This is a genomic window from Streptomyces sp. 3MP-14, assembly GCF_006334905.2.
Classification (GTDB): domain Bacteria; phylum Actinomycetota; class Actinomycetes; order Streptomycetales; family Streptomycetaceae; genus Streptomyces; species Streptomyces triticirhizae.
On sequence record NZ_VDLZ02000013.1, the window covers coordinates 1 to 225,542 of the forward strand.

General features: G+C 73.4%; 196 protein-coding genes, 7 tRNA genes, 2 pseudogenes and 1 riboswitch (1 of these 206 running past the window's edge). Of the genes and pseudogenes, 91 read left to right on the forward strand and 114 right to left on the reverse strand.

Going from position 1 to position 225,542, the window contains the following annotated elements; genetic code table 11:
* Positions 1–1,157: 1,157 nt before the first annotated feature.
* Complete coding sequence (locus FH609_RS20920) at positions 1,158–1,598, reverse strand: DNA-binding protein (RefSeq protein ID WP_139669925.1); 441 nt, start codon at positions 1,596–1,598, stop codon at positions 1,158–1,160.
* A 101-nt stretch (positions 1,599–1,699) separates the two neighbouring features.
* Complete coding sequence (locus tag FH609_RS20925; RefSeq protein ID WP_193318157.1) at positions 1,700–4,948, reverse strand: substrate-binding domain-containing protein; 3,249 nt, start codon at positions 4,946–4,948, stop codon at positions 1,700–1,702.
* Between FH609_RS20925 and FH609_RS31195 the strand changes: the two genes are divergently transcribed.
* The gene (locus tag FH609_RS31195; RefSeq protein ID WP_193318158.1) at positions 4,938–5,147 is read left to right on the forward strand and encodes a hypothetical protein; all 210 of its coding nucleotides are present in this window, start codon (positions 4,938–4,940) and stop codon (positions 5,145–5,147) included. The two genes, FH609_RS20925 and FH609_RS31195, sit on opposite strands and share 11 nt — an antisense overlap.
* Before the next feature lie 158 nt (positions 5,148–5,305).
* Here the strand turns inward: FH609_RS31195 and FH609_RS20930 are convergent, their stop codons facing one another.
* Positions 5,306–6,277: a polysaccharide lyase family 1 protein gene (locus FH609_RS20930; protein WP_139669929.1), complete on the reverse strand. Its 972-nt coding sequence runs from the start codon at positions 6,275–6,277 to the stop codon at positions 5,306–5,308.
* Positions 6,278–6,470: 193 nt separating this feature from the next.
* Between FH609_RS20930 and FH609_RS20935 the strand changes: the two genes are divergently transcribed.
* The 4 genes from FH609_RS20935 (at position 6,471) to FH609_RS20950 (ending at position 9,397) form a co-directional block, all read left to right on the forward strand.
* Positions 6,471–6,734 carry a DUF2277 domain-containing protein gene (locus tag FH609_RS20935; protein ID WP_139669932.1) on the forward strand — a complete coding sequence of 88 codons (264 nt, stop codon included), beginning with the start codon at positions 6,471–6,473 and terminating at the stop codon, positions 6,732–6,734.
* A 17-nt stretch (positions 6,735–6,751) separates the two neighbouring features.
* Positions 6,752–7,552 carry an alpha/beta fold hydrolase gene (locus FH609_RS20940; RefSeq protein ID WP_226961850.1) on the forward strand — a complete coding sequence of 267 codons (801 nt, stop codon included), beginning with the start codon at positions 6,752–6,754 and terminating at the stop codon, positions 7,550–7,552.
* Between the two features lie 148 nt (positions 7,553–7,700).
* Positions 7,701–8,468 carry an SDR family NAD(P)-dependent oxidoreductase gene (locus FH609_RS20945; protein WP_139669936.1) on the forward strand — a complete coding sequence of 256 codons (768 nt, stop codon included), beginning with the start codon at positions 7,701–7,703 and terminating at the stop codon, positions 8,466–8,468.
* Positions 8,465–9,397, forward strand: a complete 933-nt coding sequence (locus FH609_RS20950) for an RNA polymerase sigma-70 factor (RefSeq protein WP_139669938.1) — start codon at positions 8,465–8,467, stop codon at positions 9,395–9,397. The genes FH609_RS20945 and FH609_RS20950 overlap by 4 nt, the downstream gene beginning before the upstream one ends.
* 117 nt (positions 9,398–9,514) lie before the next feature.
* Here FH609_RS20950 and tnpA read toward each other — a convergent pair whose 3' ends face one another.
* A complete protein-coding gene (gene tnpA / locus FH609_RS20955; protein WP_139669940.1) occupies positions 9,515–9,946 on the reverse strand; it encodes an IS200/IS605 family transposase in 432 nt (143 codons plus the stop codon).
* Positions 9,947–9,971: 25 nt separating this feature from the next.
* Here tnpA and FH609_RS20960 point away from each other — a divergent pair, with 25 nt between their 5' ends.
* Positions 9,972–11,180, forward strand: coding sequence for an RNA-guided endonuclease InsQ/TnpB family protein (locus tag FH609_RS20960; protein WP_139670286.1), 1,209 nt, complete (start codon positions 9,972–9,974; stop codon positions 11,178–11,180).
* A gap of 34 nt (positions 11,181–11,214) precedes the next feature.
* On the opposite strand, the gene FH609_RS20965 is transcribed toward FH609_RS20960, so the two are convergent.
* Positions 11,215–12,954: a DUF885 domain-containing protein gene (locus FH609_RS20965; protein WP_226961851.1), complete on the reverse strand. Its 1,740-nt coding sequence runs from the start codon at positions 12,952–12,954 to the stop codon at positions 11,215–11,217.
* 63 nt (positions 12,955–13,017) lie between these two features.
* On the opposite strand from FH609_RS20965, the gene FH609_RS20970 reads away from it, so the two are divergent.
* On the forward strand, positions 13,018–16,302 hold the full coding sequence (locus FH609_RS20970; protein WP_226961852.1) for an ATP-binding protein: 3,285 nt from the start codon (positions 13,018–13,020) through the stop codon (positions 16,300–16,302).
* A 105-nt stretch (positions 16,303–16,407) separates the two neighbouring features.
* Here the strand turns inward: FH609_RS20970 and FH609_RS20975 are convergent, their stop codons facing one another.
* The 5 genes from FH609_RS20975 to FH609_RS31200 form a co-directional block, all read right to left on the reverse strand.
* Complete coding sequence (locus tag FH609_RS20975; protein ID WP_139669947.1) at positions 16,408–17,286, reverse strand: ABC transporter permease; 879 nt, start codon at positions 17,284–17,286, stop codon at positions 16,408–16,410.
* Positions 17,283–18,377: an ATP-binding cassette domain-containing protein gene (locus FH609_RS20980; RefSeq protein ID WP_139669949.1), complete on the reverse strand. Its 1,095-nt coding sequence runs from the start codon at positions 18,375–18,377 to the stop codon at positions 17,283–17,285. The genes FH609_RS20975 and FH609_RS20980 overlap by 4 nt, the downstream gene beginning before the upstream one ends.
* A 200-nt stretch (positions 18,378–18,577) precedes the next feature.
* Positions 18,578–19,144, reverse strand: a complete 567-nt coding sequence (locus FH609_RS20985; RefSeq protein ID WP_226961853.1) for an NADPH-dependent FMN reductase — start codon at positions 19,142–19,144, stop codon at positions 18,578–18,580.
* Between the two features lie 165 nt (positions 19,145–19,309).
* Positions 19,310–21,916 carry an ATP-dependent Clp protease ATP-binding subunit gene (locus FH609_RS20990; RefSeq protein ID WP_193317972.1) on the reverse strand — a complete coding sequence of 869 codons (2,607 nt, stop codon included), beginning with the start codon at positions 21,914–21,916 and terminating at the stop codon, positions 19,310–19,312.
* Between the two features lie 243 nt (positions 21,917–22,159).
* Positions 22,160–22,297 (reverse strand): hypothetical protein, encoded by a 138-nt coding sequence (locus FH609_RS31200; protein WP_193317973.1) that lies wholly within the window; start codon positions 22,295–22,297, stop codon positions 22,160–22,162.
* Between the two features lie 183 nt (positions 22,298–22,480).
* Between FH609_RS31200 and FH609_RS20995 the strand changes: the two genes are divergently transcribed.
* Complete coding sequence (locus FH609_RS20995) at positions 22,481–23,473, forward strand: 1-aminocyclopropane-1-carboxylate deaminase/D-cysteine desulfhydrase (RefSeq protein WP_139669951.1); 993 nt, start codon at positions 22,481–22,483, stop codon at positions 23,471–23,473.
* A gap of 24 nt (positions 23,474–23,497) precedes the next feature.
* On the opposite strand, the gene FH609_RS21000 is transcribed toward FH609_RS20995, so the two are convergent.
* The 6 genes from FH609_RS21000 to thiC form a co-directional block, all read right to left on the reverse strand.
* On the reverse strand, positions 23,498–24,283 hold the full coding sequence (locus tag FH609_RS21000) for a class I SAM-dependent methyltransferase (RefSeq protein ID WP_139669954.1): 786 nt from the start codon (positions 24,281–24,283) through the stop codon (positions 23,498–23,500).
* A gap of 226 nt (positions 24,284–24,509) precedes the next feature.
* The gene (locus FH609_RS21005) at positions 24,510–26,471 is read right to left on the reverse strand and encodes an NAD-binding protein (RefSeq protein ID WP_139670291.1); all 1,962 of its coding nucleotides are present in this window, start codon (positions 26,469–26,471) and stop codon (positions 24,510–24,512) included.
* A gap of 201 nt (positions 26,472–26,672) precedes the next feature.
* Positions 26,673–27,476 carry a serine peptidase gene (locus tag FH609_RS21010; RefSeq protein WP_139669956.1) on the reverse strand — a complete coding sequence of 268 codons (804 nt, stop codon included), beginning with the start codon at positions 27,474–27,476 and terminating at the stop codon, positions 26,673–26,675.
* The gene (locus FH609_RS21015; protein ID WP_139669958.1) at positions 27,473–30,130 is read right to left on the reverse strand and encodes a WD40 repeat domain-containing protein; all 2,658 of its coding nucleotides are present in this window, start codon (positions 30,128–30,130) and stop codon (positions 27,473–27,475) included. The genes FH609_RS21010 and FH609_RS21015 overlap by 4 nt, the downstream gene beginning before the upstream one ends.
* A 105-nt stretch (positions 30,131–30,235) precedes the next feature.
* Positions 30,236–31,483 carry a caspase family protein gene (locus FH609_RS21020; protein WP_139669960.1) on the reverse strand — a complete coding sequence of 416 codons (1,248 nt, stop codon included), beginning with the start codon at positions 31,481–31,483 and terminating at the stop codon, positions 30,236–30,238.
* 189 nt (positions 31,484–31,672) lie between these two features.
* Positions 31,673–33,328 (reverse strand): phosphomethylpyrimidine synthase ThiC, encoded by a 1,656-nt coding sequence (thiC, locus tag FH609_RS21025; RefSeq protein WP_139669962.1) that lies wholly within the window; start codon positions 33,326–33,328, stop codon positions 31,673–31,675.
* Positions 33,321–33,432: riboswitch (TPP riboswitch) on the reverse strand. Its footprint overlaps the gene before it by 8 nt.
* A gap of 34 nt (positions 33,433–33,466) precedes the next feature.
* On the opposite strand from thiC, the gene FH609_RS21030 reads away from it, so the two are divergent.
* Positions 33,467–35,020: a YibE/F family protein gene (locus FH609_RS21030; RefSeq protein WP_139669964.1), complete on the forward strand. Its 1,554-nt coding sequence runs from the start codon at positions 33,467–33,469 to the stop codon at positions 35,018–35,020.
* Here the strand turns inward: FH609_RS21030 and FH609_RS21035 are convergent.
* Both FH609_RS21035 and FH609_RS21040 read right to left on the reverse strand, forming a co-directional pair.
* A complete protein-coding gene (locus tag FH609_RS21035) occupies positions 34,989–35,198 on the reverse strand; it encodes a DUF5326 family protein (protein ID WP_122183643.1) in 210 nt (69 codons plus the stop codon). The genes FH609_RS21030 and FH609_RS21035 overlap by 32 nt on opposite strands.
* 215 nt (positions 35,199–35,413) lie before the next feature.
* Complete coding sequence (locus FH609_RS21040; protein WP_139669966.1) at positions 35,414–35,731, reverse strand: cupin domain-containing protein; 318 nt, start codon at positions 35,729–35,731, stop codon at positions 35,414–35,416.
* A 48-nt stretch (positions 35,732–35,779) separates the two neighbouring features.
* Here FH609_RS21040 and FH609_RS21045 point away from each other — a divergent pair, with 48 nt between their 5' ends.
* The 5 genes from FH609_RS21045 (at position 35,780) to FH609_RS21065 (ending at position 39,517) form a co-directional block, all read left to right on the forward strand.
* Positions 35,780–36,151 (forward strand): phage holin family protein, encoded by a 372-nt coding sequence (locus tag FH609_RS21045; RefSeq protein ID WP_139669968.1) that lies wholly within the window; start codon positions 35,780–35,782, stop codon positions 36,149–36,151.
* Between the two features lie 32 nt (positions 36,152–36,183).
* Entirely contained in the window at positions 36,184–36,693 is a 510-nt protein-coding gene (locus FH609_RS21050) for a low molecular weight protein-tyrosine-phosphatase (protein WP_139669970.1), read from the forward strand.
* 7 nt (positions 36,694–36,700) lie between these two features.
* Positions 36,701–37,651 carry a fructosamine kinase family protein gene (locus FH609_RS21055; RefSeq protein ID WP_139669972.1) on the forward strand — a complete coding sequence of 317 codons (951 nt, stop codon included), beginning with the start codon at positions 36,701–36,703 and terminating at the stop codon, positions 37,649–37,651.
* Between the two features lie 100 nt (positions 37,652–37,751).
* Complete coding sequence (locus FH609_RS21060; protein ID WP_139669974.1) at positions 37,752–38,900, forward strand: cystathionine gamma-lyase; 1,149 nt, start codon at positions 37,752–37,754, stop codon at positions 38,898–38,900.
* A gap of 119 nt (positions 38,901–39,019) precedes the next feature.
* A complete protein-coding gene (locus FH609_RS21065; RefSeq protein WP_139669976.1) occupies positions 39,020–39,517 on the forward strand; it encodes an NUDIX domain-containing protein in 498 nt (165 codons plus the stop codon).
* Between the two features lie 88 nt (positions 39,518–39,605).
* On the opposite strand, the gene FH609_RS21070 is transcribed toward FH609_RS21065, so the two are convergent.
* Both FH609_RS21070 and FH609_RS21075 read right to left on the reverse strand, forming a co-directional pair.
* Entirely contained in the window at positions 39,606–40,463 is an 858-nt protein-coding gene (locus tag FH609_RS21070) for a pyridoxamine 5'-phosphate oxidase family protein (RefSeq protein ID WP_139669978.1), read from the reverse strand.
* A gap of 79 nt (positions 40,464–40,542) precedes the next feature.
* The gene (locus FH609_RS21075) at positions 40,543–41,763 is read right to left on the reverse strand and encodes a globin domain-containing protein (RefSeq protein WP_139669980.1); all 1,221 of its coding nucleotides are present in this window, start codon (positions 41,761–41,763) and stop codon (positions 40,543–40,545) included.
* A gap of 228 nt (positions 41,764–41,991) precedes the next feature.
* On the opposite strand from FH609_RS21075, the gene FH609_RS21080 reads away from it, so the two are divergent.
* Positions 41,992–42,441 carry a GNAT family N-acetyltransferase gene (locus FH609_RS21080; RefSeq protein WP_139669982.1) on the forward strand — a complete coding sequence of 150 codons (450 nt, stop codon included), beginning with the start codon at positions 41,992–41,994 and terminating at the stop codon, positions 42,439–42,441.
* A 59-nt stretch (positions 42,442–42,500) separates the two neighbouring features.
* On the opposite strand, the gene FH609_RS21085 is transcribed toward FH609_RS21080, so the two are convergent.
* Positions 42,501–43,952: a serine hydrolase domain-containing protein gene (locus FH609_RS21085; RefSeq protein WP_139669984.1), complete on the reverse strand. Its 1,452-nt coding sequence runs from the start codon at positions 43,950–43,952 to the stop codon at positions 42,501–42,503.
* A 146-nt stretch (positions 43,953–44,098) separates the two neighbouring features.
* Between FH609_RS21085 and FH609_RS21090 the strand changes: the two genes are divergently transcribed.
* Positions 44,099–44,668, forward strand: coding sequence for a DUF2269 domain-containing protein (locus FH609_RS21090; protein ID WP_226961854.1), 570 nt, complete (start codon positions 44,099–44,101; stop codon positions 44,666–44,668).
* Positions 44,665–45,537, forward strand: a complete 873-nt coding sequence (locus FH609_RS21095; protein ID WP_139669986.1) for a GNAT family N-acetyltransferase — start codon at positions 44,665–44,667, stop codon at positions 45,535–45,537. The genes FH609_RS21090 and FH609_RS21095 overlap by 4 nt, the downstream gene beginning before the upstream one ends.
* A gap of 36 nt (positions 45,538–45,573) precedes the next feature.
* On the opposite strand, the gene FH609_RS21100 is transcribed toward FH609_RS21095, so the two are convergent.
* Positions 45,574–46,824, reverse strand: coding sequence for an MFS transporter (locus tag FH609_RS21100; RefSeq protein WP_139669988.1), 1,251 nt, complete (start codon positions 46,822–46,824; stop codon positions 45,574–45,576).
* Between the two features lie 152 nt (positions 46,825–46,976).
* Here FH609_RS21100 and FH609_RS21105 point away from each other — a divergent pair, with 152 nt between their 5' ends.
* A complete protein-coding gene (locus tag FH609_RS21105; protein WP_139669990.1) occupies positions 46,977–47,432 on the forward strand; it encodes a MarR family winged helix-turn-helix transcriptional regulator in 456 nt (151 codons plus the stop codon).
* Between the two features lie 145 nt (positions 47,433–47,577).
* Entirely contained in the window at positions 47,578–47,970 is a 393-nt protein-coding gene (locus FH609_RS21110; protein ID WP_139669992.1) for a VOC family protein, read from the forward strand.
* Positions 47,971–48,021: 51 nt separating this feature from the next.
* On the opposite strand, the gene FH609_RS21115 is transcribed toward FH609_RS21110, so the two are convergent.
* On the reverse strand, positions 48,022–48,720 hold the full coding sequence (locus FH609_RS21115) for a helix-turn-helix transcriptional regulator (RefSeq protein ID WP_139669994.1): 699 nt from the start codon (positions 48,718–48,720) through the stop codon (positions 48,022–48,024).
* 27 nt (positions 48,721–48,747) lie between these two features.
* On the opposite strand from FH609_RS21115, the gene FH609_RS21120 reads away from it, so the two are divergent.
* Complete coding sequence (locus tag FH609_RS21120; protein WP_139669996.1) at positions 48,748–49,161, forward strand: VOC family protein; 414 nt, start codon at positions 48,748–48,750, stop codon at positions 49,159–49,161.
* Here FH609_RS21120 and FH609_RS21125 read toward each other — a convergent pair.
* The 3 genes from FH609_RS21125 to FH609_RS21135 all read right to left on the reverse strand — a co-directional run bounded on the left by FH609_RS21125 (position 49,101) and on the right by FH609_RS21135 (position 52,330).
* Positions 49,101–50,030, reverse strand: a complete 930-nt coding sequence (locus tag FH609_RS21125; RefSeq protein ID WP_139669998.1) for a phosphotransferase family protein — start codon at positions 50,028–50,030, stop codon at positions 49,101–49,103. The two genes, FH609_RS21120 and FH609_RS21125, sit on opposite strands and share 61 nt — an antisense overlap.
* Positions 50,031–50,159: 129 nt before the next feature.
* Positions 50,160–51,311 carry a bifunctional glutamate N-acetyltransferase/amino-acid acetyltransferase ArgJ gene (gene argJ / locus FH609_RS21130; RefSeq protein ID WP_226961870.1) on the reverse strand — a complete coding sequence of 384 codons (1,152 nt, stop codon included), beginning with the start codon at positions 51,309–51,311 and terminating at the stop codon, positions 50,160–50,162.
* Positions 51,312–51,463: 152 nt separating this feature from the next.
* Positions 51,464–52,330, reverse strand: a complete 867-nt coding sequence (locus tag FH609_RS21135) for an SCO6745 family protein (RefSeq protein ID WP_139670002.1) — start codon at positions 52,328–52,330, stop codon at positions 51,464–51,466.
* A 107-nt stretch (positions 52,331–52,437) separates the two neighbouring features.
* Here FH609_RS21135 and FH609_RS21140 point away from each other — a divergent pair, with 107 nt between their 5' ends.
* On the forward strand, positions 52,438–53,019 hold the full coding sequence (locus FH609_RS21140) for a TetR/AcrR family transcriptional regulator (protein WP_139670004.1): 582 nt from the start codon (positions 52,438–52,440) through the stop codon (positions 53,017–53,019).
* 43 nt (positions 53,020–53,062) lie between these two features.
* On the opposite strand, the gene FH609_RS21145 is transcribed toward FH609_RS21140, so the two are convergent.
* Positions 53,063–53,974 (reverse strand): class I SAM-dependent methyltransferase, encoded by a 912-nt coding sequence (locus tag FH609_RS21145; protein WP_139670006.1) that lies wholly within the window; start codon positions 53,972–53,974, stop codon positions 53,063–53,065.
* A gap of 29 nt (positions 53,975–54,003) precedes the next feature.
* Between FH609_RS21145 and FH609_RS21150 the strand changes: the two genes are divergently transcribed.
* Positions 54,004–55,488: a PLP-dependent aminotransferase family protein gene (locus FH609_RS21150; RefSeq protein ID WP_139670008.1), complete on the forward strand. Its 1,485-nt coding sequence runs from the start codon at positions 54,004–54,006 to the stop codon at positions 55,486–55,488.
* A gap of 39 nt (positions 55,489–55,527) precedes the next feature.
* Here the strand turns inward: FH609_RS21150 and FH609_RS21155 are convergent, their stop codons facing one another.
* Positions 55,528–56,415, reverse strand: coding sequence for a phosphotransferase (locus FH609_RS21155; protein ID WP_139670010.1), 888 nt, complete (start codon positions 56,413–56,415; stop codon positions 55,528–55,530).
* Between the two features lie 42 nt (positions 56,416–56,457).
* On the reverse strand, positions 56,458–57,099 hold the full coding sequence (locus FH609_RS21160; protein ID WP_139670012.1) for a winged helix-turn-helix domain-containing protein: 642 nt from the start codon (positions 57,097–57,099) through the stop codon (positions 56,458–56,460).
* 68 nt (positions 57,100–57,167) lie between these two features.
* On the opposite strand from FH609_RS21160, the gene def reads away from it, so the two are divergent.
* Entirely contained in the window at positions 57,168–57,878 is a 711-nt protein-coding gene (gene def / locus FH609_RS21165; protein WP_139670014.1) for a peptide deformylase, read from the forward strand.
* Positions 57,879–58,004: 126 nt separating this feature from the next.
* On the forward strand, positions 58,005–58,958 hold the full coding sequence (locus tag FH609_RS21170) for a GNAT family N-acetyltransferase (RefSeq protein ID WP_139670016.1): 954 nt from the start codon (positions 58,005–58,007) through the stop codon (positions 58,956–58,958).
* A 19-nt stretch (positions 58,959–58,977) separates the two neighbouring features.
* On the opposite strand, the gene FH609_RS21175 is transcribed toward FH609_RS21170, so the two are convergent.
* Complete coding sequence (locus FH609_RS21175) at positions 58,978–59,988, reverse strand: helix-turn-helix transcriptional regulator (RefSeq protein ID WP_139670017.1); 1,011 nt, start codon at positions 59,986–59,988, stop codon at positions 58,978–58,980.
* 61 nt (positions 59,989–60,049) lie between these two features.
* Between FH609_RS21175 and FH609_RS21180 the strand changes: the two genes are divergently transcribed.
* The gene (locus FH609_RS21180) at positions 60,050–60,412 is read left to right on the forward strand and encodes a YybH family protein (protein WP_139670019.1); all 363 of its coding nucleotides are present in this window, start codon (positions 60,050–60,052) and stop codon (positions 60,410–60,412) included.
* A gap of 73 nt (positions 60,413–60,485) precedes the next feature.
* On the opposite strand, the gene FH609_RS21185 is transcribed toward FH609_RS21180, so the two are convergent.
* Positions 60,486–61,166, reverse strand: a complete 681-nt coding sequence (locus tag FH609_RS21185; RefSeq protein ID WP_139670021.1) for a TetR/AcrR family transcriptional regulator — start codon at positions 61,164–61,166, stop codon at positions 60,486–60,488.
* Between the two features lie 102 nt (positions 61,167–61,268).
* Here FH609_RS21185 and FH609_RS21190 point away from each other — a divergent pair, with 102 nt between their 5' ends.
* Complete coding sequence (locus tag FH609_RS21190; protein WP_405379045.1) at positions 61,269–62,393, forward strand: FAD-dependent oxidoreductase; 1,125 nt, start codon at positions 61,269–61,271, stop codon at positions 62,391–62,393.
* A gap of 64 nt (positions 62,394–62,457) precedes the next feature.
* Here the strand turns inward: FH609_RS21190 and dnaB are convergent, their stop codons facing one another.
* Entirely contained in the window at positions 62,458–63,903 is a 1,446-nt protein-coding gene (gene dnaB, locus FH609_RS21195) for a replicative DNA helicase (RefSeq protein ID WP_139670023.1), read from the reverse strand.
* A gap of 457 nt (positions 63,904–64,360) precedes the next feature.
* On the opposite strand from dnaB, the gene FH609_RS21200 reads away from it, so the two are divergent.
* Entirely contained in the window at positions 64,361–65,800 is a 1,440-nt protein-coding gene (locus tag FH609_RS21200) for an MATE family efflux transporter (protein ID WP_139670025.1), read from the forward strand.
* A gap of 133 nt (positions 65,801–65,933) precedes the next feature.
* Here FH609_RS21200 and rplI read toward each other — a convergent pair whose 3' ends face one another.
* The 4 genes from rplI to rpsF all read right to left on the reverse strand — a co-directional run bounded on the left by rplI (position 65,934) and on the right by rpsF (position 67,794).
* A complete protein-coding gene (gene rplI, locus FH609_RS21205) occupies positions 65,934–66,383 on the reverse strand; it encodes a 50S ribosomal protein L9 (RefSeq protein ID WP_139670027.1) in 450 nt (149 codons plus the stop codon).
* Between the two features lie 24 nt (positions 66,384–66,407).
* Positions 66,408–66,644 carry a 30S ribosomal protein S18 gene (gene rpsR / locus FH609_RS21210; protein WP_003978893.1) on the reverse strand — a complete coding sequence of 79 codons (237 nt, stop codon included), beginning with the start codon at positions 66,642–66,644 and terminating at the stop codon, positions 66,408–66,410.
* Positions 66,645–66,700: 56 nt separating this feature from the next.
* Positions 66,701–67,279 carry a single-stranded DNA-binding protein gene (locus FH609_RS21215; RefSeq protein WP_139670029.1) on the reverse strand — a complete coding sequence of 193 codons (579 nt, stop codon included), beginning with the start codon at positions 67,277–67,279 and terminating at the stop codon, positions 66,701–66,703.
* Between the two features lie 224 nt (positions 67,280–67,503).
* Positions 67,504–67,794 carry a 30S ribosomal protein S6 gene (gene rpsF, locus FH609_RS21220; protein ID WP_122183433.1) on the reverse strand — a complete coding sequence of 97 codons (291 nt, stop codon included), beginning with the start codon at positions 67,792–67,794 and terminating at the stop codon, positions 67,504–67,506.
* A 194-nt stretch (positions 67,795–67,988) separates the two neighbouring features.
* Between rpsF and FH609_RS21225 the strand changes: the two genes are divergently transcribed.
* The 3 genes from FH609_RS21225 (at position 67,989) to FH609_RS21235 (ending at position 70,815) form a co-directional block, all read left to right on the forward strand.
* Entirely contained in the window at positions 67,989–68,315 is a 327-nt protein-coding gene (locus FH609_RS21225; protein WP_139670030.1) for a hypothetical protein, read from the forward strand.
* A gap of 155 nt (positions 68,316–68,470) precedes the next feature.
* Positions 68,471–69,589 carry a lipid II:glycine glycyltransferase FemX gene (locus FH609_RS21230; protein ID WP_122183431.1) on the forward strand — a complete coding sequence of 373 codons (1,119 nt, stop codon included), beginning with the start codon at positions 68,471–68,473 and terminating at the stop codon, positions 69,587–69,589.
* A gap of 194 nt (positions 69,590–69,783) precedes the next feature.
* Positions 69,784–70,815, forward strand: coding sequence for an alanine racemase (locus tag FH609_RS21235; RefSeq protein ID WP_122183430.1), 1,032 nt, complete (start codon positions 69,784–69,786; stop codon positions 70,813–70,815).
* A 111-nt stretch (positions 70,816–70,926) separates the two neighbouring features.
* Here FH609_RS21235 and FH609_RS21240 read toward each other — a convergent pair whose 3' ends face one another.
* On the reverse strand, positions 70,927–72,009 hold the full coding sequence (locus FH609_RS21240; protein WP_139670032.1) for an inositol-3-phosphate synthase: 1,083 nt from the start codon (positions 72,007–72,009) through the stop codon (positions 70,927–70,929).
* 55 nt (positions 72,010–72,064) lie between these two features.
* A complete protein-coding gene (locus FH609_RS21245; RefSeq protein WP_139670295.1) occupies positions 72,065–72,703 on the reverse strand; it encodes a PadR family transcriptional regulator in 639 nt (212 codons plus the stop codon).
* Positions 72,704–73,153: 450 nt separating this feature from the next.
* On the opposite strand from FH609_RS21245, the gene FH609_RS21250 reads away from it, so the two are divergent.
* The 3 genes from FH609_RS21250 to FH609_RS21260 all read left to right on the forward strand — a co-directional run bounded on the left by FH609_RS21250 (position 73,154) and on the right by FH609_RS21260 (position 78,977).
* Positions 73,154–75,901: a transglycosylase domain-containing protein gene (locus FH609_RS21250; RefSeq protein ID WP_139670034.1), complete on the forward strand. Its 2,748-nt coding sequence runs from the start codon at positions 73,154–73,156 to the stop codon at positions 75,899–75,901.
* Positions 75,902–76,105: 204 nt separating this feature from the next.
* Positions 76,106–77,641: a glycosyltransferase family 87 protein gene (locus FH609_RS21255; RefSeq protein WP_226961855.1), complete on the forward strand. Its 1,536-nt coding sequence runs from the start codon at positions 76,106–76,108 to the stop codon at positions 77,639–77,641.
* Positions 77,631–78,977: an MFS transporter gene (locus FH609_RS21260; RefSeq protein ID WP_226961856.1), complete on the forward strand. Its 1,347-nt coding sequence runs from the start codon at positions 77,631–77,633 to the stop codon at positions 78,975–78,977. The genes FH609_RS21255 and FH609_RS21260 overlap by 11 nt, the downstream gene beginning before the upstream one ends.
* A gap of 28 nt (positions 78,978–79,005) precedes the next feature.
* On the opposite strand, the gene FH609_RS21265 is transcribed toward FH609_RS21260, so the two are convergent.
* On the reverse strand, positions 79,006–80,565 hold the full coding sequence (locus tag FH609_RS21265) for a CCA tRNA nucleotidyltransferase (RefSeq protein ID WP_139670040.1): 1,560 nt from the start codon (positions 80,563–80,565) through the stop codon (positions 79,006–79,008).
* A 106-nt stretch (positions 80,566–80,671) separates the two neighbouring features.
* On the opposite strand from FH609_RS21265, the gene FH609_RS21270 reads away from it, so the two are divergent.
* The 7 genes from FH609_RS21270 to trxA all read left to right on the forward strand — a co-directional run bounded on the left by FH609_RS21270 (position 80,672) and on the right by trxA (position 90,450).
* Positions 80,672–82,966, forward strand: a complete 2,295-nt coding sequence (locus FH609_RS21270; RefSeq protein ID WP_139670042.1) for a DUF6049 family protein — start codon at positions 80,672–80,674, stop codon at positions 82,964–82,966.
* A gap of 34 nt (positions 82,967–83,000) precedes the next feature.
* Complete coding sequence (gene murJ / locus FH609_RS21275) at positions 83,001–85,424, forward strand: murein biosynthesis integral membrane protein MurJ (protein ID WP_139670044.1); 2,424 nt, start codon at positions 83,001–83,003, stop codon at positions 85,422–85,424.
* Between the two features lie 142 nt (positions 85,425–85,566).
* Complete coding sequence (locus tag FH609_RS21280; RefSeq protein ID WP_139670046.1) at positions 85,567–87,267, forward strand: protein kinase family protein; 1,701 nt, start codon at positions 85,567–85,569, stop codon at positions 87,265–87,267.
* A gap of 63 nt (positions 87,268–87,330) precedes the next feature.
* A complete protein-coding gene (sigM, locus tag FH609_RS21285; RefSeq protein WP_139670048.1) occupies positions 87,331–88,020 on the forward strand; it encodes an RNA polymerase sigma factor SigM in 690 nt (229 codons plus the stop codon).
* Positions 88,017–88,904, forward strand: a complete 888-nt coding sequence (locus tag FH609_RS21290) for an anti-sigma factor family protein (protein WP_139670050.1) — start codon at positions 88,017–88,019, stop codon at positions 88,902–88,904. Before sigM ends, FH609_RS21290 begins: the two co-directional genes overlap by 4 nt.
* A gap of 194 nt (positions 88,905–89,098) precedes the next feature.
* The gene (gene trxB, locus FH609_RS21295) at positions 89,099–90,067 is read left to right on the forward strand and encodes a thioredoxin-disulfide reductase (protein WP_139670052.1); all 969 of its coding nucleotides are present in this window, start codon (positions 89,099–89,101) and stop codon (positions 90,065–90,067) included.
* Positions 90,068–90,120: 53 nt separating this feature from the next.
* Positions 90,121–90,450 carry a thioredoxin gene (gene trxA / locus FH609_RS21300; protein WP_139670054.1) on the forward strand — a complete coding sequence of 110 codons (330 nt, stop codon included), beginning with the start codon at positions 90,121–90,123 and terminating at the stop codon, positions 90,448–90,450.
* Between the two features lie 87 nt (positions 90,451–90,537).
* On the opposite strand, the gene FH609_RS21305 is transcribed toward trxA, so the two are convergent.
* From FH609_RS21305 to rpmH, 8 genes are all read right to left on the reverse strand, one after another.
* Positions 90,538–91,668: a ParB/RepB/Spo0J family partition protein gene (locus FH609_RS21305; protein ID WP_139670056.1), complete on the reverse strand. Its 1,131-nt coding sequence runs from the start codon at positions 91,666–91,668 to the stop codon at positions 90,538–90,540.
* Positions 91,665–92,723 (reverse strand): ParA family protein, encoded by a 1,059-nt coding sequence (locus tag FH609_RS21310; protein WP_139670058.1) that lies wholly within the window; start codon positions 92,721–92,723, stop codon positions 91,665–91,667. The genes FH609_RS21305 and FH609_RS21310 overlap by 4 nt, the downstream gene beginning before the upstream one ends.
* Positions 92,724–93,048: 325 nt before the next feature.
* Entirely contained in the window at positions 93,049–93,786 is a 738-nt protein-coding gene (gene rsmG / locus FH609_RS21315) for a 16S rRNA (guanine(527)-N(7))-methyltransferase RsmG (RefSeq protein WP_226961858.1), read from the reverse strand.
* Positions 93,783–94,289, reverse strand: coding sequence for a protein jag (locus FH609_RS21320; RefSeq protein WP_139670060.1), 507 nt, complete (start codon positions 94,287–94,289; stop codon positions 93,783–93,785). The genes rsmG and FH609_RS21320 overlap by 4 nt, the downstream gene beginning before the upstream one ends.
* Positions 94,290–94,303: 14 nt before the next feature.
* Positions 94,304–95,452 (reverse strand): membrane protein insertase YidC, encoded by a 1,149-nt coding sequence (gene yidC / locus FH609_RS21325; protein WP_139670299.1) that lies wholly within the window; start codon positions 95,450–95,452, stop codon positions 94,304–94,306.
* Positions 95,453–95,464: 12 nt separating this feature from the next.
* The gene (yidD, locus tag FH609_RS21330) at positions 95,465–95,779 is read right to left on the reverse strand and encodes a membrane protein insertion efficiency factor YidD (RefSeq protein WP_139670062.1); all 315 of its coding nucleotides are present in this window, start codon (positions 95,777–95,779) and stop codon (positions 95,465–95,467) included.
* On the reverse strand, positions 95,776–96,144 hold the full coding sequence (rnpA, locus tag FH609_RS21335; RefSeq protein WP_122183413.1) for a ribonuclease P protein component: 369 nt from the start codon (positions 96,142–96,144) through the stop codon (positions 95,776–95,778). Before rnpA ends, yidD begins: the two co-directional genes overlap by 4 nt.
* 23 nt (positions 96,145–96,167) lie before the next feature.
* Entirely contained in the window at positions 96,168–96,305 is a 138-nt protein-coding gene (gene rpmH / locus FH609_RS21340) for a 50S ribosomal protein L34 (RefSeq protein WP_062209723.1), read from the reverse strand.
* 392 nt (positions 96,306–96,697) lie between these two features.
* Here rpmH and dnaA point away from each other — a divergent pair, with 392 nt between their 5' ends.
* From dnaA to FH609_RS21385, 9 genes are all read left to right on the forward strand, one after another.
* On the forward strand, positions 96,698–98,455 hold the full coding sequence (gene dnaA, locus FH609_RS21345) for a chromosomal replication initiator protein DnaA (protein WP_139670064.1): 1,758 nt from the start codon (positions 96,698–96,700) through the stop codon (positions 98,453–98,455).
* 888 nt (positions 98,456–99,343) lie between these two features.
* Positions 99,344–100,474 carry a DNA polymerase III subunit beta gene (gene dnaN, locus FH609_RS21350; protein WP_139670066.1) on the forward strand — a complete coding sequence of 377 codons (1,131 nt, stop codon included), beginning with the start codon at positions 99,344–99,346 and terminating at the stop codon, positions 100,472–100,474.
* A gap of 133 nt (positions 100,475–100,607) precedes the next feature.
* Complete coding sequence (gene gnd / locus FH609_RS21355; RefSeq protein WP_139670068.1) at positions 100,608–101,486, forward strand: phosphogluconate dehydrogenase (NAD(+)-dependent, decarboxylating); 879 nt, start codon at positions 100,608–100,610, stop codon at positions 101,484–101,486.
* 52 nt (positions 101,487–101,538) lie between these two features.
* Complete coding sequence (recF, locus tag FH609_RS21360) at positions 101,539–102,678, forward strand: DNA replication/repair protein RecF (protein WP_139670070.1); 1,140 nt, start codon at positions 101,539–101,541, stop codon at positions 102,676–102,678.
* A 115-nt stretch (positions 102,679–102,793) separates the two neighbouring features.
* Entirely contained in the window at positions 102,794–103,336 is a 543-nt protein-coding gene (locus tag FH609_RS21365) for a DUF721 domain-containing protein (RefSeq protein ID WP_226961872.1), read from the forward strand.
* 259 nt (positions 103,337–103,595) lie between these two features.
* Positions 103,596–105,653: a DNA topoisomerase (ATP-hydrolyzing) subunit B gene (gene gyrB / locus FH609_RS21370; RefSeq protein WP_139670074.1), complete on the forward strand. Its 2,058-nt coding sequence runs from the start codon at positions 103,596–103,598 to the stop codon at positions 105,651–105,653.
* A 50-nt stretch (positions 105,654–105,703) separates the two neighbouring features.
* Positions 105,704–108,292: a DNA gyrase subunit A gene (gyrA, locus tag FH609_RS21375; protein ID WP_139670076.1), complete on the forward strand. Its 2,589-nt coding sequence runs from the start codon at positions 105,704–105,706 to the stop codon at positions 108,290–108,292.
* 165 nt (positions 108,293–108,457) lie between these two features.
* The gene (locus FH609_RS21380) at positions 108,458–109,081 is read left to right on the forward strand and encodes a DUF3566 domain-containing protein (protein ID WP_139670078.1); all 624 of its coding nucleotides are present in this window, start codon (positions 108,458–108,460) and stop codon (positions 109,079–109,081) included.
* A 90-nt stretch (positions 109,082–109,171) separates the two neighbouring features.
* Positions 109,172–109,248, forward strand: a tRNA-Ile gene (locus FH609_RS21385).
* Between the two features lie 99 nt (positions 109,249–109,347).
* On the opposite strand, the gene FH609_RS21390 is transcribed toward FH609_RS21385, so the two are convergent.
* The 3 genes from FH609_RS21390 to FH609_RS21400 all read right to left on the reverse strand — a co-directional run bounded on the left by FH609_RS21390 (position 109,348) and on the right by FH609_RS21400 (position 111,399).
* Positions 109,348–110,388, reverse strand: a complete 1,041-nt coding sequence (locus tag FH609_RS21390; RefSeq protein ID WP_139670080.1) for a DUF3558 family protein — start codon at positions 110,386–110,388, stop codon at positions 109,348–109,350.
* A 138-nt stretch (positions 110,389–110,526) separates the two neighbouring features.
* Positions 110,527–110,973: a DUF4267 domain-containing protein gene (locus FH609_RS21395; RefSeq protein WP_139670082.1), complete on the reverse strand. Its 447-nt coding sequence runs from the start codon at positions 110,971–110,973 to the stop codon at positions 110,527–110,529.
* A 39-nt stretch (positions 110,974–111,012) separates the two neighbouring features.
* On the reverse strand, positions 111,013–111,399 hold the full coding sequence (locus tag FH609_RS21400; RefSeq protein WP_139670084.1) for a VOC family protein: 387 nt from the start codon (positions 111,397–111,399) through the stop codon (positions 111,013–111,015).
* A 153-nt stretch (positions 111,400–111,552) separates the two neighbouring features.
* On the opposite strand from FH609_RS21400, the gene FH609_RS21405 reads away from it, so the two are divergent.
* The 3 genes from FH609_RS21405 (at position 111,553) to FH609_RS21415 (ending at position 114,020) form a co-directional block, all read left to right on the forward strand.
* Entirely contained in the window at positions 111,553–112,134 is a 582-nt protein-coding gene (locus FH609_RS21405; RefSeq protein WP_139670086.1) for a TetR family transcriptional regulator, read from the forward strand.
* A 196-nt stretch (positions 112,135–112,330) separates the two neighbouring features.
* Positions 112,331–112,468 carry a DLW-39 family protein gene (locus tag FH609_RS21410; protein WP_170184714.1) on the forward strand — a complete coding sequence of 46 codons (138 nt, stop codon included), beginning with the start codon at positions 112,331–112,333 and terminating at the stop codon, positions 112,466–112,468.
* A gap of 232 nt (positions 112,469–112,700) precedes the next feature.
* On the forward strand, positions 112,701–114,020 hold the full coding sequence (locus tag FH609_RS21415; protein ID WP_139670088.1) for a hypothetical protein: 1,320 nt from the start codon (positions 112,701–112,703) through the stop codon (positions 114,018–114,020).
* A gap of 60 nt (positions 114,021–114,080) precedes the next feature.
* Here the strand turns inward: FH609_RS21415 and FH609_RS21420 are convergent, their stop codons facing one another.
* Together FH609_RS21420 and FH609_RS21425 are read right to left on the reverse strand one after the other, a co-directional pair.
* Entirely contained in the window at positions 114,081–115,382 is a 1,302-nt protein-coding gene (locus FH609_RS21420; protein ID WP_139670090.1) for a serine/threonine protein kinase, read from the reverse strand.
* A gap of 74 nt (positions 115,383–115,456) precedes the next feature.
* Complete coding sequence (locus FH609_RS21425; RefSeq protein ID WP_122185604.1) at positions 115,457–116,017, reverse strand: helix-turn-helix domain-containing protein; 561 nt, start codon at positions 116,015–116,017, stop codon at positions 115,457–115,459.
* Between the two features lie 148 nt (positions 116,018–116,165).
* On the opposite strand from FH609_RS21425, the gene FH609_RS21430 reads away from it, so the two are divergent.
* From FH609_RS21430 to FH609_RS21455, 6 genes are all read left to right on the forward strand, one after another.
* Positions 116,166–116,238, forward strand: a tRNA-Ala gene (locus tag FH609_RS21430).
* A gap of 123 nt (positions 116,239–116,361) precedes the next feature.
* Positions 116,362–116,646, forward strand: coding sequence for a hypothetical protein (locus tag FH609_RS21435; protein WP_139670092.1), 285 nt, complete (start codon positions 116,362–116,364; stop codon positions 116,644–116,646).
* Positions 116,628–117,041, forward strand: coding sequence for a DNA-binding protein (locus tag FH609_RS21440; RefSeq protein WP_139670094.1), 414 nt, complete (start codon positions 116,628–116,630; stop codon positions 117,039–117,041). The genes FH609_RS21435 and FH609_RS21440 overlap by 19 nt, the downstream gene beginning before the upstream one ends.
* 265 nt (positions 117,042–117,306) lie before the next feature.
* Positions 117,307–118,128 carry a phosphatidylinositol-specific phospholipase C/glycerophosphodiester phosphodiesterase family protein gene (locus tag FH609_RS21445; protein WP_405379048.1) on the forward strand — a complete coding sequence of 274 codons (822 nt, stop codon included), beginning with the start codon at positions 117,307–117,309 and terminating at the stop codon, positions 118,126–118,128.
* Positions 118,129–118,271: 143 nt separating this feature from the next.
* Positions 118,272–119,246 carry an ATP-binding cassette domain-containing protein gene (locus FH609_RS21450; protein ID WP_139670098.1) on the forward strand — a complete coding sequence of 325 codons (975 nt, stop codon included), beginning with the start codon at positions 118,272–118,274 and terminating at the stop codon, positions 119,244–119,246.
* Entirely contained in the window at positions 119,243–120,040 is a 798-nt protein-coding gene (locus FH609_RS21455; protein ID WP_139670100.1) for an ABC transporter permease, read from the forward strand. Before FH609_RS21450 ends, FH609_RS21455 begins: the two co-directional genes overlap by 4 nt.
* Here FH609_RS21455 and FH609_RS21460 read toward each other — a convergent pair.
* The 6 genes from FH609_RS21460 to FH609_RS21485 all read right to left on the reverse strand — a co-directional run bounded on the left by FH609_RS21460 (position 120,016) and on the right by FH609_RS21485 (position 127,837).
* Entirely contained in the window at positions 120,016–123,255 is a 3,240-nt protein-coding gene (locus tag FH609_RS21460) for an ATP-binding protein (RefSeq protein WP_139670102.1), read from the reverse strand. The two genes, FH609_RS21455 and FH609_RS21460, sit on opposite strands and share 25 nt — an antisense overlap.
* Before the next feature lie 42 nt (positions 123,256–123,297).
* Positions 123,298–124,041, reverse strand: a complete 744-nt coding sequence (locus tag FH609_RS21465) for a class E sortase (RefSeq protein ID WP_139670301.1) — start codon at positions 124,039–124,041, stop codon at positions 123,298–123,300.
* A gap of 642 nt (positions 124,042–124,683) precedes the next feature.
* Complete coding sequence (locus tag FH609_RS21470) at positions 124,684–126,183, reverse strand: class E sortase (protein ID WP_226961859.1); 1,500 nt, start codon at positions 126,181–126,183, stop codon at positions 124,684–124,686.
* Positions 126,180–126,836, reverse strand: a complete 657-nt coding sequence (locus FH609_RS21475) for an aminodeoxychorismate/anthranilate synthase component II (RefSeq protein WP_139670104.1) — start codon at positions 126,834–126,836, stop codon at positions 126,180–126,182. Before FH609_RS21475 ends, FH609_RS21470 begins: the two co-directional genes overlap by 4 nt.
* On the reverse strand, positions 126,833–127,012 hold the full coding sequence (locus tag FH609_RS21480; RefSeq protein WP_122183112.1) for a hypothetical protein: 180 nt from the start codon (positions 127,010–127,012) through the stop codon (positions 126,833–126,835). Before FH609_RS21480 ends, FH609_RS21475 begins: the two co-directional genes overlap by 4 nt.
* Before the next feature lie 78 nt (positions 127,013–127,090).
* The gene (locus FH609_RS21485; protein WP_139670106.1) at positions 127,091–127,837 is read right to left on the reverse strand and encodes a DUF881 domain-containing protein; all 747 of its coding nucleotides are present in this window, start codon (positions 127,835–127,837) and stop codon (positions 127,091–127,093) included.
* 121 nt (positions 127,838–127,958) lie between these two features.
* On the opposite strand from FH609_RS21485, the gene crgA reads away from it, so the two are divergent.
* Entirely contained in the window at positions 127,959–128,222 is a 264-nt protein-coding gene (gene crgA, locus FH609_RS21490) for a cell division protein CrgA (protein WP_139670109.1), read from the forward strand.
* Between the two features lie 271 nt (positions 128,223–128,493).
* On the opposite strand, the gene FH609_RS21495 is transcribed toward crgA, so the two are convergent.
* Complete coding sequence (locus FH609_RS21495; protein ID WP_139670111.1) at positions 128,494–129,372, reverse strand: rhomboid family intramembrane serine protease; 879 nt, start codon at positions 129,370–129,372, stop codon at positions 128,494–128,496.
* 103 nt (positions 129,373–129,475) lie between these two features.
* On the reverse strand, positions 129,476–130,003 hold the full coding sequence (locus tag FH609_RS21500) for a peptidylprolyl isomerase (protein WP_139670113.1): 528 nt from the start codon (positions 130,001–130,003) through the stop codon (positions 129,476–129,478).
* Between the two features lie 185 nt (positions 130,004–130,188).
* Between FH609_RS21500 and FH609_RS21505 the strand changes: the two genes are divergently transcribed.
* Entirely contained in the window at positions 130,189–130,671 is a 483-nt protein-coding gene (locus FH609_RS21505; protein WP_226961860.1) for a DUF5324 family protein, read from the forward strand.
* Between the two features lie 134 nt (positions 130,672–130,805).
* Here FH609_RS21505 and pknB read toward each other — a convergent pair whose 3' ends face one another.
* From pknB to FH609_RS21535, 6 genes are all read right to left on the reverse strand, one after another.
* Complete coding sequence (gene pknB, locus FH609_RS21510) at positions 130,806–132,830, reverse strand: Stk1 family PASTA domain-containing Ser/Thr kinase (protein WP_139670117.1); 2,025 nt, start codon at positions 132,828–132,830, stop codon at positions 130,806–130,808.
* Positions 132,831–133,093: 263 nt separating this feature from the next.
* Positions 133,094–134,566, reverse strand: a complete 1,473-nt coding sequence (locus FH609_RS21515; protein WP_139670119.1) for a peptidoglycan D,D-transpeptidase FtsI family protein — start codon at positions 134,564–134,566, stop codon at positions 133,094–133,096.
* The gene (locus FH609_RS21520; RefSeq protein WP_139670121.1) at positions 134,563–135,963 is read right to left on the reverse strand and encodes an FtsW/RodA/SpoVE family cell cycle protein; all 1,401 of its coding nucleotides are present in this window, start codon (positions 135,961–135,963) and stop codon (positions 134,563–134,565) included. Before FH609_RS21520 ends, FH609_RS21515 begins: the two co-directional genes overlap by 4 nt.
* Positions 135,964–135,996: 33 nt before the next feature.
* Positions 135,997–137,433, reverse strand: a complete 1,437-nt coding sequence (locus tag FH609_RS21525; protein ID WP_139670123.1) for a PP2C family protein-serine/threonine phosphatase — start codon at positions 137,431–137,433, stop codon at positions 135,997–135,999.
* A 40-nt stretch (positions 137,434–137,473) separates the two neighbouring features.
* Positions 137,474–137,977 carry an FHA domain-containing protein gene (locus FH609_RS21530; RefSeq protein ID WP_122183122.1) on the reverse strand — a complete coding sequence of 168 codons (504 nt, stop codon included), beginning with the start codon at positions 137,975–137,977 and terminating at the stop codon, positions 137,474–137,476.
* A 10-nt stretch (positions 137,978–137,987) separates the two neighbouring features.
* Entirely contained in the window at positions 137,988–138,812 is an 825-nt protein-coding gene (locus FH609_RS21535) for an FhaA domain-containing protein (protein ID WP_139670125.1), read from the reverse strand.
* 363 nt (positions 138,813–139,175) lie between these two features.
* Here FH609_RS21535 and FH609_RS21540 point away from each other — a divergent pair.
* A tRNA-Leu gene (locus FH609_RS21540) sits at positions 139,176–139,262 on the forward strand.
* A gap of 356 nt (positions 139,263–139,618) precedes the next feature.
* Positions 139,619–140,803 carry a glycosyltransferase family 4 protein gene (locus tag FH609_RS21545; protein WP_226961861.1) on the forward strand — a complete coding sequence of 395 codons (1,185 nt, stop codon included), beginning with the start codon at positions 139,619–139,621 and terminating at the stop codon, positions 140,801–140,803.
* On the opposite strand, the gene FH609_RS21550 is transcribed toward FH609_RS21545, so the two are convergent.
* The 6 genes from FH609_RS21550 to hisC all read right to left on the reverse strand — a co-directional run bounded on the left by FH609_RS21550 (position 140,775) and on the right by hisC (position 150,585).
* A complete protein-coding gene (locus FH609_RS21550; protein ID WP_139670127.1) occupies positions 140,775–141,530 on the reverse strand; it encodes an SDR family NAD(P)-dependent oxidoreductase in 756 nt (251 codons plus the stop codon). The genes FH609_RS21545 and FH609_RS21550 overlap by 29 nt on opposite strands.
* Before the next feature lie 17 nt (positions 141,531–141,547).
* Positions 141,548–143,095 carry a sensor histidine kinase gene (locus FH609_RS21555; protein ID WP_193317975.1) on the reverse strand — a complete coding sequence of 516 codons (1,548 nt, stop codon included), beginning with the start codon at positions 143,093–143,095 and terminating at the stop codon, positions 141,548–141,550.
* A 68-nt stretch (positions 143,096–143,163) separates the two neighbouring features.
* The gene (cydD, locus tag FH609_RS21560; protein WP_139670129.1) at positions 143,164–146,709 is read right to left on the reverse strand and encodes a thiol reductant ABC exporter subunit CydD; all 3,546 of its coding nucleotides are present in this window, start codon (positions 146,707–146,709) and stop codon (positions 143,164–143,166) included.
* The gene (cydB, locus tag FH609_RS21565) at positions 146,706–147,767 is read right to left on the reverse strand and encodes a cytochrome d ubiquinol oxidase subunit II (protein WP_139670131.1); all 1,062 of its coding nucleotides are present in this window, start codon (positions 147,765–147,767) and stop codon (positions 146,706–146,708) included. The genes cydD and cydB overlap by 4 nt, the downstream gene beginning before the upstream one ends.
* A 40-nt stretch (positions 147,768–147,807) precedes the next feature.
* Positions 147,808–149,343, reverse strand: a complete 1,536-nt coding sequence (locus FH609_RS21570) for a cytochrome ubiquinol oxidase subunit I (protein ID WP_139670133.1) — start codon at positions 149,341–149,343, stop codon at positions 147,808–147,810.
* 174 nt (positions 149,344–149,517) lie between these two features.
* Positions 149,518–150,585: a histidinol-phosphate transaminase gene (hisC, locus tag FH609_RS21575; RefSeq protein WP_226961874.1), complete on the reverse strand. Its 1,068-nt coding sequence runs from the start codon at positions 150,583–150,585 to the stop codon at positions 149,518–149,520.
* Positions 150,586–150,969: 384 nt separating this feature from the next.
* On the opposite strand from hisC, the gene FH609_RS21580 reads away from it, so the two are divergent.
* The 3 genes from FH609_RS21580 (at position 150,970) to FH609_RS21590 (ending at position 154,192) form a co-directional block, all read left to right on the forward strand.
* Complete coding sequence (locus tag FH609_RS21580; RefSeq protein ID WP_139670137.1) at positions 150,970–152,097, forward strand: LacI family DNA-binding transcriptional regulator; 1,128 nt, start codon at positions 150,970–150,972, stop codon at positions 152,095–152,097.
* 151 nt (positions 152,098–152,248) lie between these two features.
* Positions 152,249–153,214 carry a metallophosphoesterase gene (locus FH609_RS21585; protein WP_139670139.1) on the forward strand — a complete coding sequence of 322 codons (966 nt, stop codon included), beginning with the start codon at positions 152,249–152,251 and terminating at the stop codon, positions 153,212–153,214.
* A 270-nt stretch (positions 153,215–153,484) separates the two neighbouring features.
* Complete coding sequence (locus FH609_RS21590; protein WP_139670141.1) at positions 153,485–154,192, forward strand: hypothetical protein; 708 nt, start codon at positions 153,485–153,487, stop codon at positions 154,190–154,192.
* A gap of 2,032 nt (positions 154,193–156,224) precedes the next feature.
* Here FH609_RS21590 and FH609_RS21595 read toward each other — a convergent pair.
* Positions 156,225–157,076 (reverse strand): HAD family hydrolase, encoded by an 852-nt coding sequence (locus FH609_RS21595; RefSeq protein WP_226961862.1) that lies wholly within the window; start codon positions 157,074–157,076, stop codon positions 156,225–156,227.
* Positions 157,077–157,189: 113 nt separating this feature from the next.
* Here FH609_RS21595 and FH609_RS21600 point away from each other — a divergent pair, with 113 nt between their 5' ends.
* The 5 genes from FH609_RS21600 to FH609_RS21620 all read left to right on the forward strand — a co-directional run bounded on the left by FH609_RS21600 (position 157,190) and on the right by FH609_RS21620 (position 161,936).
* Positions 157,190–158,158, forward strand: a complete 969-nt coding sequence (locus tag FH609_RS21600; protein WP_139670145.1) for an LLM class flavin-dependent oxidoreductase — start codon at positions 157,190–157,192, stop codon at positions 158,156–158,158.
* A 134-nt stretch (positions 158,159–158,292) separates the two neighbouring features.
* Positions 158,293–159,303: an ABC transporter ATP-binding protein gene (locus FH609_RS21605; protein ID WP_139670147.1), complete on the forward strand. Its 1,011-nt coding sequence runs from the start codon at positions 158,293–158,295 to the stop codon at positions 159,301–159,303.
* Positions 159,300–160,184, forward strand: a complete 885-nt coding sequence (locus FH609_RS21610; protein WP_139670149.1) for an ABC transporter permease subunit — start codon at positions 159,300–159,302, stop codon at positions 160,182–160,184. Before FH609_RS21605 ends, FH609_RS21610 begins: the two co-directional genes overlap by 4 nt.
* Positions 160,181–161,098 (forward strand): ABC transporter ATP-binding protein, encoded by a 918-nt coding sequence (locus FH609_RS21615; RefSeq protein ID WP_139670151.1) that lies wholly within the window; start codon positions 160,181–160,183, stop codon positions 161,096–161,098. Before FH609_RS21610 ends, FH609_RS21615 begins: the two co-directional genes overlap by 4 nt.
* A gap of 115 nt (positions 161,099–161,213) precedes the next feature.
* A complete protein-coding gene (locus tag FH609_RS21620) occupies positions 161,214–161,936 on the forward strand; it encodes an ABC transporter permease subunit (protein WP_139670153.1) in 723 nt (240 codons plus the stop codon).
* Positions 161,937–162,426: 490 nt separating this feature from the next.
* On the opposite strand, the gene FH609_RS21625 is transcribed toward FH609_RS21620, so the two are convergent.
* From FH609_RS21625 to FH609_RS21670, 10 genes are all read right to left on the reverse strand, one after another.
* The gene (locus tag FH609_RS21625) at positions 162,427–164,448 is read right to left on the reverse strand and encodes a glycosyltransferase (RefSeq protein WP_226961863.1); all 2,022 of its coding nucleotides are present in this window, start codon (positions 164,446–164,448) and stop codon (positions 162,427–162,429) included.
* A 186-nt stretch (positions 164,449–164,634) separates the two neighbouring features.
* Positions 164,635–165,546 (reverse strand): HAD family hydrolase, encoded by a 912-nt coding sequence (locus tag FH609_RS21630; RefSeq protein ID WP_139670156.1) that lies wholly within the window; start codon positions 165,544–165,546, stop codon positions 164,635–164,637.
* Positions 165,543–166,820 carry a serine--tRNA ligase gene (serS, locus tag FH609_RS21635; protein WP_139670158.1) on the reverse strand — a complete coding sequence of 426 codons (1,278 nt, stop codon included), beginning with the start codon at positions 166,818–166,820 and terminating at the stop codon, positions 165,543–165,545. The genes FH609_RS21630 and serS overlap by 4 nt, the downstream gene beginning before the upstream one ends.
* A 557-nt stretch (positions 166,821–167,377) precedes the next feature.
* Entirely contained in the window at positions 167,378–168,316 is a 939-nt protein-coding gene (pheA, locus tag FH609_RS21640; RefSeq protein ID WP_139670160.1) for a prephenate dehydratase, read from the reverse strand.
* Between the two features lie 42 nt (positions 168,317–168,358).
* A complete protein-coding gene (gene efeB, locus FH609_RS21645) occupies positions 168,359–169,672 on the reverse strand; it encodes an iron uptake transporter deferrochelatase/peroxidase subunit (protein ID WP_139670309.1) in 1,314 nt (437 codons plus the stop codon).
* A 17-nt stretch (positions 169,673–169,689) separates the two neighbouring features.
* Entirely contained in the window at positions 169,690–171,648 is a 1,959-nt protein-coding gene (locus FH609_RS21650; RefSeq protein WP_139670162.1) for a copper resistance CopC/CopD family protein, read from the reverse strand.
* Positions 171,645–172,211: a copper chaperone PCu(A)C gene (locus FH609_RS21655; RefSeq protein WP_139670165.1), complete on the reverse strand. Its 567-nt coding sequence runs from the start codon at positions 172,209–172,211 to the stop codon at positions 171,645–171,647. Before FH609_RS21655 ends, FH609_RS21650 begins: the two co-directional genes overlap by 4 nt.
* The gene (locus FH609_RS21660; protein WP_139670167.1) at positions 172,208–172,873 is read right to left on the reverse strand and encodes an SCO family protein; all 666 of its coding nucleotides are present in this window, start codon (positions 172,871–172,873) and stop codon (positions 172,208–172,210) included. Before FH609_RS21660 ends, FH609_RS21655 begins: the two co-directional genes overlap by 4 nt.
* Before the next feature lie 113 nt (positions 172,874–172,986).
* Positions 172,987–173,727, reverse strand: a complete 741-nt coding sequence (locus tag FH609_RS21665) for a YcnI family protein (protein ID WP_139670169.1) — start codon at positions 173,725–173,727, stop codon at positions 172,987–172,989.
* Positions 173,728–173,865: 138 nt separating this feature from the next.
* Positions 173,866–174,666: a hypothetical protein gene (locus FH609_RS21670; protein WP_139670171.1), complete on the reverse strand. Its 801-nt coding sequence runs from the start codon at positions 174,664–174,666 to the stop codon at positions 173,866–173,868.
* 218 nt (positions 174,667–174,884) lie between these two features.
* On the opposite strand from FH609_RS21670, the gene FH609_RS21675 reads away from it, so the two are divergent.
* Positions 174,885–175,358, forward strand: coding sequence for an ATP-binding protein (locus FH609_RS21675; protein WP_139670173.1), 474 nt, complete (start codon positions 174,885–174,887; stop codon positions 175,356–175,358).
* Between the two features lie 173 nt (positions 175,359–175,531).
* Entirely contained in the window at positions 175,532–175,987 is a 456-nt protein-coding gene (locus FH609_RS21680; RefSeq protein ID WP_139670175.1) for a tellurite resistance TerB family protein, read from the forward strand.
* Between the two features lie 34 nt (positions 175,988–176,021).
* On the opposite strand, the gene FH609_RS21685 is transcribed toward FH609_RS21680, so the two are convergent.
* Complete coding sequence (locus FH609_RS21685; protein WP_139670177.1) at positions 176,022–176,957, reverse strand: M56 family metallopeptidase; 936 nt, start codon at positions 176,955–176,957, stop codon at positions 176,022–176,024.
* Between the two features lie 6 nt (positions 176,958–176,963).
* Positions 176,964–177,365 carry a BlaI/MecI/CopY family transcriptional regulator gene (locus FH609_RS21690; RefSeq protein WP_139670179.1) on the reverse strand — a complete coding sequence of 134 codons (402 nt, stop codon included), beginning with the start codon at positions 177,363–177,365 and terminating at the stop codon, positions 176,964–176,966.
* A gap of 155 nt (positions 177,366–177,520) precedes the next feature.
* On the opposite strand from FH609_RS21690, the gene FH609_RS21695 reads away from it, so the two are divergent.
* The 3 genes and pseudogenes from FH609_RS21695 to FH609_RS31845 form a co-directional block, all read left to right on the forward strand.
* Positions 177,521–178,096, forward strand: a complete 576-nt coding sequence (locus FH609_RS21695; protein WP_139670181.1) for a TerD family protein — start codon at positions 177,521–177,523, stop codon at positions 178,094–178,096.
* Positions 178,097–178,354: 258 nt separating this feature from the next.
* A complete protein-coding gene (gene tatA, locus FH609_RS21700; RefSeq protein WP_139670183.1) occupies positions 178,355–178,633 on the forward strand; it encodes a Sec-independent protein translocase subunit TatA in 279 nt (92 codons plus the stop codon).
* A gap of 496 nt (positions 178,634–179,129) precedes the next feature.
* Positions 179,130–179,618, forward strand: a pseudogene (locus tag FH609_RS31845) (peptidylprolyl isomerase); the annotation flags it as partial.
* A gap of 80 nt (positions 179,619–179,698) precedes the next feature.
* Here FH609_RS31845 and FH609_RS21710 read toward each other — a convergent pair.
* The 4 genes from FH609_RS21710 to FH609_RS21725 form a co-directional block, all read right to left on the reverse strand.
* Positions 179,699–180,721 (reverse strand): hemolysin family protein, encoded by a 1,023-nt coding sequence (locus tag FH609_RS21710; RefSeq protein WP_139670187.1) that lies wholly within the window; start codon positions 180,719–180,721, stop codon positions 179,699–179,701.
* Positions 180,718–182,130, reverse strand: a complete 1,413-nt coding sequence (locus FH609_RS21715; protein ID WP_139670189.1) for a hemolysin family protein — start codon at positions 182,128–182,130, stop codon at positions 180,718–180,720. Before FH609_RS21715 ends, FH609_RS21710 begins: the two co-directional genes overlap by 4 nt.
* A 207-nt stretch (positions 182,131–182,337) precedes the next feature.
* Complete coding sequence (locus tag FH609_RS21720) at positions 182,338–183,750, reverse strand: aminopeptidase P family protein (RefSeq protein WP_226961876.1); 1,413 nt, start codon at positions 183,748–183,750, stop codon at positions 182,338–182,340.
* A 208-nt stretch (positions 183,751–183,958) separates the two neighbouring features.
* Positions 183,959–185,344, reverse strand: coding sequence for a PP2C family protein-serine/threonine phosphatase (locus FH609_RS21725; protein ID WP_319789615.1), 1,386 nt, complete (start codon positions 185,342–185,344; stop codon positions 183,959–183,961).
* A 533-nt stretch (positions 185,345–185,877) separates the two neighbouring features.
* On the opposite strand from FH609_RS21725, the gene FH609_RS21730 reads away from it, so the two are divergent.
* A complete protein-coding gene (locus FH609_RS21730) occupies positions 185,878–186,585 on the forward strand; it encodes a bifunctional DNA primase/polymerase (protein ID WP_139670195.1) in 708 nt (235 codons plus the stop codon).
* 294 nt (positions 186,586–186,879) lie between these two features.
* On the opposite strand, the gene FH609_RS21735 is transcribed toward FH609_RS21730, so the two are convergent.
* The 3 genes from FH609_RS21735 to FH609_RS21745 all read right to left on the reverse strand — a co-directional run bounded on the left by FH609_RS21735 (position 186,880) and on the right by FH609_RS21745 (position 189,408).
* On the reverse strand, positions 186,880–187,857 hold the full coding sequence (locus FH609_RS21735) for a DUF5926 family protein (RefSeq protein ID WP_139670197.1): 978 nt from the start codon (positions 187,855–187,857) through the stop codon (positions 186,880–186,882).
* Between the two features lie 47 nt (positions 187,858–187,904).
* A complete protein-coding gene (locus tag FH609_RS21740) occupies positions 187,905–188,534 on the reverse strand; it encodes an ATP-binding protein (RefSeq protein WP_319789616.1) in 630 nt (209 codons plus the stop codon).
* Between the two features lie 70 nt (positions 188,535–188,604).
* Positions 188,605–189,408: a glycerophosphodiester phosphodiesterase family protein gene (locus FH609_RS21745; protein ID WP_139670199.1), complete on the reverse strand. Its 804-nt coding sequence runs from the start codon at positions 189,406–189,408 to the stop codon at positions 188,605–188,607.
* Positions 189,409–189,572: 164 nt separating this feature from the next.
* On the opposite strand from FH609_RS21745, the gene FH609_RS21750 reads away from it, so the two are divergent.
* From FH609_RS21750 to FH609_RS21775, 6 genes are all read left to right on the forward strand, one after another.
* Positions 189,573–191,141: a S1C family serine protease gene (locus FH609_RS21750; protein ID WP_139670201.1), complete on the forward strand. Its 1,569-nt coding sequence runs from the start codon at positions 189,573–189,575 to the stop codon at positions 191,139–191,141.
* 44 nt (positions 191,142–191,185) lie between these two features.
* Positions 191,186–191,273, forward strand: a tRNA-Ser gene (locus FH609_RS21755).
* Positions 191,274–192,439: 1,166 nt separating this feature from the next.
* The gene (locus FH609_RS21760; RefSeq protein ID WP_139670203.1) at positions 192,440–193,030 is read left to right on the forward strand and encodes a sigma-70 family RNA polymerase sigma factor; all 591 of its coding nucleotides are present in this window, start codon (positions 192,440–192,442) and stop codon (positions 193,028–193,030) included.
* A complete protein-coding gene (locus tag FH609_RS21765) occupies positions 193,027–193,734 on the forward strand; it encodes a hypothetical protein (protein WP_139670205.1) in 708 nt (235 codons plus the stop codon). Before FH609_RS21760 ends, FH609_RS21765 begins: the two co-directional genes overlap by 4 nt.
* A gap of 164 nt (positions 193,735–193,898) precedes the next feature.
* The gene (locus FH609_RS21770) at positions 193,899–194,186 is read left to right on the forward strand and encodes a hypothetical protein (RefSeq protein WP_122399910.1); all 288 of its coding nucleotides are present in this window, start codon (positions 193,899–193,901) and stop codon (positions 194,184–194,186) included.
* 355 nt (positions 194,187–194,541) lie between these two features.
* Positions 194,542–195,138 carry a SigE family RNA polymerase sigma factor gene (locus FH609_RS21775; RefSeq protein ID WP_139670207.1) on the forward strand — a complete coding sequence of 199 codons (597 nt, stop codon included), beginning with the start codon at positions 194,542–194,544 and terminating at the stop codon, positions 195,136–195,138.
* Positions 195,139–195,266: 128 nt separating this feature from the next.
* On the opposite strand, the gene FH609_RS21780 is transcribed toward FH609_RS21775, so the two are convergent.
* Both FH609_RS21780 and FH609_RS21785 read right to left on the reverse strand, forming a co-directional pair.
* The gene (locus tag FH609_RS21780; protein ID WP_139670209.1) at positions 195,267–199,067 is read right to left on the reverse strand and encodes a PAS domain-containing protein; all 3,801 of its coding nucleotides are present in this window, start codon (positions 199,065–199,067) and stop codon (positions 195,267–195,269) included.
* Positions 199,068–199,182: 115 nt separating this feature from the next.
* A complete protein-coding gene (locus FH609_RS21785) occupies positions 199,183–199,686 on the reverse strand; it encodes an SSI family serine proteinase inhibitor (RefSeq protein ID WP_139670211.1) in 504 nt (167 codons plus the stop codon).
* 204 nt (positions 199,687–199,890) lie between these two features.
* On the opposite strand from FH609_RS21785, the gene FH609_RS21790 reads away from it, so the two are divergent.
* A tRNA-Ser gene (locus FH609_RS21790) sits at positions 199,891–199,980 on the forward strand.
* 177 nt (positions 199,981–200,157) lie between these two features.
* Positions 200,158–200,230: transfer RNA gene (locus tag FH609_RS21795), tRNA-Arg, on the forward strand.
* Positions 200,231–200,346: 116 nt separating this feature from the next.
* Here the strand turns inward: FH609_RS21795 and FH609_RS21800 are convergent.
* Positions 200,347–201,810, reverse strand: a complete 1,464-nt coding sequence (locus tag FH609_RS21800; protein WP_139670213.1) for a serine/threonine-protein kinase — start codon at positions 201,808–201,810, stop codon at positions 200,347–200,349.
* A 909-nt stretch (positions 201,811–202,719) separates the two neighbouring features.
* On the opposite strand from FH609_RS21800, the pseudogene FH609_RS32470 reads away from it, so the two are divergent.
* Positions 202,720–203,169, forward strand: a pseudogene (locus tag FH609_RS32470) (bacteriocin fulvocin C-related protein); the annotation flags it as partial.
* 276 nt (positions 203,170–203,445) lie between these two features.
* On the opposite strand, the gene FH609_RS21810 reads toward FH609_RS32470, so the two are convergent.
* The 3 genes from FH609_RS21810 to FH609_RS21820 all read right to left on the reverse strand — a co-directional run bounded on the left by FH609_RS21810 (position 203,446) and on the right by FH609_RS21820 (position 205,384).
* Positions 203,446–203,706, reverse strand: a complete 261-nt coding sequence (locus FH609_RS21810) for a hypothetical protein (RefSeq protein WP_139670215.1) — start codon at positions 203,704–203,706, stop codon at positions 203,446–203,448.
* 173 nt (positions 203,707–203,879) lie between these two features.
* Positions 203,880–204,707: a phosphotransferase gene (locus tag FH609_RS21815; RefSeq protein WP_139670217.1), complete on the reverse strand. Its 828-nt coding sequence runs from the start codon at positions 204,705–204,707 to the stop codon at positions 203,880–203,882.
* Positions 204,708–204,796: 89 nt separating this feature from the next.
* On the reverse strand, positions 204,797–205,384 hold the full coding sequence (locus FH609_RS21820) for an HhH-GPD-type base excision DNA repair protein (protein WP_139670219.1): 588 nt from the start codon (positions 205,382–205,384) through the stop codon (positions 204,797–204,799).
* A gap of 366 nt (positions 205,385–205,750) precedes the next feature.
* On the opposite strand from FH609_RS21820, the gene FH609_RS21825 reads away from it, so the two are divergent.
* Positions 205,751–206,854, forward strand: a complete 1,104-nt coding sequence (locus tag FH609_RS21825; protein WP_139670221.1) for an NAD(P)-dependent alcohol dehydrogenase — start codon at positions 205,751–205,753, stop codon at positions 206,852–206,854.
* A gap of 97 nt (positions 206,855–206,951) precedes the next feature.
* On the opposite strand, the gene FH609_RS21830 is transcribed toward FH609_RS21825, so the two are convergent.
* Positions 206,952–207,830 (reverse strand): LLM class F420-dependent oxidoreductase, encoded by an 879-nt coding sequence (locus FH609_RS21830; protein WP_139670223.1) that lies wholly within the window; start codon positions 207,828–207,830, stop codon positions 206,952–206,954.
* A 219-nt stretch (positions 207,831–208,049) separates the two neighbouring features.
* Positions 208,050–208,919: a family 16 glycosylhydrolase gene (locus tag FH609_RS21835; RefSeq protein ID WP_139670225.1), complete on the reverse strand. Its 870-nt coding sequence runs from the start codon at positions 208,917–208,919 to the stop codon at positions 208,050–208,052.
* A gap of 296 nt (positions 208,920–209,215) precedes the next feature.
* Between FH609_RS21835 and FH609_RS21840 the strand changes: the two genes are divergently transcribed.
* Complete coding sequence (locus FH609_RS21840) at positions 209,216–209,440, forward strand: hypothetical protein (protein ID WP_139670227.1); 225 nt, start codon at positions 209,216–209,218, stop codon at positions 209,438–209,440.
* A 313-nt stretch (positions 209,441–209,753) separates the two neighbouring features.
* On the opposite strand, the gene FH609_RS21845 is transcribed toward FH609_RS21840, so the two are convergent.
* The 4 genes from FH609_RS21845 to katG form a co-directional block, all read right to left on the reverse strand.
* Entirely contained in the window at positions 209,754–210,626 is an 873-nt protein-coding gene (locus FH609_RS21845; RefSeq protein ID WP_139670229.1) for an RNA polymerase sigma factor SigF, read from the reverse strand.
* Positions 210,627–210,833: 207 nt separating this feature from the next.
* Positions 210,834–211,616 (reverse strand): RNA polymerase sigma factor SigF, encoded by a 783-nt coding sequence (locus FH609_RS21850; protein WP_139670231.1) that lies wholly within the window; start codon positions 211,614–211,616, stop codon positions 210,834–210,836.
* A gap of 165 nt (positions 211,617–211,781) precedes the next feature.
* A complete protein-coding gene (locus FH609_RS31205; RefSeq protein ID WP_193317976.1) occupies positions 211,782–211,940 on the reverse strand; it encodes a hypothetical protein in 159 nt (52 codons plus the stop codon).
* Positions 211,941–212,236: 296 nt separating this feature from the next.
* A complete protein-coding gene (gene katG, locus FH609_RS21855; protein WP_139670233.1) occupies positions 212,237–214,471 on the reverse strand; it encodes a catalase/peroxidase HPI in 2,235 nt (744 codons plus the stop codon).
* Positions 214,472–214,776: 305 nt separating this feature from the next.
* Between katG and FH609_RS21860 the strand changes: the two genes are divergently transcribed.
* Positions 214,777–215,190, forward strand: coding sequence for a Fur family transcriptional regulator (locus tag FH609_RS21860; protein WP_122184209.1), 414 nt, complete (start codon positions 214,777–214,779; stop codon positions 215,188–215,190).
* A gap of 25 nt (positions 215,191–215,215) precedes the next feature.
* On the opposite strand, the gene FH609_RS21865 is transcribed toward FH609_RS21860, so the two are convergent.
* A complete protein-coding gene (locus FH609_RS21865) occupies positions 215,216–216,274 on the reverse strand; it encodes an NAD(P)-dependent alcohol dehydrogenase (RefSeq protein ID WP_139670235.1) in 1,059 nt (352 codons plus the stop codon).
* A gap of 169 nt (positions 216,275–216,443) precedes the next feature.
* On the opposite strand from FH609_RS21865, the gene FH609_RS21870 reads away from it, so the two are divergent.
* Positions 216,444–217,277, forward strand: a complete 834-nt coding sequence (locus tag FH609_RS21870) for a helix-turn-helix domain-containing protein (RefSeq protein ID WP_139670237.1) — start codon at positions 216,444–216,446, stop codon at positions 217,275–217,277.
* Positions 217,278–217,346: 69 nt separating this feature from the next.
* Here the strand turns inward: FH609_RS21870 and FH609_RS21875 are convergent.
* The 3 genes from FH609_RS21875 to FH609_RS21885 form a co-directional block, all read right to left on the reverse strand.
* A tRNA-Ser gene (locus FH609_RS21875) sits at positions 217,347–217,436 on the reverse strand.
* 10 nt (positions 217,437–217,446) lie between these two features.
* Complete coding sequence (gene tadA / locus FH609_RS21880) at positions 217,447–217,980, reverse strand: tRNA adenosine(34) deaminase TadA (RefSeq protein WP_139670311.1); 534 nt, start codon at positions 217,978–217,980, stop codon at positions 217,447–217,449.
* Positions 217,981–218,026: 46 nt separating this feature from the next.
* Positions 218,027–218,572, reverse strand: a complete 546-nt coding sequence (locus FH609_RS21885; RefSeq protein ID WP_139670239.1) for a hypothetical protein — start codon at positions 218,570–218,572, stop codon at positions 218,027–218,029.
* A gap of 242 nt (positions 218,573–218,814) precedes the next feature.
* On the opposite strand from FH609_RS21885, the gene upp reads away from it, so the two are divergent.
* Positions 218,815–219,447 carry a uracil phosphoribosyltransferase gene (upp, locus tag FH609_RS21890; protein ID WP_139670241.1) on the forward strand — a complete coding sequence of 211 codons (633 nt, stop codon included), beginning with the start codon at positions 218,815–218,817 and terminating at the stop codon, positions 219,445–219,447.
* Positions 219,448–219,477: 30 nt separating this feature from the next.
* Here upp and FH609_RS21895 read toward each other — a convergent pair whose 3' ends face one another.
* The 3 genes from FH609_RS21895 to FH609_RS32320 form a co-directional block, all read right to left on the reverse strand.
* The gene (locus FH609_RS21895; RefSeq protein ID WP_139670243.1) at positions 219,478–220,191 is read right to left on the reverse strand and encodes a LytR C-terminal domain-containing protein; all 714 of its coding nucleotides are present in this window, start codon (positions 220,189–220,191) and stop codon (positions 219,478–219,480) included.
* A gap of 132 nt (positions 220,192–220,323) precedes the next feature.
* Positions 220,324–220,623 carry a type II toxin-antitoxin system VapB family antitoxin gene (locus tag FH609_RS21900; protein ID WP_122184205.1) on the reverse strand — a complete coding sequence of 100 codons (300 nt, stop codon included), beginning with the start codon at positions 220,621–220,623 and terminating at the stop codon, positions 220,324–220,326.
* A gap of 80 nt (positions 220,624–220,703) precedes the next feature.
* Entirely contained in the window at positions 220,704–222,167 is a 1,464-nt protein-coding gene (locus FH609_RS32320; protein ID WP_139670245.1) for a M28 family peptidase, read from the reverse strand.
* A 207-nt stretch (positions 222,168–222,374) separates the two neighbouring features.
* Between FH609_RS32320 and FH609_RS21910 the strand changes: the two genes are divergently transcribed.
* Positions 222,375–223,298 carry an AEC family transporter gene (locus FH609_RS21910; RefSeq protein ID WP_139670247.1) on the forward strand — a complete coding sequence of 308 codons (924 nt, stop codon included), beginning with the start codon at positions 222,375–222,377 and terminating at the stop codon, positions 223,296–223,298.
* Positions 223,299–223,339: 41 nt separating this feature from the next.
* Here FH609_RS21910 and FH609_RS21915 read toward each other — a convergent pair whose 3' ends face one another.
* The 3 genes in view from FH609_RS21915 to FH609_RS21925 are tightly spaced (at most 1 nt apart) and all read right to left on the reverse strand, a layout consistent with a single transcriptional unit that may run on beyond the window.
* On the reverse strand, positions 223,340–224,266 hold the full coding sequence (locus FH609_RS21915) for a UbiA prenyltransferase family protein (protein ID WP_226961865.1): 927 nt from the start codon (positions 224,264–224,266) through the stop codon (positions 223,340–223,342).
* The gene (locus tag FH609_RS21920; protein ID WP_139670249.1) at positions 224,250–225,521 is read right to left on the reverse strand and encodes a 4-hydroxybenzoate 3-monooxygenase; all 1,272 of its coding nucleotides are present in this window, start codon (positions 225,519–225,521) and stop codon (positions 224,250–224,252) included. The genes FH609_RS21915 and FH609_RS21920 overlap by 17 nt, the downstream gene beginning before the upstream one ends.
* Before the next feature lies 1 nt (position 225,522).
* Positions 225,523–225,542, reverse strand: partial view of a hypothetical protein gene (locus FH609_RS21925; RefSeq protein WP_139670250.1) — the 3' portion only. It continues 571 nt past the right edge of the window; the window shows 20 of its 591 coding nt (coding positions 572–591); the start codon falls outside the window, past its right edge; it ends in the stop codon at positions 225,523–225,525.

Consider the following 225,542-nt stretch of genomic DNA (forward strand, 5'->3'; position numbering starts at 1 on the left):
AGGCCCGTCCGCTGACCGGGGCGTGGGATCGGCGCGGCGGGCCCGCCGCGCCGGACGTGCGAGACGAGGGGTGAACTCCCCGGCCGGTCGTTCTGTGCCGGTTCGCCGCGCGGGGCACGGCTGACGCAGGCCCGTCCGCTGACCGGGGCGTGGGATCGGCGCGGCGGGCCCGCCGCGCCGGACGTGCGAGACGAGGGGTGAACTCCCCGGCCGGTCGTTCTGTGCCGGTTCGCCGCGCGGGGCACGGCTGACGCGGGCCCGTCCGCTGACCGGGGGCTGGGTTGGCTGAGCCTGGCGTCTGACATTGCCGTGAACGGCAGCGCCCGCCGGCCCGTTGACTCGTCGGCCGTGGCGTTGAGGTGGCGGCCGAACCGTTGGGCCGGCGTGCCAGGGTGCGTTCCACGCGAGTCCGCCGCGCGAGGCGCGCGGCGTTGCCATGAACGGCCGGCGTCCGCCGGTCTCCGTTGAGGCGTTGGTGGCGCACGCCTGGCGCCAACCGTCCCGTTGACCGGGGCGTGGTCGGCCGCACGGGGTGCACGGGGGCGTAAGGGTCAGGGCGTGAACGGCTGGTGCCCGCCGTCCCGTTGACCAGGGCGCGGCGGCGCCGCGCGGGGCGTCGGGCATTGCCGTGAACAGCGGCGTCGGCCGGCCCGTTGACCCGTGGGCCGGCCCGTTGAGGTGGTGGCCGAACCGCTGGGCCGGCGTGCCAGGGTGCGTTCCGCGCGAGTCCGCCGCGCGAGGCGCGCGGCGTTGCCATGAACGGCCGGCGTCCGCCGGTCCGTTGAGGCGCTGACGACCCCGCTGCCGCACCGACCCAACCGCCGCCCCACCCGGCCGGGGACCGTTCCGCCGACACGGACGCAAGACCACCCAGCGCCAGGCATTCGGCACCACCGTGCACGCCCGGCGCCAGCCGGCCCGTCAGGGCACTGACGACTCCGCTGCCGCGTCCCGCCGATCCCACACCCCACCCCACCCAGCCGGGGACCGTTCCGCTGACACGGACGCGAGGCCACCCAGCCCAAGGCGCCCGGCATCGCCATGAACGCCCGGCGCCAGCCGGCCCGTTGAACGCCCGCCGTCCCTTGAACGGCCGGCCGGCCGGCGGCCGCACGTGTCGGCGCCCGCGCCCTCAAGGGCGCGGGCGCCCCCGTTCCTCAGGACGCGCCCCCGGGCGCGTCCGCCCCCGCGTCGGGGACGCGTTCGCTGAGGCGGGCGTGGCGTTGGCGGGCCGCCTGGGGCGTGGCCAGGCCCAGGCCGAACGCGATCTCCTGCCAGGTCAGGCCGCGTCCCCTGGCCATCTCCAACAGCCCGCGTTCCAGTTCGTCGAACTCCGCCCGGGCGCGCGGCACCAGGCTGAGCGCCGCCGTGATGTCGGCGCGGTCCACCTCCGGTTCGCCGTCCGCGCGTTCGGCCGCGCCGCTCAGCAGGAACGCCACCAGCCGCACCGCCTCGTGGGGCGCGAGCACCGAGGGGTGCGCGCCCCGCGCGCGTTGCTCGGGGGAGGCGGCATGGCGCTCGGCGATGCGGAACAGCGCGGCATAGGCCCGCTGCGCGGCGGCGGCCGCCGCGTCGGGCGGGGTGAAGGGATCGCTCATGGTGCCCACCCTGCGCGCCGCAACCATTCATTGTCAACAGTTCGAAGTGAACAAGATGTTCAACCCCGCCACCGCGCCAACCCACCACCCCCCGTCGCCGTTCACCCCGCGTCGCGGTACGCGTGCGGGGCGACCCCGGTCAGCCGGCGGAAGACCCGGCTGAAGTACGCCCGGTCGTGGAAGCCCACCGCCCTGGCCACCGTCTGCACGCTGTCGTCGCTGCTGGCCAACCGTTCCTTCGCGCGCTGGATGCGCAGCCGGGTGAGGTACTCCCAGAGCGTCAGGCCCAGTTCGCGGTGGAAGAGCCGCCCCAGGTGGTCCTCGCTGACCCCGGCCGCCTGGGCCACCTGCCAGCGCGAGAAGCGGTGGCGGTAGTGCTGCTCCAGATACGCCAGCGCATAGCGGACCGGCGCCACCGCGCGCTGCGCGGCCGGGTCGTCGCGCTCCAGCATCAGCGCGAGCAGCCGCGCCGTCTCCGCCTCGGTCAGGATCTCGCGGCCGAGCAGCAGCAGCGCCGGGTGCGGCTCGGCGCGGCGCGCGTCGGCGACGGTGAAGCCCCGGTCGCTCAGCAGTAACGCCGGGACGCCCGGCACCCGTTCGACCACATCCAGGCCGGCCATGTCGGGCAGCGCCCGGTCCACCACCAGCAGCCCCGGCGCCTCGTCGGCCAGCAGCGCCAGCGCGCTGGTGCCGTCGGCCGCCGCCCGCACCGGCCGGCCGGGCAGCGCCTCGGTGAGCAGCGCGCGGGCGCGTTCCCTGCGCTCGGCCGAACCGTCCACCACCAGCACCGACTTGGCCAGCTCGGAGGGCCGCAGCGCGTGCAGCGCCTGGTGCAGGTCGTCCCCGGCGAGCGGGCCGTAGAGCAGGAACGGCGTGTGGCGCAGCGCGGGGTGGTCGAGCAGCCGGCGGGCCGTCGCCCACCGCCGGGCGGCGCCGGGCGCCTCGGCGTCCCAGGCCACGGCGGCCGGCCCGGGCGGGCCCAGCAGCGCGGCCAGCTCCTCGTCAGGGCCAGGCAGGCGCAGCCGCAGCCGGTGGCGGCCGGCCAACGCGGCGGCCTCGGGCGGCGGTTGTTCGCCGTCCGCCGCCAGCACCAGCAGCTCGTTCCCGGCCGCCGGCTGCCCCGGCGCGTCCGCCGGCGTGGGTAGGGGGAGCGTGAGCCGGAAGCCCGCGCGCCCGCGCACGCGGTCCACGGTCACCGAGCCGCCGTGCAACACCGCGAGCCGGCGCGCGATGGCCAGCCCGAGCCGGGTGCCGCGCGCCCCGCTGGCGAACGGTTGGAAGAGGCGCTCCTCCTCGCCCTCCTCCACGGTCAGCCCCGGCCGGTCCACCCGCACGTCGAGTTGCCGGGGTCCGGCCTCCGCCGTCAGCGTGAGCCCGGGGCCGCCGGCCGCGACCAGCAGGTTGAGCACGATCTGCGTCAGCCGGCTCTCGTCGGCCCGCACCACCGGGAGCCGGGGCGGCAGCCGCAGGTGCTCGGGCGAACCGCCGGCGAGTCGAAACGTTTCAGTCAACGTCCGCAGCGGGTCCAGCAGTTGCCGCGACAGGTCAAGCGCGTCGATCTCGGAGCGCGACAGGTCCAGCAGGTCGTCGATCAGCCGCAGCAGCCGGTGGGCGTGCTCGTGCGCCGGCTCGCCCTCGGTGGTGTGCCGCAGGATCGCCTCGACCGGGCTGCGCAGCTCGTCCGTCGCGTTGTCCAGCAGCCGGGTCTTGAACCGGCTGGCCCGCTCCGCCGCGTCGCGCGCCCCGCGCACCTCGGTGAACAGGCGCACGCCCTTGAGCGCCGCGCTGATCTGGTCGCCGAGCGCCCGGTAGAGCGCGCCGGCGCCGCCGCCGTGCGGCTCCCCGCCCGGGTCGGCCTCGAACACCGCGTACCCCAGCTGCTCGTCGCCGATGTGCAGCGGCTCCACCACGGCCGTGAACCGGCCCCGCTCCGGCAGCATCTCGGCCAGCGGCGGGGGCGCGGGGGCCGCCGGCTCGCGCAGCGCTAGCCGGTAGCCCGGCACCCCGAGCCCCGGCAGATGCCGTTCCAACGCCCGCCGCAGCCCGGCCGTGTCGGTCACCGTGGTCAGCGTGGTCGCCAACGCCCGCAGCCGCCGGGCTCGTTGCTCCTCGGTCCAGCGCTCGTACTCCAGCAGCCGCCGCGACTTGTCCGCCACCAGCAGCCGCGCCTGGCCGACCAGCCGCTCCAGCCGCGCCGGGTCGGCGCCACCCCTGGCCCGCAGGCCCAGCAGCGCCCGGTCCCAGGCCACCGCGTCGTCGAAGCTCCGCACCCCGGTGGCCAGCGCGCGCTCCAGCCGCCGCAGGAAGTCGACGCCCGTCTCCCCTGGCCCGGCCGGCAGCGCCGCGAGCAGCCCGGCGTCCAAGGGGGCGAGCGGGGCGGTCGGCGGCGCCGGCACCGTGGCCGGCGGCAACGGCCCCCGCGCGCCGGCCGGTTCGGGCTCCCGTTCCCCGCCGCGCTCGGCTCCGCGCTCGGCCCCGTGCCCCACCACCTGCTCGACCAGCGGCGAGTGGCAGCCGCAGGAGCCGCGCACGATCAACGTTCCCGACACCACCCGCCGCGCCGGCGGCGCCGTGCCGCGCAGCCTGGCCAGCAGCGTCTCCACGGCCAGCGCCCCCAACTCGCCGAACGGCAGCGCCACCGAGGTCAGCGGCGGATCGCTGACCCGCGCCTCCACCGAGTCGTTGAAGCTGATCAACGCCACGTCCTCCGGCACCCGCACCCCGCGTTCGGTCAGGAACCGCAGCGCGTCGGCGGCCAGCGCGTCGCTGCACGCCACCACCGCGTCGAAGTCCCGCCCCGGGCGCAGCCCGCGCACATCGATCAGCACCCGCATCGCCGCCGCGCCGGCGCCGGCCGCGTAGTCCAACGAGGCGGCGGTCAACGAACGGTCCTGCGGCAGCCGGTGCCGGCGCAGCGCCTCGGTGTAGGCGCGGGCCCGGTCCAGGGCAACCGGATTGGTCAACGGGCCCCGGATGCACGCCAGTCGACGCCGCCCGTGGTCGGTCACCAGATGGCCGACGGCCTTCCGCATCCCGGCATGGCTGTCAAGTAACAGCGTCTCGTGGTCCTCCAGCGCCCGGTTGAGGCTCACCACCGGCAGCCCCGAAAGCTCCCGCACCAGCCGGGCCGCGCGGTCGCCGGCCGCCGGCAGGCCCAGCGTCGAGGTCCAGCAGATGACCCCGTCGAGCCCGGCGGTGGGCAGGAGTTCGTAGAGCGCGTTGCGCGGGGCGCCCTCGACGCGCACCGCGTCGCCGGGCAGCGCGACCAGGCTGGCGCCGTGCGCCTCCGCCGCGCGCCGCACCCCGGACCAAAGGGTGGCGCCCACGCCCAGATGGATGTTGGCCGTCACCAGCCCGAGCAACGGCCGCCGCTCGGCGGGCGGTTCCGCCCGCGACCCGGCTGGCGACCCGGCAGGCGACGCGTCCGGCGCCACGACCGGCGAAGCGTTCGGCAACGTGATCGACGCTCCGTCCGGTGGCCTGACCGGCGGCGACACCCCGAGCCCGCGTTCCACCATCGCGACAGCCTCGCTCCTCGGCAACGCCTGACCGCGCGCCGCACGGCGCGCTGCGGTGCCCCCGGCGGCGCCGCCGAGGTGGCGAGGACGATAGCGCCGCCCGGGCACGCCGACAAGGCCGGCGTCACACCCCCGCCCTCGCGGCGGGAGCACTGACGCCGGCCCGGTCGGCGAGAACCGGGAGCCCGGTTACAGCTGGCCGACCCCGGCGCCGCCGGTCACGATGGACTTGACGTCGGCGGCCGCGTCGGGCGAGTAGCTGTAGGGGATGCCGGCCACCGAACCGCCGGCCTCGCCCTCACCCGAGTTCACGAAGTGGTTGTCCCTGGCCACGATCGAGCCCGGGCCCGAGGACGCCTCGCCGAGGTGGAAGGGGTCCTCGGTGTTCTCGAAGTAGTTGGCCTCCACCAGCACCCCGGCGTCCTCGGTCGAGGCGACGCCGTAGCTGCCGATGTCGTTGTAGTAGTTGTTGTAGACGTGCACCGGGTCGCCGAAGCGGACGCGCGGGTTGCGCTGGTTGACCCCGTCGAACCAGTTGTGGTGGTAGGTGACGTTCAACTTGCCGACGTCCTCGGAGCCGTTGTCGTCGGAGTGCCCCAACAGCATGTTCTTGTCGGAGTCGTAGGTGTGGTTCCACGAGACCGTGATGTCCGTCGAGGCCCGCTTGATGTCCAGCGCGCCGTCGTTGGGGTTGGTGAAGTCGTTGTGGTCGATCCAGACGTTGGTGCTGTACTGCACGTTGATGCCGTCGTCGTTGGAGTCGGCGAACACCAGGTTCTGCACGATGACGTTGTCGGCCTCGCTGATGTTGAGGCCGCCGCCCTGGATCGTGGCGCCCGAACCGGCGCCCACGATCGACTTGTCGGAGGAGACCCGAACCATCTCGTCCACGTCGATGGTGCCGTTGACCTCGATCTGGAGCGGCCCGTCGCTGTTGGCGGCCTCGATCAGCTCGTCGGCCGAGGAGACCGAGACGGTCTCGCCGCCCGCGCCGCCGGTGGTCCCGGCGCCGAAGCCGGTCGGCGTGCCGACCGCCAGCGGGGCGACCTCGGCCGGCTCCGAGGCGGAGCCGGTGGCGGCGGTGAGGCCGGCGACCGTCGTCACGGCGGCGGTCACCGCGACAGCACTGGCCAGCTTGAATCGTGCGCTCGTCCTGCGCATGAGACTCTCCGTCCGTATGTGGGGGGTCAAACGGGAGAAACCGTGCCGCGCGGCCTGGCAACGCCTCGATGCTAGGGCGACCGCTGTGGACGATGACGGGGGACGTGTGGACTATCGCGCTCAGCGCCCCGGCGCGGTCGGTCCCGGGGCACGGTTCGGCGGCGTTGTCAGTGGTCGGGTCCACACTGGACCCATGTGCCGCAGCATCAAGACCCTCCGTCCCCCGGCCACGCCCGATGTCACCGACGAGGACATCCGCGCCGCCGCCCTCCAGTACGTCCGCAAGGTGTCCGGCTTCCGCGCCCCGGCCGCGCACAACCGCGCCGTCTTCGACCAGGCCGTCGAGGACGTGACGGCGGCCACCGCCCATCTCCTCGCCCACCTCCAGGTGAGGGGGTCCGGCGGCTCCGGCGCCTCCGGTGGGTCCGGCGGCGCCGGCGCGGCCGCCCGGGGGTGAGGCCGGTCGAGCTGCATGTGACGCGCGCGGCCGGGCCGGCCGAACGGACCCTGCTGGTGATCCACGGCGGCCCGGACTGGGACCACAGCTATCTCCTCGACCCGCTGCGGGAGTTGGCCGGCGAGGTCCGGGTGCTCTGGCCCGACCTGCGCGGCTGTGGCCGCTCCCCGGGCGGGCTGCCGCCCGGGGCGTACACGCCGGACGCCGCCGTCGGCGACCTGCTGGCGCTGCTCGGCTCGCTCGGGGACGGCCCGGTGGACGTGCTGGGCTTCTCCTACGGCGGGCTGCTCGCCCAGCGGCTGGCGCTGGCCGCGCCGGAGCGGGTGCGGCGGCTGGTGATCGCGTCCAGCACGGTGCTGCCGGTGCCGGGCGACGCGTTCGACGGCTGGCCCGAGCGGGCCGAGCGCCGCGCCGCCGAGGCGCGGGTCTGGGCCGATCCGACGCTGGACGGGCCGGAGTTGACCCGCTCGGCGGCGTTCGCCGGGGCGCCGGCCAACGTGTGGCGGGCGGCGGCGCTGGCCGAGTACCGGGCGCGGCTGGCGCGGGTCCGCTTCACCGCCGAGTGGCTGGGCCCGTTCCGCGCCGGCACGCTGCCGCCGGCGCTGCCGGAGCGCGCCGCCGACCGCCTGGCGGCGCTCGGCCTGCCGACGCTGCTGCTGCACGGCCGGCAGGACATGGTCTTCCCGGCGGAGCTGGCCAGGGAGGCGGCCGCCCGCATCCCCACGGCCCGCGCCGCGATCCTCGACGAGGCCGGACACATGGCCCATGTCGACCAGCCGGGCCCCTGGCTGACGGCCGTCCGCGCCCACCTCGCCTGACCGCGCGCCGGGGCCGAACGCCCGGGCGTTCGGGCGGCGCCAGAGGTGGGGGAACGGCCGGATGTCAGAAACGGGCGGGCTGGCTCGTCTCAGGTCTTGACGACGGGTTCCGAGGAGCGGGACCCACCACGAGCGCAGGGAGCCGGCCATGAGCGAGGACAGCACACAGCGGAAGATCGCGCTGGTCACCGGCGCGAACAAGGGCATCGGGCGCGGCGTCGCCGAACAGCTCGCCGCGCTGGGCATGACCGTGCTGCTCGGCGCCAGGGACGCCCGGCGCGGCGAGGAGGCCGCCGCCGAGGTGCGGGCGGCCGGCGGCGACGCGCACGCGCTCACCCTGGACGTCACCGACCGGGCCACCGTCGAGGCGGCCGCGCAACGGGTGGCGGAGCGGTTCGGCCGCCTCGACGTGCTGGTCAACAACGCCGGCATCACCGGCTCCGGCCGGGTCTCGCCCGACCAGGCCCACGACCAGATCCCCAGCTCCGTCGAACCGGACATGGTGCGCGCGGTGTTCGACACCAACGTCCTCGGGGTGATCGCGGTGACCAACGCCCTGCTGCCGCTGCTGCGCCGGTCGCCGGCGCCCCGCGTCGTCAACGTCAGCAGTCACGCCGCGTCGTTGACGCTCACCAGCGATCCGGCGAGCCCCCTCGCGGCGCTGATTCCGTCGGCCGCCTACTCGCCGTCCAAGAGCGCGCTCAACGCGCTGACCGTGCAGTACGCCAACGAGCTGCGCGGGGACGGCGTTCTCGTCAACGCGGTCGCGCCCGGCTTTGTCGCCACGGACAGCAACAACCACACCGGGCTTCTCACGGTCGCCGAGGGCGCGGCCGTCGTGGTGCGGCTGGCCACGCTCGGCCCGGACGGGCCGACCGCCGGGTTCTTCGACGCGGAAGGGCCGGTGCCCTGGTGACGCGGGCCGAGGAGTTCGAGGAGCTGCGGCCGCTGCTGTTCTCGATCGCCTACCGGCTGCTGGGCAGCGTGAGCGAGGCCGAGGACGCGGTCCAGGAGACCTGGCTGCGGTACCAGACCAGCGCCACCCGGCCCGAGTCGGCGAAGGTGTTCCTGTCGACGGTGGTCACCCGGATCTCGATCGACGTGCTGCGCTCGGCCCGGGTCCGGCGGGAGGAGTACGCCGGCCCGTGGCTGCCCGAGCCGCTGCTGACCGACCCGTACCAGGACCCGGCGCGGTCGGCCGAGTTGGCGGACTCGCTGTCGATGGCGGCCCTGCTCCTGCTGGAGCGGCTGACCCCGCTGGAGCGCGCGGTCTTCGTGCTGCGCGAGGTGTTCGCCTTCCGCTTCCCGGAGATCGCGTCGGTCGTCGGCCGGTCGGAGGCGGCGTGCCACCAGCTGGCGGTGCGGGCCCGCCGCCACATGGCGGCCGGCCGGGCCCGGTTCGCGGCCGACCGGGAGGAACGCGAGCGGCTCGCCGACCGGTTCTTCGACGCGTTCCGGGAGGGGAACGTCGAGGGGCTGGCCGAACTGCTCGCCGCCGACGTGACGATGGTCGGCGACAGCGGCGGCCGGGCCCCCCGGTTCGCGCCGGTCATCCAGGGCGCGGGGAACGTGGCCCGGGTGCTGGCGGCGTTCGTCCCGCTGGTCGTCCGGGGGGCCGGCGTGGTGGAGGCGCGCCAGGTGAACGGCCAGCCGGGCGCGATCCTCCGCGACCGGCGGGGCCAGGTCCTCAGCACCTGGGTCCTCGACGTGCTCGACGGGCGGGTCCAGACGATCCGTGCGGTCAACAACCCCGACAAGCTCGGGCACGTCGGCCCGGTGGCGGACGCCTGGGCGGCGCTCGCCGAGGCGCGGCGGGCGCCCCGGGGGCACCGTCCGGCGGACTGACCGGTCCGGACACGGGGTCGCTACCGGGACCGTTCGCAGTGTGCCGGGCTTCAGCCCGGTGGTGAAGCGAATCTGAGGGTTGCTCTGATCTCTGCTGTGTGCATGGATTCGCACTGTTCACCTCAGCTCAGGTCGGAGCGGCCGGTTCTGGTGCTCGATGTACTGCTTCAGGATGCTGGGCGGTGCGCCGTCGACGGAACCGGCGAAGTACGAGCCGGACCAGAGTCGTTGTGCTCGCCAGTAGTGGGGCACGAGGTCGGGGAACTCCTGGCGGAGGCGGCGCGAGGACACGCCTTTGAGGGAGTTCACCAGCCTGGACACGGCGACCTTGGGCGGGTAGTTCACGAGGAGGTGGACGTGGTTGGTCTCGCCGTTGAACTCGACCAGTTCGGCCTCGAAGTCCTCGCACACGGCGCGCATGATCTCCTCACACCGCGTCAGGTGCCGGTCGGCGAAGACGGAGTGCCGGTACTTCGTCACGAAAACCAAGTGGACATGCATGGGGAAGACACAGTGGCGACCTGTTCGAATGTTCTCGTCGATACCCATGAACCAGCTGCGTATCGTGATCCTCGTGCAGCTTCGGTACAGCTTCCGCCTGTATCCGAGCGCCGGTCAGCGCAGCGCGTTGGCGCGGGCGTTCGGGTGCGCGCGGGTGGTCTACAACGACGCGCTCCGCGCTCGGGAGACCGCCCGTAGTGAAGGCCTGCCGTTCCCGAAGACCGGTGACCTGTCGAAGTCGCTGATCACCGAGGCCAAGCGGAGGCCCGAGCGGGCGTGGCTCGGCGAGGTATCGGCGGTCGTCCTCCAGCAGTCTCTGCGCGACGTGGACACCGCGTACCGGAACTTCTTCGACGGGCTCAAGGGCAAGCGCCCCCGCATGGGCACACCCCGGTACAAGTCCCGCAAGGACACGCGGCAGTCGGTCCGGTTCACCGCGAACGCCCGCTGGTCGATCACGACCGGCAGGAAGCTGCGCCTGCCGAAGATCGGCGACATCAAGGTGAAGTGGTCGCGAACGCTGCCCTCCCTGCCCTCGACCGTGACGGTGGTCAAGGACAGCGCGTGCAGGTACTTCGCGAGCTTCGTCGTCGAAACCGGTCCAGAGGAAGTCCTTCCCAAGGTCGTGCCCGAGCTGGGCATCGATCTCGGGCTCGGGCACTTCGCGGTCCTCTCCGACGGGACGAAGGTCGACAGCCCGCGCTTCCTGCGCCGGGCCGAGAAGCGCCTGAAGAAGGCACAGCGGAACCTTTCCCGCAAGGAGAAGGGCTCCCGCAACCGGAACAAGGCCCGGCTGAAGGTCGCCCGCGCTCACGCGAAGGTGACCGACGCACGCCGCGAGTTCCACCACCAGCTCTCCACCAGGCTGATCCGCGAGAACCAAGCGGTCGCCGTGGAGGACCTGGCGGTGAAAGGACTCGCCCGCACGCGCCTGGCCAAGTCCGTCCACGACGCCGGATGGTCGGCGTTCGTCACCATGCTGGAGTACAAAGCCGCACGGTACGGGCGCACCTTCGTGAAGATCGGCCGCTTCGAACCGACCTCCCAGGTGTGCTCACGCTGCGGCGTCAAGGACGGCCCCAAGCCCCTCAGCGTCCGCGTATGGACCTGCGGGGCCTGCGGGACGGTCCTGGACCGGGACATCAACGCGGCGGTCAACGTCGCCAAAGCGGCCGGACTGGCCGTGCCAGCCTGTGGAGCGCAGGTAAGACCGGGACTCGTCCCGGCACCGCGCAGCGAAACAGGAACCCACCCGACACCGCAGCCCTCAACGGCGCGATAGGCGGGAATCGCCGTCCCTCAGGGCGGCGAGGATGTCAAAGCCGGGCCAACTCCCGCTCCAGGTCGTCCAGTCCGAGCGAGCCCATCGACAGCGCCGCCATGTGCCACGCCTTCGCGTCGAAGGCGCGGCCCTCCCGATCCGCCCGGCGGCGGGCCGCCTCGCGGCCGGCGAGCCAGGCGCGTTCGCCCAGCTTGTAGCTGATGGCCTGCCCGGGCAGGCCCAGATAGCGGACGATCTCCGAGTCGGTGAACGCCGCGTCGAACCCGGTGTGCAGCCGGAAGAACTCCGTTGCCAGCTCCGGCGTCCAGCGTTCCCCCGGGTGGAACTCCTCGCCCGCCGGTATCCGCAGCCCCAGGTGCATCCCGATGTCCACGATCACCCGCACCGCGCGCATCATCTGGGCCGAGAGATAGCCGAGCCGGTGCGCCGGGTCCGCGAGGTGGCCCAACTCGTCCATCAGCCGCTCCGCGTAGAGCGCCCAGCCCTCGGTGGTGGCGCTGACCGAGCCGAGGCTGACCTGGTACCGGGAGAGCCGTTCGGCGACGTGCACCCACTGCGCCAGTTGCAGATGGTGGCCGGGAACGCCCTCGTGGTACCAGATCGAGACCAGCTGCCAGGTGGGGAAGCGGGTGGCGCCTCGGGTCGGCAGCCAGGTGCGGCCGGGGCGCCTGAAGTCCAGCGTCGGGCGCGTGTAGTAGGGGGCGGCCGCGCTGCCCGGCGGGGCGATCATCGACTCGACGCGGCGCACCGGCTCGGCCAGGTCGAAGTGGACGCCGTCCAGCTCCGCTGTCGCCCGGTCCATCAACTCCTGGAGCCAGACCCGGATCTCCTCGACCCCTTCCACGGCCTCGCCGTGTTCCTCCAGGTGGCGCGTCACGGTCAGCGTCGACTCCCCGGGCAGCACCTGCCGCGCCACCGCCCGCATCTCCTCGGAGAGCCGGTGGAACTCGGACCAGCCGTAGGCGTGGGCGTCGTCCACGTCGAGGGCGGCGCCGGTCCAGAGGCGCGCGCCCACCAGGTAACGGTCGCGGCCCACGCCGTCGGGGGTGCCGTCGGCGGCCGGGAGGTAGGTGTCGGTGAGGTAGCGGCGCAGCCGGTCCAGGGACGCGGCGGCCTCGTCGGCGGCGCGGTCCAGTTCGTCGCGGAGTTCGTCGGGGCCCTGCGCGACCAGCGTCCGGTACCAGTCGGCGGCCAGCATCTCGCCCAGCAGCCCGGCCATGGCCCCGGCCTGTCGGGGCGCGGCCAGCAGCCCGCGCGCGATGCCCGCGTCCAGGCTCTCGGTGTAACCGGCCAGCGCGCGGGGCGTGTTGCGCAGCTGGGCGGCCACCACGGCCCAGTCGTCCGGGGTTTCTTTGGGCGCCTGGAGCAGCATCGACCGCAGGTGGAGCACGGGGTTGAACAGGTTGCGCACCTGCCGCAGGCCCTCGCCGGCCTCGTGGGCGGCCAGCTCGGCGGTGAGCCGTTCGCGCAGCAGCCGGGCCGCCCGCCGCTCCACGTCCGGGAGTTCGCCGGCGCCCGTGCCGGCAGGAGCGCCCGCGCCTTCCGGGGCGCTTGCGCCCGAACCCGCGCCGGCGCCCGCGCCATGCGCCTCCGCGCCGGGCGCCCGTTCCGCGCGGTCCAGCTCGCGCAGCGCCGCGCGCCGGGCCTCCGCTATCGCCTCAAGCCCGGAGGGCGAGTAGTCCGGCAGTGCGGAGGCCCCGGGCCGGATGCCGAGCGCGGAACCGACCGCCGGGTCGAGGTCGGCAAGCGTCTCAACATGGGCATCGGCGATCATCCGAGGAGTGAAAGGCGGCATTGTGTCATCCTCATACAGCACGGGACACAACGGAAGGCACACGTGTTCGATCAGCTGATCGGTCGGGAGCACTCCTCAGGGCTGCTGGGCGCGGAGATCGCCAGGACCGTGAACAGCCACGGCGGCCTCGTGCTGATCGCGGGCGAGGCGGGCATCGGCAAGACCGCGCTGGTCACGGGCGCCGCGCGGGAGGCCGGCAAGCAGGGCCTGCTGGTGGTGGGCGGCGCCTGCTGGGACGCGGACAACGCCCCCGGGCACTGGCCCTGGGTGCAGGTCCTCCGGATGCTGCGGCGGCAGCTCGACCCGGGGGAGTGGGAGGAGTTGGAACGCGCCTCCGCGCACGCGCTGGGCGCGCTCCTCGCCGAGGCCGACCCCTCGACCGTCGCCCCCGGCGCCGAGCCCACCGAGCCCCCAGGGACCACGGGCCCCGTACCCGACCCCCTCCCCGACCGCGAGGAGGACGACCCGGCGCGCGACGGCTTCGCGCTCTTCGACGCCGTGACCACCGCGCTGGTCACCGCCTCCCAGCGCCGCCCGCTGATGGTGGTCATCGACGACCTGCACTGGGCCGACCCGGCCTCGCTGCGGCTGCTCCGCTTCGCCGCCCAACACACGTGGTTCGAGCGGGTGTTGCTGGTCGGCACCTACCGGGACTCCGAGGTGGAGCTGGGCGGCGAGGACGGTGGGGCGCACCCGGTGCGCGACGCCATGATGCCGCTGCTGGCCAGGGCGACCATGGTCTCGCTCGGCGGCCTGGACGAGGCCCAGGTCGGGGACCTGATCGAGCGCACGGTGGGCCGCGCGGCCGAGCCTGAGCTGGTGGCCGAGGTGCATCGGCGGACCGGCGGCAACCCGTTCTTCGTCGAGCAGACCGCCCGGCTCTGGCACGCCGGTGGCGCGGTCAGCGCCGTGCCGCCCGGCGTGCGCGACGTGGTGCGCCGGCGGGTGGCCGTGCTGCCGCGCGCCGTCGGGGAACTGCTGCGGCACGCCGCCGTGTTGGGGCGGGAGTTCCACCGGCAGGTGCTGGCCGCCAGCCTCGCGACGCCGCCGGCCCGCGCCGACCGGCTGCTGGAACAGGCCGTCACCGCGCGCCTGGTGGTCCAGCGCGGCTCCGGCCGGTTCGCCTTCGCGCACGACCTGGTGCGGGAGACGCTCTACGCCGAGCTGGACGAGGCCGAGGCGCGCCGCCGACACGCCGCCGTGGTGCGGGCGCTCGACCAACAGCCGGCGCTCGCCGACCGGGTGGTGCCCGCCGACCTCGCGCGCCACGCACACCTCGCCGGCGACGAGGTCGAGCCGGCGCACGCCCTCGCGCTGCTCCGCGCCGCGGCCGCCGACGCCACCACCCGGCTGGCGTTCGACGAGGCGCGCGGCCATCTGACGCGCGCCCACGCGCTGGCCGCGCGCGCCGACCCGCACCGCCGGGTGCTGCTGGGCCTGGAGTTGGGCGAGGAGTTCGCCTGGCGCGACGACTGGACGGCCGCCTGGCCCTACGTCGACCAGGCGCTGAAGGAGGCGCGCGAGCTGGCCGACCCGATGCTCTCCGCGCGGGTCGCGCTGACCCTGCACACCTCGCGCGTCGGCCGCCGCGCACGGCTGCGCGACACGTTCGCCGAACTGCTCGCCAGCGCCCACCGGGGGCTGCTGCCCGACGAGGACGACCGCCCGCTCGACCCGCCAGCCGACCCGGCCGCGCTGGACCGGCTGGCCAGGGAACTCAGCGTGCGGCTCGCCGTGTTGGGCCGGCGCGGCCAGGACGACGACGCGCTGGCCTTCGGCCTCACGGCGCGGCACGACGCGATCTGGGGCCCGGGCTCGGCGGCCGAACGCGCCGTACTCACCGAGGAGATGACGGCCGTCGCCCGCCGCGTCGGGGACTCCGAACTGGAACACGTGGGCATGTCGCTGCGCTGGGTGGCGCTGCTGGAGCTGGGCGATCCGGACTACCTGAAGCAGCTGCGGGAGTTCACGGCGGTGACCGCCCGCCAGGACCGGCCGCGCTTCGAGCTGTCCTCGCTCATCGACCGTTCGGTGATCGCCTCGCTGCGCGGCGCGTTCGCCGAGTCGGAACGGCTCCAGGCCGAGGCCGCCACGCTGGTGCGGCAGGAGCGGCGGGACCGCTGGTTCCACCGGTACATGCTCCAGCTGAGCTGGTCGCGGCTGCTGCTCCAGGGCCGGCTCGCCGAGGTGGACGAGCTGCTGACCAGGATGCCGGAGGTCGGCTACCAGTATCCGGAGCTGCTGGAGGGCATCACCGCCGTCCACCGGGGCGACCTCGACGCGGTCTGCCGGGCGTTGGGCACCGCCGGCGAAGGGGAGCGCTATCCGCGCTATGTCCGGGCCCTGTGGCTGCGCCTCCAGGCGCAGGGTGCGGCGGCGCTGGGTGATCCGGAGCGCTGCCGGGCGGCGCGCGAGGCGTTGGCGCCGTTCGCCGACCAGTGGGCGGTGTCCTTCCACGGCTTCGACGTCAGCGGGCCGTTCGCGCTGTGGCTGGGCGAGGTGGAGGCCGGGCTGGGGAACTGGGCGGCGGCCGTGGAACGGTTCGCCGCCGCCGCGCTCTCCGCCGACCGGATGCGGGCCGCGCCCTGGGCTGTCGAGGCGCGGCTGCGGTGGGCCGAGGCGGTGTTGGCCTCGGGCGAGCCGGACGCGGGGGAGGAGGCCGAGGGGCTGCTGCGGCTGGTGGTGGACGAGGCCGAGCGGCTGGGCCTGGGGCAGCCGGTCGGCGAGCGGGTGCGGGCGATCCGCGAGGGCCGGCCCCGGCTGGGGCAACGGGCGGGCGAGGAGGCCGAGTTCCGCTTCGACGGCACGGTCTGGACGCTGCGGTTCGCCGGCCGCACGGTGCGGCTGCCGCAGGCGAAGGGGCTGCGGGACCTGCACGAGCTGCTGGCCAGGCCCGGCGCGGACGTGCCGGCGACCCGGCTGCTCGACCCGGCGGGCGGCGGCGAGCTGGTCGCGGCCCGCTCGCTGGGCGGCGACCCGGTGCTGGACGACACCGCGCGGGCCGCCTACCGCCGGCGGCTGACCGACCTCGACGCGGAGATCGACCGCGCCGACGCGCGCGGCGACGACGCGGCCGCCGCCCGGCTGGACGAGGAACGGGCCGCGCTGCTCGCGGAGTTGCGTGCGGCGGCCGGCCTGGGCGGGCGGGCCAGGCGGCTGGGCGACGAGGCCGAGCGGGCGCGGAAGACCGTCACCGCCCGGATCAGGGACACCCTGCGGCGGCTCGACGAGCACCACCCCGAGCTGGCCGAGCACCTGAGGGCCGCCGTCACCACCGGCGCCACCTGCGGCTACCACCCGCAACGGATGGTCGCCTGGCGGCTGTGACGCCGGCGGTGACTCGCGGGCCGGCGGCGCCCCGAGCCCCGGCGGTGCCCCGGCCCGAGAGCCGGCCGGGGCCCGGGGCACGCGCCAACCCCGGGTCAACGGCCCCTACTTGCGGTTGTACAGCCGCATCGTCAGGGTGCCGAAGACCGCGATCAGCAGGGCCGAGGCGACGAAGACCCAGGCCAGCTCGCTGCCCTCGACGTTCCCGTCCATCAGCCCGCGCACGGCGGCCACCACCCGGGTCACCGGGTTGACGTCGACGAACGCCTGGAGCCAGCCGGGCATGGTGTCGGGGGAGACCATGATGTTGCTCAGGAAGGTGGCCGGGAACAGCACCATCATGCTGACGCCCATCACGGACTTCTCCGAGCGCAGCAGCAGCCCGAACATCGTCCACACCCACGAGAACGCGAACGAGAAGCCGACCAGCAGCAGGATCGCCAGCACCACGCCGACCGGCCCGCCGTCCGGGCGGTAGCCCAGGGCCAGGCCCAGCAGCAGGATGACGACCGAGGCCATGCTGTAGCGGAACATGTCGCCCAGCAGGTACCCGACCATCGCCGAGGGCCGCCACACCGGCAGCGTCCGGAAGCGGTCGAAGACGCCCTTGGCGATGTCCGTGTTGACGGCGACGCCGGTGTACATCGTGGTCATCACGACGCTCATCACCATGATCCCCGGCAGCAGGAACTGGAGGTACTCGCTCGTCGAGCCCGCCAGCGCACCGCCGAAGAGGTAGGTGAACATCAGCGTCATCATGATCGGGAAGACCGTGACGTCGAAGAGCTGCTCGGGCACGTGCTTGATCTTCAGCATCGCCCGCCAGCCGAAGGCCGCCGAGGCGGCCAACGGGCTGGGGCGTGGCGGCCGTTGGCCGGGGGCCAGGACGGCGGCGAGGGTGGCGCGGTCCGGCTCGAAGCCGTCCGCCGCCTCGGGCGGCGCCTGCTCGGCGCCGGTGGTGGTGGTCTCCGTAGCGGTGCTCATGCCACGCTCTCCTTCTGTTCGTCGGACCGCTGCGGGTCGATGGTCGAGGTGCCGTCCAGGGGGCTTCCTGAGGTGGGCTCGGCGGTGGGGGCGGCGGCCTCGCCGGCCTTCCGCTCGGGCTGGGTCGGCTTGCCGGTGAGGGCGAGGAAGACCTCGTCGAGGCTGGGCTGGCCCAGCGCGAAGTCGTCCACCACGATCCCGGCGGCCGCCAGCTCGCCCAGCGCCAGCGAGGCGCGCTCGGCCGGGCCGTTCTCGCCGTCCCTGACCAGCAGCCGGGCGGAGAGCGAGACCGGGTCCGCGTCCAGCAGCACCTCGGTGCCCAGCCGCTCGGCCAGCAGCTTGCGGGCCGCCTCCCGCTGGTCGGCCTCGCGCAGCCGGACCCGCACGGAGCCCGAGCCGATCGAGGACTTCAGCTGCCCCGGGGTGCCCTCGGCGATGACCTTGCCCGTGTCGATCACCGCGATCCGGCCGGCCAACTGGTCGGCCTCGTCCAGGTACTGCGTCGTCAGCAGCACGGTGGTGCCCTGGGCGACCACGGCGCGCACGATGTCCCACACCTGGTTGCGGGAACGGGGGTCGAGGCCGGTGGTCGGCTCGTCCAGGAAGAGCAGGTCCGGCGTGTTGAGGATGCTGGCGGCGATGTCCACGCGGCGCCGCATCCCGCCCGAGTAGTTCTTCACCTGCTTGTCGGCGGCGGCCGTCAGCCCGAACGCGTCCAGCAGCGCCGCCGCGCGCTCCCTGGCCGCAGCCTTGCGGTGGCCCAGCAGCCGGGCCAGCAGGATCAGGTTCTCCGCGCCGGTGAGGTCCTCGTCGACCGAGGCGTACTGCCCCGTGAGGCTCACCCGGGAGCGGACCGCGTCCGCCTCCCGCACCACGTCGTGCCCGAAGACCCTCGCCTCGCCGCCGTCCGGGCGCAGCAGCGTCGCCAGCATCTTCACGGCGGTGGTCTTGCCGGCGCCGTTGGGCCCCAGCACGCCGTAGACGGTGCCCGCCGGAACGGCCAGGTCGACGCCGTCCACGGCGCGCAGCTCACCGAATGTCTTGACGAGTCCCGATGTCTCGATCGCCAACTCGCCCTTGCGCTCACTCATTCCGGTCCTTTCAGGGGTGACGCTCGTGTCTTCCGGCCGTGCCTGCCGGCCGTTCGATGTGCGGTAGACCGGGGCCACGGGGAGAACTCATCGCTCCGGTCGCAAATTCTTTCGATATGCGGGTGTGGGGCGGTCAGCATAGGGGCAGGGTCTGACACCGGCCCCCGACCTGCGCCGCTGGCCCACGTAGGGGCGGCCGCTCATCCCACGTAGGGGCGCCGCGCCTTGGCCTCGCGCAGCGCCAGGCCCCACCAGACCAGCTCGTCCAGCAGCGCCTCCGCCGCGCGCTCCAGCGCCGGGCCGCCGAGCGGCCCGGTCAGGTCCACGGCCACGCAGTTGCGCACGGTCACCGAGCGCAGCTCGTTGAAGACCAACCGCAGCCCGGCGGCGGCGAGTTGGCCGCAGGCGCCGTGCCCGTAGGAGACGAACCCCACCGGCTTGGCGTGCCACTCGTCGTAGGCGTAGTCCACGGCCTGCTTGAGGGAGGCCGGGTAGCCCCAGTTGTACTCGGGGGTGACCACGGCGAAGCCCTCGGCCCTTTCGATCGCGCCGGCGAAGCGGCACATCTCGTCGGTGGGCTCCTCGGGGAAGCGCGCGGGAAAGGCGTAGTCCACGAGGTCCACCAGCTCGACCCGCAGATCCTCCCGCCCCCGCGCGCGCCCCAGGAACCACTCCCCCACGGCCGCGCCCATCCGCCCCTCGCGGGTGCTGCCCAGCAGCACCGCCAGCCGCAGCGGCTCGGTCGTCCCCTCCTCGGAACCTGCCACCGTCGCTCGCCTCCCCGTCGCCGTTCCGTCCTCACCCCGAAGGCGCGAGACGCACCGCCAGATCGGATCTAGCGGTGCGTCCCGGAAGCGCGCGGGCGGAGCGAACGGCCTCGGGCCGCCCCGCGTCGAACGGCGGGGCGGCCCGGCGGCTCCTCCTCCCGGTCCCTAACCCCCGGCGTCCGCCGACGCCGTCGCGCGGAAGTCCAGCCGCCCGTCGGCGACGTCCACCGTCAGCGCCGTGTGCGGCGTCAGCTCGCCGCGCAGCAGCCGCCGCGACAGCTCGTTGGTCACCTCGCGTTGGATGGTGCGGCGCAGTGGCCGGGCGCCGTACTCCGGCTGGTAGCCGCGCTCCGCCAGCCAGTCCACGGCCGCCGGCGTGAACGTCACGGCCACGTCCTGGGCGTGCAGCTGGTGCCGGGTCTCGTTGAGCATCAGGTCGGTGACCTGCCGCAGCTGCTCGCTGTCCAGCTGGCGGAAGATCACGATCTCGTCGATCCGGTTCAGGAACTCCGGCCGGAAGTGCTCCCGCAGGGGGCGCAGGACGCGTTCCCTGCGCTCCTCCTCGCCTCCGTCCGCCCCCCGCCCGAAGCCGGCCCGGGGGCCGCGCGCGCTGATCGCCTCGGAGCCCAGGTTGCTGGTCATCACGATCACCGTGTTGGTGAAGTTGACCCGCCGGCCCTGCGCGTCGGTCAGCCGCCCGTCGTCCAGCACCTGGAGCAGGATGTTGAAGACGTCCGGGTGCGCCTTCTCCACCTCGTCGAGCAGCAGCAGCGAGTACGGGTCGCGGCGCACCGTCTCCGTCAGCTGGCCCGCCTCCTCGTGCCCCACATAGCCGGGCGGGGCGCCCACCAGCCGGCTGACGGTGTGCCGCTCCTGGTACTCGCTCATGTCGAGCCGCACCATCCGCTCGTCGCTGCCGAACAGCGCCTCGGCGAGGGTTCTGGCCAGCTCGGTCTTGCCGACGCCCGTCGGCCCCAGGAACAGGAAGCTGCCGATCGGCCGGTCGCCGCTGGACAGCCCGGCCCGCGAGCGCAGCACCGCGTCCGCGACGGCCGCGACCGCCTCGTCCTGGCCGATCACCCGCTCCCGCAGCCGGTTCTCCAGGCCCAGCAGCCGCTCCCGTTCCTCCTGGGTGAGGCTGCTCACCGGGATGCCGGTGGCCCGCGACACCACGTCGGCGATGTCGTCCACGGTGACCTCGGCGATCCGCTCGCGGTCCGGGCCTCGCCGGCCGGCCTCCTCGATCCGGCGCTCCAACTCGGTCAGCCGGTCGCGGAGTTCGCTGGCCCGCTCGTAGTCCTCGGCGGCCACCGCCTGGTCCTTGTCGCGCTGCGCCTGCTCCTGCTCGCGCTGGAGCGCCCGCACGTCGCCGCTGGTCGTGGACGCGCTCATCCGCACCCGCGCGCCCGCCTGGTCGATCAGGTCGATCGCCTTGTCCGGCAGGAACCGGTCGGTGAGATAGCGGTCCGAGAGCTGGACGGCGGCCAGCAGCGCCTCGTCGCTGTACCGCACCTGGTGGTGCGCCTCGTAGCGGTCCCGCAGCCCGCGCAGGATCGTCACCGCGTCGTCCGTGGTCGGCTCGGGCACCAGGATCGGCTGGAACCGGCGGGCCAGCGCCGCGTCCTTCTCGATGTAACGCCGGTGCTCCTCCAGCGTGGTGGCGCCGATGACATGCAACTCGCCCCTGGCCAGCGACGGTTTGAGGATGTTCCCCGCGTCCATCGCGCCGCCGCCATCGCCGCCCCCGCCGCCGGCGCCCACCACGGTGTGCAGCTCGTCGATGAACACGATCACCTCGTCCGACCGGGCGCGGATCTCGTCGATCAGCCCGGTCAGCCGCTCCTCGAAGTCGCCCCGGCAGCGCGTTCCGGCCACCAGCGCCGAGAAGTTGAGCTGGATCACCCGCCGCCCCAGCAGCACGTCCGGCACGTCGCCCTCGGCCATCCGCTGCGCCAGGCCCTCGACCACCGCCGTCTTGCCGACGCCGGCCTCGCCGATCAGCACCGGGTTGTTCTTGCCCCGGCGGGCCAGCACCTCGATGGTCTGCTCGATCTCGCTCTCCCGGCCGATCACCGGGTCGATCTCGCCGTCCCGCGCCAGCGCGGTCAGGTCCCGGCCGTAGCGGTCCAGGTTCGACGCCCGTCCCGCGCCCCGTCCGCCGCCCGGCCCGCCCGGAGCGCGCGCCCCAGCGCCCGGCTGGGCGCCCGCGCCGGCCCCCGCGCCGGCGGGCGGCGGGGGCGGCGGCGCGGAGGCCGCCGGGTCGAACCGGACCGAGCCCAGCGTGCGCCCCGCCGCCGAGTCCTTGTTGGCGGCCAGCGCCAACAGCAGGTGCTCGGGCCCGATATAGCGCGCCCCCGAGGCCAGCGCCACCCGGTGCGCGTCCATCAGCGCGCGCTTGGCCGCCGGGCTCACCGAGATCGAGGAACGGGTCGGCCCCTCGCCGGCGTGGCTGTCGATCTCCTCCGCCAACGCGTCCGGGTCCGCGCCCGACCTGGCCACCATGGAACGGGTCGGCTCGGTGGTGAGCGCGGCCCGCAGCAGGTGCTCGGTGTCCAGGTCGTCGCTGCCGTGCTGCGCCGCGTAGGAGGCGGCGCCCGAGACCAGCTGCCAGGCAGGCTCGCTCATCAGCCGCAGGAAGTCGCGGTAGCCGCGCTCCCCCCGCGCGCCCCCGCCGGCACCGCCCGGCGCGGCGCCGGCGCCGCCGAAGAGCCGCGCCAGATACTCCCCCAGCGGATCGCGGCCGAAGTCGTCAGGACCCAAGGGACTCGTCATCGCTGCCACCCGGGCGGCCAGCGCCAGCGCCCTGGCCGCATCGCTCGTGCGGGAACCTCGCGGGTGCCGGGTGCGGCACCCTCGTGCTGGATCATCTGCCCGCGCCGAGTTCCCCGCCCGCGCCCGTTCACACCCCAGCGCGCGCCGGCGCACCCGCCCCGTAGCGCGACGCGCCCCCGGCCCCCTCGACGGCGGGGGACCGGGGGCGCGGCGACGCCGGCCGTGCGGCTCGGTCTGACGGGCTCAGCCGTGCGGCGGGGCGCAGGCGGTGGTGGACTGGCAGGTGTAGCCCCTGCCCTTGCAGTGCCAACAGCGGTGCGGGGCGACGACACCCTCGGCCTCACCGTTGTTGCCGAGATAGAACGTCTCCCTGACGTCCACCCGCTGACCGCCGCAGCCACGGCACTGGGGGTGGGGGCCCGGGCATCTGAACTGCCATCGTCTGGTCATGCCTTCGGTGGCCTTCCGTATCGGTGGGGGCGATTCGGTGGGCGATACCACTCGCGTCGCTCCTACCCGGTCTCCGGCCTCGGATTCCCGTCCGCGCTTCGTACACTTGTGCAGATGTTGGGAAGGTTGTCGTCGAGCGCCACGCTCCCCTCACCGCTGCGGCCGGTCGCCGATCCGACGCTCGCGCGCGCCGGCGTCACCCTGCGCCTGAAGCGCGACGACCTGATCCACCCCGAGGTCCCCGGCAACAAGTGGCGCAAGCTGCTGCCCAACCTGCGCGCCGCCCACGCCGCCGGCCACCACCGGCTGCTGACCTTCGGCGGCGCCTACTCCCACCACCTCACCGCCACGGCCGCCGCCGCCCGCGCCGCCGGGCTGGCCAGCGTCGGCCTGGTGCGCGGCGACGAACTCGCCGACCGCCCCCGCAACCCGGCCCTCGCCGCCGCCGAACGCGACGGCATGGAGCTGGTCTTCGTCAGCCGCGCCGAGTACCGCGCGACCCTCGACGCGCTGGACGCGCCGGCCACCCGCCGCCGCCTCGCCGAACGCTTCGGCCCCTTCTACCTGTTGCCCGAGGGCGGCTCCAACGCCCTCGCCGCGCGCGGCGCCGCCGCCACCGTCGCCGAACTCGCCGCGCAGACCACGCAGACCACGCAGACCACGCAGACCGCACCGAACGGCCCGGACGGGCCGAACGGCCTCGACGCGCGCGACGTCGTCTGCTGCCCCGTCGGCAGCGGCGGCACCCTCGCCGGCATCGCCGCCGCCCTGCCGCCCGGCGCCCGCGCCCTCGGCGTCGCGGTGCTCAGAGGCGGACGGGGCTATCTGGAGTCACGGGTCACCGCACTGCACCGGGCCGGCTGGAGCGGCGCGACGTTCCCCCGCTGGGAGATCGACCACGACCACCACGGCGGCGGCTACGGCCGCATACCCCCCGAACTCGCCGCGCTCACCGACCGTTTCGAACGCGACCACGGCATCCGCCTGGAACGCCGCTATGTCGCCAAGGCCCTCGCCTGCCTCCACCACCGCGCCGAACGCGGCGACTTCCCGCCCGGCACCCGCCTCACCCTCGTCGTCACAGGACCGCCGAGCGCCAGCGACTGAACGAGGACGACCCGCGCCCGGGCCTCACCCCCCGGTCGTCACCCGGATCTTGGACTGCCCGTGCGGCAGCCGCTCCCAGTCCTCCATGAACTGCGCCTTCAGCCCGCGCCGTTCCGCCAGCGACACCAGCGTCTCGGTCCGGTAGTAGAAGTCCTCGTGCAGCACGTGGTGTTCGCGCCCCTCCGTCCGGTCGAAGGTGAAGTCGAAGAACCCGCCCGGCGTCAGGATGCGCCCCACATGGCTGAGCGCCTCGTCGATCACCTCGATCGGCGAGTGCGAGAAGACGCTGTGCGCGTGCACCACGTCGAAGTGCCCGTCCGGCAGGAAGTCGAACGTCAGGTCCCCGCTGATGGTGAGGTACGGCAGCTTCGGCTGGAGGTCGTAGGTCACCAGCGTCCGCTTCGCGCTGACCAGGATGTCCGGCGAGATGTCGATGCCGTAGTAGTGCCCGGGGTCCAGGTAGTCGATGAACCGCCAGCCCGCCCGCAGGTTGCCGCACCCGATGTCCAACATCCGGTGTTCCGGGGCCAGTCCGTGCTGCTTCAGGTAGTCGAACTGCATCAGCCCCAACGCCAGCCACCGCTCGTGGCTCTGGCTGCCCACCGCCGCCTCCGGGTTCCGGCCGGCGTCCGAGGCCATCACGGCCCGGTAGTACGACACATGGTCCCGGTGCTTGGCCCGCAGCCACAGGTCCCGCGCGGTGCGCCGCAGATAGGGCACCACCCGCTCCGGATGCCGGGCGGCGTACCGCACCTGGTGAACGACGCTGGCCCGGTTCACGTTCAGCTTCTTGCGCGGATGGCCCTGCATGGTGGTGCTCGCTTTCCTCGACGTGCGCCGACGCTTTTCGGGCAGCTTGGGCCAAATGCCCATCCCCCACCAACGCGGCACGCAGCGAAACCCCAAGGTCGCCACCGCCCAGTGACACGGCCTCCACCGTTGACGAACATCTTGCGAACGGGGAGGCGCCCCAACCGTGTTGTCGCGGTCGGGCGCTTGGGCGGTCAGGCGCTGGGGCGGTCAGGCGCTGGGGCGGTCAGCCTCCGCCGGCCGGGCCGGGCGTTCCGGCCGGGCCCCGGCCCAGCAGTTCGGCGAGCCCGCGCCGGGTCGCGGCGACCACCACCCGGTCCCTGGCCCGCAGCACATAGCCGGGATGCACGTCCCACAGCAGTCCGCCCGTGCCGCCGCCGCGCGCCGAGGAGGCGCGGACGGCGGACAGGTCGGGATGCCGTTCCCCCGGCGCCGACAGGTCGAGGGCGAGCACCCGCCACGCCCCGGGCCGGGACGCCTCGGCCACCGTCCGCCCCTCGAACCGGGGGAAGTCGGCCACCTCCAGCGCGGCGAAGAGCAGCACCTTCCGTTCCACGGGGATCGCGCCCAGAATCTGCCGCCCCATCATCGCGCTGGCGAACGCGGGCGCCGCGAGGGTGGAGACGCTCCGGCTGCGGGTGAGCGCCTCCGGGTGCGCGGCGCGCAGGGTGCGGTAGACCACGGTGGCGAAGTCGTCGTCGTAGAGGCGGAGCGCCACCCTGAGGTCGGGCTTGACGCTTCTGGCGTGCAGCACCGCCTCCAGGTTGGTGGCGTCGGCGCTGGTCAGCGCCAGGAGGGCGCGCGCCCGGTGGATCTTGGCCGACTCCAGCACGTCCTCCTGGGTGACGTCGCCGAGCACCACCGGAACCTGGAGCCGGCGGGCCAACGGGATGCCCCTGGCCTCCGGGTCCTCCTCCACGCACACCACCGGGATGTCCATCTCCCGGAGTTGGGCCAGCACCCGGGTGCCGATCTTGCCCAGGCCGAGCAGCACCACATGGCCGGAGAGGCCGCGCGGCGGGCGCGGCAGGTTGGCGGTGCCACGGAACGCGCCGAGCGCCTGGAGCGCCGCCGCGATCAGGATCGGCAACAGCGCCAACCCGACCAGCCCCGACACCAGTTGGATGGTCTGCCGGGGCACCGGCTCGTCGACCGCCGGGTCGCCGATGGCGAACAGGTCGAGCAGCGTCAGATAGGCGGCGTTGACCGCGTCGCCGCCGGTGGTCCGCCACAGCGTCAACGCCAGGGCCAGCACGGCGATCGCGACGCCCAGCAGCGAGTACCGCAGCCGGCGGGAGAAGATCTCCGCCAGCGGCGCCATCCGCCGCGCCAGCCGTCGCGGGGGTAACGCGGGGCCGGCGTGGGTCACCGTCTCCAGCACGACGGTGCCGCGCCCGGTGGCCTCGCCCACCGCCCGGTCGTCGGGCAGGAGTTGCGGGCCCTGCGGGCCGCTGTTGTCGGAACCCTCCGCGCCCGCCGGGTCGTTGACCGTGGCCGAGAGCAACGCCAGGGTGCACAGCCCGGGGTCGGCGATCTCGCCGCTGGCCGGCGGGTTGCGTTCGACGGCGCGCAGCAGCAGCCCGTCGGCGCGGACGACCTTGCGGGTGCCGGCCACTGCGGTCGCGGCGAGCGCGGGCGCGGCGGTGTCGGCGTCGGAGAGCACCGTGGTGGCGGCGTCCAGTTCCCTGGGGTCGGTGTCGGGCAGCGCCACCGAGGCGGCCTGGTCGAGGAGTTGGGCGAGGTGCTGGCCCAGCCGGCGGTTGTAGTGGCGGATCACCAGGCGGAGGTGCGGGTTGAGCCGGCGGGCCGCGAGGGCGCCGCGCAGGTTGGTCTCGTCGTCGTCGTAGACGAGGGCGAGCGCGGTGGCGTTGGCCACGCCGGCCCGGCGGAGCACCTCCTCGGTGGGGTCGGCGGCGGTCATCTCCCCGACGGGGACGCGGATGCCGCCGCCGGTGGTGTCGTCGCCGGGTGCGCCGGGGGTGCCGGCGGCGGGCGCGTTCGAGGGGCGGTTGATCGCCGCCGAGACCCGGCCGATGAGCGCGGAGACCCGGGGCCGCGCCCCGACGGTGGCCTCGCCACCGCCGCCGCCGTCCGCCGGCGGCATGACCAGCGTCACGCGCTCCCGGTAGACGTCGTGCAGCTCCTCGGCGAGGCGGACGGCCAACGCGTCGTCGCCGCAGACGATCATGTGCCCCGTGCCGACGGTCCGTTGACCCTGCTGCGGGACCCGCTGGGGGTCCGGTGGGGAGAGGGGAATCACGACGGAATGACGTTCCCTTCGGCTCGAATGGTTTCGCGACGGGCGCGCTCCCGCACCGGGAACGACCGTTCCCGTGGCGGCGGGCGACGAGGGTGCCCGTGGCCGGCGGGAGGGCCCGGTGCCCCGGACTTACTGCCCGCGCGGGACGGCGAGGATGTCCCGCACGACGGAATGCCCCAGATAGTCGAGGACGTTGTGCGGCCACAGCGGCGCGACGGAGATGTCGTCGACCGACTCGACCCCGGCGAAGACCCGGGCCAGCCGGCCGCGCGGGATGGCGACGAAGTCGCCGACGTCCGCGACGTTGACCCAACGCGACACCCCGGCCGGCCGCGCGCCCACGCCGGCGACCGGCGGCGGTTGGAGCCGGTCGAAGATCGCGGCCGGCAGCGCGAGTGGCGAGCCCAGGGTGAGGAACAGGTCGACGCGCGGCTCGGGCAGCCGGTGCAGGGCCTCGTAGGCGACCACGCTGCCCAGCGAGTGCGCGATGACGATCCTCGGCCGGTGCCGCTCCAGCGCCCGCACGACCCGATCCAACACCTGTTCCCGCGCCGGGGCGCCGAAGTACCGGGTGACCTCGGGGAAGAACAGCCGCACGGCGCGTTCGACCACCGCCGGAGCGACCCCGGCCCGCTGGGCGACCTGCCCGCAGACCCAGCGCAGCCAGCCGGTCGCCCGCCCCTGGACGGCGCTGGTGTCCACGCCCCAGGCCGCCGCCCAGCGGGTCACGAACTCCGCCTCGGCCTCGTCGAGTTGATCCCCCTGGCGCTGACCGCGCAGGAGGTCGGCGTAGTACGCCGTCCGCAGGTCGAGCCCGGCCTCGGGCCCCAGCGCGGCCACCCACGCGGCGCGCAGCCGCGCTGCCCCCGCCTCCGGGTCGGTGTCGCCGGCGCGGTAGTTCCGCACCCCGTGTATCCCCAACGCCCGCGTCACGCCGGCACCTCGAAGACGGCCAGCACGCCGCCCACCACCACGGCCAGCCGGTCGGGACCCGCGAACTCGAACGAGTCGGCCCGCTCGGGCAGGGCTATCCGGCCCACCTGACGGAGGCCGCGGATGTCCCAGACCGTGATGGCCCAGACCAGATCCTCGGCCCGCTCACAGACCTGGAGGGCGATCAGGGAACTGTCCGAGGAGAAGCAGAACTTGTCCTCCGGCCCGCCGAACAGGGGGTGTATCTCGGTCACCGGGAAGGCGCGGTCCTCGTTCTCCAGGCGGGTGACGACCGGTTGTCCCCCTGCGGAGCGGACCAGATGCAGACCGCCGTCGTTGGTGTAGGCGGCCAGTGTCTCCCCGTCGGGGGAGAAGCCGACCTGCCAGGGGTTCGCCCGCGTCCCCAGGGGAACCGAGCCGAGCCGACCGCCCCCGTCCAGGTCGAGGAGCGACAGCTCGCCCTCGCCGTCGAGGACGGCCACGCGCCCGGCGGTCGGCGAGCTGGCGACCCTGCGCGGTTCGAGCAGCAGCCGGCGCTCCCCCGGCGCCTCCCGGTCGGTCACCCGCCACAGCCGGACGGTTTCGTCGTCGGCGACGCTGACCAGCAGGAGCGGGTCGCGCGGGCTGAACACCACGTCGTTGATGCCGGCGGTGTGCCCGTGAAGCGTCGCGGTGACGGCTCCCCGCTCGACAGCGCAGATCTGGATGGTGTCCTCGCAGGCGACGGCCATCCGCGTCCCGTCCGAAGTGAAGCCCACGGCGCCGCTGATCGACTGGTACGGCTGGGCCACCTCGTGGACCGGCTCGTAGCCGTCCGTGGAGAGCACGACGGTGTCCCCGTCGCTGTCCACGATCACCAGATGGCGCCCGTCGGGCGAGAAACCCACCGCGTTCACCCAGCCCGAGAAGACGATCCCCGGCTCCTCTCCCTCGGCGCGCGGCTCCCAACTCCTCGTGTCGTACAGCCGCACGCCGGCGTGCCCGGCGACGGCCAGGACCGGCTCCTCGGGATGGAACGACAGCCCCTCGACATGGTCCTCGGGAAGGAGTTCCACCACGTGCGACGGCTCGTCCCCGGTGAGATCCCACAGGGTGACGGTGTGGTCGGCGCCGCCCGTCGCCAACAGCCCGCCGTCCGCCGAGAACGCCAGGACGGCGCCCTGGCCGTGCCCGGTCAGCTGTTCAGCCTGTCTCTCCTCGCCCGCGACATCCCAGAGGAGAACGCCTCCCGGACCGCTGCTGCCCGCCGTCCCGGCGGCGAGACGGCGGCCGTCCGGGGAGAAGGCCACGGAGTTGCACCGACCGTCGCCCCGAAGATCCCATCGCGCCACGGGCTGCCAGGCGTCGGTCTCCCAGAAGAGGACGGCATCGAACGTCCCGGCGGCGAACACCGCGCCGTCGGGGGAGAAGGCCGCGCACTGCGCGCTGCCGCCGCCGGCGATGGTGAGCTGCCGGAAGCTGTGGTCCTCGGTGCCGCCCGTCGCCCAGCTCAGCGGGAGCGCCCTGGCGCCGTCCCGGGGGGTCAGGCTCTCGGCGAGCTGCCCGAACTCGACCCGCCAGGCCGGGAGATGCAGCCGGTAGGCGTCGAAGGCGAGCCGCGCCGCCCGGTCCGCCGCGCTGCCGAACCGCGCGTGGGCGTGCCAGGACATCCCCAGCAGCCGCAGGCACTCCTGGGCCTCGGGCGAGCGGACCAACTCCAGGGCACGGGCGTCCTCGTCGAGGTCGAAGCGGACCAGGAAGCGCGGCTCGGTCAGCAGCCGCTCGGCCCACTCGACCGAGCCGGCCGCCCAGACGTGCGCCAGCGCGTGGCTCAGCAGATACGGCTCGGCCTCCGCCCAGGAATCGCCCCGATCCGCCGGCTCGCCGTCCGCCGCCTCGCCGGTCTGCGGCGCCAACAGGCCGTCGAGCAGCGCGCGTTCCACGGCGCGCTCCTCTTCCCCCTCGCCCAGCGGGGTCTTCTTGCTGTGCGGAAAGCGCCGCAGGTAGTCCGCGAGGCCCTGGTGGAAGAGGCGGTAGAGGGCCACCCTGGTCGTCGGCTCGATGCCGGTGCGCAGATAGGGCGACGCCTCCCGAAGGGTGCGCTGGCAGTCCTCCTCGGAGACCCCACCGGGGCCCGACGCGACGACCACGGCGAGGCAGCGGCGCAGCACCGTCAGGGGCATCCCGTCCCCGCGCGAGCGGGCGAGGACCGCCAACAGGGGTCGCAGCAGCGGGAACTCGGCCGCCCTGGTGTCCAACACCCGCTCCAGGATCTGCGGCAGGTCCCCGGTGGCGCGCTCGGCGTGGGCCTCAGCGTCGATGGCGTTGCCCGGCGGGTTGGGCAGGGTCACCAGGTAGTGCGCGAACATGCCCGCGAGGAGGAAGGGGCCCCAGGCGCGGCCCTCGTGCTCGCGGCGCACCAGCCTGGGGGCGGCGATCTCGGCGATGAGGTCCACGTACGCGGCGGCCGGGCCGGTGGCGTAGGGCTCGCTGGCCCGCAACAGCCGGGCGAGGTAGTCGCGGACGTCCTTCCCCACGGTCTCCGTGGCGACGGTGTCGAGGTCGACCCAGCCGATCTCCTCGGGGCTGAACTCCGAGGGGGGCGGCAGCACTTCGCGGCGCGCCCCCAGCAGGAAGCGGCACGGCGCCTCGTCCGAGCCGGCGATGCTCCGCACCAGGGCGAGCACCCGCTCGGGCTCGGTGCTCTCGTCGACGGCGTCGACAACGATCAGCCGCCGACGGTCCTCCCGACGCAGCGCCTCACGCAGCAGCTCGGCACTTCACTTCCGACCGCCGCCCTCACGGACGGCCTCGCCAGGGTCGTCGTCCGGCCCCGTCTCCGGCTCCGGCATCGCCAGGCCCGCCCGGTCGGCGATCATCTCGACGAGCTGCCCGGCACCGCGCTGGCGCGCGTGCAGGGCGATGAGGCCGGGGATCTCGGGCAGTTCGGGGTCGGCGGCGGTCCACAGCGCGCGGAACCGGTCCCGGATCTGGGGGTGCCCGGCGCAGACCACCGCCCCGATCAGCCCCGACTTCCCCGAGCCGGCCTCGCCCGTGACGGCGAGCAGCGGGGTCTCCTCCGCCAACCAGGCGCGCACGGCCGCGAGCTGCTCGACCCGGCCGCTGAAGAAGCCGTGCGCCCTGTCGGTGGAGACCAGCCCCCGGCCCGAGGCCCGGTCGACGAAGTACTCGGCGTCGTCGATCTCCGAGCCGGCCGCGATCTGGGTGCCCAGATCCTGCCCGGGGACATACCAGAACGATCTGCGCTGCTCCTCGATCTGCTCAGGGGTGAGCTGGATGGTGCGCGGGTTGGGCAGAAACGGCCAGTCCCCGTCGCCCTGTTCGAGGCTGAAGCCGGTCGAGATCCGCCATCGGCCGCGCTCGGCCGTGGTCAGGGCCAGCAGCTCGCGGACGAACCGCGCGAAGTCCAACGGCCCGGCGTCCAGCGCGAAGTCCGTGTCGGCGAGCCGGTGCAGGGCTCTGGCCACCCAGCCGCTGAACCGGCCACCCTCCGTGGGCAGCCCGCTGACCGCCGCGCCCAGCGACCAGACGCCGCGCTCGCCGCCCAGCTCCGTGACCGACTGGCGGCCGGTCGCCGCGCCCGCCTCGCACGTGTCGACCAGGAAGACGAAGCGCCGGTCGGCCGGGCTGAGCTGGGCCTCCTCCTGCGCCGTCGCCATCCAGGAGGCGACATCGACGGTCCGCCCGTCCCGCCCGATGAACCGCAGCTGACCGTCGGCGTCGGAGCGCCCGTGCCCCGACAGGTGAACGACCAGCAGCTCGGGCGCCGTCGTCGGGTCGGCCGGCTCGATCCGGGCGCGGACCGCCTCGTCGATCTGCCTCCTGGTCGTGTCGCGCACCGAGCGCACCGGGACGCCGAACCGCTCGAAGGCGCTGGCCACCTCCGCCGCCCGCTCCGCGACGAAACCCAGGTCCTCCCAGTCCACCCCCTCGTCGAAGGCCCCCACCCCGATGGACAACACCTCGACCGACACCCCGCCGACCGGCAACGCCCCCACACGCGACACCGCTCCACCCCCTGTCCCGCTGAATGTCCCGCTGAATGTCCCGCTGACGCCTCGTCATCGAGCCGAGCCAACTCACCGACGAGCGTACCCGCCATCACTGACAGTCACCAACGGGTGGGCTCGGGCGCGGAACGGCGCCGGTCCCGGGTGCCCGGGACCGGCGCCGTTCCGGTACGTGACCGGGGCCGCTCAGTCGGTCAGCGGCAGGTACACCCGCTGGCCCGACTCCGCGAACTCGCGGGACTTCTCCGCCATCCCCCGCTCGATCTCGTCAGTTGCCAACTGATCGACCCCGGCTTCGAGTTGATTGCCGAAGTCCGCCCGGATGTCCTGGCTGATCTTCATCGAGCAGAACTTCGGCCCGCACATCGAGCAGAAGTGAGCGGTCTTGGCCGGCTCCGCCGGCAGCGTCTCGTCGTGGTAGGCGCGGGCGGTGTCCGGGTCGAGGGAGAGGTTGAACTGGTCCTCCCACCGGAACTCGAACCGCGCGTCGGAGAGCGCGTCGTCCCAGAGTTGGGCGCCCGGGTGGCCCTTGGCCAGGTCGGCGGCGTGCGCGGCGATCTTGTAGGCGATGACCCCGGCCTTGACGTCGTCCCGGTCCGGCAGCCCCAGATGTTCCTTGGGCGTCACGTAACACAGCATCGCGGTACCCCACCAGGCGATCATCGCGGCGCCGATGGCCGAGGTGATGTGGTCGTAGGCGGGCGCGATGTCGGTGGTCAGCGGGCCCAGGGTGTAGAACGGCGCCTCCCGGCAGATCTCCTGCTGGAGGTCCACGTTCTCCTTGATCTTGTCCATCGGGACGTGCCCCGGACCCTCCACCATCGTCTGGACGTTGTGCTCGCGCGCCACCGCGCACAGCTCGCCCAGCGTCCGCAACTCGGCAAACTGCGCCGCGTCGTTGGCGTCCGCGATGGAGCCGGGGCGCAGCCCGTCGCCCAGCGAGAACGTGATGTCGTAGGCGGCGAGGACCTCGCACAGCTCGGCGAAGTGCGTGTAGAGGAAGCTCTCCCGGTGGTGGGCCAGGCACCAGGCCGCCATGATCGAGCCGCCCCGGGAGACGATCCCGGTCTTGCGCCGCGCGGTCAGCGGCACATAGCGCAGGAGCACCCCGGCGTGCACGGTCATGTAGTCGACACCCTGCTCGGCCTGTTCGATCACGGTGTCGCGGTAGACCTCCCAGCTGAGTTCCTCGGCCTTCCCGCCGACCTTCTCCAGGGCCTGGTAGAGCGGCACGGTGCCGATGGGCACCGGCGAGTTGCGCAGCACCCATTCGCGGGTGGTGTGGATGTCCCGCCCGGTGGACAGGTCCATGACCGTGTCGGCGCCCCAGCGGGTGGCCCAGGTCATCTTCTCCACCTCCTCGTCGACGGAGGAGGTGACGGCCGAGTTGCCGATGTTGGCATTCACCTTGACCAGAAAGTTTCGGCCGATGATCATCGGCTCGCTCTCCGGGTGCTGGATGTTGACCGGCAGCACCGCCCGGCCGGCGGCGATCTCGTCGCGGACGAACTCGGGAGAACGGTTCTCCCGCAGCGCCACGAACTCCATCTCCCGGGTGATCTCGCCCCTTCTGGCGTAGGCCAGTTGGGTAACGTCCCGGGTCCCGTCGTTCGCCCGTTCCTCGATCCACCGCCGCCGCAGCGCGGGCAGCCCCGCGCGCACGTCGCACTCCACCTCGGGGTCGGTGTAAGGACCCGAGGTGTCGTAGAGGGTGACGCTGTTGCCGTCGGTGAGGTGGACCCGTCGCACCGGCACCCGGATGTCCGGGCGAGATCCGGTGAGATATCCCTTGTGCGCGCCGATGACGGGCGTGCTGGACGCGCCTGTTCGCTGATCGGTCATCAGACCTTGCTCCCTACGCCGGCATTACCCGGTAACAGGTTCGGCGGTCGGCGCAGCCGCAGCGCCCTCTCAGCCTCGTGCTCGAAGCTCCCGCGATGACGATTCTTGCCCCTCCACGCTAAGGGCACGACGGCGGCGATGAACAGGGGGCCTGGTCGCTTAGGCGATGATCGGACGGTGACCTCCCCTCAGGACCCCTCTCAGGACCCCGCTCGGGACCGCCCTCCGGACCCCGCTCGGGACCGCCCCCAGGACCCCCGGTACCCGCTGGACCCCCTGGACCCGCACGCGCACCCGCACGGCCACACCCACCAGCACGGCCCGGTGCCGCCCGTCTCGGACCATCTGCGGCGGGTGATAGCCGCCGTGTTGGTGCCGTTCGGCGTGGCGATGGCCGTCGGCCTGGTGCTGCTCTGGCCGGGCGGCGCGCCGGAGCAGCAGGAACGCACCGGCGTCGGCTTCGACCAGCAGCACGAGGAGGCGTCGGTCACCGAGCTGACCGAGCACCCCTGCGAGGACCTCGGCGTACAGGTGCAGCGCGGAGCCAGCGGGCCGTGCGAGCAGGCCACGGTGGAGGTGACCAGCGGACCCCACGTCGGGCACACGTTCACCGAGGTCGTGCCGCCCGACGCGACCAAGCGCTTCCACGAGGGGCAGAAGGTCGTCGTCGCCTACGCACCCGAGGCTCCGGAGGAGCTGCGCTACAGCGTGGTCGACGTGGACCGCGAGGTGCCGATGCTGCTGCTGGGCGCGCTGTTCGCGCTGGTGGTGGTGGCGGTCGGCCGGCTGCGCGGCCTGTTGGCGCTGGTCGGCCTGGTGGCCAGCTTCCTGGTGCTGACCCTGTTCATCCTGCCGGCCGTGCTCCATGGCTCGAACCCGCTGCTGGTCGCGGTGATCGGCGGCAGCGTGATCATGTTGGTGACGCTCTACCTCTGCCACGGGGTCAACGCCCGAACGTCCGTGGCCGTGTTGGGCACGTTGGTGTCGCTGCTGCTGATCGGTCTGCTCGGCTCGCTCTTCATCAGCCTGGCGCATCTGACCGGGAACACCGACGACCAGACCGGCCTGGTGCACAGCCTCTATCCGGACATCGAGATCAGAGGTCTGCTGCTCGCCAGCATCCTGATTGGCTCGCTCGGCGTGCTGGACGACGTGACGGTGACGCAGACCTCGGCGGTCTGGGAGCTGAAGCAGGCCGCGCCGACGGCGGGTTGGCGGAAGCTCTACTCGGCGGCGATGCGCATCGGTCGGGACCACATCGCCTCGGTCGTCAACACCCTGGTGCTGGCCTACGCGGGCGCGGCGCTCCCGCTGCTGCTGCTCTTCAGCATCGCGCGCAGCGGGGTGACGACGGTGGCGTTCAGCGAGCTGGTCGCCGAGGAGATCGTGCGGACCCTGGTGGGGTCGATCGGGCTGGTGGCCTCGGTTCCGGTGACGACGCTGCTGGCGGCGCTGGTGGTGAGCGCCGACCGACCGCCCCCTGGACCGGCCGGCGGGCGAGGGTCGACGACGAGGAACGGGCCGTTCGACGCCGGGACTTCGACGGGCGGCGGAGCGCCTTCGACGGGAGGGACGGTCCCGGGCCCCTCGACGGGCGGGACGGTCCCGGGAACGCGGGGCAGGGGCTGGGGCTGGGGCGCGCGACAGGGACGGCGGCGGGCTACCAACCCCCGCCGGAGGAGGAAGAGGTGAACTTCCGCACCACGAAGATCAGTACGGCGATCACGGCGACAAAGAGCAGAATCCGGAAGACCAACCCGATCACCCAGGTGAGGACGGAGATCAGCAGGCCCCCGAAGACCACCAGCGCGATGGCGGGGATGGCGATCCACCGCACCCACCACGGCAGTGTCATAAAGGCTTCCTTCATGGCCCGGGCTCCTGTTCGCACACATGTCGTCCGCCGGGCGGAGGCCCGGCAGCGTGATAACTCGATAACTCGATGCTAAGCGCGCACCGTGCCCTCCGGGAGTCGCACCGGCCCCAGTCCTCCCCTGACCGTTCCCTGAGGCGAACCCTGAGAGCGGGGCCGGCCCGCACCCGGGGCCGCCCCGCGCCGGCCGCCGGCCGGCGCGCTCCCGGTGATCAGCCCTCGGGCGGCGAGAACACCACCAACACCCGCAGATCCTCCGTGATGTGGTGGAAGCGGGCCGCCGCCCCGGCCGGAACGTAGACCACGCTGCCGCGCGCCACGACCGTCGTCTCGTCACCCACGGTCATCGAGGCGCGACCGCTGACCACGAAGTTGATCACGTCCTGGGGATGCGGACGCTGGGTGTCCGACGCGCCAACATCCAGCGCGTAGAGGCCAGCGGACATCCTGGGCTCCCGCAGGAAACGCAGGTAGGCGCCGTTGTGCGCGGCGCGCTCCAGGTCAAGCCGGTCCAGCCGGAACTCCTTCATCCGCTCATTCCCCTTGCGCAGCCGGTGCCATCTGAAACGATCTCCCGTATGACAACCATCTTCGTGAAGCTCATCGCCAACGCCGTGGCCCTGGCCGCCGCCGTGTGGCTGGTGAACGACATCACTATCGGTGAGCCGGGCGAGAGCACCGGCGGCAAGGCCGTGACGCTGCTCATCGTGGCGCTGATCTTCGGCGTGGTGAACCTCGTCGTCAAGCCCGTCGTGAAGCTCTTCGCCCTCCCCCTGCTGATCCTCACCCTCGGGCTGTTCACCCTGGTGATCAACGCCCTCATGCTGCTGCTCACCGACTGGCTGTCGGGCGACAGGTTCGAGGTCGAGGGCTTCGGTTCCGCGGTGTTGGGCGGGCTGATCATCTCCATCGTGTCGTGGGCGGTCAACCTCATCCTGGATCGCGACTGAATCCGGCCGTGCGGGACCGAGGACCGACCGACATGTATCGCATCTGCTTTGTGTGCTCCGGCAACATCTGCCGCTCCCCGATGGCCGAGGTCGTGCTGCGCGCCCGGCTGGTGGACGAGGGGCTGGACACCGGCATCGTGGTGGACAGCGCGGGAACGGGCGGCTGGCACGCCGGGGAGCCCGCCGACCCGCGCGCGGTGGCCGCCCTGAACGCCGCCGGCTACCCGGCCGGGCCCGGCGACCACACCGCCCGCCAGTTCGACGCCTCCTGGTTCGACGAGTGCGACCTGGTGATAGCCCTGGACCGGGGGCACCACCGGGAGCTGACGCGACTGGCCCCCGACCGGGTCGCGGCCGAGAAGGTGCGGCTGCTGCGCGCCTTCGGCGACATCGGCCCGGTGGCCGCCTCAGGCGCCGAACTCGACGTCCCCGACCCCTACTACGGGGACGACGAGGGCTTCGCCGACTGCCTGGACATCATCGAGACCGCCCTGCCCGGGCTGCTGAAGACCGTCAGGGAACGGACGGGGGCGGTCGGGTGAGACGGCCATGACCGGCGCCGCGCCCGGCGCGCACCAGGCGGGGACCGGGAACGGGCGCGCGCCCGGCGCGAACGAGGCCGGCGGCGGCGCGCTCGGCGAGCGGGTGGCGCGGGTCTGCGGCGGCGCGCTCGCCGGCCCACCGCGCCGGGTCACCGGCGGCGACATCTGCGAGGCCCACCGGGTCCAACTCGCCGACGGACGCACCGTCTTCGCCAAGACCAGGGTGGACGCGCCGGATGACTTCTTCACGGCCGAGGCCGCCGGCCTCGGCCTGCTGCGGGCCACGGGCGCGGTCGCCGTTCCCGAGGTGCTGGCCGCGCTGCCCGGGCTGCTGGTACTGGAGTGGGTCGAGCCGGCCGGGCCGACGCCGGGCCAGGCGGAGCTGCTGGGCCGCCAGCTGGCCGCGCTGCACGCCACCCCCGCCCCGCACTACGGGGCCTCGGGCCCGCTCTATCTGGGCCCGGTGCCGCTGTCGGCCCCGGAGCCGGTCGACGATCCGGCGGTCTGGCCGGCGTGGCACGCGGCCCACCGGCTGCTGCCGCTGCTGCGGCTGGCGGTGGACCACGGCGGCATCGGCCAGGGCGACGCCCGGGCGGTCGAGGAACTCTGCGCGCGCGTAGGGGAGTTGGCCGGCCCGCCGCAGCCGCCGGCGGTGATCCACGGCGATCTGTGGTCGGGCAACATCCTGTGGACGGCGGAGCAGCGGCCGCTGCTGATCGACCCGGCGGCGCAGGGCGGGCATCCCGAGGCCGACCTGGCCGTCCTCGAACTCTTCGGCTGCCCGCACCTCGACCGGCTACTCGCCGCCTACCGGGAGGTCAGGCCGCTGCCGCACCGCGCGGCGTTCGTCCCGTTCCACCAGTTGCAGCACGTCCTGGTGCACGCGGCGCTCTTCGGCGGCTCCTACGGGCCGGCGGCCGGCGAGACGGCGCGCCGGGCGTCGCGCGCCGCCGGCTGAGCGCCCCCGCCACGCCGCGCCCGCCCGGCACCGTGCCGCGCGCCGTACACTTGTGCGGCGAAATCAAGCCAGATGCGGACAACACGGCGGGAGAGCAGCGATGACCGGGGACGGAACGCGGGCCGTTCGGGCCGGACTGCCGGCGGTCGAGCCGTACCAGCCGCCGATGCCGCCGCCGGTGCTGGCCGCCCACTACCACCTGCCCGGCGACCCGGCGGTGGCCCCGTTCGGCTACGGCCGGGAGAACAACCCGACCTGGGTCGCGCTGGAGCGCGCGATCGCCGAGCTGGAGTCGCCCGAACCCGAGGACGGCGCGCAGGCGCTGGTCTTCCCCTCGGGGATGGCCGCCATCTCGGCCACCCTGCTCAGCCTGACCCGCCCGGGCGACTCCGTGGTGCTGCCGTCCGACGGCTACCAGATCTGGCCCAAACTGCGGCAGCGCGCCGAGGAGCGCGGCGTGCGCACCCACACCGCGCCGACCGGGGGCGACGGCCAGCTGGCCGCGCTCGCGGCGGCCAGGGGCCGGGGGGAACGGGTGCGGCTGCTCTGGCTGGAAACCCCCTCCAACCCGGGGCTCGACGTCTGCGATATCGCCCGCCTGGCGCGCGAGGCGCACGCGCAGGGCGCGTTGGTCGCCGTGGACAACACCCTGGCGACGCCGCTCGGCCAGCGCCCGCTGGAGCTGGGCGCCGACCTGGCCGTGGCCAGCGGCACCAAGGCGCTCAACGGGCACGGCGACGTGCTGCTCGGCTATGTCGCCGCGCGCGACCCGGAGTTGATCGACGAGATCAGGCAGTGGCGCACCGTGCTGGGCGCCATCCCCGGCCCGCTGGAGGCGTGGCTGGCACACCGGGGCCTGGCCACGCTCCAGCTGCGCGTCGCCAGGCAGGCGGAGAACGCGCTGGCCGTGGCGCGGGCGTTGGCCGCCAGGCCCGAGGTGACCGGGCTGCGCCACCCGGGGCTGCCGGAGGACCGGGACCACGCGCTGGCCGCGCGGCAGATGCGGTTCTTCGGCTGTGTGGTCTCGTTCACGCTGCCCGACCGGGAGCACGCCGAGCGGTTCCTGGCCGCGCTGCGGCTGGTGGACGACGCCACCAGCTTCGGCGGGGTCAGGTCGACGGCCGAACGGCGCGGCCGGTGGGGCGGGGACGCCGTTCCCGAGGGCTTCGTCCGGCTGTCGGTCGGCATCGAGGACCCGGAGGACCTGGTGGCCGACATCCGCCGGGCTCTCGAAGCGGCCGCCGCCTGATCGCCTCCGCACCCGATGAGGCCCGGCGGGGCCCGGCGGGCCCGAGGGCCCGCCGCGTGCGCCCGGGCGCACGACCAGCCGGAGGTTTCGCGGTAGGGCGCACGGGCCACATGAAACCCATGGACCTGGCACAACCCGTGGTCAAGCGCACCGCACGGGCCATCCTGCTGGACGGCCCCGAGCTGATCGTGATCAAGCGCGTGCGGCCCGGCAGTCCGCCCTACTGGATCACCCCCGGCGGCGGCGTGGAGCCCACCGACCCCAGCGTGGTCGCCGCCCTGCACCGCGAGGTCTTCGAGGAGTTGGGGGCCAGGGTCACCGACGTGGTGCCGGCGTTCGTCGACACCGTGCCGCACCTGCCCGAGCCGGGGGAGAACGTTCCGCCTGGCCTGAAGGTGCAGCACTTCTTCGTCTGCCGGCTGGTCTCGATGGACCCGGCGCTGCGGCACGGCCCCGAGGTGACCCAGCCGCGCGGCACCTACGAGATCGTCCGGCTGCCGTTCACCCCCGACGGGCTGGCCTCGGTCGATGTGGTGCCGCCCAGCCTCAACGCCTATCTGAGCCGGAACATCGCCGGCATCCACGCCCTGCTGGCCCCGGACTTCGTCCGCGCCTGAGCCGGCGCGCGCGACCCACGGGCCGGCGCGCGCCGCCATTCCCGCAACGCCCGGCCGCTCCGCCAACGCCCCGTCCGCCCGCGCCCGTTCAGTCGAACCAGCCGCCGCCCGACGGGGACGCGGACGAACTCCGGCTCTCCACCCGGCGCGCACGCTCCAGCGCGCGCAGCGCCTCCGCGCGCCACTCCGCCGCATCCGGCGGCGGCGGACCGACGACCGGCGGCGCGGTCGCGGCGGGCGTGCGGACCGGCAGCGGGGGCGGCGGGTCCAGCTGGTGCAGTTCCCTGGTCCGCCGCACCTGCGCCTCCCGCGCCGCCCCGAAGAAGTCGCCGCCCTTGCGCCGCGCGTCGTCGGTGCCCCAGTCGCGCGCGCTCCGCTTCGGCGCCTTCACCAGGTGCGGGATGTGCTTGGCGCAGTGGATGTACGCCTCCTCCACCTCCAGGCGCACCCAGATGTCCGTGCGCCGCCCCGGCACCGAGTCGACCGGCAACCAGGGGTGGTGCGCGCGGAGTTCGGCGTCGTCGGCCATCCGCGCCCGGCCGTTGACGTGCAGCCCGATCCGCGCCCGGTCGAAGTCCAGCAGGAGCAGCCCGGCGTGCGGGTTCTCGGCGAGGTTGCCCAGCGAGGCGTGCACGCCGTTGCCCCGGTACTCGGGCCAGGCCAGGGTGCGGGCGTCGAGCACCTGGAGGAAGCCGGGTGGGCCGGCCCGGAAGGTGTTGTCGCACTCGCCGTGCCGGTCGGCGGTGGCCAGGAAGAACATCTCGGCGGCGGCGACGAACTCCCGCATCCGCTCGTTGAGATGATCCAACACCTGGTCACGGTAGAAGCGGTCGGCGCGCTGCGTCGTGCCGAGTCGGGTCTGGAGCGCGTGTTCGCCGTCGCTCCCCGGACGGTCGGCGCGCTGGGCCAGCTCGGCCGGCCATCCGTTTCCCGCAGTCCCTGGCATGGTGCTTACTTTCTGAGGTGGCCGAAGTTGACGGTGGTGGTGGGGGGTTGGCGTCGTCGGGGCCCCGGGCGGGGCCGCGTCAGAGCGCCTGGGGGTGCGAGGCGGCGGGGCCGGTGTGGTCGGGGACCAGCGAGCCCACGAAGTCGTGTCTGATCCGCTCGGCCGGGATGCCGCTGGAGACCAGCGCGTCCACGCCCTTGCGGATCATCTGCGGCGGCCCGGAGAGATAGCCGTCGAACTCCCGCCAGGGCCCGAGCTGTCGCACCGCCTCGGGCAGTTGGCCCGCGAGGCCGACGGAGGAGTACTCGGCGACCACGGGTCTGACCGCGAGCCAGGGGTGGCGCCGCTCCAGGTCCAGGAAGGAGTCCAGGTCGTACAGCTCGTTGTCGCGGTTGGCGCCGAAGAAGACCTCGACCTGGCGGCGGTGGCCGTGCTCGGCGACGTCCTCGACCAGCGCCTTGATGGGCGCGATGCCGGTGCTGCCGCCGAGGCAGAGCAGGCCACGGTCGGAGCTGTGGTCCAGGATCATCGAGCCGGCGGGCGCGCCCAGCCGCAACACGTCGCCTGGGCGGGCGCGGTGCACCAGCGAGCGGGAGACCCAGCCGGCCGGGACCGACTTCACATGGAAGGACAGCAGCCCGTCGGGGCGCGGCGACGAGGCGAACGAGTAGGACCGCCAGACCCGGGGCCACCAGGGCGTCTCGATGCTGGCGTACTGCCCGGCGCGGTAGGCGTAGGGCTGGTCGGGGCGGACGGTGACCACGGCCACGTCGTGCGTGCGGCGCTCGTGCGAGACGATCTCGGCGTCCCACCACGGCGGGGCGACCGCCTCGTCCTCGGCGGCGGCGTCGATCATGGTCTGTGACATCAGCGTGTAGGCGCGGACCCAGGCCGCCTCGGTCTCCGGGTTCCAACTGCGCGGGGCGTAACGTTCCAGCGCGTACATCAGGGCCTCGCCCACCAACGGGTACTGATCGGCCCTGGTGCCGTATTTCCGGTGGCCCCGGCCGAGATCCCGCAGATAGCGCAGCAGCGTTTCGCTGTCGTCGATATGTTCCGCCGCCGTGAGCAACGCCCCGAATATCCGGTCGCGTTGCGCGTCCATGGCTGCGGGGAACATGTCGCGAAGATGTGGACTGTAAGTGAAAAGCAGAGCGTAGAAGTAGGAGGTCGCCTCGTCGGCGACCGGCCGTATCTCCGCCAGCGTGCGCCGGACGGCCAGCGCGTCGGGTGACGGCTGGGCGTCACGCCCCGTCTCGCGCCGTGCGGTGGCACCTTCGTTGGCCGATATAGCGGTCATGCCCTGCCTCGCCTCACTCAACTCCCGGTCGCACAGCGTGTCAGCCCGCTCACCGGAAGCGGAGCGGTTAACCGGAAACCGGCCAGCGAGCCCCCCAGACCTCATAAACTGAACGGCTTGCCCGCCCCGATGCGGGACTGACCTTACCGTTATACGGCTGATACACAAGTCCCGAGTTGAGGTGGGGGGTTCACCCCCTTCCTAACGGCTTTTCCTAGGCTGTCCCGCATGGATATCTTTCTACGTCCCGCGACTTCCGCTGATGTGCCGGAAATCGTCGCCATGCTGGCCGACGACGCCCTCGGCGCCGGCCGGGAGGACCCGTCCGAACTGGGCCCCTACCACGCGGCGTTCGCCCGCTTCGCCGAGGACCCGAACCAGCGGCTGCTGGTCGCCGAGGAGAACGGCGAGGTGGTCGGCTCGCTCCAACTCGCCATCCTCTTCGGGCTGTCCCGGCAGGGCGCGTCCCGGGCGCTGATCGAGGCGGTGCGGGTGCGCTCGGACCGGCGGGGCGCCGGCGTCGGCAGCTGGCTGGTCCGGGAGGCCGTCGAGCTGGCCAGGCGGGAGGGGTGCGCGCTGGTCCAGCTGACCTCGGACGCCAGCCGCGCGGACGCGCACCGGTTCTACGAACGGCTGGGCTTCCGGGCGACCCACGTGGGCTTCAAGCTCGCGCTGTGACTCGGGCTGTGACTCGCGCTGTGCCATGCGCCGTGCACGCCCGGGCCGCCCGCCCCCGTTCAGGCCGTCCAGCCGGCCGGGTCGGCGCCGCCCGGCACCGGCGCGCCCGGCTCGTAGGGCTCCCGGGTGAACACGAAGGTGCCCAGGTCGAGATGGCTGATCCGGCCGTCGCCGGCCCGGTGAACGGTGAGCCGCTCGCCGGCGAAGTACCCGTCGAGGCCGAGCCATTCGGACTCGCCCAGCCTGCGGAACGCCGAGGCGCGCCCGCCGCCGGCGCCGGCCGGCCGGAGCGAGACCGCGCCCCGGGCGCCGAGCGCGAGCACATAGCCCTGCGTGCCCCAGAACCAGCTGCCGGTCAGCGGCAGCAGCGCCCGGGTGGCCTCGACGTCGGCGCCGGCGGCGGGCCGCCAGGGCGCGGGGAAGGTGGGTTCGCGCCGGCGCAGGGTGGCGAGCAGCTCGCGCGTGAGGGCGCGCACGCCGGGGCCCGAGGTGGCGTTGGCCACCACGGCGACGCCCGTGCGCTCCTCGGGGTCGAGCCAGAGCCCGGCGAGAAAGCCGGGCATCGAGCCGCCGTGCCCGACCAGCGTTCGGCCGTCCTCGCGGGCCAGTTGCAGGCCGAGGCCGTAGACCGTCGGCCAGTCGCCCGGCTCGGGCGGCACGGCCGGGGCGCGCATCTCGGCCAGGCTCTCCTGCGCGAGCACCGCCGGGTCGCCGTCGAGGAGGAAGGCGGCGAACCGGCCCAGGTCCCGGGTGGTGGACCACAGTTGGCCGGCCGGCGCCATCCGGCCGGTGTCGACGGCCGGCTCCGGCTGCCGAAGGTCGGCGTGCGGGTGGACGGCCCAGCCGCACACCGCCGGCTCCTCGGCCGCGTAGGAGGTGTCCGCCATGCCCAACGGCTCCAGCACCTCGCGGCGCAGCGCGGCGAACCACGGCTCGCCGCGCAGCCGTTCCACCAGGGCGCCGAGCAGGGCGTAGCCGGGGTTGGAGTAGTGGAAGCGCCGCCCCGCCGGGTGCCGGGCCGGCTCAGGACCGAAGATGTCCGGAAGTTCCGGGCGCAGTTCTCCCGGCGTGCGCTCCCACCAGGGGCCGCGCGCCTCGGCGGCCAGGCCCGCGGTGTGGGAGAGGAGTTGGGCGACGGTCGCGCCGGAGCCGTGCGGCGCCGGCAGCCAGCGGCCGATCGGCTGGTCGAGGTCGATCAGCCCCTCGTCGCGCAGCCGCAGCACCAGCACGGCGGTCAGCGTCTTGGTGATCGAGCCGATGCGGAACCGCACCCGCTCCGGGCCGGCCCCGGCGGGCAGCTCGCCGACGCCCCCGCTCCAGACGGGCGCCCCCGCGCGCACCACCGTGGCAACGAGCGCGGGCGCGCGCCCCTCCGCCTGACAGACCGCCACCCGGTGCGCCAACTCCCGCCGCGTCTCGGGCAGCAGGTCGGTGAACGGCGCCCCCGGGTCGGCGAAGGGCTGGGGGCGGGCGGCCTCGGCGGCGCCGGGCGAGGGGTTCTCGGTGGTCATGACGCCCACACTTACCGCACCCGCACCGCACCGGCTACTCGGCGGCGGGTTCGGCGGCCTGCTCGGCGACCTACTCGGCCGCGAGTAGGCCCGGTTACTTCCCCGGGCAGACGCGGCGGACGGGCCCGTGGCGGGACCGTGCTGGCATGGCACAGCTCCCACGGCCCGCGCGCCGCACCGTTCTCATCGTCCATGTCGTCGTCTCGGTCGGCTGGCTGGGCCTCGCCCTGTGCCTGCTGGTGCTGGGCGTGGCCGGCGCGGCCGGCAGCGAGGAGACCGCCGACGCGGCCTACCGCTCCATGAAGATCTTCACCGACTGGCTGCTGCCGCCGCTGATCGCGCTCACCCTCGCCTCCGGCCTGGTGCTCTCGCTGGGCACGCCCTGGGGGCTGGCCCTGCACCGCTGGGTGTGGACCAAGTTCTGGGTGAGCCTGGGCGCCGCCACCGCCTCGCTGCTGGCGCTGCGCTCCGGGGTGAACGAGGCGGCCGGCGCGGTGGCCGCCGGGGAGACGGTCACCGACCCGGCCTCGCTGATCGCGCCGCCGCTGGTCTCGTTGAGCCTCTATGTCTTCCTCACCGCGATCTCGGTGCTCAAGCCCTGGGGCCTGACCCGGCGCGGGCGCCGGCTGCGCGCGGCGCGCACCACCACGCGCGGGGGGAGCGCGCCGAAAAGTGGTGGCCGGCCCGTCCCGGCCTCGGCCAGTCTGAGCCGGTGACCTCACTCGACGACCTGCCGATCCGGCTCCTCACGCCGGCCGACCTGACCGCCTGCCTCGACCTCGCGGAGGAGAACGCGTGGGAACGCGAGGAGCACAGGTGGCGCCTGTTGCTCACCTCGGGCCAGGGCTACGGGATCGACGCGTCGGCCGACGACCCGGCCGGCGGTCTGGTGGCCGCCGTGATCCGCACCTCCTACGCCGACCAGTGGCACGCGGTCGGCATGATGCTGGTGGCCCGCCAGCGGCAGCGGCAGGGGCTCGGGCAGCGCATGATGCGCCGGGTGATCGGGGACGCGGCGGGCGCCCCGGTGCTGCTCACCGCGACCGACCAGGGGCGCGGCCTCTATGAACGGCTCGGGTTCAAGGCGGTCGGCGGCATCACCACGGTGCGCGGCACCTTCGTGCCACCGCCCGGGCCGGCCGGGGCCGACGGCGTGACGGTGCGCCCGGCCACCGCCGCCGACCTGCCGGCGATCCTCGCGTACGACCGGCCGGCCTTCGGGGCCGACCGGACCGAACTCCTCGCCAGGCTCCCGTCGTTCGCCGACCGGTTCCTGGTCGCCGTGGGGCCGGGCGGCCGGCTGGTCGGCTACGGCGCGGCCTGGCCCAACGTCACCAGCACCTCGGTCGGGCCGCTGGTCGCCGACGACCCGGCGGTGGCCAGGGCCCTCCTCACCCCGCTGGCGCTGGACACGCCGACCCGGGCGCGGTTCGACGTGGGGGACTGGCACCCGGAGTTGGCCGCCTGGCTCGCCGAGCGGGGCCTGGTCGAGGCCGCGCGCACGGAGCTGATGATCCATGGCGCGGCCCAGCCGCCGGGTGACCTCGGGCGCCGGTACGCGCCGTTCTCGATGGCGCACGGCTGAGGCCGCGCGCCGCCGCCTCCGGCGGTCACGCGGGCTTCACCGCACGCCCTCGGCCCGGCGCCGCACGCCCTCGGCCGCGCTGCCCGCCGCCACCGTTCGGGGCGCCGCCACCCGCGCCGGGCGCCGCCGCTCGGCGGCGTCCCAGCGGGCGGCGAGCAGCGCGAGGAGCAGGGCGGTCGCCGCCATGCCCGCGCCCACCATGCTGGGCCAGGTCGGGCCGGCGCCGGCGGAGAGCACGACGCCGCCGAGCCAGGAGGCCAGCGCGCCACCCAGGTTGAACGCGCCGATGTTGACCGCCGAGGCCAGGGTGGGCGCCTGCGCCGCCCGGTCGAGAACGCGCTTCTGGAGTGGCGGAACGGTCGCGAAGCCAAAGCCCCCGATCAACAACAGGGTGATCGGCGCGGCCAGCCGGTCATGCGCGGTCAGGGTGAAGAGCGCCAGCGTCCCGGTGAGGCCGAGCAGCGAGACCAGCAGCAGCGGCATCAGCGCGCGGTCCGCGTACCGGCCGCCGAGCAGGTTGCCCACCACCAGGCCGACGCCGAAGACCATCAGCAGCCAGGTGACGGCGCCCTCGGAGTAGCCGGCGGCGTCGGTCATCATCGGCGCCACATAGGTGATCGCCGCGAAGACCCCGCCGAAGCCGAAGACGGTCATCGCCATCGCCAGCAGCACCTGGCGGTCGCGCAGCGCGGCGATCTCCCGGCGCAGACCGGTCCCCCGCGCGCCGGCGGGCGCGTCGCCCGCGCCGGCCGGCACCAACGTCACCACCCCGACCAGCGCGACAACGCCCAGCAGGGCGATGGCGGCGAAGCTGACCCGCCAGCCGGCGGACTGGCCGAGCAGGGTCGCGCCCGGCACCCCGACCACATTGGCCAGGGTCAGCCCGGTGAACATCAACGCGATGGCCGTGGCCCGCCGTTCGGGCGCCACCAGGCCGGCGGCCACCACGGAGCCGATGCCGAAGAACGCGCCGTGGGCGAGCGAGGCGACGACCCGGCCGAGCAGCAGCACGGCGAAGCCGGGGGCCAGCGCGGAGAGCGCGTTCCCGGCGACGAAGAGGACCATCATCAGCGCGAGCATCCGGCGTCTGGGGACCCGCGCCCCGGCGATCGCCGTGAGCGGCGCGCCCACCAGGACGCCCAGGGCGTAGCCGGTGGCGGTAAGGCCGGCGGTGGCGACCGAGACGTCGTAGGTGTCGGCGATCCCGGGCAGCAGCCCTGTGATGGCGAACTCGGTGGTGCCGATGCCGAAGGCCCCGACGGCCAGGGCCAGCAGAGCGAGCGGCATCAGACCCTCCCTTTCCCGTGCGCGACCACTGTCCGCGCAAGCAATAGTTGCAGACGCTTGATAAGCATGAGGGACATAATTGCACACGCCGACTATCGCGCGCTGCGTTACTCTGGTCACCCCAGTGGTTCCGGTCGGCGCGGGAGGCGGTCATGGAACGAGCGGACGAACGGACGCCCGGAGCCCCGAGGCTCGCCCAGGGCTGGTGCGCGCTCTCCGCGCTGCACGACCGGATCGAGGCGCAGATCGAGCGCGCCCTCCAGGAGGCCCACGGGCTGAGCGTGCGGGAGTTCTCCGTCCTCGACGTGCTCAGCGCCCAACACGACGGCGAGGGCGGGCACTTCAGGATGACCGCGCTCGCCGACGCCGTGGTGCTCAGCCAGAGCGCCACGACCCGGCTGGTCAACCGGCTGGAGGACCGGGGCCTGCTCACCCGCTATCTGTGCCCGACCGACCGGCGCGGGATCTACACCGACGTCACCCCGGCCGGGCGTGAGCTGCTGGAACGGGCCAGGCCGACCAACGAGGAAGCCCTCGCCGAGGCGCTGGCCGCCGCCGAACGGCGCCCCGAGCTGGCCCCGCTGGTGGCCGCCGTCCGGGCCCTGTGACGTTCGGCCGCGTTCCGTTGTCCACAGATTCCGGGGCCTGTGGACAACTCGCCCCCGCCTGTGGATAACCCACGGCCGACGACACGGTCGCGGCATGGCCGATTCGTTCAAGACCCGCCAACGAGGCCGTTCCTAGGCTGCTGCCATGACACCGCGCATCAATCTGATCGGCCTGATCACCGACGATCTGGCGGCCTCGCTCGCGTTCTACCGGCGCCTGGGGGTCACCGTTCCCGAGGACGCCGACCACCTGCCGCACGCCGAGACCGAACTGCCCGGCGGGATTCGGCTCGCCTGGGACACCCTGGAGTCGGTGCGCACCTTCGCGCCCGACTACCAGCCGAACCCCGAGGGCACCCGGATCTCGCTGGCCTTCCTCTGCGACAGCCCGGCGGAGGTGGACGCGCTCTACCGGGAGTTGGTCGAGGCCGGCCACCCGGGGGAGAAGGAGCCCTGGGACGCCCACTGGGGACAGCGGTATGCCGTGGTGCGGGACCCGGACGGCAACTCGATCGACCTCTTCGCCTGGCAACACTGAGCCGCGCCCGGCGGCGCCGAGCGCGGGCCCGCGCGGTCAGTCCACGCGCGGTCAGCCGGCCAGCAGCCGGCTGACCGGCACCCCCGCCAACGCCCGGAACTCCCGGGACAGATGGGCCTGGTCGGCATAGCCGGCCTCGGCCGCCACCCGGGCCAGCGGGACGCCGCCCCTGGCCGCCGCCAGCGCCCGGCCCATGCGCAGCACCCGGGTCAGGGTCTTGGGGCCGTAGCCGAAGGCGGCCTGGCTGCGGCGGTGCAACTGCCGTTCGCTGAGCCCCAGTCCGTGCGCCGTCTCCGCGACCGTTCGCCCGGCGCGCAGCGCGGCCACCGCCGCCGGCCGCCAGCCGGCGTCGTCCGCCGGCTCCGCCTCGCGCAGCCGGCCGAGCGCCACCTCGGTCAGCACGGCGCCGGGGCGCTCGGCCAGGGCGACGCGTTCGGTCAACTCCCGCACCAGCCGGGACGGCCAGACGTCGGCCAGCGGCACCCGCGTGTTCACCAGCGCGTTCGCCGGCACGCCCAGCACCGAGGGGGCCTGCCCCGGCGCGAAGCGCAGCCCCACGCAGCGCTCCCCCCGCGAGCGGTCGGTGACCACGGCGCGGGTGTCGGGCCCGGCGACCACCAGCCGGTCGCCGATCAGGATCAGGTCCATGCAGCCGTCGGGCAGCACCCGGCCCGGGCCGGTCCCCGGGCGGGGCGTAGCCCGCCAGAGCACCGCCCCCGGCAGCCCCTCGGCAGGGCGTTCGCTGTACATGCCTCCCAGCATGGCAGGGTTGCCGCCATGCGCCGACTGGGACTTGTGACGCTGGTGGTGCCCGAGTACGACGAGGCCATCGCCTACTACACCGAGGTGTTGGGCCTGACCCTGCGCGAGGACCGGCTGCTGGCGCCGGACGGGAAGCGCTGGGTCGTCGTCGCGCCCGACCCCGAGGCCGAGACGGGCCTGCTGCTGGCCCGGGCCGTCGGCGAACGGCAGCGGGCCCGGGTGGGGGACCAGACCGGCGGCCGGGTCGGCTTCTTCCTCCACACCGACGACTTCGACGCCGACCTGGCCCGGCTCATGGCGGCCGGCGTCACCCTGGAGGAGCCGCCCAGGACCGAGAGCTACGGCCGGGTCGTGGTCTTCGTGGACCGCTACGGCAACCGCTGGGACCTCATCCAGCCGGCCCACGGCGCGGGCAGCTCCTCGACATAGCCGCGCAGCAACTCCAACAGGCGGTTGGCGGGCTGAGCGCTCCAGTGCCCCGCCACCGGATCGGGCGGGCTCGACAGCCGGAACACCGCCCAACTCAGCTGATGCCACAGGACCCTGGCCACCCAGCCGGGGCCCGCGGCGGCCAGGGTGGCGGGGTCGCCGAGATAGCCGGTGAGCACCGGGGGCAGCAGACGCGGCGGCACCTTGGCAAACTCGATGGCCGGGTCGGCCCAGGCCGCGTCGCCCCAATCGAGGAGCGCGGTCAGCTCCCCGTTCTCGGCGAGCAGCAGATTGCCGGCGGCGATGTCCCCGTGGATCAGGGTCGCGCCCGGATCGTCGGGCCGCTCCTCCGCCAGCCGCCCGAGCCAGTCACCCAGCCAGCCGGCCAGGGCCGGGCTGAGATGGCCCCGGCGGGCCAGGCCGTCGATCCCCGGGCGCGGGTCGCCCGACCCGTCGACCGGCAGCGCGGCTCGCACCTCGGCCGGCACGGCGGCGGAGTGCAGCGCCGCCAGCTGGTGGCCCAGCTCGCGAAGCGCCCGGTCGCCGGGCTCCCCGCCGGCGGCGGGACCGCCGGGCGCGCGCCGCGACAACAGCCAGGGGACCGGCCCGTCCTGGCCGTCGAGTTCGCCGGCGTCGAGCAACTCCGGGGTGCGCAGGCCCCGTTTCACGGCGAACGGGATCACCCGCCGCTCCTTGCGCAGGTCCGCCGCGAACGCCGCGTCGGGCCGCGCCACCTTGAGCACCAGTTCCTCGCCCAGCAGCCAGACCCTGGCCGCCACCCCCTGGAGCGGCGCGGGCCGCACCTCGTCGTCGGCGACCCCGTGGCGGCGGGCGATGCCCCACGGCTCCTCGCCTTCTTCCCGTTTCATGACCGCGCACCGTATCCCCGCCGCCCTGGACCTCGGCCACCCGTTTTCCCACCGCCGCACGGACGGCGGCCGATCGGCGATGTTCCACGTGAAACATGGGGACGGCGACGCGCGCCTCGTCGGTCGGGCTCAGGTGGTGTAGTCGGCGTTGATGCGGACATAGCCGTCGGAGAGGTCGCAGCCATAGACCGTGGCGGTGTCCTCGCCCAGGCCCAGGGTGACCCCGATCTCGACCTCGTCCTGCCGCATGATCTCCACCAGCCGCGCCAGTTGCTCCTCGTCGGTCGCGCGGGGATAGACCTCCATCGCGCCGAAGCGGACCGTGGTCTTCTCCGGGGTGATGGCCAGGTCCTCGGGGTGCTGGGTGTTCTTGCCGACGGCCATCACCACCCGGCCCCAGTTGGGGTCGGCGCCGTGGACGGCCGTCTTGACCAGCGGCGAGTTGAGGACGCTCTTGGCGATCCGCTTCGCCTGGGCCGGGCTGGCCGCGCCCTCGACCACCACCCGCAGCAGCTTGGTGGCCCCCTCGCCGTCCCTGGCCAGCTGCTCGGTCAGCTCCAGGCAGACGGCGTGCACCGCCTCGGCGAACGCGTCCGGGTCGACCGGCCCGGCCGCGCCGTTCGCCAGCAGGGCCACGGTGTCGGAGGTGGAGGTGTCGGTGTCCACGCTCAGGCAGTTGAAGGTGCGGTCCACCGCGCTGCGGAGCGCGTTGTCCAGCTCGATCGGGCCGACCTCCGCGTCGGTCACCAGATAGGCCAGCATGGTGGCCATATCCGGCTCGATCATTCCGACGCCCTTGGCCACGCCAACGATTCGGGCGCCGCCCACCGTGCGGCTGCTGACCTTGGCGTGGGTGTCGGTGGTCATCATGGCGCCGGCGACCGCGAACGGGGCGGCGTCGAACTCCCGCGCCGCGCCCAGGTGTTCGCGCAGCGGGGGCATGGGCAGCTGGCGGCCGATGACGCCGGTGGAGCTGATCAGCACCTCCTCGGCGGGGATGTCGAGCATCCGCCCGACCAGGCCGACGAGTTCGGCCGCGTTCCGCTCGCCCTCGGCCCCGGTGGCCACATTGGCGTTGGAGGCGACCGTGACGATGGCGCGCAGCCGCTGGCCCGCCGCATGGCGGCGGCTGACCAGCACGGACGGCCCGGCGAAGCGACTCTGGGTGAAGACGGCCGCGCTGACCGCCGGTCGCTCGGAGGCGATGATCGAGAGGTCGTCGCCGCCCTGCCGCACGCCCGCGTGGCCGGCGTGGGCGACAAAGCCCTGCGGCCACGCGATGTCCTGGGCCGTGGACTCGCCGCCCTGCCCACCCTGGCCGCCCCGGCCGTCCGCATCATTATTCGTCATGCAACATATATTTCCATGGGCCCGGGGCGGCCGTCCACCCCCATAGCGGGCGTCGCCCGCGCCGGGCCGCGCCGGGCCGACGGTCAGACCCGGCCGATTCCGAGGGTGTTCTCCCTGGGCAGCAGCCCGGAGCCCAGCACCGCGACCCAGAACTCGCCCAGCAGATCGGCGAGTCGAGCCGTCCGCTCCGCGCCCAGCGCCGCCCAGGGAGCGGCGGCCAGCGCGTTGGTCTCCCGTTCCACCCGGGCGCGCAGGGCCCGCCCCGCCTCGCTCGCCGAGCCGTCCGGGCCGAGCAGCCCTCGGGCGGTGAGCCGTTCCCCGGCCGCGTCCCACTCGGCCGGGCTCCAGCCCCGGCTGGCGAAGGTCCGCTCCGAGGCCGCGCCGATCGCGGCGAAGGACACCAGCGACTCGACCGGGTCCAGGCCCGCGACCAGCAGTGCCGCCAGATGCCCGTCGCCCCGGTGCTCCCGCAGCACCAACGCCGCCTGCCAGAGCCGGAGATGCGGCGCGTCGGGCCAGGGCAGCGCGGCGTTGGCCGCCGCCAGGGGGCGCCCCGCGCAGTCCGCCGCCAGCGCGGCGCGCCACGCCAGCTCGGCCGCCTCGGCCAGCTCGGGGGCGGCGATCCGGTCGCCCAGGAGCCGGCGGTAGAACCGGTCCACGACGCGCAGCCGGGCGGCCAGCACGGCCTCGGGGTCCGCCGTGGACCACAGCCCGGCCGCGTGCCGGCGCACCATCGCCGGGGCGAAGCTGTAGCAGGCGGCGGTGATCGGCCCCGGCCCGAGCGGGCCCAACGGAGCGGTGCGGCAGGCGAAGTAGGCCGGCCAGCGTTCCTCGACCGGATACCCGAGGGCGGCCAGTTCCTCCGCCGCCTCGGGCGCGTAGTAGACCACCGCGTGCAGCGGCTCCAGCAGATGCCACATCTGCCGGACCCACCCGAGTTCCTCGGCCATCGCTCGCTCCACCCCTCGGCATCCGAATCTTGACAATGACAAGACTGCACGCCACCGCCCGAACTTGTCAATGTCCAGATGCCGCCGGCTCCCCGTAGGGTGTCCCCATGAGCAGCCAACGCCCCTACCACCACGGCGATCTGCGGCGCGCCCTGGTCGCCGAGGCGCTGGAGGTCATCGCGTCCGACGGGCCCAACGCCGTGAGCCTGCGCGCGCTGGCCCGCCGCGCCGGGGTCTCCCACGCGGCCCCCGCCCACCACTTCGGCGACCGCGCCGGGCTGCTGACCGTCATCGCGGTCGACGGGTACCGCCGGCTCGCGGACGAGCTGGACCGGGCCACCGACCTGCGCGACCTCGGCGGCCGCTATGTCGCCTTCGCCCTCGCCCACCCGGCGCACTTCCAGGTGATGTTCCGGCCCGAACTGCTCGACGCGGACGACGCCGAGCTGGTGGCGGCCAGGGCCGCCACCCGGGAACGGCTGGCCCGTGGGGTCGCCGCCAGCCAGGCGCACGAACCCGAGGTGGGCACGCTCGCCGCCTGGTCCCTGGCCCACGGTCTTGCCACCCTGCTGCTCACCGGCAACCTGCCGACGCTGGAGGGACGCGACCCGCGCGAGGTGTTCCACGCCGTCTCGCACCACCCCCTGCTGCGCCTGGCGCCGGGCGAGGGGGCGGACGCGCCGGGCTGAGCGCGGCCGGGGCGGGTCCAACGGGCCTTCGCTGACCCGTCGTTCACGCCGGCCGGTGGGCGACCGCCTTGAAGAACGTGTAGTGGAAGCTGCCCTCGCCGACCGCCGTGCGCCGCAGCTCCACGATCCCCCGGTCCCAGTCCTCCGCGCTGGCGAGCCCGGCGGCCAGCGCCTCGGCGCGGACCGACGCGATCGCCGGGATGAAGGTGTCCCGCGTGAACCCGGTCATCAGCTCCGGCCTGTTCCGGTCCGCCCAGACCGTGCACGGCCGGACGTTCGGCCTCTCGAACCCGGCGCCTCTCAGCAGCGGCAGCAGGCGCCGCCCCAGCAGCGCGTCTCCGCCGGCGGCGCGCTGGAGCCGCGCCTGGCAGTCGATGGCCGCCCGCGCCAGGGCGCTGTCCGGGTGGAAGAACGCCGAGCCGTGGTCGCCCTCGATCACCGTGAGGGAGCCGCCGGGCCGCAGCACCCGGCGCAGCCGTTCGAGCCCCGCGATCGGGTCCGAAAGGTGTTCCAGAACGAAGCAGACAAAAACGTGGTCGAACTCACCCTCGGCGAAGGGGAGATCGAAGAGATCGGCTTGGCGCCACTCGACGAGCGCCCCCGGCGCGTGCTCGGCGACGCGCGCCCGCGCGGCCGCCAACGACTCCGCCGAGCGGTCCACGGCCATCAGCCGCGCCTCGGGGCTGCGCCGCACCAGATGCACGGTCTGCGCGCCGACCCCGCAGCCGATCTCCAACACCCCGCTGCCGGCGGGGTAGTGGGTCCCGGCGTGCAGCAGATCGGCCAGGGCGTTGGCCTGGTCACCCAGCCGAACGGCCTCGCGCTCCGAGTAGCCGTGGATGTAACCGGCCCCGGCGGAGCCGGGCCCTGGAGTCGCGGTGGTCGGCGTCGCGGTGGTCGGCGTCGCGGTGGTCGAGGTCGAGGTGGTCGGGGTCGCGGGAGTGAACGTGTCCATGGGCTCAGCCTGGCGGGCACTATGGCTCCATGGACAGGTCCAAAGATCATGGTTCCGAGGAGTCCAAAGAGCCCCTGGGCTCGGACTTCCTCCAGCTGGACATGGCGCGGGCCCCGGCCGGCGGCCGGGCCGAGTGGCTCGCCGGCCAGCTGCGCCGGGCGATCGCGGACGGCCTGCTCCCGGTGGGCGGCCGGCTCCCGGCCACCCGCACGCTCGCCGCCGAGCTGCGGGTCTCGCGGGGCGTGGTGACGGCGGCCTACCGCCGGCTGATGGACGAGGGACAGGTCGCCGGTCAACGCCGCAACGGAACGGTCGTGGTGGCCGCCCCCGTTCGAACGACCGAGGTCGAAACCGTTCAACCTCCGTCAACAGCAGACCCGTTCGACGGGGCGCCCCGGGCGGACGTCTTTGACGCGCTGCGCGCCGCCCCCGCCCGGATCGACCTCTCGCCCGGGCTGCCCGACCTCGCCGCCTTCCCCCGCGCCGCCTGGCTGCGCACCGAACGCGCCCTGCTCGCCGACCTGCCGGCCGCCGACCTCGGCTATGGCGACCCCAGGGGCACCCCGGCCCTGCGCCGCGCGGTCGCCAACTGGCTGGCCCGCAACCGGGGTGTCCTGGTCCATCCCGACGAGGTGCTGATCGTCGCCGGCACCGCCCAGTCGATGAGCCTGCTGGGCCCCCTGCTGCGCCGCGAGGGGCTCGGCGAGATCGCCGTGGAGGACCCCGGCTCGCTCGGCGCGCGCCAGCACCTCCAGCACTCCGGGCTGACGACGCCGCCGCTGACCGTCGACGAGGAGGGCGCGCGGGTCGCCGAGTTGACGACGGGCGAGGCACGCGCGGTGCTGCTCACGCCGGCGCACCAGTTCCCGACCGGGACGGTGCTGTCGGGCCGTCGCCGCCGCGAGCTGGTGGCCTGGGCCAGGGAACGGAACGGCCTGGTCGTCGAGGACGACTACGACGCCGAGCACCGCTACGACCGTCCGCCCGTCGCCGCGATCCGGTCGATGGTCGTCGAACACGTCTGCTACTTCGGCAGCGTCTCCAAGATCCTCTCCCCCGCGCTGCGCGTCGGCTGGCTGGTCGCGCCGCCGCGCTGGCACGAGGCACTGGTGGCGGCCAAACGGTTCGCCGACCTCGGCAACGCCGTGCTCCCCCAACTCGTCCTCGCCCGGCTGATGGAGTCCGGGGAGTTGGAGCGCCACCTGCGGCTGGTGCGCCGCCGCCACCGCGCCCGGCGCGACGCCATGATCGCCGCGCTCCGCGCCCACCTGCCGCGCGCCGTGGTGCACGGCGCGGCCGCCGGCCTCCATCTCACCGTCACCCTGCCCGCCGGCCTGGACGACACCGCGCTGGCCGCCCGCGCGCTGGCCCGCGGGGTGCGCACCCAGCCGCTCGGCTGGCACCGCCAACGGCCTGGCCCACCCGGGCTGGTCCTCGGCTACGCCGCCAGCGCGCCGAGCGCGATCGCGGAGGGCGTCGCGGTGGTCGGTCGCGCGCTGCGCGAGGCCGGCTGACCCGGCCGGCGGCCGGCGGCGCACCTCGCCACCGCAGGGTCAGGACGGCCAGTCCATCCGCCGTTCCGCCAAGTCAAGCCACCGGGAGACCTCGCCGGGGGCGAAGTGACGGATCGCCCAGTCCACCATGCGCAGGCTCATGTGCGCCCAGGCCGGCCGCAGGATCTCCTCGGGCATCCCGTCGAGCACGGCGTCGAGCCGCGCCACCACGCCCGGGTCGGCGCCCGTTCCCTCGACGCCGAACCGCAGGGTGACCAGGTCCAGCCTGCGGTCGCCTCGCGCCGCGCCGTCCCAGTCGATCACCCCGGTGATCGTCCCGTCGACGGCCAGCAGGTTGCCGGGGTGGAAGTCCTTGTGCACCGCGTCGTCGCCGGCCAGCCGGGGCGGGAACGCCACCCCGACGGCACGGACCCACCGTTCCAACGCGGCGGCGCGCGGGCCGTGTTCGCGCAGCGGCCCGTGCAGGCAGTAGCCGGGGCCGTCGGCGAGGAGGTGCAAAGCGACCCCGGGAACATCCGGGCGCCCGGCGAGCCGGTGCGCCTGGCGCGCGTTCAACCCGAGGGCCTGGTCGAGGGTCCGGTCGTCCAGGCGCTCGATCCCCGCCCCGGGCAGCAGCTCCTGCACCAGCACCGCCGCGTGCTCGACCTGGGCGACCAGTTCGGTGGCGGGCGCGGGATAGCCCGTCTCGCGCAGGGCCTCGACCACGGCGAGCGGTCCGGCGCGCAGCTCCTCGGCCCGGGTGTGGGGCCGCCACTTCAGGACGGACCGGCGGCCGTCATCCCAGCGCACATAGGCGGCGCCGACCTCGCCGCCGGGGCAGGCGCCGTCCCAGGTCAGGGCGGTGCCGGCGCGCTCGTTGAGCGCCCCGATCAGCCGGGCGGCGTCGAGCCGCTCGACCGGGGCCCAGCGCCGCGATGTCGCACTCACCGTGCGATCCTCACTGGCACGATCGCCGCAGGTCAACTCCGTTCAGCCCCGGTCACCTTCGCGCCCGGACTGACCCGACTCCCCGGGCTCCGCCGGCCCCTGCGGCGGGAACGGGAAGAGCGGGAAGAGCCGGCTGATGACGGCCACCGGCCGGGCGTCCTCGGGGCGGGCCAGGGGCCGCTGCTCGCGGTCGCGGTAGGGATCGAGGGCGCGCCGGATCGCCCCGGCGACCCGCCGCATCTCCTCGGGCGTCAGATAGGCGACGGCGCTGAACGCCTCGTCGCGGCGCCACTCCGGCGGCGCTGCGTCCCGTTGGTCCAGCCACCGCCGCCAGCTCTCGTCCTCCAATCCCCTGGCCAGCGCGCCGAACTCCGCTTCCGACGCCCCCTCGGGCGCGGCGCCTGAGCCGGGTGCGGCCAGCCGCCAGGGGCGCGCCCGGCCCCCTCGTCGCGGCGCCTCCTCGATCAGCCCGTGGCGGGCGAGCTGCCGCAGATGGAACGAGCAGAGCCCCGAGCTGTGCCCCAGCCGGGCCGCCGCCTCCGTCGCCGTGACGGTGCCGACCTCGGCGAGCAGCGCCAACAGGGCCGTGCGCACCTCGTGTTCACGCAGGCCCTCGGCGCCGGGAACAGCCTGCTCGTCCTGCTCGCCCGGCGCGTCCTGCGCGTTGACGTCCTCTTCAGTCACTTTGCAAATTCTGCTACTTTGCAAAGAACTCCGCAAGTCATGGCCCCGGCCGAAGGGAAGCCCGCCCCATGTCCGTTCGTCACGAGCCGTCCTCCGGGCGGTCCCGTTCCCTCGCCCCGCGCGTCCTGGTGGCGGGGCGCCGCGTGGACGACTTCCCCGCCCTCGCCCCCGAGGCAGAACGGGGCGCCGTCCGCCGGGTGACGGAGGTCGGCGAGGAGGTGCTGGGCCGGCCGTGCCGCGAGGTGGCCGAGTTCGGCACGCCGGAGCTGGCTGCGCTGGTCGACGACCTGTTCCTGACCATGTACGTCGCCGAGGGCGCCGGCCTCGCCGCCAACCAGATCGGCGTCGACCTGCGGGTCTTCGTGTACGACTGCCCCGACGACAACGGGGTCCGCCACGTCGGCCACCTCGTCAACCCCGTGCTGGAGCTGCCCGATCCGGGGGAGCGGCGGCTCGTCGACGACTTCGAGGGCTGCCTCTCCGTGCCCGGCGCGGCCATGGAGGTGCCGCGCACCGACCGCGCCACGGTGCGCGGCTTCGACCGGGACGGGAAGCCGCTGGTCATCGAGGGGACGGGCTACTTCGCGCGCTGCCTGCAACACGAGTGCGACCACCTGCTCGGGCACACCTACCTCGACCGGCTCTCCCGCCGGGACCGGGGCGAGGCGCTGCGACAGATGGCGGAGCGCCGCGAGGAGGTCTTCGCGCGCCGGGTGGCCAGGGCCAGCCGGTTGGGCCACCGACACCCCGCGAACCAGCCCGCCGCGCCCGGCAGTTGACCGGCCACCCTGACCGCCCGCCTGACCGACCTGAGCGCCCACCGCCCCGCTCACCGCCCGTTCGCCGCGAGCGGCGGCCCGAAAACAGCTCGACGGCCGGGCCGGCCCCTGACACAGTGACGCACCATGGCCGACCCCGAGCGGATCACCGCCGCAGACGTGCGGCTGATGCAGGATCTGGCGCAGCGCGTCACCGCCGTCCGGCCCGACCTGGTGAACAGCGACGCCTCCTACGGCGAGCTGGCCTGGAACTGGGGCCGGGGACACGCGAGCGCCGGGGCGAGCTGGCGGCGGCGCCTGTGGTTCTCCGGCGGGGAGCCGGCCGCCTGGGGGTGGGCCCACCTGCCCCGCCGGGTGCGGCTGGGCGACGGCTCGGTCCGGGAGATCACCGGCGCCTATCTCGCCTACCAGGTCCACCCCGACCACGCCGCGCTGGTCGACGAGGTGATCGACTGGTTCGACGCCACGGCGGGCAACGTCGAACGCACCGTGCTGCCCAGCGCCGCCGACGCGTTCGCCCTGGAGCGCTGGGCGGCACACGGCTACGGACCCGACGCCGCCGCGCTCGGCGACGAGGGCTCCTGGACCCAGGTCAACGAGCGGGACCTCGACGAGTTGGAACGGCCGGCGCTGCCGGACGGGTTCCGGTTCCGCACCGCCGACGAGGCCGGCCCCGAGGCGGCCGTCCAGGCCCACCGGGACGCGTGGGCGCCCTCGCCGTACACGGCCGAGAGCTACCGGGGCGTCAGAGCGACGCCGCCCTACCGCGCTGACCTCCACGTTCTGGTGGAGGCGCCGGACGGGACCATGGCCGCCTCGACGATCATGTGGCTCGACGAGGCCAACGCCACCGCCGAGTTCGAGCCGGTCGGGACACATCCGGAGTACCGGCGCCGGGGGCTGGCGCGGGCGATGCTGCTGCACGGGATGCGGCTGGCGCGCGACGCCGGCGCCCGGCACATGACGGTCGCCTGCCTCGGCGCGCCCGGGCATCCGGCGGCGCGCGAGCTGTACTACGGCGTCGGCTTCCGGAAGTTCGCCTGGGACGCGCCGCTCGTCAAGGCCGGCACCCCCCGCTGACCGGGCGGCCGGCCGGGCCTCAGGGCGACGCGCCGTAGCGGGCGGCGACGGCGGCGGCGCGGTCGCGCAGCGCCTCGCGCAGCCACCCCGGGCCCAACGCCTCGGCGCCCGTGGCGAGTTGCCACAGCGCCCACTCGGCGTGCCGCGCGTCCTGGAACGTGGCCTCCAGCAGCGGCCAGCCGTCCTCCCCGTCGCGACCGTCCTCCCCGTCCTCGCCGCCCTCGTCGTTCTCCCGGACGCGGAGGGCCAGCGCGGTGCGGGCCAGTTCCTCCCGCCGCGCCGGGTCCACCCGGGCCAGCACGGTGACCGTCTCGCCGCCGGTGCGGAACCGCGTGCCGCGCTCGCGCCAGGCCCGGTCGAGATCGACCAACTCCGGTCGCTCGGCCGGCTCGGCGAGTTCCTCGGCCGCCAGGACCCGGGAGAGCCGGTAGGTGCGGTCCTCGCCTGACCGCGTGGCCAGCAGATAGACGTGGCCGCCCGCCGTGACCAGGCCGATCGGGTCCACCGTGCGCCACCCCGCGGCCTGGCCCACGGCCGCGTAGTGGATGCGCAGCCGGCGGCCGGCGAACACCGCGCGCCGGACCTCGGCCACCACGGCCTCGGGCATCTCCTCGGCGACCAGCCGGCGGGAGAGGAGGTCGGTCTCCGGGTCGACGAGCAGCCGCTGGGCCGCGCCGGCCGCCCTGGCCCGGTGGCCCTCCGGCAGCGCGTCGACCACCTTGCGGATGGCCGAGGCGAGCGCCGCGCCGAGCCCGAACGCCTGCGCCCCGCGCCGCGACCCGACGACCAGCAGGGCGAGCGCCTCGTCGTGGTTCAGCCCGGTCAACTCGGTCTGGAAGCCGGGCAACAGCGCGAACCCACCGTGCCGGCCGCGTTCCGCGTAGACGGGAACGCCGGCCGCCGACAGCGCCTCGATGTCCCGCAGCACGGTGCGGGTGGACACCTCCAACTCCCGGGCCAGCGTGGACGCCGAGAGCCGGCCGTGCTGCCGCAGCAGCAGCACCAGCGATACCAACCGGTCGGCGCGCATCCGGGAACCCTACCGGGATAGGTGACACAGGGTGTCACCTATCCCCCGGCAGGCTTGCCGCATGACCAACGAGACACACAAGAAGGTCGCCACCGAGCCGAACGACCTGGGCAGGTTCTTCATCGAGCGCGCCAACGCGGGCGACGTCGACGGACTGGTGGCGCTGTACGAACCGGACGCCGTGCTGGCGTTCCCGCCGGGCAACCTCGCGACCGGACACGACCAGATCCGCGCGGTCTACGAGCGGTTCGTTGCGGCGGCGCCCGTTCTCACGCCGGGCCGGCAGCACCCGGCGCTGGTGAGCGGCGACCTCGCGCTGACGTCCGCCACGCTGACCAACGGCGACGTGACCGTGGAGGTCGCCCGGCGCCAGCCCGACGGAACGTGGCTGTGGGCGGCCGACCAGCCGTCGGTCGGGCCGTAGCGGCGACGGGCCCGGGCCGGAACTCCCGGTCCCGGCCCGGCCCTTCGGCCCGCGTCAGCCGCGACGCGGGGCCTCACCCCGCGACGCGGGCCTCGATGCCGTCGAGCAGAAAGTCGAGGCCCATCCGGAAGGTCTCGTCGGCATCCCGGTGGGCGGCGTCGCGCACCACCGTGGCCAGCGCGGGGAACCGGCCGGTGGCGAGGGTCCGCTCCAGATAGGGCCCCAGCTCGGCCTGCCAACGCCGCTCGTCCATCCCGGTCGCCCGCTCGGCGCGCCGCTCGGCGATCTCCCGGCGCACCGCACCGATCGCGTACGCGTTGACCGCCGCGACCACCGGCATCACGTCGTCCACGTCGATTCCGTCCAGCGCGGCCACCACGGTCTCCCCGCTGGCCAACGCCTGCGGCCCGAGCTGGGGCCGGCCGCCCAGCAGGTCGGCGAGCCACTCGTGCTGGTGAACGGCGCGCCGGACGGCCTCGGCGAGGGCCCGCAGCACCTCCCGCCAGCCGTTTCCGACCGGCCGGATCTCGGCGTAGGCGGCATCGACCATGAGGTCGAGCAGCTCCTCCTTGCTGGCGATGTAGCCGTACAGCCGCATCGGACGAACGTCCAGCTCGGCGGCCACCTTGCGCAGCGACACCGCGTCCAGGCCGTCCGCGTCGGCCAGTCGGATCGCCGCCCGCACGATCCGCTCCCGGCTCAACGGGGCCGGCACAGGCCGTTCCGGCGGCTCCGGCCGCTCCCACACCACCATGGCGCCGACCCTACACACCCGCCGAGTACAGCGCCTCGCGCGATACAGTGTATCGAGCCGTACGGCGTATCATCCCAGCGGAAGAGAACGGGGAGGCGACCCATGACCATGAACACGCCCACCATCGCCATCGTCGGGGCCGGCCTCGGCGGCCTGGCCCTCGCCCGGGTGCTGCACGTGAACGGCGTGGACTCCGTGGTCTACGAGCGCGAGCCGTCACGCGACGCGCGCGGCCAGGGCGGGATGCTCGACATCCACTCCGGCCAACGGGCGCTGCGCGAGGCGGGGTTGATCGACGCGTTCTTCGCGATCGCCCGGGGGGAGGGCCAGGACATGCGCCTCCTCCAGCCGGACGGCACCCTGCTGCTCCAGGAGGACACCCCGGACGACGCGCCGCTGGCCCGCCCCGAGGTGGACCGCGCCGACCTGCGCGACCTGCTGCTGGACTCCCTCCCCGAGGGCACCGTCCGCTGGGGGCACGCGTTCACCTCGGCCGAGGGCGGCCGGGTGCGCTTCGCCGACGGCGGCAGCGCGCCGTACGACCTGCTGGTCGGCGCGGACGGCGCGCGATCCCGGGTCCGCCCGCTGGTCACCGACGTCCGGCCGAGGCACATCGGCCAGAACGTCGTCGAGATCGGCATCCCCGACATCGACGCGACGCACCCCGACCTCGCGGCGATGGTCGGGCGCGGCACCTACTGGGTGCTCGGCGACGGGATATCCCTGGGGGCGCAGCGCAACGGGGACGGCCGCGTGCGCATCGGCATCAGCTTCTACCGCACGGGCGAGGACTGGTTCGCGACCAGCGGGATACCGTTCGACGACCCGCCGGCCGCCCGGGCGCGGCTGATCGAGCTGCTCCCCGGCTGGGACCCACGGGTCACCGCGCTGGTCGCGGCCTGCGACGACGCGATCGTGCCCCGGTCGATCAGCACGCTCCCGGTCGGCCTGACCTGGCCGTCGAGGCCGGACGTCACGCTGCTCGGCGACGCCGCGCACCTGATGCCGCCGGTCGGGGAGGGCGCCAACATGGCGCTGCTCGACGGCGCCGCGCTCGGCCGCGCGCTGGCCGCGCACCCGGACGACGTCCCGACCGCCGTCGCGGAGTACGAACGCGAGATGTTCGAACGCAGCAGCGCAGCCGCCCGGATGTCCACGGACCTCCAGGAGATGCTGATGGCGCCGGACGCGGCCCAGCGGATGCTCGCGTTCTTCCAACCCGGCTGAGCCCCACCCCCGGCCGGGGCCGGCCCCGGCCGCCCGGACGGCGGCCAGCGCGACCGCCTCCGCCTCAGAAGCCGCCCTCCATGTTGACGAAGCGGGAGTAGTGGCCCTGGAAGGCGACCGTGATGGTGGCCGTGGGGCCGTTCCTGTGCTTGGCGACGATCAGGTCGGCCTCGCCGGCGCGGGGGGACTCCTTCTCGTAGGCGTCCTCCCGGTGCAACAGGATGACCATGTCGGCATCCTGCTCGATCGAACCCGACTCACGAAGGTCGGAGACCATCGGCTTCTTGTCGGTGCGCTGCTCGGGGCCTCGGTTCAGCTGGGAGAGCGCGACCACCGGCACCTCCAGCTCCTTGGCCAGCAGCTTGAGGTTCCGCGACATCTCGGAGACCTCCTGCTGCCGGCTCTCGGGCCGACGACTGCCGCCGGTCTGCATCAGCTGGAGGTAGTCGATCACGACCAGCTGGAGGTCGTTCCGCTGCTTCAGCCGGCGGCACTTGGCCCTGATCTCCATCATCGAGAGGTTGGGGGAGTCGTCGATGTAGAGCGGGGCCTCGTTGACCTCGGCCATCTGGCGGGCCAGGCGGTTCCAGTCCTCGTCGGTCATGCTGCCGGAGCGCATGTGGTGGAGCGCGACCCTGGCCTCGGCGGAGAGCAGCCGCATGGCGATCTCGTTGCGCCCCATCTCCAGCGAGAAGATCACGCTCGGCAGCTTGTGCTTGATCGAGCAGCTGCGCGCGAAGTCCAACGCCAGCGTCGACTTGCCCATCGCGGGACGGGCGGCGATCACGATCATCTGGCCGGGGTGCAGGCCGTTGGTCAGCGAGTCCAGGTCGGTGAAGCCGGTGGGCACCCCGGTCATCTCGCCGCTGCGGTTGCTGATCGCCTCGATCTCGTCGAGCGCGCCCTCCATGATCTCGCTCAGCGGGAGGTAGTCCTCGGCGGTGCGCTGCTCGGTGACCTGGTAGATCTCCGCCTGGGCCGAGTTGACGATGTCGTCGACGTCCCCGTCGGCCGCGTATCCCATCTGGGTGATGCGGGTGCCCGCCTGCACCAGGCGGCGCAGCACGGCGCGGTCGTGGACGATCTCCGCGTAGTACTCGGCGTTGGCCGCCGTCGGCACCGTCTGCACCAGCGAGTGCACATAGCCGGCGCCGCCGACCTTGGCCAACTCGCCGCGCTTGGACAGCGCGTCGGAGACGGTGATCGGGTCGGCCGGCTCGCCCTTGGCGTAGAGGTCGAGGATGGCCTCGTAGATCGTCTCGTGCGCCGGCTTGTAGAAGTCCCGGCCGCGCAGCACCTCGACGACATCGGCGATGGCGTCCTTGGAGAGCAACATCCCGCCGAGCACGGACTGTTCGGCCGCCGGGTCCTGCGGGGGCAGCCGCTCGAACGCCGCGCGCTGCTCGTCCGGCGGCTCCTCGTCCATGCTCCTGCGGGGGCGGGAGACGGAGAGCTGGTCGTCCATGCCGACCTCGTCCCACGCGGCACCCGCGTGCTCCAGATCCGCCATCGTCCCGCCTCCTCCCGGCCAGGGCATCCCGCCCACGTCCATCGCCCACGTCCATGTCTACGGCACGGCACTGACAGTCCGTGGGGCGGGCGGCGCGAGCGGGCTCGGCCGGCGCCGGAACCGGGCCGGGCGGACCTACGGTAAGGCCCGGATCGCGGAGGACCAACCCGAGTTATCCACAGGCTATGTGGATTTCAGATCAGACCCTGTGGATAACCTCGCCCCTCCTGTGGACCACCTGGGGACGACGGCCCGCGCATCCCCGGCCCACCCGCTGAAAAATCCGCCGTGACCTGCGTGTTTCCCAGAGGGTCACCGGGGATGCGGAACGGGTGGCAGCGGTCGTCAACTTTGCGGAAAGTCGCACCGACCATCACACCGCACCCCCGGACACACGAGCGAAGGTAAGGGCCCTTCATCTCTTGCGTCCATTACCTGTGGATGTTTGGATCGAGCCATGTCATCCACCAGCAGGGCGGAGGGCTCGCCCACGCCCGCACGCGGCGAGCCACCAGCCGAGCCGTCGGGCGAGCCGCCGGGCGAACGGTCCGGCGGGGCCGACGCACCGCGCCGCGACCGGCGGCGGGCGCGGCGGCACGACCGGGAGATATTCACCCTCGCGCTGCCCGCCTTCGGCAGCCTGGTCGCCGAGCCGCTGTTCCTGATGGCCGACAGCGCGATGATCGGCCATCTGGGCACCGCCCAGCTCGCCGGACTCGGCGTCGCCGCCGCCCTGTTGACCACCGTGGTCAACGTCTTCGTCTTCCTCGCCTACGCCACCACCGCCTCGGTCGCCAGAAGCGTGGGCGCCGGCGACCTGCCCACCGCCATCCGGCGCGGCATGGACGGCGTCTGGCTGGCCCTGCTGCTGGGCGTCGCGCTGGTGGCGGTGCTCGTGCCGCTCACCCCCGCCGTCGTCGACGCCTTCGGCGCCTCCGCGACGGCGGCCCCGCACGCCGTGAGCTATCTGCGGATCAGCGCCCTCGGCATCCCCGCGATGCTTATGGTGCTGGCCGCGACCGGGGTGCTGCGCGGGCTCCAGGACACCCGCACCCCGCTGCTGGTGGCGGTCGGCGGCTTCGGCACCAACATCGCGCTCAACGCGCTCTTCATCTACGGCCTGGACGGCGGCGTCGCCGGCTCCGCCTGGGGCAGCGTGCTCGCCCAGTGGGGCATGGCCGCCGTCTATCTGCGGGTGGTGGTCAGGGGCGCCCGCGCCCACGGCGCCGACCTGCGCCCGAGCGCGGCCGGGCTGCGGTCCAACGCGAAGGCCGGCGTTCCCCTGCTGGTGCGGACCCTCTCGCTGCGCGCCGTGATGCTGATCGCCACGGCCATCGCGGCGCGGCTGGGCGACGCGGACGTCGCGGCGCACCAGATCGCGCTGACCATCTGGACCCTGCTCGCCTTCGCGCTGGACGCGGTCGCCATCGCGGGTCAGGCGATCATCGGCCGGTATCTCGGCGCCGCCGACCGGGACGGCGCCCGGGCGGCCTGCCGCCGGATGGTGTGGTGGGGCGCGGTCGGCGGGGCGGCGCTCGCGGTGCTGCTGGTCGCCGCGAGCCCGCTCGCCCTGCGGCTGTTCACCGGCGACCCCGAGGTGCGCGAGCAGCTCCTGCCGGTGCTGCTGGTCATGGCCGTGACCCAGCCGGTGGCCGGCGTGGTCTTCGTGCTGGACGGGGTGCTGATGGGCGCGGGCGACGGGCGGTATCTGGCGAGCGCCATGCTGCTGACCCTGCTGGTCTTCGCGCCGGTGGCGCTGCTGGTGCCCGCACTGGGCGGCGGCGTGACCGCGCTGTGGGGCGCCATCGCCGGGCTGATGATGGGCACCCGGCTGCTCACCCTGGGGCTGCGGACCAGGACGGGCCGTTGGCTGGTGACCGGCGCCTCCCCCGCCTGAGCGCGGAAACCCCGCCCAAGCGCGGAACGCCCGAGCGCCGGAACGCGAACGGCCGCGTCCCGGTGCCGTCGAAGGCGACCGGGACACGGCCCGTGGAGCCGCGTGAACGCCCCGCTCGGGGGCGTCCCATGCGTTACTTGGCGGCGTCCACCGTGATGCCCACGTTGGCCACGACCTCGGGGTGCAGCCGGACGGAGACCCGGTGCGAGCCCAGGCTCTTGATCGGGTTGCCCAGCTCGATGCGGCGCTTGTCCACATCGGGGCCACCCGCGCTCTTCACCGCCGAGGCGATGTCGGCCGGGGTGACCGAGCCGAAGAGCCGCCCGCCGGAGCCGGCGCGCACCTTCAGCCGGACGGTGACGCCCTCCAACTGGGCCTTGACGTCGTTGGCCTGCTCGATCGAGGCGATCTCGCGGATCTTGCGACCGCGACGGATCTGCTCGACGTCCTTCTCCCCACCCTTGGTCCAGCGAATGGCCACACCACGGGGGAGCAGGTAGTTACGGGCGTACCCGTCCTTCACCTCGACGACGTCGCCGGCCATGCCCAGGCCGGAGACCTCATTGGTCAGGATGATCTTCATGACGCGTCATACCATCCTTTCCGGTCAGCGAGCGGTCGAGGTGTAGGGCAGCAGCGCCATCTCACGGCTGTTCTTGACGGCCGTGGCGACATCGCGCTGGTGCTGGGTGCAGTTGCCGGTGACCCGGCGGGCACGGATCTTGCCACGGTCGGAAATGAACTTCCGCAGCAGGTTCGTGTCCTTGTAGTCAACGTAGGAGATCTTCTCCTTGCAGAACACGCAAACCTTCTTCTTCGGCTTGCGCGCGGGCGGCTTCGCCATCGTGTTTCTCCGGTGATCTCAAAAGAAGTTGGGTGCCTGGGTCGAACGCACCGCGCTCAGAACGGGGGCTCGTCCGAGTAGCCGCCGCCACCGCCGCCACCGCCCCAGCCGCCACCGCCGCCGCCCTGCTGGCCGCCGCCCGCGGGAGCGCCGGTCGCCCAGGGGTCGCCCCCCGGTGCTCCGCCGCCCTGCTGGCCGCCGCCGGCGGGACCGCCCTGGCCTCCGCCGCCGCCCCAGCCGCCACCGCCGCCGCCCTGCTGGCCGCCACGGCCGGCGGTCCTGGTGACCTTGGCCGTCGCGTTCTTCAGGCTGGCGCCGACCTCTTCGACGTCCAGCTCGAAGACCGTGCGCTTGACGCCGTCACGGTCCTCGTAGGACCGCTGCTTGAGCCGGCCCTGGACGATGACGCGGGTGCCCTTGGTGAGCGACTCCGCGACGTTCTCCGCGGCCTGGCGCCAGACCGAGCAGGTGAGGAAGAGACTCTCGCCGTCCCGCCACTCGCTGGTCTGCCGGTCGAAGATCCTCGGCGTGGACGCGACACGGAACTTCGCGACCGCCGCACCGGATGGGGTGAAGCGCAGCTCGGGGTCATCGACCAGGTTGCCGACGACCGTGATGACGGTCTCGCCTGCCATTGGGGGTACCTCTCGGCGGGGGTTAACTGCTGTTGCTGCGATGATGACTCATGGCACTGACAGTGGTGACCGCGTGCGGTCACCGGCGTCCATCGGCCCACGTTCCCGGCCGAGTTGATGCCGTGCCGGCGCCGTGCTGACGCCGTTCCCGACGCCGCCCCGAGGGGCGCGCGACGGGCGTTCGACCTCGACTGATGCCTCTGTTGTCGCGTCGATCCGCTGGATCAGCGCGTGAGCGGCCGCAGGACCTTGGTCCGCATGACCGACTCGTTCAGGTTCATCTGCCGGTCGAGTTCCTTGACGACATCGGGCTCGGCCTGGAGGTCGATCACCGAGTAGATGCCCTCGGGCTTCTTGTTGATCTCGTAGGAGAGACGGCGACGACCCCAGGTGTCGACCTTCTCGACCTTGCCGTTGGCCTCGCGGACCACGGACAGGAACGACTCGATCAGGGGAGCGACGGAACGCTCCTCAAGGTCGGGGTCGAGGATCACCATCACCTCGTAGTGACGCATACGTGAACCCACCTCCTCTGGACTCAGGCGGCCACGGGCGTTCCGTGGCAGGAGGGTCGTGATGCGGTCCACCCCCGGTCGGAAAACCGGGCGCGGACAGTACACCGTACCCGCATCCCGCCTTCCGGTTGAAATCCTCCCGGAGAGCGCTGCAATCTGGATAGATAGGGATGAAAGCCAACGAAGGGTCTCTTATGACTCAGGCAGCACACCGCGGTCCGTTCGCCCACACCGTCGGTTCCCTGCTGAACACCGATGGCCGAGCGCACCCCAGGGAGAACGCGCTCGCCTCGATCACCCTGCTGCTGGGCCTGGTCGCGGCGATCACATCGATCTTCTCCGGACTGCATGTGATCAGCAGCTGGACGGGTCTTGCCGGTCTTCTGATCGGCGCGGTCAGCCAGTTGATCTCCGCCACCACTGGTCAGCGCTTTGTGACCGTGATCGGCATGGGCGCGGCCGGCGTCGGGCTCTATCTCGGGCTCTCCCACGGCGGCCTCTTCCCGGGCTGGCCCGGCTGAGGGGGCGCTCCGGGCGCTCGCGAGGGCGAGGACAGGGCGGCGGGCGCCGGCGCGCCACGCGTGCGCGCCGAGCGCCACCGCGCCGTCCCCGGGGGACCGCCGCGCCGTTAGGCTTCCGGGCGAGACGCTGCGTTTGACGCCCAAGGAGCGCCCGCATGAGCCTGACCCTGAGGACCATCAGCCGCGACGAACACCTCGCGTACATCCGCTCGCTCCCGTCGGCCAGCCATATGCAGGTTCCGGCCTGGGGCGACGTCAAGGCTGAGTGGCGCTCGGAGTCGCTGGGCTGGTTCGACGCCGGCGGGCGCCTGGTCGGCGTCGGGCTGGTGCTCTACCGTCAACTCCCCAAGCTCAAGCGGTATCTGGCCTATCTTCCCGAGGGGCCGGTGATCAACTGGTACGCGCCGAACCTGGAGGAGTGGCTGCGCCCGATGCTGGCGCACCTCAAGCGGCAGGGCGCGTTCTCCGTCAAGATGGGCCCGCCGGTGGTGATCCGGCGGTGGAGTGCGGCGGCGATCAAGGCGGGCATCCAGAACCCCGAGGTCAAGCGGCTGCGGGACGTCGAGGCGACCTCCCTTGAGCCCAAGGCGTTCGAGGTCGCCGACCAGCTGCGGCGCATGGGCTGGCAGCAGGGCGAGGACGGCGGCGCCGGCTTCGGCGACGTGCAGCCGCGCTACGTCTTTCAGATCCCGCTGCGCGACCGGTCGTTGGACGACGTGCAGAAGGGCTTCAACCAGCTCTGGCGCCGGAACATCAAGAAGGCGGACAAGGCCGGTGTCCAGGTGGTCAGGGGCGGCTTCGACGACCTGCCGGCCTGGCAACGGCTCTACGAGGTGACGGCCGAACGTGACCGGTTCCGCCCGCGTCCCCTGATGTACTTCGAGCGGATGTGGCGGGTTCTGAACGAGGAGGAGCCCGACCGCATGAGGCTCTACTTCGCGCTCCACGAGGGCGAGCCGGTCGCCGCCGCGACCATGCTGATCGTGGGTGGCCATGTGTGGTATTCGTACGGTGCCTCGGCCAACCACAAGCGGGAGGTCAGGCCCTCCAACGCGATGCAGTGGCAGATGCTGCGCGACGCCCACCAACTCGGGGCGCACGTCTACGACCTGCGGGGCATCGGCGACTCGCTGGAGGACACCGACCATCTCTTTGGCCTGATCCAGTTCAAGGTGGGCACGGGCGGCGAGGCGGCGGAGTATCTCGGTGAGTGGGACTTCCCGCTCAACAAGCTGCTCCACAAGGCGCTCGACATCTACATGTCGCGGCGCTGACCCGGCCGGGCGTCGTAGCCCGCGCCACCACCGTCCGCCGACCCACGACCGAACCACGACCCACCCACGACCGATCCCGCCAGCCGATCCGCCAGACCGCCCCGCCAGCCGACTCACCGAGCAGACACCCAGCAGCCATCCAGCAGCCACCGCAGAACTTCAGCGGAACAACAGTAGAAAGGGTCACCCCGGCCATGGCGCTCACCCTTTACGTCGAGACCGACCGCTGGCGGGCGCACCAGCGGTCGGTCGTCGCCGACTTCCCCGGTCTGGTTCCCGTGTGCAAGGGCAACGGCTACGGCTTCGGCCACGACCGGCTGGCGGAGGAGGTCTCCCTGCTGGAGCTGGACATGATCGCGGTGGGGACCACCTACGAGGCCGCCGCCATGAAGGACCGCTTCAGCGGCGACATCCTCGTGCTGACGCCCTACCGCCGCACCGAGGAGCCGGTGCCACTGCCGGACCGGGTGGTGCGTTCGGCCTCGTCCGTGGACGGCGTCTACGGGCTGGTCGGCTCGCGGGTGGTGGTCGAGGTGATGAGTTCGATGAAGCGCCACGGCGTGACCGAACGCGACCTGGGCAAGCTGCACGCCGCGCTCGACGACGTCCGCCTGGAGGGCTTCGCGATCCATCTGCCGCTGGACCGCACCGACGGCAGCGACGCCGTGGAGGAGGTCATCGGCTGGATGGACCGGCTACGGGCCGCCCGGCTGCCGCTGGACACCATGTTCGTCAGCCACCTCAGCTCGCGCGAACTGGCGCGGCTGCGGCAGCAGTTCCCGCAGACCAGGTTCCGGGCCCGGATCGGCACCCGGCTCTGGCTGGGCGACCACGGCGCGACCGAGTACCGGGGCGCGGTGCTCGACGTCACCCCGGTCGCCAAGGGGGACCGCTTCGGCTACCGGCAGCAGAAGGCGCCGGGCGACGGCTGGCTGGCCGTGGTGGCCGGCGGCACCTCGCACGGGGTCGGGCTGGAGGCGCCCAAGGCGCTGCACGGGATGACGTCGCGGGCCAAGGGGATGGCCAGGGCCGGGCTGGCGACGGTCAACCGGAACCTCTCGCCGTTCGTCTGGGACGACAAGCAGCGCTGGTTCGCCGAGCCGCCGCACATGCAGGTGTCGATCCTGTTCGTGCCGGCGGACGCCAAGGAGCCCAAGGTGGGCGACGAGTTGAAGGCGATCCTGCGGCACACCACGACCCAGGTGGACCGCCTGACGGACCGCTGAACGGCGCGGCGCCTCGGCGTCGGCCCCATGAAACGGCGGCAGCCCCGGAAACGGGCCGGGGCTGCCGCTGGGTGTCGGGTCACGCCGCGCGTGACGCCGGGTGGGGCGACCTCAGTTGTCGACCTCGCCACGGATGAACTTCTCGACGCTCTCCCGCGCCACGTCGTCGAAGTACTGCACGGGCGGGGACTTCATGAAGTACGAGGAGGCGGAGAGCACGGGGCCGCCGATGCCCCGGTCCTTGGCGATCTTCGCCGCGCGCAGCGCGTCGATGATCACGCCGGCCGAGTTCGGGGAGTCCCAGACCTCCAGCTTGTACTCCAGGTTGAGCGGCACGTCGCCGAACGCGCGCCCCTCAAGGCGCACATAGGCCCACTTGCGGTCGTCCAGCCAGGCCACATAGTCCGACGGGCCGATGTGCACGTTCTTCTCGCCGAGGTCCCGGTCGGGGATCTGGGAGGTGACGGCCTGGGTCTTGGAGATCTTCTTGGACTCCAGCCGGTCGCGCTCCAGCATGTTCTTGAAGTCCATGTTGCCGCCGACGTTCAGCTGCATCGTGCGGTCCAGGATGACGCCCCGGTCCTCGAACAGCTTGGCCATCACGCGGTGGGTGATGGTGGCGCCCACCTGCGACTTGATGTCGTCGCCCACGATCGGGACGCCGGCCTCGACGAACTTGTCGGCCCACTCCTTGGTGCCGGCGATGAAGACCGGCAGGGCGTTGACGAAGGCGACCTTGGCGTCGATGGCGCACTGCGCGTAGTACTTGGCGGCGTCCTCGGAGCCGACCGGCAGGTAGCAGATCAGCACGTCGGCCCTGGTGTCCTTGAGGACCTGGACGACGTCGACCGGCTGGTCGTCGGACTCGACGATGGTCTCCCGGTAGTACTTGCCCAGACCGTCGAGGGTCTGCCCGCGCTGCACGGTCACGCCGGTGGGGGGCACGTCACAGATCTTGACGGTGTTGTTCTCGCTGGCGCCGATGGCATCGCTCAGATCGATGCCGACCTTCTTGGCGTCAACGTCGAAGGCGGCCACGAACTCGATGTCCGAGACGTGGTACTCGCCGAACTGGACGTGCATCAGACCCGGGACGCGGCTGTCCGGGGCGGCGTCCTTGTAGTACTCGACGCCCTGTACCAGCGAGGCGGCGCAGTTGCCCACGCCGGCGATGGCTACGCGAACCGAACCCATTCCGGTTGCTCCCTGTTGTGTGTTCTCGACGTGACCCCGCTCCGTCGCGGGGGGATTAGTTGGTGCTGTCGTCGGACGGATCGGGGCGTGCGCGCTCCCGCGCGCCTCCCTGGCCGCGCTGTTCGCGCTGCTCCTGTCCTTCCCGCTCGCTCTCGATCAGCTCGTTGAGCCAGCGGACTTCACGCTCCACGGACTCCATGCCGTGACGCTGCAACTCCAGGGTGTAAGCGTCCAGCTTCTCCCTGGTGCGGGCCATGGAGGCCCGCATCTTGGCGAGACGCTCCTCAAGCCGACTGCGGCGGCCCTCCAGGACGCGCATCCGCACGTCCCGCGAGGTCTGGCCGAAGAAGGCGAAGCGCACCCCGAAGTGCTCGTCCTCCCAGGAGTCAGGGCCGGTCTGCGCGAGCAGCTCCTCGAAGCGCTCCTTGCCCTCGGCCGTGAGCCGGTAGACGATCCTGGCGCGACGGTTGGACAGCGGCGTGGCCCGGGGGTCGTCCGGATCGCGGCCCGACTCCTCGGCCAGCCAGCCCTGTTGGACCAGCGCCTTGAGGCACGGGTAGAGGGAGCCGTAGCTGAAGGCACGGAAGACGCCGAGCGAGGTGTTGAGCCGCTTGCGCAGCTCGTACCCGTGCATCGGGGCCTCGCGCAGGAGGCCGAGTACGGCGAACTCCAGAACGCCCGATCTCCGGCTCACCCGGGAGTTCACCTCCGTCCGCATCCGTTGTGCCTTGCCTTGCCTTACCTGTCCGCGCCTCACGGGGAGGCTCGTCCGTCCGCATCCGGGCGATACTCGCACGGGTACTCGCTCTGATGCATTGAACCGATGTATCAGCTCGATACATCGCAAAGATAGAACGCCGGGGCGAGGTCGGCAAGCGCGGGGATGGTGAAGGGGGTCACATCTTTGGTTCACCGTCAAGGTAATGCCCCAATTGCCCATTCTGGCAAGAAAGATGGCTTTTGGCGCTGCGTAGTCTGGGCCCGTGCGGATCAGCCCAACGGGGAACCTTGCGGAGCGCGATGACGTCTCCGTGCTAGGTGACGTGCGCCCGAATGTGGGATCAGGTCGCACACCGGGGGATCGGGCCACCAGAAGTACCCGCCGTCCACAGGCAGGGATGTCTGTCCTAGGAGTAGCTGCCCCATGAGCGAGCACCGTCGCAAGCCGCCGCAGTCGCGTGGTCGCCGGGCCGCGTCGTCCGGCCATCGCGCCGAGCCGCCGCCCGCTCCCCCGTCGGCTCCGGACGCCCCGCCGGGGGTGCCGGCCCCGCCGGGGGTGCCGGCCCCGCCGGGGGTGCCGGCCCCGCCGGGGGTGCCGGGGCCGCGCGCCTACGGCAGTCGCGCGGAGGCGCGCAGGGCCGCCCAGCGCGGCGGCGGGGGACGTCGCCGCGCCGCCAGCGCCTCCGAGGGCGCCTCGGGCGGCGGGCGGCGGAGGCGGGCCGAGCCCAGGGGGCGGAAGCGGCTGATCGACTACCCGCGCTCCGACAAGCGCGGGGCACGCCGCTGGGTGCCCTCCTGGAAGCAGGTGCTCGGCTCGGCGGTCGCGTTCTTCGGCCTGCTGGTCGGGCTGGTCGGGCTGGCCTACGCCCTGACCGAGATCCCCGACCCCAACGAGCTGGCCCAGCAGCAGAGCAACGTCTACTACTGGGCCGACGGCGAGCGGATGGTGGTCTCCGGCGGCGAGGTCAACCGGCAGAACATCCCGTACGAGGACATCCCCGAGGCGATGCGGGACTCCGTGGTGGCGGCCGAGAACGCCACCTTCTGGGAGGACTCGGGCATCGACCCGATGGGCATCGGCCGGGCCGTGTTCAACATGGCCAGGGGTGGCGACGTCCAGTCGGGCTCGACCATCACCCAGCAGTTCGTTAAGAACATGTACCTGACACAGGACCAGACGCTGGAGCGCAAGGCGCGCGAGCTGCTGCTGTCCATCAAGGTGGGTGCGGAGCGCTCCAAGGAGTACATCCTGGAGGGCTACCTCAACACCTCCTACTACGGCCGCGGCGCCCACGGCATCCAGGCCGCCGCGCAGGCGTACTTCGGCGTGGACGCCGCCGACCTCGACCCGAGCCAGTGCGCCTTCCTCACCAACCTGCTCAAGGGCCCGGCGCTCTACGACCCCTACGGCGCCACCGGCGAGATCGACGAGGCCAATCTCGAACGCGCCCAGGAGCGTTGGCAGTACGTGCTGGACCGCCGGCTGGAGGTGGGCAACCTCTCCCAGGCCGAGTACGAGGAGATCAACGAGTTCCCCGAGGTGCGTGAGCCCACCCCCGCCATGGAGAAGGAGGGTCAGATCGGCTATCTGACCACCCTGGTGGACAACTACCTCATCGCGAACGACATCGTCAGCGAGGAGGACCTGGCCAAGGGCGGCTACCAGATCCACACCACCTTCGACCGGCAGATGATGGACCAGATGGAGGAGGCCGTCACCCAGGTCGAGGAGGAGTACATCGACCCCGAGGCCCGCCCCGAGGACCGGCACGTGCAGTTCGGCGCGGCCTCGGTGGTGCCGGGCGACGGCGCGATCGTGGCGATCTACGGCGGCGCCGGCTACCCCGAGCACTATGTGAACAACGCCGACGCGCCCAACGCCCAGGTGGGGTCGACGTTCAAGCCCTTCGTGCTGGCGGCGGCGATGCAGGAAGGCGTCCGCGATCCCGAGGGCGGCCCCGATCAGAGCCGCGAGGACCGCGTCCAGCTCTCGCCCGAGAGCGTCTACCTCAGCGAGGACCGGCTCCAGATCAACAAGTACAACGGCGATCCGCTGCTGGTCGAGGACGAGGAGACCGGCGAGGACGTCGAGTGGTTCCAGGCCAACTTCGAGGGCAGATCCCAGGGCGAGGTGACGCTGCGGGAGGCCATGGAGGTCTCGGCCAACACGCCGTTCGTCCAGCTGGGCATGGACATCGGCCCCAGCACCGTCAGCCAGGTGGCCCAGGACGCCGGCCTGTTGGAGTCCAGCCTCGGCCCGGCCGACGACTCGGTGCCGTCGTTCGCCCTGGGCGTCTCCACGCCGGGGCCGATCCGGATGGCCACCGCCTACGCCACCTTCGCCGCCAGCGGCGAGCGGGCCGATCCCTACTCGGTCGTCTCGGTCGTCAAGCCGGACGGTTCCACGTGGGAGCACGAGTCCGCGACCGAGCGGGCCATCGAGGCGGCGGTCGCCGACAACGTGACCGACGTGCTCACCGACGTGGTGGAGAGCGAACAGGGCAGCGGCCACCGGATCGTCGAGGAGGGCTTCGACAAGCCGGTGGCGGGCAAGACCGGCACCACCGACGACAACAAGAGCGCGTGGTTCGTGGGTTACACCCCGCACCTCTCGACCTCCGTCGGCATGTGGCGCATCGCGGACGACGCGGAGGACCTCGCGGAGGGCGAGGAGGCCGGCTTCATGTCGATGCGCGGCACGGCCGGCATGGAGCGGATCAACGGCTCCAGCCTCCCCCTCTCCGTCTGGCTGGCCTTCATGCAGGAGGCCACCGCCGACGACGAGCCCACGGAGTTCCCGGAGCCGCCGGAGATCGGGGAGACCATCTGGGGCGGTGGCGCGGAGAGCCCGCCGCCGGTGCCGACCGAGACGCCCGACCCCGAGCCGACCGAGGAGGAGCAGCCCGACCCGGAGCCCACCGAGACGGAACCCGACCCGGAGCCCACCGAGACGGAACCCGATCCCGAGCCCACCGAGCCCTGCCAGATCTGGGAACCGAACTGCGAAACCGGCGGCCAGGACGGCGGTCAGGACGCCGGCCAGGATGCCGGAGCCGACCAGGGCGGCGGAGAGAACGGCGGCAACGTCGGGACCGACCAGGGCCAGGACGCCGGACAGGACAACGGCGGCGGCGGGAGCGAAGACAGCGGATCGCTCTGGGGCCAGGGTTAGCGACGCTCCACACCGAGGGCACACCGAGGGCCGGGCATGGGCAGGGACCCATCGCCCGGCCCTCGGCCGTTCCCACGCCGGGCGCCCCGGTCCCGGCCGCCAGGTTCGTCAGGCCCCGGCCGCTCGCCGCGCGACGACGCACCACACGCCGCGCGCCCGACCCGCGCTCCGCCCCCGGTGCGGGCCGTGCGGCAGGATGGGCCCATGGCGCATCCCCACGAGTCGACCGTCGTTCACCCCACCGCCCAGGACGAAGTGGCGGCGGCGGGCAGCGAGTTGATCGGTGGGCCCGTCGGCCGGCGTGCGGTCCGGGGCGGCGGCTGGTGGAGCCCGGTGCGGCTGATCGCGCTGATCGCGATCGGGATGTTCGCTCTGGGGATGGTCCAGAAGGCGCCCTGCTACGACGAGTACTGGTTCTACGGCGCCACCGGCCAGTACACCCACGCCTGCTACTCCGACATCCCGCACCTCTACGGTTCGCGCGGCTTCGCCGAGGGGAAGATCCCCTACTTCGACAAGCTGCCCGACTCGGTCTCCGGCGGCATGGAGTACCTGGAGTACCCCGTGCTCACCGGGTTCTTCATGCAGGCCGCCTCCTGGCTCACCCCGGGCGGCGGCGGGATACGCGAGGCTCAGCTCTACTGGATGATCAACGCGGGGCTGCTGCTGGTGTGCGCCGTGGTGATCGCCGTCTGCGTGACCCGGCTGCACCGCGACCGGCCCTGGGACGGCCTGCTGGTCGCGCTGGCCCCGGCCCTGGCGCTCAACGCCACCATCAACTGGGACCTGTTGGCCGGCGCGCTCACCTGTGCCGGGCTGCTGCTGTGGTCGCGGGGCCGGGCTGTGGGGGCCGGCGTGCTGATCGGCCTGGCGACGGCGGCCAAGCTCTATCCGGCCCTGCTGCTGGGCCCGCTGCTGGTGCTCTGCTGGCGCGCGGGACGCTGGCGCGAGTTCGGCGCCGCCACCCTGGGCGCGGTGGGTGCCTGGCTGGCGGTCAACCTTCCGGTGCTGCTGCTGGCCCCGAAGGGCTGGTCGAAGTTCTACACCTTCAGCCAGGACCGCCCGGTGGATGTGGGCTCGTTCTGGCTGATCATCTCCCAACGGGCCGACACCGCGCTGGAGTCGGTCAACACCTATGCCATGGTGCTGATGGCGCTCGGCTGCGCCGGGATCGCGCTGCTGGCCCTGAGCGCCCCGAGACGGCCCCGGCTGGCTCAACTGGCCTTTCTGGTCGTGGCGTTGTTCGTCCTCACCAACAAGGTCTACTCGCCGCAGTATGTGCTCTGGCTGATCCCGCTGGCCGTGCTGGCCCGCCCCCGCTGGCGGGACTTCCTGATCTGGCAGGCGTGCGAGGTGCTCTACTACCTCGGGATCTGGATGTACCTCGCCTATCGCCACGGGGAGGACCAGCAGGGACTCTCCGTCGGCGGCTACCAGTTCGCCATCCTGCTCCACCTGGTGGGCACCGCCTACCTCTGTGCCATGGTGGTGCGCGACGCACTCCGGCCCGAGCACGACCCGGTACGTCGGGACGGCTCGGACGATCCGGGCGGCGGGGTGCTCGATGGCGCGCCCGACGTCTTCACCCTGCGCCGCCGGCGGCCGTCCCCGTCCGCCACCCCCAACGCCTATGTCGCCTGGGGCACTTCCCGGCCGGCCGCTCCACCGCCCCCCGTTCCCTCCCGGCCCGATCGCACCTGGCCGCCGCAGACCACGGACGACGTTTCACGTGAAACCTGAAAGACAGCCGCAGCCCGAAGGACAGCCGCAGGGCGCCTCCGTCATCCGGGACCTCCGAGGGCTGCTGCGCGGCAGCGGCTTCCGCCGACTCCTCACGGTGCGGCTGCTCTCGCAGTTCGCCGACGGCGTCTTCCAGGTGGGGCTGGCCACCTATGTGGTCTTCGCCCCGGAGCAGGAGACCAGGCCGACGGACATCGCGGCGGCCATGGCCGTACTCCTGCTCCCCTACTCGCTGTTGGGGCCGTTCGCGGGGGTGCTGCTCGACCGCTGGCGCCGACGCCAGGTGCTCCTCTTCGGCAACCTGCTCCGCTGCGGGCTGGTCGTGGCGACCTGCGCCCTGATCCTGGGCGGCTCGCCCGACTGGCTCTTCTATCTGTCGGCGCTGCTGGTGACGGCGGTGAACCGCTTCGTCCTGGCCGGCCTCTCGGCGGCCCTGCCCCGGGTGGTCGAGGAGGAACGGCTCGTCGTCGCCAACTCCCTCTCCCCGACCGCCGGCACGCTCGCGGCCACCGTGGGCGGGGGCGCCGCCTTCGTCGTTCAGCTGCTGGCCCGCTCCCAGGGCGCCAAGGACACGCTGGCGCTGCTGCTGGCGGCGGCGATCTACCTCCTGGCCGGACTGTCCGCGCTGCGGCTGGGCCGGGACCAGCTGGGCCCGAGCGACGCCTCCCTGGCGCGGGACCTGCGGGCCGCGCTCGTCACCACCGGCCGAGGGCTGGTCGCCGGCCTCCGTCATCTCCACGAACGCCCCCTCGCCGCCGGCACGTTGACGGGGGTGGGGCTGATGCGGTTCTGCTATGGCGCGCTGCTGGTGACCGTGCTGATGCTCTGCCGCCACGCCTGGGACGACGGCGGCGACGAGGGGGTCGCGCTGCTGGGCGTGGCCGTCGGGGTCTCCGGCGCCGGCTTCTTTGTGGCGGCCCTGGTGACGCCCTGGCTGGTGGCCCGCCTGGGGCGGCTGGGCTGGTATGTCTGCTGCGCGCTGTCGGCGGCGGTGCTGGTGCCGGCGCTGGGCCTCTCGTTCCGGCCGGTGCCCATGCTGGTGGCCGCGTTCGTGCTGGGGCTGGTCTCCCAGAGCGCCAAGATCGTCACCGACACCGTGGTGCAGGCGTCGGTTCTGGACGCCTTCCGGGGACGGGTCTTCTCGCTCTACGACATGCTCTACAACATCGCCTTCGTGGGAGCGGCCGGGGTGGCGGCGCTGATACTGCCCCCCGACGGCCGCTCCCCGGCGTTGCTCTGCCTGGTCTCCGCGATCTATGTGCTGACCGCCCTGCTGATCCACCGGCTGCGACGGCGCACTGTTTCACGTGAAACGGCGACGAGCGCGGCGGGCTGAGCGCGGGAGCGAGGCCGGCGCGGCGCGGTCAACCCTGCTCGGCCCACCACTCCTTGAGCGCCGCCTCGGCGGCCTCGCGCCCCAGCGGCCCCTTCTCCAGGCGGAGTTCCAGCAGGAAGCGGTAGGCCCGCCCGACATCGGGCCCAGGCGGCAGCCCCAGGATCTCCATGACATCGTTGCCGTTGAGGTCGGGCCGGATGGCGTCGAGTTCCTCCTGCTGCTTGAGGCGCTCGATGCGCTCCTCCAGGCTGTCGTAGGCCCGGGAGAGCGCCTGCGCCTTCCGCTTGTTCCGCGTGGTGCAGTCGGAACGCGTCAGCTTGTGCAGCCGCTCCAACAGCGGCCCGGCGTCCCGCACATAGCGGCGCACGGCCGAGTCGGTCCACTCGCCGGTCCCATAGCCGTGGAACCGCAGATGCAGCTCCACCAGCCGTGAGACGTCCTTGATCAGCTCGTTGGGGTACTTGAGCCGGGCCATCCGCTGCTTGGTGAGCTTGGCGCCGACGATCTCGTGGTGGTGGAACGAGACCCGGCCGTCGCCCTCGAACCGACGGGTCTTCGGCTTCCCGATGTCGTGGAGAAGCGCCGCCAGCCGCAGCACCAGGTCCGGCTGGCCCTCCTCCAGGTCGATGGCCTGCTCCAGCACGGTCAGGCTGTGCTCGTAGACGTCCTTGTGCCGGTGGTGCTCGTCGCGCTCCAGGCGCAGGGCGGGGATCTCGGGCACCACCCGGTCCGCCAGGCCGGTCTCGACGAGCAGCGTGATCCCCTGACGGGGATGCGGGCTCAGCAGCAGCTTGTTCAGCTCGTCGCGCACGCGCTCGGCGGAGACGATGTCGATCCGCTCGGCCATCCCCGTCATCGCCTCGCGCACCGGCTCGCTCACCGTGAAGCCCAGCTGCGCGGCGAACCGGGCCGCGCGCAGCATCCGCAGCGGATCGTCCGAGAAGGACTCCTCGGGGGTTCCCGGGGTGCGCAGCACGCGCTGAGCGAGGTCGGCGAGGCCGTGGTGGGGATCGACGAACTCCTTCTGCGGCAGCGCCACACCCATCGCGTTGACCGTGAAGTCCCGGCGCCGCAGGTCCTCTTCGAGGGAGTCGCCATAGACGACCTCGGGCTTGCGGGAGTCCCGGTCGTACGCCTCGGAGCGGTAGGTGGTGATCTCCAGCTGGTACTCCCGGCGCCCGGCGGCGTCGCCGCCCGAGGGGGCGCTCTTGCGGCAGCCCACGGTGCCGAACGCGATGCCCACGTCCCAGACGGCGTCGGCCCAGGGCCGCACCAGCCTCAGCACATCCTCCGGGCGCGCGTCCGTCGTGAAGTCGAGATCGTTGCCGAGCCGGCCCAGGAGCGCGTCGCGTACCGAACCCCCCACCAGAACCAGGGTGAACCCGGCCTCCGCGAAGCGGGTGGCGAGATCGTCGGCGATGGGGGAGACCCGCAGCAGCTCCCCCACGGCCAGCCGCTGCGCCTGGCTCAGCTCGGGTGCGGCTTGGCGGACGTTGGTGTCTTTCCTGTCGTTCGGCACAACAGCACAGGGTACGTGCCCCGGGTCGTCGGGCACCGTCTCCGGGGGCCGGGGGAGCGGCCGATCCATGGCGTTCGCACGCTTCGATCATCGTTACCATGAAGGCGCGTTGAGGGCTGGGGACGGACCCCGGGACAGCGGGGACGAGAAGGAACGGGGCTGACGCGTGCCAGAGATGGCGGAGACACCATCGTCCCGCTCCGGTGGCGACCGGCGCGGGAAGCTCCTCGGGCGTCCTGGGCGCCGACTCTTCGGACTCCTCGCCGCGCTGCTGGCCACCCTTCTCTCCAGCGGGCTGGGACCGGCCTCGGCGGCCAGCGCGCCGCACGCCCGGACGGCGACCAACGAGGGCGCGGCGGCCACCGTTGCCCTCACCGAGGTGAGCCCGAGGGTGCCGGAGGAGGGCGACACCCTCACCCTGCGCGGCACCGTCACCAACGAGGGCGAGACCGCCATCCTCAACAGCTCGGTGGCCGCCCGCCAGGGCGTCCTCCTGGAGAGCCGCGCCGCCCTCGACGAGTCGATGGCGCTCACCGAGTTCAGCCTCGACACCGACGGCCCCATAGTGCAGGGGCACAGCCAGGACATCGGCACCGTCCGGCCCGGCATGTCCCGGACGTTCTCCCTCCAGGTGCCGGTCTCCGCGCTCTCGCTCGGCGCCGACGGGGTGTACCAGGTGGGCGTGACGCTCACCGGGCAGACCGAGGACGGCCGGTGGGACCGGATTCTCGGCATCGACCGCAGCCTGCTGCCCTGGACGCCCTCGGGCTCCACCGAGGGCGCGGGCACGCGCCTCACCTTTCTGTGGCCGCTCGTCTCCCGCACGCATCTGACCGCCCAGACCGGAGCCGACGAGGAGCAGACCCCCGCCTTCCGGGACGGCTCCCTGCTGGAGGAGATCTCCCCCGGCGGCCGCCTCCACCGCATGGTGACCCTCGGCGCCGACCTCCCGGTGACCTGGGTGATCGACCCCGACCTGCTCGCCTCCGTGGATGCCATGGTCGAGGAGTACCAGGTCTACGAGGGCGACGAGTTGGTCGCCGGCGACGGCCAACAGGAGGCCAGGGCCTGGCTCGGCGCCCTCCAGGACGCGGTCCGCAACGACGAAGTGGTCGCCCTCCCCTCCGGCGACCCCGACCTCGCCTCCCTCGCGCACCAGGGGCGGGAGGTCCAGGGCGCGCTTCGGCAGCTGGCCACCGCCACCGAGACGGCGGCCGTCACGGTCGACACGGTGCTCAGGGTCGAGCCGACCACCGACTTCGCCTGGCCCGTGGAGGGCGCGATCGACCCCTCGATCGTCTCGGTGGCCACCTCCGCCGGCGCCCACCATGTCATCGCCCGAAGCGACAGCCTGCGCGACGACGGCCTCGCCCACACCCCCTCGGCCGCCCGCCCCATCGGGGACGGCAACACCGCCGTGGTCGCCGACGCGACGCTCTCCACCCTCTTCACCGAGGACATGAGCAGCACCAGCAACGCGGCCATGGCCGGCCAGCAGCTCCTCGCCCAGACCTTCGCCATCGCCCGGCAGCAGTCGGACACCGAACGGAACCTGCTGCTCGCCCCGCAACGGATGCCGACCGGCGACCAGGCCCAGGCGATGGCCGACGCCATCCGCGCCCTCCAGGAGGACGCCGACTGGATCTCGTTCGACAACCTGAGCGCCACGGCCGCCGCCGAGCCCGACCCCGCCGCCAACCAGCGGGTGCCGAGCGCCGACGAGTACCCGTCCCGACTGCGTCAACAGGAGCTGCCCACCAGCGCGTTCCAGACGATGCGGGAGACCCAGCGGACGCTGGACGACTTCGCGGTCATCCTCACCCGCCCGGACCGGGTCGAGTCCCCCTTCGGCAACGCCATCCGCCGCGAGATGTCGACCTCCTGGCGCGGCCACGAGTCGGGCGCGGCCGCCTACCGCTTCGCCGTACAGAACGGCCTGGAGGACCTGACCGGCCGGGTCAGCATCATCCAGAAGTCCCCGATCACCCTCTCGGGGCGCAGCGCCACCATCCCGGTCACGGTGGAAAACAACCTGGTCCAGGACATCCAGGGTCTTGAGCTGCGGCTGACCTCAAGTCGCCGGCTGGGCCTGGAGGTCAGCGAGACCCAGCAGATCGCGGTGGGCGGCGGGCACAGCCAGACGGTGAAGTTCTCCACCACGGCGCGGGCCAACGGCCGCACGTTCCTGGAGGCCCGTCTCTTCACCACCGAGGACCAGAAGGCCTACGGGGAGCCGATGCGCTTCCAGGCCAGTGTCACCTCCTACACCCCCCGCGTGCTCATGGTGATCGCCGGCGGCCTACTGCTGGTGGTCCTCGCCGGGATTCGGATGTACACCCAGCGCAAGCGCGCCGCCCGAGAGGGCGAGGCATCGGAGGACGACGCCCCGGCGGGTGAGAGCGACTCCGACACCAACGACGGCGACGCCGGCACCCCGCCCAGGGGTGAGAGGCTGGACCCCGACGAGTGAGCCGGAGTCCGGACCGTGAACCTAAGGGGTAGCGATGCAAGCGCCGTATGACCGTGAACGCGGCCAGGCGCCGGACGGCGGTGACCCGTCCGGCTGGTCGGAGAACGCTCCGGACCAGGGCGGCCAGCAGTACCCGCAGCCGCCCCACCCCGGCTACGACCAGCATCCCGGTTACGACCAGCACCCCGGCTACGGCCAGCAGGCCGGCTACCCCCCGCAGGCCCAGCCGGCGGGCCCACCTCCGGGCCAGCACCAGCAGCACCCGGGCTACGACCCCTATCTCGCGGACAGCTACCAGCACGACCCGTACGCCGACCGCGACCCGCTGGCCCAGGACCCGGTGGGCGAGGCGCTCTACGACCGCACCGCCCACCCCCCGCCGCCGAACGCGGCCGGCCACCACGGCTATCCGGCGCAGCCGCCCGTCGACCAGCACTACCAGGACCCCGGGTGGGCGCCGAGCCAGCAGTACGACGCCGGCCCGTCGCCCTACGGGCAGCAGCCCCAACACCCGGGGGCCGGCGGCCAGTTCGGCGGCCCCGCCGAACTGGCGGGCCAGCCAGGCGGCTATCCGTCGGCGCCGGCCGAGCAGCCGAGGGCCGGGCAGCCGGACGACGCGTTCGCCTACCTCTTCCGCGACCAGCAGCACCCCGGCGCCGGCCCCGCCCGGCCCAACCCGGAGCCGTATCCCCGGCAGCCGCCGCACCCCCAGCACCAGTACCAGGCGCCGCCGGCCAGCCCGCCGCCCTCGCCGCCGCCACCCGCCGCTGCGCCGGCGCCCGCCGCCGACCCCACGCCGCCCCCCGAGTCGCCCAGCGGCGGCCGGGCCAGCAGCATCCTCAGATCCAGCGCGATAATGGCCGCCGGCACGCTGGTCTCCCGGATCACCGGGTTCGTGCGCCAGCTGGTGATCGTCGCGGCCCTCGGCGCCGCCGTGCTCGGCGACACCTACACGGTGGCCTGGGCCCTGCCCTCGATGATCTACTTCCTGATCATCGGCGGCGGCCTCAACTCCGTCTTCGTTCCCCAGCTGGTGCGGGCGATGAAGGACGACGAGGACGGCGGCGACGCCTACGCCAACCGGCTGCTGACCCTGGTGATGGTCGCCCTGGCCGCCCTCGTCGTGATGGGCATGGTGGCCGCGCCGCTGCTGGTCCGGTTGCAGACCGCCAAGTTCGCCAGCGACCCGGCGGCCAACGAGCTGACCATCACGTTCGCCCGCTACTTCCTGCCCACCATCTTCTTCACCGGCGTGTACACGGTGCTGGGGCAGATCCTCAACGCGCGGGACCGCTTCGGCGCGATGATGTGGACCCCGGTGCTCAACAACATCGTGGTGATCTTCACCTTCGGGATGTTCCTCTGGGTCTACGGGACGCAGCGCAGCTCGGAGATGTCGGTCTCCACCATCACGCCCGAGGGCATCCGGCTGCTGGGCATCGGCACCCTGCTGGGCCTGGTCGTGCAGGCCGGCGCCATGCTCCCCTACCTCAGGGCGGCGGGATTCCGCATCCGGCCCCGCTTCGACTGGCGCGGCCACGGCCTCGGCAAGGCGGCCCGGCTGGCCAAGTGGACCGTGCTCTTCGTCCTGGCCAACCAGGCCGCGCTGATCGTCGTCACCCAGTTCGCGACCTGGGCCGGCGACAACGCCAGCGCCGCCGGCTTCCCCGGCACCGGTTTCACCGCGTACAACAGCACGCTGCTGATCTGGCAGATGCCACAGGCCATCATCACCGTCTCCGTGATGGCCGCGCTGCTGCCCCGGCTCTCCCGTTCCGCCGCCGACAACGACACGGCGGCCGTCCGGGACGACCTCTCGCACGGGCTGCGCACCTCGGCGGTGGCCATCGTGCCGATCAGCTTCGTCTTCCTCGCGCTCGGCATCCCGATCTGCACCCTGCTCTTCGGCTCCGCCGGCAGCGACGCCGCTCGGTCCTTCGGATACATCCTGATGGCCTTCGGCCTCGGGCTGATCCCCTACTCCGCCCAGTACGTCGTGCTGCGCGCCTTCTACGCCTACGAGGACACCAAGACGCCGTTCTACAACACGGTCGTGGTCTCGCTGACCTGGATCGTGCTGTCGACGCTGAGCTTCGTGGTGCTCCCCGACCGGTGGGTGGTCGCGGGCATCGCCTTCGGCTACGGCCTGGCCTACGCGTTCGGCGTGGTGGTCGCCTGGCGCCGGCTGCGGCAGCGGATGCGCACCGACCTCGACGGCGCCCGGGTCGTCCGCACCTACATCAGGCTCTGCGGCGCCTGCATCCCGGCTGCGGCGATCGGCGGCTTCGTGGGCCTCGCGCTGCTGAACACGCTGGGGCAGGGCCTGCTGGGCTCCCTCGCGGCGCTCGGCGCGGGCGGACTGCTGCTGCTGGCCGTTTTCTATCTGGCGGCGCGTCGAATGCGCATCCAGGAGATGACGGTTCTGGTCAGCATGGTCCGCAGCCGCCTGGGGCGCTGACCTCGTGACTCGCGGAGGACCGGCACGGGCGGTCGCGGTCGGGACACTCCCCGGCCACCCTCCGTACAACCTCCCGGCGCCCTCACATGTCGTGCAGGGTGACGGACTAACGGCACAATGAACCTGGCAGAGTCCACGACCGATGGCCCGGAACGGGGAGGCGGAAGCGACGGTGGCGGAACGGAGCACGGCGACGAGCCCTCCGCAGGACCCGGCGAGCACCGAGCAGGCGTCGGACGGCCAGAGAGCCGAGGGCAAGACGGAGGGCACCGCGCAGGAGCGCCCCCAGCCCACCCCCGAGCCGGTCGAGCTGCACAGCGGGCACCGGCTGGCCGGCCGCTACCGGCTGGAGGAGTGCATCACCCGACTGGACGGCTTCAGCAGCTGGCGTGCGGTCGACGAGAAGCTTCGCCGGGCCGTGGGCGTCCATGTCCTGCCCGCCAGCCACGAGCGGGCGGCCACCGTGCTCTCGGCCGCCCGGGCCACGGCGCTGCTGGGTGACCCGCGCTTCGTCCAGGTCCTCGACGCGGTGGAGGAGAAGGGCCTGGTCCACGTCATCCACGAGTGGCTGCCCGACGCCACCCCGCTCCACACCGTGCTCCACGCGGGGCCGCTCGATCCCCACGAGGCCCAGGCGCTGGCCGGGCAGGTGGCTCAGGCCATGGCGGCCGCCCACCGGGAGAACCTGGTTCACCTCCGGCTCAACCCGGCCACCGTGCTGCGCACCGGGCCCTGCCAGTTCCGCATCCGTGGGCTGGCGGTCGACGCCGCGCTGCGGGGGATCGAGGTGGAAGACCCACAGCGGGCCGACACCGAGGCCATCGGGGCGCTGCTCTACGCGGCGCTGACCCAACGTTGGCCCTACCCCGAGGGCGTCTACGGGCTCAGCGGTGTCGCCGGCCTGAGCAAGGGAAGCCGGGAGCCGCTGCTCACCCCGGAGCAGGTGCGGGCCGGCGTCCATCGCGGACTCTCCGAACTGGCCATGCGCGCCCTGGTGAACGACGGCGCCACGGCGGTGAGCGAGAAGCCGGCGCTCACGACGCCGGAGGAGCTGAGCGCGGCGCTGGCCCAGTTGCCCCGGATCAGGCCGCCGGAGCCGACGCCCTCCGCCCTTCCCCAGTTCCACCAGCCGACCACCTACCAGCGGGGCACCCTGGTGGCCGGCGGCCCGCCAACGGCCCCGGGTCGGCCGGGCGTCGCGGGCGCCGCCGGGAGCGCTCCTCCCGCGCTGGGAGGGCGCTGGGGCACCGCCCTGAAGGTCGCGGTCTCGGCCCTGCTCATCGCGGCCCTCGGCCTGGGCAGCTGGCAGCTGGCGGACGCGCTGCTCAAGGGCGACACCCCCGCCGACGCGACGCCGGCCCCCGGGCCCGACGAGGGCGACGACGTGGAGGAGCCGCCGCCCGGGCCGCTGGAGGTCAGCTCCGTAACGGAACTCGACCCCGAGGGCTCCGGTCAGAACCCGGAGTCCGCACCGCTCGTCATCGACGGCGACCCCGAGAGCTACTGGCAGACCAAGAACTACTACGGGCCGTCCTTCGGCAACCTCAAGCGGGGACTCGGGCTGATCCTGGACCTGGGCGAAGCCCAGGAGGTGCGGTCGCTTACTGTGGAGGCCGTCGGCGACACCGCCGTCGAGTTCCGAGCCGCCCCGGCCGACGCGACCACGCCGCCGAGCGGCGCGGACGACTTCGTCACGCTGGACAGCGCGACGGGTAGCTCGCTCACGCTCCAGGGGGACGAGCCGGTGACAACGCGCTTCGTGCTCGTCTGGCTCACCGACCTGCCGCTGGGGAACGACGGCAACTACCGTGGCCGCATCACCGATATCAGCGTCAACCAGTAGTCGGTCCGGGGAACCGCGTGCCAGTGCGGGCGCGGCGGCCGAGGGGAGAGGGGAGGTTCCGTCGTGAGCAGTCAGGCTCCGAGCGAACCTGCCGTCGCCACCGACAAGGAGCTGCTGGCGAGCCATGTGGCCGGGGACCCGGACGCGTTCACCGAGTTGGTGCGGCGCCACCGGGACCGCCTCTGGCGGGTCGCGATGCGCACCCTCGGCGACCGTGAGGAGGCGGCGGACGCCCTTCAGGACGCGTTTGTCTCCGCCTACCGCTCGGCCCACACCTTCCGCGGGCACTCGGCCGTCACCACCTGGCTCCATCGCATCACGGTGAACGCCTGCCTGGACCGGGTGCGCCGGGCCCAGAGCCGCCGCACCTCGCCCATGCCGGAGCCGGAGCGGCTGGAGGACCTGCTGGAGCCCCACGAGTCCGCCGAGGCGCCGGCCGAACGGCAGGACCTGCGGCGCCAGTTGACGTCGGCGCTCGCCGAGCTGCCCCTGGAGCAGCGCGCCGCCCTGGTCCTCGTCGACATGCAGGGCTATCCGGTCGCGGAGGCCGCCCGCATCCTGGAGACCCCGGTGGGCACCATCAAGAGCCGTTGCGCGCGTGGCAGGGCGCGGCTGCTGCCGCTGCTCCGCCACCTTCACCCCAAGGCCTCCCCGGAGGAGGACGGGCCAAGGAACCAGACCCCAGGCCCATCCGTCCCATCTCCGAGGGGCGGGGAAGCACCCGGCGCCACCGAGAAGGAGGTGGGCACATGAGTGAGACACATCCCGAGCCCGCCGAGCTGGCGGCGCTGGACGAGGATCTGCTGACACCCTCCGAAACCGCCGGTCTCCGCGCGCATCTGGCGCGCTGCGCCGCCTGCGCGGCAACGCTCGACGAGCTGACGGCGCTGCGTCGAACGCTTCACGAGGAGACCGACCCGGGGCCCATCCCGGAGGATGTCGTCTTCCGCATCGACGCCGCCCTCGCCGCCGAGGCCGCCCGCCCCGACGCGCGTCCCGCCGCCGTCGTTTCACGTGAAACAGCGCGGAGCAGCCGACGGTACGCCCGGGCCCGCCTCGCGCTCGCCGCCGCCGGCGCGGCTCTGGCCGTGGGCATCGGCGCGGTGGTGCTGGAGGCCCTGGGCTCGGCCGGCGGAAGCGACGCCGGTGGCTCCATGGCCGACGCCCCCGCCGACGAGGACGGCGCGCTGCGCGCACCCGAGCCGCCGGTGGAGTCCCTGGAGGGTCAGGTCCGCGAGCTTCTGGAGAACTCCCACAGCCCCGAGGCTCCGGAGGAGCAGGAGACGTCCCCGGAGCAGGAGCCCCTCCCCGAGACGCAGCCTCCGACATCGCCGCCCTCCCCCACCAGCGCGCCCAGCGAGGAACCGACCGAGGGGGCCACCGAGGACCCCGGCTCGGGCGAGATGCACACGCTCTCCGACATGCCCACCTGTGTGGACGAGGCGATCGGCCGCCCCGAGGAGCCGCTCGCCGTCAACGAGGAGGACTACAACGGCACCGACGCCTATCTGGTGGTCTTCCCGCACAGCGAGGACCCGGAGTTGGTGACCGCCTATGTGGTGGACGCCCAGTGCGTCTCCGCCACTCCGCCGGTCACGGGGGAGATCCTGCTGGAGGAGAGCTACCCCCGCGAGTAGCGGCGCCCGGACCGGCTGATCGGCGTTTCCTTCTCGCGGCCCACGGTCGCGAGCCCTCCAGGTCGGAACACCTTCCGAGGAACACCCCCGGGGGCGCCAACGGCCTGGGAATGTCTGGGACCCTGGGAACCGTTAAGCGACTGAGGGCCCAGCCAGGGTCCCGGGTGAGAGACCACCAGACAAGGAAGATTTCCGTGAGCGACGTCCGCAACGTGATCATCATCGGCTCCGGACCTGCGGGCTACACCGCCGCGCTCTACACCGCACGCGCCTCGCTCAACCCGCTCGTCTTCGAGGGCGCGGTCACCGCCGGCGGCGCGTTGATGAACACGACCGAGGTCGAGAACTTCCCTGGCTTCCAGGAAGGGATCATGGGTCCCGACCTGATGGACAACATGCGCGCCCAGGCAGAGCGCTTCGGCGCCGAGTTGGTGCCGGACGACATCGTCTCCGTCGATCTCAGCGGCGAGGTCAAGACCGTCACCGACACCTCGGGGGCGGTCCACCGCGCCAGGGCGGTCGTCGTCGCCACCGGTTCCCAGCACCGCAAGCTGGGGCTGCCCAACGAGGACCAGCTCTCCGGTCGCGGGGTCTCCTACTGCGCCACCTGTGACGGCTTCTTCTTCCGCGAGCAGGACATCGCCGTGGTCGGCGGCGGCGACACCGCCATGGAGGAGGCCACCTTCCTGAGCCGTTTCGCGCGCAAGGTCACCGTCATCCACCGCCGGGACACGCTGCGCGCCTCCAAGGCCATGCAGGAGCGCGCCTTCGCCGACCCGAAGATCGAGTTCCTCTGGGACAGCGAGGTGGCGGAGATCCAGGGCGCGGAGGGCAAGGTCTCCGGGCTGGTCGTGCGGAACACCAGCACCGACGAGAAGTCGGAGCTTCCGGTCACCGGTCTCTTCGTGGCCATCGGCCACGACCCGCGTGTCGAACTCTTCAAGGGCGTGCTGGAGTTGGACGACGAGGGCTACATTGCGGTGGACGCGCCCAGCACGCGCACCAATGTCCCGGGTGTGTTCGCCGCCGGTGATGTGGTGGACCACACCTACCGCCAGGCGATCACCGCCGCCGGCACCGGCTGCTCGGCAGCGCTGGACGCCGAGCGCTATCTCGCGGCGCTGGCCGATGCCGCGTCCGTGACCTCGGAAGCCCAGGTCTGAGCGACCTGCGCCCCCTCCGAGACCCCTCAGGTTCCCAACAAAGGAGATGCACCATGGCTGGCGCCACCGTGACCGCCACCGACGCCGACTTCGAGGAGAAGGTTCTCCAGAGCGACAAGCCCGTGCTGGTCGACTTCTGGGCCGAGTGGTGCGGCCCCTGCCGTCAGGTCGCCCCCGCCCTGGAGGCGATCGCCGCCGAGCACGCCGACAAGATCACCGTCGTCAAGCTCAACATCGACGAGAACCCGGCCACGGCGTCGAAGTACGGCATCCTCTCGATCCCGACCATGAACGTCTACCAGGGCGGTGACGTCGTCAAGACCATCGTCGGCGCCAAGCCCAAGGCGGCCATCGAGCGGGACCTCACCGAGTTCATCGCCTGAGCGACGCTCGAAACAGCCGAAGGGCCGTCGCGTTTCACGTGAAACGCGACGGCCCTTCGCTCTGCCGCTCGCCGGCGGCGAGGACGGTCAGCCCTCCGTCGAGCCGCTCTCGGCCTCGCCCGGCTGCTGCTCCTCGTCCGAGGCCCGCTGCTCCAGCACCGGCCCCTCGCCCGGGGCCAACTGCCCCAGGATGCGCTCCAGATCCTCTATCGAGGCGAACTCGACGACGATCTTGCCCTTCTTCTGCCCCAGGTCCACCTTCACCCGGGTCTCGAAGCGATCCGAGAGCCGGTGCGCCAGGGTGTCGAGCGCGGGGGCGATCCGCTTCCCGGCCCTGGGCCCCCTGGACCGGGTGCTCTTCTTCTTGCTGTCGCTCTGGAGGGTGACGATCTCCTCCACCGCGCGCACGGACAGCCCCTCGGCCACGATGCGCAGAGCGAGCTTGTTCTGCTCCTCCGGGTCCTCCACGGAGAGGAGCGCCCGGGCGTGGCCGGCCGAGAGCACCCCGGCGGCCACCCGGCGCTGCACCGCCGGTGAGAGCCGAAGCAGCCGCAGGGTGTTGGAGACCTGGGGCCGCGACCGCCCGATCCGGTCGGCCAGCTCGTCATGGGTGCACTTGAAGTCCCTGAGCAACTGGTCGTAGGCGGCGGCCTCTTCGAGGGGATTGAGCTGGGCGCGGTGGAGGTTCTCCAGGAGCGCGTCCAGCAGCATCTTGTCGTCCTCGGTCGCCCGGACGATCGCGGGGATCGCCTCCAGGCCGGCCTCACGACAGGCGCGCCAGCGGCGCTCCCCCATGATCAGCTCATAGCGGTCCTCGGAGAGTCGACGCACCACCACCGGCTGGAGCAGACCCACCTCCTTGATGGAGGTGACCAGTTCGGCGAGGGCGTCCTCGTCGAAGACCTCGCGCGGCTGGCGCGGGTTGGGCGTGATGGAGTCGATGGGCAACTCCGCGAAGTGCGCGCCCGAGACCTCCTGCGGCTGCTCGCCGCCCCCGCCGTCCGCCGCCGGCGGGGTGGAGGGCTGCTCGGCCACCGTCCGGCGTCCGCGCTCCGGCGCGGTCGGCACGGCGATGCCGCGCTCGGCGGTCAACAGTGGGACGGCGCTGGGCGATACCGCGCTTCCCTTGTCGCTCTCGGCGGGTTCCTCCGCGCTCTTGGGCGCCGCCGGGATCAGCGCGCCCAGCCCTCGGCCCAGTCCTCTACGTCGCTCGCTCACTGAGCCCCCTCCGGGTTGTGCTGTTCCTGCTGCGGGATCGCGCCACGCAGCGCGATCTCCCGGGCCGCCTCCAGATAGGAGAGCGAACCGCTGGAGCCCGGGTCGTAGGTGAGGACGGTCTGCCCATAGCTGGGGGCCTCGGAGATGCGCACCGAGCGCGGGATGTTGGTGCGCAGCACCTCGTTGCCGAAGTGGCTCCGCACCTCCTCCGCCACCTGGGAGGCCAGCCGCGTCCGGCCGTCGTACATGGTGAGCAGAATCGTGGAGACATGCAGCCTCGGGTTGAGATGGCCGCGCACCAGCTCGACATTGCGCAGGAGTTGGCCGAGGCCCTCCAGCGCGTAGTACTCGCACTGGATGGGGATGACCACCTCGGCGCCGGCCACCAACGCGTTGACCGTCAGCAGCCCCAGGGAGGGCGGGCAGTCGATCAGCACATAGTCGAGTGGCTGTTCATAGGAACTGATGGCCCGTTGCAGGCGGCTCTCCCTGGCGACCACGGAGACCAGCTCGATCTCGGCGCCGGCCAGGTCGATCGTGGCGGGGGCGCAGAAGAGCCCCTCCACATCGCGCACCGGCTGCACCACGTCGGAGAGCGGCTTGCTCTCCACCAGCACGTCGTAGATCGAGGGCACCTCGGCATGGTGGTCGATCCCGAGCGCCGTGGAGGCGTTGCCCTGGGGGTCGAGGTCGATCACCAGCACGCGGGCGCCGTGGAGGGCAAGTGAGGCCGCCAGGTTGACCGTTGTGGTGGTCTTCCCGACCCCGCCCTTCTGGTTGGCGACCACCATGATCCGGGTCTCGGCCGGCCGGGGCAGCGCGCCGCCGGAGAGGTGCATGGCGGCGATGGCCTGCTGCGCGGCCCGGGCGACCGGTGCCCCGTCGGCGGGCGGCGGAGCACTGGTCGCAATATCAACGGCACCGCCCGGAGCGTCCGTCGGTTCGGACCGAGGGCCCGGGACCGGATCGGCCGTCGGCCCAGCAGTGTTGGCGTCGGACCGCAATGGTTCACTCTCCTCGACACGCACAGCCTCTGTGGAGTCAAAGCCTGCCATGTCTCGGGGGTTGCGAACCAGCGAGGACCGCTTACCTGTGGATGAAGGGCCCTCTGTGGATACAGGCGCCCCACTTTGGAGTGACGTTCGGGGACGACGGGCGCGCGGCTCGGCAGTCGCGCGCCCACGGCTGATGATTCCCTGGAGCAGCGAGCGGCGTTTCACGTGAAACACGATGCCCACGCTCAACTCCGGGGCTCGGCAGGACACTCCGCCCACGGCCAATTGATCCGGATGACCGTCGCTTCGGGCGAACCGGAACGGCGCCGAGAAACGACGCGCGTCCAGGCGCCGCCGGGCGCGGAACGGTCAGCGGGTGGAACGGTCAGCGGCGGGGGCGCCGGCTGGAGCCGCCGCGCCGAGCGGCCTTGGCGCGCTTGGCGGCGAACCGCACCCCGCCCGGGCTCTCCCCGACCTCGACGCGCACCACGGTGGAGGGCGGGTCGACCACGCCAACTCCCGCGCGGAGCACGGAACTCCGCACCATGCCGAGCTTGGCCAGCGCGCCCCGGGCGGCCTTCAGCTCCTCCTCGGCGGTCTCGCCCTTGATGGCCAGCATCTCGCCATAGGGACGCAGCAGCGGAACGCCCCAGCCGGCCAGCCGGTCCAGCGGAGCGACCGCGCGGGCCGTCACCACATGGACGGGCGTGAAGGTCGGCAGCACCTCCTCGGCGCGGCCCCGGACCAGGGACACCTGGTCCTCCAGGCCGAGCAGCTCGACCACCTCGCCCAGGAAGTTGATGCGCCGCAGCAGCGGCTCCAGCAGGGTGATCCGGAGGTCGGGCCGCACCAGGGCGAGCGGGATGCCGGGGAGCCCGGCCCCGGACCCCACATCGCAGACCGTGACCTCCTCGGGCACCACCTCGGAGAGCACCGCGCAGTTCAGCAGGTGGCGTTCCCACAGCCGGGGCACCTCGCGGGGACCGATCAGCCCACGGCTCACCCCGACGTCGGCCAGCAGCTCGGCATAGCGAACGGCGTCGCCCAGGCGCTCGCCGAACACCTTCTGCGCGGCCTCCGGGGGCTCGGGAAGCGTCGCCTCCACGGCGCGGTCCTGAGTCACGGCAGGACGACCACGCGCCGCTGCGGCTCCTCGCCCTCGGACTCGCTCCGCAGGCCGGCCGCCGCGACCGCGTCGTGCACGACCTTGCGCTCGAACGGGGTCATCGGCTGGAGCTTCACCGGCTCGCCGGAGTCCTTCGCCTGCTGCGCCGCCTGGGTGCCCAGCACGGTCAGCTTCTCCCGCTTGCGGGCGCGGAACCCGGAGATGTCCAGCATCAGCCGGCTCCGTTCGCCCGTCTCCCGGTGCACCGCGAGCCGGGTCAGCTCCTGGAGCGCCTCCAACACCTCACCGTCCCGGCCCACCAGCTTCTGGAGATCGCGCGACGGGCCATCCGAGACGATCGAGACCGCCGCCCGGTCCCCCTCGACATCCATGTCGATGTCGCCGTCCAGGTCGGCGATGTCCAGCAACCCCTCCAGGTAGTCCGCCGCGATCTCGCCCTCCTGCTCCAGGCGGGTCAGCTCGTCGGTCTCCTCGGCGGGGGCTGAGGTGGTGTCCGTCACGGGTGAGGCTCCTTCTACTTCTTGCTCTTGGCGGACGGCTTCGGCTTGCGGGCCTGGGACTTCTTCGCCTGCTGCCCCCGCTGCTTCTTCTGCGGCTGGGACCCCTCGGACGACCGCGCCTGGCCGTTCTGCCCGTTCTGGCTGGCCTGGTCGCCGCCGCTCTTGCCGTTCTGCTGCGGCTTGTCCAGCCGGGAGGGGGCGGACGCCGCCTGCTTCTTCGCCGGCTGGGCGCCGGTGCCGGACTGCCGCTGGGACCGGGTCTGCCGCTTGCGCTGGTTGCGGACGGTCCGGGTGGCCTCGGCGGACTTCTTCGCGGCCTCTTCCTCCTCCTGGGGGAGCTTGCCCTTCTTGCGCAGCCGCTCCTGCCGCTGCTGGAAGGCCAGGCTGCCCGGGGTGGGGTTCCGCGTGATCACGTACATCTGCTGGCCCAGGGTCCAGACGTTGGTGGTCAGCCAGTAGATCAGCACACCCACCGGGAAGTTCACGCCGAAGACGGCGAACATGATCGGGAAGATGTACATCAACATCTTCTGCTGGTTCATGAACGGCGTCTTGACCGTGAGGTCGACGTTCTTCGTCATCAGCTGCCGCTGGGTGAAGAACTGCGACGCCGACATCAGCACGATCATGATGACGGTGACGATGCGGACGTTGGCCTGGGAGGCACCCAGCTCGGCGACCTGGGACGCGCTGTCCATGAAGCGGGTGGCGATCGGAGCGCCGAAGATCGTCGCCTCACGGGCGGACTCGACCTGGTCCCGGTTGAGGACGCCGACGACCTTGTCGCTGGCGATGTGGTTGAGCACCTGGAAGAGCGCGATGAAGAAGGGAGACTGCGCCAGGATCGGGAGACAGCTGGCGAGCGGGTTGGTGCCCGTCTCCTTGTACAGCTTCATCATCTCTTCGGACTGGCGCTGCCGGTCGTTCTTGTAGCGCTCCTGGATCTTCTTCATCCGTGGTTGGAGCGCCTGCATGTTGCGGGTGGCCTTGATCTGCTTCACGAAGAGCGGGATCAGGGCGATCCGGATGACCACCACCAGGGAGAAGATCGACAGCCCCCAGGCCCAGCCGCTGTCCTCGTCGAAGACCAGACTGTAGAGGCTGTGGAACTGGACGACGATCCACGAAACGGCGATATAGAGGGGGGAGAGGATCGAATTGATCGTGTCCACGGATCAAGCTCCTTGGGCATTGTTGGGGGCACCCCCGGGAGAGGCGGGGTTGAACGACCGGTGCCGCAGTCGGTCCCGCAGTGACCGATGCCAGACCGGGCGCTTGCGCGGCGGAACGTGATCGACTCCACCCGGCGACCAGGGGTTGCAGCGCAGAATGCGCCAAGCGGTGAGGGCCGTCCCCTTGAGCGCTCCATGCCGGTCGATGGCGCCATATCCGTAGTGGGAACACGACGGATAGTAACGGCAGACCGGGCCGAGAAGGGGGCTGATCGTCCACTGATACAGCTTGATCAGCAGCAGCAGCGGGTACTTCATCCGCGTACCCCTCCCAGTAGCCGCTCCAGTGCGGCGTCCAGCTCGCGAGCCAGCTGGTCGAACGCGGCTCGCTCCGCGCCCGGCAGGGCCCGCACCACCACCAGGCTACCGGCGGGCAGCGCGGTCAGCCGGGCCCGGACCAGGTGACGTAGCCGACGCTGGACGCGGTGGCGGACCACCGCGTTCCCCACGGCCTTGCTGACGACGAAACCCGCACGTGGCGGTGAGGGTGTCCCCTCCGCCAGGTGCGGGTCCGTTCCATCGCTCAGATGGACGACGAGATGCGGGCGTCCGGCCCTGCGACCTCGGCGCATCGCGGTCGCGAAGTCCTCGCGCCGCCTCAGCCGGTTCTCGGAGGGCAGCACCGCATGGACCAGTGGTCAGTGGTTCAGGCCGACAGCCGGGCGCGGCCCTTGGCACGACGGTTGGCGACGATGGCGCGGCCGGCACGCGTCCGCATCCGCAGCCGGAAGCCGTGGGTCTTGGCCCTGCGCCGGTTGTTCGGCTGGAAAGTGCGCTTGCTCACTCGGGGACTCCAGAGATCTTCGGTGTACCGGCACAGGTCGGCCGAGACAGATGTGGACCGTCGTTGGCTGTCACCGTGCGCCCGCGAGACCATCGCAACGCCCGAGTCAGCCGCTCACACCTCTGGTCGGAGGCGGGCCATCGGAGGCAGGCGGCAGCAGCCATCGACGACTCGACCTGGCAACGGTACGCGCGAGGCGAGCCACAGGTCAAACTCGGACGGCGCATCCCTGTACACAGCCTGTGGACAACGACTTGATGCGCGGACCTCGCGCTGACTAACGTGACTGAACTCGGAATCTTTCCCGATCGCCCCCGGCGTCACACCCACAGGTGCCCGCCAACACAGCGCCATCCCTGAGCGCCACCCCTGCGAGTGAGAGAGCGTGCCTCGTGGCTGACCTTCCAGCGGACCTTGCAGCGGTCTGGCCCCGGGCTCTGACGACGATGCTCTCCGACGGCCAGCGCCTGGAGTCCAAGGACCACCGCTGGCTCCAGGACTGCCAACCGCTGGCCCTGGTCTCCGGGACGGCCCTCCTGGGCGTGCCCAACGAGTACGCGAAGAACGTGTTGGAGGGGCGGCTGGCGCCGCTGATCAGCGAGGCGCTGAGCCGCGAGTGCGGCCAGCCGGTCCGGCTGGCCATCACCGTCACGGCTCCGCCGGCGGAGTCCGCGCCGCCCCCACCGTCCATCCCCGAGCAGGCCGGCCCCCGGGCCGAGCCGCCCACGGACGACGGCGGCTACCAGAAGTACGACGGGTACGGCGGCGAGGGTCGGCGCGAGCCGGGACCCGAGGCGCGCCCCGCGTACCCCGACCGCCACCAGCCGCCGCCCCAGGAGAGCCCGCCGTGGCGGCAGCCGCACGGGGACTACCCCTCCTACGGCCGCTCGGAGGGCTTCGACTCCTCCTCCTACGGTGAACAGGCGTATGGCGAGCGCGGGTTCGGCGAGCAGTCCTTCCAGGAGCAGCGGTACGGGGAACGTTCCTACGGCGGGGAGCCGCGCTACGGCGAGCAGCGGTACGGCCGTTACGACTCCGGCGACCGGCCCGGGGCCTCCGGCGGCGCGCCCGGGCCGCTGGCCGCCCAGCCGGCGCCGGCGACCGGGCCGGGGGAGCCGACCGCGCGGCTCAACCCGAAGTATCTCTTCGACACCTTCGTCATCGGCGCCTCCAACCGCTTCGCCCACGCGGCGGCCGTGGCGGTGGCCGAGGCGCCGGCGAAGGCGTACAACCCGCTCTTCATCTACGGGGAGTCCGGGCTCGGCAAGACGCATCTGCTGCACGCCATCGGGCACTACGCCCGCAGCCTCTATCCGGGCACCCGGGTGCGCTACGTCAGCTCCGAGGAGTTCACCAACGAGTTCATCAACTCGATCAGGGACGGCAAGGCCGACGCCTTCCGCAAGCGCTACCGGGACATGGACATCCTCCTGGTGGACGACGTGCAGTTCCTGGCGAGCAAGGAGTCCACGCAGGAGGAGTTCTTCCACACCTTCAACACCCTGCACAACGCCAACAAGCAGATCGTGCTCTCCTCCGACCGGCCGCCCAAGCAGCTGATCACGCTGGAGGACCGGCTGCGCAACCGCTTCGAGTGGGGACTGATCACGGACGTCCAGCCGCCGGAGCTGGAGACCCGGATCGCGATCCTGCGGAAGAAGGCGGTCCAGGAGCAGTTGAACGCCCCGCCCGAGGTGCTGGAGTTCATCGCCTCGCGGATCTCCCGCAACATCAGGGAACTTGAGGGCGCGCTGATCAGGGTGACGGCGTTCGCCAGCCTCAACCGGCAGCCGGTGGACCTGGGGCTGACGGAGATCGTGTTGAAGGACCTGATCCCGGGCGGCGAGGACGCCACCCCCGAGATCACGGCGGACGCCATCACCTCGGCCGTCGCCGACTACTTCGGCCTGACCATCGAGGACCTGGCGGGCTCCTCGCGCAGCCGCATCCTGGTCACGGCGCGACAGATCGCCATGTATCTGTGCCGGGAGTTGACCGATCTCTCGCTGCCGAAGATCGGTCAGCACTTCGGCGGGCGCGACCACACGACGGTGATGCACGCGGACCGCAAGATCAGGGCGCTGATGGCCGAGCGGCGCTCCATCTACAACCAGGTCACCGAGCTCACCAACCGCATCAAGAACGGCTGAGCCGGAACGCTCGGGCGTCACCGAGGGTCGCCGCCGGCGCCTCCACGCACGCCCCCGCCGGCCCGTAAGCCGTCGTCGAACCGGCCGTTCACCGCAGCGCCCCCGAGGTCTCGCCTCGGGGGCGCTGTTCGATTAGCGAGCCGGGCCACTCGTGTTTTCGTGGTTCTCCCAGGTTTCCCACAGATTCGGCGAGTTGTCGTCGTCCACACCCTGTGAGGTTGGCGTGTCGTCCAGATCTCCGTCCACAGGCCGGCGGGGAACGGGGGACAACCGCAGGTCAGGTGCCTGTGGATGTGTGGAGAACGCTCGTCCACAGCCTGTGGACGAGCGAGGATCGCCCCGAGGCCCGTTCGGCGTTGTCCACCGACCAGGGTCAGCTACCCACAGGATGAGGGGAGTTGTACACAGCCAATCCACAGGTTTATCCACTGTTCGGCAACATAACGCGCCGCCTCACCGGGTCGAGTGAATCAGGTCACAGGAAGCTGCCGCGTGGCCTGTGGGCAACCGCTCCGAAACTGGGGACAGAGCTGTTGAGAACTCGGGGTGTCCTGGGGATGGCCTGTGCACAACCGGCGGCCGTCCACAGGAGGGGCTGCTTCGTCCACCGCTCCGCCCACAGGGCATGTGGACAGAAAACCGGCTCTGAGCAGGGGAATTGGAGTTATCCACCGTTTCCACAGGCCCTACTACTACGACTACGGATATAAGCCGGGAGACTCGATTCGAAGTGGGGGCTGTGCACAACCGGGCTCGGGGACGACCTACCCAGCGCGCCTCGATTTGACTCGCCGGAGCACCTACTGTCAGTGGCGTGCGTCAGACTGGGGGCCCAACAAGACGGGGCCAACGGCGACGAGCGGCCAGCAACTGCGGGAGGCGGCTGAAGTGAAGATCCGGGTGGAACGCGATGTGCTCGCGGAGGCGGTGGCATGGGCCGCCCGCAGCCTGCCGGCCCGACCGCCGGTGCCGGTGCTCGCCGGGCTGCTGTTGAAGGCGGAGGAGGGCGCGTTGAGCCTCTCCGGCTTCGACTACGAGGTCTCGGCGCGGGTGTCGGTCGAGGTCGACGTGGAGGACGAGGGGACGGTCCTGGTCTCCGGGCGGCTGCTGGCCGACATCTGCCGTTCGCTGCCCAACCGCCCGGTGGAGATCTCCTCGGACGGCGTGCGGGTCACGGTGGTCTGCGGCTCCTCGCGGTTCACCCTGCACACCCTCCCCGTCGAGGAGTACCCGGCGCTGCCGCAGATGCCGACGGCCACGGGCACGGTCTCGGCTGAGGTCTTCGCCTCGGCGGTCTCCCAGGTGGCCATCGCCGCCGGCCGGGACGACACGCTGCCGGTGCTCACCGGCGTCCGGGTCGAGATCGAGGGCGACACGGTGACGCTCGCCTCGACGGACCGATACCGCTTCGCGGTGCGGGAGTTCCTGTGGAAGCCGGAGGTCGCGGACATCTCCGCCGTCGCCCTGGTCCCGGCCAAGACGCTGCTGGACACGGCGAAGTCCCTCAGCGGCGGCGACACGGTCTCCCTGGCGCTCTCCGGCTCCGGGGCCGGCGAGGGGCTGATCGGCTTCGAGGGCGCCGGCCGGCGCACCACGACGCGGCTGCTGGAGGGCGACCTCCCCAAGTACCGCACGCTCTTCCCCACCGAGTTCAACTCGGTGGCCGTGATCGAGACCGCGCCCTTCGTCGAGGCCGTCAAGCGCGTGGCCCTGGTCGCCGAGCGCAACACCCCGGTCCGGCTCAACTTCGAGCAGGGCGTGCTGATCCTGGAGGCCGGCTCCAGCGACGACGCACAGGCTGTGGAGCGGGTCGACGCCCAGCTGGAGGGCGACGACATCTCGATCGCCTTCAACCCCGGCTTCCTGCTGGAGGGCCTCAGCGCCATCGACTCCCCGGTGGCCCAGCTCTCGTTCACCACCTCCACCAAGCCGGCGCTGCTGAGCGGCCGGCCCGCCGTGGACGCCGAGGCGGACGAGGCCTACAAGTACCTGATCATGCCCGTTCGGCTGAGCGGCTGAGCCCCGGGCCCGTCGTGGACGGCTCGCCGGCGCGCCCCCGCTGATCTGCGCTTTTGAGCGCCCGACCCCACAGGTGTGCGTGCGGGGTCGGGCGTAGGCTCGGCCTCAGGTACAACGCTACGAAGGAGTCCTGATGGAGCTGGGTCTCGTGGGCCTCGGCCGCATGGGCGGCAACATGCGCGAGCGCATCCGCCGGGCCGGTCACACCGTCGTGGGGTACGCCCCCGACACCGAGTCCGCGGATGTGGGCAGCCTGCGGGAGATGGTGGACGCGCTGGCCGCGCCCCGGGTGGTGTGGCTGATGGTGCCGGCGGGCGAGGCGACCCAGTCCGTCGTGGACGAGCTGAGCGAGCTGCTCTCCCCCGGGGACGTGGTGGTGGACGGCGGGAACTCCCGCTGGACGGACGACGCCCGGCACGCGGCGGAGTTGTCCACCAGGGGCATCGGCTTTGTGGACTGCGGCGTCTCCGGCGGGGTCTGGGGCCTGGAGAACGGCTATGCGCTGATGTACGGCGGCGAGCTTGAGCATGTGGAGCGGGTGCGGCCGGTCTTCGACGCCCTGAAGCCGCCCGGGGAGTCCGGGGCGGTGCACGCGGGCAGCGTGGGCGCCGGGCACTTCGCCAAGATGGTGCACAACGGCATCGAGTACGCGATGATGCAGGCGTTCGCCGAGGGCTGGGAGTTGCTGGAGGCGGCCAAGGAGGTCACCGACGTCCGCGAGGTGTTCCGCTCCTGGCAGGAGGGGACGGTGATCCGTTCCTGGCTGTTGGACCTGGCGGTCCGGGCGCTCGACGACGACGAGCACCTGGAGCGGCTGCGGGGCTACGCCGCCGACTCCGGCGAGGGCCGGTGGACGGTCGAGGCGGCGGTGGACCACGCGGTGCCGCTGCCGACGATCACCGCCTCGCTGTTCGCGCGGTTCTCCTCCCGGCAGGAGGACTCGCCGCAGATGAAGATGGTCGCCGCGCTGCGCAACCAGTTCGGCGGCCACGCCGTGCGGAGTTCCTCGTAGTCCTGACGGGGAGCGCCGACGGGCGGTTCGATCGGGGAGGTTGGCCCACGCCGTGCACCTGACACATCTCTCGTTGGCCGACTTCCGGTCGTACGCCGGGGCCGAGGTGGAACTCGGCCCCGGGGTCTCGTGTTTCCTCGGCCCCAACGGCCAGGGCAAGACCAACCTGGTGGAGGCCGTCGGCTATCTGGCGACGCTGGGCAGCCACCGGGTCGCCGCCGACGCGCCGCTGGTGCGGATGGGCGCGGAGCGCGCGGTGCTGCGGGCCCTGGTGCGGGAGGGCGAGCGCCAGCAGCTGGTGGAGCTGGAGGTGAACCCGGGCCGCGCCAACCGGGCCCGGCTCAACCGTTCGACGCAGGTGCGCCCCCGCGACCTGCTGGGCATCGTGCGCACGGTGTTGTTCGCGCCGGAGGACCTGCGGCTGGTCAAGGGGGACCCGACGGAGCGCCGGCGGTTCCTCGACGAGTTGGTGACGGCGAGGGTGCCCAGGCTGGCCGGCGTGCGGGCCGAGTACGAACGGGTGTTGAAGCAGCGGAACTCGCTGTTGAAGTCGGCGGCGATGGCCCGGCGGCACGGCGGTCGCGGCATGGACCTGTCGACGTTGGACGTCTGGGACCAGCATCTGGCGCGGGTGGGCGCGGAGTTGGTGGTGCGGCGGCTGTCCCTGCTGGAGGCGCTGCGGCCGTTGGCCGACAAGGCGTACGAGCAGGTGGCGCCCGGCGGCGGCCCGGTGGTGCTGGAGTACCGGGGCTCGACGGTCGAGGAGGGCACGGGCGCGGTCGGCCGCGCGGAGCACGAGGCACTGCTGGCGGCCGCGTTGACCGAGGCCAGGCCACGGGAGATCGAGCGCGGCGTGACGCTGGTCGGCCCGCACCGGGACGATCTGCTGGTGCGGCTCGGCGAGTTCCCGGCCAAGGGCTACGCCAGCCACGGCGAGTCCTGGTCGTTGGCGCTGGCGTTGCGGCTGGCCTCGTACGGGCTGCTGCGCGAGGAGGGGCCCGAGCCGATCCTGATCCTGGACGACGTCTTCGCCGAGCTGGACGCCCGACGCCGGCACCGGCTGGCCGAGTTGGTGGTCTCGGCCGAGCAGGTGCTGGTCACGGCGGCGGTTCCGGAGGACGTGCCGGAGATCCTGGCCGGCACCCGCTTCGAGGTCTCCGAGGGGGAGGTCACCCGTGTCGTGGCCGAGTGACGCGGGGGGCGCGCGGCGCGCCTCGGGCGGTGACCGCGCGCGGGGCGGAGACCGTCCACAGGCTGTGGACGGCGCGCGGGGCGCGGCGGGGCAAGGCGCCCCCGAGCAGGGCGCGTTGACGGAGAACGCCGACGCGGGCGGCGGGAGCCCCGAGACCCCCGAGGTGTCCGGCGTCGACCTGGCGCGGGTCGCGCTGCGGGCGGCCAAGGAGCGCGCGCGGGAGCGCGGCGCGCTGGTGCGGCAGCGCCGGGAGGCGCGCAACGGCGGCCTGCGCTCCGGAGCGCGCGCCGGCGGCCGCGATCCGCTGCCGCTGGGCGCGGCGGTGGCCCGGCTCTCCGTCGAGCGCGGCTGGGAGATGCCGCTGGCGGTCGGCGGAGTCCTCGGCCGCTGGCCGGAGTTGGTCGGCCCCGAGGTGGCGCAGCACTGCGCGCCGGAGAGCTACGACGAGGAGAGCCGGGTGTTGACGGTGCGCTGCGATGCCACTGCCTGGGCCACCCAGCTGCGGCTGCTGGCCCCCCAGCTGCTCGCGCGGCTGAACGCCGATCTCGGCCGGGGCACCGTGAAGTTGATCAAGGTGTTCGGCCCAGCCGCTCCGCACCGCACCCCGGGGCGGCTGCGCGCTCCCGGGTCGCGGGGGCCGGGTGACACCTATGGGTAGGGCTGGACGCGGGTGATCGGGAGTGATCCCGGTCACGTCCTCGGAGGTTGACAGGTGGAAGCGCTGAGCGCCGTTGTGAACGGATCAGGGGCCCCGGTCACATATGGGGAGTCGTCGGAGGCCGGTTGAGGGCGGCACATGGGGGCTGAGAGCCCGGCAAACCGCCGTTACGGTTCGCGCTAGCGGTAGACTGGCGACTACCGCCCCGTTGCGGACCATGTCGAACGACGCAGCCGCTCCCCAGAGCCGGAGTCGGCTTGTGCTGTGCCAGAAAGGGCGCTTCGTGGCCGATTCCGGCGATGCCAACAAGAACACTCCGTCCTCCGCCGATTCGACGGACGTTCCCCCCTCCTACGACGCCAGCGCGATCACCGTGCTGGAGGGGCTGGACGCGGTCCGCAAGCGGCCGGGCATGTACATCGGGTCCACCGGCGAACGCGGGCTCCACCACCTGGTCGCCGAGGTCGTGGACAACTCCGTGGACGAGGCCCTGGCCGGCCACGCGGACCGGATCGACGTCACGATCCTGGCCGACGGCGGCGTCCGCGTGATCGACAACGGCCGTGGAATCCCGGTGGACATGGTCCCCTCGGAGGGCAAGCCGGCGGTCGAGGTCGTGCTCACCGTGCTGCACGCCGGCGGCAAGTTCGGGGGCGGCGGCTACGCCGTCTCCGGCGGTCTGCACGGCGTCGGCGTCTCCGTGGTCAACGCGCTGTCCAGGCGGGTCGCCGTCGACGTCAAGCGGGACGGCTACCGCTGGACCCAGGAGTACGAGCTGGGCGTCCCCACCGCCCCGTTGGCGCGGAACGAGGAGACGGACGAGACCGGCACCACGGTCACCTTCTGGGCCGACGGCGACATCTTCGAGACCACCGACTACAGCTTCGAGACGCTCTCCCGGCGCTTCCAGGAGATGGCGTTCCTCAACCGCGGCCTGACGATCACCCTCACCGACGAGCGGGCCGCCGCCAAGCAGACCTCGGGCGCCGACTCGGCCGCCCCGGCCGACGACGACCAGCCGCGCTCGGTCACGTACCACTACGAAGGCGGCATCGCGGACTTCGTGCGCCACCTCAACTCCCGCAAGGGCGAGCCGGTGCACGCCTCGGTGATCGAGATCGAGTCCGAGGACGTGGAGCGGAAGATCTCGGTGGAGATCGCGATGCAGTGGAACACCCAGTTCAGCGAGGGTGTCTACAGCTTCGCCAACACCATCCACACGCACGAGGGCGGCACCCACGAGGAGGGCTTCCGGGCGGCGCTCACCGCCCTGGTGAACAAGTACGCCAGGGAGAAGAAGCTGCTGCGCGAGAAGGACGACAACCTCACCGGCGAGGACATCAGGGAGGGGCTCACCGCGATCATCTCGGTCAAGTTGGGCGAGCCGCAGTTCGAGGGCCAGACCAAGACCAAGCTGGGCAACACCGAGGCCAAGACCTTTGTCCAGAAGATCGTTTACGAGCACTTCTCCGACTGGCTCGACCGGAACCCGACCGAGGCCGCGGACATCATCCGCAAGGGCATCCAGGCCGCGACCGCCCGGGTCGCCGCCCGCAAGGCCCGTGACCTGACCCGCCGCAAGGGCCTGTTGGAGACGGCCTCGCTGCCCGGCAAGCTCAGCGACTGCCAGTCCAACGACGCCACCAAGAGCGAGATCTTCATCGTCGAGGGCGACTCCGCCGGCGGCAGCGCCAAGTCCGGGCGCGACCCGCAGTACCAGGCGATCCTTCCGATCCGGGGCAAGATCCTCAACGTGGAGAAGGCCAGGATCGACAAGGTCTTGCAGAACACCGAGGTCCAGGCGCTGATCTCGGCCTTCGGCACCGGCATCCACGAGGACTTCGACATCTCGAAGCTCCGCTATCACAAGATCATCCTGATGGCGGACGCCGACGTCGACGGGCAGCACATCAACACCCTGCTGCTCACCCTGCTGTTCCGCTTCATGCGGCCGCTGGTCGAGGCCGGCCACGTCTACCTGTCGCAGCCGCCCCTCTACAAGATCAAGTGGGGTCGCGACGAGTTCGAGTACGCCTACTCGGACCGCGAGCGCGACAGCCTGATCCGGCTGGGCCGGGAGCGCGGCAAGCGGATCAAGGAGGACTCGATCCAGCGGTTCAAGGGCCTGGGCGAGATGAACGCCGAGGAACTGCGGATCACCACCATGGACATGGCCCACCGGGTGCTGCGCCTGGTCACGTTGGATGACGCGGCCGCCGCCGACGACCTGTTCTCGATCCTGATGGGCGAGGACGTGGAGGCCAGGCGCTCGTTCATCCAGCGCAACGCCAAGGACGTCCGGTTCCTGGACATCTGACGCCGGCCATCCGGCTCCCCACCGCTGTTTGAAAGGAATCGACCTCCAGCATGGCCGACGAGAACCTCCCCACCCCGCCGTCGTCCGACCTCAACGAGTCGGGCGCGCTCCGCATCCAGCCGGTGACGCTCGAAACCGAGATGCAGCGCTCGTACCTCGACTACGCGATGAGCGTGATCGTCTCGCGCGCGCTCCCCGACGTGCGCGACGGGCTCAAGCCCGTGCACCGGCGCGTGCTCTACGCCATGTACGACGGCGGGTACCGGCCGGAGCGCGGGTACTACAAGTGCGCGCGCGTGGTCGGCGACGTGATGGGCACCTACCACCCGCACGGCGACACCTCGATCTACGACGCCCTGGTGCGGCTGGCCCAGCCCTGGGCGATGCGGATGCCGTTGGTCGACTCCAACGGGAACTTCGGCTCCCCGGGCAACGACCCGGCCGCCGCCATGCGGTACACCGAGTGCCGGATGGCGCCGCTGGCGATGGAGACGCTCCGGGACATCGACGAGGAGACCGTCGACTTCCAGGACAACTACGACGGCCGGAACCAGGAGCCGACGGTGCTGCCGTCGCGCTTCCCGAACCTGCTGGTCAACGGCTCGGCCGGGATCGCGGTCGGCATGGCCACCAACATCCCCTCGCACAACCTGCGGGAGGTGGCCGCCGGCGCCCAGTGGTACCTGGAGCACCCGGACGCCGAGCCGGACGAGCTGCTGGACGCGCTGATCGAGCGGATCAAGGGCCCCGACTTCCCGACCGGCGCGCTGGTCGTCGGCCGCAAGGGCATCGAGGAGGCGTACCGCACCGGGCGCGGCTCCATCACCATGCGGGCCGTGATCGAGGTCGAGGAGATCCAGGGCCGGCAGTGCCTGGTGGTCACCGAACTGCCCTACCAGGTCAATCCGGACAACCTCGCGCAGAAGATCGCCGAACTGGTCAAGGACGGTCGGGTCTCGGGCATCGCCGATGTGCGCGACGAGACCTCGTCCCGCACCGGCCAGCGCCTGGTGATCGTGCTCAAGCGGGACGCCGTCGCCAAGGTGGTCCTCAACAACCTCTACAAGCACACCGACCTCCAGACCAACTTCGGCGCCAACATGCTGGCGCTGGTCGACGGCGTGCCGCGCACCCTCTCGCTGGACGCGTTCATCCGCTGCTGGGTCGCCCACCAGGTCGACGTCGTGGTCCGCCGCACCCGCTACCGGCTGCGCAAGGCCGAGGAGCGGGCGCACATCCTGCGCGGGCTGCTGGCCGCGCTGGACGCGATCGAGGAGGTCATCGCGCTGATCCGGCGCAGCGAGACGGTGGACGTCGCGCGCCAGGGGCTGATGGGCCTGCTCAGCATCGACGAGATCCAGGCCAACGCCATCCTGGAGATGCAGCTGCGCCGGCTGGCCGCCCTGGAGCACCAGAAGATCACCGCGGAGCGGAACGAGCTGGAGGGCCGCATCCGCGAGTACAACGCGATCCTCGCCTCGCCCGAGCGGCAGCGGCAGATCATCGGCGACGAACTGACCGCGATCGTCGAGAAGTACGGTGACGACCGGCGGACCAAGCTGGTGCCCTTCGAGGGGGACATGTCCATCGAGGACCTGATCGCCGAGGAGGACATCGTCGTCACCATCACCCGTGGCGGCTATGTGAAGCGCACCAAGACCGACGACTACCGGGCGCAGAAGCGCGGCGGCAAGGGCGTGCGCGGCACCAAGCTCCGCGAGGACGACATCGTCGACCACTTCTTCGTCTCCACCACCCACCACTGGCTGCTGTTCTTCACCAACAAGGGCCGGGTCTACCGGGCCAAGGCGTACGAGCTGCCGGACGCCGGGCGGGAGGCGCGCGGGCAGCACGTCGCCAACCTGCTGGCCTTCCAGCCCGACGAGCAGATCGCGGAGATCCTCGCCATCAGGGACTACGAGGCCGCGCCGTACCTGGTGCTGGCCACCAAGTCCGGGCTGGTGAAGAAGACCGCGCTCAAGGACTACGACTCGCCGCGCTCCGGCGGCGTCATCGCGATCAACCTCCGCGAGATGCCGGACGGAAGGGACGACGAACTGATCGGAGCCGAGCTGGTCTCGCCCGACGACGATCTGCTGCTGATCAGCAAGAAGGCCCAGTCGATCCGCTTCACCGCGACCGACGACTCGCTGCGCCCCATGGGGCGGGCCACCTCGGGCGTGAAGGGCATGAGCTTCCGCGAGGGCGACGAGCTGCTCTCGATGAACGTGGTGCGCGCCGGCACCTACGTCTTCACCGCGACGGACGGCGGCTACGCCAAGCGGACGCCGGTCGACGAGTACCGGGTCCAGGGCCGCGGCGGCCTCGGCATCAAGGCCGCCAAGATCGTGGAGGACCGGGGCTCCCTGGTGGGCGCGCTGGTGGTGGAGAGCACCGACGAGATCCTGGCCATCACGCTGGGCGGTGGGGTGATCCGCACGCGGGTCAATGAGGTCCGGGAGACCGGCCGTGACACCATGGGCGTCCAGCTGATCAACCTCGGGAAGCGGGACGCCGTCGTGGGCATCGCGCGGAACGCCGAGGCTGGTCGGGAGGCCGAGGAAGTCGAGGCCGAGTCCGCCGACGAGGCTCAGCCGGAGTCCGCCGACGGCACCGTGTCCGTGGGTGAAGAGGAGTAGAGCGTGAGTGGAGCCATGGGCGCCCCCACGGGCGGCGGCGGGAACGACGGCGGCGTGCCGCTTCCCCCCGAGAACCCGCCGGGGGGCGGCTATGGCTCGGGCTCCGGGGAAGGCGCACCCTGGAGCCAGGAATCCGCAAGCGACCCTTCCCCTGGGGGAACCACCATGACCAGTGCCAGACCGGCGGACTCCTCGCACCCGCAGGGCCGTTCGCAGGGCTCGGGCCAGCAGTACGGCACCCCGCCCGAGCAGCAGCACTACCACCCGCCGCAGGCCTACCCGGCGCCCCCGGGCGCGGCGCCCACGGTGGGGCAGCAGTCGCCGCAGCGGCCCCGCGCCGGCGGTGGTTCCCCGGCGGGGCCCGCGACGTCGGGCGGGGGCGTGCGCCGGCCGCGCACGGGCGCGCGCACCGTGCCGCGCGTCCGCAAGGCGCGGCTGCGGGTGGCCAAGACCGACCCGTGGTCGGTGATGAAGGTCAGCTTCCTGCTCTCCATCGCCCTGGGCATCTGCACCGTGATCGCGGTCGGCGTGCTGTGGATGGTGATGGACGCGATGGGCGTCTTCTCCACCATCGGCGAAACGATCACCCAGGCGACCGAGACCGACAGCGAGAGCGGCTTCGACCTGGAGTCGTTCCTCTCGCTGCCCCGGGTGCTCATCTTCACCACGGTGATCGCCGTGATCGACGTGGTGTTGGCCACCGCGCTGGCCACACTGGGCGCGTTCCTCTACAACCTCTCGGCGGGCTTCGTCGGCGGCGTCGAGGTGACCCTCGCCGAGGACGAGTAACGGGCACGCCGCACCGCCGGGAAGCCCGCTGCCAGGGCCCTTACCGATTTGGGCGCGGGGGCGGGCATACGCTAGCCTTGCCGTGCACGCGGGGCTATAGCTCAGATGGTTAGAGCGCATCCCTGATAAGGATGAGGCCACAGGTTCAAGTCCTGTTAGCCCCACCAGCGACAACGGCCCCGACCAGATCTGGTCGGGGCCGTTTCCTGTGCTGTTCCCCGTGCGCTGCCAACGGCAACGGCAACGGGCCGGGCCGGGGCGGGGGTTCAGCCGCCGACGGCCTCGGCGACGGCGGCCACCAGCTCGCTCTCCCGCGCGCCCGGCTCGGCGGGGGCGCCGACCGCCTCCGTGTAGGCGGCGCTGACCACCAGGACCCGGTCCCCCGAGATCACCCGCGACTCGAGATAGCCCTGGCTGGTGTCGAGGCGGGCTCCGTCGGCGATCTCCGGGGCGTTGATCTCCTCGGCGGGGGGCGCCCAGTTCGCCACGAACGTCGGGTCGGTGTACACGACGACGCCCAACGACGCCTCGTCGCCGGCGAAGTCGCAGCGCAGGCCGCCGGCGTCGTTCAGCACGGTGCGCACGGCGGCGGGTCGCTCGCCGATGACCTCGGCGGCGTGGGCCAGGTCGACCTCGGCGCACGGGCCCTCGGGCTCGCCGTCGGGGATGACCAGCTCCTCCGGCGCCCGCTCCAGGGCCGTGAAGGCGATCGTGGCGACGGCCTCGCCCAGCTCGGCGTCCGGGATGGCCGGCATCCCGCCGGGCGCCTCGTCGTAGGTGTAGGAGACGACCAGCCCGAGGTCGTCGTCGATGGCGCGCAGTTCACGGGACCTGACCGCGCCGCCCGGCGCGGTCAGCGCCAGCACCTCGGCGCGGTCGCCGAGCCCTTCCACCGGGCCGGTGTCCGAGCCGTCGAAGGGCGCGAAGAACTCCCCCTCCTCGGCGCCGGCGACGAGGTGGACCCACAGCCCTGAGAAGCCGGGTACGTCCTCCGCGTAGTAGCCGCAGCCGGCCAACCGCCCGCCCTGGGCCTGCGGCCCGATCGACCGCCCGGTGATGTGCAGGGTGGGAATGCCGAGGAGTTCGGCCAGTTCGGCGGGCTGGAACAGCTGGCACTCGTCGTACCCGGCCTGGGCGACCGGCTCCTCCGCCCCCTCCTCCGGCGGCGCCTCCCGGTCGGTGCCGGCGGTGGCCTCCGCGCCGTCGCCCGGGTCGTCCCCCGACGGGCCGATCGTGCCGCCGCTCGAACAGCCCGCCAGCAGGGCCATGGCCCCCAGCGCGACCGCCAGTCGAGAAGGCCATCTCATCGCTCACTCCAGAATCGTGGTACGCGGACTCGGGGGTGAGCGTCGCCGAGGGGGCTTTCCCGGCGCTTTCACGCGGCGGGAGTGCGCGCCCGAGGCCGGCCCCGGGGCAACGGGGCGGCGTCGGCGGGCGGTTGGTTGTCAGGCGGGCCGCGCGGCAGGCGCCGGGGTGGCGGCCCGGTGGGCCCTGCGGGCCTCGGCGGCCCTGCCGGTCTCGCGGAGGAGCAGCAGGCCGGTGAGCGCGATCAGCGCGGAGGTCAGGCCGTGGATGCCGAACGCGGCGGCGGCGGAGCCGTGGTGGGCCAGCACGTTGATCATGTCGCCGAACGGGGCGACGGCCTCCATCAGCAGGACCAGGCCCAGGGCGCGGCGGTGGCCCGTCACCAGCAGGATGCCGATGACCAGGCCCATCGCGAGTTCCCTGGTGCCCTTCATGACGAGGAAGCCGTCGCCGTTGCCGGCGGGCCAGTCCGGTAGGCCGACGCCCTGGGTGGACGCCTCGGGGGCCAGGACGAAGGACAGCCCGAGGTAGAGGACGAACAGGGCGCAGGCGGCGGTCAGTACGGTGTTGGTGTTCTTGAGCGACATGGTGCTTCTCCTCGGGAGTTCGGCCTGGGGGGCGCGGGTTCAGGGGCGGGCGCGGCCCGGGGTGAGGATCTCCATGAGGTGTCCCTCGGGGTCGTGGAAGTAGGTGCCTCTACGGCCTTCGGTGCGGCCGCTGCGATAGACCTGCCCGGCCTCCCGGCACGCGGGATCGCCGTAGTGGGTGATGCCGCCGCGCCGGAGGCGGGCGAGTGCGGCGTCGAACTCCCGCTCGCCGAGCAGGAACGCATAGTGGTTCGGCGCGAAGTCGTCGAACCGGTCGTAGTCCAGGCTGACCTCGTTGGCGAGCGTGACCGGGGTGAAGTGCGCCACCGGCGGATCGACGCTCAGGCCGAGGATGTCGGCCAGGAACCGGGCCGAGGCTTCCGGGTCACGGGCGGGGACGATGGTGTGGTTCAGCTCCACGGGCATGGTGACTCCTTGTCAGGGACGGGGCTTCGCGGGTGGGCCGCGCGGCTGCCGGCGACCCGGCAGGCTTTGCCAACGCTTGTTGGTCAACGCTTGTTGGCAACGGTAGGGGGGCTCATCTGGACTGTCAACACGCGTTGGCCTATGTTTGTTGGCATGACCGGCGCCACCGAGCCCCAGAGAGTCGCCCGGCGTTCCGACGTCACCCGGGCCGCGATCCTCGCCGCGGCCCGCGCGCGGTTCGCGGCGGACGGCTACGAGAAGGCGACCATCCGGGCCATCGCGCGCGACGCCAGGATCGACCCGTCGATGGTGATGCGCTACTACGGCAACAAGGCGGACCTGTTCGGCGCCGCCGTCGCGATGGACCCCGGGCTGCCCGACCTGCCCGTCGAGTCGCGCGAGGTGATCGGCCGCACGCTGGTGCGCCACTTCCTCACCCTGTGGGAGGAGAACGGGGAACTGACCGCGCTGCTGCGGGTCGGCGCCACCGAGCCCGCCGCCGCCGAGCGGATGCAGAGCGTGCTGCGCGACCAACTGATCCCGCTGGCCCGCCAGGTGGGCCCGGAGCCGGAGCAGGCGCCGACCCGGGCGGCGCTGTGCGCCTCGACCGTGCTGGGGCTCGCGCTGACACGCTATGTGCTGCGCTTCCCGGCAAGCGTGGCGCTCGACCCCGAGGAGATCGTGGACTGGCTCGGACCCACGATGCAGCGGTATCTCACCGCCCCCACCCCCTGAGGAACGCGCCGCTCCGCCGCTCACCGGCGGCCCCGACACCGGTCGCCGCGGGGCCCGTTCGCGGGTCGGCGACCGGCGAAGGGAACGCCCGTGCGGGCCTCGGGGGCCGGTTCGACCGAGCGCTTCGCGGCAGGACACGATTGGGTATCATCGGGCGCCAAGGTCCGATCACGTTGAAGAAGGACGAGGTAGCGCGGTGAAGAAGCTCCTCCTGGTAGCGGTGGCCGCCATCGGCGGACTGCTCGTCTACCGCCAGATCCAAGCGGACAAGGCCGAGCAGGATCTGTGGACGGAGGCGACCGACTCCGTGCCGGCCGGCTCCACGGGCGCCTGACGTCCGCACCACGGACTGAACAGGACTCACGCCGCCCCCACGCCCCGGCCGCCTCAGGCGGTGGGGCGCGGGGGCGGCGTGCCGTTTCGGCGCCGGGCGCCGAGGCTCCCGTTGGGGTTGTAGCCAGACCGTGACGCCCCCCGTTGTCCGTGTGCGACCGCGAACTCGTACGGTGCTGAACGTGGTGTAGGCACGACCCGGCGGCGCGCCGGAGAGTTGGGGGACGCGAACGATGCGCGTCAGCGCGGGTGTTGCGGCGATCGGTTGCTCGCTGTTGGTCCTCGGGCCGCTCGGGTCGGGGGCGGCGGCCGCCCTTCCCGGCGCCTCGCCCGAGCAACCCGGGCCCCGGGCCTACGCGTTCGCGACCGACGCCGAGTCTGTGCAGGGCGCCGCCTCCAGCGCCGACGCGCCCACGCTGGCGGCCGGCGGGACCTACACCGACGAGATAGGCCCGGGCGAGACCCTGCACTACGCGGTCGACCTCGACGCCGGCTCCAGCGCCTATCTGACCACCGTCGCCGCCCCCGAGCCGGGCGCCCCGGTCGCCTCGACCGACGGCATCGACGTCGAGCTGCTGACCACCGACAACGAGACCTGCTCCTCGGACAGCCGCGACTTCGGCGGCGGTCTTGAGGTCTCGGCCCGGCCGATCAGCGCCTCCGCCGACCGCACCGTCGCCCAGGGCGCCGAGTGCCAGCGCGCCGGGGCCTATGTCTACACCGTGACCAGGAGCGAGGGCGGCGACGGCGCCGGCTGGCCCATCGAGCTGCGCTTCGACCAGGAGCCGCAGCTGACCCGACTGCCGGAGGCCGCGCCCCCGTTGGAGAGCTGGGAGACGGAGCAGCCGAGCCCGGCCACCGGCGAGGCGGTGCGGGTGGCGGGCGGCACCGGGTTCAACGACGCCCAGCCCATCGGGGAGGGCGTGTGGCGCGACGACATCGCCGCCGGCGCCACCCTGGCGTACCGGGTGCCGGTGGACTGGGGCCAGCAGCTCGCGTTGACCCTGGACCTGGGGAACGCCGCCGGCGTCGACGAGTACGCGATGACCTCGGCCCAGCTGACCGTCGAGCTGTACAACCCGGTCGCGGCGCGGGTCGGGGACGCGGCCACCGAGCGGTACGACGGGGAACAGCTCAGCCTCTCCGCGTTCACGCCGGGCGTCGCCTACGGCAACCGCTTCGAGGACGGCGGTGAGCGGCTGCGGTTCGCCGGCTGGCACTATCTGCTGGTCACCATGGGGCCGGAGTTGAGCCAGCTCACGCAAGACCCGGTCGGGATGACCCTGCGGGTCTCCCTGGAGGGCCAGGCCGAGGCGGGCCCGGCCTATGCCTCCGACCCGGTGGCGGCCGGGTTCGGGGTGAGCGAGGAGATGGTCGAGCAGGCCGAACGGGGGCTCACGGACGCGGAGTTGGCCGCCGAGCAGGCCAGCGAGGACAAGCGGCAGCGGGGCTATCTCTCGCTCGGCGCCGGGGTGGCGCTCGGCCTCGGGATCGGCGTCTGGTACCTGGTCGGCCGGCGCCGCGCGCTGGCCGCCGCCGGGCCGCCGGCCTGACGGGCCGGGCCGCCGGCGCTTCTGGCCGGCCGGCGCAACGGGCCGGCGGGCGGGGGCCGTTCAGGCGGTCAGCAGCGACCAGACGCCGAAGACGACGCAGAGCCCGGCGAGCAGCAGCACCGGGATCGCCACCGCACGCGGCGGGCCGGGGCGCCTGCGCACCGGCATGGGCCCCGTGGTGCCGTGCGGCGTGGGCGCGGCGGGCGAGACGGCGGTCAACGAGCGGGTGGCCGGCGAGCCCGGCAGGTCGGCCGTGGCGTGACCCCCCACCGTCTCGCCCACCGTCTCGGCCGAGGCCGGGTAGGGCGCGGGGCCCATCGCCGGGGTGGCGCGGGAACTGCCCGCCGAGCCCTGCGGGTTGGGCGGCGCCAGCCGGAAGCTGCCGGTCGCCGACGCCTCGCCGTCCGCCGGCCGGTCGGACGCTTCGGCGGACGCGGCGGCGGACGCTTCGGGGAACGAGCCGGGTGACGGGGCGCCCCGTGCCGGCTCGGGCCCGTTCGGGCCGAAGCCGGGAGGCAGCGGCCCGATCTGGTCGAAGATCTCGACGACCTCGCCCTCCAGCGTGGAGTCCGGCAGCAACTCCCGTGCCGCCGCGAGGGACTTGCGCACGCCCGTCGCCGTGCGGAACCTGGCCTCGGGCGCCGGCTGCAACAGCGTGCCCAGCACCTGCCACAGCGGCTCCGGAACGCCGGGGGGCGCGGGCGGCAGCCCGCCGGCGAACTGTTCCAGCAGCGCCTGGGAGTCGGGCTTGACGGCGGTCAGCAGATAGAGGCCCACCAGGCCGACCGCGTACAGGTCGGCGGGGAAGTCCGGCTCCGCGCCCTCAAGCTGTTCGGGCGCGAAGTAACCGGGCGTGCCGACCACGTAGTTGGCCTCGGTCAGGCGCGGCTCGCCCTTGCGCATCGCGATGCCGAAGTCGGAGAGCCGCAGGTGCGGGCGGTTGGTGCCGGTCGCCTCCAGCAGGATGTTGGCCGGCTTGATGTCCCGGTGCACCACGCCCTCGTCGTGCACGGCCTGGAGGCCGGCGAGCAACTGGTCGAGCAGGAGGCAGACATGGCTCGGCGGCAGGGGACCGTAGTCGCCGATCAGGTGGGAGAGGGAGCCGCCGGTCATCAGGTCCATGGTGAACAGGACCTTGTCGTCGTCCGCCGCCCAGCTCGCTGGCGCCAGCACATGGGGATGGTCGATGCGCAGCGCCTGTTCGCGGACGAAGCGCAACAGCGTGTGGGCGTCGGACTGTTGGAGCACCTTGGCCGCGACATAGCGGCGCCGCCGGTGGTCGAAGGCCCGCCAGACCGCTCCCACCCCGCCTCGTCCTATCGGGTCAACCAGCTCGTACCGACCCGCGAAGATCTCGCCCATGGCGTCGTGTCCGCTTCCGTCCGTCGTCCGTCGTGCGTCGTTCCTGGTCCGGCGTCGGGCCCTCGGACCGGCGCTCAGCCCTGGTGGCTCTCGTAGTGTTCGATGGCCTCCCGCGTTCTCGCCACGCCGTACACCCGCAGGAACTCGGCCAGTTCGGGGTGGCTGTCGCCCAACAGCCGGGCCGCGCTCTGGATCTCCGTCGCGTCCGCGACCGAGCGGAGCAGCGCCTGGATCTCCCTGACCACCCGCTTGCTGGGGTTGGCGGGAACGGCGGCAGGGCCGGAACGGGTGGAGGAGGCGGTGGGGCCGAGCACGTTGCCGCCTGCGGTGCGGCGGATGTCGTCCATCGCGCCGGTGGCCTCGGCGGCGCTGACCCGGCCGGCGCGGACCTCGGCGGCCAGGTCCTGGAGGGCGCGCACCCGTTGCACGACCGCCGGGTTGCCGATCTTCGCGCGTTGCCCGCTCATCAGCTGGGAGAGCATGGGCGCCGACAGTCCGAGCACGCCCGCGAGGCGCGCCTGGTTGAGCCCCAGGTCGGCGATCAGCCGCCGGAACAGTGTCCCCAGGGGCTCCCCGTACCAGGTGGTCTGCTGTTCCCTGGCCTTCTCGGTCGACTCTTGTTGGACCGCGTCCATCCTCTGTCTCCCCACTCTCCCCTGATCGCTTCACGTGAGCGAAGTTGCGCGTCATCCTACGGAGGGAGCCTTCCCCGGTGCGATACCCGGTCGGCCTCATGGGAGAAGATTGGGTAATCTTGGCTTTGCCCTTCTCGAAGGCGCATCCGGGGCCTTAGCTCAGTTGGTAGAGCGCCGTCTTTGCATGGCGGATGTCAGGAGTTCGACTCTCCTAGGCTCCACAGCGTTCCAAGCCCTTCCCGGTCCGCGTCCTCGCGGGGTGGGGAGGGCTTGTTCGTGCGTCGTCCCCGCTCCTGTGCATCGAGCCCCGGGCGGTTTTCCTACTCGTTTGATACGCTTGGGGCATGTCCGAGACGGGGTACAACATCGGCGAAGGGCCTGCCACCCGCGTCAGTCTCTCCCTGCCGGAGGGGACGGCCGAGGCGATCCGCGCCCGGGTCGGCAAGCGGGAGTTCTCCGCCTTCGTAACTGCCGCCGTGGAACGTGAGTTGCGCGGCCAGGTGCTGGACGAGTACCTGGCCGACTACGAGCGCCGCCGGGGGCCGGTCTCCGAGACGGCCAGGCAGCGGGCGCGGCAGATCTTCGACGAGGTGTTCGCCGAGGAGGGACAGTGGCCCGTCGCAGGCTGAGCCACGAGGGAACGCTGGTCCTCGACAGCGAAGGGCTCTCCAGGCTGCTCGGCGATGACGAGACCGTGGTGGCTCTTATCGCGGAGGCTCGTTCCCGTGGCATGGAGGTGGTGATCTCCGCGCTCACCATCATCGAGGCGGTGCACGCCCGTACGAACAAGGCCCGGCTGAACTGGGTGCTGTCCGGGCTGCGCGCGGTTCCGGTCGGCGACGAGGAGGCGAAGGCGGCCTCGGCGCTGCTCATGGCGGCCGGGCTGCACGGTCACAAGTACGCCATCGACGCCGCCGTGGCCGAGGCCGCCCTCAGGCAGCAGCGCCCCGTGGTGATGCTGACCTCGGACGCCGACGACATGGCCAAGCTGTGCGGCGACCGGATTCGACTCGTCTCCCCGTGACCCTCCCGCCTCGCCGCGGCCATCCCAACTCGGCTGGCCCGGTGGCGAATCCTTGGTGACGGGGTGGGGAACGTTGCCTCCGCGCGCTCCTCAGGGCGGGCTCGCGCGCCGATACTCGCGGATGGCCCACTCGTCCCACGCCGTCCCTGGAGGCACCGTGGCGCACGTTTCCCCGTCCCCTTCTTCGTCCCCTTCTCCGTCCCGTTTCCCGTTCTCCCTGCCGCGGCCCGGCGGGCCGACGCGTCGCGTCGTCGGGGCCGCCGCCGTGGCCGGCGCGGCCGCCGGGCTGCTCGTCGCCGGCTCGGCGCGGCCGGCCGCCGCGCACGGCCGGCCCCGGCCGGCCGCGCCGTTCCCGCAGGCCCACGCGCACAACGACTACGAGCACCCGCGTCCGCTCCTCGACGCCCTCGACCACGGCTTCGGCAGCGTCGAGGCCGACATCTGGCTGGTGGACGGGCAACTCCTCGTCGCCCACGACGAGGTGGACCTCGACCCCGCCCGCACGCTCGAAGCGCTCTACCTCGACCCGCTGGCGGCCCGCGTCCGTGCCAACCGGGGCACGGTGCACCGGCGTTACGGCCCGGACTTCCAGCTGTTGATCGACATCAAGACGCCGGGCGACGCGACCTACCGCGAGCTGTCGCGGCGGCTGCGCCCGTACCGCGCGCTGCTCAGCTCCGCCACCTTCGGGCGGGTGCACACCCGCGCCGTCACCGCCGTGATCTCGGGCGACCGGGCGGCCCGCGCGCCGATGGAGGCGGAACGGGTGCGATACGCGTTCTACGACGGGCGGCCCGAGGACCTGGGAAGCGCGGCGCCCGCCTCGTTCGTCCCGCTGATCAGCGCGAACTGGACGAGCCTGTTCAGCTGGCTGGGCACCGGCGAGTTCCCCGCCGCCGAGCGCGAGACGCTGCGCCGCTATGTGGCCGCCGCGCACGCGGCCGGGCAGCGCGTCCGGTTCTGGGCCACGCCCGACCTGCCGGGCCCGGAGCGGGAGGCGGTATGGCGGGAACTGCTCGCCGCCGGCGTCGACCACCTCAACACGGACGACCTGCCGGGCCTCGTCGCGTTCCTCCGCGCCCACTGAGCGCGGCGCGCTGAGCCGGCGCGCGTTCGGCCCGGGGCCGGTTCCCGCAGGTGACCGGCCCCCGGGCGGGCGTGAAACCGCCCCCGCGGCGGTGAAACCGGGCTGAAGCCGTTCGGAAGCCGGCGGGGCGCACGCTTCCCGGCATGAACACCACGCACTCCCCGGGCCTCGGGCCCGACCTCGCCATCGCCGTCGAAGGACTGCGCAAGTCCTACGGCGAGCACACCGTGTTGGACGGCATCGACCTCGCCGTCCCCGCCGGCACCGTCTACGGGCTGCTCGGCCCGAACGGCGCCGGCAAGACCACCGTCGTGCGCGTCCTGTCCACCCTGGCCCGCGCCGACGCCGGCCGGCTCCGCGTCGCCGGGCACGACGTCGCCGACGAACCCGACCTGGTGCGGGCGGCGATCGGCGTCACCGGCCAGTTCTCCGCCGTGGACAACCTGATCACCGGCGAGGAGAACCTGCGGCTCATGACCGACCTGCACCACCTGCCCCGCCAGGAGGGCCGCCGGGTCACCGCCGAGCTGCTGGAGCGCTTCGAGCTGACCGAGGCAGCGCGGAAGCCCGCCGCCACCTACTCGGGCGGGATGCGGCGGCGCCTCGACATCGCCATGACGCTGGTCGGCCGGCCGCGCATCATCTTCCTCGACGAGCCGACCACCGGGCTCGACCCGCGCAGCCGCCACACCATGTGGGGCATCGTCCGGGCACTCGTCGCCGACGGCGTCACCGTGCTGCTCACCACGCAGTACCTGGAGGAGGCCGACCAACTCGCCGATCGCATCGGGGTGTTGAACGGCGGCCGGCTGGTCGCCGAGGGCAGCGCCGAGGAGTTGAAGCGGCAGGTCCCCGGCGGCCACGTCCGGCTCCGCTTCGCCGACCCGGCCGGCTATGAACGCGCCGCCGCCGCGCTGACCGGCGCCGCCCGCGACGACGCCGCGCTCACCCTCCGCATCCCCAGCGACGGCGGCCAGCGCGAGCTGCGCGCCGTCCTCGACTGGCTCGACGCCGCCGACGTCGAGGCCGCCGAACTCACCGTGCACACCCCAGACCTCGACGACGTGTTCATGGCCCTCACCGGCCAGCCCGAGCCCCGGCAGGAGACCACCCGATGAGCACCGCCACCCACACCGCCCACGCCCTGCGCGACGCCCGCACCATGGTGCGCCGCAACCTGCTCCACGCCCGCCGCTACCCCTCGTTGACCCTCAACGTCCTGCTGACGCCCGTCGTCCTGCTGCTGCTCTTCGTCTATGTCCTCGGCGACACCCTCAGCGCCGGCATCACCGGGGAGGCCGACCGGACCGCCTATGTCGCCTATCTCGTCCCCGGCATCCTGCTGATGACGGTCGCCGGGACCGCGTTGGGCACCGCCGTCTCCGTCTGCAACGACATGACGGAGGGCATCGTCGCCCGCTTCCGCACCATGGCGATCTCCCGCTCGTCGGTCCTGATCGGGCATGTCGTCGGCAGCCTGCTCCAGACCCTGGGCGCGCTGGTCATGGTCGGCGGCATCGCGCTCGCCATCGGCTTCCGCAGCGACGCCAACCCGCTGGAGTGGCTGGCCGCCGTGCTGCTGCTCACCGCGACCAGCGTGACCACCATCTGGCTCGCCGTCGGCGTCGGCCTGAGCAGCCCCAACCCCGAGGCCGCCAGCAACAACGGGCTGCCGCTGCTCCTGCTGCCGTTCCTGTCCAGCGCGTTCGTCCCGCTGGACGCGATGCCGGCGTGGTTCCGCTGGTTCGCCGAGTACCAGCCGTTCACGCCGGCCATCGAGACCCTGCGCGGGCTGCTGCTCGGCGAGGCGATCGGCCACCAGGGCTGGCTGGCGGCCGGCTGGTGCCTGGTGCTCACCGTCCTCGGCTACCGCTGGGCGCTGGCGCTCTACCGGCGCGACCCGGCCCGTTGAGCCGGCCGGGACGGTTCGGGCCGGTCGACGAGCACGGCGCGCAGCGCGCCGGCCAACTCCCCCGGGCTCAGCGCCGCGTACCCGGCGGCGGCCTCCGCGAAGCCCGCCGGGTCCGTCTCCTCGGCCGTGCGGCGGGGCTCCTCCGGCGCCATCGTCGGCTGGAAGTCCCGCACCACGCGCAGCCGTTCGGCCAGCGCCAGCAGCCGCACCGCCGCCCGGTCGCCCCCGGCGACACCCGCCAGGCCGAGCGCCAGCAGCGCGGTGCCGGCCACCGGCAGCCCGGCGGTGGTCGGCCTGGCGGGCGTCGCCGCATCCTCCTCCGGGACACAGCCCGCGCCGCCGAACTGCCCCCGCAGCCCCCGCCACAGCGCCGCCGGCAGCTCGGCGACCTCGGCCAGCCGGCCGTGCCGGGCGTGCGCCACCAGCGCGACCGAGCGCACCAGCAGCCCCCACGGCTCCAGATAGGCCGCGCCGCCCGCCGGCACCGGCAGCGCCTCCAGCCGCGCCACCGCCAGCCGCCACAGCCGCAGCCCCTCGTCGATCCGGCCCCTGGACAGCGCGATCTCGGCCCGCGCCCCCAACTCCGGCGAGAACACCGCGTCCTGGCGGGCGTCCTGCTCCGCCGCCGCCTGCGCCAGCCAGTGCTCCGCCTCGTCCAACGCGCCGCGCTGGAGACAGGCGAGGACCAGACCCCAGCGGATGCCGTCGACGTCCGCCCAACCACCCATCTCCTGCTGGGTCGCGAACACCGAACGCAGCCGCCGGTACGCCTCCTCGCCGCGCGCCGTCTGGAGGCACAGCTCGCCGATCCGGCCGCCGGTCATCACCAGCAGCGTCGGGATGCCCGTCGGCTCCAACGCCGCCGAGGCGCGGCGGGCCGAGGCCAACGCCTCGTCCACGTCGTGCTCGAACTCCCACACATAGCTGGCCGCGCACTCGGCGATGCCGGCCAGCATCGGCTCGGGCGCCGCGCACAGCGCGCGCAGCGGCGCGTAGTCGGGCGGGTGCGCCTCCGTGATGGCGGTGAGCACCAGCGCCACCGCGCCCACCGGGTCGTCCGGCGCTGGCCGGGGCAGCCGGCGCAGCACCGCCAGATGGCGGCTGGCTCGGGGCCCGTTCGCCATCACCAGGCTCGCCGCGCACAGCGCGGCCGCCGTCCTGACCGCCTCGACGTCCGCCTCGCCCGGGCGGACCCGGGAGAGCGCGGGGCCGATCTCGGAGCAGAGCTGGGCCATCCCGCTGAAGTGGCCGTCCGTCGACCACAGCGCGGCGAGCAGCGCGCCCGTCGCGGCCAGCGTCGAGCCGTCCTCGCGGGCCACGGCCTGCCGCAGCGCCAGCAGCAGGTTGTCCTGTTCGACCCTGATCCGCTCCCAGGCCGACCGGGGCGAGGGGCCGAGCAGCGCCCGGTGGTCGGTCCGGCCGAAGTCCCGGGCCCAGGCGAGGAAACGGTCGGTCACCGCCGCCTCCTCGCCGGCCTCGGCCCGCCGCGCGGCGCCGAACTCCCGCACACTCTCCAGCATCCGGAACCTGACCCCGCCCCCGGCGTCGTCCTCCACGCCCAGCAGCGAGTGGTCCACCAGCCGTTCCAGCACCGGCAGCACGTCCGCATCGGCCTGGCCACCTGGGCCGGCCCCGGGAGCGCCGGTCAGCAGGCGGCCGGCGGCGCCCTCGGTGAAGCCGCCGGGGAAGACCGACAGCGCGCGGAGCGCGGCCCGCGCCTCCTCGTCCAGCAGGTTCCAGCTCCAACCGACGACGGCGGCCAGCGTGCGGTGCCGCTCCGGAACGTCCCTGGCCCCGCCGCGCAGCAGCGCGAACCGGTCGCCGAGCCGCGCCGCGATCTCCGCCACCGACAACGCCCGCACCCGGGCCGCCGCCAGCTCGACGGCCAGCGGCAACCCGTCGAGCTGGGCGCAGAGTTCGGCGACCGTCTCCGGCGGCAGCTCGACCCCGGGGCGGGCCGCCCTGGCCCGCTGCTCGAAGAGCGCCGCACACGCCGCAGGGGCGAGCGGTGGCAGCGCGTAGACCGACTCGGACGACAGGCCGAGCGGCGTCCGGCTGGTGACCAGCACGGTGACCTCCCTGGCCCCGGCCACCACCTCCCGCACCAGGCGGGCCGCGCCCTCGACGACGTGCTCGCAGTTGTCCAGCGCCAGCAGCGACGGGCCCCGGCCCAGCGCCGCGACGATCGCCGACACCGGGTCGCCGGGCCCGCCGCCCAGCCCGGCGAGCCGCGTCTCGGCCGCGCCCAGCGCCGAGGCGACCTCGGCGGCCACGTCGCCGTCGGACGTCACGCCGGCCAACGGCACGAAGTGGACCACCCGGTGCTCGCTCTCCCGACACACGGCGTGCGCCAGCCGGGTCTTCCCGAGCCCGCCAGGGCCCACCACCGAAACCACCCGGGAGGCGCGCGTCAGCCGGAGAACGGCGGCCCGCTCCTCGTCGCGGCCGAGCAGCGCGTTGGGCTCGAACCGCACCCCGTGGCGCGCCGCCGGCGCCTGGGAACGCAGCAACTCCCGGTGCAGGGCCACGAGTTCGGCGCCCGGATCGGCGCCGAGTTCCTCGCGCAGCGCCCGCCGGTAGGACTCGTACCTGGCGAGCGCCGCCGCCGGGCCCATCGTCGCTTCGTCGCAGCGCAGCAGCGCGGCCAACACCTCCTCGTCGCGGGGGAGTTCGGCGGCCAACGCCTCCAGCGCCGGCGCAGCCTCCGGGGCGCGCCCGAGCGCGACGAGCGCCAGCGCGCGATGCCGCCGCAACTCCCGGTGCGCGCCGGCGCACGCGCGGCGCAGCGCGGTCAACGGGTCGTACGGATCGCCGTCCTCGTCGAGCGCGCCGTCCCAGAGCGCGAGCCCCTCCTCGGCGCGCGCCAGGGCGCCGGCCGCGTCGCCGGCGGCGGCCAACCGGCCGGCCTCGCCGGCCAGTCGCGGCAGCGCGGCGCTGTCGACGGCCTCGGGCGGCAGCGTGAGCCGGTAACCCTGCGGGGTGTTGGCCACGACCTCCGCACCCAGGGCCGAACGCAGGCGGGACACCAGCACCTGCACCGCCTTCGCCGGCCGCTCGGGCGGCTCCTCCGGCCAGAGGCCGGCCGCCAGGCTCCGGGTGCTGCGGCCGGCGGGCGGGTCCTCGGCGAGCAGCGCGAGCAGGGCGCGCAGGCGCGGCGCGGTGACCTCCCGGCCCCGATGGGCGACGCGGGAGAGCAGAAGCAGTTCGACGGCCACCCCCGCAGCGTACGACCGGGGCCGCGCCGGGCGCCCGGCCGGTCAGTCGCCGGACGCCGCCAGCAGCTCCTCCGGCGGGGTGCGGTCCGCGTTCACGTGCTCGGTGCGCTCCAACTCGCCCCAGACGATGTACCGGTAGCGCGACGTGAACACCGGGGTGCAGGTGGTCAACGTGATGTAACGACCGGCCTCCGTCGCGCCCGACTCCTCGGGGATCGGGTCCAGCACCTCGATGTTGTACTTGGAGGTCTCCGGCAGGACCGCGTAGGCGCGGTAGATGTACCAGGTGTTCTTGGTCTCGAAGACGATCGGGTCGCCTTCCGCTATGTCCTGGATGTCGTGGAACTTCGCGCCGTGGCCGTCGCGGTGCGCGGCGATGGAGAAGTTGCCCTCCTCGTCCCAGGGCATCGCCGACTGGACCGGGTCCGTGTAGTAGCCGGCGACCCCGCCGTTGAGGGTGTCCGGGTTGGTCCCCTCCTTCACCAGGATCTCGCTGCCGCTCATGGTCGGAACGTGCAGGAACCCGACGCCGTCCTCCGGCTCGAACTCCCGTGGCGGCGTGGTGTCGTCGGCGTCGTCCTCGGGCTGCGTGGCCCACTGCTCACGGACGGCGTCGCTGTCCCTGGCGGCCTCCTGGTTGGCGACCACGTTGGTCCACCAGAGCGAGTAGACGACGAAGAGGCCCAACACGACGCCGGCCGTGATCAGCAGCTCCCCGAAGACGCCGACGGCGGCGGCGATCCGCCGCCGCGCGGCCGACGCGGCCCGGGGGGCCGCGTCGGCTATGCCGGCGGAGCCGGCGGCCTCGCCGGCCGGGGCGTTGGCGTCGGCGTCGCCTTCGGCGTCGGCCGCGCCGGCGGCCGACGCGTCCGCGTCCGGGTCCCCCGCGTCAGCGGAACCGCCCGTGCTGGCGCCGTTCTTGGCCGCGCTCCGGCCATCCGCACCAGCGTCCGCAGCGCTGTCGCCTTCCGGGTCAACGGCACCCGTGCCGGCGGTGTTGTCGCCCGTTTCCCCGCTCCGCCCGACCTTGGCCGCGTCGCCCCCCGTGGCGCCAGCCGCACCCGTATCGCCGGCCTCGCCGGCGGCGCCAGCCGCACCCGCGCTAGCGGCGCCAACGGCTCCCGCACCAGCGGCGCTTGCCGCATCATCGTTGGCGGCGCCAATGCCCGCTGCGTCAGCGGCGCCCGCGCCCGCGCCAGTTGCACCGGCATCGCCGGCGTCAGCGGCGTCGGCGTCAGCGGCGCCCGCGCCAGCGCCAGTTGCACCGGCGTCGCCGGCTTGCCTACCGCCCGCATCCGCATCGCCGGCGCCAGCCGCTCCCGCGCCTGCGGCGCCAGCCGCTCCCGTACCGGCCGCGTCAGCTCGCGGCGTTCGGTTCTCGTTCTCCTCGGGCACCGCCGGTGTCCTCCGCAGTCGTTCCGTCTTCGGTCAGTTGACGAGGGCGTCCGGCATTCCCTCGGCCCGAGGTCGTTCCTCGGCCAGTTCGCCCCAGACGATCAGTCGGTACGTCGAGGTGAACTCCGGCGTGCACGTGGTGAGCGTGACGTAGCGGCCCGGGTCGGTGAAGCCGCCCTGTTCGGGGATGGGGTCGAGCACGGCCGTGTTGGACGGCGAGGTGGAGTCGAGACGGCTGCGCATCTCGTAGGTGTAGTACGTGCTCTCCGTCTCGATCACGATCGGGTCGCCCGGCTCCAGGTTGTTGATGTAACGGAACGGCTCGCCATGGGTGTTGCGGTGCCCGGCCAGGCCCACGTTGCCCTCCTCGTCCCACGGCATCGCCGTCGGCAGCCCGTCCTCCTCCGTGTAGTGGCCCACCATCCCGTTGTCGAGCACGCTGCCGGGGTCGACGCTCTCCGCGACCGGGACCCGCACGTCCAGCGTCGGCAGGTAGAGGATCGCGAAGCCCTCGCCCGCCGAGAAGACCCCGGGGTCGCGGTTCTCGTCGTTCCCCTCGTCGCCGCCCGACTCGTCCCAGCGCTCCTGGAGTTCGTTGGCCTGCCCGTCGGCGTGCGCCCTGGCCTCGACGTTGGTCCACCACAGCTGGTAGACGACGAAGAGCAGCAGCAACACCCCGGTGGTGATGAAGAGTTCGCCGATCACGTTGCTGATGGCGGTCCCGGTCTGCCGGGCCGCCTTGGCCGCCGCCTTCGCGGCCTTGCGACGGGCCGCCCGTCCGCCCGTGATCTCCGCCTCGGCCGGCGTCGCCGCCTCCCCGGCCGGCTCGGCCGCCGCGCCGCCCCTGCGCCCGCCGCCCCTGGCCGCCTTCCGGCGCGCGGCGCGCCCGCCGGGGCGCTCGGGCTCGGCCGCGCGCCGGCGGGCCGCTCGCCCGCCACCCTCGGCGCCGGACGCGCCCCCGCCCCCCTCGGCGCCGGACGCGCCCCCGTCGGACGCGGCGCCGGACCCCGCCTCGGCGTCGGCGTCGTCGTCGGCGGCGATCCGCCTCAGGTCCTCGGGCCGGCGCAACCCGACCGTCTCCGGGTCGTGTTCCCGCCGGGGCGGCCGGACCTGGAGCCCCATGGTCTCCGGGTCCGCCTCCTTCGCGCGGGGCGCGAAGACGTCGAACGCCGGCTCGTAGTCGTATGTCTCGTGCGGGTACTCCCCACCACCCGCGAACTCCCCACCCGCGTACTCCCCGCCCCCGAACTCCCCACCCGGGTACGCGCCATCCCCGGCCGGGTACGCGTCCGCCGGATAGCCGCCGAACCCGTCGGCCGGCGCGCCCGCCGGCCCCCGATGCCCCGGCGCAGCCGGCCCGCGCTGCCCGGGAAGCGGGTCGCCCAGCGGGTCGTCGAGGGCGTCGACGGCCGCCTGGTACGGGTCGGCTGCGGCGTGGCCCGGCCGTTCTCCCGCCACCGGATACGGTTCCTCCGCGTAGGGCTCCTGGTGCGGGTCCCAGGCCGCGCCCTCCCCGGGGCGCGACGCGTTCACGCCGCCGGCTCCTGCTGGCCGATCCGGCCCACGACGGGCGCGAGGCCGTGCGAACGCCCGACCGCGCCCGGGTCGCCGCAGCGGGCCAGCCAGTTGGCGAGCATCCGGTGGCCGCCCTCGGTCAACACCGACTCGGGGTGGAACTGGACGCCCTCGACGGGGAGTTCGCGGTGCCGCAGCCCCATCACCACGCCCCCGGCGCGGGCGGTGACCGTCAGCTCATCGGGGAGTCTCGACTCCTCGGCCGCCAGCGAGTGGTAGCGGGTGACCGTCAGCGGGGAGGGCAGCCCCTCGAAGACGCCAGCGCCGTCGTGCTCCACCGCGGAGGTCTTGCCGTGCAGCAGCTCGGGCGCCCGGCCGACCACGCCGCCGTAGGCCGCCGCCATCGCCTGCATCCCCAGGCAGACGCCGAACACCGGCACCCCGGTCTCGGCGCAGTGCCGCACCATCGGGACGCTGACGCCGGCCCGTTCGGGGGTGCCGGGGCCGGGGGAGATCAGCACGCCGGCGAAGCCGCCATCGGCGACCCGGTCGGTGGTGACCGCGTCGTTGCGCAGCACCTCGCACTCGGCGCCGAGTTGGTAGAGGTACTGGACGAGGTTGTAGACAAAGCTGTCGTAGTTGTCCACGACGAGGATGCGGGTGGCGCTCACCGGCCGGTCCCCCCTTGGGCGTCGTCCACGGTCACGTCATTGAAGGGCAACAGCGGCTCGGCCCACGGGAAGACGTACTGGAAGAGCAGGTAGACCACGCCCAGCGCCAGGGCCAGTGAGAGCACCGACCGCACCAGCGTGTTGCCCGGCAGGTGTCGCCAGATCCACCCGTACATGGCTTCCCGTCCCCATTTCGTGCGACGCCGCGTGCCCCAAGCGTACGACGACGGCGCGGGGGCGCGGGGTGATCAGGGTCAATCGCGGGGCCCGACGGGGCGGGCGTGGTGCAGCGCGACGCTTCCCTCGTAGCCGGGCAGCGTCACCGCCTCGTGTTCCTCGACGTCCCAGCCGAGGCCGTAGGCGGCGACATAGCTCTGGTAGTTGCGCAGCGCGGGGGAGTCGTCGAGGGCGGCGCGCAGCCGGTCGGTCGGGCCGACGGCGGTGATCGTGTAGGGCGGGGAGTAGAGCTGGCCCTGGAGGATCAGGGTGTTGCCGACGCAGCGGACCGCGCTGGTGGAGATCAGCCGCTGGTCCATGATCCGCACGCCCTCGGCGCCGCCCGCCCACAGGGCGTTGACCACGGCCTGGAGGTCCTGCTGGTGGATGACCAGGTCGTTGGGGGTGGGCTCGGGAACGCCGGGGAGCAGCGGCTCGGCGTCCCTGGGGGCGTCGGTGAGGGTGACGGTGAGCCCGGGCCCGGTCAGCTCGCGCAGCCCGGCGGCGGTCTCGGTCAGGTCCAGGCGCAGCGCCTGCTCGGGGTCGGTGCCGGAGTCGCGCTCGGTGAGGGCGGCCACCTCGGAACGGAGCCGCGCCGCCGAGGACTCCAGGGTGTCGTTCTGCCGCTCCCGCTCGCGGATCAGGTCGGACATCTGGAGCAGGGAGTCGTCGGTGCGGATGTTGTTGCCACGGGAGACGGTGAAGCTGATCCAGAAGAGCAGGCCCGCCAGGGCGAAGACCGCGACCGTGCCGAGCCGGGCCCGGCGGAAGGGGAAATTCCTCACCGTACCCTGGTCTCCTTAAACAGCCGCGGAAGGACTACGCTAGCCGACGATCCCATAGCTACGCGCTTCGGAGCGCGACCAGGTAGCGCCTTACGCAGCGCGATCGACAGGAGTTTTTCTCGTGCCGAAGTCTCGGGTCCGTAAGAAGAAGGACGGCAGCTACGCGCCGTCGGAGAAGCCGGCGGCGACCAAGCTCGACATGAGTTCGGGGCGTCGTTGGGTGGCTCCCCTGATGCTGGCGCTCTTCGGCATCGGGCTGGCGTGGATCGTGGTCTACTACATGACCAAGGCGGATCTGCCGGTGGGTGCCCTCGGCGACTGGAACATCGTGGTCGGCTTCGGCTTCATCGCGCTCGGCTTCGTGGTCTCCACCCAGTGGAAGTGACCCGGCCGACCCCGCTCGGCGGCATCTCACAGGGTTATCCACAGGCCGCCTGAACATCGCAAGATCTGTGGATAACCCTGTGTGTCGAGCGCCGGGGACCGACCGTGTTCGAACCCTTCGCACCCCTGTTCTCCTGCGGAAACGCCCTCGGTGACGGTGACCGTCGCGAGTCGTCCACAGTGTGCACAAGATCCGGGACCGGCTGTGGATAAGTCTGACCTTAGGCCCGGAGGCGGGGCGTGAGGCGCCGGCGAGACCTTACGGACACGGCCTAGCCGACCAGCTGGTTCGTCCGCACCAGGCAGGCCACGAGGATGGCCAGCGCGACCAGGGCGCAGGCCGCTATCTGGATCGGCAGCCGCGTCCTGCGCGGTGCCCAGACCATCGCGGCCGCGACCACCGAGCCGACGACCAGCCCGCCTATGTGCGCCTGCCAGGCGATCCCGGACCAGGTGAACGTGATCACCAGGTTGATCGCCAGCAGCAACAGGATCGGCCGCAGGTCGTAGTTGAGCCGGCGGGCCAGCACGGCGGTGGCGCCGAACAACCCGAAGATCGCGCCCGAGGCGCCCAGCGAGAGCTGCCGCTCGTCCGCCAGCAGATAGGAGAGCGTGGAGCCGCCGAGCGCGGAGAGCAGATAGAGCGCGACGAACCTGACCCGGCCCAGCGCGCTCTCCAACTGCGGGCCCAGCAGCCACAGGCCCAGCATGTTGAACCCGATGTGCCAGATCTCCTGGTGCAGGAACGCGGAGGTCAGCAGCCGGTACCACTCGCCGTCGGCCACCCCGATCCAGTGGGGCGCGAAGATCGTCCCGCCGTCCGCCGCGTGGCCGACCATCCCCAGGTCCACCACCAGCTCGTCGCCGCGCGCCAGCACGGCGAGGAAGACCACCGCGTTCAACGCGAGCAGCACCTTGGTGACCAGCCCGGAGTCCCCGGTGACCCGGCCGCCGGCCAGCGTCCTGGGCCGCGCGGCCCTGCTGGCGCCGGCCGCGCCGCGCACGCACTGGCGGCACTGGTAGCCGACGGAGGCCGGCACCATGCAGGCGGGGCAGATCGGCCGGTCGCAGCGGGTGCAGCGGACCCCGGTCTCCCGGTCCTGGTGCTGGTAGCAGCGGGCGAGCCCCGGCTGCGGATGCTGCTGGGCCATGTCGTCCCTTCGCTGCTGGCGTCGGACCCGGGCCAGGTGGAAACCGGCCCCCTGATCCTACGGACAGGGGGCCGGAATCGTTCCCGGAATGCCGACTTCGCCGTCAGCGGCTCTCGATCGTGACCGACTCGATCACCACGTCCTGCACCGGACGGTCGGTGTTGCCGTCGGTCGCGGTGCCGGCGATGGCGTCCACCACCTGCTGGCCCGCCGGCGAGGTGACCTCGCCGAAGATGGTGTGCTTCCCGGTCAGCCAGGCCGTCGGGGCCACCGTGATGAAGAACTGCGAGCCGTTGGTGCCCGGGCCCGCGTTGGCCATGGCCAGCAGGTAGGGCCGGTCGAAGGCCAACTCGGGGTGGATCTCGTCCTGGAACTTGTACCCGGGGCCGCCGGTGCCGTTGCCCAGCGGGTCCCCGCCCTGGATCATGAAGCCGCTGATCACCCGGTGGAAGACCGTGCCGTCGTACAGCTTCTCGGTGGACCGCTGCCCGGTGGCCGGGTGGACCCACTCGCGTTTGCCCTCGGCGAGCTCGACGAAGTTCTTGACCGTCTTCGGCGCGTGGTTCGGGAAGAGCCGCACCTCGATGTCGCCTCGGTTGGTCTTCAGGGTGGCGTAGAGCTGCTCAGCCACGATCTACCTTCCGTCTACGTTCAATGACGGTCACCGATCCTGCCACGGACTCCCGACACGCCATGCCCCCGGATGGCCCTTTCGCGTGCCGTATCGCCCCGCACCCGGCATGATTTGCGCACGAGTGGACAAGAGGAAGAGTCAGCGGGAAACCGCCACCAAAGATCACCAAGGAGGCGAAAACAGTGACCCGGAACGGGAAGGCGACTGTTCGACAGGCGGGTGACGCGGTGCTCCCCTACGCGCTCTCCGCCAGGGAGAACGCCACACGGTACGCACAGCTGGCCCGCGCCTACGTGGCCCCTCGTGCCTCTCGGGCTGCTACCCAGGCCCGGCTCCGATATGAGGCCCAGTTGGTGCCGCGCATCGAACAGGCCAGGCTCGCGGCGGGCCCGGCCAGGGAGCAGGCGGCCCTGCGCTCCGCCGCCGCCGTCGCCGCGCTGCGCGGCGAGCTGACGGCGGATGAGATCCGTCACATGGCGCACCGCAGGCGGCGGAAGGCCAGGGCCGGGCAGTTCGTCAGGCGGCTGGGCATGATGGGCCTGCTGGCCGGCGGCGCGGTGGTGGCCTGGAAGTGGTGGAGCGCGCAGACCGACCCCGACTGGCTGGTCGAGCCCTCACCCGCCACGGACGTCCCCAGCGAGCCGGAGGAACAGGCCCTGGGCTGACCGCCCGCCTCCACCGTTCCGCCGAAACCCGAACCGCCGCCAACCGGCGACGCACGACCCCGGTCACCACGAGACGGGCCGGCCCGAAGCGTTCACCGCCTCGGGCCGGCCCGTCTCTCTCGTCCCCTGCCGGGTCAGTCCTCCCGGCTGTTCATCCCGAGGATGCCGCCGTTGTCGCCCTCCGTGCCGCCCTCGGGCCCGCCGCCCGGGCCGCCCGGATCGCCGCCGCCGCCCGGATCGCCGGTGCCCGGGTCGAAGGTGCTGATGGTGATCGGGGTGTCGGGCGCGACCCGCTGGCCGCCCGGCGGGTTGGTCACCACGACCAGCGCGGTCGGGGTGTCGGGGCCCTCCACGCTCAGCTGGGTGAAGCCGGCGCCGGTCAACGCGGCCCTGGCCTGCTCCAGCGGCTGCCCCGCCACGTTGGGCACCTCGACCTCGGCCGGCGTGGTCTGCGTGGGCACGGCGACCGTCAGCACCACCAGGCCGCCCGGCGAGTGCTGCGCGCCGGCGCCCGGGTCCTGGCTGATGACCTCGTTCTCCGGCCGCGAGTCGTCCGGCTGGTTCTCCCGCGTCACGGTGAACCCGGCCGCGACCAGCTCGGCCTGGGCCTGGTCGAAGGGCTTCCCGATCACGTCCGGCACGGCCGCCGTGTCCGGGGCGGTGGCGACGGTCAGCGTGATCTCGCTCTCCGGCTCCACCTCCTCGCCGCCCTCCGGGTCCTGCGAGAGCACCGTGCCCGGCTCGGCGTCCGGGTCCTCCTCGGACTCCTGCCGCACCGTCAGGTTGAGATCCTCCAACTCGGCCTGGGCGTCCTCGAACGCGTCGCCCGTCACGTCCGGCACCTCGACCAGCTCCGGGCCCGACGACGGGATGATGGTGACGGTGTCACCCCTCTCGCCCTGGGTGCCGGCCTCCGGGTCGGTCGAGCAGACCGTGCCCTCCTCCTCTTCGCAGGGCTGCGGGTCGCCGACGGTCACCTGGAAGCCCAGGCCGTCCAGCCGCTCCTGGGCCGCCTCCACCGCCTCGCCCGACACGTCCGGCACCCGCAGGGTGCCCTCGGGCGGCTCGTTGCCGAACATCGCCCGGCCGATGAGGATCGCGCCCACCAGCACCAGGATGCCGGCGAGCACCAGCAGGATGGTCGAGGTGTGCCGGCCGCCCCCGCGCCGGTCCGCGCGGCCGTAGTCGTCGTCGTAGCCGTCCGGGTCGCGGGCCGGCGGCATCATCGTGGTGCCCGGGTCGGTCGGCCGCAGCATGGTGGTGGGGCGGTCGTCGTAGCCGTACGCCGCCGCGCCCATCGCGGCCGTCGCGCCGACCGGCCGCCCGTCCAGGGCCGCCTCGATGTCGGCGCGCATCTCGTCCGCCGACTGGTAGCGGTAGTCCGGGTCCTTCACCAGCGCCTTCATCACGATGGCGTCGGTGTCGGGGGTGATCTCCGGGTCGAAGACGCTCGGCGGCTGCGGCTCCTCCCGCACGTGCTGGTAGGCGACCGCCACCGGCGAGTCCCCTATGAACGGGGGCCGCACGGTGAGGAGTTCGTAGAGCAGACAGCCAGTCGAGTACAGGTCGGAACGGGCGTCGACCGTCTCGCCCTTGGCCTGCTCGGGGGAGAGGTACTGCGCGGTGCCGATGACGGCGGCCGTCTGGGTCATCGTCATCCCGGAGTCGCCCATGGCGCGGGCGATGCCGAAGTCCATCACCTTCACCTGGCCGGTCCTGGTGAGCATGATGTTGGCCGGCTTGATGTCCCGGTGGACGATCCCGTTGCGGTGCGAGTACTCCAGCGCCTGGAGGATGCCGATGCACATCTCCATCGCCCGCTCCGGCAGCAGCTTGCGGCCCGAGTGCAGCAGTTCGCGCAGCGTCGAGCCGTCGACGTACTCCATCACGATGTAGGGGATGGAGATCCCGTCGACATAGTCCTCGCCGGTGTCGTAGACGGCGACGATCGCCGGGTGGTTCAGGGAGGCGGCCGACTGGGCCTCCCTGCGGAACCTGGCCTGGAACGTGGGGTCGCGGGCGAGGTCGGCACGGAGCGTCTTGACGGCCACGGTGCGGCCCAGGCGGGTGTCGTGAGCCAGGTAGACCTCGGCCATTCCCCCTCGGCCCAACACCTGGCCCAGCTCGTACCGCCCGCCGAGGCGACGCGGCTCATCCATGTTTCCAGCCCTCTCCGTGTGTTCCCGGGCCGCGCTCCCCGGTGGCGCTCGGGCTTGGGGAGTCAGACCGTGGCTTACGGTACCCGGCGGGGATGAACCCACCGGGTGGCGGTGTGCGGCCGATATCCAACCGGTATCGCCAGCCATCGCGACCGGTCACCGTCGGCCGGTCCCAGGTATGACGTGTGTTCGGTGGTTCGCGGTTGCCCACCGGGGCGGGGGCCGGACCGCCCGGGGCGCGCACGGGACGAGGGACACGAACGTCAGCCCTGGTCGTCGTCCAGCACGGCGGCCATCACGTCCATGGCGATCGGGGCCGCGAAGCGGCTGCCGGAGATCAGGTCGCGCTCCACCTCGCCGTCGCCGATCTCGATCACCACGGCCACCGCCACCGGGGAGCCCTCGTCGGTGATCGCGTAGGAGATGAACCAGGCGTACGGCGGCTCCGAGTTGTCCTCGCCGCGCTGGGCGGTGCCCGTCTTGCCGCCGATGCGCACGTCCTCGCCGATGGAGCCGCGGTCGATGTTGTTGCCCTCGACGACCTCCTCCATCGCCTCCTGGAGCTGGCGCGCGTTGTCCGCCGAGACCGGCTCGCCCAGCTCCTCCGGGTCGTGCTGCTCGATCACGTTGAGGTTCGGCGCGACCAACTGGTCCACCATGTACGGCTCCATCAGGGTGCCGTTGTTGGCGACGGCGCCGGCCACCATGGCCATCTGGAGCGGGGTGGCCCGGTTGGACGCCTGGCCGATGCCGGCCTGCGCGTTCTGCGGGCGGTTGTCCTCCGGGTAGACGCTGGCGTCCACCCGGACCGGCACGAAGTGCTCCTCGTTGAAGCCGAAGCGCTCGGCCATCTCGATCATGCCCTCGTTGCCGACGTCGTTGCTGAGCCCGGCGAAGACGCTGTTGCACGAGTACCGCATGGCGTCCCGGACGTTGGCGTCGCCACAGACTCCGGGCACCTGGTTGCCCAACTCGACGTTGTCGGTGTCCGGCAGGATGTAGGGGTCCTCGTACTCGGTGGCCTCGTCGATGTCGTCGACCAGGCCGTTCTCCAGGGCGGCGGCCGCCGTGACCACCTTGAACGTGGAGCCCGGCGGATAGGTCTCGCGCAGCGCCCGGTTGAGCATCGGCTTGTCCTCGTCGTCCTCCAGCGCGTTCCACGCCTCGTCGTCGTCCGCGCCGTAGCCGGCGAAGGTCGACGGGTCGTAGGACGGCGTCGAGGCGAGCGCCAGGATCGCTCCGGTGCGCGGGTCGAACGCGGCCACGGCGCCCTTGCGGTCCCCCAGGCCCTCGAACGCGGCACGCTGGGCGTCGCCGTTGAGCGTGGTGACCACGTCGCCGCCGCGCTGGTCCCGGCCGGTGATCATGTCGATCGTGTTGTTGAAGAACAGCCGGTCGTCGTCGCCGGTGAGGATCGAGTCGTTGACGCCCTCCAGCAGGCTGGTGCCGAACGCCTGGGAGGCGTAGCCGGTGACCGGGGCCCACATCTCGCCGTCGGTCCAGGTGCGTTGGTAGCGGTAGTCCGGGTCGTCCGTCTCCTCGGAGCCGGTGATCGGCTCGCCGTCCACGATGATGTCGCCGCGCGGGTTCGAGTAACGCTCGATGGAGACGCGGCGGTTGTCGTCGTGGCTCTGCAACTCGTCGGCCTGGACGAACTGAATCCAGTTCACCCGGACCAGCAGGGCCAGCATCAGCACCCCGCAGAACACGGCCACCCTGCGCATGGGCTTGTTCATGGACGGACCACCTGAGTCTGTTCGGCGTCGAGAGAGGGGGCGGGCGCGGGCGCAGGTCTGCGGGCAGTGTCGCTGATGCGCAGTAGGAGCGCGATAAGCGCCCAGTTGGCGATGACGGACGAGCCGCCCTGCGCCAGGAACGGCATGGTCATGCCGGTCAGCGGGATCAGCGCGGTGACGCCGCCGGCGACCACGAAGACCTGGATGGCGAAGACGCCGGTGAGGCCGACCGCCAGCAGCTTGCCGAACGGGTCGCGGGCCGCCAGCGCGGTGCGCATCCCGCGCTCGATCAGCAGCGCGTAGAGCATGACGATCGCCATCAGCCCGGCCAGGCCCAACTCCTCGCCGACCGTGGCCAGGATGTAGTCGCTCTTGGCCGCGATGCCGCCGATCAGCCGCGAGTAGCCCTGCCCCAGGCCCGAGCCGAAGAGCCCGCCCGAGCCGAACGAGAACATCGCCTGCGCCGTCTCCGTGACGCCGTCGTTGGCGGCCCGGTCCAGCGGGTTGAGCCAGTTGTCGACCCGCTCGCCGACGTGCGCGTTGGTGCTGGCCACCAGGACCGCGCCGCTGGCCGACAGCAGCAGGCCGAAGATGATCCAACTCGTGCGCTCCGTGGCCACGTAGAGCATCACCACGAAGATGCCGAAGAAGAGCAGCGAGGTGCCCAGGTCGGTCTCGAAGATCAGGATCAGCAGGCTGATCGCCCAGATCACCAGGATCGGGCCCAGGTCGCGCCCCCGGGGCAGGTAGAGGCCCATGACGCGGCGGCTGGCCAGGGCCAGCGCGTCCCGCTTGACCATCAGATAGCCGGCGAAGAACACCGCGATGATGATCTTCGCGAACTCGCCGGGCTGGAGGGAGCCGACGCCGGGAATCCGCACCCAGATGCGGGCGCCGTTGATCTCCTCGCCGACGACGATGGGCAGGGCCAGCAGGACCAGCGCCACCACCATCGAGATGTAGGTGTACCGCTGGAGCAGCCGGTGGTCCTTCAGGAGGAGCAGCACCCCGATGAAGAGCGCGACGCCCATCGTGGACCACATCAGCTGGCCCGGCGCGAGCGGGCCGCCCAGCCGGTCCGTGGTGATCGTGGGCTCCTGGTCGAGCCGCCAGATCAGCACCAGGCCAAGGCCGTTGAGCAGGGTCGCGATCGGCAGCATCAGCGGGTCCGCGTAGGGCGCCCAGCGGCGGACCGCGAGGTGCCCGACGCCGGCGAGCAGGCCGAGGCCGAGGCCGTAACCGAGCATCCCGGCCGGCAGCGAACCCTCCTTGGCGAGCCCGACGTTGACATAGGCGAAGACCGGGATCACCACCGCGAACACGAGCATCATCAGCTCGGTGTTCCGGCGACTCGGCAGGCCGCCGGGGGAGACGGTGGTGTTGTTGTTGCTGCTCATGCCTTCAGGTCTCTCGGTCCGCTGTGTGCCGCGCTATGTGGCGCACCGGTTCGCCAGCTCCCGCTGTTCGTCGGTCAGCTCGGGCGTCGTCGGCTCGGCGCCGGGCTCCTCGGGCTCCTTGCCGTTCTCCCCGGTCTCCCCCTGCTGCTGCTCCTCCTGCTGCTGCTGCTGTTCGGCGAGCAGCTCGCACACCTCGGCCTGGGCGCCCAGCGCCTCGATCTGGGCCCTGGCGTCCTCCAGGCTGTCGGCGGAGATGTCGTTCTGCACGTTCCGCTGCTGGTAGGTGGGCAGGGAGTCGACCAGGATCTCCGGGTGGTCCTCCTTGACGCTGCTGAGGTCCAGCGGGCCGAGGCTCTGGCTCAGGCCCTGGTAGAGCGCCAGATGGTCGCCGTTGACGCCCACGAAGTACTGCGTCTGGGTCCAGCGGTAGCCGGTGTACAGGCCGCCGCCGACCACCGCCACGGCCAGCGCGACCAGCAGCCAGTTGCGCACCGGGTGCGGCCGGCGCGGGCGCTGCTGGACGTACTCATCGTCCGGGTAGAGCTGGCCGAAGACGCCGGTGGCCGGTCCTGCCGGGCCCGGGGCGGCGGACGCGGTGGGCTGCTGCTGCGGGCGGCCCAGCTCGGCGGCGCGGGCGGCCGGGGTCTGCGGGTTGCCGGAGGAACGCTGGGCCTGGGTCTCGGCGACGGCGCCCACGATCTGCGGGGCGTCGGAGAGCTGCCGGGCCAGGGTGTCGCTCTCCTGGCTGTCCACGTCCACGACGTCGGCGATGATGCAGGTGATGTTGTCCGGGCCGCCGCCGCGCAGCGCCAGCTCGATCAGCTCCCGCACGGTGTCCGCCGGCGCCGCGTTCCCGACCATCGCGTCCCGCATGGTCTCCAGGCTGACCACCCCGGACAGGCCGTCCGAGCAGAGCAGATAGCGGTCCCCGGGGCGCACCTCGCGGATGGAGAGGTCGGCCTCGATCCGGTCGGCGCTGCCCAACGCCCGCATCAGCAACGAGCGTTGCGGGTGGGTGGTCGCCTCCTCCTCGGTGATCCGGCCCTCGTCGACCAGCCGCTGGACCCACGTGTGGTCCTGGGTGATCTGCGTCAGCTCGCCGTCCCGCAGCAGGTAGGCGCGGGAGTCGCCGACGTGGACCACGCCCATCCGCTGACCGGTCCACAGCAGGGCGGTGAGCGTGGTGCCCATCCCGTCCAGCCTGGGGTCGTCGGCCACCATGCCGCGCAGCTGCTCGTTGGCCCGCTGCACCGAGGCGTCCAGCGAGGTCAGCAGGTCGGAGCCGGGGATGTCGTCGTCCAGCGGCACCAGCGTTGAGATCACCTCGGAGCTGGCCACCTCGCCCGCCGCCTGCCCGCCCATGCCGTCGGCGATGGCCAGCAGCCGGGGGCCCGCGTAGCCCGAGTCCTCGTTGTGCCCCCGGATCATTCCGACATGGGAGCCGGCCGCGAATCTCAGTGACAAACTCATGCGCGCCTCTCCCACCCTCCGGTCGTCATTGTGGTCGGACCTACTTCCGAAGCTCGATGACCGTCTTGCCGATCCGGATCGGCGCGCCGGGCGGAATGGGGACCGGGGTGGTCAGTCGGCCTCGGTCGAGATAGGTGCCGTTCGTCGAGCCGAGGTCCTCGACGATCCACTGGCCGTTCTGGTCCGGATAGATCCGGGCGTGCCGCCCGGAGGCGTAGTCGTCGTCGAGCACGATGGTCGAGTCGTGTGCCCGGCCGAGCGTAATGGTCTGCCCCTGGAGGGCGACAGTGGTTCCGGCGAGGGAACCTTCCGTGATGACCAACTTGGTGGGGGCGCCGCGCCGCTGCCGGCCCCCGGAACGGGCCTTGGGCTGGGGCTGCCGCTCCCGGCGCTGGCCCGCCTGGTCGGGGCGGCGGACGGCGGCGCGCTGCGTGACCCGGGTACCGAAGAGGTCGCTGCGGATCACCTGGACCGCGACGATGACGAACAGCCACAGGACGGCCAGGAAGCCCAACCTCATGACCGTCAGGGTCAGCTCTGACATTGCCCCCCGCTTACCCTTCGGCTTGCCGGTAGATGACTGTGGTGCTGCCCACGACGATCCGTGAGCCGTCGCGGAGCGTAGCGCGTTTGGTGTGCTGTCCGTCCACCACGATGCCGTTGGTCGAGCCCAGGTCCCGCACCGAGGGGGGCTCCGTGGCCTGGATCTCGCAGTGCCGGCGGGAGACCCCGGGGTCGTCGATGCGCACGTCGGCCTCGGTGCTGCGGCCGATCACCAGCGAGGCGCGGGAGATCTGGTGGCGGGTGCCGTTGATCTCGACCCAGCGCCGGGCGCGACTGGGCGCCGGCTGGCCGTAGGGCGTCGCCGGCGGGCGCGGGGGCGCCCCGGGCGGCGTGGCCGGCGGCCGGGGCGGATAGCCGGGGGAGCCGGTGAAGGGTGGCTGCTGGGGCGGGCCGCCGTAGGGCGGCGCCGTCGGTGGGGCGCCCGCGCCGTGGCCGGAGGCCGAGGCCGCCAGCGTGCGGCTGCGCACCCGGTAGAGGCCGGTGTCCAGCGACTCGGCCTGCTCCAGGTGGACCCGGATCTCGCCCATGAACGTGTACCGCTGCTGCTTGGCGTACTCCTTGACCATGCCGGCCAGTTCGTCGCCCAGCTGCCCCGCGTAGGGGCTCAGCCGCTGGTAGTCCCCGGTGCTCAGCTCGACGATGAAGTCGTTGGGGACGACGGTGCGCTCGCGGTTCCAGATGGTGGCGTTGTTGTCGCACTCGCGCTGGAGCGCGCCGGCGATCTCGACGGGCTGTACCTCGGACTTGAAGACCTTGGCGAAGGTGCCGTTGACGAGGCCCTCCAGCCGCTGCTCGAAGCGCTTCAGTACTCCCATGTGCACCTCCTTCTCCATTGTCCCGGCACGCGGCTGAAGTGGTAGGGCTTACTGATCGTATCCACGCGCGAGACGCCCAGGTGGTTCCCACCTGGGCACCGGTCTCCCCCCGGATCGTAGGGGGGAGCTCGCAACAGTGTCGCGCATGTGCGGAGGTAATGCCGAGGGGACCGGGAACGGGGGGCGCGACGGGGGCTGACCGGGGCGCGCGGGGGGTGAACGCCGGGGTCGGGTGGGGGTCGGCGTCGGGCGAACGCCGGGGTGAAATGCCGGGTGAGGGCACCCCGCAGGGCGTGCTAGCCTTCTGGATGTCGGCAGCGCTCCGGGCCACGAAGGGCCGGTAGCGAGGCCACGAAGGTGCTCGCGCGGGTGGCGGAATAGGCAGACGCGCTGGATTCAGGTTCCAGTGCCCGAAAGGGCGTGGGGGTTCAACTCCCCCCTCGCGCACCAGAGTTCGACTCCTCAAGGACCTCAGCCTCGCTGGGGTCCTTTTGCTTGGGGTCGCTCTCGGTCGCAGGGGCCCCGGGGGCTGCGGTGGGTGACGAATGTCACCGGCCGGGGCCCGGCCGGGAACGCGCGCCGGCCCGCGCGCCCCGTCGCGCCGGGCGGCCCCGCGCTCGGGATTCTGTCCGGTTGTCTGTTTGTTCTCTGCGCGTTCCCGTGATTTCGCGGTTGCTTTCTGTCAGGGTTGCTCACCGCCTGACGGTTACGGAGCGTGGAGGGAACGTCATGGGTTGTGAGCGGCGGCGCGGAGCGCCCGACCGGCCGGCGGGGGCGAACGCCGGGGCGGACGACGGGGCCTGCGCGTGGTGACCGTCGCGCACCTGGTGCAGCCGGTGGACGGCGGGGTGGCCAGGGCGGTGGCCGATCTGGTGCGCGCCCAGAGCCGGTTGGGGATGCGCACGGTGGTGCTCTGCCCCTCAGGGGGCTGGCTGGCCAGGGAGTCGGCCAGGGCCGGCGCCCGGGTCGGGCTCTGGCTCGCGGAACGGACGCCGACCGGGAACCTGCCCTGGGAGGTGTTCTGCGCCGGCCGCGCCGTGCGGCGGGCCGCGCCCGACGTGGTCCATCTGCACGGCGACAAGGCCGGGTTGGCCGGCCGGCTGGCGCTGCGCGGGCTGCTGCCCACCGTCTTCCAGCCGCACGTCTGGTCCTTCCAGGCCGCCCGTGGCATCGGCAGCCAGCTGGCCCGCCGCTGGGAGCGGCTCGCCGTCGGCTGGACGGACCGGGTGCTGTGCGCCGCCGACCACCAGCGGCAGGCCGGCCGGCGGGCCGGCGTGGCCGCGCCGACGACCGTGCTGCGCACCGGAGTCGACCTCGACCGGCTGCCGCGCGGGGACCAGGTCACGCGCCGCCAGTCGCGCGCCGCGCTGGCCGCCGTGCACGGGCTGCCGCAGCGAGCACCGCTGGTGGTCTGCGTCGGCCGGCTCGCCGAACGGCGCGGCCAGGACGTGCTGTTGCGGGCCTGGCCCCGGGTGCTGGCCCGGGTGCCGGGGGCCAGGCTGGCCCTGGTCGGCGAGGGACCCGAGCGGGCCGCGCTGCGGCGGGCCGCCGGGCCCGAGGTCCTCTTCACCGGGCACACCGAGGACACCGCGCCCTGGTTCGCCGCCGCCGACCTGGTGGTCGCGCCCACCCGCTGGGGCGGGACGGGGCTGGCGCCGCTGGAGGCCATGGCGGTGGGGCGGCCCGTGGTGGTCGCCGACGTGGGCGGCGCCGGCGAGCTGTTGCCGCCGGGGCAGGCGGCCCACTGCCTGGTGCCGCCGAACGACCCGGCGGCGCTGGCCCGTTCGCTGGAGGCGCTGCTGGTCGACCCCGAGCTGCGCGGGGCGCTCGGCCGGCGGGCCGGGGAGCACATGCGGGAGGTCGGCTCCGTGGAACGCACGGCGGCCGGCTGCGCCGCCGTCTACCGCGAGCTGCTGGCGGAACGGGCCGCGCCCGGGGGCCGGCCGGTCGCCGGGCGGCGGGTCAACGGCCGCGCTCGGCCCCGCCGTTGACCTGGATCACCTGCGCGGTCAGATGGCCGGCGGCGTGCGAGGCGAGCCAGTGCACCGTCTCGGCCACGTCGCCCGGGGTGCCGGCGCGGCCGTTGAGGGTCTCGTCGATCCTGGCCCTGCGGCGCTCGGGCGTCATCGAGTCGCCGAAGAACTCGGTGTCCTCGATCAGCCCGGGCGCGACCACGTTCACGGTGACGCCCCGGGGGCCGAGGTCGCGCGCCAGGTCGAACGCGTAGGGGTGGAGGGCGGCCTTGCTGGCGGCGTAGGCGCCGGAGCCGGAGCCCCGGAAGGCGGCGATGGAGGAGAGGAAGAGCACCCGGCCGCCGGGGGAGGCGAGCCGGTCGCGCAGCGCCTCGGTGAGCAGCACGGCGGTCAGGGTGTTGAGGCGGAAGTTCACCGTCCAGTCGTGGGCGGTCGCCGCCAACGGGTCGGCGCCCTCGGCTGGCTCGGCTCGCGGTTCGAGGCCGCCGTTGCCGCCGGCCGAGTGGACCAGGACGTCCACGGTGCCGAAGCGTTCGGCGACCAGCCCGGCCACCGCGGCCGCGCCCTCGGGCCGGGTCAGGTCGGCGGGGCACGCCACCGCGCCGGCCACCGTCTCGGCCGCCCGCCGCAGCACCTCGGGGCGGCGGCCCACCAGGACCGTGGTGTCGCCGTCCCGCGCGAAGGCCAGCGCCGTCGCGAAGCCGATGCCCGTGCCGCCCCCACTGATCACCACCGTGCGTGCCATGGCCGGACCGTACCGCCTCAGCGGGGGGTCTGCCAGGCGAGCGTGGTGCCGGCGCCGCCGATGCCGGGGCCGACCTCGGCGGTGCCGCCGAGTGACTCGGCCCGCCGGACCAGGTTCCGCAGCCCGCTGCGCCGCCGGCCGCCCGCACCCATGCCGACGCCGTCGTCGGCGACGGTCAGCCGCACCGCCTCCCGGCCGTCGGGCTGGTGGGCGCGGGCGTCCACGGTCACCTCGACGCGGGAGGCGTTGGCGTGCCGCGCGGCGTTGGACAGGCCCTCGCGGAGCGCGGCGAGCAGGTTGCGGGCCACGCCCTCCTCGACGACCGAGTCGACCGGGCCGACGAACGAGACGGCCGGCCGGAAGCCCAGCAGCTGGCCGGCGGCCCCGGTCTCGCGGAGCACCCGGGTGCGCAGCCCGGTCGGGGCGTCGTCCGGGTGCTGCTGGAGGGCGAAGATCGCGGTGCGGATCTCCTGGATGGTGGCGTCCAGCTCGGTCGTGGCCTGGTCGACCCGCTGGCGCACGTCCTCGGAGGAGGTGACCCGGCGGGCGCCCTCCATGATCAGGCCGACCGCGAAGAGCCGCTGGATGACCAGGTCGTGCAGGTCGCGCGCGATCCGGTCGCGGTCCTCCAGCACCGCCAGCAGCTCCCGGTCCCGTCGGGCCCTGGTCAACAGCAGTGCGAGGGCGGCCTGTTGGGCGAACTGGGTGGCGTTGGCCCGCTCCGGCACCGAGTAGGGCGGGGCCTCGCCGGACCTGGCCAGGGAGAGCACGCCCAGCGTGGTCTCGTCGCTGGTCAGCGGCAGCAGCATGTGTGGGCCATAGGGCCCGCCGAGGTCGAGCGGCGGGGCGGCGTCGGCCGTGGGCCGGTCCCGGAAGACCGGATCGCCGGCGAGCGCCTGCCGCACGGCGGGCGAGTCGGCCGGCACGGTCGAGCCCAGCAGCCCGCCGGGGTCGTCCGCGCAGACCGCGACCACGGTCAGCCCGCCCTCCCCGTCGGGTTCGAGCACCGCCGCGACCGCCGCCCGGGCCAGCCGCCTGGCCTGCTCGGCGACCACGGCCAGGGCGTTGTCCTCCGGGTTCTCCGGCTCGGCGGAGAGCAGCGAGGTGGACAGCTCAAGGCTGCCGTCCAGCCAGCGGGCCTGCTGGCGCACCGCCTCGTGCAGCCTGGCGTTGCCCAGCGCGAGGCCGGCCTCGGCCGCCAGCACCCGGACCAGCTCGCGGTCGGCCTCGCTGAACGCGCCGCGCGGCGGGTCGGTCAGCCAGATCGCGCCGGACTTGGCGCCGTGGACCAGGACCGGCGCCCAGAGCGTGGTGTCGGGGGACGGGCGGGCGCCCCGGCCGTCGAGCAGCGCGTGGAGCAGCGGCTCGGGGTCGTGCACGGGCGCCTGGCCGTGGGTGAGCAGCCGGTCGATCCGCTCGCCGTCGTCGCTGAGCACCGCGAGGGCGGCGTGGCCGGCGCCCGTCAGCTCCGCGGCGGCCCGGACGACCCGGGCCGGCACGGCCTCCGGTTCGCTGTCGCCGCCGAGCGCCACCAGGGCCCTCAACGGCTCCGCCACCTGCCGCATACCAGCAGCCTAAGGAGTCCGATTCGTCAGCGAAAGTCGGTGATGCCCCGGCGGGCTCCGCAGTGCGGTCAGCGGCCGCCCACCGGTTCGGGACGCCGGTCCCCGGCCGGCCCTGGGCGCCCGCCCTCGGCCGCCGCCTCGCGCTCCAGCTGGGCACGGAACGGCCCCTCGACGGCGGCCAGTTCGGCGGGCGTTCCGCGCTGCACCACCCGGCCGCCGTCCAGCACCAGCACCTCGTCCACCGCCTCCACGCCCGCCAGCCGGTGCGTGATCAGCACGGCGGCGCGGCCCTCGGCTGCGGCCAGCAGGTCCCGGGTGAGGGCGTCGGCGGTGGCCAGGTCGAGATGCTCGGCCGGCTCGTCGAGCACCAGCAGGGGGAAGTCCGCCAGCAGCGCCCTGGCCAGGGCCAACCGCTGCCGCTGCCCGCCCGAGAGCCGCGCGCCGTTCTCGCCCACCGGGGTGTCCAGCCCCTCCGGCAGGGTCTCCACCCACGCCAGCAGCCGGGCCCCGGCCAGGGCCGAGCGCAGCTCAGGCTCCGACGCCGAGGGGCGGGCCAGCAGCAGGTTCTCCCGGAGCGTGCTGTCGAAGACATGGGCGTCCTGCGCGCACAGGCCGACCCAGCGGCGCACCGTCTCCCCGCGCAGCGCCGTGGCCTCGGTGCCGGCCAGCGTGTAGGCGCCCGCCTCCGGGTCGAGAAAGCGCAGCAGGCAGTGGGCCAGCGTGGTCTTCCCCGCGCCCGAGGCGCCGACCACCGCGATCCGCCGGCCCGGCGTCAGCTCCAGGTCGACGCCGCGCAGCGCGGGAACGGCCTGCCCCGGGTGGCGCGCGGTCAGCCCGCGCAGCCGCAGCGGGAACGGGCCCGCCGGCGCCGGGGCCGGCCGCGCCGGCTCGGTCACCGGCTCCGGCGCGGTCAGCACCTCGCGCACCCGCTCGGCCGCGCGCCGCGAGCGCTGCCGCTGCTGAACGGCCAGCGGCAGCCCCGCCACCGCCTCGAACGCGGCCAGCGGCACCAGCACCACGGTGGCCAGCCAGACGCCGGCCAGCTCCCCGTTCGCCACCGCCGGCACCCCGAACCAGCCGGCGGCGGCGACCGTCGCCCCCGTGACCAGCGCGGTCAGCCCGCCGGCCAGCGCCGTGACCCGCGCGGAGCGCCGGGCCAGCCGGGTCAGTTCGCCGTCCGCCTCGGCCACCGCAGCCCGCCGGCCGGGCAGCGCCCCGGCCACCAGCAGCTCGTCGGTCCCGGTCAGCAGCGCCACCACCCGCTCCGCCAGCACCCCGCGCGCCGGGGCCGTTCGGGCCTCGGCCCGCCGGGCCAGCGCGCCGGCCAGCGCCGGCACGGCCACGCCGGCCAGCAGCAGCCCGACGGCCAGCGCGGCGCCGGCCGCCGGCAGCAGCCAGCCGGTGAACAGCACGCTCGCGACGCCGACCGTGCCCGCCACGGTCACCGGCAGCAGCCAGCGCAGGAAGTAGTCCTGGAGCGCGTCCACATCGGCCACCATCCGGGACAGCAGGTCGCCCCGCCCGCGCCGCCCCAGGCCGGCCGGCGCCAGCCGCTCCAGCCGCGCGTAGACGGCGACCCGCAGGTTCGCGAGCAGCCGCAGCACGGCGTCATGGCTGAGCAGCCGCTCCGCGTAGCGGAAGACCGCGCGCCCCAGGCCGAAGGCGCGGGTGGCGGTGACCGCCACCAACAGGTAGAGCACCGGCGGCTGTTCCCAGGCCCGGGAGATCAGCCAGCCCGAGGTGGCCATCAGCCCCACCGCGCTGCCCAGCGCCAGCGCGCCCAGCACCGTGGCCAGCGCCAGCCGGCCGCGCCCTCCCCCGGCCAGCCCCCGCACCCAGCGCAGCGCCGAGCCCCGGGCCGTCGCCGGCTCGGCGTCGGCCGGCGCCTCCGACACCGGAACGGCGTCCGCCGCGCCCGCCGCCGGTCGATGTTTCACGTGAATCATTCGGGCCGGGTCCGTCGCCCGGTCCCGGCGCGCCGGCCGCCCCAGGCGCACCGTCCGGTCGGCGATGGCCAGCAACGCCGGCCGGTGGCTGACCAGCAGCACGGTCCGCCCGGCCGCGTGCCGGGCGATCGCCGCCACCACGGCCGCCTCCGTCGCCCCGTCCAGCGCGGCGGTCGGCTCGTCCAGCAGCAGGATCGGCCGGTCGGCGAGGAACGCCCGCGCCAGCGCGACCCGTTGCCGCTGCCCCGCCGACAGCCCCGCGCCGCCCGGGCCGAGCCGCAGCGCCGGGTCCAGCTCCCCGGCGGCCGCCTCGGCGAGCGCCGCCGCCACCTCGGCGTCGGCGGCGTCCGGCCGGGCCAGCCGCACGTTCTCCGCGACCGTGCCCGCGAAGAGCAGCGGGTGCTGTGGCACCCAGGCGATCTCCCGGTGCCAGGCCGCCAGGTCCAGCGAGGCCAGCTCGACCCCGCCCACCAGCACCCGCCCCGACGCCGGCCGCACCAGCCCCAACAGGGCGCGCAGCGCGGTCGACTTGCCGCCGCCCGAGGGGCCGGTCAGCGCCACCGTCTCGCCGGGCGCCACGCGCAGGCTGGTCGCGGGCAGCGCCGGCTCCGCCGGCTCGGCGGGCTCCCCCGCCCGCTCCGGGTAGCGCACCACCGTGCGCTCCAGCCGGAGTTCGGGCCGCGCCGGCACCGGCCCGGTGCCCCGGGCCGGCGGCTCGGTCTCCAACACGGCGAAGACCTCATCGGCCGCCGCCAGTCCCTCCTGCGCCGCGTGGAACCTGGCGCCCACCTGCCGCAGCGGCAGATAGACCTCGGGCGCCAGGACCAGCACCACCAGCGCCGTCTCCAGGTCCAGGTCGCCGTGGACCAGCCGCATCCCGATGCTGACCGCGACCAGCGCCACCGAGAGCGTGGCGAGCAGCTCCAGCGCGAACGAGGAGAGGAACGCGACCCGCAGGGTCCGCAGCGTCCCGCGCCGGTAGGAGTCGGTGATGGCGCGGATGTTCTCCGCCTGGGCCCGGGCCCGGCCGAAGACCCTGAGGGTGGCGAGGCCGGCGACCACGTCGAGGAAGTGGCCGGAGAGCCGGGACAGTTGGCGCCAGCGCCGGTCCATCTGGGCCTGGGTGGCCCAGCCGATCAGCACCATGAAGATCGGGATCAGCGGCAGCGTGACCACCATGATCCCGGCGGCCACCCAGTCCTCCGTCGCCACCCAGGCCAGCACCGCGAACGGCACCACCGCCGCGAGCCCCAGCTGCGGCAGATAGCGGCCGAAGTAGTCGTCGAGCGCGTCGATCCCCCGGGTGGCCAGCGTGGTCAGCTCCCCCGTCGGCCGCCCGTTCAGCCCGTGCGGCGTCAGCAGCGCGGCCCGGTCGGTCAGCAGCAGCCGCAGCCGCGAGGTGACCGAGGCGCCCGCCCGGTGCGCCAGCCAGTCGGTGGCGTAGCTGACCAGCCCGCGCGCCAGCGCGGTGGCCGCCAACCAGCCGAGCCAGCCGCCGAGTTCGCCCAGGCCCTGGCCGGCCGTCACCGCGCCGGCGATCACCCGCGCGACCAGCAGCGCCTGCGCGACCAGCAGCCCGGCCTCGGCCAGCCCCAGCAGCACCGAGCCGGCCAGCAGCCAGCGGGTCGCGGAGGCGTGGCGCAGCAGCCGGGGATCGACGGGCCTCATGTCGGCGTCCCCGTGCCGGCCGGCTCGGGCGCGTCCGCCGGCTCCGCGTCCGCGCCATGGGCGGCCGGCGCCAGGTGCTGGGTGCCTATCCGCTTGCGGAAGACCCAGTACGTCCAGCCCTGGTAGAGCAGCACCAGCGGGGTGGCCAGCGCCGCGCACCAGGTCATGATCCGCAGCGTGTACGGCGATGAGGCCGAGTCGGCCGCCGTCAGCGACCAGGCCGGGTCGAGCGAGGAGGGCATCACGTCGGGGAAGAGCGTGAGGAACCACAGCGCGACCACCGCGACCACCAGCACCCCCGAGCTGAGGAACGCCCAGCCCTCCCGGCCCCTGGCGTTGGCCGCCAGCGCGCCGACCAGCGCCAGCACCGCCACGACCAGCGCCGGCGCCGCGCGCCAGGTGTCCGCTTCGGCCAGCGTCCAGCCGAGCCAGCCCACGGTCAGCGCGCCGCCGACCAGCCCCAGCCGCCCGGCCAGCCGGCGGGCCCGCGCCCGGATGTCGCCCACCGTCTTCAGCGCCGCGAACAGCGCGCCGTGCAGGGTGAAGAGCGCCAGGCTCACCGCGCCGCCCAGCAGCGCGTAAGGCGAGAGCAGATCGCCCACGTCGCCGACGAACTCGCCCTCGGCGTCGATCGGAACGCCCCGCACGATGTTGGCGAAGGCCACGCCCCACAGCACCGACACCACCAGCGAGGAGACGAAGATGGCGTGCTCCCAGCCGCGCTGCCAGCGCTCCTCGGGCCGCTTGGCGCGGTACTCGAAGGCCACCCCGCGCACGATCAGGCAGACCAGGATCAGCAGCAGCGGCAGGTAGAAGCCGGAGAACAGGGTGGCGTACCAGTCGGGGAACGCGGCGAACGTCGCGCCGGCGGCGGTCAGCAGCCACACCTCGTTCCCGTCCCAGACCGGCCCGATCGTGTTGATCAGCACGCGCCGCTCGGCCCGGTCCCTGGCGAGGGTCCCGGTGAGCACGCCGATGCCGAAGTCGAACCCCTCGAGGAAGAAGTAGCCGACCCACAGCACGGCGATGACGACAAACCACAGGGTGTGGAGTTCCATCCGAACGCTCCCTTCGCGTCTCGGTGCTCGTACTCGGCCGTCAGTAGGAGAAGGCCATGGGACGGTCCTCGGACTCGGCGTCCGCCCGGGCGCCCGGCACGGACGGTGGCCCGCCGATCCGGGTCGGCGGATGGCGGTCGGCCTCGGTCAGCTCCGGCGGCCCGGCCTTGACGTAGCGGATCATCAGCCGCACCTCGATCACCGCGAGCAGCCCGTAGAGCGCGGTGAAGACGACCAGCGAGGTGATCACCTCGCCCTGCGAGACGCCGGGGGAGACCGCGTCGGCCGTGCGCAACACCCCGTAGACCACCCACGGTTGGCGCCCGGTCTCGGTGAAGATCCAGCCCCAGGCGTTGGCGACCAGCGGGAAGAGCATGGTGAGCGTCGCGATCCGCCAGTACCAGCGGGTCAGCCCGGCGCCCAGCGGGAGGTGGCGGGTGAGCGCCAGCCGGGGCACCTCGTCCTCCCCGGTCCGCAGCTCCTCGCCCAGCAGGAACCGCCGCCTGGTCAGCCACAGCCCGGCCGCGCCGATCGCCGCCGAGGCCATGCCGAAGCCGATCATCCAGCGGAAGCTCCAGTAGGCCAGCGGGATGTTGGGCCGGTAGTCGCCCGGCCCGTACGCCTCCCGCATCGCCTCGTTGGTGTCGTTGATGCCGGGCACCGGGTCGCTGAAGTTGTCGTGGGCCAGGAAGGACAGCAGCCCGGGCAGCTCGACGCTGACCACGTTGTGCCCGGCGTCCACGTCGCCGACCGCGAAGAGCGAGAACGGCGCGGGCGCCTCGGTCTCCCAGAGCGCCTCGGCGGCGGCCATCTTCATCGGCTGCTGCTCGTACATGATCTTGCCGAGCCGGTCGCCGGTGAACGCGGTCAGCATCCCGGCGGCCACCATCGTCACCAGCCCCAGCCGCAGCGAGGTGCGCATCACCGCGATGTGCCGGCGGCGCAGCAGGTGGAACGCGGAGATCCCGACCAGGAACGCGCCGCCGACCAGGAACGCCGCCGTGATGGTGTGCGCGAACTGGGCCACCGCCGTGTTCTGCGTCAACACCCGCACGATGTCGGTCAGTTCGGCGCGGCCGGTCTCCTCGTTGATGCGGTAGCCGACGGGGTGCTGCATCCAGGAGTTGGCGGCCAGGATGAAGTACGCCGACAGGACGCTGCCGACCGCCACGGTCCAGATGGTGGCGAGGTGGAGCTTCGGCGGCAGCTTGTCCCAGCCGAAGATCCACAGCCCGATGAAGGTGGACTCGAAGAAGAACGCGATCAGTGCCTCCAGCGCCAGCGGGGCGCCGAAGACGTCGCCGACGAAGCGCGAGTAGTCGGACCAGTTCATGCCGAACTGGAACTCCTGCACGATCCCGGTGACCACGCCCATGGCGATGTTGATCAGGAAGAGCTTCCCCCAGAACTTGGTGGCCCTGAGGTACTTCTCCTTCCCCGTGCGCACCCACGCGGTCTGGAGCCCTGCGGTCAGGCTGGCCAGGGAGAGGGTCAGCGGAACGAAGAGGAAGTGGTAGACGGTCGTGATGCCGAACTGCCACCGTGCCAACGTCTCCGGCGCGAGCGCGAGGTCCATGGGTCCGCTCCTGTGCTTGTGAACGTATTCACATTCACAAGCCATTATGCTCCGCGCTCTCCCCTGGACTTCACCGGGGGTGTGTTTTTCGTGAAGGCGCGGTGTTCTCGCAGCTCAGCGCGGGTGCGCGGCTCCCGGGACCGCTCGGCTCAGCCCGGCCCGGCTCAGCCCGGCTCAGCCCGGCCCTGAGCCGGCGGCCAGAAACGCGCCGGCCACCTCAAGCACCAGGTCGTTCGCCTCCGGCTCGGCCACCGTGATCCGCGCGCCCTCCCCGGGGAACGGCCGCACCGTGACGCCCCGCTCCTCGCAGCGCGCCGCGAACTCCGCCGTGGCCTCGCCCAGCCGCAGCCAGACGAAGTTGGCCTGCGACTCCGGCACCGTCCACCCCTGGGCGCGCAGCGCCCCGGTCACCCTGGTCCGCTCGACGACCAGCGCCGCCACCCGCTCCAGCAGCGCCTCCTCCGAGCGCAGCGAGGCGACCGCCGCGTCCTGCGCGATCTGGCTGACCCCGAACGGCACCGCCGTCTTCCGCAGCGCCGCCGCCACCGGCGGATGCGCCACCGCGTAGCCGACCCGCAGCCCGGCCAGGCCGTACGCCTTGGAGAACGTGCGCAGCACACAGACGTTGGGCCGGTCCCGGTACAGCTCCACGCCGTCGGGCACCTCGGGGTCCCGGTTGAACTCCCGGTACGCCTCGTCCAGCACCACCAGCACGTCCGACGGCACCCGGTCGAGGAAGGCCAGCAGCTCGGCGCGGCGCAGGGCGGCGCCGGTCGGGTTGTTCGGGTTGCACACGAAGACCAGCCGGGTGCGGTCGGTGATCGCGTCCGCCATCGCCGGCAGGTCGTGCTCCTCGTCCGCCGTCAGCGGCACCCGGACCGAGCGCGCCCCGGAGATCTGGACGACGATCGGGTACGCCTCGAAGGACCGCCAGGCGTAGACCACCTCGTCGCCCGGGCCCGCCGTGGCCTGCACCAGCTGCTGGGCCACGCCCACCGAGCCCGTGCCGAGCGCGAGGTGGTCGGCCGGCACCGCCAGCCGTTCCGCCAGCTCGGCGGTCAGGGCCGAACTGGCCAGGTCCGGATAGCGGTTGAGCGCTCCGGCCGCGGCGACGGCCGTCTCCAGCACCCCCGGCAGCGGGGGATACGGGTTCTCGTTGGACGACAGCTTGAAGGTGCGGCCCGTCGCGGCCCTGGCCCGGCCGGGAACGTAGGCCGGCAGGCCGTCGAGCGCCGCGCGCAGCCGGGGGCCGACGGCGGACTCGGGGGTCGCGGCGCGTGAGGTGTCCGGTGCGGAGTCCTGGGAGGGAGAAGGTTGAGCGGTCACCCGTTCACCCTAAGGGCGAGGCCGGCCCGCGCCACCCCGTCGGACCGGCGCATCCCGCCTGCCGCGCGCCCCCGTCGAGCTGCCGGCGCGCTGCACTCGATCGAGTGAGCCGCGCGACGTTGAAAGCCGGCGGCCCTCCTCGGCGGCCGCGAGCCGGGGGCGTCGAGGCCGGGACGCCTGACCTGGTGGATCTTCTGATCCCGGGCGAACGGCCCGTGTTGACCACGCGGAAACGTCCGCTTGAAGGGCCCGCTCACGCCCCGGAAGACGGCCCCGCTCCGGGCCTACCATCAGGTCGCCATGACAGCAGCGAAGCATCCGGTGCCACGGGCCAAGGGCCGCCGTACCAGCGGCAGGGCCGGCATTCGTGAGGTGGCGGCAGCGGCCGGCGTCTCCATCACGACTGTCTCCGACGCGCTCAACGGCAAGGGACGGCTGCCGGACACGACCCGCCGCCATGTGCGGGCCATCGCCGACCGCCTGGGCTACCGCCCGTCGGCCGCCGCGCGCACCCTGCGCACCGGCAAGTCCGGGCTGATCGGACTGACGGTCACCACCTATGGCGAAGAACCGTTCACCTTCACCGAGTTCGCCTACTTCGCGGAGATGGCCAGGGCGGCGACCTCGGCCGCGCTCGCCCGGGGCTACGCCCTGGTGATCCTGCCCGCCGCCTCCCAACACCGGGACTTCGACGTCTGGTCCAACGTCGCCCTCGACGGCACCGTCGTCATCGACCCGTCCGACCACGACCCGGTCGTCACCGAACTGGTGCGGCAGGGCATTCCGGTGGTCTCCGACGGCCAGCCGGGTGGCGACCTGCCCGTCACCGCCTGGGTGGACAACGACCACCAGGCCGCCGTCGCCGGGCTCCTCGACCACCTCGCCGCCGCCGGCGCCCGCCGGATCGGCCTGCTCACCGGGACCAGCACCGACACCTACACCCGGCTCTCCACCACCGCCTACCTCAACTGGTGTGAACGCGCCGGCCAGGAGCCCGTCTACGAGGCCTATCCCGCGCACGACCCGTGCGCCGGCGCCATGGCCGCCGACCGGCTGCTGGCCCGACCCGACCGGCCGGACGCGGTCTACGGGCTCTTCGACCCCAACGGCACCGACCTGCTCGCCGCCGCGCGCCGCTACGGCCTGCGGGTCCCGGACGACCTGCTGCTCGTCTGCTGTAGCGAGTCCACCGTCTACGCGGCGACCGAACCGCCCGTCACGACCCTCTCCCTCCAGCCGGGCCGCATCGGGACCGCCGTGATCCAGCTGCTGATCGACGCCATCGAGGGCGGCGAACCCGGCCGCGTTCCGCAGTTCCGGATGATGCCCACCGAGCTTCTGGTGCGCGCCTCCTCGCAGCCGGGGGCGCGCCGCAGCGAGCACGCCACCGTGGCAGCCCCCCGCAAGCCCCCTGCCGTCGAACGATAGTTTCGGGTAAACAGTTACCGGCCTGGCAACGGTCTCCCCCAGGTGTGTCACAACTGGCCACCGGGATTCCTATGATGGGCGAACGGCATGGGGACCCGCCCGATCGTTCGGGTCCCGCAGGTGGAGGCGGCGCGCAGTGGTGGAGGGGTCGATGACTCAGGGGGCCGACCAGGGACCAGTGGCGGGGCGCGGCACGCCCCCGGGCGACGCCGAGGCGAATCCCGACCTGTATACGCCGACCCTGCCGGACATCCCGGTCATGGACGGCGGCGTCGGCCCGCTCTACGTGGTCGGCGACGTGCACGGCTATCTCGACGAGCTGCGGGCCGCGCTGCGCGAGGCCGGCCTGACGGACGCCGAGGACCGCTGGGCGGCGGGCAACGCGCGGCTGTGGTTCCTGGGGGACTTCACCGACCGAGGACCGGACGGGGTCGGCGTGCTCGACCTGGTGATGCGGCTCTCCGCCGAGGCCGCCGCCGCCGGCGGGTACTGCAAGGCCCTGCTCGGCAACCACGAACTGCTGCTGATCGGCGCCAGCCGCTTCGCCGACACCCCCGTCGACTCCGCCGCCGGCACCGCCTCCTTCCAGGCTGCCTGGATGCTCAACGGCGGCCAGCGCACCGACATGGAGCGGCTGCGCGACCACCACATCCAGTGGATGTCCCGGCTCGACTCGATGGCGGTCGCCGACGGGCACCTGCTGGTGCACTCCGACACCACCTCCTACCTCGACTACGGCAGCGCCGTCGACGACGTGAACGACGCGATCTGGCAGGCGTTGCAGCGCAACGACGTCGGCGAGACCTGGGAGCTGTTCCGCAAGTTCACCAAGCGGTTCGCGTTCCGCGACGAGGACGGGCCGGGCGCGGTGCGCGAGTTGCTCGACACCTTCGGCGGCAAGCGCGTCGTGCACGGGCACAGCCCCATTCCCTATCTGACGGGGGAGACGGGCGGCTCGGACGCCGACCCGGACGGCGCCGGCGAGGACGCCCCGCCGCGCGTCGAGGGGCCCCACGTGTACGCCGACTCCCTGGCCATCGCCATGGACGGCGGGGTGACCATGGGCGGCAAACTGCTGGTGGCGCGGCTGCCGTTGCCCGACCAGGACCGGTCGTAGCCGCGAGCGCGCGCGGGCGTGGCCGCCGGCGCGCGTTGTTCGCGGGGCGCGGGCCGGTTCGGGGGCGCGCGCCGCACCGCCCGTGCCTGCCGGTTGGGGCGGGAGGTGTGGTTGGGGCGTGGCTGGGCAGGGGATGGGGGGACGATAGGGCGGAGTCGTGCGAACTCCGGCTATTTTCCTGTCCGAATCGCGCCTGGCCCTTTACCATCTTGGTCCCTGGCTCACGTCCTGGTTCAACAGCTCTCTGCCTGAGTGCATCTGGGGGCGCCCATGAACAGCCCAGTCGAACTGCCGGCCGGTGACCGGTCCGAGGTCGAGCGGGTGCTTGAGGAGGCGCTGCGCGCTGCCCGGCTGGCCGCCGACGTGACGCCGGAACGCGTGGCGCGCCTGCGGGAGTTGGCGCTGGCCGCGCTCCCCGAGATCCTGGTCTCCGCCGAGCCGCAGTACCGGCGGTTCGCGGCGCTGCGCGAGCGCCTGCGCGAGGCCGACGGCCGGGAACGCGGCGCGGGCGCGCCGGCGCCGCGCGACGGCCGGCGAGGCAGCGGCGGGCTGTTGGTCGCGTTCGCGCTGATCCCGGTGTTGGCGGGCATCAGCGCGGTGATCTTCCTGCTGCTCGGGTACGCGCTGCGGCTGGCCAGCCCCGAGCCGGCGGTGGCCGCCTCGATGCGGTCGGTGGGCTGGGCGTTCGCGCTGTTCACGGCCGTGGGCGCGCTGGTCGCGGTGGGCGCGCTGTGGGTGGCTGCGGTGCGCAACGGTTCCACCTCGATCCGGGCCTCGGCGCCCGCCGCGAGCGTGGCGCTGACCCAGGAGGTCGCCGTCGCCCGCGCCGAGTGGCGCCGGGCGCTGCTCGACCAGGGGTTCAACCCGCTGCTGCGGCGGGAGTTGGCCGACGCGCCCCCGCCGGAGGGGCGTACCCCGCGACTCCGTTACAGCAGCCCGCACTTCAGCAGCCCGGAGTTCTCCAGCGGCGACGACTAGCCCCTGGCCGGGTGGGCTTTCGGGGACGGCCGGCCCGGCGGCCGGCCGAAGGCCGGGGCGGGTGCCTTCGGCGACGGCGCGCGGCGCCGGCCTGGCGGCCGGCGACCGGAGTTGGCGTGAGTGGCGCTGGCCTGGCGGCCGGGCGGGTTTTTTTGCCTTTGGCGATGGCGTGGGCGGGTGGCGCCGGCCTGGCGGGTGGCGGCCGGGGTGGCCCTGGCCGGGCGGGTTTTCGGGAACGCCCGGGGGTGGGGCCCGGCCGAAGGCCGGCGATGGTGCCTTCGGCGGTGGCGTGGGGCGGGTGGCCGGGGCGGGTGCCTGCGGCTATGGCGTGCGGCGCCGGCCTGGCGGCCTGGCCGGTATTTCGCCTTCGGCGGTGATGTGGGGCGGGTGGCAGCCGGGGCGCCATGTCCTCCTGGCGGTCGCCGACGGGTTGTCGGGCTGGCGGTCGGCTGCGCGTGGTGCTGGCTTCCCGGTGGGCCGGTGCCTTCGGCCTGGCGGCCTGGTGCGGTTGGCCTGCCCTTCGACGATGGTGTGGTGCGCTGTGTCCGGCAGCGGAACGGCAGCGACGGCCGTCGTTCGTCGGATAGTCCGGCCGTCGGATGGCGGCGCCCGCGTGGCCAACGGGCCGAGTTCCGGGCGACGTTCGCCGCGTCCGGCCGGTGGGCCGGGGATCTCGACTTGAGCCATCGTGCACATCGAGCCGGCCCGGCACGCCGCGCTGCGTCCGGACGGCCAACGGGTCGGCCGCCGGCGGCCGCTTGTGAAGCGCCGCCTGGCGGCCGGATGCCGGAGGTGTGTTGACCGACTGGTCAACGGGGTGGACAGCGCCGGTTGTTCAGCGAGGGCCGAAGGGGCGCCTCCGGCGGTGCCCGAGCCGGCGATTCGATGTTCGCGTACGCGGTCGCGGCCCGGCGGCCGGGCGTCTGAGGCGGCGCGCCCCCGGGGCGTGCCGGTGCCCGTTCGGTCAACGGGCCGAGCGATGGCGGTCGTTCCGTTGCTGGCCGGGCGGTCGGCGACGGGCTCTCCGGCGGGGCTGGCTGCGGTGCTCGTTCACCGTGCGGCTGCGAGCCGTTGCCTGCTGAGGTGCGCTGCTGCTCAACAGGACGAGCAGCGACGGTCGTTCACCGGGCGCTTCGGCAACGGGTGCCGCGTCCGGCGGCGCCGACAGCCCGGTGGCCTGCGGCCGTTCCCCGGAAGGCCATCGCCGAGCGTTCAGGGCTGGTCAACCCTTGCCAGGAAAAGGCTCAGCGCCCTGCGGCCTCTGGCCGTTCCGCGAAAGCCCTGCGGTCAGCGGCCCCGCGTGCAGTGGCAATACGACCCGTTCCCAAGGCCCAGCGGCCAGCGCCCGCTGGGCACACCCCGCACGGGCCAGCCGGAGGCGAGGACCGCTGCGCCAGCAGCCAACGTTCCGAGCCGCCCTCGCCCGGAGAGACGAGCCCCGGGAGGCTCGGCAGCCCGGTCCACCGGCGGCGCCCCGTTCTCGGGGAGCCTCAGCGGCCGGCGTGTGCCAGCCTGGGGCGAGAACCGCCGCGCGGCGTGCGGTTGTTCGCCGGATGGCGCTGCGCCTGTGGCGACCCGGCTCTCAGAACACTGAGCGGTCAGCGTCCGGTGTCCGCCCGCCGGCGGCGCGTCCTGCGGTTGTTCGCCGGGGGCCGCTGTGCCAGTAGCCAGTGGCCCGAGCCGCCGCGCCAGGGGTCTTGCCGCCGGCGGTGCTCCGTTCCTCAGATGCCCTGCGGGCAGTGGCCGATGTGCGCAGCGTCCGTTGTCGTCGGCGGCGCGCAGCCGATGGGCCGCCTGGGGCGAGAACCGCCGCGCGGCGTACGCGCGTTCGCCGAGAACCGCTGCGCCAGTAACCAACGCCCCAGGCTGCCGGCCCGCACGGCGCACCACGCCAACGGCCCGGCCCGCCAGGCCACTGGCCCGCACGGGCCGCCGGGCCGTCAGACCGTCGGCCCGAACGGCCGCCGCGCCCAGCGGCCCACGCCGCCCGCCGGCGGCGGCGGCTCGGTCCCCGAAAGCCCAGCGGCCAGCGTCACGTTGGGAGGAGCAGCAGGCGTTCGATCGCCTGGGCGACGCCGTCGTTCTCGTTCGAGTCCGTGTGGTGGGCGGTGGCCGCCAGGACGGCGGGGTGGGCGTTGGCCATCGCGTAGCCGGTGCCGGCCCAGGTCAGCATCTCCAGGTCGTTGGGCATGTCGCCGAAGGCGACGACCCGCGACGGGTCGATGCCGGCGCGTTCGCAGCGCAGCGCCAGCGTCGTGGCCTTGCTGACGCCGGGCGCGCTGATCTCCAGCAGCGCCGAGGTGCTCGACCGGGTGGACTCGGCCCAGTGGCCGGTCGTCTCCCTGGCCAGGGCCAGGAACGCGTCGGGGTCGAGGGTGTCGTGGTGAGCCAGCAGCTTGAGCACGGGGGCGCCCCGGTACGCGTCGCCCTCGGCGAGCAGCTTGTCGACGGGCGCCACCTCGATCGCCGGGTCCATGGTCATCGGCGGGTAGCCGGGCTCCTGGTGGATGCCAATGGTGCGCTCCACGGCGAACGTCGTTCCCGGGGCGGCCGTGCGGAGCGCGTGCACCACGGCCAGCGCGTTCTCCCTGGGCAGCGGGCGCACCTCGATGAGTTGGCCGCCGTTCCGCAGGTCGACGACGGCCGCGCCGTTGCCGCAGATGGCGACGCCCTCGCCGTGGAGGTGTTCGCTGACCACCTCCATCCAGCGGGCCGGGCGGCCGGTGACGAAGACGATCCGGATGCCGGCCGCGGTGGCCGCGGCGAGCGCCGCCGCCGTGCGGGGCGAGACGGTCTTGTCGTCGCGGAGCAGGGTGCCGTCGAGGTCGGATGCGATGAGTCGGGGGCGTAGGGCGGGCGCGGCGGGCTCGGGAAGTTCTGGCACAGTCACCCAGCATATGCGCGCACTTCCGTGCGGTGACTCTCTCGTCTGTGCGCCCCCCTCGCTTGCCGGGAAGCGGCGGTGCCGTGCCGGATAAGGGCCTACGCTTGCTGCCCATGGCTGTCTCCCCCGAGCCTGCGCTGCGGCTTTCCACCGTGATCCTGCCCGTCCACCGTTGGGCCCAGGGCGGGCGACAGCGATGGGAGCGCGCGGAGGAGTTGGGCTTCCACACCGCCTACACCTACGACCATCTCTCCTGGCGGAGCTTCCGCGACCGGGCCTGGTTCGGGGCGCTGCCCACGCTGACGGCGGCGGCCGTCGTCACCGAGCGGCTGCGCCTGGGCACGCTGGTCACCTCGCCCAACTTCCGCCACCCGGTGCCGCTGGCCAAGGAGTTGCTCAGCCTCGACGACATCTCCGGCGGCCGGGTCACGCTGGGCATCGGCTCCGGCGGCACCGGCTTCGACGCGACCGCGCTCGGGGACGACGCCTGGACGCCGAGGGAACGGGCGGACCGGTTCGCCGAGTTCCTGCGGCTGCTGGACCGGGTGCTCAGCCGGGGCGGCGAGGCCGGCGAGGGCGACGAGGCCGAGCCGGCCGCCGGCGTCTCGTTCCGGGGCGACTTCTACTCGGCGCACGAGGTGCGCAACCAGCCCGGCTGCCTGCAACGGCCCCGGCTGCCCTTCGTGGTCGCGGCCGCCGGGCGGCGCGGGATGGCGCTGGCCGCGCGGCACGGGCAGGGCTGGGTCACCACGGGCGACCCCAAGACGCTGGGCACCGACGCCAGCCCGGCCGACTACCGGGCGGGCCTGGCGCGGCAGTTGGAACTGCTGGACAGCGTCTGCGAGGACAGCGGCCGGCAGCCGGGCGACGTGCGGCGGGTCCTGTTGGACTCCAGCGACCGCCCGGCGGGCGTCGGCACGCTCGATTCGGTCGACGCGTTCGTCGATCACGCCGGGCACCTGGTCGAGCTGGGCTTCGACGAACTGGTCGTGCACTGGCCGGTCGAAGACTCCGTCTTCGCCACCGACCCTGAGGTCTTCGAGCGCATTGCCCTGGAGGGAATGGCGCAGGTCAGGGGCTAGACGCTAGTACTTTGGTAGGGGGTCGACGGGCGCCTGTTAGCCTGCGGTCTGAGTGTTCGCCCCTAGGGGCTGGCCCAGAGGATGACTACCGAGGGCTGACGCGCGAGACGAAGGTCACGGCTACCGTCGTGGTCGTGAGCGTCATTGAAACCAACGGCTTGACCAAGCGGTATCCCCGGGTGACCGCGTTGGACGGCCTGACCATCGACATCCAGCCCGGGGTCACCGGCCTGGTCGGTGCCAACGGTGCGGGGAAGTCCACCCTGATCAAGATCCTGTTGGGACTGGCCCCGGCGACCGAGGGGACGGCGAGCGTCCTCGGCCTCGACTCGGCGGCCGAGGGCGAGACGATACGGGCGCAGGTGGGCTACATGCCCGAGCACGACTGCCTGCCACCCGATGTGAGTGCCACCGAGTTCGTCGTGCACATGGCCTGCATGTCCGGGCTGCCGCGCACCGCCGCCCGGGAGCGGACGGCCGACACCCTGCGCCACGTCGGGCTCTACGAGGAGCGGTACCGGCCCATGGGCGGGTACTCGACGGGCATGAAGCAGCGGGTCAAGCTGGCGCAGGCGCTGGTGCACGACCCGAAGCTGGTGCTGCTGGACGAGCCGACCAACGGGCTCGACCCGGCGGGCCGGGACGAGATGCTCGGCCTGATCCGCCGCATCCACAGCGACTTCGGCATCTCCGTGCTGGTCACCTCCCATCTGCTGCGGGAGTTGGAGCGCACCAGCGAGCACATCGTGGTCATCGACGGCGGCCGGCTGCTGCGTTCGCAGACCACGGCGAGCTTTGTCGAGGCCACGGCCTCGCTCGCCATCGAGGTCACCGACAGCGACGCGCACCCGGACGGGACGGCCGCGCTGCGCGCCGCCCTGGCTGAGGTCGGCGTGGAGACGGTGACGACGCCCGGCCGGCAGATCCATCTGGAGATCACGGACGAGGGCGTTTACGACACGGTGCGGGACGCCGTGGTCGAACTCGGCCTGGGGCTGGTGCGGATGGAGCGCGGCCGGCACGAGATCGCCGAGGTGTTCCAGTCGCGCGGCTCCGTGGGCGGTGCGGGGGGCGGCGCCGATGGCGGCGTCGACCGGGCCGGCGACCAGGCGGCCGACGTCAGCAACGCGGAGGTCACCCGATGAGCACCGGCACGGATGCCCGCATCCACAACATCGGCTATCGCAACTACACCGGCGAGCGGTTCGGGATCTCCTACGCGCGGCGCGCGCTCTTCCTGCACTCGCTGCGCGGCTCGTTCGGCCTCGGCCGCTCGGCCCGCTCCAAGGTGCTGCCGATGGGCCTGTTCGGGATCATGTTGGCGCCCGCCGTGGTGATGGTGGCCATCGCCGCCTTCGTCGGGCTCGACGAACTGCCCATCGCCTACACGAGCTACGCGCTGTTCATGCAGCCCATCGTGGGCCTGTACGTGGCGCTCGCCGCGCCGCAGATGGTCTCCCTCGACCTGCGGTTCAAGGTCACCCCGCTGTACTTCTCGCGCCCGATCGAGCGCCGCGACTACGTGGTCGCGAAGTACGCGGCCCTCAGCTGCGCGATCTTCCTCTTCGTGGCGCTGCCGCTGGTCCTCGCCTATGTTGGCGGGCTGCTGGCCGAGTTGGGCTTCGCCGAGCAGACCAAGGGCTTCGGCCAGGGCATGGCGCTCTCGGTGCTCTTCGCCCTGATGCACGCGGCGCTCGCGCTGTGGGTCGCCAGCCTCACCCCGCGCCGTGGCTTCGGCGTGGCCGCCGTGATCGGGGTGTTGACCATCCCGTACTTCGCGGTCACCGCGCTCCAGGCCGTCGCCTACGAGCAGGGCAGCGAGCAGGCCGTCGGCTGGATAGGTCTGTTCTCGCCCGGCACGCTGATCGACGGCATCCAGACCTCGTTCCTCGGCGGCACCTCGGGCTACCCCTACGAGCAGGCGCCGACGGACGGGGCCGGGGTCGCGCTGCTGGCGATGGCGATCCTCGTCACCGTCGTCTGCTACCTGCTGCTGGGACGCCGCTACCGAAAGGCCGGGCTGTGACCACCCTCCACATCACCAACACCTCACGCTGGTTCGGCAACGTGGTGGCGGTCAACGACATCACGATGACCATCGGCCCCGGCGTCACCGGGCTGCTCGGCCCCAACGGCGCCGGCAAGTCCACGCTGATCAACATGATGAGCGGCTTCCTGGCGCCCTCCGCCGGCAAGGTCACCCTCGACGAGAGGCCGATCTGGCGGAACGCCGAGTGCTACCGGCAGATCGGCCTCGTGCCCGAGCGCGAGGGGATGTACGACTACCTCACGGGCGGCGAGTTCGTGCTGGCCAACGCCGAGCTGCACCAGCTGCCCGACCCGAAGGCGGCGGCGGCCGAGGCCCTGGCCACGGTCGAGATGACGCACGCCGCCGACCGCCGCATCGACACCTACAGCAAGGGGATGCGGCAGCGGGTCAAGATGGCCTCGGCCCTGGTGCACCACCCGTCGGTGCTGCTGCTGGACGAGCCGTTCAACGGCATGGACCCCAGGCAGCGGCTCCAACTCATGGACCTGCTGGCCAAGATGGGCGACGAGGGCCGCACGGTCCTGTTCTCCTCGCACATCCTGGAGGAGGTCGAGCAGCTCGCCAGCCACATCGAGGTGGTCGTCGCCGGCCGGCACGCGGCGTCCGGCGACTTCCGCAAGATCCGCCGGCTGATGACCGACCGGCCGCACCGCTATCTGATCCGCTCCAGCGACAACAGGGCGCTGGCCGCCGCGTTGATCGCCGATCCCTCCACCTCGGGCATCGAGGTGGACGTGGCCGAGGAAGCGCTGCGGGTGCAGGCCGTGGACTTCGCGCGCTTCACGGAGCGGCTGCCGTCGCTCGCCAGGGAGCGGGACATCAGGCTGCTGGCGGTCGCGCCGTCCGACGAGTCCCTGGAGAACGTCTTCTCCTACCTGGTGGGGGCGTGACGACGATGCCGCGACTCCGCTGTTCCGCCCGCCCGTCGGCCGCGCCGCGCCGCGTGGCCCTTCGCCGGCGTTCCGCCCTCGACCCGGCGTACCGCCGCTAAGGAGCCTCACCGCGATGTACAACCACACCGTCGCCCGGCTCACCTACCGGGCCCTGCTCGGCCGTCGCCGGGTGTTGATCCTGATCGCCCTGCCCGCGCTGCTGTTGATCATCTCGCTGGCCGTCCGGCTCATCGGCGGCACCGACGACGGGGCGGCCGTCGAGGTGTTGGGCGGCTTCGCCCTCGCCTCCATGGTCCCGCTGATCGGCGTGGTCGCCGGCACGGGGGCCATCGCGCCGGAGATCGACGACGGATCGATCGTCTATCTGCTGGCGAAGCCGCTGCCCCGGCGCACCATCATCCTGACCAAGCTGATCGTCGCGGTCGCCGTGACCGTCGCCTTCACCACGGCGCCGATCCTGGTGTCCGGGCTGATCCTCAACGGCAACAGCCAGGGCATCGCCTCGGCCTACACCGTGGCGGCCGCCGTCGCGGCCGTCGCCTACAGCGCGATCTTCCTGCTCCTGGGCACGGTCTCGCGGAACGCGGTGGTCTTCGGGCTGGTCTACGCGCTGGTCTGGGAGGCGCTGTTGGGCAGCACGCTGCCCGGGGTGCGCACGCTGAGCGTGCAGCAGTGGTCGCTTTCGCTGGCCGAGGGGATAGCCGCCTCGGGCGCCGACGTCACGTCCGACGTGGCGCTGCCGTTGGCGCTGGTGCTGCTGGTCGCGGCCACGGTGCTCGGCACGTGGTACTCGATCCGCCGCCTGACGGCGCTGACGGTCACCGGAGACGGGTAGCCCTGCGGGCGGCTTCGGGGAGCGCCCGGCGCGGCCGCCGGGCGCGGAGCGCTGGCCGCGCGGGCTGGCGGGTGCGGGTGCGGGGGCGTGGGGGGCGGGGGGCGCGCTCCGCGACTGGGTTGGGTGGCTGTCGGGGGGTGATCGGGCTGTGCTGGGGCGGGCGGGTCGTTGCTCCGGCGGGTGCCGGGAGTTGGGCAACTGGTCGGTGAGGGGCGCGGGGTGAGCCTCGGGGCCGGTCAGTCGCGCGGGCGAGTGGCCGCGTGGGCGGCGCTGGTCCCCGGGGTGCTTCGCGCGACGCCGCCGGCCGGGTTGGGGTGCGCGCCTCGGGCAGAGTGGCGCTCGTAGCGCCCGGTGCGCGGGGCGCTTCGGCGGCGGGTCCCGGCCATCGGCCCGGTGGGACCGGCGAGTTCGGCCGGCCGTCTCGTGGATTGGCGCGAACGCGCCGGGGTGGGGGCCCGGCGGCCGGCGTGGGGTTACGGGCGGCGAACGGTCAGGCGCCGTCCGTGGGTTGGTCGGTGACGGTCAGCGCCAGGTCGTGGTCGCCGGTGTAGCGCACGCGGAGGCGGACCGGGCCGCGCTTGGGGTGCGGCAGGTCGAGCGCCGGGAACAGGTCCGTCGTGCGGCGGTCCACCGCGTCGCCGCCGATGCGGGCGACCAGCGCGCCGGTGCCGTCCGGCGCCCGCAGCGCCAGCCGCCAGTCGCTGCGCGACGTCGTGTGCGCGGCCAGCGCCGCCTCGTGCGGAACGGTGAGCAGCAACCCCGAGGCGCCGTCCGGTCGGCACTCGACGGCGAACTCGGGCCCGGCGTTCTCGCCCACCCCCTCGGCCAGCGCGGTCCACTCCCCGGCGGCGACGCCCCCCTGGCCCATCGGCAGCGCCCGCACGCCGACGGCGTCCCCGTCGAGCAGCACCTCGGCCACCTCGGCGTGCGCCGGGCGCAGCCAGCTGCGCACCGTGAGGTTGCCGTCCTTGGTGCGGTACGGAATCCACGCGGTCACCCCCCGCGCGCCGACCCGGGGCGGCGCGCCGACGAGGGCGGCCTGGCGCACCTGGTCGGCGGCCACCCGCAGCGCTTTGCCGGTGATGTTGCGCCCGAGGAAGAAGTCCCAGCGCCCCTCGGGGAGTTCCAGGCTCTCCGGGTCGAGCAGCAACTCGACCCGGCGTGAGCCGCGCACCTTCGGCAGCGGCAACAGGATCTCGCGCCCCAGCGCGTCATGGCGTCGGCGCAGCAGCAACTCGCCCTCGCCCCTGGGCAGCGACCGCCCGTCCAGCGAGACGCGCAGCCCGCCGTCCGCCTCGCTCTCGGCGTAGCCCCGGGGCCGGCCGCCCGGCGCCGACGAGGGGCGCCAGATCCGCAGCAGCCCGCCGAGCCGCCCGCCCCTCGGCGCCTGCGGCCGCTCGGGCCCGGCGTCCGAGGCGTTCGGCGCCCACTCCCGGAACAGCTCCTCGTACCGCGCCGCGACCACCGAAGGGTCGTAGGCGGCGGCCGACGTCCGCCCCGCCGCCGCCAGCCGGCGGCGCAGCGCCTCGTCCGCGAGCAGCGGCCGCAGCGCCTCGGCCAGCGCCGCGCTGCCGCCGGCCAGCGGCGACAACACGCCGTTCTCGCCATGGGAGATGATCTCTCCCGGGCCGTGCGGGCAGTCCGTGGCCACCACCGGGACCCCGCACCGCATCGCCTCCACGATGGTCAGCCCGAAGGACTCCGCGTCCGAGGAGACGGCGGCCACCGCGCCCTTGACCCACTCGGTCTCGATCGGCGAGGCCGCCCCCATCAGCCGCGCGCGATTGTGCAGGCCGAGTTCGCCGATGCGCCGGCGCAGGTTGTCGCGTTCCACGCCCCGGCCGTAGATCCGCAGTTCCCAGTCGGGGAACTCGGGCGCCAGCTCGGCGAACGCGTCGATCAGCCGGTCGTAGCGCTTCACCGGCGCGAGCCGGCCGGCCGCCACGATCACCCGCGATTCGCCACCGGCCGGCGGAACGGCCGGGGCGGGGGAGCAGTTGGGCACGTTGACCACCCGGACCGGCGCGTCCGCCAGGGCCTCGGCGTACCGCTCGGCGTCCGCCGCCGAGACGCAGACGAGCGCGTCCAACTCCCGCGCGGCGGTCAGCTGTGCGGCCCTGGCGCGCTTGGCCCTGGCGTCGTGGGTGACGTGCTCCTGGGCGACCCGCAGATAGCGCGGCTGGCCGAGGCGCGCGAGGTAGACGTTGAGCACCGGCCGGGTGGAGATCACCACGTCCGCGTCGACCCGCTCCAGGAACTCCCCCATCCGGCGGTCGCTGAGCCGGGAGGGCGCGACCCGCCCGTAGTTCATCGGCAGGTCGGCGAAGACGGCGCTGGGCTCGGCGGGTTCGGGCCCCTGGCCCGCCGCGTCCCTGGCCCCGGGGCGCAGGTCGATCAGCGGGGTGATCCGCACCCGGGGGTCGAAGCGCAGGCTCGGCGTGGAGCGCGACCGGTACAGGCTGGCGATCCGCACGCTGTGCCATTCCGCCAGGGCGCCGGAGAGATTGGCCACCGAGCGGATGGTGCCGCCAATCCCATAGGCGTTGTTCAACAGAAAAACAATCTTCACATGGCCCCCCAACATCGAACACGGCTCCGCTACTGGCCGTTCGACGGGGCGTAACACCGGGCGGTTCCCTGGCGGCGCGCGCCCCCGACGGGCGCCCGCACCCCCAGTGTGCGCGAGCGGGGCGGCGGGTCAACGCCCCTGGGCCAGCAGCCGTTCCAGCACCAGCGCGATGCCGTCCGCGTCGTTTCCCTCGGTGATCTCGTCGGCCGCCGCCTTCACCTCGGGGTGGGCGCCGCCCATCGCCACGGAGTGCCCGGCCCAGGCGAACATCGACAGGTCGTTGGGCATGTCCCCGAACGCGATGGCCTCGGCGGCCCGCACCCCCAGCCGGCGCGCGGCCAGCGCGAGCCCGGTGGCCTTGCCGAGCCCCAGCGGCAGCACCTCGACCAGGCCCTCGCCGGAGACCGTCAGCCCCACCGCTTCGCCGACCTCGGCCGTGGCGGCCGCCGCCAACTCGTCGTCGTTCCAGGTCGGATGGCGCAGATAGAGCTTGATCAACGGTTCGGCGAAGAGCGCCGAGCGCTCCGGCGCCCGCTGTGGCGCGTCGGGCCCGGCGTCCCCTCCCGCGTCCTCGCCGAAGCCGCTGCCCGGCCCGGTGTGGAAGCGTTCGTCCATCACGACCTGCCCGTTGAGCCCGTCGCGGTTGGCCGCGACGCCCAACGGGCCGAGCGCCGCCTCAAGGCGGGTGACCACGGCCCTGGCCAGCGCGCGGTCCAGGGTCACCGAGGTCACCAGCCGGTCCTCGCCGGCGTGGTACAGCTGCGCGCCCTGGCCGCAGACGGCCAGCCCCTCGTAGCCCAGGTCCCGCAGGATGTGCCGGGTCCAGGCCACGCTGCGCCCCGTGGCCACGACGTGCCGCGCGCCGGCGGCGACCGCCGAGCCCAGGGCCGCCCTGGTGCGCGGGGAGATCGACTCGTCCGTGCGCAGCAGCGTCCCGTCCAGGTCGGTCGCGACCAGCCGGTAGGGGAACGGGCCGCCGGGCCCCGCCGGTTGGGCCGGGACGGGGGCGCCGGCGAGCGGCCCGGGGCGCGCGTGGCTCATCGAGCGACCGGTTCCAGCACCTCACGCCCGCCGAGGAACGGACGCAACACCTCGGGCACATACACCGAGCCGTCCGCCTGCTGGTGGTACTCCAACAGCGCCACGATGGTCCGGGAGACCGCGCACAGCGTGCCGTTCAGGGTGGCCAGCGGCCGGGTGCGGCCCGCCTCGCGCATCCGGACCTGGAGCCGACGGGCCTGGAAGTCCGTGCAGTTGGAGGTCGAGGTCAGCTCGCGGTACCGGCCCTGCGCCGGGAACCACGCCTCGCAGTCGTACTTGCGGCTGGCCGACGAGCCCAGGTCGCCGCTGGCCACGTCGATCACCCGGAACGGCAGCTCCAGCGAGGTCAGCCACTGCTTCTCCCAGCCCAGCAGCCGCTCCAGCTCGTCCTCCGCCTCCTCGGGCGCGACGAACGAGAACATCTCGACCTTGGTGAACTGGTGCACCCGGAAGATGCCCCGGGTGTCCTTGCCGTAGGAGCCGGCCTCCCTGCGGTAGCACGGCGAGAGGCCGGCGTAGCGCAGCGGCAGCTGGTCGGCCTCGATGATCTCGTCCATGTGGTAGGCGGCGAGGGGGACTTCGGAGGTGCCGACCAGGTAGTAGTCGTCCTGCTCCAGGTGGTAGACGTCCTGCGCCGCCTGCCCCAGGAAGCCGGTGCCCTCCATGGCGCGCGGCCGCACCAGGGTGGGCGTGACCATGGGAACGAAGCCGGCGGCGGTGGCCTGCGCGATCGCCGCATTCACCAGGGCCAGTTCCAGCAGCGCGCCGTTGCCGCGCAGATAGGCGAAGCGCGAGCCGGAGACCTTGGCGGCACGCTCGGTGTCGATGGCGCCCAGCGCCTGGCCCAGCTCCAGGTGGTCGCGCGGGGTGATGCCCTCGGCCGCGAAGTCCCTGATCTCGCCGATGGTCTCGCGCACCGTGAAGTCGTCCTCGCCGCCCACCGGGACGTCGGGGTGGACCACGTTGGAGAGCTGGCGCAGCAGCGCCTCCGCCTCGGCCGCGGCCTCCTCGCGCTCGGCGTCGGCCGCCTTGACCTCGGTCGACAACGCGCCGGCGCGGGCGAGCAGTTCGGCCTTCTCGTCGCCCTGGGCGCGGGGGATCTGCTTGCCCAGCCGCTTCTGCTCGGCGCGCAGCTCGTCGAAGCGCGTCCCGGAGGACCTGCGCCGCTCGTCGGCGGACAGCAGCCGGTCCACCAGGTCGACGTCTTCACCACGGGCGCGCTGCGAGGCGCGCACCAGGTCCGGGTTCTCGCGGAGCAGTCGAAGGTCAATCACGTCCGACAGGCTACCGGGCCCCTGTCGGGCCCAGAAACGGAAAAGGCCGCCGGGGCATTTAGCCCGTTTTGCCCGACGAATCGTCGGCGCCGACAAACCGGCGGGGCGGGTCTCGACGGCCCTTCCCCGAGGCGGTGCCGGGCGTTCCGCGCCCCGCTTCGTCCACCGCTTCGTCCACCGCCGTCGGAAAGTTATCCACAGGCTCGCGCCCCGGCCTGTGGATGAACGGAAGTCGATCTTCGACCCCGTCGAGTGCGCGGCGGATAATTCCCCGCCCAAACCGCCGCCATTCGCACTTCCGGGGGAATCCGCGAGAATCTCTGGGAAACTTGCTCGCTCTCAGGAGTTATTCGGAGTGATTCGGGTGACGAAAAGCGGCTCATTGCGCGATGGGCGACGTGGTGCGCAGTATCCGGATATGGGCTCAATGCCCGTTTCCGCGAACCCTTCCGCGTATCGACTTATACACAGCCACGGTGGGTGCCCTGTGGATAACCTGCCGAACAGTCCACAGGCCAGCGGCCCGCCCGCCCCGACCGCCGCCGGCGACGCCCGGCTCAGGCCGGCCCTGGCCGGCCGTCCAGGCACCGGGTCAGCCAGTCGGCGGCCGCCAGGAAGTCCGCGTCCCGCGTCCCCTCGACCACCGTCGGCCGCACCTCGTCCGCCCTCGGATAGGAGCCGAGGAACCGCACGTCCGAACAGAGCCGCCGCAGCCCCATCAACGACTCCCCCACCCGCCGCTCCGCGACATGCCCCTCGCAGTCCACGGAGAAGCAGTACTGACCGATGCCCTTGCCGGTCGGCCGCGACTCGATCCGGGTCAGGTTCACGCCCCGGGTCGCGAACTCCTGGAGCACGTCCAGCAGCGCGCCCGGATGGTCCTCGCGCAGCCACAGCACCACCGAGGTCTTGTCGGCCCCGGTCGGCGCCGCCGGCCGGGCCGGGCGGCCCACCAGCACGAAGCGGGTGGTCGCGTTGTCCGCGTCGTGGATGCCGGTCACCAGCGGCGTCAGCCCGTAGGTCGCGGCGGCGAACTCGCCGGCGAACGCCGCGTCGAACCGCCCCTCCTGCACCAGCCGCGCGCCGTCCGCGTTGGAGGCCGCCGACTCCCAGACCGCGTCCGGCAGCTGCCGCCCCAGCCAGCCGCGCACCTGCGGCTGGGCCACCGGGTGCCCGGTCACGGTCTTGACGTCCTCCAGGCTGGTGCCGGGCCGCACCAGCAGCGCGAACGCGATCGGGAGCAGCACCTCCCGGTAGATCATCAGCGGCTCCCCGGTGGCCAGTTCGTCCACCGTGGACGTGACCCCGCCCTCCACCGAGTTCTCGATCGGCACCAGCGAGCCGGCGGCCTCGCCCACCCGCACCGCGTCCAGCGCCGCCGGCACCGAGATCATCGGGATCAACGCCCGGGTCGCCGCCTCGGGGAGCGTGCGCAGCGCGGCCTCGGTGAACGTCCCCTCGGGGCCCAGGTAGGTGTAGCGGCTCGCAGAAGTCATGGCGTCACGTTAGCCCCGTCCGGGCCCGGCGGTCGCCGCGCTTCAGCCTTCGAGCAGCCGCTGGCCCACATACTCGTCCTCCGCCGCACCACCGGGCACGGCGAACAGCCCGCTCGCCTCGTGCCGCACGAACGCGCTGAGCGCGTCCCCACGGTCCAACTTCCGCTGCACCGTGACGAACGACCGCAGCGGGTCCGCCTGCCAGCAGACGAAGAGCAGTCCGGCGTCCGGCGCCCCGTCCTCCCGGAACCCGTCGTCGTAGGAGAACGAACGCCGCAGCATCGTCGCCCCGCCGTTGCTCTCCGGCGCGGTCACCCGCACATGCGCGTTGGCCGGGATCACCGGCGAACCGTCCGGGTGCGTCGCCGCCAGGTCCACCGGGCTGGTCTCGCTCCCCCCGGTCAACGGCGCCCCGTCGGACCGCCGCCGGCCCAGCACCCGTTCCCGCTCCTCGCCCGTCAGCCCCTCCCAGTCGTCCAGCAGCATCCTGATGCGGCGCACCACCGCGTAGGAGCCGCCCGCCATCCACGCCGGCTCGCCGTCCGCCGGCACGAACACGTGCCGCTCGAAGTCCGGGTCGTCCGGGCTCGGGTTGTTGGTGCCGTCGACCTGGCCCATCAGGTTCCGACCGGTCGACGGCCGCGCGGTGGCCCCGGGGCTCCGGTGGAACCCGGCCATCCGCCACCGCACCCGCGCCGTCCCCTCGGCGGCCCGCCGCACCGCGCGCAGCGCCTCGAACGCCACCAGCGGGTCGTCGGCGCCGATCTGCACCCACAGGTCCCCGTTCGAGCGCGCCTCGTCCAGCGCGTCATGGGAGAACGCGGGCAGCGGGCGCAGTGCCTCCGGGCGCTGCGCGGTCAGCCCGGTGGCATCGAAGAAGCCGGGTCCGAAGCCGAAGGTGAACGTCAGCGACGCCGGCCCCGCGTCGTCGGCGATGCCCGTGCCCGCCTCGTCGGGCCGGCCGGCCATCAGCGCGGCGGCCAGCGTCGACCAGCGGCGCAGCAGCGCGGCGGCGCCCCGCCGGCCGGCGTCCCCGGCCAGGTCGAAGGCGACCAGCTGGCCCCGCGACTGGAGGGGCGTGGTGATCCCCGGCTGGTGGACGCCGTGAAACGGAACCCGCGTGCTGCCCAGGGTGCTCAGCGCCGGCTCGCCCGGCTCGGCCGCGGCGGCCTGGCCGAACGCGCCGCCGGCCGCGCCGGCGGCGAGGCCGGCGACCCCGGTCGCGGTGGCGGTGCCGAGCAGCCGGCGGCGGGAGACGGTGCGGACGCCCGTTCCCTCGGCGGACGGCGCGCCGTCGGCGCGCTCGGTGGAGTCGGTGCGGTCGGTGCGGTCGGTGGAGTCGGTGGAGTGGCTCATGGTGGTGCGGGTCCTGCTCACTGGGCGATGGTGACGGTGGTGGTCTCGGTGGTCTGGTCGATCTCGGAGCTGCGGATGGTCAGGTCCAGCTCCCACGCTCCCGGGCGCGGCAGTTGGAGCCCCTCGACGGTCCAGTGTCCGACGGCCACGTGCTCGGGCTCGAACCGGAGCGGCCCGAGGCCCTCGTCGGGCAGCGTGAGGCTGATCCTGATCTCCTCGGCGCCGTTTGGCTGCCCCTCCGGGTCCTCCAGGAAGAGGTGGAGCGTGTTGTCGCCGACGGCCGAGGGCGTCAGCTCCAGCGTCGCCGTGCCCGAGCCGAACTCCCCGCCGGTGTCGTAGGGCAGGCTGATCGGCCCGGCCGGAGCCGCGTCCCCGCCGGTCTCCTGGGCGGCCGCCGGCGGCCGGTCGGACTCGGTGCGGGCGGGCGGGGTGCCGGTCAGCGCGGTGGTGACGCCGAGCAACACGACGGCGATGGCCGTCTCGACCAGCACCGAACGCCGCAGCCCGGCCCGCGCCGGGTCCTCATCGCGCCGCCGCCTCGCGCTCTCCATGACCCGCCGCTGCCGGGCCAACTGCCGCTCCCGCTCCGGGTCAGGGGCCGCCGCCGGAGGCGAAGCCGGCCCGTCGGACCCCTCGCCACCGCCGGCCGCGCCCTCGCCGACGGCGGCCGCCGCCCGCTCCGCAGGCTCGGCGTCCGCCCCGTCCTCGCCCGCCCTCGGGCCCGGCAGCGCGCCGGCGTCGCCCGGCAGCGCGTTCGTCCGGCGCCGGGAGGCCCACGCCACGGACAGCAGCAGCGCCACCACCGCGACCTTGGCGATCAGCAGCCGGCCGTAGTCCGTCCCCGTCAACGCCGAGAACGTCCCGACCTGCCGCCAGCTCTGATAGAGGCCGGTCGCCGCCAGTGTCGCCACGCCGCCCAGCGCCAGCGCGGAGAACCGGCGCACCGCCGTCGCCGGCGGCGGCCGCTCGCCGTCCGCGCGCAGCAGCACGACCAGCGTCGTCAACCCGCCCAACCAGCAGGCCATCGCCAGCAGATGAACGATGTCCACCGGCACCGCCACCCCGCTCTGCCGGCCGGTCGCCGCGTGCTCGGCCATCGCCCAGGTCGCCGCGAGGCCGACGGCCAGCGCGCCGCCGCCCACGCCGAGACCGAAGCGCAGGTCACGCGCCACCGTCGCGTCCCCGGCCGCGACCGCCCGCGCGTACCGCCCGTGCAGCAGCGCCACCGGCAGCGCGGCCGCCGACAGCAGCACCAGCCGGGTCAGCAGCGCGGTGCCGGCCCGCGAGTCGACGACGTCGCCGAGCCCGTTCAGGTCGAACGCGTCGGCCAGCCGGCCCGTCGTCGTGTACGGGACGCGCACCAGAAGCAGCGCCGCCGTCGCCACGGCGAGCGTGAGCCAGCCGACGACCGTGACGCGCTGCACCGCGCGCCGGCCGGCCGCCGCCGGCCAGCACAGCAGCGCGAAGGCCGCCGGCCCGACCAGCAGCAGGAAGCCCGCGTAGGCGACATACCGCAGCACGTCGTAGACCAGCCCGACCGCGCCCTCGTCCGGCGCCTCGCCGGAGACCGCGACGCTGGTCTCGGACGGCGCCCCCACGGAGAAGGTGAACGCCCCGGCGATCGGGTGCCCGTCGTTGGAGACAGCCTGCCAGGCCACGGTGTGGGTGCCGTCGGCCAGGCCCGAGGCGAGGGCCACGGCCTGCTCGGCGCCGCCCGCCCGGTGCGCCACCTCGCCGGCGTCGACGCGTTCGCCGTCCGGGTCCAGCACCCGCAGGCCGTCGTCGGCGACCGAGACCGGCTCGGAGAAGGTGAGCACCACCTCGGCGGGGGCGGTCGCCACCACCTCGCCGTCCCCCGGGCTGCTGCCGGTCAACGTGGCGTGGGCGGCGGCCGGGGTGGCCCCCAGCAGCAGCGCCGCCAGGGTCCCGACGGCCAACAGGAACGCGCCCAGGGGGCGGGAGACGGCGGCGATCATGGCGAGTGTTCCTCCCCGGAGTGATCGGTGTGCTCGGATGGATCGGAGTGTTCCGAGTGGTCCGTCGAAGCGGAGTCGCCGGTGTACGTCGCCGAGGTGACCGGCAGCTCGACGCGCAGCGGCTCCGAGGTCTCGAACCGCAGCTCGACGACGACGGTGTCGCCCTCGACGGGCGGCTCGGCCGGGTCGCGGAACATCAGATGGCTGCCCCCGCGCTCCAGCCGGAGCGTGCCGCCGGCGGGCACGGTCAGCCCGTCGACCCGCCGCATCGCGTTGTCCACGGTCTCGTGGATCTCCACGGTGTCGGTCAGCTCGCTGGTGGCGGAGACCAGGGTGTCGTCGGCGTCGCCCTCGTTGTGCAGGGTGAGGAAGCCGCCGGCGACCTCCGGGTTGACCGGCTCGGGGAGGTAGGCGTCGCTGACGCTCAGCTCGGGCCCCGCCGAGCCCGAGCCCGAGTCCGCGCCCGAGTCCGAGTCCGAGCCGCCGCAGCCGGCCAGCAGCGCGCCGGCCAGCAGCAGCGGCAGCGGCGCCAGGAGCCGGCGCCGGCTCCTGGGCCGCGTCACGGCAACTCCCCCTCGATCAGCCGGGGCAGGTCGCGCTCGAACGTCTCGACGGTGACGCCCTCGGTGTACAGGACGTGGCCGAGGTCGTCGGCCGGCGAGAAGGCCACCACCTGGGTGCCGTGGGTGGAGACGATCGAGCCGTCCTCCTCCTCGTAGGCCGGTTCGAGGGCGACGCCGACCGACCGCGCCGCCGCCTGGATCGCGTCGAAGTCCCCGGTCAGGCCGACGAAGTCGGGGTCGAGCGAGTCCAGCCAGGGCCCGAGCGACTCGGGGGTGTCCCGCTCCGGGTCGGAGGTGACGAAGACGACCCGCAGCTCCGCCCGCTGCTCCGGGGTCAGCTCGCTGGCGGCCACCGCGATGTTGCCCATGGTCAACGGGCAGATGTCCGGGCAGTTGGTGTAGCCGAAGTAGAGCAGCGTGGGGTGGCCCGCCGTCTCCTCGACCAGGTCGTAGGGCTGCCCCTCGGTGTCGGTGAGGACCAGCTCGGGCTTCTCGAAGGGCGTGTCCAGGACGGTGCCCTCGTCCTCGGCGTGGGCGTCGGAGACCTCGGCGGCCGGGGACTCCTCGCCCTCGGCCGAGCCGCCGTCCCCGCCGCAACCCGCGAGGGCGAGCGCGAGGGCGGTGGAGAGCAGGCCGGTGCGGATCAGGGTGCGTGTGCGCATGTGTGCTGTGTTTCCGTGCGTGGGTGAGCGTGGGTGAGCTTCGGTGAACGGTGGGCATGGCCGGGCGCCGGGCCCGTGGGGCGGGGGTCGCCCGCCCCACGGAACCGTCGTCGTCAGGCGCGGCGGCGGCTGCCCAGCACCCCGACCGCGACGCCGGCCACGCCGACCGCGATGCCGACGCCGGCGAGCACCCGCGCCGTGGTGTCGGAGCCGCCCCCGTCACCGCTCGACGCGGCGGCCTCCTCGCCCGGCGCGTCGTCCGTCGCCGACTCCGCCACCTCGTCGGCCGGCTCGGCCGCGCCGTCGCCGCCGTCGTCGGCCGCCGGCGTCAGCCGCAGCACGGCCGCCGGGTCCTCGGGCTCCTCGCCGCCCTCGGTCGGCTCCTCGATCCACCGGACGACCTCGCCGCTGTCATAGGTCTGGATCGCCTTGAACACCAGCTGGTCCACGCCCTCGGGCAGCGGCCCGACGGAGAGCGGGAACTGCTGGAACGTGCCCGGCGCGATCTCCCCGCCGGTCCAGGTGATCACGCTGGGCACCTCGGTGACCTCGTTGCCGTGCAGCTCGACGGGCTCGTCCAGCTCGGCGGTCTCCACCTCGACGTCCCAGCCGGGGACCGGCTGCGGCATCACCGAGGTCAACGGGTGCTCCGGGTCCAGGTGCACCTCCAGTTCGACGGTCGAGGCGTCGTCCCGCTCGTTGGGGACCTTGACGTTGAGCACCTGGTAGCCGCCGGCCTCGGCCTCGGCCGGGTCGATGCTGACATGCGCCTGGGCCGGCGCGGCGAGGGCGAGCAGGGCGAGCGAGCCGGCGGCCACGACGGCGGCCGAGGCTCCCTTACGGAGACTGGTCATGGTGATCGTCACTCCACGGTTCGGGCGCGGGGCGCGCGCTCCGGCGCACGCTCCGCACGGGCCCCGACGGGGCCCGGGAGACAAGGGGTTGGGGACGCGACCGCTGCCGCGCCCGCCCCCGTCCGGGGTGGAGCGCGGTCAGGCCGCGAGGGTGAACGAACGGGCGCCGCCCGGCGGCCCGCGCCGCACCACGGCGTCCGGCAGCACGGTGCCCACCGTCGCCGGCGTCGGGTGGTGTCGGGTGCGCGGCCGGCCGGGCGCGGCCGGCGGCGTGGCGGCCGCCAGCGAAGGCAGCCGCAGCAGCGCGCGCAGCGCGGCGAGCAGCCGGCGCGCCCAGCGCGGCAGCGCCGCGAGGCAGGCGGCCACCCGCACCGCCGAGAAGAGCGCGGCCTCGCCCTGCCGCAGCAGCCAGCCGGCGGCCAGCGCCGCCAGCAGATGGCCCAGCAGCATCGGCCAGGAGGCGAGCGTCGCCAGCGCCTCGGTCAGGGCGTCGCCGAGCCCGCCGCCGGCGTGCGCCATGGCCCCGCCGCCCGGATGGTGTGGGAGCAGCCCGGCGTCGCCGAGCAGCGCCGTCGCCCGCTCCGGCGAGACGGGCGCGTGCCCGCCGCAGAGCAGCCGGCCGGCCAGCTCCGTCAGCTCGGCGGACCCGTGCCCCGCCGACGGCGGAGCGGCCGAGCCGCCCAGGTGCTGGGCGAGGCAGAAGAACAGGTGCAGCAGGAGCTGGGCCAGCGCCAGGGCCAGCGCGATGCCGGGCCAGGAGCGCCGCTCCCTGCCGGCGAACGGGACGGCGAACGCCCAGGTCAGCAGGGCGCCGGCGGCCACGGCCCAGAGCGGGAGGCCACGTTCGCCGCCGGAGATGTGACCGGCGGCGGCCAGCGTGGCGGAGGCCGCGGCGAAGACCGCGGCCCGCAGCAGTCGCAGATCGGCTCCGGCACGCATGGCGGCGCCATCATCTCACCGGACGCCGACGGCGGACCCGGTGGGGACACGGCTCGTACAGACGTCCCGCCCGTCCCCCGTTCCGGGGCGCCGCCATATCGGCCAACGTCTCCCGTGGCATCCGCCGAATGGGGTGTGTTGGGTCAATCACACGCTTACGGGACGGGTGGGTAGGCAATACCTAAGGATATGTCGAGCCGTGGCCAGGAGGCTGGAGCATGAGCATCTGGTGGTCTCTGCAACTGCGCCGTGAGGCGGCCAGTGTTCCGCTGGCCAGGCGGCTGCTGCTCGGCGCCATGGACACGGCGGGAGTGGACGGCGACATCTCGCACGAGCTGTCCGTCGCCCTGTCGGAGGCCTGCGCCAACGCGGTCCAGCACGGCGGCGGCCTCTCCGAGGTCTATCGGGTCACCGCCTCGATCCACGGAGACATGTGTCGTATCGAGGTCACCGACTGCGGCCCCGGCTTCCCCCAGGGAGCCGGGGCCGTTCCGGCTCTGGCGCCGCCCGCCGCCGCGCGGCCGGCGGGGGAGTTCGCCGAGCTGCTGCCGGGCGGGCGGGGGCTGCTGCTGATCGAGGCGCTCGCCGACCGGGTCAGGTTCGGCAACCAGCCGGGCAGCGGCGGGGCGGTCGTCACCTTCGACAAGATCCTCAAGTGGCGCGAGGACGCGGCCCTGCTGCGGGCCTCGTAGCGGACGCGAGGGCGGCCGGCGCGCGGCGCCCGCGACCGGGGCCGCCCGGCGACCGTTTCGGCAGGCCGTTTCGGCAGGCCGTCAGGAAGTCGTGAGGAAGCGTCGGAAAGCGGAACGTCGGGCACCGCTGCCACGTTCTCCCGGGTGCAGAGGAACACATCTTGGGAGTGCCAATGGCCCTGTGGGACCGCATCAAGGAATCGGCGTCCACCATGCAGACGCAGCTCAACGCCAAGAAGAACGAGCTGAAGAGCGGAGCGTTCCGCGATGCCAGCATGGCGATGTGCGCGCTGGTCGCGGCCGCCGACGGCTCGGTCGACCCGGCCGAGCGCCAGCGGGTCGCGCAGCTGATCGCGAGCAACGAGGTGTTGCAGAACTTCGCCGCCGACGATCTCCAGCGGCGCTTCGACAACTACCTCAACCAGCTGATCACCAACTTCGACCTGGGCAAGATCAACGTCCTCCAGGACATCGCCAAGGCCGCCAAGAAGCCGGCCGAGGCGCGGGCCGTGGTGCAGATCGGCATCGTGATCGGCGGCGCCGACGGGACGTTCGACGCGCAGGAGCGCGCGGTGGTCAAGGAGGCCTGCCACCAACTGGGCCTGCCGCCGGCCGAGTTCGACCTCTGAGGCGTTCCCGGGCGCGCGGCCACGCCGGGCCGCGTCAGAGCGGGGTGGCCGCCTTCAGCACCAGGAAGAGCGTGACGGCGGCGTTCAGCGCGCAGAGCGCCGACGCCGCCGTGCCGGCGGCGGCCACCAGCGCGGCCAGCCCGGCCCGGGTGTTGGGCGGCGGCCAGCTCCTGCCCGGCGGGCGCGGGCGCAGCAGCGCCGCCACCCGCCGGGGCACGGGGCCGGCCGCGAAGCCCGCCGTGCCCGGCGCCGGCCGGTGCCGCACCAGCGCGGCATGGCCGACCGCCCGCGCGGTCAGGCCCCGGTCGCCCACCGCCCGGGCGGCGTCCTCGTCGGCCCACCGCTCCATCGCGTAGGCGGCGGCGGTGCGCAGCGGCCCGAGCAACGGGTGGGCGCGGGCGGCCAGTTCGCCGGCCAGCAGATAGCGGTGGTGGCGGCAGGACAGATGGGCCCGCTCGTGGGCCAGCAGCGCCCGGTACTCGTCGGCGCTCAGCGCGGCCCGCATCGCGGTGGAGACCACGATCCGCCCGGGCCGGCCTCGACCGCCCGGCACGGCATAGGCGTAGGGCCGCCCGTCCGGCAGCAGCGCCGGGTCGGCGTCCGCCGGCAGCGCGGCCAGCGCGCGCCGCAGCCGGCGCCGGGTCAGCGCCCGGCGCGCCAGCGCGCCGCCGACGGCCAGCAGCGTCCCGCCCAGCACCAGGACGGCGACCTCCCCCAGCACGGCGTCACCGGGCACCGCCGCCCGCACCTCGGGGTCGGACCAGCTGTCGGGGAGCGGGTTGCCCGGCAGTTGCGCGGTGCCCACGACGGCCAGCAGCCCGAGCGAGAGCGTGCTGCACCCGGCCAGCACGGCCGCGACCCAGGTCAACATCCGTGCGGCGGCGCGCGGATGGGACTGCTGCTCGGCAAGCCTGGCAATCGGCAGCGCGGTCAGCGGCGCCACCAGCGGAAGCAGCACGATCCAGCCCACGGCCGCTCACTCCGTCCGGCGCCCGGGCTCGGAGCCGAGCAGCCGGCGCAGCAGCCGTTCGTCCTCGGGGGAGAGGGTGGTGACAAAGCTCGCCAGCACCGCGTCCCGATCGTCCCTGCCCTCCAGCACCCGGCGCATCCGCAGCGCGGCCAGGCCGGCGTCGTCGGCGGCCGGCGTCCACAGGAACGAGCGGCCGGAGCGCTCCCGGCGCACGGCGTGCTTCTCGTGGAGCCTGGTGAGGATGGTGATCACGGTGCTGTAGGCCAGCGCGTCCGGCAGCCGTTCCCGCACCCAGCCGGCGCTCACCGGGCCCGGCGCCAGCCGCAGGGTGGCCAGCACCTGGGCCTCCAACTCGCCCCGTCCGCGCTTGCGTTGGCCGGGACCCGGCTGCTCCGCCGTCGCACCCACCGCCACCACTCCCCACTGCCGCCAGGGGTCATCGTAGCGACGCCCGGGTATGCCCCGGTGAGGGCCGTCACCGACCTTCTACAGTGTTGTAGATTTTCGAAAGCGCCCACGGTGCGCCGGGGCGGGGGCAGGAACAGCTAGTTCAGGAGGAGAACGTGGGAGTAACCCTTTCCAAAGGAGGCAATGTCTCGCTGACCAAGGAGGCGCCGGGGCTGACCGCCGTCCTGGTGGGCCTGGGATGGGACGTGCGCACGACCACCGGCACCGACTACGACCTGGACGCCAGCGCCCTGCTCTGCGGGGAGAACGGCAAGGTCGTCTCCGACAGTCACTTCGTCTTCTACAACAACCTGACCAGCCCGGACGGTTCGGTGGAGCACACCGGCGACAACCTCACGGGCGAGGGGGACGGGGACGACGAGACGATCAAGGTCAACCTCGCCACCGTGCCGCCGGAGGTCGGCAAGATCGTCTTCCCGGTCTCCATCCACGACGCCGACGCGCGCCGGCAGAGCTTCGGTCAGGTGCAGAACGCCTTCATCCGGGTGGTCAACCAGGCCGACGGCGCCGAGATCGCCCGCTACGACCTGAGCGAGGACGCCGCCACCGAGACCGCGATGATCTTCGGCGAGCTGTACCGCAGGGGCACCGAGTGGAAGTTCCGCGCGGTCGGCCAGGGTTATGCCTCGGGCCTCGCGGGAATCGCCAGCGACTTCGGGGTCAACGTCTGACAACGACCGATACCAGCCGATATCGACCGAAAGCATCTCCAGCGGTCGATATCGGCGAACACCGACGGTTCCGCCCCGTTTCTCTTCGCCGCCGCGTCGTGATCCACGGTGATCCACCGTGGTCCACGGTGATTGAGCGTGATCGCGGTGCGGCGGACGGAAACGGATACGGACCAAGGACTTCTGTTCTCTTTACTTCCGGCGCGCTACCGTGGCGGAAGGTGTGGAACCTGCTGAATCGTCCTCGGAGGTTGGACCATGGGCCAGATCGGAATCAAGGAGCTGCTGCTCCTTCTCGTCATCGTGCTGCTGGTCTTCGGGGCCAAGCGCCTGCCGGACCTCGCACGGTCGCTGGGCAAGTCGGCGCGCATCCTCAAGAGCGAGACCACCGCGATGAAGTCCGAGGGTGGCCAGGCGGCGTCCTCGACGGCCACGCCCGAGGAGACCCCGGCGACGCGCACGATCCAGGCGGCGCCCGGCGACGTCACCAGCGCCCGCCCGGTGGACGAGCCGAAGCCGACCACCCAGCAGAGCTGACCGGAGCCGACCGGAGCCGACCGGAGCTGATTGGCCGGGCGCCCGCCGCGCCCGCCGCCTTCGTCGATCCACCGTTTCACGAGACGCCCCGCCCCTGACCCGCCGCGGTCGGGGGCGCGTTCGCCCGTTCCTCCGCCCGCGCGCCCAGCCGGCGCCGGGAATCGTTTTCCGCCTTCCGCGCCGGGGCCGATGAGGCGCCCGTGGGGCATGATGAGCCTGTTTTGTGTTCCCCAGGGCTCGTTCCCCCCGTAACTGGAAGGCACGTCGCATGATCCGCTCTCCCCGGCGCCTGGCCACGGCGCTGCTCTGCCTCGGACTGCTGACCGCGTGCGGTTCGGAATCCGCCGACGGCGAGGGCGGCGAGGAAGGCAACGGCGGCGGGAGTTCCGCCGCCGAGTCGACCGAGCCCTCGGACCCGGCCGAGCAGGAGCAGCAGGAGGGCCAGGGGCAGGCCCTCGAAGGGCCGGCCGGGGTCGAGCCCACGGACGCGACCAGCGCCACGCTCCACACCAGCGAGGGCGACATCGCGGTCACCCTCTTCCCCGACGAGGCGCCGCTGACCGTCACCAACTTCGTTGGCCTGGCGGACGGTTCGCTGCCCTGGGAGGGCCAGGAGGACGGCGAGCCGCTCTACAACGGCACCATCTTCCACCGGGTCATCGACGGCTTCATGATCCAGGGCGGCGACCCGCAGGGCACCGGCATGGGTGGCCCCGGGTACCAGTTCGAGGACGAGTTCGACTCGGGCCGCGCCTTCGAGGAGCCCTACCTGCTGGCCATGGCCAACTCCGGCCCCGGCACCAACGGTTCGCAGTTCTTCATCACCGTGGAGCCGACTCCGCACCTCAACAACCTGCACACCATCTTCGGCGAGGTCGCCGACGACGAGAGCCGCGCCGTGGTGGACGCCATCGCCGGCACCGAGACCGGCCCGAACGACAAGCCGGTCGAGGACGTGGTGATCGAGTCGATCAGCGTCGGCTGACGCCGCCGGCGAGACGCCAAAGGGCCGTGGCATCGCGAGGATGCCACGGCCCTTGCGCCTCTGTAGGGGCGGCGGGCGCGTCAGCCCGCCGGCTGCGGCGCCATCAGGCGCACCAGCAGGTCGTCCAGGCTGATCAGCCCGGTCAACCGGCCCTCGGCGTCCCGCACCACCGCCAGCGAGGCCCGGCGCTGCCGCAGCTGCTCCACCGCGAAGTCCACGGTGTCGTCGGCGGTCAACTCCGGTACCGGCCGGGCCAGTTCGCCGGCGGTCACCCGCTGGCCCCTGGCCCTGGCCACCACCGCGTCCCTGGCGTGCACCGAGCCGACGACCCGCTCGCCGTCGGCGACCAGCAGCCGGGTGTGGTCGCTGGCCGACGCGGCGGCCAGGATCGTCTCGACCGGCGCCGACGAGGGCACCGAGACGATCTCCCGCGCCGGCACCTGGAAGGCGCCGACCGGCGACTGCGGCTCGGTCAACGAGCGCGTGATCAGCCCCGAGTCCGCCTCGCTGATCAGCCCCAGCCGCTGCGACTCGGAGACCAGGTGCGTCAGCTGCTCCCGGTCGTGGACGCTGGTCAGCTCCTCGCGCGGGGTGACCCGGCAGAGCCGGACCAGCCCGTTGCTGATCTTGTTCAGCACCCAGATCAGCGGCCGCACCGCCCGCACCAGCGCGCGGAACGCCGGCGCCAGCAGCATCGCCGAGCGCTCGGGGTGGGAGATGGCCCACGACTTGGGCGCCATCTCGCCGACCACCATGTGGAGGAAGACCACCACGAACATGGCGAAGAGGAACGCGATGCCGTAGGACAGCCCGCTCGGCAGGCCCAGGTCGTGCAGCACCGGGTCCACCTCGTGCGAGATGGCCGGCTTGGAGATGCTGCCCAGCCCCAACGTGCAGGCGGTGATGCCCAGTTGGGCGCCCGCCAGCATCAGCGACAGCTCGTGCATCCCGGCCAGCGCCGCCTTGGCGCCGCGCCGGCCCTCGGCGATCGCCGTCTCCACCCGGTGCCGCCGCGCCGCCACCAGGGCGAACTCGGCGGCGACGAAGAAGCCGCTGCCGATCAGCAGCACCACCGTGACCAGGGCGGCCATTCCGGGGCTCATGACGGCTGCCCCTCTCGCTCACGCTCGGGCGCCGGCACGCCGGCCACCTCCGCCGCGACCCCGGACGCCCCGACGGCCTCCGCCGTCTCGGGCTCCGGCTCGGCCACCGACTGCTCCAGGCGTATCCGCGCGGGAACCCTGCGGTCCAGCGCCAGCACCTCCAACGTCGCCAGCCGGCCGTCGTCCAGCGTCACCTCGATCCGGTCCCCCACCTCGGGGAACCGGCCGCAGTGCTCGATCACCAGGCCGGCCACCGTCTCGAACGACTCGTCCTCGGGCAGCGGTATCCCGGTGGCCTCGGCCACCTCGTCCACCCGGCGGCCCGCGTCGACCAGCCAGCCGGTGCCGTCCCGCACCGCCAGCTCCTCGACCAGGTCGCTCTCGTCGGCGATCTCGCCCACCAGCTCCTCGGCGATGTCCTCCAGGGTGACGATGCCGGCGAGCCCGCCGTACTCGTCGAGCACCACGGCGAACTCCTCGCCCGCGGCCTGCATCTGCTCCATCGCGCCGGGCAGCGGCAGGGTGTCGGGCAGCAGCACCGCCCGCCTGGCCAGCGCGCCGGCCGTGCGACGGGCGATCCGCTCCGGGGTCAGCCGCATCAGCTCGCGCACCCCGACCACGCCCACGATGTCGTCGATCCGGTCGCCGATCACCAGGTAGTGCGAGTGCCCGTGGTCCCTGATCAGCTCCACCACCTGCGCTGCGGGCGCGGTGGCGCGCACCGAGTTCACCTCGACGCGGGGCACCATGACCTCGGCCAGGGTCCGCTCCGAGAACTCCAGCGCGTGATCGAGCAGTTCGGCCGTCGCGCGCGGCAGCTGGCCGTGCTCGTGGGACTCGTCGATCAGATGGCCCAGCTCCTCCAGGGTCGCCCCGTGGTGCAGCTCCTCCACCGGCTCGATGCCGACCCGGCGCAGCAGCCGGTTGGCCGAGGCGTCGAAGACGCGGATCAGCGGCCCGGCGACCCGCAGATAGGCGAGCGTCGAGGCGGCCAGGCTCTTGGCCAGCCGCTCCGGCACCGCCAGCGCCAGGTTCTTCGGGGCCAGCTCGCCCAGCACCATCTGGATGGCGGTGGCCAGGGCGAAGGCCAGCGCCAACGCCACGCCGCTGACGGCGGCGTCCGGCAGGCCGAAGCCGCCCAGCAGCGGGCTGAGCAGTGCGGCGAGGGCGGGCTCGGCGAGGAAACCGACGATCAGGCCGGTCACGGTGATCCCGAGCTGTGCTCCGGAGAGCATGAACGACAGCCGCTCCTGGACCTTCATGGCCCGGGCGGCCCGTTTGTCGCCAGCGGCCGCCTCGCGGGCGAGGGCCAGCCGGTCGGCCGCCACGTAGGCGAACTCCTGGGCGACGAAGTATCCGGTACCCGCCGTCAACACCAGGACGGCGAGAAGACCGAGTGCGGCACTCAACTGACACCACCTCGCCGTGTGCCGCGATGTCTCAGATGCGGGCGAGGTGGTCCGGGACTATGCCCGTCGGGGTCCGTCGGTTGGGCGGACACAGCTCTCCTTTCGAAGGGGGATGCCACGGTCAACGCGTGGGCGCGCGCCCGTGTTCCCAGGCTGTACCCCAAATGGCCCCCTTGACACCTGGGGGCCGACTTGGGTGGGTCTCGCTCATCCGCGCAGCTCGGCCATCCACACCTCGACCTCTGCGGAGGTGCGGGGCAGGGCGGCGGAGAGGTTCACGTTGCCGTCCTCGGTGACCAGGATGTCGTCCTCGATGCGGACGCCGATGCCCCGGTACGCCTCGGGCACGGTCAGGTCGTCGGGCTGGAAGTACAGGCCGGGCTCCACGGTCAGGCACATGCCCGGCTCCAGCGTGCCCTCGACATAGCTCTCCCGGCGGGCTGCCGCGCAGTCGTGGACGTCGAGCCCCAGCATGTGGCCGGTGCCGTGCAGCGTCCAGCGGCGCTGGAGGCCCAGTTCGAGAACGCGTTCCACCGGCCCCTCGACCAGGCCCCACTCCACCAGCCGCTCGGTGAGCACCCGCTGGGCCGCCTCGTGGAAGTCCCGGTACTTGGCGCCCGGGCGCACGGCCGCGATGCCGGCCTCCTGGGCGTCGTAGACCGCGTCGTAGATCTTCCGCTGGAGTTCGGTGAACCGGCCGCTGATCGGCAGGGTGCGGGTGACGTCCGCCGTGTACAGCTCCGTGGTCTCCACGCCGGCGTCCAGCAGGAGCAGGTCGCCGTCGCGGACGGGGCCGTCGTTGCGCACCCAGTGCAGGGTGGTGGCGTGCGGGCCGGCCGCGCAGATCGAGCCGTAGCCGACGTCGTTGCCCTCGACCCTGGCTCTCAGGAAGAACGTTCCCTCGATGTAGCGCTCCGAGGTGGCCTTCGCGCGGTCCAGCACCCGCACCACGTCCTCGAAGCCGCGCGCGGTGGCCTCGCAGGCGTGCCGCAGCTGGGCGATCTCGAAGCCGTCCTTGACCAGCCGCATCTCGGAGAGGAAGACCCGCAGCTCCTCGTCCCGCTCGGCGGTGACCTTGTCGGTAAGCGCGGCCTCGACGCCGCCGTCGTGCCCGCGCACCTGGCGGACCGGGCCCGTGGCGCCCTTCAGCAGCTCGGGAACGGTGCGCACGTCGGCGACCGGCAGGCCGTGCAGCCGCTCGGCCTCGGTCAGGCTGTCGCGCCGGCCGACCCACAGCTCGCCCTGGCCGCTCAGCCAGAACTCGCCGTTCTCCCGGTCGGAGCGCGGCAGCAGATAGAGGGTGGCCTGGTGCCCGCTCTCGCCGGTCGGCTCCAGGATCAGCACGCCGTCCTCGGTCTGGTTCCCCGTGAGGTAGACGTACTCGACGGAGGCGCGGAACGGGTAGTCGGTGTCGTTGGAGCGGGTCTTCAGCCGGCCGGCCGGGATGACCAGCCGCTCGCCGGGGAAGCGGGCCGACAGCGCGGCGCGGCGCCTGGCGGTGTGCTCGGCCTGCGGGATCGGGGAGAGGTCGCGGCGCTCGGTGTCCGCCCAGCCCTGCTTCATGTTCTCGGCCAGCTCGTCCGAGATCGCGGGGGTGACGCCGTTCTTCCGTTCCTTGATCGGCTTCTCCGCCGTCTCGGCGGCGCCCTCGGTGGGTGCCTGTGCCGCCTCCGGCTCCTCGCCGGTCGTCGGCTCGGTGCTCGCCGCCTGCTCTTCCGCCACCTCGGGCCTCCTTCGCGGCCGTCCCGCGCCCGCGCTCGCGCGCGCTGTTCGATACTGGCCGGTTTCCATCGTAGGTCGCCCACCCCCGGCCGCGACAGCGTGGTGGTCAGTGGAATCGGGCCGCCAGCAGCACGACGTCCCCGTGGCCGCCGCCCGCCCCCGGCCCGCCCGCCCCGCTCGCGCCGGGCGCGGGCAGCGCGGTCAGCAGGTGGTCGACCAGCGCCTCGGGATCGGCGCGGACGGCGGGCGGAGCGGCGAGGGCGGCGGCCCGCAGCCCGGCGAAGGCCGCGTCCAGCGGGCCGCCGGCCCGGCGGAGCAGCCCCTCGCTGTACAGCAGGACCGTTTCGCCGTGCCCCAGCTCCAGCTCCACGCTGGGCGCCTCCCAGCAGGCCAGCATGTTCAGCGGCGCGGAGAGGGTGGTGTCCACATAGGTCGCGCGCCCCCCGGCGAGCAGCAGCGGCGGCGGGTGCCCGGCGGAGGCGAGAACCAGCCGGCGGGCGGCGGGCTCGGCGTAGCCGAAGAGCGCGGTGGCCGGGCGGCCCGGCTCGGTCAGCCGCAGCAGCAGCTCCAGGTCGGAGAGGACGGCCACCGGGTCCTCGCCCTCCATCACGGCGTAGGCCCGCAGCCCCGCGCGCAGCCGGCCCATCGCGGCGAGCGCGGCCGGGCCCGCGTCGGACGAGGCGCCGACGGCCAGGCCGAGGCCGCCGTCCGGCAGCGGCAGCGCGTCCCAGCAGACCGGGCCGCCGCCCGGCGCGCTGGACTCCCGCGCGGCCAGGGTGACCCCGGCCATCCTGGGCAGCCGCCCCGGCAGCAGCCCGTCCCGCACCGTGGCCAGCGCCTCGTTCGCCCGGGCCAGCTCCTGGCGGCCGGCGATGTGCCGGGCGGCGTGCCGCAGATAGTGGCCCAGCAGGCGCCGTTGCCTGGGCTCCGGCTGGCCCGGCCGGTCGAACAGCCAGAGCGCGGCGCCGAACGGGGCGGCGGCCTCGGCGGTGAGCGGCAGCGCGTAGCTGGCCGAGCAGCCCAGCCGGGCGGCCACCGCCCGGTGGCGCGGGTGGAGCGTCTCGGTCCGCGCGATGTCGTGGTGGCCGATCTCCCGGTCGGGCTCGCCGGCGGCCCCGACCGCCTCGTCGAGCAGCCGGGCGTGGCAGGCGGAGACGCGGGGGACCGTCTCCCACTGGCCCAGCTCGGCCCGGTCCAGGCCGAGGCCGAGCAGCCGCTCGCCGCCGCCGGGCCGGCCGTCCTCCGGCTGGCCCCGCAGGGCCAACAGCCCACGGCGCGCGCCCAACAGGCGTGCGCCGGCGCGCAGGGTCTCCTCGACCGCCTCCCGGAGCGTGCCGGTGCGCCCAATACGCTCGGTGAGCGCCTGGAGGGCGGTGAGGTCGGAGATCCAGCCGGCCAGTCGGTCCTCGGGAGGGCCGGGGCGGGGCACCGGCTCGGCGGGGCGGGCGTCGGAGCGCCCTTCGGGGAACGGGGGCCCGGGAGTGTGCGACACCGGGGCGAGCGGGGGCTGGATTCCAGCCACTTTCGGCGACGGTGGCGAGGGAGGCGACGGTGGGGTGCTCATGTGTGGGGGCTTTCGTCGGGGCGCGCGTTCCGCGCCACCGTCGCGAGTCCCCGCTGACGCCTGGTCGGAGGGCCTGGCCCAGGTGCACGCGGCGCGGACGAGATGTCCGCCTGTGTCCTGCCGTGTTGGATGATGCCCAGGTGCCCCCGGGGTTCGGCGCGCGACAGGCCGAGCCGTGATCGGTTTGGCAAGAACTGGCGGAGATTGGCGGAGATTGGCGAGAAACAGCGGGCGCACGCTCCGTCGCGCGATCCACTGAGACGACCCCACCCGAACGTCGAGTTGAACGGCCGGGGTGCATACTGGGTACATATCGGAACGGATCGTTGAGTTCCGTCGTCCTACCGAAAGAAGGCGGCCAGGGCGAGGGCCCCCCGCCGGTCGCCCACGCGACCCGCTACGTACGGTGATCTGAGTTCCACGTGAGGCCGAGTGACCCGCGAAGGAAGGGACGAGCGCTGATGCGCGAGATCCTCGGAGAGCGACGCACCGACGACGACAACAACGGCCTGGGCGGGCACGCCCGTTGGGCCGACCTCGGCTGGGCCGCGCGCGAGGCCGCGCTGGCCGCCGCCGCGCGCGGCTGGCCGGTGCTCCCCGGGGTGGGCGCCACCCCCGACGGCGCCTGCCGCTGTGCCCGGCCGGACTGCCCGGTGCCGGGCGCCCACCCCGACGACCCCGAACTGCTGGCGGCCACGGCCGATCCCCGCATGACGCGCTGGCGGTGGACCACCCGCCCCGCGGCGCCCATCCTGCTGGCCACCGGGGGCCGCGCGCCCTGCGCGGTGAGCCTGCCGGCGGTCGCCGGGCCCGAGGCGCTGGCCGCGCTCGACCGAGCCGGCCTCGGCGGCGGCCCGGTGGTGGCCACGCCCACCCGCTGGGCGCTGCTCGTGCGCCCTTACGAGCTGCCGGAGTTGGGGGAGTTGCTCTACCTCCAGGACGAGGTGCCCAGCTCGTTGCGGTTCCACGGCCACGGTGGCTATCTGCCGCTGCCGCCGTCCGAGCTGGGCCGTGGCCCGGTGGCCTGGGTCCGCGAGCCGGCGCGCGCCGGCTCGGCGGCCGGCTCCTCGGCCGGCGCCGGCGTGCTGCCCGGCGTGGCCGAGCTGATCGAGGTGTTGGTCGACGCCGGGCGGAGCGCCCCCGACCAGGGCAGCCGGCTGGCGTACTGAGCCGGGCGGTCGGGGATCGCGCGCGGCGCGCGGACCTGTCGGGAGCCGAACGAGCGGCGGCCGGCGGCCGATCAGGCGGCCGGGCCCGGGCGTTCGCCGGGAGGCCGACACGGAACCGGGACAGAAGAGGACCCGATCGCTGGCGACGGGGGATGCACCAGCGACCGGGCCCACTTGAGAAGGTAACAAGTCATCGGGGATTCGCAAATCCCGCGATGGCGACCTCAGGGCCTAACTCGCGATATCCGGGGCGAGTTGTGACTGGAATCACTCGTGTGGGCGCGGCGTCGCGCGTCAGTTCAACGTGATCTGACGGTTGGTGAGACCGCTCCTCGCGCGCCGCTCGGCGGCCGTCAGCGGCGACCGCGTCGCCAGCGCCTCGGCCAGCCGTTCGCCGAACGCCGCCGCCGGCTTCTCGCACTCCTCGGCGCCCATCGCGCTCGGCAGGTCCCACACCGGAACGGTCAGCCCGTGCGCGCGGAACGAGCCCACCAGCCGGGTCTCCTCGCCCAACGAGGAGGCGCCCGCCGCGTGCAGCCGCGCCAGCGCGTCCAACAGCTCGTCCTCCGGGTGCGCCATCACCCACCGCAGGTGGTTGCGCTCCGGGGTCTGGCACCAGTAGGCCGCGTCCACGCCGGTCAGCCGGGCGGTGGGTGTCGCCGCCTCGTTGGCGCGCTCCAGCGAGGCGGCGACCTCGGGGGTGGCCGCCTCGGCGTTGTCCAGCCAGAACTCGAAGCCCTCCCGCACCTCGGGCACGAACGGCGCTTCGAGGTCCAACAGGTCCTGGAGCCTCGGCCCCTGGGGGTCGGTGCGGCCGGCGGGGACCGGGTTGCCAGGATCGGTGGTCAGCGCCCGGCCGAGGACCTCGGCGAGGTCCCGGCTGAGGTCGCCGGTCGCGGTGTCGTTCTGGATGGCCAGCAGCACCGAGCCGTCGTCGCGGCGCAGCGCGGGCCAGGCCATGGGGAGCACGGTGCCGAGGGTGACGGACGGCACGTCGGCCGGCAGCCCGTCCCTGAGGACCAGCGGCGCGGTCGCCGCCGGAACCAGCTCGCGCAGCGCGACCCAGTCGCATTCGCCCGGCAGTCCCTCGAAGGGCCGGCGGACCAACTCGGTGGCGGCCTGGGCGGCGGCTCGGCCGTGACATGCCTTGTACCGGCGGCCCGAGCCACAGGGGCACGGCTCCCGCGCGCCCACGACGGGGATCTCGCCCGAGGTGGTGTCGGGCCTGGTCGCGGCGGCGTTCTGGGGGCGGGGTCGGCGCTTCTTCGCCATGACGGACGGCTCTCCTGCGTGCGTTGGGCTCTGGTCGTCCGGCGAGCCTAGCCGCCCGGCGCCGCCAGGACCGCCCACACGGTGACCGCCGAACCCGCGCCGGTCTCCCGCACGCCCCAGGAGCGGCAGAGCGAGGTGATGATGGTGAGCCCCCGGCCGCCGCGCGCGGTCACCGAGGGGGAGCTGAGTCGGGGCCTGGTGGGGCCGCCGCCGTCGGTGACGGAAATGGTGAGCGAGCCGTCGGCCGCCTGACACCAGTCCGCCCTGATCGACTGCCCGCCGTCCAACGGGCGCGCATGTCGGTAGGAATTACTGAGGAGTTCGGAAAGGATCAACGTCGCATCATCGATGATCGTTTCCTCGGCGCCATTCTCCCGCAATTCCGATCGCAATCGTCGTCGTGCGATCCCCACGCCGGTAGGGCCGTGGAGCACCGCCATTGACGACGTCCTTGGCACTTGCTGTGTGACCACGAACGCCACCCCCGGAACCTCCTTTTGCCCCACGCCACAGGATCGATGCCCTGCGGGAACACACCGGAAACCGGCCAGGTGAGATCCGTTGACGTACTCGTAATGATCGGATACGAAGCGAATGCGCCGGGGCACGCGGGGTAAGAACGGCGGATCAAGGAGACGCCCGTTCATAGGCGTTCGCTGGCGTTCATCGTTGTTCATCGTCGTTCATTGCGGCACTTTGGGTTTACCGCGGGGTTGTCTGGGGTCGTGTCTCTTCGGGCGCCCGGGTTCAGCCGAGTTCGGCGAGCTGTTCCCTGACGGTGCGCGGGCGGTTGGTGATGATGGCGTCGACGCCCAACTCGGCGCAGAGTTCCACGTCTTCGGGACGATCCACGGTCCACACGTGCACCCGGTGCCCGGCCGCCCTGGCCCGCGCGACATACCCCGGGTCCCGGCGCAGCATCCGCACGCTCGGCCCCGCGATCGCGACCCCGGCCGGCAGCCGGCCGCCCCGGTGGCGCGGCAGCGCGAAGTGCATCAGGAAGACCGTCGGCAGGCCGGGCGCCGCCCGGTGCACCCGGTGCAGCGAGCGCGCCGAGAAGCTCATCACCCGCACCTCGCCCGGCACCGGGTGGCGGTCCAGCAGCGCGAGCAGCCGTTCCTCCACCTGCCCCGCCCAGCGGGTGGGGTGCTTGGTCTCGATCGCCAGGTCGACCGGCCGGTCCGCCGAGGCCACCAGGCGCAGCAGCCGCTCCAGGGTGAGCACCGCGCTCCGCTCCGGGTCCACGGTGTCCGGCGCCTCCCCGCCCGGGCCCCCGGCGACGGGCCGGCCGGCCGCGAAGTCCAACTCGGCCAGCTCCGCCAACTCCAGCGCCGAGACGGCCCCCCGGCCGTTGGACGTCCGGTTGACGCGGCGGTCGTGCACGCAGACCAGATGGCCGTCGGCGGTCAGCCGCACATCGCACTCCAGGCCGTCAGCGCCGTCCTCGATCGCCCGACGGTAGGCGGCGAGGCTGTGCTCGGGGGCGTCCTCCGACGCCCCCCGATGGGCGATGACGGCGATGCGCCGAGGGTCGGCTCTCACCCGCGCCATGGTGTCATGGACGGGAAGGAACCGAACGCGGAACGGAACGGCGCCGAAGGGCACGGAGGGACCCGGTCGTTTACGCCCGTCTGACAGGGCATGGGCAAGACTGCGGTCACACGCTGCCCGAGGCAGCGATCCGCGTTTTCGTCAGACGCCCCTAGGAGAGTGCAGTGAGCACCGAGCACGAAGGTCCCGGCAGGCCGGACGGGCCGGCGGACGGTGCGCCGGAGCAGGTGGCCCGGTCGGTGGGAGAGCGGCCGACCGCCGCGCCGCCGCCCGCCGCGCCCGCTCCTCCCCAGCCGCCGGCCGGCAGCCCTCCCCTCCCGACCGCCGCCCCCGCGGGGCCGCCGCCCCACGCCCCCGGCGGCCCGGCCCCGCAGGGCCCCACGACCCAGCAGTTCCCCTCCCCCGCGACGCCGGCCTCCGCGACGCCCGCGTCCTCGACCCCAGCCGCCGGGACGCACGCGCCCCCGCCGCCCAGTCAGGCGAGCACCGAGGGCGCCGGCATCCCCTCACCCGGCCCCGGCTCCGGCTCCGGCCCCGGCCCCGGCACCGGCCCCGGCTATGCCGCGCCGCCCCCGCCGGCCACCGGCTCCTGGGCCTTCCCGCCGCAGCCCCCCGAGCCCAGGCGCCGGAGGAACGGGCTGCTGATCGGCGTCGTCGTGGCCACCCTGGTCGCCGGCGGCATCGGCGGCGGCGTCGGGTACCTGGTCGCCGACGAGACGGCCGGGGACAGCTCGTCCGAGGCGGCCAGCTCCCCCGGCGGGGAGCCGCCGGCCAGGGAGCCCGAGTCCGTCGCCGGGATAGCGGAGGCGGCGCTCCCCAGCGTGGTCACCATCGAGGCGGCCAACGGCGCCGAGTCGGCGGGTGGCACCGGCTTCGTCTACGACGAGGAGGGCCACATCATGACCAACAACCATGTGGTGGCGGCCGCCGCCGACGGGGGCGACGTCTCGGTCACCTTCTCCGACGGCCAGAGCTACGAGGCCGAGGTCGTCGGCCGGGCCGAGGGGTACGACGTCGCCGTGATGCGCCTGATCGACGCGGGCGACCGGGAGTTGGAGCCGCTGCCGATCGGCGACTCCGACCAGGTCGCGGTCGGCGACGCCACGGTCGCGATCGGCGCCCCGTTCGGCCTCTCCGGCACGGTCACCACCGGCATCGTCAGCGCGAAGGACCGGCCGGTGGCCTCCAGCGACGGCCAGAGCGGCAACGCCTCCTATATGAACGCCCTCCAGACCGACGCCTCGATCAACCCGGGGAACTCGGGCGGCCCCCTGCTCAACGGCAACGGCGAGGTCATCGGGGTCAACTCGGCGATCCGCTCCACCACCGGCGGCCTCGGCGGCGAGGCCGGCAGCGTGGGCCTGGGCTTCGCGATCCCGATCAACCAGGCCACCCGCGTCGCCGCCGACCTGATGGAGCACGGCGAGGCGGTCTACCCGATCATCGGCGCCTCGGTGGACAGCGGCTCGACCGACCAGGGCGGCGCCAAGATCGTCGAGGCCACCAACGACGGCAGCGAGCCGGTCACCCCCGGCGGCCCGGCCGCCGAGGCGGGCCTCCAGCCGGGCGACGTGATCGTCCGCTTCGGGGACCGCGTGATCGACAGCGGTCCCACCCTGATCAGCCAGATCTGGACCTACCAGCCGGGCGAGTCCGTGGAGGTGACCTACCAGCGCGACGGCCAGGAGGAAACGACCACGATCGTCCTGGGTCAGCGCGTGGGAGAGCAGTGACAAACCGCTAGGCTGTCCGGGTGCGTTGGGCGACCAACGCTCCGGGAGGCTTGCCCGAGCGGCCGAAGGGAACGGTCTTGAAAACCGTCGTGGCGTAACCCGTCACCGTGGGTTCAAATCCCACAGCCTCCGCACGGACAACGAAACAGCAGATCGCAGCGGCCCCCGGGGACACCGGGGGCCGCTGCTTTCTCTTCGACGGAGCGACCGTGGCCGCGCGTGCCGCGCGGAGCGCGCGGCACGGGCTTCGGCCGGCGGTCACGCTCCACGACAAGGTTCGGGAGACCGAGCCTGACGCGGAGAAGGAGCGGGGTCCGGTCTTTCGCGGCGGTCCGCCCGACTCGTGGACGGGGCGCTCCGCCCCGGCGACTCGCGCGGAGCGCGGCTTCCGCCGGCGCCTCGCCGACTCCCACCCCCGGCGCGGGCCGGTGCCCGGGCGCGGAGCCCGTTCCCCGGTCGCCCGCGCGGCTAGCGCACCGCCGGTGCTCGGCGCGTGGCCAGGGCTGGTCAGCGCGCGCTCGCCGAGTCCGACCCCCGGGGCGCGCGCCGCCCCCGGCGCAGGGGCCGTTCCCGGGTGGCCTGCGCGGCCAGCGTACCGTGGCCAGCGCGCCGCCGGCGCGCGCCCACCCGGGCGCGGCCGCGTTCCCTGATGGCCTGCGCACCGTCGGCGCCCGGCGCGTGGCCCAGGCTGGTCAGCGCTTGCTCGCCGACTCCCGCCCCGGGCGCGGGCCACCCCCGGCGGGGGCCCGTTCCCCGGTGGCCCGCGCGGCCAGCGCGCCGTGGCCAGCGCGCCGCCGGCGCGCATGCGCCTCGCGAGCGCCCGCCCACCCGCGCGGGGCGCGTTCCCCGAAGGCCGCGCGGCCAGCGCCCCGCGCCCCGCGCAACGACCGCGTGCGCCGGGGGAGTTCGGGCGGGGCCCGGCCGCCGGGTGCCGTGACCGATGCCACGCGGGGTGGCCTGCTTTCGGGTTGGCAGCCCGGGGCGGGGACCGCTAGCCTCCTTGACGTTCGGGTAGACGATTCGAGGCTCCGGTAGCTCAGCACAACGACGTCGGAGCGTCCGGAACGGCGGGCAGGCGTCCGTTCGTTCCACGGGCACCGGTGGCGGGTCGAGCCCATCCAGGGGCGCACGCCGGCGGTTCGTTCCCGGGACGTGGCCTCGGCTCCCCGACACGACGACGAGAGGACCCGGAGGTCCGTGAACGCATCGCGCGCTCCCCACGCAGGCCCGACCCCGACGGCGCCGACCGCGCCCCGGTCGGGCGCCCGCCGTCACCGACGCCCCGGGAGGAGCCACCGATGACCGAGCCCGTTCTCCCACGCCGCGCGGGCGTCGCGCCGCTCGCCCCGCTCCCCGCCGACTTCCGCGCCTTCCACCAGATGTACCGGCCCGCCTATGTGCGCTGGGCCGAGCTGTACCTGGGCAACCGGGAGCACGCCGAGGAGGCCGTCGACCACGCCTTCGAGCAGCTGGCCGCCGACTGGGCCGAGGCGCTGCGCGTGGACAGCCCCGCCGGCTTCGCCTGGGCCGCGTTCAAGCGCCACATCGTCGAGGCCGCCAGGGTCAGGGGGCGCCGCCCCGTGGTCATGGACACCGCCGCCTTCGAGACCGAGTCGCTGCACAACGCGGTTGACCCGATAGGCGAGTTGGAGGAGAGCCTCAGCCTGTACCAGGCGATCAGCGAACTCCCCGAGCGGCAGCACGACGTGATCGTCCTCCGCTACTGCATCGGCTACAGCACCGAGGAGACGGCCGACATCCTGGGCCTGACCGTGCCGGGCGTCCGTTCCACCGCGCGCTACGCCAGACACCGGCTCAAGGAGACACTGGGGATCGAGCCCACGGAGGGCGGCGAGCGGAGCCAACGGGAGGAGGTCGGGGAACTGTGACGGTGACCATCGAGCAGCTCCTCGCCCGCGCCGTCCTGGCCCGCAGGCCCCACACCTACAGCCAGCAGGAGATCGAGGCGGCCGAGCAGCGCATCGCGGCCGGGATCGGCGTCTGCGCGCACCGGGAGAACGGCCTCGGCGGCGGCCCGCCGCCGGACTGTCCCACCGAGTCGTCCGGGGTGGCCGGCGAGGCGGAGGCCCGTTCGCTGCTGGAGATCCTCTGTCGCACCGTCGTCGAGCAGAACGGCGCCCTCCAGCACATGGGGGCGCTCCTCGGGCGGCGCATTCCGCAGCCGGACGGCGCGCGGGTGCTGGGATGCGCCCTCCAGTTGGCCGGGCAGGAGGAGTCGGCGCGCTTCTGGTGGCAGTTCGCCGCCGGAGCGGGCGACGGGGCCGCCGCCTACTGCCTCTATCTGCACCACCTCACCCTCGGGGAGGAGTGGGAGGCCGAGCTGTGGCACCGCCAGGCCGACCCCGCCCACCACCCGCACCCCGACGAGGACGAGCTGCCGGACGGCAGCAGCCCCGGCCTCGTGCTGCGGGTCCTCGCCCTCCTCCACCGCGGCGAGGACTACCTCACCGAGGCCGCCTCGGCCGTCATCCACTACCTCCCGGACGCGGTGCAGTTCGTCGACGAGATCGAACTCCCGCTCCCCACGGCCGACTTCGCGCAGCGAATCGAAGAACTGACCGCCACCGGCTGAACGTTTGGTCCGCCGGCCTCCCTCCTGCGGGGGAATCCCTCCGTCATCCGGGTTCTCCCGGACCACCGTGGGCAACTCTGGTCTCGCGACGTCGTGATCCGTCCGAAGGCAGTCAGGCCAACTGCCGCGCCAGAGCACCGCACCGCGTCCCATGGAGGAACCAGATGGCAAGCATCCGCACCGCCCGCGTTCTCGCCACCCTTGCCGCCACGCCGCTTCTGCTCGGTGCCGTCAGCGGGGTCGCCCACGCCGTCGACGACAACGCGATCGCCGGCAGCGTCGCGAGTGGCGTCGGAGACGACAACAACGGCAACTACTCGGGCACCCAACAGGCGGCGTCCGGTCTCGGCGCGAGCAACGAGAGCAACACGGTGAACGTGAACGAGTCGGCCTTCACCTTCGTCGACCAGTCGGACAACACGTACTACACGCTGGTCTTCGACGTCTTCTAGGCCGCTGCTCCATCGGCGGGCCCCGGCCGGCCGTCGGCGGCGTCCGGGGTGCGTCGTCGGTGGCCGGTCGGTGGGGCGGCCGGTGGCCGAGTGGTTCGGCGCGCGGGCGCACCTTCGGGTGCGTCCGCGCGCTGGTGTGTTCGCGCGCCCGTGTGGGCCGGGCCTGCGGCACGGCGCCCCGGCAGGCAACCCCCCGGTGGTATCAGGTGAATCCCTGAGCCGCCCTGAGGGTAGGGAGGAGATCCCCTCCACCCTGGGGAGGTGGAGCCAGCCCCACTTCTACACCCTGGGAGGGAGAAGTCATCGAGACCTGGGGCCGATCCGCTGCGGGGCGAAGTCTCCTAGTTTGTAGGACATGACCACGCCCAGGACAGTCCAGCCGGTCACGCCGCTGACGTTCACCTCCTATGTGCGGGCCCGTGGCCCGGTGCTGCTGCGCACCGCCCGTTCGCTCACCTCCAACCCCAGCGACGCCGAGGACCTGCTCCAGACCGCGCTCACCAAGACCTATCTGGCCTGGGAGCGGATCGAGGACCACCGGGCGCTGGACGGCTACGTTCGCCGTGCCCTGGTCAACACGCGCACCTCGCAGTGGCGCAAGCGCCGGGTCGACGAGTACGCGGTGGACGAGCTGCCCGAGCCGGACCCGCTGCCGCAGCCCGACCCGGCGGAGCAGCAGGCCGTGCGCGACGCGATGTGGCAGGCCGTGCTGCGGCTGCCCGCGCGCCAGCGGGCCATGGTCGTCCTCAGGTACTACGAGGACATGAGCGAGGCCGCCACCGCCGAGCTGCTCGGCGTCTCCGTCGGCACCGTGAAGTCCGCCGTCTCCCGGGCGCTCGCGAAGCTGCGCGAGGACCAGGAGCTGGCGGAGGTCACCAGGGCCGAGGGCCCGGAGTCGGTCGCCGCCGGCCAGGTGGCGCCGAGCCGCGACGGCCAGGCGATGGCCGCCTGAGGCCGAAGCGCCGCTCGGCTCCTGCTCCCGTCCCGCTCCTCGCGGCTCCCGCGCCTGCCGGCTCCTGCCGGGCGACCGCTCGCACCGCTGGCGTACCAACTCCCGTCAGCGCGCGCCGATCGTGGTCGTCAGTGCGCGCCGATCTTGGTCAGCAGATCCACGATCTTGGCCTGCACCTCCGGCTGGGTCGAGCGCTCGGCCAGGAACAGCACCGTCTCGCCCGAGGCCAGCTGCGGCAACTGCGCCGGGTCCATGTCCGCCGCCGTGTAGACCACGAACGGGGTGCGGTTGAGCAGCCCGTTGACCCGCAGCCAGTCGATGATGCCGGCCCGCCGCCTGCGCACCTGGTGCAGGTCCATGACCACCAGGTTGGGCCGCAGTTGGGCCGCCAGCTCCATCGCCGCCGCGTCCGAGGGCGCGTGCGCCGCCCGCATCCCGCGCCGCTCCAGCGAGGCGGCCAGCGCGTCGGCGATCACCTGCCGCTCCTCCACCAGCAGCACCCTGGGCGGATGCTGCTCGCTGTCCCTGGGCGCCAGCGCCTTCAGCAGCACCGCCGGGTCGGCGCCATAGGCCGCGTCCCGGCTCGCCTGCCCCAGGCCGGCCGTCACCAGCACCGGCACCTCGGCCGCCACCGCTGCGGCACGCAACGACTGGAGCGCCGTCCTGGTGATCGGGCCGGTGAGCGGGTCGACGAAGAGCGCGGCCGGGTACGCCGCGATCTGCGCGTCCACCTCCTCGCGGGAGTGGACGATCACCGGCCGGTAGCCACGGTCGGTCAACGCCTGCTGGGTCGAGACGTCGGGCTCGGGCCAGACCAGCAGTCGGCGCGGGTTGTCCAGCGGCTCGGGCGGCAACTCGTCGTCCGCCGGGCCCTGTTGACGGAGCGCGCCGCCACCGCGTTCGCCCTGCGCCTCGGTGACCTCGACCGCGCCGTTGGGGCCGTCCAACGGTTCCGGTCCCTCGGCCGTGCCGGCCGCCGGCGCGCTGATCGCGTACTCGCGGCCGCGCCCCTGGGACTCGGCGGGCGTCACGGGCGCCGGCGAGGCGCCGGCGGCGGCCGGCCGGTTCAGGCGGGGATCGTTGTCGTCCGGGGGCGCGGCCAGCTTGCGGCGCCGGGTCGGAGCCTGCTGCTGGACCGGCCTGGCCGGCGTCTCCTGGCGGGGCTGCGGTCGGCCGCCGCCCCTGACCTGCGGGGGCACCGGAACGCCCTGCCCCAACGTCTGCACGCTCACGCCGGGGGCGCGCTGCTCGGGGCGCGCGCGCTCGCTACCCGGCATGGGGAGGGGGCGCGGGCGCCGGGGCGCGGGCGCCGGCGCCATGGTGCCGTCCAGGATGGGGCTGGCCGCCACCACCGAGTGTTCGACGGGCGTCGGCTCCTCGGCCGTCCCCTGCTCTCCCGGACCCTGGTCGGCCTCCGCCGGCTCCTCGTGCGGCTGGCCCTGGGGCGCCGGGCCCTGGGGCGGCTGCGCCGCCGGGGGCATCGGCGCCTGGGGCGCGCCGGGCGCCTGCGCCTGCGCCTGCGCCTGCGGAACCGGGCCGTAGACCGGCGGCTCCTGGCCGGGAACCTGCTCGAACTCGGCCGGCCCCTGCGGCGGTTGGGGCTGCGGGGCCTGGCCCAGCGACGGCTGGCCGGCCGGCCCCTGAACGGGCTGGCCCTGCTGAACGGGCTGCCCCTGGACGGGCCGCCCCTGCTGAACGGGGGGCGGCGCGGGGGCGGTCAGCTCGTAGGAGGTGGCGGCGGGGTCGGGCTGCGGGCCGAACGGTGCCGGCGCGGGGCCGGGCGCGGGGGCCTGGTTGGGCGCCGGTCGGTGCGCTGCCGCGCCCCTGGTCGGCAACGCGGGCCGGCCGTCCGCGCCCCCCTGCGGTCCCTGCGGCGCCGGCTGTTCGGGCTGCGGCTGCGGACCGTGCTGCGGCTGCGCCGCCGGCCCGTCCTGCACCGGTCCCGGCCCGAGCGCGATCGGCTCACCCGGTCCGGGCGCCGGCTGCCCGCCCTCGGGCGGCAGCGCCCTGCGCCGCCGCCCCGTGGGCTGCGGCGGCTCGACGGCCGGCGCCAACTGGCCGGCGGCCGACGGGTCCTCGGCCGGCGCCAGGGCCCGCCGCCGTCGACCGTTGCCGGTGCCCGTGCCCGTGCCCGTGCCCGTGCCGCCGGCGGGCGTCGACTGGTCAACGGCCGGTGCCACCGCCGTGCCGGGGGGCGTGGGCTGCTCCGGCGCGCGCCGCCGGCGGCGCCCCGTCGGGGTGTGCGGAACGGGCTCGACGGCGCCGGCCCGCGCCCGTTCCCCGGCCGGACCACGTCCGTCGCCCTGGCCGTGCCCGCCGGTCCCGTCGCCTCCGCTGGCCTCGTCGCTTCCGTTGCCGGCGGGGCCGGTGCCGCGCGCCGGCTCGGCCGGCACCGGCATCACCGTGGTGTCCCCGCTGGCGTCCCTGGCCCCGCCCGGGGCCAGCGCGGGCGCCGTGCCGCCGCCGGCGGCCAGCGGAACCTCCAACACATAGGCGGACGCCCCGCCCTGCCCCGGCATTTCATGGGTCTGGAGGACCCCGCCGTGCTGCCGGACGATGCCGCGCACGATCGGCTCGTGCACCGGGTTCCCGCCGGGGTAGGGGCCACGGACCTCGATCCGCACGACCTCGCCGCGTTGCGCCGCCGCGACCACAATGGTCGAGTCCCCGACCGTTGCCGTCGGAGCCTGCCCGGTCGCGTCCACTCCGGCCACATCCGCGATCAGATGGGCCAACGCCTGCGCCAACCGGCCCGGGTCCACCTCGGCCTCGATCGGGGGGGCGTGCACCGCGAACTGCGCGCGCCCCGGGCCGATCAGCTCCGTCGCGCCCTCGACGCCGGCCGCCACCACCGTGTCCAACGAGACCCGCTTGAGCGCCAGCTTCTCCCGGCCCTCGTCCAGCCGTTGGTACGCCAACACGTTGTCCACCAGCGTGGTCATCCGGGCGTAGCCGGCGGCCAGATGGTGCAGCACCTGGTTGGCCTCCGGCCACAGCTGGCCCGCCGGATCGGCCGCCAGGGCGGAAAGCTCCCCGCGCAACTGGTCGAGCGGGCCGCGCAGCCCGTCGCGGAGCACCGACAGCAGCTGGGTGTGACGGGCGGCCAGGGAGTCGTAGGGACGGCGGTCGAGGAACGTCAGCACGGCGCCGACCAGTTGGTCGCCGTCGCGCACCGGCGCCGTCGTCATGTTCACCGGGACCGGGCGGCCGTCGCTGGTCCACAGCACCTGGCCGCGCACCCGGTGCTTCCGGCCTGAGATCAGGGTGTCGTGGAGCGGCGTCTCCTCGAAGGCCAACGGCGTGCCGTCCGCCCGCGAATGGTGCGCCAACGGGTGCAGCAACTGCCCGCCCAGCTGACTCGCCCGGTGCCCGAGGACCTGCGCGGCGGCCGGGTTGACCAGCACGATCCGCCCGGCGGTGTCGACGCCTACCACGCCCTCGGAGGCGGCGCGCAGGATCATCTCGGTCTGACGTTGCTGCCGGACCAGCTCGGCCTCGGTATCGAGGGTGCCGGTGAGATCGCGTACCACCAGTACCAAAAGCTCCTCGCCCGCGTGGTCGTCGGCGAACGCGGCCTCGATGGCCGAAGCATACGGAGTGCGCTCGGAGTTGAGGCCGGCGCTCGTCACCTCGACCTGCAACTCGGTGCCGTCGGTGCGCCGCGCCACCATCCGGGTGGGCTTCGTCCTGACGCTCGGGTCCTCCTCGGGGCGGCGCATGGAGCCCGGGATTCTGCGTGGGTCGAAGTCGGGCACGATGTCCAACAGCCCGCGCCCGACGAGTGGAGCGCCCGGGACCTCAAGGGTCTCGATCGCGATGGCGTTCGCGTTGACGACGGTGCCGTTGCCGTTCACCAGCAACAGCGCGTCAGGCAGCGCGTCGAGTATGGCGGCGAGGCGAGCAGCGCCCCTCGCTGGCCTGCTGCTCACGACGTCGGTTCCTCCCTTGACCCACGTTTTCCTGGTGCACGTACCCCGTGCGTGTCGATAGGGGGAGTCTACGGCCCGCCGCGAGCCGCGCGGAGGGGCCGGGGAGAGTCACCCCTCAGGCGGCCCCCGACCCGCCGTCCGACCCGACGCCCGGCAGCACCGGGACCAAGCGGTCCCACCTGCTGATCTCGCAGCCGTTGTCCCGGTTGAACTCCGCGTCCACCCGCTCGCCCCGCCACTGGCCTGTGACCCGGGCGGTGGCGGGGCCGCCGTAGAGGAAGGTGCACACGGTGCCCTCGGCGACGGAGGCGAACGGGGCGTCCAACTCCCCCAGCCTGGCGCAGGCTTCGGCGGCCTCGGGGTGGGTGCCGCCGGCGGGGGCGCACGTGAGTTCAAAGGTGCCGTCGGCCTCGCCGGCGCCCGAGACCGTGATCAGCAGGCGGTCGGCGGGGGTGGGGGCCCAGGGCGACCCGCCCGGGTGAGCGGCCGCGGGCCCGGCCGCCGCGGGCCCGGCCGCCGCGGGCCCGGCCGCCGCGGGCCCGGCCGCGGCGACGGCGGCGAAGGAGGCGGCGACCAGGGCAGTGGCCAGGGCGAGAGGGGCGAGGGACCTGCGCGACATGGGAACGCTCCTGAGACATCGAGTGCGGTGTGGGCATCGGTGGGGCACCGGGCAAGGCGTGCTCCGCACTGCTAACGCTCCCGGGCGCCGCACGTTGCGCAACTCGACGCGAGCGGTCGGCCCCCGTAAGGTGGCGACCGATTGGCTGCGGCCGTTCGGGCTGTGGCATCATTTCCTCGCACCCGGCTCTCGGCCGTGGTGCCAGGAGGCTTCGCCTAGTCTGGTCTATGGCGCCGCACTGCTAATGCGGTTTGGGGTAACCCCCCATCCCGGGTTCAAATCCCGGAGCCTCCGCCGCAACGTTCTCCCACCAGCCCCGGTCCCCGACCGGGGCTGGTGCCTTTCCACGCCCGTTCCGTCGTTCCCGCAGGTCAGAGGCCATCCCCCGGGCCCTTCCAGGAACGATTTCGCCCCCGGGCCGCCCATCCTGTAACGTATCCCTCGCCGGAACGGGCTCCCCGAGCCCGCCGAGCGCTCGTAGCTTAACGGATAGAGCATCTGACTACGGATCAGAAGGTTGCAGGTTCGAATCCTGCCGAGCGCGCAGTGTGTAAGTGTTGCGAGAGCCCCCGTCGGGTCACCGACGGGGGCTCTCGCGTGGCGGCGCGGGGCCGCCCGTTGACCGCGACTGGGCGTCGCTCCAGGCCCGGCCGGGCCGGGTCAGAGTCGGCGGGTTGGCTTGCCCGGGGAGAGGCGGTGGGTGGCCTCGCGGAGTTCCGTCGCTGTGGTCGTGGGGCCGCCCGGGGTGCGGCGGGGGACCAGAATCACGATCGTGTGCTCGTCGATCTTCCTCAGCAGCTGCGTCTCGCGCGGCAGCGGGGCCGCGCCGCCGCGTAGGCGGACGAGGAGGGGGAGTTCGCCACGCCGCTTCCTGGCGTCGGGGTCGCGATCCAGCCAGGCGATGTCCTCCCAGAGGAGGAAGATCCGCTTCGAGCGGCGCCAGCCCTGGACCAGGATGCCGTCGGGGTCCAGGACGACGGCCGCCGCGCCCCTGGGTTCGGAGGCGAACCAGAGGACGAGCCCCATCAGGACCATGCCGGCGAGGAAGAGCGCCAGGTTGATGCCTTCCATCGTGGCCAGGATCGTGACGACGCCGAAGGCCCAGGCGGGCCCGCCGACGAGCGCCGGCATCAGCCAGCGCTTGCGGGACGGGGCCTCGAACTTCGCCTCGGGAAACGGCGGCGCGGTCCGCGCCTGAGGCGCGCCGTCGGCTGCCGTGGCCAGGGCGGTGCCGGGGTGGAGGGGCCGCGCGGCGGTCTCCGTTCGGGCCGTCGGGCCCGCGTCGGCGTCGGCGTGGGACTCGTTCGACCAACGGGACAACAGCTGGGCCGGGGACGGGCGTTGCGCCGGGTCCCGGTCGAGGCAGGCGGCGATGTCCTGGCGTAACTCCGGTGGCAGCACGGAGAGGTCGGGCTGGTCATGCACCACCCGGTACATCAGGGCCAGGGCGTCGCCCTCCCCGTAGGCGTTCCCGCCCGCCGCCCGCACCAGGACCGCGCCGAGCGCGAACACGTCGGCGGCGGGGCCGACTTCGCCGTGGGTGATCTGTTCCGGCGCGAGGTACCCGGGGGTGCCGACGACCTGCCGCGTCGGGGTGAGCGTCGCCCCCGCGACGGCGTGGGCGATGCCGAAGTCGAGCACGCGGGGACCGTCGTCGGTCATCATGATGTTTGACGGCTTGAGGTCACGGTGCACGAGACCGCAGGCGTGGATCGCGCCCAGCGCCTCGGCCAACGCGCGTCCCAGCGCCCACAACTCGCCCTCGGGCAACGGGCCTCGGCGCGCCACCAGGCGGTCCAGCGGCTCGCCCCGGACGAACGCCGTGACCATCCACGGCGGGTCGGCCTCCGGGTCCGCGTCCACCACCTGCGCCGTGTGGAACCCGCCGACCCGGCGGGCCGCCGCCACCTCCGCCCGGAACCGCGAGCGGAACGTCGGGTCGGCCGCCAACTCCTCCCGCGCCACCTTCACGGCGACCTGCCGCCCGCCCGGCGAGCGGCCCTGGTACACCCGGCCCATCCCGCCCTCGCCCAGCGGCTTTTCGATGGTGTAGGGGCCGATGCGGTCGGGGCTGGTGTGGTCCTTGGCCGGCAACGGTCCTCCCCAGGGTTTGAACGCGCGCATGACATCGTGGGCCGGGATGGGTTCCTACCCCGCGTCGCCGGTTCCCCATGCCCCCATGTCCCCGCGCGCTCACGCCCCGCGCCCTCATACCCCGTGCCTCCGTGCTCGTGTGCCGTATGCCCGTGTGCCCGTCCGGGGCGGCGGATGGCCGCCGGGCCGGACAACGGACGGTGCTCGCCTCGGACAACGGGCCGACCTCGTGGGCCGTTCCGGAAGTGGCAGGGCGGGAGAGGTGAGTTCGGGGCGCGCAGATGTTCGGGCACGCCCCGGCGTGACTCCGCGCGCTCTGGCGGGGGCGTCGAGATCGCCCGAGGATGGGGCAGGTCAGCGGGGGAAGATAACGGAGGGTGAACGGACATGTCGGTCGGGCCGGTTCGGTGGGTGGTGGCCTTCGACGGGTCTCGCGCCCCCTGTGAGGAGATCTCGATCGCGGTCGCCGAGGCGTGTGAGGGGCGCGTCGAGGTGCTGCCCCTCGGACATCCCGAGGTGATCGGTTGGCGGGCGCTGACCCTGCGGGGCAGGGGGCGGGCGGCGCCGACGCTCTTCGCCGTGGAGCAGGCCCGGGAGGGACGTGAGGGAGCGGTCAGGGCCTGGACCGGCCTGGCGATGGCCGCGCGGCTCGGCAGGCGGCTCGGGCTCCGGCGCTCCGCGCGGGTGCTGCGCGCCCTCGGGCGCCTGCGGAGCGAGGCGGAAGGCCGCCCCGATCCGATCGATCCCGGCGGGGTGGAACGCGGCCTGGGCCGGGCCGGGTTGCTGTGGCTGGCCGGGGGCCTCGTGGTGGCCGCCAGGATGGTGTTCGCCGGGCGGACGCCGGAGTTCGCGGAGCGGTCCCGCGCGGCGGCCAGCGCCTGGGCCGAGGAACGAGGCGCCGCAGCCCCCACGCGGTTCGCGGAGATCATCCGCTATCCGATGGCCTATCGACGCGCGCTCTACGGCGAGTTGTCCGCCGAGCAGAAGTCCCGCTTCTGGCGGGACCACCTCCAGGACTTCCGGGAGAACAGACCCGCGCTCTCCGCCGAACAGGCGCGGGTCCATCAGCGGGTGCTGCTCCTCGTTTCCGAGCCGGCGCACTTCGAGGCGGGGCGGCAGCCGCTGGAGCGGGCGCGTGAGGTGCGGGTGGCGGCGATCGCGGCCTTCGGCCCGGCCGAGGCGCGGGAGTTGATGGGAGGTCTGGGCCCCTCGCTGCCGGGGGCCGTGCCGGCGGCCCGGCGGGCAGCGGCCCGACCGGTCTGCGCGAGCGCCTTCAGGAACGGCGGAGGTGGCGGAAGCGACGGAGGTGCGGCCGGCGGAGGGGGCGAAGGGAGTGGCGCGGGCTGTCGACGCACGCCGGGGGATGCGGGCGGCACCGTCGAGGACGGCTGTGGGGACCTGGGGTTCACCGGGGGCGACGGGTTCGGGCCTGCGGTTCCCGCGCGACGGACGGGTGGTTCACCACCCAGCGGGCCGGCGGCTCAGGCCCGTGGCCCGGCCCGTGGGCCGGCCGCCGCGCGGCGGGGTCTGGCGGCGCGTCGACGGCAGCGGGGCGGTGGCCGACCGGGGGCGAGGACGCGGCGGGGCAAGGGCGACGGGGTGGCGCGGAAGGGGGCGAGCGACGGGCGAACGGTCGGGCGGCGGGGGCTCGTTGCCGGGTGGGGGTCAGCGGGTGCCGCGCACGGCGCGGCGGTTGGCCTCGGCGACGCGGGCGCGCAGCGACTCGCTGGCGCTGATGGGGCGCAGGTCCTCGGGGCTCGCGGTCCACTCGCGGCCGCCGCCCGGGGGCCGCAGATAGACGCGGCCGGAGAGATGGGCCATGACCCGGCCGACCTGGTCGCTGGTGAGGTCGCGGGCCATGGAGCCGATCTCCAGGCCGAGCGACGTGGGCCTTCGACGGTCGGGACTGTGGGGGTTGCTGCTCATGGCCGGGCTCCGGACGCGTGGACGGAATGCCGCCTGATGTCGGCTTGGTCACCTCCTACCATGCCCGAGTCCTCCCGGAGCAAAAGGGTCGGGCCTCGTCTCAGAGGGAAATTTGAGGTTCCTGGCGCCCCCCTGTGCGCCCTCGCGCCGGTTGGTGCCGACCGCACCACCCTTCACGGTGACCGCTGTTCCCTCGCGCCTTTCGGGAGGCGCGCGGCCTGCTCGGCGACGAGTTCCAGGGCGAGGTCGAGGGCCCGCTTCTCCGCGGGAGAGAGGGTGGGGTTGGCTCGGCGGAAGTCCCCCGCCCAGGCCAACTCCTGCTCGCTGAACGGCGGTTGGTCCGGGGCGTCGGCCGGTCGGGTCAGCCCGTCGAGCAGGGCGGCCAGCACGCTCCGCGCCAGCGGGATCGGCCCCACCGCCACCTCCGCCAGGATCAGCGCCGAGACCGCGCGGTCCCGCCCCGGCGGATGGTCCTCGCGGGCGTTGGACCAGTCGATGACCACGGGGCCGTGTGCCGTGTTGATCACGTTCTCCGGGTGCAGGTCGAGATGGACCAGGCGCCCCGGCAGGGCGTGGAGGCGGTCCAAGAGGTGGGCGAGGACGGCGCCGGCCTGCTGGGGAGAGATCGCGCCGCCCAACAGCGCCTCGGCGAGGGTGGGACCGTGCAGCCGCTCCATCACCAGGTCGCCGGGGCCGAGCGGAGCCCGGCCGGCGGAGTCGAGCCGCGCGCCGCCGGGTTCGGCCCCGCCGGGTTCGGCGCTGCCAAGTGCGGCCCCGCCGGGTTTGGGCACGGGGTGGACGCGGGGCACGGGATAGCCGAGTGCGCCGAGCCGGAGCAGCAGGGACTCCTCGGCCGCCGCGCTCTGGCCGCTCCGGTAACGGCGCAGCACCCGGTCGCCCGGCAGCGCGTACACGTCGGCCGTGCGGCCCGAGGCCAGCGGCTGGCCCGGCCGTGCCTCGCCGGCGGGCTCGGGGGCGGGCGTTCCGGGCAGTTGCTCCATGCCCGCCAACGATAGGTCCGGCCGGCCCCCGCCCGTCAGGCGCCCGCCGTGCCGGTCGTGCCGGTCGTGCCCGCCGTGCCGGCCCGGGCTTACCCCTTGCCTGATTCCTTGGCGGCCTTCTTGGCCTGCTGCTTGAACTCCCGGACCCTGGCCAGGGACTCGGGTCCGGTGATGTCGGCGACCGAACGGTAGGAACCCTCCTCGCCGTACGGCCCGGCGGCCTCGCGCCAGCCCTCGGGGGTCACGCCGAACTGCTTGCCCAGCAGCGCGAGAAAGATCTGTGCCTTCTGCTTACCGAATCCGGGCAGGGCGTGCAGCCTTCTGAACAGCTCGGCGCCGGTGCTGACATCGCGCCAGAGCGCCTCGGCATCGCCGTCGTGCTGCGCCACCAGGTAGCGGCACAGCTCCTGCACGCGCTTGGCCATCGCGGCGGGATAGCGGTGCACGGCCGGCTTGGTGGAGAGCAGGGCCGCGAACTCCTCCGGGTCCATGGCCGCGATCCGCCGGGCGTCGAGATCGTCCTCGCCCAGCCGGGTCGCGATGGTGTAGGGCCCGGTGAACGCCCATTCCATGGGCACCTGTTGGTCCAACAACATCCCCACCAGGGCGGCGAGTGGGCTTCGGCCGAGCAGGGCGTCCGCCTCGGGGCGCTGGGCGAGATGCACATCAACGGTCATATCGCCCATCATGGCGCACCGGGTCCCGTGGCGGCGTGCAACGCCGGCCGCGCGCCCGCGCCGGGCGCCCGAAGGCCCCATGGTCCGGCCGTCCGTTTCCGCGTACCGTGAGGGCGCGAACGCGCTCGGTGTCGGCCCCGGGCCGCCGCGCGTGCGTCGTTCCCGGCCGCGCGGACGGAGCGGGGCCCACGGTGCGCCACCCGCTCGCGTCACCTTCGCCCCCGCACCGCACCGCCGCACTCTGACGCCGATCTCCGACGCCGCACCGCATCGCCGCATCCCGCATCCCTACCGGACTTCACTGCCGGATCTCTGCCATGCAGCCACCCCCTCACCCACGCACCCCCGCGAGGAAGGAACTCCCACGTGCGCGTGACCGCCGCGCTCTCCCACGGACCGCAGAGCCCGTTCACCCTGGAGACCGTCGAGTTGGACGACCCACGCCCCGACGAGATCCTGGTGCGCATCGTGGCGAGCGGCGTCTGCCACACCGATCTGGTGGTCAAGTCCCAGGTCCCGAAGGGTTCGCCGCCCCTGGTGCTGGGCCACGAGGGCGCGGGCGTGGTCGAGGAGGTCGGCCGTGAGGTGCGCGGGGTCGTTCCCGGGGACCGGGTGTTGCTCAGCTACCGCCACTGCGGCGGCTGCCTCAGCTGCCGTCGCGGCGAGCCCGCCTACTGCGGCAGCCTGTTGGCGCTGAACAACGCCGGCCGCCGCCCCGACGGCTCGCCGACGCTGACCAGGGCTGGGGAGCCGCTGTTCGGCTCGTTCTTCGGCCAGTCGAGCTTCGCCAGCCACGTGCTGGCCACCGCCGACAACGTCGTGGTGGTGGACCGGGAGACGGACCTGCCGACGTTCGCGCCGCTCGGCTGCGGGGTGCAGACCGGGGCGGGCGCGGTGCTCAACGTGTTGCGGCCCGGCGCCGGCGACACGCTCGCCCTCTATGGCGCGGGCAGCGTCGGGCTCTCCGCGCTGCTGGCGGCGCGCGCCATCGGCGTGGGGCGCGTGTTGGTGGTGGATGTGTTGCCCGAGCGGCGCGCGCAGGCGCACGCGCTGGGCGCGGAGTCCGTGCTGGACCCGGGGGAGTTGGGCGAAGGGGTGGGGCTGGCCGACGCGGTGCGCGACCTCACCGCCGGCGGCGCCAGCCACGCGCTGGACACCACCGGCTCGCCCGGGGTGATCACCGAGGCGCTTCGCGCGCTGGCCGCGCGCGGCACGCTGGCCGTGGTGGGCCTGGGTCCGGCCGAACTCACCCTGGACGTCCAGGATCTGATGTACGGCGGGAAGTCGTTGCGCGGCTGCATCGAGGGCGATGCGACGCCCCGCCGGTTCCTGCCCGAACTGCTCGCGCTCCACGACGCGGGGCGGTTCCCGGTCGAGGATCTGGTGAGCCGGTACACGTTCGACGCCATCAATGAGGCGATCGCCGACCAGCGCGCGGGGCGCGTGGTCAAGCCGGTGCTGGTCTGGTAGCCGGGGCGGCGCGCGCCGCACGCCAGCCGGGCGCGCCAGGGCCGCACGCCGCCCGGGCGCGCGCCGGGGCGCGCCGGCGCGCACCGCCCCCTCCGGGTCAGTCGATCAGCGCCGGGGCCAGGGCGCGGTACACGGCGAGCGGGACCTCCTGGCCCACGCGCTCGGTGACCACCTGAAGCGTCAGATGGTCGGCGCCGGCCGCCCGGAAGGCGTCCGTGCGCCGGCGGATCGCGTCCACGTCGCCCAGCGCGAAGACCTCCGACAGCAGCCGGTCGCTGCCGCCGCCCTCGAAGTCCTTCTCGGTGAAGCCGAGGCGCTCCAGGTTCCGCGTGTAGTTGGGCAGTTCGAGATAGAACCGGAGGTAGCCGCGCGCCGTTTCGCGCGCCCGCGCGAGGTCGGTGTCGACCACGACCTTCAACTCCGGTGCCAACAGCGCGTCCGGGCCCAGGGCGGCGCGCGCCCGCGCGGTGTGCTCCACCGTCACCAGATAGGGGTGCGCGCCGGCGGCCCGGTCCCTGGCCAGCTCCAGCATCCGGGGGCCGAGCGCGGCGAGCACGCGACGGTCGGCCGGTACCGGTCGCGGCGCCTCGTCCAGGGCGTTGAGATAGTCCACCATCACGGAGTACGGCCGCCGGTACCGTTCGCCGGCGAGGGCGGCGTGGCTCACGCCGAGGCCGAGGACGAACCGGTTGTCGTAGCGGTCGTTCAGTTCGGCGAAGTCCTCGGCCGCGACCGCCGCCTCCTCGTCCCAGATGCTGGTGATCCCGGTCGCGACCCGGAGGGAGGAGGTCGCGGCGAGCAGCGGCTCCGCCTGCCGGACGCGCGGGCTGCCGCCGAGCCAGAGGGCGCCGTAGCCGAGCTGCTCCAACTCCCGTGCCCCATCGAGGAGTTCCTGGGTGGGCGCGCCGTCGTCGCCGGTCAGCCCCATCTGCCAGACCCCGAAGGGGCCGAGTTCCGTTGCGAGTGTGTGTGCCATGCATGGGGAACGGTTGGGTTACCGAGAGCATTCCGAACAGGAAAGGCCGTTCGGTAAACGTTCAGTGGTCATTCGGTGACCGAACGCGTCCGTTCGGCCGAACCGACCCCGCAGCCGCCGAGGGCGCGCCGGGGCGCGAACGGTGCGCCCGCACGTCGGCGCGCGCCCGGTGCGGGGGGAGCCGCCCGGGCGCGCGCGGGAGCGTCAGCGCCCCGTGGTTCAGTCGCTGGTGGTGACGCTGACGTAGTCGACCACCATCTGCTGCGGGAACGTGGTGGAGTCGTCCGGCGGGCCCGGCCAGTGGCCGCCGACCGCGACGTTGAGGATCATGAAGAACGGCTTGTTGAACACCCAGGCGTTGCCGTTCACGTCCTCCGGGGTCAGCTCCTGGAACACCTCGCCGTCCACCGACCACACGATGGAGTCGGGCGCCCAGTCGATGGCGAAGGTGTGGAAGTCGTCGGCGAAGATCTCGCCGCCCGGCAGCGAGTAGCTGGCGCCGATGCCGCCGCCGCCCGAGTAGCCGGGGCCGTGCACGGTGCCATGGACGGTGCCCGGCTCGTGGCCGACCATCTCCATGATGTCGATCTCACCGCTGTCCGGCCACGGCACGCCGGGGAAGTCGGAGCCCAGCATCCAGAACGCCGGCCAGATGCCCTGCCCCTGCGGGAGCTTGATGCTCGCCTCGACCCGCCCGTACTCGGCGGAGAAGGTGTTCGCCGTGTTCAGCCGCCCCGAGGTGTACTCGCAGGTGCCGTAGTAGCACTGGTGGTTCTCGGCGCCCTCCTCGGTCGCGGTGATCACCAGATGGCCCTCGCCGTCCAGTTGAACGTTGTCGGTGCCCTCGGTGTAGTACTGCAACTCGGCGTTGTTCGCGTTGTCGCCCGGGTCCAGCTGCCACTTGGAGCTGTCCACCGGCGAGCCGGCCGCGCCGTCGAACTCGTCGATGAAGACCACCTCGGTGGGCTCGACGTCCGCCGGCTCGGGCTCGGCCTGGGCGTTGACGGCGAGCAGCGAGGTGAGGCCGAGGGCGAGGACCGTTCCGCCGGCGAGCCAGCGGCGGGTGGGGGAACGCCTGGCGCCTGGCATGAAGATCACATCCAATGGTTGATCCGTGGGGGGTCTTCATTGCACAGGCGCACCAGATGCCCCGCAAGGGATCACGTACGGTTCCGGAACCGATCACGTCCAGTTCCGGGACGGGCCGAAAAGTGCTCCCCAGAACGGTAAGTAACGAACATGAGCGGGCGTTTCCGTTGATCGCGGCCAACCGGGCCGTAACGGAAGGGAGTTGGTCCGTTCGCCGCGCGTGGCGCGGGACGCGGGGGAAATGGCCGGCGGATCGGCTGTGCCGAGGCCGGGGGCGTTCGCTAGGGTCGGCAGGCATGGCGCACAATCCCCAAGCACCGCAAGGGCCCCAGGGGCCGCAGGATGTCGACCCGGCCGGCAGCACGCAGATGTTCCGGGCGTTTGTGAACGACGGGTCCGCCGCCGGCGCCGTCGGGGCTTCGCCTCCGGCCGCCTCGTCCGGGCCCCGGATCGGGCTGATCGCGGGCGTGGCGGTGGGCGTGATCGTGCTCGCCGTGGTCGCCTGGCTGCTGTTGGGCTGAGAAGCCGCACTTGAGCGGTTGAGCTGAGGGCTCGACGCGGCAGGACCCCGGGCAGCCGTGGTCAACGGCCGCCGTCTCGCGGGTGGTTCACGTGTCGATGGTTCACGTGTCGATGGGTCACGTGCCGACGCCCGGCGTCGGCCTGGTGGTGCGGCGCGGTCGTCGCCCTCCCGCGCGCCGCCGTCGGCGACGCCCCGCGCGGACCCCTGCGTGGGTCGGTCCGTCGCGGTCGGGCGAACGATCGCGGGCCGGGCAGCGGGCGTTGGCTCCGCTGTCCTCGCCGGACCGGCGGCGCTCCGCCGGTCCGGACCCCTCACTCCTCTGCGGTGAGCCCCTCACGCAACTGCTGGAGCGTGCGCGTGAGCAGCCGGGAGACGTGCATCTGGGAGATGCCGACCTCTTCACCGATTTGCGACTGCGTCATGTTCCCGAAGAAACGGAGCATGATGATCCGCCGCTCCCTGGCCGGCAGTCGGGCCAACAGCGGCTTCAGCGACTCCCGGTACTCGACGCCCTCCAGCGCCGTGTCCTCGTACCCGAGGCGGTCCGCCAACGAGCCCTCGCCGCCGTCCTCCTCGGGGGACGGGGAGTCCAACGAGCTGGCGGTGTAGGCGTTCCCGACGGCCAGCCCGTCGACCACCTCCTCCTCCGAGACGCCGAGCGCGACGGCCAACTCGGCGACGGTGGGCGAGCGGTCGAGCCGCTGGGACAGCTCGTCGCTGGCCTTGGTGAGCGCCAGCCGCAGCTCCTGGAGCCGTCGGGGCACGCGCACCGACCAGGAGGTGTCGCGGAAGAAGCGCTTGATCTCGCCGACCACCGTCGGCATCGCGAACGTCGGGAACTCGACGCCGCGTTCACAGTCGAAGCGGTCGATCGCCTTGATCAGCCCGATGGTGCCGACCTGGACGATGTCCTCCATCGGCTCGTTCCTGCTGCGGAACCTGGCTGCCGCGTAGCGAACCAGGGGCAGGTTCAACTCGATCAGGGTGTCCCGCACATAGCCGCGCTCCGGGCTGTCCGCCTCCAGCGCTGCCAGCCGCTGGAAGAGGGAACGGGAGAGCGTGCGGGTGTCGAGGTTGTCGGTCTCGGCGGGAGCCGCGTGCGGCACCGAGGGTTCGTGCGGCGCGGGAACATGCGGCGTGCCGGTCGTGGTGAGCACCTTGGAGCTGCCCAGTTCTACGGACATGCCACCCCCTTGAGGTCGGCGGGACGGGTCGCGGCGGACACCTCAGGCAGGACTCCACGAGAGGCACCCTCTCGTGAATACCGGAGCTGCCGCCTTGCCAAACGCGGTCTCGACAGAATGTCACATGTCATCAACGCGATGTAGCTTCATGTCGATAAAACGGCAGAGCTGGCTTGCGAGTTCCCGGAGTTGGGTCCTTCCGAAGGCTTAGGTCTCGATCGGATTTGCGGAGCGCAGCTTGCTGAAGGCGCGGGCCAGCAACCGTGAGATGTGCATCTGCGAAACCCCGAGTTCCGCGCTGATCTGAGACTGCGTGAGGTTGCGGTAGTAGCGCAGGAGCAGGATGCGCTGCTCCCGCTCCGGGAGTTGGACCAGCAGGTGCCGGACCAGGGCACGGTGTTCGACGCCGGCCAGCCCCGGGTCCTCGTAGCCGAGCCGGTCGATCGGCCCGGGGGCGCCCTCCTCGCGGTCCCTGGTGGCCTCCAGCGAGGAGACCCGGTAGGCCCGCCCCGCGTCCATGCTCGCCAGCACGTCCTCCTCGGGCAGCCGCAGCCGTTCCGCCAACTCGGCGGTGGTGGGCGAGCGGCCGAGGGCCACCGTCAGCTCCTCGGCGGCCGAGCAGACCCGCGCCCACAGCTCGTGCAGCCGGCGCGGCACATGGACGGTGCGCACGCTGTCCCGGAAGTAGCGGCGGATCTCGCCCACGATGGTCGGCAGGGCGAACGTGGCGAACTGCACCCCGCGCGCCGGGTCGAAGCGGTCGATGGCGTGGATCAGCCCGATGGTGCCGACCTGGACGATGTCCTCCATCGGCTCGTTCCTGCTGTGGAAGCGGAGGGCGGCGTAGCGGACCAGCGGCAGGTTGGCCTCGATCAGGGCCTCCCTGACGCGGGTGTGTTCGGCGGTGCCGGCCTGGAGGCGGGCCAGCCGCTCACAGAGCGACTGGGTGAGCGCACGGGCCCCGGCGCCTCTGGACTGCGTCACCGCCACCTGCCGACCACCCCTTCACGGTGCACTCGCCGCAAAAGCAGTCATAGCATCACAAGACATGCGCACCGTGCGCAAGCACCCGTTCACGACGTGTTGATCGGGCCATGTCGGGCCGCCACGGTCAACACCGTTGCGTTGCGGGCGAGTCGGGGCCAGCGCGGGGGCTCAGTCGAACGGTGCGAGCAGGCCGTCGGTGGCGTCGGCGAGCGCGGTGAAGACCAGTTGGGCGAACTCGCCGGAGCGGTCGGGCTCGTTGAGGACGGCGTAGAGCACGCCCACGGCCAGCAGATACAGGCCGATGCGCTTCGCCAGTGCCAGGGACATGCCCACCTCCGGGGCCGCAGTGTAGCCACCCGGACGGGCGGCGGCGCCGCTCGGGTGGTCGCCGGCCGTTCGGCCGCCGACCACGGCCGTTCGGTCCCCGCCCCGGAACGCCGGAAACGCCCCCCGGAACGCCGGAACGCCGGAACGCCCCGCCGTCCGCCGGGACGGCGGCCGCCCCGGAACGGCCCCCGCCCCGGGCCGGCCGTGGTGCGGCCGACCCGGGGCGGGTCATCGTGCGAAACGAACCGGGCGGAACCCGAGCGGGAACCGCTGGTCCGGCGACGGTCAGGCGTCGATCAGGCGACGTCGAACCGGTCCAGGTCCATCACCTTGTGCCACGCGGCGACAAAGTCGGTCACGAACTTCTCCTTGGCGTCATCGCTCGCGTAGACCTCGGCGAGCGCCCGCAGCTCGGAGTTCGAGCCGAAGACCAGGTCGGCCCTGCTGCCCGTCCACCGCACCTCGCCGGTGGCCGCGTCCCGCGCCTCGAAGGTGGTGTTGTCCTCGGCGGTCGGCTTCCACTCGGTGCCCAGGTCGAGCAGGTTGACGAAGAAGTCGTTGGTCAGCGTGCCCGGCCGGTCGGTCAGCACGCCCAGCGAGGAGCCGCCCTGGTTGGCGCCCAGCACCCGCAGGCCGCCGACGAGGACCGTCAGCTCGGGGGCGCTCAGGTTGAGCAGGTTGGCCCGGTCGACCAGCAGGTACTCGGCCGGCAGCCGGACGTCCTTGCCCAGGTAGTTGCGGAACCCGTCGGCCTTCGGCTCCAGCGCCGCGAACGACTCGACGTCGGTCTGCTCCTGCGAGGCGTCCACCCGGCCCGGGGTGAACGGGACCTCGACCTCGAAGCCCGCGTCCCGCGCGGCCTTCTCGACGCCCACGCCGCCGGCGAGCACGATCAGGTCGGCCAGCGAGACGCCGCGGCCCTCGCCCCGCTCCGCGTTGAACGACTCCTGGATGCCCTCCAGGGTGCGCAGCACGCTCGCCAGCTGGTCCGGGTCGTTGACCTCCCAGCCGCGCTGCGGCTCCAGGCGGACCCGCGCGCCGTTGGCGCCGCCGCGCTTGTCGCTGCCCCGGAACGAGGCGGCCGAGGCCCAGGCGGTCGACACCAGCTCGGAGACCGACAGGCCGGAGGCCAGCACCCGCTCCTTGAGCGCGGCGACGTCCTCGGCGGTCAGCGGCGCGAAGGTCGCCTCGGGCAGCGGGTCCTGCCAGATCAGGGTCTCGCTCGGCACCTCGGGGCCGAGGTAGCGGGCGACCGGGCCCATGTCGCGGTGGGTCAGCTTGTACCAGGCGCGGGCGAAGGCGTCGGCGAACTCCTGCGGGTTCTCCAGGAAGCGCCGGGAGATCCGCTCGTAGACCGGGTCGAACCGCAGCGAGAGGTCGGTGGTCAGCATCGTCGGCTGGTGGCTCTTCGACGCGTCGTGGGCGTCCGGAACGGTGCCGGCGCCGGCACCGTCCTTCGGCCGCCACTGGTTGGCGCCGGCCGGGCTCTTGAACAGCTCCCACTCGTAGGCGAACAGGGTCTCGAAGAAGCTGTTGTCCCACCGGGTCGGCGTGGGCGTCCAGGTGACCTCAAGACCGCTGGTGATGGCGTCCGCGCCCTTGCCGCTGCCGTAGGTGTTGCGCCAGCCCAGGCCCTGCTCCTCCAGCGGCGCGGCCTCGGGGTCGTCGCCCACGTGGTCGGCAGGTCCCGCGCCGTGGGTCTTGCCGAAGGTGTGGCCGCCGGCGATCAGCGCCACGGTCTCCTCGTCGTTCATCGCCATCCGGCGGAACGTCTCGCGGATGTCGCGGGCGGCGGCGACCGGGTCCGGGTTGCCGTTGGGGCCCTCGGGGTTGACGTAGATCAGGCCCATCTGGACGGCGCCCAGCGGCTCCTCCAGCTCGCGCTCGCCGGTGTAGCGCTCGTCGCCGAGCCAGGTGGTCTCGGGGCCCCAGTAAACGTCTTCCTCGGCCTCCCAGACGTCCTCGCGGCCGCCGGCGAAGCCGAAGGTCTCGAAGCCCATGGACTCCAGGGCGACGTTGCCGGCCAGGATCAGCAGGTCGGCCCAGGAGAGGTTCTGGCCGTACTTCTTCTTCACCGGCCACAGCAGGCGGCGGGCCTTGTCCAGGTTGGCGTTGTCCGGCCAGCTGTTGAGGGGAGCGAAGCGCTGCTGACCGGCGCCCGCGCCGCCCCGGCCGTCGCTGATCCGGTAGGTGCCGGCGCTGTGCCAGGCCATCCGGATGATCAGCGGGCCGTAGTGGCCGAAGTCCGCCGGCCACCAGTCCTGCGAGGTGGTCAGCACCTCGGCGATGTCCCGCTTCACCGCCGGCAGGTCGAGGTTCTGGAACGCCTCGGCGTAGTCGAAGTCCTCGCCCAGCGGGTTGGCCACGGCGGGGTTCTTGGCGAGGATCTTCAGGTTCAGCCGGTTCGGCCACCACTGGCGGTTCCCGCCGCCCTGCGTCGGGTGCGGGGCCCGCCCGTGCGCGACCGGGCAACCCCCGCCCGCGCCCTCGGTCTTGGCGTCTACGACGACGGCGTCATGGTTCTCAGACATGGAAAAAGTCCTTCCGGCCCTGGGCGGATCGCGGTGGTCGGCAACTGCGGGCGGTGGAGCGGCCGGGGCGGCGGCCCTGTCGGATCGCAGGGCCGGGTGCGCGGGGCGCGCACACCCGGGAAGGAAACGTTTTCTGCCGCCGTCTCTGCCGCACGGGGCCTTCCTGTCCCTTGGCTACCACCGGACCTGATCCTACGATGGACTCAGTACAAGTCAAGAAGTGCACCAAGGCCGTACCTCTTCCCAACCCGGACTTCCCCTGGTTAACTTCGCGTATCCCGCCAGACGTGAATAGGTGAAACCCCATGAGCGACCTGCTGGAACGACTGCGAGGGCGCGGCTGGCGCCTGACGTCCCAGCGACGCGTCGTCGCCGAGGTCCTCGACGGTGACCATGTGCACCTCACCGCCGACGAGGTGCACGCGCGCGCGGCGGCGCGGCTGCCGGAGATCTCCCGCGCCACGGTCTACAACACCCTCGGCGAGCTGGTCTCCCTGGGCGAGGTCACCGAGGTCTCCACCGACGGGCGCGCCAAGCGGTACGACCCCAACGGGCACCACCCCCACCACCACCTGGTCTGCTCCGGCTGCGGCACCATCCGCGACGTCCGCCCCAGCGGCAACCCGCTGGCCGACCTCCCCGACGACGAGCGCTTCGGCTTCACCGTCTCCGAGGTCGAGGTCACCTACCGGGGCCTGTGCCCCAACTGCGCGCCCTGACGACGCCGGTCGTCCCGTTCCTCGTTCAGCGGCCCGGCGCCAGGGTGGCCAGGTCGATCACGAAGCGGTAGCGCACATCGCCCCGGTCGAGCCGGTCCAGCGCCTCGTTGATCCGGTCGGCCTCGACCAGCTCGGTCTCGGCCTCGATGCCGTGCTCGGCGCAGAAGTCCAGCATCTCCTGGCACTGCCGCAGGCCGCCGTTCTTGGTCGACGTCACCACCCGCCGCATCGCGCCAAGAACCGGCTGGTGGAGGGTGCTCGGCGCCACGCTGACGCCGGCGTTGACCAGCACGCCGTCCAGCGCCAACAGGCCCAGCAGGCCGTCCAGGTCGCCGCCGGCGCCGACCGTGTTCACGATCAGGTCGAAGCCGCCCGCCAACTCCTCGAAGGTCGCCGGGTCCCCGGTGGCCCGGTAGTCGACGGCGCCCAGGCGCAGCCCGTCGGCGCGCTTGCCCAGCGTGCGCCCCAGCACCGTCACCTCGGCGCCCATCGCGTCGGCGAGCTGGACGCCCAGGTGCCCCAGCCCGCCGAGGCCCACGATCGCGACCCGCCGCCCCGGGCCCGCGCGCCAGCGCCGCAGCGGGTTGTACATCGAGATCCCGGCGCACAGCAGCGGCGCCGCGCCCCGGGGGTCGAGGGCGTCCGGAACGCGCAGCGCATAGCGCTCGTCCACCACGATGCGCCGGCTGTACCCGCCGTAGGTCCGCTCGCCGGCATAGTCGAGCCCGCCGAAGGTGATCACCTCGCCCCGCAGGCAGTGCTGCTCCTCGCCGGCCTCGCAGTTGACGCACGCGCGGCAGGAGTCGACATAGCAGCCGACCCCGACCCGGTCCCCCACCGCGTGCCGGGAGACCGAGGCGCCGGCCTCCGCGACCCGGCCGACGATCTCGTGGCCGGGCACCATCGGGAACAGCGGCCCCGCGCCCCACTCCTCCCGCAGCAGGGCCAGGTCCGTGTGGCAGATCCCGGTGTACTCGATGTCGATCACCACGTCGTGATCGCCCGGCGTGCGCCGGGGGATCGTGGTCGTGGCGAGGGGCGCGTGCGGCGCCGGCGCGGACAACGCCAGGACCTCGGTGCTCATGGGGCCTCCGTCGGATCGTGCGGGCCGTCCTTCGGGCCGGTCCCGTCCGTTCCAGCGGACCACGCGCCGGCGCTCCTGGGAAACGGACCGCCTGACACCCTCGTGCCTGGTACCGCCGGGGTCACCCGGCGACGAGGGCGTTCGCCGGCGGTGCGCCTACCGTGGAGTCATGGAGGAGCGCGAAGCGCTGCGGGAGTTCCTGACCTCGCGCCGGGCGGCCGTCGACCCGGCCGACACCGGGCTGCCCGCATCGGCCACCGCTCGGCGGGTGCCGGGCCTGCGCCGAGAGGAGGTCGCGGCGCTGGCCGGCATCAGCGCGCCCTACTACACCCGCCTGGAACAGGGCCGCGTCGGCGACGTCTCCGAGCAGGTGCTCCTCGCCGTGGCAAACGTCCTGCGGCTGGACGCGTTGGAGCGCGACCACTTCCGCGCGCTGCTGGACCGCGCCCCGCGCCGTTCCGCCGCCGGGCCGGTCGGCCCCGAGCGGGTGCGCCCGGCGCTCGCCGCCATGGTGGACGCGCTGCGGACGCCCGCGCTGGTGCACGGGCCGAGCCTGGACGTCCTGGCCGCCAACCGGGGCGCGCGCGTCCTGCTGGACGACTTCCCCGCGCTCCCCCGGCGCGAACGCAACCTCGCGCGCTGGACGTTCCTCAACCCCCGCGCGCGGCTCGTCCTCCCGCGCTGGGACACGCTCGCGCCACAGGTCGCCGCGTCCGTGCGGCATCTGACCGTCGCCCGCCCCGGGGACGCGGCGCTGCGCCGGCTGGCCGGCGAACTGCGGGCGCGCTCACCGGAGTTCGCCCGGCACTGGGACGCCTATCTGCTGCACCGGCACGGGCACGGCACCAAGCGCTTCCGCCACGAGGCGGTGGGCGAGTTCGACCTGCGCTTCGAGACCTTCGCGCTGCCCGCGGACGAGGGCTTGCGGCTCGTGGTCTACACGGCGGACCGGGGATCGGCCGCCGAGGAGAAGCTCCGCCTGCTGGCCGCCGCCCCGGCCTGAGCCCCCCGACCGCGCGCACGAAAAGGGACCGCCCCCGACCCGTGGTCCCGGGTCGGGGGCGGTCAACGCTGGCGGTAGCGGAGGGATTTGAACCCTCGGTGGAGTTGCCCCCACACTCGCTTTCGAGGCGAGCTCCTTAGGCCGCTCGGACACGCTACCGAGGCAGAGCCTATCCCACGGGGGGCGGTGAGTTGAAACCGGTAGTGGGACCGGCCGGGGAGCCGCCGGTGGCGCCGGCCGGGGGGCCGTCGGGGGCGGGGCGCTCGCCGGGGGCGCGGAAGAAGTCGGTGAGGAGGGCCGCGCAGTCGTCGGCGAGGACGCCGGGGACGACCTCGGGGCGGTGGTTGAGGCGGCGGTCACGGATGACGTCCCAGAGGGAGCCGGCCGCGCCGGTCTTGGGGTCGGCGGCGCCGTAGACCACCCGGCCCACCCGGGCCAGCACGGCGGCGCCGGCGCACATGGTGCACGGCTCCAGGGTGATCACCAGCGTGCAGTCGATCAGCCGCCAGTCACCCAGGCGCCTGGCCGCACGGCGCAGCGCGAGGATCTCGGCGTGCGCCGTGGGGTCGGTGTCGGCCTCCCGTTCGTTGTGGTGCTCGGCGAGCGGCCGGCCGTCCGGGCCGCCGGGGCCGAGCAGCACGGCGCCCACGGGAACGTCGCCGGCGGCGCCGGCGAGCCTGGCCTGTGCCAGCGCCCGACGCATCGCCGGGCGCCAGGGGTCGCGGAGCGGGTCGGTCACCTGCCGGCCGTCACCTGACCGCTTCCAGAACGTCCGCGCAGCCCAGCGCGTCGGCGATCTCGCCCAGGGCGTCGTCGGGGCTGAGGGTCAGCACGGTGGCGGTGTCGATGCCCAGGTCGCTCAGCAGGTCGGCGTCGCCGACCGGGCCGCGCGGCACGGACTCCGCGCCGTCCTCCGCCGGGTCCTCCGCCTCGTCGAGCTGCTCGGTCTCGTCGGAGCCGTCCTCGGTCCCGTCGAGGTCCACCATCCGCTCCAGGGCGTCGGGGGACGTCGGCGTGCGGCCGAGGAGTTCGTCGGTGAGCAGAATCTCGCCGTAGGCGCTGCGCAGCGCCCGGGCCGCGTCGGAGACGAAGACGCGCGGGTCGTCCTCGCCGTCTACCCGGACCACTCCGAACCAGGCGCCCTCCTGCTCGATGCAGACGAGCACCGTCTCGTCGTCCGGCCCGGCCGCGCGGGCCAGTTCGGCCAACTCGTCCAGGCTCTCCACGTCGTCAAGCTCTGTATCACTCGCTTCCCAACCATGATCGGTCCGCGCGAGCAGTGCGGTGAAGTACACCGTGACTCTCCCCACTCGGTTCGGCAGTGCCCTTAAGCATCGTGGCAGATAAGGGGTGCGCTGTCGGGTAACTCGGCAGTTCGCCAACGGTATGTCCGCGTGTGTTGTTCCTGGTTCTCGATCGCGGCGCTGCCGGTCACCACTCTCCACGGCGTCACCTCGCCGTGTCCACCGGGGGGTCACAACGGGGGAAGACGGCGGCGGCGGTCGGAGTGTCGGAGGCGTTCGCTACTGTCGAACACATGCGGACCCATGTCGTTGACCACCCGCTGGTGGCGCACAAGCTGACCACGCTGCGCGACGAGCGCACGGACTCCCCCACGTTCCGGCGGCTGGCCGACGAGTTGGTCACCTTGCTGGCCTACGAGGCCACCCGCGATGTCCGCACCGAGCAGGTGGACATCCGCACCCCCGTCACCGCGACCACCGGGGTGCGGCTGTCCCATCCCCGGCCGCTGGTGGTGCCCATCATCCGGGCCGGGCTCGGGATGCTGGACGGGATGGTGCGGCTGCTGCCGACGGCGGAGGTCGGCTTCCTCGGGATGATCAGGGACGAGGAGACGCTCCAGGCGTCGACGTACGCCAACCGGATGCCGGACGACCTGTCGGGCCGCCAGGTCTATGTGCTGGACCCGATGTTGGCGACGGGCGGCACGCTGGTGGTGGCGATCGACGAGCTGATGCGCAGGGGCGCGGACGATGTGACGGTGATCTGCCTGCTGGCCGCGCCGGAGGGCGTCGAGCGGCTGGAGGACGAGCTGTCCGGCGCTCCGGTCACGGTGGTGACGGGCGCGCTGGACGAGGGGCTGAACGAGCAGGGCTTCATCGTGCCCGGACTCGGGGACGCGGGGGACCGGATGTACGGGCTGGCCTGAGCGCGGCGCGGGCCCGGGCTCCTCCGGGCGTCAGCAGTTCGCGGCGGGTTCGGCGCCGGGGGCGGTGAGTTCGGCGAGCAGCGCCTCGGCCTCGTCGGCGCTGGTCAGCTCGGTGAACGCCTCGCCCAGCACCAGGTCGACCGAGGTCGCGGGGTCGGCGGCCGGCGGCGCGTCAGCGTCCTCGGCGTCCTCGGCTTCCTCGGGGTCGGCCGGGGGCGTGATCGGCTCGGCCTCGCCGGTCTCGGCGCCGGCCAGCTGGGTGGTGAGCAGGTCGACGGCGCCGGACTCGTTGGCCGCCCCGGTGCCGAGCAGCAGCCCCGTGGCGTCGACGCGGCCGTCCAACTCCTCGGGCGCGTTGGTCACCTCGCCGATGGTGAAGCCGCGTTCGGCGAGCGCGTTGGCGGTGTCCTGGGCGAGTCCGGTGCGGGTGGTGGCGTTGTAGATGTTGACGGTGACGGCGGCCGGCTCCGGCAGCTCGACGGCGGCGGCGGCTTCCGAGGCCGGTTCGCAGGCGTCGTCCTGGCCGGTCGCCGGCTTCGCCTGGGGGGCGGCGGAGGCGGACCCGTCCGAGGTGAACACGTCGACGAGTTGCAGGGTGCCGAAGCCGAGCAGGCCGAGCGCGGCCACCGAGCCCAGCACGGCGAACACCCGCCGGCGGTGGCGCGGGCGGCGCATCCGTGGGTAACGGTCGCCCGTGACACGGAACTTCTTGCCGCCCATGCCGGGGGGCGTCAACATGCTCATGGCGGCAGCGTAGTCAGACTTATGGCCTCGGCCCAATAAATGATCAGCTGAAATGCTGAAGCGGCCCGAACGGGGCAACGGCCCCGGCGCGGCCCGGTGCGCTCAGTCGGCCGGCGTTCGGCCGGCCGGCGCTCAGTCGTCCAGCTCCAGGACGCGGGCGTGCAGCACCTGCCGCTGCTGGAGCGCCGCGCGGACGGCGCGGTGCAGCCCGTCCTCCAGATACAGGTCGCCCTGCCACTTCACCACGTGGGCGAAGAGGTCCCCGTAGAACGTGGAGTCCTCGGCCAGGAGTGTCTCCAGGTCCAGCTGCTGCTTGGTGGTCACCAACTGGTCCAGGCGAACCGGACGCGGCGCCACGTCAGACCACTCCCGGGTGTGGTCCCGGCCGTGGTCCGGATAGGGCCGTCCGTTTCCGATGCGCTTGAAGATCACACGGAGAGCCTACCGGGCGCGGCGCTCCGGCCGCAGCCTCCCGGCGTGGTAAGGCCGCGTGGCACTCGGGGCGGTGGACGTCAGGGCTGGTCGGGGGGATCGGCGCGGTCGGGAAGGTGCCAGGCGTACCGGCCGACGGCGCCGGCGAGGGCGCGGGTGTGGGCGGCGAGGCCGGCGCGGTCGATGTTGGCGACGGTGTCGCAGGCCCGGTGGTAGCAGGGGTCGTGCGGCTCGCCGGCGGTGCCGCCCCACAGCGCGGCCTCCTCCTCGGTCATCCGCCCCTCGGCGCCGGCGAAGGTGCCGCCGACCGGGATGCCGGCGTCGAGGAACGGCGCGTAGTCGCTGCGGCCGTCGAACGGGACGGGCCGCGCGGTGCCGGCGCCCCCGTCGAGGAGGCGGGACAGGTCCTCGGTGACGGCGGCCGAGCGCGGGTCGAGGTCGGCGCCGTCGTAGACGTACAGGCCGTGGTTGGGCGAGCCGATCATGTCGAAGTTGAGGTAGAGGCCGATCGCCTCGCGCTCGGCGGGGGAGAGCTGGTCGACATGGTGGCGGGCGCCGCGCAGCCCCAGCTCCTCGGCGGACCAGAGGGCGAAGCGGACCCGGTGCGGCGGGTCGGCCGCTTCCTCGGTGCCCCCGGCCGCGTCGAGGGCGAGGGCGGCGGCCAACACCCCGGCGGCGCCCGAGGCGTTGTCGTTGATGCCGGGCCCGTCGGGCACGGAGTCCAGGTGGGCGCCGACGACCACGGTGCTGGCCGGGTCGCCGCCCGGGGTCTCGGCGATGACGTTGGCGGTCTCCCGCTCCTCGACCAGCTCCCGCAGGTCGAGCCGGACGGTCGGGGCCGCGCGCTCGGCCAGCGCGGCGGCCAGGGCCAGGCCGTCCTCGCGGGCGATGCCGCCGGTGGGCAGGGCCGCCGGGTCGGGGTCGCCCAGGGTGCCGGTGAGTTCGCCCGGTTCGGAGTTGTAGACCAGGACGGCGGCGGCGCCGGCGGCCGCCGCGTTGGCCTGCTTGGCGGCGAAGGTGCAGTCGCCGCGTTCCACCAGGGCGATCCGGCCGGCCAGTTCGCGGCCCGCGAAGTCCTCGGCGGCGCAGCCGGCGCCGCCGGTGCCGTGCGCGGTGACCTCCACGAGCGGGGCCGTCAGCCCGCCGGCCTCGGTGTTGCCCGTGTAGGACATGGCGTGCACCGGGATCGCCCGCTCGGCGCCGCCGTCCTCGGCGGGCAGCAGCGCCAGCGACTCGGCGAGGGCCTCGCGGTAGGGGAAGGTGAAGCGTTCGAACGTGACCGTGAGGCCAGCGCCCGCCAGGACCCGGGCGGCGTAGCGGGCGGAACGGTCGTGGCCCGGGGTGCCGGCGGCGCGGTGGCCGCCGGAGGCGTCGGCGATGGCCTGGAAGGCGTCGAGATGGCGCAGCGCGTCGTCGGCGGTGAGGTCGGCGACCATCCGGTCGGCGAGCCGGGCGCCGCGCTCGGCGGCGTTCGGGGCGGGGCCCAGGGGGGCGGGGGCCACCACCAGGGCGAGGGCGGCCGCGGTCGCGACGAAAGCGATCATGTGACGGGACGTTATGTGACAGATGCGATCGAAACCGTTAAGGCTCACGCGGGGTAACGGGAAGTTTCGCGGCCCGGGCGGAAAGTTCTCCGGCTCGGCCGGGGCGTGAACGGACCTCGGCGGCGGCCTCGGCTTCGACCTCGGCGGCGGTCTCGCCAGCCGGTCCCTCGTTGACGGCTGATCGTCGGTGGACGGAGGGTTTCGGTCATGCAAGGGGTGCTGACCGGCTTTGTGATCATCGCGTCCGTCATTGTCGTCGGCTATCTCCTCGGGCGGCGCGGCTCCCTGGGCGGGAGCGGGCGGGAGGTGCTCACCCGGGTCGCGTTCCAGGTCGCCACCCCGGCGCTGCTCTTCGTCACCGTCTCCGAGGCGGACCTCTCCACCCTCTTCTCCGCGCGGCTGCTGGCCGCCGCGATCAGCTTCCTCGCGGTCGCCGGCGTCTTCGTCGCGGTCGCCGTGGCGCGGCGCTGGGGCGTCGGGCCCGGCGTGGTCGGGGCGCTGTGCGCCGGCTATGTGAACATCGCCAACCTCGGCATCCCGGTCGCGGTCTATGTGCTGGACGACATCTCGCTGGTGGCGCCCGTGCTGCTCTTCCAGCAACTGGTCGTCTCGCCCGTGGTGTTGACCACGCTCGACCTCACCGCCGGGCCGGCCGACGCGCGGGTCGGCACCTGGCGGCGGCTGACCACCCCGTTCCGCAACCCGATCGTGCTCGGCTCGCTGGCCGGCGTCGCGGTCGCCGCGTCTGGGCTGACCCCGCCGGCCGCCCTGATGGAGCCGGCGACGCTGCTCGGCAACATGGCGGTGCCGGCCGTGCTGCTCGCCTTCGGCATCTCCCTGCACGGCAGCGAGCTGCCCGGGCGCGGCCCCGACCGGGCCCAGGTGTTGCTGGCCGTGGCGCTGAAGTCGCTGGTCGCGCCGCTGCTGGCCTGGCTGTTGACGCTCGCCTTCGGCCTGGACCGGGACGCCCAGCTGCTGGTGGTGGTGACGGTGGCGCTGCCGACCGCGCAGAACGTGTTCACCTACGCCTCGCACTACGGCGTCGGGCTGCGCCTGGCGCGGGAGGCGGTGCTGCTGTCCACCGCGCTGTCCGTCCCGGTCCTCACCGTGATCGCCGCGCTGCTGGGCTAGCCCAGCAGCGCGCCCCGGCCGGGGCCGCGCGGACCCGGTCGTCACAGGCCGGTCAGGGTGTGGGCGGCCTGGCCCAGCAGGGCGAAGCCGAGCACCGCCACCGGATAGAGGGAGGCGCGGTTGAACACGGCCAGCGCCGTGCGCGGTTCGCAGCAGCGCAGCAGCCGCAGCGCCGGGCAGACCAGCGCGACGCCGCCGGCCAGCACCGTGCCCGCCAGGCCCAGCACCCCGAAGACCGGCAGCGCGCCCAGCGTCATCCCGACGCTGGCCACGAACGCCACCAGCAGCGTCGCCGAGGACAGCAGCCCGCTGCGCCGCCGCCCGTACACCACGGGAACAGTGCGCACCCCGAGGTGCACGTCCTCGTCCACGTCGGCGAGGTCGTTGACGATGTTCCGGCCGCCGATCTCCCAGGCAGCGAGCCAGAGCGCGAAGAGCCACAGCACCGGCTCGTCGACCGCGTCCGTCACCGCGAACCAGCCGACGCAGCCGCCGAGCGCCACCATCACGCCGGTGAGCAGCGTCTTGTACGGGGTGACCCGGGCCAGCTTGCAGTAGGCCGCCTCCAGCAGCGCCGCCGTGACGAACAGCACCACGCAGACCCAGCTGATCATCGCGGCCAGCACCAGCGCCACCGCGCCGAGCGAGGCGATCCAGGACGCGGCGACCGGCAGGCTCAGCCGGCCCTGCGCCAGCGGGTGGCGAACGCCGGCGCTGTCGATGTCGAAGCCCTCGAACTCCCGCAGGTGGGCGAAGCGTTGCTGGTCGATGTTCCAGTCGATCAGGTCGTTCACGGCGAAGACCGCGAAGTACGCGGCGAACGAGGCCAGCGCCACCAGCACCACCCGGCCCGGCGGCGCGCCGCCGGCGAGCAGCAGCCCCAGCAGCGGCTGGGCCACGCTGAGCGTGGCCTGGGTGCCCCGGGAGAAGCCGTACAGCGCGCGGACGTTCTCAACGAGGAGGGTCATCGCACCACTCCCGCACCCCGGAGCCGACATAGCGGTGCGCGAAGCGGTAGGCGCCGGGCCCCGGCGTCGCCAGCCGGCGTATCCCGGCCAGCCGCGCGGTCAGCTCCCTGCCCGGCTCGGCCGCCTCGGGCGGCAGGTGCAGCAGGTCGAGCAGCCACTCCGAGAAGCCCAACACCCGCCGGACGTCGCCCAGTCGGGCCGTGCTGTAGCCGGCCAGCGGCCCGGCGTCCCGGCGGCGCAGCCGCGCCACCAGCGCCTCGGCCAGCGCGGCCGCGTCCGCGATCGCCAGGTTCATGCCCTTGGCGCCCGAGGGCGTCAGCACATGCGCGGCGTCCCCGGCCAGCAGCAGCCGGCCGTGCGCCAGGGGCGCGAGAACGCTGCTGTGCATCCGCAACATGCGCACCTCGGTCAGGGCGCCGATGCTCGGCAGCCCGGCCGGGTCGCCGTCCGCCAGCCGGGTGCGCAGCTCCGTGACGATCCGCCGGCGCGGCCACGCCTCGACGGCGTCGTCCGGCGGGCACTGGAGATAGAAGCGGCTGACCCGGGGGCCGCGCGGCATCATCCCGGCGAAGCCGGAGCGGTGCACCGCGTAGCGCACCCCGTCCGCCGGCCGGTCCACCTCCGCCAGCACCGTCAACCAGTCGTACGGATAGCGGCGGTTGTGCGCGCGGTGCCCGGTGGCGGGCAGCGCGGCACGCGATATGCCGCGGAAGCCGTCGCAGCCGACCACGTAGTCGCATTCGATCTCCATGCCCTCGCACTCCAGCCGGGGACGTCGGCTGGTGATGTCCGTTACCGCCCGCACGCTATGGGAGAACAGCGGGGGTGAACCCGCCAGCTCCAGCGCGGCGACGAGGTCCCTGACCAGGTTCTGCTGCGGGTAGACATGGTGTTGGTGACCGCCGGAGTACGCTCCGTAGTCCACTCGAACGGTGTGCCCCAGACAGCGGAAGTCGCACCAGCCGTGCCGGGTGGCCTCGGCCAGCAGCCGGTCGGCGAGCCCCTGGGAGTGCAGCCAGCGCACGGTGCGGTGCTCCAGCAGCCCCGCGCGCTGCCGTTCCTCCACGCGCGCCCTGCTCGCGCGCTCCACCACCACGCAGTCGATGCCGCGCCGGGTCAGCACGTTGGCCAGCGCCAGGCCGGCGGGGCCCGCGCCCACGATGCCGACCTCGGCGCGCAGCCGGCGCGCGCTCCGGCGCGCGCCTCTCCGCGTGCCCGCAGGCGCCGCGCCGCGCGTTCCCTCGGAAGGTGTCATCTCAACCGGCCGGAACGAAGG

What these genes read in the sequence shown, in the direction of transcription:
- FH609_RS20920 (WP_139669925.1), bottom strand. Translation starts at nt 1,598, where the DNA reads ATGAGCGATCCCTTCACCCCGCCCGACGCGGCGGCCGCCGCCGCGCAG.
- FH609_RS20930 (WP_139669929.1), bottom strand. Translation starts at nt 6,277, where the DNA reads ATGCGCAGGACGAGCGCACGATTCAAGCTGGCCAGTGCTGTCGCGGTG.
- FH609_RS20935 (WP_139669932.1), top strand. Translation starts at nt 6,471, where the DNA reads ATGTGCCGCAGCATCAAGACCCTCCGTCCCCCGGCCACGCCCGATGTC.
- FH609_RS20945 (WP_139669936.1), top strand. Translation starts at nt 7,701, where the DNA reads ATGAGCGAGGACAGCACACAGCGGAAGATCGCGCTGGTCACCGGCGCG.
- tnpA (WP_139669940.1), bottom strand. Translation starts at nt 9,946, where the DNA reads ATGGGTATCGACGAGAACATTCGAACAGGTCGCCACTGTGTCTTCCCC.
- FH609_RS20965 (WP_226961851.1), bottom strand. Translation starts at nt 12,954, where the DNA reads ATGATCGCCGATGCCCATGTTGAGACGCTTGCCGACCTCGACCCGGCG.
- FH609_RS20975 (WP_139669947.1), bottom strand. Translation starts at nt 17,286, where the DNA reads ATGAGCACCGCTACGGAGACCACCACCACCGGCGCCGAGCAGGCGCCG.
- FH609_RS20980 (WP_139669949.1), bottom strand. Translation starts at nt 18,377, where the DNA reads ATGAGTGAGCGCAAGGGCGAGTTGGCGATCGAGACATCGGGACTCGTC.
- FH609_RS20990 (WP_193317972.1), bottom strand. Translation starts at nt 21,916, where the DNA reads ATGACGAGTCCCTTGGGTCCTGACGACTTCGGCCGCGATCCGCTGGGG.
- FH609_RS20995 (WP_139669951.1), top strand. Translation starts at nt 22,481, where the DNA reads ATGTTGGGAAGGTTGTCGTCGAGCGCCACGCTCCCCTCACCGCTGCGG.
- FH609_RS21000 (WP_139669954.1), bottom strand. Translation starts at nt 24,283, where the DNA reads ATGCAGGGCCATCCGCGCAAGAAGCTGAACGTGAACCGGGCCAGCGTC.
- FH609_RS21005 (WP_139670291.1), bottom strand. Translation starts at nt 26,471, where the DNA reads ATGATCGTCTGCGGCGACGACGCGTTGGCCGTCCGCCTCGCCGAGGAG.
- thiC (WP_139669962.1), bottom strand. Translation starts at nt 33,328, where the DNA reads ATGACCGATCAGCGAACAGGCGCGTCCAGCACGCCCGTCATCGGCGCG.
- FH609_RS21030 (WP_139669964.1), top strand. Translation starts at nt 33,467, where the DNA reads ATGAACAGGGGGCCTGGTCGCTTAGGCGATGATCGGACGGTGACCTCC.
- FH609_RS21035 (WP_122183643.1), bottom strand. Translation starts at nt 35,198, where the DNA reads ATGAAGGAAGCCTTTATGACACTGCCGTGGTGGGTGCGGTGGATCGCC.
- FH609_RS21040 (WP_139669966.1), bottom strand. Translation starts at nt 35,731, where the DNA reads ATGAAGGAGTTCCGGCTGGACCGGCTTGACCTGGAGCGCGCCGCGCAC.
- FH609_RS21045 (WP_139669968.1), top strand. Translation starts at nt 35,780, where the DNA reads ATGACAACCATCTTCGTGAAGCTCATCGCCAACGCCGTGGCCCTGGCC.
- FH609_RS21050 (WP_139669970.1), top strand. Translation starts at nt 36,184, where the DNA reads ATGTATCGCATCTGCTTTGTGTGCTCCGGCAACATCTGCCGCTCCCCG.
- FH609_RS21055 (WP_139669972.1), top strand. Translation starts at nt 36,701, where the DNA reads ATGACCGGCGCCGCGCCCGGCGCGCACCAGGCGGGGACCGGGAACGGG.
- FH609_RS21060 (WP_139669974.1), top strand. Translation starts at nt 37,752, where the DNA reads ATGACCGGGGACGGAACGCGGGCCGTTCGGGCCGGACTGCCGGCGGTC.
- FH609_RS21065 (WP_139669976.1), top strand. Translation starts at nt 39,020, where the DNA reads ATGGACCTGGCACAACCCGTGGTCAAGCGCACCGCACGGGCCATCCTG.
- FH609_RS21070 (WP_139669978.1), bottom strand. Translation starts at nt 40,463, where the DNA reads ATGCCAGGGACTGCGGGAAACGGATGGCCGGCCGAGCTGGCCCAGCGC.
- FH609_RS21075 (WP_139669980.1), bottom strand. Translation starts at nt 41,763, where the DNA reads ATGACCGCTATATCGGCCAACGAAGGTGCCACCGCACGGCGCGAGACG.
- FH609_RS21080 (WP_139669982.1), top strand. Translation starts at nt 41,992, where the DNA reads ATGGATATCTTTCTACGTCCCGCGACTTCCGCTGATGTGCCGGAAATC.
- FH609_RS21085 (WP_139669984.1), bottom strand. Translation starts at nt 43,952, where the DNA reads ATGACCACCGAGAACCCCTCGCCCGGCGCCGCCGAGGCCGCCCGCCCC.
- FH609_RS21090 (WP_226961854.1), top strand. Translation starts at nt 44,099, where the DNA reads ATGGCACAGCTCCCACGGCCCGCGCGCCGCACCGTTCTCATCGTCCAT.
- FH609_RS21100 (WP_139669988.1), bottom strand. Translation starts at nt 46,824, where the DNA reads ATGCCGCTCGCTCTGCTGGCCCTGGCCGTCGGGGCCTTCGGCATCGGC.
- FH609_RS21105 (WP_139669990.1), top strand. Translation starts at nt 46,977, where the DNA reads ATGGAACGAGCGGACGAACGGACGCCCGGAGCCCCGAGGCTCGCCCAG.
- FH609_RS21110 (WP_139669992.1), top strand. Translation starts at nt 47,578, where the DNA reads ATGACACCGCGCATCAATCTGATCGGCCTGATCACCGACGATCTGGCG.
- FH609_RS21115 (WP_139669994.1), bottom strand. Translation starts at nt 48,720, where the DNA reads ATGTACAGCGAACGCCCTGCCGAGGGGCTGCCGGGGGCGGTGCTCTGG.
- FH609_RS21120 (WP_139669996.1), top strand. Translation starts at nt 48,748, where the DNA reads ATGCGCCGACTGGGACTTGTGACGCTGGTGGTGCCCGAGTACGACGAG.
- FH609_RS21125 (WP_139669998.1), bottom strand. Translation starts at nt 50,030, where the DNA reads ATGAAACGGGAAGAAGGCGAGGAGCCGTGGGGCATCGCCCGCCGCCAC.
- FH609_RS21135 (WP_139670002.1), bottom strand. Translation starts at nt 52,330, where the DNA reads ATGGCCGAGGAACTCGGGTGGGTCCGGCAGATGTGGCATCTGCTGGAG.
- FH609_RS21140 (WP_139670004.1), top strand. Translation starts at nt 52,438, where the DNA reads ATGAGCAGCCAACGCCCCTACCACCACGGCGATCTGCGGCGCGCCCTG.
- FH609_RS21145 (WP_139670006.1), bottom strand. Translation starts at nt 53,974, where the DNA reads ATGGACACGTTCACTCCCGCGACCCCGACCACCTCGACCTCGACCACC.
- FH609_RS21150 (WP_139670008.1), top strand. Translation starts at nt 54,004, where the DNA reads ATGGACAGGTCCAAAGATCATGGTTCCGAGGAGTCCAAAGAGCCCCTG.
- def (WP_139670014.1), top strand. Translation starts at nt 57,168, where the DNA reads ATGTCCGTTCGTCACGAGCCGTCCTCCGGGCGGTCCCGTTCCCTCGCC.
- FH609_RS21170 (WP_139670016.1), top strand. Translation starts at nt 58,005, where the DNA reads ATGGCCGACCCCGAGCGGATCACCGCCGCAGACGTGCGGCTGATGCAG.
- FH609_RS21175 (WP_139670017.1), bottom strand. Translation starts at nt 59,988, where the DNA reads ATGCGCGCCGACCGGTTGGTATCGCTGGTGCTGCTGCTGCGGCAGCAC.
- FH609_RS21180 (WP_139670019.1), top strand. Translation starts at nt 60,050, where the DNA reads ATGACCAACGAGACACACAAGAAGGTCGCCACCGAGCCGAACGACCTG.
- FH609_RS21185 (WP_139670021.1), bottom strand. Translation starts at nt 61,166, where the DNA reads ATGGTGGTGTGGGAGCGGCCGGAGCCGCCGGAACGGCCTGTGCCGGCC.
- FH609_RS21190 (WP_405379045.1), top strand. Translation starts at nt 61,269, where the DNA reads ATGACCATGAACACGCCCACCATCGCCATCGTCGGGGCCGGCCTCGGC.
- dnaB (WP_139670023.1), bottom strand. Translation starts at nt 63,903, where the DNA reads ATGGCGGATCTGGAGCACGCGGGTGCCGCGTGGGACGAGGTCGGCATG.
- FH609_RS21200 (WP_139670025.1), top strand. Translation starts at nt 64,361, where the DNA reads ATGTCATCCACCAGCAGGGCGGAGGGCTCGCCCACGCCCGCACGCGGC.
- rplI (WP_139670027.1), bottom strand. Translation starts at nt 66,383, where the DNA reads ATGAAGATCATCCTGACCAATGAGGTCTCCGGCCTGGGCATGGCCGGC.
- rpsR (WP_003978893.1), bottom strand. Translation starts at nt 66,644, where the DNA reads ATGGCGAAGCCGCCCGCGCGCAAGCCGAAGAAGAAGGTTTGCGTGTTC.
- FH609_RS21215 (WP_139670029.1), bottom strand. Translation starts at nt 67,279, where the DNA reads ATGGCAGGCGAGACCGTCATCACGGTCGTCGGCAACCTGGTCGATGAC.
- rpsF (WP_122183433.1), bottom strand. Translation starts at nt 67,794, where the DNA reads ATGCGTCACTACGAGGTGATGGTGATCCTCGACCCCGACCTTGAGGAG.
- FH609_RS21225 (WP_139670030.1), top strand. Translation starts at nt 67,989, where the DNA reads ATGACTCAGGCAGCACACCGCGGTCCGTTCGCCCACACCGTCGGTTCC.
- FH609_RS21230 (WP_122183431.1), top strand. Translation starts at nt 68,471, where the DNA reads ATGAGCCTGACCCTGAGGACCATCAGCCGCGACGAACACCTCGCGTAC.
- FH609_RS21235 (WP_122183430.1), top strand. Translation starts at nt 69,784, where the DNA reads ATGGCGCTCACCCTTTACGTCGAGACCGACCGCTGGCGGGCGCACCAG.
- FH609_RS21240 (WP_139670032.1), bottom strand. Translation starts at nt 72,009, where the DNA reads ATGGGTTCGGTTCGCGTAGCCATCGCCGGCGTGGGCAACTGCGCCGCC.
- FH609_RS21250 (WP_139670034.1), top strand. Translation starts at nt 73,154, where the DNA reads ATGAGCGAGCACCGTCGCAAGCCGCCGCAGTCGCGTGGTCGCCGGGCC.
- FH609_RS21255 (WP_226961855.1), top strand. Translation starts at nt 76,106, where the DNA reads ATGGCGCATCCCCACGAGTCGACCGTCGTTCACCCCACCGCCCAGGAC.
- FH609_RS21265 (WP_139670040.1), bottom strand. Translation starts at nt 80,565, where the DNA reads ATGGATCGGCCGCTCCCCCGGCCCCCGGAGACGGTGCCCGACGACCCG.
- FH609_RS21270 (WP_139670042.1), top strand. Translation starts at nt 80,672, where the DNA reads ATGGCGGAGACACCATCGTCCCGCTCCGGTGGCGACCGGCGCGGGAAG.
- murJ (WP_139670044.1), top strand. Translation starts at nt 83,001, where the DNA reads ATGCAAGCGCCGTATGACCGTGAACGCGGCCAGGCGCCGGACGGCGGT.
- FH609_RS21280 (WP_139670046.1), top strand. Translation starts at nt 85,567, where the DNA reads ATGGCCCGGAACGGGGAGGCGGAAGCGACGGTGGCGGAACGGAGCACG.
- FH609_RS21290 (WP_139670050.1), top strand. Translation starts at nt 88,017, where the DNA reads ATGAGTGAGACACATCCCGAGCCCGCCGAGCTGGCGGCGCTGGACGAG.
- trxA (WP_139670054.1), top strand. Translation starts at nt 90,121, where the DNA reads ATGGCTGGCGCCACCGTGACCGCCACCGACGCCGACTTCGAGGAGAAG.
- FH609_RS21310 (WP_139670058.1), bottom strand. Translation starts at nt 92,723, where the DNA reads ATGGCAGGCTTTGACTCCACAGAGGCTGTGCGTGTCGAGGAGAGTGAA.
- yidD (WP_139670062.1), bottom strand. Translation starts at nt 95,779, where the DNA reads ATGAAGTACCCGCTGCTGCTGCTGATCAAGCTGTATCAGTGGACGATC.
- gnd (WP_139670068.1), top strand. Translation starts at nt 100,608, where the DNA reads ATGGAGCTGGGTCTCGTGGGCCTCGGCCGCATGGGCGGCAACATGCGC.
- gyrA (WP_139670076.1), top strand. Translation starts at nt 105,704, where the DNA reads ATGGCCGACGAGAACCTCCCCACCCCGCCGTCGTCCGACCTCAACGAG.
- FH609_RS21380 (WP_139670078.1), top strand. Translation starts at nt 108,458, where the DNA reads ATGACCAGTGCCAGACCGGCGGACTCCTCGCACCCGCAGGGCCGTTCG.
- FH609_RS21390 (WP_139670080.1), bottom strand. Translation starts at nt 110,388, where the DNA reads ATGAGATGGCCTTCTCGACTGGCGGTCGCGCTGGGGGCCATGGCCCTG.
- FH609_RS21395 (WP_139670082.1), bottom strand. Translation starts at nt 110,973, where the DNA reads ATGTCGCTCAAGAACACCAACACCGTACTGACCGCCGCCTGCGCCCTG.
- FH609_RS21400 (WP_139670084.1), bottom strand. Translation starts at nt 111,399, where the DNA reads ATGCCCGTGGAGCTGAACCACACCATCGTCCCCGCCCGTGACCCGGAA.
- FH609_RS21405 (WP_139670086.1), top strand. Translation starts at nt 111,553, where the DNA reads ATGACCGGCGCCACCGAGCCCCAGAGAGTCGCCCGGCGTTCCGACGTC.
- FH609_RS21415 (WP_139670088.1), top strand. Translation starts at nt 112,701, where the DNA reads ATGCGCGTCAGCGCGGGTGTTGCGGCGATCGGTTGCTCGCTGTTGGTC.
- FH609_RS21420 (WP_139670090.1), bottom strand. Translation starts at nt 115,382, where the DNA reads ATGGGCGAGATCTTCGCGGGTCGGTACGAGCTGGTTGACCCGATAGGA.
- FH609_RS21425 (WP_122185604.1), bottom strand. Translation starts at nt 116,017, where the DNA reads ATGGACGCGGTCCAACAAGAGTCGACCGAGAAGGCCAGGGAACAGCAG.
- FH609_RS21435 (WP_139670092.1), top strand. Translation starts at nt 116,362, where the DNA reads ATGTCCGAGACGGGGTACAACATCGGCGAAGGGCCTGCCACCCGCGTC.
- FH609_RS21450 (WP_139670098.1), top strand. Translation starts at nt 118,272, where the DNA reads ATGAACACCACGCACTCCCCGGGCCTCGGGCCCGACCTCGCCATCGCC.
- FH609_RS21455 (WP_139670100.1), top strand. Translation starts at nt 119,243, where the DNA reads ATGAGCACCGCCACCCACACCGCCCACGCCCTGCGCGACGCCCGCACC.
- FH609_RS21480 (WP_122183112.1), bottom strand. Translation starts at nt 127,012, where the DNA reads ATGTACGGGTGGATCTGGCGACACCTGCCGGGCAACACGCTGGTGCGG.
- FH609_RS21495 (WP_139670111.1), bottom strand. Translation starts at nt 129,372, where the DNA reads ATGGCCCAGCAGCATCCGCAGCCGGGGCTCGCCCGCTGCTACCAGCAC.
- pknB (WP_139670117.1), bottom strand. Translation starts at nt 132,830, where the DNA reads ATGGATGAGCCGCGTCGCCTCGGCGGGCGGTACGAGCTGGGCCAGGTG.
- FH609_RS21515 (WP_139670119.1), bottom strand. Translation starts at nt 134,566, where the DNA reads ATGAACAAGCCCATGCGCAGGGTGGCCGTGTTCTGCGGGGTGCTGATG.
- FH609_RS21520 (WP_139670121.1), bottom strand. Translation starts at nt 135,963, where the DNA reads ATGAGCAGCAACAACAACACCACCGTCTCCCCCGGCGGCCTGCCGAGT.
- FH609_RS21525 (WP_139670123.1), bottom strand. Translation starts at nt 137,433, where the DNA reads ATGAGTTTGTCACTGAGATTCGCGGCCGGCTCCCATGTCGGAATGATC.
- FH609_RS21530 (WP_122183122.1), bottom strand. Translation starts at nt 137,977, where the DNA reads ATGTCAGAGCTGACCCTGACGGTCATGAGGTTGGGCTTCCTGGCCGTC.
- FH609_RS21535 (WP_139670125.1), bottom strand. Translation starts at nt 138,812, where the DNA reads ATGGGAGTACTGAAGCGCTTCGAGCAGCGGCTGGAGGGCCTCGTCAAC.
- FH609_RS21550 (WP_139670127.1), bottom strand. Translation starts at nt 141,530, where the DNA reads ATGGCACGCACGGTGGTGATCAGTGGGGGCGGCACGGGCATCGGCTTC.
- FH609_RS21555 (WP_193317975.1), bottom strand. Translation starts at nt 143,095, where the DNA reads ATGCGGCAGGTGGCGGAGCCGTTGAGGGCCCTGGTGGCGCTCGGCGGC.
- cydD (WP_139670129.1), bottom strand. Translation starts at nt 146,709, where the DNA reads ATGAGGCCCGTCGATCCCCGGCTGCTGCGCCACGCCTCCGCGACCCGC.
- cydB (WP_139670131.1), bottom strand. Translation starts at nt 147,767, where the DNA reads ATGGAACTCCACACCCTGTGGTTTGTCGTCATCGCCGTGCTGTGGGTC.
- FH609_RS21570 (WP_139670133.1), bottom strand. Translation starts at nt 149,343, where the DNA reads ATGGACCTCGCGCTCGCGCCGGAGACGTTGGCACGGTGGCAGTTCGGC.
- FH609_RS21580 (WP_139670137.1), top strand. Translation starts at nt 150,970, where the DNA reads ATGACAGCAGCGAAGCATCCGGTGCCACGGGCCAAGGGCCGCCGTACC.
- FH609_RS21585 (WP_139670139.1), top strand. Translation starts at nt 152,249, where the DNA reads ATGACTCAGGGGGCCGACCAGGGACCAGTGGCGGGGCGCGGCACGCCC.
- FH609_RS21590 (WP_139670141.1), top strand. Translation starts at nt 153,485, where the DNA reads ATGAACAGCCCAGTCGAACTGCCGGCCGGTGACCGGTCCGAGGTCGAG.
- FH609_RS21600 (WP_139670145.1), top strand. Translation starts at nt 157,190, where the DNA reads ATGGCTGTCTCCCCCGAGCCTGCGCTGCGGCTTTCCACCGTGATCCTG.
- FH609_RS21610 (WP_139670149.1), top strand. Translation starts at nt 159,300, where the DNA reads ATGAGCACCGGCACGGATGCCCGCATCCACAACATCGGCTATCGCAAC.
- FH609_RS21620 (WP_139670153.1), top strand. Translation starts at nt 161,214, where the DNA reads ATGTACAACCACACCGTCGCCCGGCTCACCTACCGGGCCCTGCTCGGC.
- FH609_RS21630 (WP_139670156.1), bottom strand. Translation starts at nt 165,546, where the DNA reads ATGAGCCACGCGCGCCCCGGGCCGCTCGCCGGCGCCCCCGTCCCGGCC.
- pheA (WP_139670160.1), bottom strand. Translation starts at nt 168,316, where the DNA reads ATGACTTCTGCGAGCCGCTACACCTACCTGGGCCCCGAGGGGACGTTC.
- efeB (WP_139670309.1), bottom strand. Translation starts at nt 169,672, where the DNA reads ATGAGCCACTCCACCGACTCCACCGACCGCACCGACCGCACCGACTCC.
- FH609_RS21650 (WP_139670162.1), bottom strand. Translation starts at nt 171,648, where the DNA reads ATGATCGCCGCCGTCTCCCGCCCCCTGGGCGCGTTCCTGTTGGCCGTC.
- FH609_RS21660 (WP_139670167.1), bottom strand. Translation starts at nt 172,873, where the DNA reads ATGCGCACACGCACCCTGATCCGCACCGGCCTGCTCTCCACCGCCCTC.
- FH609_RS21665 (WP_139670169.1), bottom strand. Translation starts at nt 173,727, where the DNA reads ATGACCAGTCTCCGTAAGGGAGCCTCGGCCGCCGTCGTGGCCGCCGGC.
- FH609_RS21670 (WP_139670171.1), bottom strand. Translation starts at nt 174,666, where the DNA reads ATGCGTGCCGGAGCCGATCTGCGACTGCTGCGGGCCGCGGTCTTCGCC.
- FH609_RS21675 (WP_139670173.1), top strand. Translation starts at nt 174,885, where the DNA reads ATGAGCATCTGGTGGTCTCTGCAACTGCGCCGTGAGGCGGCCAGTGTT.
- FH609_RS21680 (WP_139670175.1), top strand. Translation starts at nt 175,532, where the DNA reads ATGGCCCTGTGGGACCGCATCAAGGAATCGGCGTCCACCATGCAGACG.
- tatA (WP_139670183.1), top strand. Translation starts at nt 178,355, where the DNA reads ATGGGCCAGATCGGAATCAAGGAGCTGCTGCTCCTTCTCGTCATCGTG.
- FH609_RS21710 (WP_139670187.1), bottom strand. Translation starts at nt 180,721, where the DNA reads ATGAGCCCCGGAATGGCCGCCCTGGTCACGGTGGTGCTGCTGATCGGC.
- FH609_RS21730 (WP_139670195.1), top strand. Translation starts at nt 185,878, where the DNA reads ATGCGCGAGATCCTCGGAGAGCGACGCACCGACGACGACAACAACGGC.
- FH609_RS21735 (WP_139670197.1), bottom strand. Translation starts at nt 187,857, where the DNA reads ATGGCGAAGAAGCGCCGACCCCGCCCCCAGAACGCCGCCGCGACCAGG.
- FH609_RS21740 (WP_319789616.1), bottom strand. Translation starts at nt 188,534, where the DNA reads ATGAACAACGATGAACGCCAGCGAACGCCTATGAACGGGCGTCTCCTT.
- FH609_RS21745 (WP_139670199.1), bottom strand. Translation starts at nt 189,408, where the DNA reads ATGGCGCGGGTGAGAGCCGACCCTCGGCGCATCGCCGTCATCGCCCAT.
- FH609_RS21760 (WP_139670203.1), top strand. Translation starts at nt 192,440, where the DNA reads ATGACCGAGCCCGTTCTCCCACGCCGCGCGGGCGTCGCGCCGCTCGCC.
- FH609_RS21770 (WP_122399910.1), top strand. Translation starts at nt 193,899, where the DNA reads ATGGCAAGCATCCGCACCGCCCGCGTTCTCGCCACCCTTGCCGCCACG.
- FH609_RS21775 (WP_139670207.1), top strand. Translation starts at nt 194,542, where the DNA reads ATGACCACGCCCAGGACAGTCCAGCCGGTCACGCCGCTGACGTTCACC.
- FH609_RS21785 (WP_139670211.1), bottom strand. Translation starts at nt 199,686, where the DNA reads ATGTCGCGCAGGTCCCTCGCCCCTCTCGCCCTGGCCACTGCCCTGGTC.
- FH609_RS21800 (WP_139670213.1), bottom strand. Translation starts at nt 201,810, where the DNA reads ATGCGCGCGTTCAAACCCTGGGGAGGACCGTTGCCGGCCAAGGACCAC.
- FH609_RS21810 (WP_139670215.1), bottom strand. Translation starts at nt 203,706, where the DNA reads ATGAGCAGCAACCCCCACAGTCCCGACCGTCGAAGGCCCACGTCGCTC.
- FH609_RS21815 (WP_139670217.1), bottom strand. Translation starts at nt 204,707, where the DNA reads ATGGAGCAACTGCCCGGAACGCCCGCCCCCGAGCCCGCCGGCGAGGCA.
- FH609_RS21820 (WP_139670219.1), bottom strand. Translation starts at nt 205,384, where the DNA reads ATGACCGTTGATGTGCATCTCGCCCAGCGCCCCGAGGCGGACGCCCTG.
- FH609_RS21830 (WP_139670223.1), bottom strand. Translation starts at nt 207,830, where the DNA reads ATGGCACACACACTCGCAACGGAACTCGGCCCCTTCGGGGTCTGGCAG.
- FH609_RS21835 (WP_139670225.1), bottom strand. Translation starts at nt 208,919, where the DNA reads ATGCCAGGCGCCAGGCGTTCCCCCACCCGCCGCTGGCTCGCCGGCGGA.
- FH609_RS21840 (WP_139670227.1), top strand. Translation starts at nt 209,216, where the DNA reads ATGGCGCACAATCCCCAAGCACCGCAAGGGCCCCAGGGGCCGCAGGAT.
- FH609_RS21845 (WP_139670229.1), bottom strand. Translation starts at nt 210,626, where the DNA reads ATGTCCGTAGAACTGGGCAGCTCCAAGGTGCTCACCACGACCGGCACG.
- FH609_RS31205 (WP_193317976.1), bottom strand. Translation starts at nt 211,940, where the DNA reads ATGTCCCTGGCACTGGCGAAGCGCATCGGCCTGTATCTGCTGGCCGTG.
- katG (WP_139670233.1), bottom strand. Translation starts at nt 214,471, where the DNA reads ATGTCTGAGAACCATGACGCCGTCGTCGTAGACGCCAAGACCGAGGGC.
- FH609_RS21860 (WP_122184209.1), top strand. Translation starts at nt 214,777, where the DNA reads ATGAGCGACCTGCTGGAACGACTGCGAGGGCGCGGCTGGCGCCTGACG.
- FH609_RS21865 (WP_139670235.1), bottom strand. Translation starts at nt 216,274, where the DNA reads ATGAGCACCGAGGTCCTGGCGTTGTCCGCGCCGGCGCCGCACGCGCCC.
- FH609_RS21870 (WP_139670237.1), top strand. Translation starts at nt 216,444, where the DNA reads ATGGAGGAGCGCGAAGCGCTGCGGGAGTTCCTGACCTCGCGCCGGGCG.
- tadA (WP_139670311.1), bottom strand. Translation starts at nt 217,980, where the DNA reads ATGCGTCGGGCGCTGGCACAGGCCAGGCTCGCCGGCGCCGCCGGCGAC.
- upp (WP_139670241.1), top strand. Translation starts at nt 218,815, where the DNA reads ATGCGGACCCATGTCGTTGACCACCCGCTGGTGGCGCACAAGCTGACC.
- FH609_RS21895 (WP_139670243.1), bottom strand. Translation starts at nt 220,191, where the DNA reads ATGAGCATGTTGACGCCCCCCGGCATGGGCGGCAAGAAGTTCCGTGTC.
- FH609_RS32320 (WP_139670245.1), bottom strand. Translation starts at nt 222,167, where the DNA reads ATGATCGCTTTCGTCGCGACCGCGGCCGCCCTCGCCCTGGTGGTGGCC.
- FH609_RS21910 (WP_139670247.1), top strand. Translation starts at nt 222,375, where the DNA reads ATGCAAGGGGTGCTGACCGGCTTTGTGATCATCGCGTCCGTCATTGTC.
- FH609_RS21915 (WP_226961865.1), bottom strand. Translation starts at nt 224,266, where the DNA reads ATGACCCTCCTCGTTGAGAACGTCCGCGCGCTGTACGGCTTCTCCCGG.
- FH609_RS21920 (WP_139670249.1), bottom strand. Translation starts at nt 225,521, where the DNA reads ATGACACCTTCCGAGGGAACGCGCGGCGCGGCGCCTGCGGGCACGCGG.